This window comes from Paucibacter sp. DJ2R-2 (assembly GCF_025717675.1).
Lineage (GTDB): Bacteria > Pseudomonadota > Gammaproteobacteria > Burkholderiales > Burkholderiaceae_C > Paucibacter_A.
Map to the genome: position 1 here is coordinate 1,084,233 of NZ_JAJIRT010000001.1, position 228,863 is coordinate 1,313,095.

192 protein-coding genes and 2 pseudogenes (2 of these 194 cut by a window edge) are annotated in these 228,863 nt (G+C 66.2%); 94 read left to right on the forward strand and 100 right to left on the reverse strand.

The annotated features are described in order from the left end of the window. The 4 genes from LNV28_RS04695 to gspG form a co-directional block, all read right to left on the reverse strand. Nucleotides 1–681: the 5' end (the start) of an ATP-binding protein gene (locus LNV28_RS04695; RefSeq protein ID WP_263516253.1), read on the reverse strand. 747 nt of this gene lie to the left of the window's left edge; 681 of the gene's 1,428 nt are visible here — the first part of the coding sequence; the start codon lies at nt 679–681; the stop codon falls past the left edge of the window. Continuing rightward, nucleotides 674–2,215, reverse strand: a complete 1,542-nt coding sequence (locus LNV28_RS04700) for a GspE/PulE family protein (protein ID WP_263516252.1) — start codon at nt 2,213–2,215, stop codon at nt 674–676. Before LNV28_RS04700 ends, LNV28_RS04695 begins: the two co-directional genes overlap by 8 nt. Next, nucleotides 2,212–3,411 (reverse strand): type II secretion system F family protein, encoded by a 1,200-nt coding sequence (locus LNV28_RS04705; RefSeq protein WP_263516251.1) that lies wholly within the window; start codon nt 3,409–3,411, stop codon nt 2,212–2,214. Before LNV28_RS04705 ends, LNV28_RS04700 begins: the two co-directional genes overlap by 4 nt. Nucleotides 3,412–3,476: 65 nt before the next feature. After that, nucleotides 3,477–3,914 (reverse strand): type II secretion system major pseudopilin GspG, encoded by a 438-nt coding sequence (gene gspG / locus LNV28_RS04710; protein ID WP_318013825.1) that lies wholly within the window; start codon nt 3,912–3,914, stop codon nt 3,477–3,479. A 414-nt stretch (nt 3,915–4,328) separates the two neighbouring features. On the opposite strand from gspG, the gene LNV28_RS04715 reads away from it, so the two are divergent. Next, nucleotides 4,329–5,600 carry a Glu/Leu/Phe/Val family dehydrogenase gene (locus tag LNV28_RS04715; protein ID WP_263516250.1) on the forward strand — a complete coding sequence of 424 codons (1,272 nt, stop codon included), beginning with the start codon at nt 4,329–4,331 and terminating at the stop codon, nt 5,598–5,600. A 91-nt stretch (nt 5,601–5,691) separates the two neighbouring features. Here the strand turns inward: LNV28_RS04715 and LNV28_RS04720 are convergent, their stop codons facing one another. After that, entirely contained in the window at nt 5,692–6,081 is a 390-nt protein-coding gene (locus tag LNV28_RS04720; RefSeq protein ID WP_263517133.1) for a ribbon-helix-helix domain-containing protein, read from the reverse strand. A 153-nt stretch (nt 6,082–6,234) separates the two neighbouring features. After that, entirely contained in the window at nt 6,235–6,819 is a 585-nt protein-coding gene (locus tag LNV28_RS04725) for a DJ-1/PfpI family protein (RefSeq protein ID WP_263516249.1), read from the reverse strand. 113 nt (nt 6,820–6,932) lie between these two features. Between LNV28_RS04725 and LNV28_RS04730 the strand changes: the two genes are divergently transcribed. The 5 genes from LNV28_RS04730 (at nt 6,933) to LNV28_RS04750 (ending at nt 12,445) form a co-directional block, all read left to right on the forward strand. Further along, nucleotides 6,933–7,922: a KpsF/GutQ family sugar-phosphate isomerase gene (locus LNV28_RS04730; RefSeq protein ID WP_263516248.1), complete on the forward strand. Its 990-nt coding sequence runs from the start codon at nt 6,933–6,935 to the stop codon at nt 7,920–7,922. After that, nucleotides 7,922–8,512, forward strand: a complete 591-nt coding sequence (locus tag LNV28_RS04735) for a KdsC family phosphatase (protein ID WP_263516247.1) — start codon at nt 7,922–7,924, stop codon at nt 8,510–8,512. The genes LNV28_RS04730 and LNV28_RS04735 overlap by 1 nt, the downstream gene beginning before the upstream one ends. Beyond that, nucleotides 8,512–9,192, forward strand: a complete 681-nt coding sequence (lptC, locus tag LNV28_RS04740) for an LPS export ABC transporter periplasmic protein LptC (protein WP_263516246.1) — start codon at nt 8,512–8,514, stop codon at nt 9,190–9,192. The genes LNV28_RS04735 and lptC overlap by 1 nt, the downstream gene beginning before the upstream one ends. Beyond that, on the forward strand, nt 9,189–9,962 hold the full coding sequence (locus LNV28_RS04745) for an SDR family oxidoreductase (RefSeq protein ID WP_263516245.1): 774 nt from the start codon (nt 9,189–9,191) through the stop codon (nt 9,960–9,962). The genes lptC and LNV28_RS04745 overlap by 4 nt, the downstream gene beginning before the upstream one ends. Nucleotides 9,963–10,144: 182 nt before the next feature. Next, entirely contained in the window at nt 10,145–12,445 is a 2,301-nt protein-coding gene (locus LNV28_RS04750) for a carbohydrate binding family 9 domain-containing protein (RefSeq protein WP_263516244.1), read from the forward strand. A gap of 143 nt (nt 12,446–12,588) precedes the next feature. Here LNV28_RS04750 and rbp read toward each other — a convergent pair whose 3' ends face one another. Next, nucleotides 12,589–13,080: an RNA-binding regulator gene (rbp, locus tag LNV28_RS04755; RefSeq protein ID WP_263516243.1), complete on the reverse strand. Its 492-nt coding sequence runs from the start codon at nt 13,078–13,080 to the stop codon at nt 12,589–12,591. Between the two features lie 252 nt (nt 13,081–13,332). Here rbp and LNV28_RS04760 point away from each other — a divergent pair, with 252 nt between their 5' ends. From LNV28_RS04760 to LNV28_RS04775, 4 genes are read left to right on the forward strand one after another with little or no spacing between them, the layout of a single operon-like run. Further along, a complete protein-coding gene (locus LNV28_RS04760) occupies nt 13,333–14,253 on the forward strand; it encodes a hypothetical protein (protein WP_263516242.1) in 921 nt (306 codons plus the stop codon). Next, a complete protein-coding gene (locus LNV28_RS04765; protein ID WP_263516241.1) occupies nt 14,253–15,071 on the forward strand; it encodes a helical backbone metal receptor in 819 nt (272 codons plus the stop codon). Before LNV28_RS04760 ends, LNV28_RS04765 begins: the two co-directional genes overlap by 1 nt. Nucleotides 15,072–15,124: 53 nt before the next feature. Next, on the forward strand, nt 15,125–15,766 hold the full coding sequence (locus LNV28_RS04770; protein WP_263516240.1) for a MarC family protein: 642 nt from the start codon (nt 15,125–15,127) through the stop codon (nt 15,764–15,766). A 19-nt stretch (nt 15,767–15,785) separates the two neighbouring features. Beyond that, nucleotides 15,786–17,432, forward strand: a complete 1,647-nt coding sequence (locus LNV28_RS04775; RefSeq protein WP_263516239.1) for a GMC family oxidoreductase — start codon at nt 15,786–15,788, stop codon at nt 17,430–17,432. Between the two features lie 10 nt (nt 17,433–17,442). Here LNV28_RS04775 and LNV28_RS04780 read toward each other — a convergent pair whose 3' ends face one another. Both LNV28_RS04780 and LNV28_RS04785 read right to left on the reverse strand, forming a co-directional pair. Beyond that, nucleotides 17,443–18,828 carry a leucyl aminopeptidase family protein gene (locus tag LNV28_RS04780; protein WP_263516238.1) on the reverse strand — a complete coding sequence of 462 codons (1,386 nt, stop codon included), beginning with the start codon at nt 18,826–18,828 and terminating at the stop codon, nt 17,443–17,445. A gap of 79 nt (nt 18,829–18,907) precedes the next feature. After that, nucleotides 18,908–19,279 (reverse strand): thioredoxin family protein, encoded by a 372-nt coding sequence (locus LNV28_RS04785; protein WP_263516237.1) that lies wholly within the window; start codon nt 19,277–19,279, stop codon nt 18,908–18,910. Nucleotides 19,280–19,490: 211 nt separating this feature from the next. Here LNV28_RS04785 and LNV28_RS04790 point away from each other — a divergent pair, with 211 nt between their 5' ends. Continuing rightward, the gene (locus tag LNV28_RS04790; protein WP_165794623.1) at nt 19,491–19,655 is read left to right on the forward strand and encodes a hypothetical protein; all 165 of its coding nucleotides are present in this window, start codon (nt 19,491–19,493) and stop codon (nt 19,653–19,655) included. Between the two features lie 53 nt (nt 19,656–19,708). On the opposite strand, the gene LNV28_RS04795 is transcribed toward LNV28_RS04790, so the two are convergent. Continuing rightward, on the reverse strand, nt 19,709–22,561 hold the full coding sequence (locus LNV28_RS04795; protein WP_263516236.1) for a DEAD/DEAH box helicase: 2,853 nt from the start codon (nt 22,559–22,561) through the stop codon (nt 19,709–19,711). A gap of 80 nt (nt 22,562–22,641) precedes the next feature. Between LNV28_RS04795 and LNV28_RS04800 the strand changes: the two genes are divergently transcribed. The 3 genes from LNV28_RS04800 to LNV28_RS04810 all read left to right on the forward strand — a co-directional run bounded on the left by LNV28_RS04800 (nt 22,642) and on the right by LNV28_RS04810 (nt 25,430). Beyond that, nucleotides 22,642–23,952: a hypothetical protein gene (locus LNV28_RS04800; RefSeq protein WP_263516235.1), complete on the forward strand. Its 1,311-nt coding sequence runs from the start codon at nt 22,642–22,644 to the stop codon at nt 23,950–23,952. 172 nt (nt 23,953–24,124) lie between these two features. Next, complete coding sequence (locus LNV28_RS04805) at nt 24,125–24,727, forward strand: hypothetical protein (protein ID WP_263516234.1); 603 nt, start codon at nt 24,125–24,127, stop codon at nt 24,725–24,727. A 55-nt stretch (nt 24,728–24,782) separates the two neighbouring features. After that, nucleotides 24,783–25,430: a tRNA-uridine aminocarboxypropyltransferase gene (locus LNV28_RS04810; protein ID WP_263516233.1), complete on the forward strand. Its 648-nt coding sequence runs from the start codon at nt 24,783–24,785 to the stop codon at nt 25,428–25,430. Here LNV28_RS04810 and LNV28_RS04815 read toward each other — a convergent pair. Further along, nucleotides 25,418–27,349, reverse strand: a complete 1,932-nt coding sequence (locus LNV28_RS04815) for a B12-binding domain-containing radical SAM protein (RefSeq protein ID WP_263516232.1) — start codon at nt 27,347–27,349, stop codon at nt 25,418–25,420. The genes LNV28_RS04810 and LNV28_RS04815 overlap by 13 nt on opposite strands. Nucleotides 27,350–27,421: 72 nt before the next feature. Then, entirely contained in the window at nt 27,422–28,630 is a 1,209-nt protein-coding gene (locus tag LNV28_RS04820; protein WP_263516231.1) for a TIGR03790 family protein, read from the reverse strand. Between the two features lie 754 nt (nt 28,631–29,384). On the opposite strand from LNV28_RS04820, the gene LNV28_RS04825 reads away from it, so the two are divergent. After that, nucleotides 29,385–30,143: a sulfite exporter TauE/SafE family protein gene (locus LNV28_RS04825; RefSeq protein ID WP_263516230.1), complete on the forward strand. Its 759-nt coding sequence runs from the start codon at nt 29,385–29,387 to the stop codon at nt 30,141–30,143. Between the two features lie 68 nt (nt 30,144–30,211). Further along, nucleotides 30,212–31,030: an HDOD domain-containing protein gene (locus LNV28_RS04830; RefSeq protein ID WP_263516229.1), complete on the forward strand. Its 819-nt coding sequence runs from the start codon at nt 30,212–30,214 to the stop codon at nt 31,028–31,030. Nucleotides 31,031–31,045: 15 nt separating this feature from the next. Here the strand turns inward: LNV28_RS04830 and LNV28_RS04835 are convergent, their stop codons facing one another. The 11 genes and pseudogenes from LNV28_RS04835 to recA form a co-directional block, all read right to left on the reverse strand. Beyond that, nucleotides 31,046–32,320, reverse strand: a complete 1,275-nt coding sequence (locus LNV28_RS04835; protein WP_263568740.1) for a GGDEF domain-containing protein — start codon at nt 32,318–32,320, stop codon at nt 31,046–31,048. Between the two features lie 345 nt (nt 32,321–32,665). Continuing rightward, nucleotides 32,666–33,319 carry an FHA domain-containing protein gene (locus LNV28_RS04840; protein WP_263516227.1) on the reverse strand — a complete coding sequence of 218 codons (654 nt, stop codon included), beginning with the start codon at nt 33,317–33,319 and terminating at the stop codon, nt 32,666–32,668. Between the two features lie 136 nt (nt 33,320–33,455). Further along, complete coding sequence (locus tag LNV28_RS04845; protein ID WP_263516226.1) at nt 33,456–34,244, reverse strand: Stp1/IreP family PP2C-type Ser/Thr phosphatase; 789 nt, start codon at nt 34,242–34,244, stop codon at nt 33,456–33,458. Then, nucleotides 34,241–35,326 carry a serine/threonine-protein kinase gene (locus LNV28_RS04850; protein WP_263516225.1) on the reverse strand — a complete coding sequence of 362 codons (1,086 nt, stop codon included), beginning with the start codon at nt 35,324–35,326 and terminating at the stop codon, nt 34,241–34,243. Before LNV28_RS04850 ends, LNV28_RS04845 begins: the two co-directional genes overlap by 4 nt. 45 nt (nt 35,327–35,371) lie before the next feature. Continuing rightward, nucleotides 35,372–36,103, reverse strand: coding sequence for a TerC family protein (locus tag LNV28_RS04855; RefSeq protein ID WP_263516224.1), 732 nt, complete (start codon nt 36,101–36,103; stop codon nt 35,372–35,374). A 226-nt stretch (nt 36,104–36,329) separates the two neighbouring features. Further along, nucleotides 36,330–37,223: a succinate--CoA ligase subunit alpha gene (gene sucD, locus LNV28_RS04860; RefSeq protein ID WP_263516223.1), complete on the reverse strand. Its 894-nt coding sequence runs from the start codon at nt 37,221–37,223 to the stop codon at nt 36,330–36,332. 31 nt (nt 37,224–37,254) lie between these two features. Beyond that, complete coding sequence (gene sucC / locus LNV28_RS04865; protein ID WP_263516222.1) at nt 37,255–38,415, reverse strand: ADP-forming succinate--CoA ligase subunit beta; 1,161 nt, start codon at nt 38,413–38,415, stop codon at nt 37,255–37,257. A gap of 23 nt (nt 38,416–38,438) precedes the next feature. Further along, nucleotides 38,439–39,041, reverse strand: coding sequence for a DUF2889 domain-containing protein (locus tag LNV28_RS04870; protein WP_263516221.1), 603 nt, complete (start codon nt 39,039–39,041; stop codon nt 38,439–38,441). 214 nt (nt 39,042–39,255) lie between these two features. Beyond that, the gene (locus LNV28_RS04875) at nt 39,256–39,696 is read right to left on the reverse strand and encodes a regulatory protein RecX (protein WP_263517132.1); all 441 of its coding nucleotides are present in this window, start codon (nt 39,694–39,696) and stop codon (nt 39,256–39,258) included. 54 nt (nt 39,697–39,750) lie between these two features. After that, a pseudogene (locus tag LNV28_RS25150) lies at nt 39,751–39,876 on the reverse strand (recombination regulator RecX); the annotation flags it as partial. A 116-nt stretch (nt 39,877–39,992) separates the two neighbouring features. Further along, entirely contained in the window at nt 39,993–41,036 is a 1,044-nt protein-coding gene (gene recA / locus LNV28_RS04885; RefSeq protein ID WP_263516220.1) for a recombinase RecA, read from the reverse strand. 155 nt (nt 41,037–41,191) lie between these two features. On the opposite strand from recA, the pseudogene LNV28_RS04890 reads away from it, so the two are divergent. Together LNV28_RS04890 and LNV28_RS04895 are read left to right on the forward strand one after the other, a co-directional pair. Continuing rightward, a pseudogene (locus LNV28_RS04890) lies at nt 41,192–41,868 on the forward strand (response regulator transcription factor). 30 nt (nt 41,869–41,898) lie between these two features. Then, the gene (locus tag LNV28_RS04895) at nt 41,899–43,404 is read left to right on the forward strand and encodes a sensor histidine kinase (protein ID WP_263516218.1); all 1,506 of its coding nucleotides are present in this window, start codon (nt 41,899–41,901) and stop codon (nt 43,402–43,404) included. Here LNV28_RS04895 and rodA read toward each other — a convergent pair. From rodA to LNV28_RS04920, 5 genes are all read right to left on the reverse strand, one after another. Further along, entirely contained in the window at nt 43,395–44,555 is a 1,161-nt protein-coding gene (gene rodA, locus LNV28_RS04900) for a rod shape-determining protein RodA (protein ID WP_263516217.1), read from the reverse strand. The genes LNV28_RS04895 and rodA overlap by 10 nt on opposite strands. After that, entirely contained in the window at nt 44,552–46,651 is a 2,100-nt protein-coding gene (mrdA, locus tag LNV28_RS04905; protein ID WP_263516216.1) for a penicillin-binding protein 2, read from the reverse strand. The genes rodA and mrdA overlap by 4 nt, the downstream gene beginning before the upstream one ends. Before the next feature lie 34 nt (nt 46,652–46,685). Then, complete coding sequence (mreD, locus tag LNV28_RS04910; protein WP_263516215.1) at nt 46,686–47,207, reverse strand: rod shape-determining protein MreD; 522 nt, start codon at nt 47,205–47,207, stop codon at nt 46,686–46,688. Continuing rightward, nucleotides 47,204–48,199 (reverse strand): rod shape-determining protein MreC, encoded by a 996-nt coding sequence (gene mreC, locus LNV28_RS04915; RefSeq protein WP_263516214.1) that lies wholly within the window; start codon nt 48,197–48,199, stop codon nt 47,204–47,206. Before mreC ends, mreD begins: the two co-directional genes overlap by 4 nt. Before the next feature lie 185 nt (nt 48,200–48,384). Then, on the reverse strand, nt 48,385–49,428 hold the full coding sequence (locus tag LNV28_RS04920; protein WP_102768596.1) for a rod shape-determining protein: 1,044 nt from the start codon (nt 49,426–49,428) through the stop codon (nt 48,385–48,387). Between the two features lie 282 nt (nt 49,429–49,710). Between LNV28_RS04920 and gatC the strand changes: the two genes are divergently transcribed. The 3 genes from gatC to gatB are packed head-to-tail and all read left to right on the forward strand — an operon-like array spanning nt 49,711 to nt 52,983. After that, a complete protein-coding gene (gene gatC, locus LNV28_RS04925) occupies nt 49,711–50,010 on the forward strand; it encodes an Asp-tRNA(Asn)/Glu-tRNA(Gln) amidotransferase subunit GatC (RefSeq protein WP_102768597.1) in 300 nt (99 codons plus the stop codon). Further along, nucleotides 50,007–51,524, forward strand: a complete 1,518-nt coding sequence (gene gatA / locus LNV28_RS04930; protein WP_263516213.1) for an Asp-tRNA(Asn)/Glu-tRNA(Gln) amidotransferase subunit GatA — start codon at nt 50,007–50,009, stop codon at nt 51,522–51,524. Before gatC ends, gatA begins: the two co-directional genes overlap by 4 nt. A gap of 4 nt (nt 51,525–51,528) precedes the next feature. Further along, nucleotides 51,529–52,983, forward strand: a complete 1,455-nt coding sequence (gene gatB, locus LNV28_RS04935) for an Asp-tRNA(Asn)/Glu-tRNA(Gln) amidotransferase subunit GatB (RefSeq protein ID WP_263516212.1) — start codon at nt 51,529–51,531, stop codon at nt 52,981–52,983. Nucleotides 52,984–53,091: 108 nt separating this feature from the next. Here the strand turns inward: gatB and LNV28_RS04940 are convergent, their stop codons facing one another. The 3 genes from LNV28_RS04940 to LNV28_RS04950 all read right to left on the reverse strand — a co-directional run bounded on the left by LNV28_RS04940 (nt 53,092) and on the right by LNV28_RS04950 (nt 56,918). Beyond that, the gene (locus LNV28_RS04940) at nt 53,092–53,808 is read right to left on the reverse strand and encodes a hypothetical protein (RefSeq protein WP_263568741.1); all 717 of its coding nucleotides are present in this window, start codon (nt 53,806–53,808) and stop codon (nt 53,092–53,094) included. Nucleotides 53,809–53,831: 23 nt separating this feature from the next. Beyond that, entirely contained in the window at nt 53,832–54,527 is a 696-nt protein-coding gene (gene pyrE, locus LNV28_RS04945) for an orotate phosphoribosyltransferase (protein WP_263516210.1), read from the reverse strand. Between the two features lie 117 nt (nt 54,528–54,644). Further along, the gene (locus LNV28_RS04950) at nt 54,645–56,918 is read right to left on the reverse strand and encodes a TonB-dependent receptor (RefSeq protein ID WP_263516209.1); all 2,274 of its coding nucleotides are present in this window, start codon (nt 56,916–56,918) and stop codon (nt 54,645–54,647) included. 305 nt (nt 56,919–57,223) lie between these two features. On the opposite strand from LNV28_RS04950, the gene LNV28_RS04955 reads away from it, so the two are divergent. The 4 genes from LNV28_RS04955 (at nt 57,224) to LNV28_RS04970 (ending at nt 63,793) form a co-directional block, all read left to right on the forward strand. Beyond that, nucleotides 57,224–58,024, forward strand: coding sequence for an exodeoxyribonuclease III (locus tag LNV28_RS04955; RefSeq protein WP_263516208.1), 801 nt, complete (start codon nt 57,224–57,226; stop codon nt 58,022–58,024). Nucleotides 58,025–58,108: 84 nt separating this feature from the next. Further along, nucleotides 58,109–59,251, forward strand: a complete 1,143-nt coding sequence (gene ampC, locus LNV28_RS04960) for a class C beta-lactamase (RefSeq protein WP_263516207.1) — start codon at nt 58,109–58,111, stop codon at nt 59,249–59,251. 147 nt (nt 59,252–59,398) lie between these two features. Then, on the forward strand, nt 59,399–60,454 hold the full coding sequence (locus LNV28_RS04965; protein ID WP_263516206.1) for a serine hydrolase domain-containing protein: 1,056 nt from the start codon (nt 59,399–59,401) through the stop codon (nt 60,452–60,454). A 204-nt stretch (nt 60,455–60,658) separates the two neighbouring features. Then, nucleotides 60,659–63,793: a ligand-binding sensor domain-containing diguanylate cyclase gene (locus LNV28_RS04970; RefSeq protein WP_263516205.1), complete on the forward strand. Its 3,135-nt coding sequence runs from the start codon at nt 60,659–60,661 to the stop codon at nt 63,791–63,793. A gap of 51 nt (nt 63,794–63,844) precedes the next feature. On the opposite strand, the gene LNV28_RS04975 is transcribed toward LNV28_RS04970, so the two are convergent. The 8 genes from LNV28_RS04975 to LNV28_RS05010 all read right to left on the reverse strand — a co-directional run bounded on the left by LNV28_RS04975 (nt 63,845) and on the right by LNV28_RS05010 (nt 72,206). Next, nucleotides 63,845–64,246, reverse strand: a complete 402-nt coding sequence (locus LNV28_RS04975) for a hypothetical protein (protein ID WP_263516204.1) — start codon at nt 64,244–64,246, stop codon at nt 63,845–63,847. Nucleotides 64,247–64,328: 82 nt separating this feature from the next. Next, on the reverse strand, nt 64,329–65,720 hold the full coding sequence (locus LNV28_RS04980; RefSeq protein WP_263516203.1) for a TolC family protein: 1,392 nt from the start codon (nt 65,718–65,720) through the stop codon (nt 64,329–64,331). A gap of 11 nt (nt 65,721–65,731) precedes the next feature. Beyond that, nucleotides 65,732–67,756 carry an ATP-binding cassette domain-containing protein gene (locus LNV28_RS04985; protein WP_263516202.1) on the reverse strand — a complete coding sequence of 675 codons (2,025 nt, stop codon included), beginning with the start codon at nt 67,754–67,756 and terminating at the stop codon, nt 65,732–65,734. Between the two features lie 12 nt (nt 67,757–67,768). After that, the gene (locus LNV28_RS04990; protein ID WP_263516201.1) at nt 67,769–68,935 is read right to left on the reverse strand and encodes an efflux RND transporter periplasmic adaptor subunit; all 1,167 of its coding nucleotides are present in this window, start codon (nt 68,933–68,935) and stop codon (nt 67,769–67,771) included. 158 nt (nt 68,936–69,093) lie between these two features. Beyond that, on the reverse strand, nt 69,094–69,750 hold the full coding sequence (locus LNV28_RS04995; protein WP_263516200.1) for a hypothetical protein: 657 nt from the start codon (nt 69,748–69,750) through the stop codon (nt 69,094–69,096). A gap of 11 nt (nt 69,751–69,761) precedes the next feature. Further along, on the reverse strand, nt 69,762–70,727 hold the full coding sequence (locus tag LNV28_RS05000) for a 5'/3'-nucleotidase SurE (RefSeq protein ID WP_263516199.1): 966 nt from the start codon (nt 70,725–70,727) through the stop codon (nt 69,762–69,764). Between the two features lie 179 nt (nt 70,728–70,906). Beyond that, a complete protein-coding gene (locus tag LNV28_RS05005; protein ID WP_263516198.1) occupies nt 70,907–71,578 on the reverse strand; it encodes a PEP-CTERM sorting domain-containing protein in 672 nt (223 codons plus the stop codon). A 169-nt stretch (nt 71,579–71,747) separates the two neighbouring features. After that, on the reverse strand, nt 71,748–72,206 hold the full coding sequence (locus tag LNV28_RS05010; protein WP_263516197.1) for an Lrp/AsnC family transcriptional regulator: 459 nt from the start codon (nt 72,204–72,206) through the stop codon (nt 71,748–71,750). A 138-nt stretch (nt 72,207–72,344) separates the two neighbouring features. On the opposite strand from LNV28_RS05010, the gene LNV28_RS05015 reads away from it, so the two are divergent. The 6 genes from LNV28_RS05015 to LNV28_RS05040 all read left to right on the forward strand — a co-directional run bounded on the left by LNV28_RS05015 (nt 72,345) and on the right by LNV28_RS05040 (nt 83,620). Beyond that, nucleotides 72,345–73,298 carry a DMT family transporter gene (locus LNV28_RS05015; protein ID WP_263516196.1) on the forward strand — a complete coding sequence of 318 codons (954 nt, stop codon included), beginning with the start codon at nt 72,345–72,347 and terminating at the stop codon, nt 73,296–73,298. 131 nt (nt 73,299–73,429) lie between these two features. Continuing rightward, nucleotides 73,430–75,580, forward strand: a complete 2,151-nt coding sequence (locus LNV28_RS05020; RefSeq protein WP_263516195.1) for a prolyl oligopeptidase family serine peptidase — start codon at nt 73,430–73,432, stop codon at nt 75,578–75,580. Between the two features lie 48 nt (nt 75,581–75,628). After that, a complete protein-coding gene (locus LNV28_RS05025; RefSeq protein WP_263516194.1) occupies nt 75,629–77,020 on the forward strand; it encodes a M16 family metallopeptidase in 1,392 nt (463 codons plus the stop codon). Between the two features lie 25 nt (nt 77,021–77,045). Further along, nucleotides 77,046–78,464 (forward strand): M16 family metallopeptidase, encoded by a 1,419-nt coding sequence (locus LNV28_RS05030; RefSeq protein ID WP_263516193.1) that lies wholly within the window; start codon nt 77,046–77,048, stop codon nt 78,462–78,464. Nucleotides 78,465–78,659: 195 nt separating this feature from the next. Then, nucleotides 78,660–81,482, forward strand: a complete 2,823-nt coding sequence (locus LNV28_RS05035; protein ID WP_263516192.1) for a TonB-dependent receptor plug domain-containing protein — start codon at nt 78,660–78,662, stop codon at nt 81,480–81,482. Further along, on the forward strand, nt 81,482–83,620 hold the full coding sequence (locus LNV28_RS05040; RefSeq protein ID WP_263516191.1) for a prolyl oligopeptidase family serine peptidase: 2,139 nt from the start codon (nt 81,482–81,484) through the stop codon (nt 83,618–83,620). Before LNV28_RS05035 ends, LNV28_RS05040 begins: the two co-directional genes overlap by 1 nt. 23 nt (nt 83,621–83,643) lie before the next feature. Here the strand turns inward: LNV28_RS05040 and LNV28_RS05045 are convergent, their stop codons facing one another. The 3 genes from LNV28_RS05045 to LNV28_RS05055 all read right to left on the reverse strand — a co-directional run bounded on the left by LNV28_RS05045 (nt 83,644) and on the right by LNV28_RS05055 (nt 85,758). After that, on the reverse strand, nt 83,644–84,423 hold the full coding sequence (locus tag LNV28_RS05045; RefSeq protein ID WP_263516190.1) for an AraC family transcriptional regulator: 780 nt from the start codon (nt 84,421–84,423) through the stop codon (nt 83,644–83,646). Nucleotides 84,424–84,745: 322 nt separating this feature from the next. Further along, entirely contained in the window at nt 84,746–85,303 is a 558-nt protein-coding gene (locus LNV28_RS05050) for a hypothetical protein (protein ID WP_263516189.1), read from the reverse strand. After that, nucleotides 85,300–85,758 (reverse strand): Cd(II)/Pb(II)-responsive transcriptional regulator, encoded by a 459-nt coding sequence (locus LNV28_RS05055; protein WP_263516188.1) that lies wholly within the window; start codon nt 85,756–85,758, stop codon nt 85,300–85,302. Before LNV28_RS05055 ends, LNV28_RS05050 begins: the two co-directional genes overlap by 4 nt. 261 nt (nt 85,759–86,019) lie before the next feature. Here LNV28_RS05055 and LNV28_RS05060 point away from each other — a divergent pair, with 261 nt between their 5' ends. The 3 genes from LNV28_RS05060 (at nt 86,020) to LNV28_RS05070 (ending at nt 89,205) form a co-directional block, all read left to right on the forward strand. Next, nucleotides 86,020–87,555: a peptide MFS transporter gene (locus tag LNV28_RS05060; RefSeq protein WP_263516187.1), complete on the forward strand. Its 1,536-nt coding sequence runs from the start codon at nt 86,020–86,022 to the stop codon at nt 87,553–87,555. 197 nt (nt 87,556–87,752) lie between these two features. After that, nucleotides 87,753–88,436, forward strand: coding sequence for a helix-turn-helix transcriptional regulator (locus LNV28_RS05065; RefSeq protein WP_263516186.1), 684 nt, complete (start codon nt 87,753–87,755; stop codon nt 88,434–88,436). Nucleotides 88,437–88,563: 127 nt separating this feature from the next. After that, a complete protein-coding gene (locus LNV28_RS05070; RefSeq protein WP_263516185.1) occupies nt 88,564–89,205 on the forward strand; it encodes a Crp/Fnr family transcriptional regulator in 642 nt (213 codons plus the stop codon). A 19-nt stretch (nt 89,206–89,224) separates the two neighbouring features. Here LNV28_RS05070 and LNV28_RS05075 read toward each other — a convergent pair whose 3' ends face one another. Continuing rightward, nucleotides 89,225–90,205 carry a M48 family metallopeptidase gene (locus LNV28_RS05075; RefSeq protein ID WP_263516184.1) on the reverse strand — a complete coding sequence of 327 codons (981 nt, stop codon included), beginning with the start codon at nt 90,203–90,205 and terminating at the stop codon, nt 89,225–89,227. A gap of 119 nt (nt 90,206–90,324) precedes the next feature. On the opposite strand from LNV28_RS05075, the gene LNV28_RS05080 reads away from it, so the two are divergent. Beyond that, nucleotides 90,325–90,846, forward strand: coding sequence for a flavin reductase family protein (locus tag LNV28_RS05080; RefSeq protein WP_263516183.1), 522 nt, complete (start codon nt 90,325–90,327; stop codon nt 90,844–90,846). On the opposite strand, the gene LNV28_RS05085 is transcribed toward LNV28_RS05080, so the two are convergent. From LNV28_RS05085 to LNV28_RS05100, 4 genes are all read right to left on the reverse strand, one after another. Then, nucleotides 90,825–92,306, reverse strand: a complete 1,482-nt coding sequence (locus tag LNV28_RS05085; protein WP_263516182.1) for an aminotransferase-like domain-containing protein — start codon at nt 92,304–92,306, stop codon at nt 90,825–90,827. The two genes, LNV28_RS05080 and LNV28_RS05085, sit on opposite strands and share 22 nt — an antisense overlap. Before the next feature lie 9 nt (nt 92,307–92,315). Then, nucleotides 92,316–92,915, reverse strand: coding sequence for a LysE family translocator (locus LNV28_RS05090; RefSeq protein ID WP_263516181.1), 600 nt, complete (start codon nt 92,913–92,915; stop codon nt 92,316–92,318). 165 nt (nt 92,916–93,080) lie between these two features. Next, nucleotides 93,081–93,725: a hypothetical protein gene (locus LNV28_RS05095; RefSeq protein WP_263516180.1), complete on the reverse strand. Its 645-nt coding sequence runs from the start codon at nt 93,723–93,725 to the stop codon at nt 93,081–93,083. Then, the gene (locus LNV28_RS05100; protein ID WP_263516179.1) at nt 93,722–94,303 is read right to left on the reverse strand and encodes an RNA polymerase sigma factor; all 582 of its coding nucleotides are present in this window, start codon (nt 94,301–94,303) and stop codon (nt 93,722–93,724) included. Before LNV28_RS05100 ends, LNV28_RS05095 begins: the two co-directional genes overlap by 4 nt. A 138-nt stretch (nt 94,304–94,441) precedes the next feature. Here LNV28_RS05100 and trxC point away from each other — a divergent pair, with 138 nt between their 5' ends. Beyond that, a complete protein-coding gene (gene trxC / locus LNV28_RS05105; RefSeq protein ID WP_263561631.1) occupies nt 94,442–94,861 on the forward strand; it encodes a thioredoxin TrxC in 420 nt (139 codons plus the stop codon). A gap of 21 nt (nt 94,862–94,882) precedes the next feature. Here trxC and LNV28_RS05110 read toward each other — a convergent pair whose 3' ends face one another. Genes LNV28_RS05110 through LNV28_RS05120 form a run of 3 tightly spaced genes read right to left on the reverse strand, consistent with a single transcriptional unit; the run spans nt 94,883 to nt 97,691 of the window. Further along, a complete protein-coding gene (locus LNV28_RS05110; RefSeq protein WP_263516177.1) occupies nt 94,883–96,355 on the reverse strand; it encodes a hypothetical protein in 1,473 nt (490 codons plus the stop codon). Between the two features lie 2 nt (nt 96,356–96,357). Continuing rightward, entirely contained in the window at nt 96,358–97,281 is a 924-nt protein-coding gene (locus LNV28_RS05115; protein WP_263516176.1) for an ABC transporter ATP-binding protein, read from the reverse strand. Beyond that, nucleotides 97,278–97,691 carry a GntR family transcriptional regulator gene (locus tag LNV28_RS05120; RefSeq protein ID WP_263516175.1) on the reverse strand — a complete coding sequence of 138 codons (414 nt, stop codon included), beginning with the start codon at nt 97,689–97,691 and terminating at the stop codon, nt 97,278–97,280. Before LNV28_RS05120 ends, LNV28_RS05115 begins: the two co-directional genes overlap by 4 nt. Before the next feature lie 288 nt (nt 97,692–97,979). Between LNV28_RS05120 and LNV28_RS05125 the strand changes: the two genes are divergently transcribed. Then, nucleotides 97,980–98,306, forward strand: a complete 327-nt coding sequence (locus LNV28_RS05125) for a helix-turn-helix domain-containing protein (RefSeq protein ID WP_263516174.1) — start codon at nt 97,980–97,982, stop codon at nt 98,304–98,306. After that, entirely contained in the window at nt 98,299–99,540 is a 1,242-nt protein-coding gene (locus LNV28_RS05130; protein WP_263516173.1) for a type II toxin-antitoxin system HipA family toxin, read from the forward strand. The genes LNV28_RS05125 and LNV28_RS05130 overlap by 8 nt, the downstream gene beginning before the upstream one ends. Nucleotides 99,541–99,792: 252 nt before the next feature. Here the strand turns inward: LNV28_RS05130 and LNV28_RS05135 are convergent, their stop codons facing one another. The 3 genes from LNV28_RS05135 to LNV28_RS05145 all read right to left on the reverse strand — a co-directional run bounded on the left by LNV28_RS05135 (nt 99,793) and on the right by LNV28_RS05145 (nt 102,402). Beyond that, complete coding sequence (locus LNV28_RS05135) at nt 99,793–100,317, reverse strand: GNAT family N-acetyltransferase (protein ID WP_263516172.1); 525 nt, start codon at nt 100,315–100,317, stop codon at nt 99,793–99,795. A 124-nt stretch (nt 100,318–100,441) separates the two neighbouring features. After that, a complete protein-coding gene (locus tag LNV28_RS05140; protein WP_411969904.1) occupies nt 100,442–101,284 on the reverse strand; it encodes a DUF817 domain-containing protein in 843 nt (280 codons plus the stop codon). Then, on the reverse strand, nt 101,281–102,402 hold the full coding sequence (locus LNV28_RS05145; RefSeq protein WP_263516171.1) for a threonine aldolase family protein: 1,122 nt from the start codon (nt 102,400–102,402) through the stop codon (nt 101,281–101,283). Before LNV28_RS05145 ends, LNV28_RS05140 begins: the two co-directional genes overlap by 4 nt. A gap of 73 nt (nt 102,403–102,475) precedes the next feature. Here LNV28_RS05145 and LNV28_RS05150 point away from each other — a divergent pair, with 73 nt between their 5' ends. From LNV28_RS05150 to LNV28_RS05165, 4 genes are all read left to right on the forward strand, one after another. Beyond that, the gene (locus LNV28_RS05150; RefSeq protein WP_263516170.1) at nt 102,476–104,467 is read left to right on the forward strand and encodes a peptidase U32 family protein; all 1,992 of its coding nucleotides are present in this window, start codon (nt 102,476–102,478) and stop codon (nt 104,465–104,467) included. Between the two features lie 76 nt (nt 104,468–104,543). Further along, nucleotides 104,544–105,605, forward strand: coding sequence for a hypothetical protein (locus LNV28_RS05155; RefSeq protein ID WP_263516169.1), 1,062 nt, complete (start codon nt 104,544–104,546; stop codon nt 105,603–105,605). A 248-nt stretch (nt 105,606–105,853) separates the two neighbouring features. Then, a complete protein-coding gene (locus LNV28_RS05160; RefSeq protein WP_263516168.1) occupies nt 105,854–106,414 on the forward strand; it encodes a PEP-CTERM sorting domain-containing protein in 561 nt (186 codons plus the stop codon). Nucleotides 106,415–106,616: 202 nt separating this feature from the next. Beyond that, nucleotides 106,617–106,829, forward strand: coding sequence for a hypothetical protein (locus tag LNV28_RS05165; protein WP_263516167.1), 213 nt, complete (start codon nt 106,617–106,619; stop codon nt 106,827–106,829). 38 nt (nt 106,830–106,867) lie between these two features. Here LNV28_RS05165 and LNV28_RS05170 read toward each other — a convergent pair whose 3' ends face one another. From LNV28_RS05170 to LNV28_RS05180, 3 genes are all read right to left on the reverse strand, one after another. Further along, nucleotides 106,868–107,959, reverse strand: coding sequence for a rhodanese-like domain-containing protein (locus tag LNV28_RS05170; protein WP_263516166.1), 1,092 nt, complete (start codon nt 107,957–107,959; stop codon nt 106,868–106,870). Between the two features lie 71 nt (nt 107,960–108,030). Further along, on the reverse strand, nt 108,031–108,468 hold the full coding sequence (locus LNV28_RS05175) for a DUF6691 family protein (RefSeq protein WP_263516165.1): 438 nt from the start codon (nt 108,466–108,468) through the stop codon (nt 108,031–108,033). Between the two features lie 44 nt (nt 108,469–108,512). Further along, nucleotides 108,513–108,971: a YeeE/YedE family protein gene (locus LNV28_RS05180; RefSeq protein WP_263516164.1), complete on the reverse strand. Its 459-nt coding sequence runs from the start codon at nt 108,969–108,971 to the stop codon at nt 108,513–108,515. Between the two features lie 100 nt (nt 108,972–109,071). On the opposite strand from LNV28_RS05180, the gene LNV28_RS05185 reads away from it, so the two are divergent. Further along, complete coding sequence (locus LNV28_RS05185) at nt 109,072–110,850, forward strand: PglL family O-oligosaccharyltransferase (protein WP_263516163.1); 1,779 nt, start codon at nt 109,072–109,074, stop codon at nt 110,848–110,850. Nucleotides 110,851–110,873: 23 nt separating this feature from the next. Here the strand turns inward: LNV28_RS05185 and LNV28_RS05190 are convergent, their stop codons facing one another. Then, nucleotides 110,874–111,263 (reverse strand): hypothetical protein, encoded by a 390-nt coding sequence (locus tag LNV28_RS05190; protein ID WP_263516162.1) that lies wholly within the window; start codon nt 111,261–111,263, stop codon nt 110,874–110,876. A 7-nt stretch (nt 111,264–111,270) separates the two neighbouring features. Next, complete coding sequence (gene moaC / locus LNV28_RS05195; RefSeq protein ID WP_263516161.1) at nt 111,271–111,753, reverse strand: cyclic pyranopterin monophosphate synthase MoaC; 483 nt, start codon at nt 111,751–111,753, stop codon at nt 111,271–111,273. A gap of 148 nt (nt 111,754–111,901) precedes the next feature. Here moaC and LNV28_RS05200 point away from each other — a divergent pair, with 148 nt between their 5' ends. After that, nucleotides 111,902–113,515: a M48 family metalloprotease gene (locus LNV28_RS05200; protein WP_263517130.1), complete on the forward strand. Its 1,614-nt coding sequence runs from the start codon at nt 111,902–111,904 to the stop codon at nt 113,513–113,515. Nucleotides 113,516–113,522: 7 nt separating this feature from the next. Here LNV28_RS05200 and LNV28_RS05205 read toward each other — a convergent pair whose 3' ends face one another. After that, a complete protein-coding gene (locus LNV28_RS05205) occupies nt 113,523–113,882 on the reverse strand; it encodes a phage holin family protein (protein WP_263516160.1) in 360 nt (119 codons plus the stop codon). Nucleotides 113,883–114,272: 390 nt separating this feature from the next. Here LNV28_RS05205 and LNV28_RS05210 point away from each other — a divergent pair, with 390 nt between their 5' ends. From LNV28_RS05210 to LNV28_RS05235, 6 genes are all read left to right on the forward strand, one after another. After that, the gene (locus LNV28_RS05210) at nt 114,273–115,238 is read left to right on the forward strand and encodes a TerC family protein (protein ID WP_263516159.1); all 966 of its coding nucleotides are present in this window, start codon (nt 114,273–114,275) and stop codon (nt 115,236–115,238) included. Nucleotides 115,239–115,570: 332 nt separating this feature from the next. Continuing rightward, the gene (locus LNV28_RS05215; protein ID WP_263568742.1) at nt 115,571–116,263 is read left to right on the forward strand and encodes an energy transducer TonB; all 693 of its coding nucleotides are present in this window, start codon (nt 115,571–115,573) and stop codon (nt 116,261–116,263) included. A 194-nt stretch (nt 116,264–116,457) separates the two neighbouring features. Then, on the forward strand, nt 116,458–118,704 hold the full coding sequence (locus tag LNV28_RS05220; RefSeq protein WP_263516157.1) for a TonB-dependent receptor: 2,247 nt from the start codon (nt 116,458–116,460) through the stop codon (nt 118,702–118,704). Between the two features lie 70 nt (nt 118,705–118,774). Next, the gene (locus LNV28_RS05225) at nt 118,775–119,458 is read left to right on the forward strand and encodes a Fe2+-dependent dioxygenase (RefSeq protein WP_263516156.1); all 684 of its coding nucleotides are present in this window, start codon (nt 118,775–118,777) and stop codon (nt 119,456–119,458) included. After that, nucleotides 119,455–120,615, forward strand: a complete 1,161-nt coding sequence (locus tag LNV28_RS05230) for an alpha-hydroxy acid oxidase (protein ID WP_263516155.1) — start codon at nt 119,455–119,457, stop codon at nt 120,613–120,615. Before LNV28_RS05225 ends, LNV28_RS05230 begins: the two co-directional genes overlap by 4 nt. A 197-nt stretch (nt 120,616–120,812) precedes the next feature. Then, nucleotides 120,813–121,259, forward strand: a complete 447-nt coding sequence (locus LNV28_RS05235; protein WP_263516154.1) for an SWIB/MDM2 domain-containing protein — start codon at nt 120,813–120,815, stop codon at nt 121,257–121,259. A 108-nt stretch (nt 121,260–121,367) separates the two neighbouring features. Here LNV28_RS05235 and LNV28_RS05240 read toward each other — a convergent pair whose 3' ends face one another. After that, nucleotides 121,368–121,772, reverse strand: a complete 405-nt coding sequence (locus LNV28_RS05240; RefSeq protein WP_263516153.1) for a response regulator — start codon at nt 121,770–121,772, stop codon at nt 121,368–121,370. Between the two features lie 306 nt (nt 121,773–122,078). On the opposite strand from LNV28_RS05240, the gene LNV28_RS05245 reads away from it, so the two are divergent. Further along, nucleotides 122,079–122,885 carry an MHFG family PEP-CTERM protein gene (locus LNV28_RS05245; protein ID WP_263516152.1) on the forward strand — a complete coding sequence of 269 codons (807 nt, stop codon included), beginning with the start codon at nt 122,079–122,081 and terminating at the stop codon, nt 122,883–122,885. A 59-nt stretch (nt 122,886–122,944) separates the two neighbouring features. On the opposite strand, the gene uvrA is transcribed toward LNV28_RS05245, so the two are convergent. Beyond that, on the reverse strand, nt 122,945–125,953 hold the full coding sequence (gene uvrA, locus LNV28_RS05250) for an excinuclease ABC subunit UvrA (protein ID WP_505190962.1): 3,009 nt from the start codon (nt 125,951–125,953) through the stop codon (nt 122,945–122,947). A gap of 240 nt (nt 125,954–126,193) precedes the next feature. Here uvrA and LNV28_RS05255 point away from each other — a divergent pair, with 240 nt between their 5' ends. The 3 genes from LNV28_RS05255 to LNV28_RS05265 all read left to right on the forward strand — a co-directional run bounded on the left by LNV28_RS05255 (nt 126,194) and on the right by LNV28_RS05265 (nt 131,018). Further along, complete coding sequence (locus LNV28_RS05255; RefSeq protein WP_263516150.1) at nt 126,194–126,463, forward strand: hypothetical protein; 270 nt, start codon at nt 126,194–126,196, stop codon at nt 126,461–126,463. Between the two features lie 209 nt (nt 126,464–126,672). Then, nucleotides 126,673–127,896 carry a hypothetical protein gene (locus tag LNV28_RS05260; protein ID WP_263516149.1) on the forward strand — a complete coding sequence of 408 codons (1,224 nt, stop codon included), beginning with the start codon at nt 126,673–126,675 and terminating at the stop codon, nt 127,894–127,896. Between the two features lie 62 nt (nt 127,897–127,958). Beyond that, nucleotides 127,959–131,018 (forward strand): ATP-binding protein, encoded by a 3,060-nt coding sequence (locus tag LNV28_RS05265; RefSeq protein ID WP_263516148.1) that lies wholly within the window; start codon nt 127,959–127,961, stop codon nt 131,016–131,018. A gap of 56 nt (nt 131,019–131,074) precedes the next feature. On the opposite strand, the gene LNV28_RS05270 is transcribed toward LNV28_RS05265, so the two are convergent. Then, nucleotides 131,075–134,668 carry a Dyp-type peroxidase gene (locus LNV28_RS05270; protein ID WP_263516147.1) on the reverse strand — a complete coding sequence of 1,198 codons (3,594 nt, stop codon included), beginning with the start codon at nt 134,666–134,668 and terminating at the stop codon, nt 131,075–131,077. A gap of 265 nt (nt 134,669–134,933) precedes the next feature. On the opposite strand from LNV28_RS05270, the gene LNV28_RS05275 reads away from it, so the two are divergent. After that, entirely contained in the window at nt 134,934–135,137 is a 204-nt protein-coding gene (locus tag LNV28_RS05275) for a hypothetical protein (RefSeq protein ID WP_263516146.1), read from the forward strand. A 2-nt stretch (nt 135,138–135,139) separates the two neighbouring features. On the opposite strand, the gene LNV28_RS05280 is transcribed toward LNV28_RS05275, so the two are convergent. Further along, nucleotides 135,140–136,414, reverse strand: coding sequence for an MFS transporter (locus tag LNV28_RS05280; RefSeq protein WP_263516145.1), 1,275 nt, complete (start codon nt 136,412–136,414; stop codon nt 135,140–135,142). Nucleotides 136,415–136,504: 90 nt separating this feature from the next. Between LNV28_RS05280 and LNV28_RS05285 the strand changes: the two genes are divergently transcribed. After that, on the forward strand, nt 136,505–138,502 hold the full coding sequence (locus tag LNV28_RS05285; RefSeq protein ID WP_263516144.1) for a hypothetical protein: 1,998 nt from the start codon (nt 136,505–136,507) through the stop codon (nt 138,500–138,502). Between the two features lie 9 nt (nt 138,503–138,511). On the opposite strand, the gene LNV28_RS05290 is transcribed toward LNV28_RS05285, so the two are convergent. After that, complete coding sequence (locus LNV28_RS05290) at nt 138,512–139,336, reverse strand: MipA/OmpV family protein (protein ID WP_263516143.1); 825 nt, start codon at nt 139,334–139,336, stop codon at nt 138,512–138,514. A gap of 310 nt (nt 139,337–139,646) precedes the next feature. Here LNV28_RS05290 and LNV28_RS05295 point away from each other — a divergent pair, with 310 nt between their 5' ends. The 9 genes from LNV28_RS05295 to LNV28_RS05335 all read left to right on the forward strand — a co-directional run bounded on the left by LNV28_RS05295 (nt 139,647) and on the right by LNV28_RS05335 (nt 146,705). Further along, nucleotides 139,647–140,387 carry a TetR/AcrR family transcriptional regulator gene (locus LNV28_RS05295; RefSeq protein ID WP_263516142.1) on the forward strand — a complete coding sequence of 247 codons (741 nt, stop codon included), beginning with the start codon at nt 139,647–139,649 and terminating at the stop codon, nt 140,385–140,387. Continuing rightward, the gene (locus LNV28_RS05300; protein ID WP_263516141.1) at nt 140,384–140,830 is read left to right on the forward strand and encodes a hypothetical protein; all 447 of its coding nucleotides are present in this window, start codon (nt 140,384–140,386) and stop codon (nt 140,828–140,830) included. Before LNV28_RS05295 ends, LNV28_RS05300 begins: the two co-directional genes overlap by 4 nt. Before the next feature lie 53 nt (nt 140,831–140,883). Next, on the forward strand, nt 140,884–141,336 hold the full coding sequence (locus tag LNV28_RS05305) for a DUF2867 domain-containing protein (RefSeq protein ID WP_263516140.1): 453 nt from the start codon (nt 140,884–140,886) through the stop codon (nt 141,334–141,336). Further along, nucleotides 141,333–142,667, forward strand: a complete 1,335-nt coding sequence (locus tag LNV28_RS05310; protein WP_263516139.1) for an ABC1 kinase family protein — start codon at nt 141,333–141,335, stop codon at nt 142,665–142,667. The genes LNV28_RS05305 and LNV28_RS05310 overlap by 4 nt, the downstream gene beginning before the upstream one ends. 32 nt (nt 142,668–142,699) lie before the next feature. After that, nucleotides 142,700–143,104 (forward strand): DUF6463 family protein, encoded by a 405-nt coding sequence (locus LNV28_RS05315; protein WP_263516138.1) that lies wholly within the window; start codon nt 142,700–142,702, stop codon nt 143,102–143,104. Nucleotide 143,105: 1 nt separating this feature from the next. Beyond that, complete coding sequence (locus LNV28_RS05320; RefSeq protein WP_263516137.1) at nt 143,106–143,546, forward strand: hypothetical protein; 441 nt, start codon at nt 143,106–143,108, stop codon at nt 143,544–143,546. Between the two features lie 107 nt (nt 143,547–143,653). Beyond that, entirely contained in the window at nt 143,654–144,559 is a 906-nt protein-coding gene (locus LNV28_RS05325) for an alpha/beta fold hydrolase (protein WP_263516136.1), read from the forward strand. 99 nt (nt 144,560–144,658) lie between these two features. After that, nucleotides 144,659–145,507: an alpha/beta hydrolase family protein gene (locus tag LNV28_RS05330; RefSeq protein WP_263516135.1), complete on the forward strand. Its 849-nt coding sequence runs from the start codon at nt 144,659–144,661 to the stop codon at nt 145,505–145,507. Between the two features lie 7 nt (nt 145,508–145,514). Beyond that, nucleotides 145,515–146,705, forward strand: a complete 1,191-nt coding sequence (locus tag LNV28_RS05335) for a hypothetical protein (protein WP_263516134.1) — start codon at nt 145,515–145,517, stop codon at nt 146,703–146,705. Between the two features lie 89 nt (nt 146,706–146,794). Here the strand turns inward: LNV28_RS05335 and LNV28_RS05340 are convergent, their stop codons facing one another. The 4 genes from LNV28_RS05340 to LNV28_RS05355 form a co-directional block, all read right to left on the reverse strand. Further along, entirely contained in the window at nt 146,795–147,685 is an 891-nt protein-coding gene (locus LNV28_RS05340; protein WP_263516133.1) for a DUF3667 domain-containing protein, read from the reverse strand. A 76-nt stretch (nt 147,686–147,761) separates the two neighbouring features. Beyond that, nucleotides 147,762–149,480, reverse strand: a complete 1,719-nt coding sequence (locus LNV28_RS05345; protein WP_263516132.1) for an ABC transporter ATP-binding protein — start codon at nt 149,478–149,480, stop codon at nt 147,762–147,764. A 102-nt stretch (nt 149,481–149,582) separates the two neighbouring features. Beyond that, nucleotides 149,583–150,632 carry an ABC transporter permease gene (locus LNV28_RS05350; protein WP_263516131.1) on the reverse strand — a complete coding sequence of 350 codons (1,050 nt, stop codon included), beginning with the start codon at nt 150,630–150,632 and terminating at the stop codon, nt 149,583–149,585. Between the two features lie 55 nt (nt 150,633–150,687). Further along, the gene (locus LNV28_RS05355) at nt 150,688–151,626 is read right to left on the reverse strand and encodes an ABC transporter permease (protein WP_263516130.1); all 939 of its coding nucleotides are present in this window, start codon (nt 151,624–151,626) and stop codon (nt 150,688–150,690) included. A 361-nt stretch (nt 151,627–151,987) separates the two neighbouring features. Between LNV28_RS05355 and LNV28_RS05360 the strand changes: the two genes are divergently transcribed. The 6 genes from LNV28_RS05360 to LNV28_RS05385 all read left to right on the forward strand — a co-directional run bounded on the left by LNV28_RS05360 (nt 151,988) and on the right by LNV28_RS05385 (nt 163,323). Further along, complete coding sequence (locus LNV28_RS05360) at nt 151,988–153,868, forward strand: ABC transporter substrate-binding protein (RefSeq protein WP_263516129.1); 1,881 nt, start codon at nt 151,988–151,990, stop codon at nt 153,866–153,868. Between the two features lie 181 nt (nt 153,869–154,049). After that, entirely contained in the window at nt 154,050–155,897 is a 1,848-nt protein-coding gene (locus tag LNV28_RS05365) for an ABC transporter substrate-binding protein (protein WP_263516128.1), read from the forward strand. A gap of 30 nt (nt 155,898–155,927) precedes the next feature. Then, nucleotides 155,928–157,766 (forward strand): ABC transporter substrate-binding protein, encoded by a 1,839-nt coding sequence (locus LNV28_RS05370; protein WP_263516127.1) that lies wholly within the window; start codon nt 155,928–155,930, stop codon nt 157,764–157,766. Between the two features lie 23 nt (nt 157,767–157,789). Further along, nucleotides 157,790–159,655 (forward strand): ABC transporter substrate-binding protein, encoded by a 1,866-nt coding sequence (locus LNV28_RS05375; RefSeq protein WP_263516126.1) that lies wholly within the window; start codon nt 157,790–157,792, stop codon nt 159,653–159,655. 20 nt (nt 159,656–159,675) lie between these two features. Continuing rightward, on the forward strand, nt 159,676–161,505 hold the full coding sequence (locus LNV28_RS05380) for an ABC transporter substrate-binding protein (protein WP_263516125.1): 1,830 nt from the start codon (nt 159,676–159,678) through the stop codon (nt 161,503–161,505). A 24-nt stretch (nt 161,506–161,529) separates the two neighbouring features. After that, nucleotides 161,530–163,323: an ABC transporter substrate-binding protein gene (locus LNV28_RS05385; RefSeq protein ID WP_263516124.1), complete on the forward strand. Its 1,794-nt coding sequence runs from the start codon at nt 161,530–161,532 to the stop codon at nt 163,321–163,323. Nucleotides 163,324–163,341: 18 nt separating this feature from the next. Here LNV28_RS05385 and LNV28_RS05390 read toward each other — a convergent pair whose 3' ends face one another. The 3 genes from LNV28_RS05390 to LNV28_RS05400 all read right to left on the reverse strand — a co-directional run bounded on the left by LNV28_RS05390 (nt 163,342) and on the right by LNV28_RS05400 (nt 166,649). Beyond that, nucleotides 163,342–165,057: a PglL family O-oligosaccharyltransferase gene (locus LNV28_RS05390; protein ID WP_263516123.1), complete on the reverse strand. Its 1,716-nt coding sequence runs from the start codon at nt 165,055–165,057 to the stop codon at nt 163,342–163,344. Between the two features lie 66 nt (nt 165,058–165,123). Beyond that, a complete protein-coding gene (locus tag LNV28_RS05395) occupies nt 165,124–165,546 on the reverse strand; it encodes a pilin (protein WP_263516122.1) in 423 nt (140 codons plus the stop codon). Between the two features lie 311 nt (nt 165,547–165,857). Further along, nucleotides 165,858–166,649 (reverse strand): MBL fold metallo-hydrolase, encoded by a 792-nt coding sequence (locus LNV28_RS05400; RefSeq protein WP_263516121.1) that lies wholly within the window; start codon nt 166,647–166,649, stop codon nt 165,858–165,860. A gap of 273 nt (nt 166,650–166,922) precedes the next feature. Here LNV28_RS05400 and LNV28_RS05405 point away from each other — a divergent pair, with 273 nt between their 5' ends. Continuing rightward, complete coding sequence (locus tag LNV28_RS05405; protein WP_263516120.1) at nt 166,923–171,218, forward strand: DEAD/DEAH box helicase; 4,296 nt, start codon at nt 166,923–166,925, stop codon at nt 171,216–171,218. 21 nt (nt 171,219–171,239) lie between these two features. Here the strand turns inward: LNV28_RS05405 and LNV28_RS05410 are convergent, their stop codons facing one another. Further along, complete coding sequence (locus tag LNV28_RS05410; protein ID WP_263516119.1) at nt 171,240–173,240, reverse strand: monovalent cation:proton antiporter family protein; 2,001 nt, start codon at nt 173,238–173,240, stop codon at nt 171,240–171,242. A 107-nt stretch (nt 173,241–173,347) separates the two neighbouring features. Here LNV28_RS05410 and LNV28_RS05415 point away from each other — a divergent pair, with 107 nt between their 5' ends. After that, nucleotides 173,348–174,049 (forward strand): hypothetical protein, encoded by a 702-nt coding sequence (locus tag LNV28_RS05415; RefSeq protein WP_263516118.1) that lies wholly within the window; start codon nt 173,348–173,350, stop codon nt 174,047–174,049. A 9-nt stretch (nt 174,050–174,058) separates the two neighbouring features. Here LNV28_RS05415 and LNV28_RS05420 read toward each other — a convergent pair whose 3' ends face one another. The 7 genes from LNV28_RS05420 to LNV28_RS05450 all read right to left on the reverse strand — a co-directional run bounded on the left by LNV28_RS05420 (nt 174,059) and on the right by LNV28_RS05450 (nt 181,350). Continuing rightward, nucleotides 174,059–174,988 carry a pseudouridine synthase gene (locus LNV28_RS05420; RefSeq protein WP_263516117.1) on the reverse strand — a complete coding sequence of 310 codons (930 nt, stop codon included), beginning with the start codon at nt 174,986–174,988 and terminating at the stop codon, nt 174,059–174,061. Nucleotides 174,989–175,012: 24 nt separating this feature from the next. Then, a complete protein-coding gene (locus LNV28_RS05425; protein WP_263568743.1) occupies nt 175,013–175,897 on the reverse strand; it encodes a hypothetical protein in 885 nt (294 codons plus the stop codon). Between the two features lie 77 nt (nt 175,898–175,974). After that, on the reverse strand, nt 175,975–177,276 hold the full coding sequence (locus tag LNV28_RS05430) for a UDP-N-acetylglucosamine 1-carboxyvinyltransferase (protein WP_263516115.1): 1,302 nt from the start codon (nt 177,274–177,276) through the stop codon (nt 175,975–175,977). A 77-nt stretch (nt 177,277–177,353) separates the two neighbouring features. Then, nucleotides 177,354–178,196, reverse strand: a complete 843-nt coding sequence (locus LNV28_RS05435) for an SPFH domain-containing protein (protein WP_263516114.1) — start codon at nt 178,194–178,196, stop codon at nt 177,354–177,356. A 10-nt stretch (nt 178,197–178,206) separates the two neighbouring features. Beyond that, nucleotides 178,207–178,398, reverse strand: coding sequence for a hypothetical protein (locus LNV28_RS05440; protein WP_263516113.1), 192 nt, complete (start codon nt 178,396–178,398; stop codon nt 178,207–178,209). Between the two features lie 18 nt (nt 178,399–178,416). Then, on the reverse strand, nt 178,417–179,259 hold the full coding sequence (gene trhO, locus LNV28_RS05445) for an oxygen-dependent tRNA uridine(34) hydroxylase TrhO (RefSeq protein ID WP_263516112.1): 843 nt from the start codon (nt 179,257–179,259) through the stop codon (nt 178,417–178,419). A gap of 12 nt (nt 179,260–179,271) precedes the next feature. Continuing rightward, nucleotides 179,272–181,350 carry an aminotransferase class V-fold PLP-dependent enzyme gene (locus tag LNV28_RS05450; protein ID WP_263516111.1) on the reverse strand — a complete coding sequence of 693 codons (2,079 nt, stop codon included), beginning with the start codon at nt 181,348–181,350 and terminating at the stop codon, nt 179,272–179,274. Nucleotides 181,351–181,679: 329 nt separating this feature from the next. Here LNV28_RS05450 and LNV28_RS05455 point away from each other — a divergent pair, with 329 nt between their 5' ends. Continuing rightward, nucleotides 181,680–182,327 (forward strand): DUF2087 domain-containing protein, encoded by a 648-nt coding sequence (locus LNV28_RS05455; protein WP_263516110.1) that lies wholly within the window; start codon nt 181,680–181,682, stop codon nt 182,325–182,327. Here the strand turns inward: LNV28_RS05455 and map are convergent. Both map and LNV28_RS05465 read right to left on the reverse strand, forming a co-directional pair. After that, the gene (map, locus tag LNV28_RS05460; protein ID WP_263516109.1) at nt 182,309–183,103 is read right to left on the reverse strand and encodes a type I methionyl aminopeptidase; all 795 of its coding nucleotides are present in this window, start codon (nt 183,101–183,103) and stop codon (nt 182,309–182,311) included. The two genes, LNV28_RS05455 and map, sit on opposite strands and share 19 nt — an antisense overlap. Beyond that, nucleotides 183,100–183,387 (reverse strand): ParD-like family protein, encoded by a 288-nt coding sequence (locus LNV28_RS05465; protein ID WP_263516108.1) that lies wholly within the window; start codon nt 183,385–183,387, stop codon nt 183,100–183,102. The genes map and LNV28_RS05465 overlap by 4 nt, the downstream gene beginning before the upstream one ends. Nucleotides 183,388–183,512: 125 nt before the next feature. Between LNV28_RS05465 and asd the strand changes: the two genes are divergently transcribed. Together asd and LNV28_RS05475 are read left to right on the forward strand one after the other, a co-directional pair. After that, nucleotides 183,513–184,373, forward strand: coding sequence for an archaetidylserine decarboxylase (gene asd / locus LNV28_RS05470; protein ID WP_263517129.1), 861 nt, complete (start codon nt 183,513–183,515; stop codon nt 184,371–184,373). 183 nt (nt 184,374–184,556) lie between these two features. Then, complete coding sequence (locus LNV28_RS05475) at nt 184,557–185,750, forward strand: hypothetical protein (RefSeq protein ID WP_263516107.1); 1,194 nt, start codon at nt 184,557–184,559, stop codon at nt 185,748–185,750. On the opposite strand, the gene LNV28_RS05480 is transcribed toward LNV28_RS05475, so the two are convergent. Further along, the gene (locus LNV28_RS05480; RefSeq protein ID WP_263568744.1) at nt 185,731–186,711 is read right to left on the reverse strand and encodes a LysR family transcriptional regulator; all 981 of its coding nucleotides are present in this window, start codon (nt 186,709–186,711) and stop codon (nt 185,731–185,733) included. The two genes, LNV28_RS05475 and LNV28_RS05480, sit on opposite strands and share 20 nt — an antisense overlap. A gap of 272 nt (nt 186,712–186,983) precedes the next feature. Here LNV28_RS05480 and LNV28_RS05485 point away from each other — a divergent pair, with 272 nt between their 5' ends. Further along, nucleotides 186,984–188,006, forward strand: a complete 1,023-nt coding sequence (locus tag LNV28_RS05485) for an aldo/keto reductase (protein ID WP_263516105.1) — start codon at nt 186,984–186,986, stop codon at nt 188,004–188,006. A gap of 26 nt (nt 188,007–188,032) precedes the next feature. On the opposite strand, the gene LNV28_RS05490 is transcribed toward LNV28_RS05485, so the two are convergent. Beyond that, a complete protein-coding gene (locus LNV28_RS05490; RefSeq protein ID WP_263516104.1) occupies nt 188,033–190,312 on the reverse strand; it encodes a putative bifunctional diguanylate cyclase/phosphodiesterase in 2,280 nt (759 codons plus the stop codon). 159 nt (nt 190,313–190,471) lie between these two features. Between LNV28_RS05490 and trpS the strand changes: the two genes are divergently transcribed. The 6 genes from trpS to LNV28_RS05520 all read left to right on the forward strand — a co-directional run bounded on the left by trpS (nt 190,472) and on the right by LNV28_RS05520 (nt 198,499). Next, nucleotides 190,472–191,866 (forward strand): tryptophan--tRNA ligase, encoded by a 1,395-nt coding sequence (gene trpS, locus LNV28_RS05495; RefSeq protein ID WP_263516103.1) that lies wholly within the window; start codon nt 190,472–190,474, stop codon nt 191,864–191,866. A gap of 160 nt (nt 191,867–192,026) precedes the next feature. After that, nucleotides 192,027–193,727 carry an AMP-binding protein gene (locus LNV28_RS05500; protein WP_263516102.1) on the forward strand — a complete coding sequence of 567 codons (1,701 nt, stop codon included), beginning with the start codon at nt 192,027–192,029 and terminating at the stop codon, nt 193,725–193,727. Nucleotides 193,728–193,874: 147 nt separating this feature from the next. Beyond that, complete coding sequence (locus tag LNV28_RS05505; protein ID WP_263516101.1) at nt 193,875–194,978, forward strand: patatin-like phospholipase family protein; 1,104 nt, start codon at nt 193,875–193,877, stop codon at nt 194,976–194,978. 187 nt (nt 194,979–195,165) lie between these two features. Beyond that, complete coding sequence (locus LNV28_RS05510) at nt 195,166–196,116, forward strand: fatty acid desaturase family protein (RefSeq protein WP_263516100.1); 951 nt, start codon at nt 195,166–195,168, stop codon at nt 196,114–196,116. A 384-nt stretch (nt 196,117–196,500) separates the two neighbouring features. Then, nucleotides 196,501–197,898, forward strand: coding sequence for a bifunctional enoyl-CoA hydratase/phosphate acetyltransferase (locus tag LNV28_RS05515; protein WP_263516099.1), 1,398 nt, complete (start codon nt 196,501–196,503; stop codon nt 197,896–197,898). 157 nt (nt 197,899–198,055) lie between these two features. Continuing rightward, entirely contained in the window at nt 198,056–198,499 is a 444-nt protein-coding gene (locus LNV28_RS05520) for a VOC family protein (RefSeq protein WP_263516098.1), read from the forward strand. Nucleotides 198,500–198,596: 97 nt separating this feature from the next. On the opposite strand, the gene LNV28_RS05525 is transcribed toward LNV28_RS05520, so the two are convergent. The 9 genes from LNV28_RS05525 to LNV28_RS05560 form a co-directional block, all read right to left on the reverse strand. Beyond that, nucleotides 198,597–199,007 carry a hypothetical protein gene (locus LNV28_RS05525; RefSeq protein WP_263516097.1) on the reverse strand — a complete coding sequence of 137 codons (411 nt, stop codon included), beginning with the start codon at nt 199,005–199,007 and terminating at the stop codon, nt 198,597–198,599. 97 nt (nt 199,008–199,104) lie between these two features. Next, the gene (locus tag LNV28_RS05530) at nt 199,105–199,539 is read right to left on the reverse strand and encodes a hypothetical protein (protein WP_263516096.1); all 435 of its coding nucleotides are present in this window, start codon (nt 199,537–199,539) and stop codon (nt 199,105–199,107) included. 741 nt (nt 199,540–200,280) lie between these two features. After that, entirely contained in the window at nt 200,281–200,811 is a 531-nt protein-coding gene (locus LNV28_RS25155; RefSeq protein WP_411969922.1) for a DUF5625 family protein, read from the reverse strand. A 129-nt stretch (nt 200,812–200,940) separates the two neighbouring features. After that, nucleotides 200,941–201,420 (reverse strand): hypothetical protein, encoded by a 480-nt coding sequence (locus tag LNV28_RS05535; RefSeq protein WP_263516095.1) that lies wholly within the window; start codon nt 201,418–201,420, stop codon nt 200,941–200,943. A gap of 215 nt (nt 201,421–201,635) precedes the next feature. After that, entirely contained in the window at nt 201,636–202,394 is a 759-nt protein-coding gene (gene fabI / locus LNV28_RS05540) for an enoyl-ACP reductase FabI (RefSeq protein ID WP_263517128.1), read from the reverse strand. Nucleotides 202,395–202,467: 73 nt separating this feature from the next. Next, the gene (locus LNV28_RS05545) at nt 202,468–204,813 is read right to left on the reverse strand and encodes an alpha/beta fold hydrolase (RefSeq protein WP_263516094.1); all 2,346 of its coding nucleotides are present in this window, start codon (nt 204,811–204,813) and stop codon (nt 202,468–202,470) included. A gap of 36 nt (nt 204,814–204,849) precedes the next feature. Then, a complete protein-coding gene (locus tag LNV28_RS05550; RefSeq protein WP_263516093.1) occupies nt 204,850–206,034 on the reverse strand; it encodes an acetate/propionate family kinase in 1,185 nt (394 codons plus the stop codon). Nucleotides 206,035–206,163: 129 nt separating this feature from the next. After that, entirely contained in the window at nt 206,164–206,484 is a 321-nt protein-coding gene (locus tag LNV28_RS05555; RefSeq protein ID WP_263516092.1) for a 2TM domain-containing protein, read from the reverse strand. A gap of 134 nt (nt 206,485–206,618) precedes the next feature. Beyond that, nucleotides 206,619–207,572: a LysR family transcriptional regulator gene (locus tag LNV28_RS05560; protein ID WP_263516091.1), complete on the reverse strand. Its 954-nt coding sequence runs from the start codon at nt 207,570–207,572 to the stop codon at nt 206,619–206,621. A 99-nt stretch (nt 207,573–207,671) separates the two neighbouring features. On the opposite strand from LNV28_RS05560, the gene LNV28_RS05565 reads away from it, so the two are divergent. From LNV28_RS05565 to LNV28_RS05575, 3 genes are all read left to right on the forward strand, one after another. Continuing rightward, nucleotides 207,672–208,709, forward strand: a complete 1,038-nt coding sequence (locus tag LNV28_RS05565; protein WP_263516090.1) for a zinc-binding alcohol dehydrogenase family protein — start codon at nt 207,672–207,674, stop codon at nt 208,707–208,709. Between the two features lie 77 nt (nt 208,710–208,786). Continuing rightward, complete coding sequence (locus LNV28_RS05570; protein WP_263568745.1) at nt 208,787–209,947, forward strand: helix-turn-helix domain-containing protein; 1,161 nt, start codon at nt 208,787–208,789, stop codon at nt 209,945–209,947. Between the two features lie 95 nt (nt 209,948–210,042). Continuing rightward, nucleotides 210,043–211,134: an alpha/beta hydrolase family protein gene (locus tag LNV28_RS05575; RefSeq protein ID WP_263516088.1), complete on the forward strand. Its 1,092-nt coding sequence runs from the start codon at nt 210,043–210,045 to the stop codon at nt 211,132–211,134. 172 nt (nt 211,135–211,306) lie between these two features. On the opposite strand, the gene LNV28_RS05580 is transcribed toward LNV28_RS05575, so the two are convergent. Together LNV28_RS05580 and LNV28_RS05585 are read right to left on the reverse strand one after the other, a co-directional pair. Next, nucleotides 211,307–211,780, reverse strand: a complete 474-nt coding sequence (locus tag LNV28_RS05580; RefSeq protein WP_263516087.1) for a hypothetical protein — start codon at nt 211,778–211,780, stop codon at nt 211,307–211,309. Nucleotides 211,781–211,977: 197 nt separating this feature from the next. Then, nucleotides 211,978–214,593: a zinc-dependent metalloprotease gene (locus tag LNV28_RS05585; protein ID WP_263516086.1), complete on the reverse strand. Its 2,616-nt coding sequence runs from the start codon at nt 214,591–214,593 to the stop codon at nt 211,978–211,980. 264 nt (nt 214,594–214,857) lie between these two features. Here LNV28_RS05585 and LNV28_RS05590 point away from each other — a divergent pair, with 264 nt between their 5' ends. Genes LNV28_RS05590 through LNV28_RS05600 form a run of 3 tightly spaced genes read left to right on the forward strand, consistent with a single transcriptional unit; the run spans nt 214,858 to nt 218,035 of the window. After that, nucleotides 214,858–216,108 carry an efflux RND transporter periplasmic adaptor subunit gene (locus LNV28_RS05590; protein ID WP_263516085.1) on the forward strand — a complete coding sequence of 417 codons (1,251 nt, stop codon included), beginning with the start codon at nt 214,858–214,860 and terminating at the stop codon, nt 216,106–216,108. Continuing rightward, the gene (locus LNV28_RS05595) at nt 216,105–216,821 is read left to right on the forward strand and encodes an ABC transporter ATP-binding protein (protein ID WP_102768698.1); all 717 of its coding nucleotides are present in this window, start codon (nt 216,105–216,107) and stop codon (nt 216,819–216,821) included. Before LNV28_RS05590 ends, LNV28_RS05595 begins: the two co-directional genes overlap by 4 nt. A gap of 5 nt (nt 216,822–216,826) precedes the next feature. Next, a complete protein-coding gene (locus tag LNV28_RS05600) occupies nt 216,827–218,035 on the forward strand; it encodes an ABC transporter permease (RefSeq protein ID WP_263516084.1) in 1,209 nt (402 codons plus the stop codon). A gap of 19 nt (nt 218,036–218,054) precedes the next feature. Here the strand turns inward: LNV28_RS05600 and LNV28_RS05605 are convergent, their stop codons facing one another. The 4 genes from LNV28_RS05605 to LNV28_RS05620 form a co-directional block, all read right to left on the reverse strand. Beyond that, nucleotides 218,055–218,963, reverse strand: a complete 909-nt coding sequence (locus LNV28_RS05605) for a hypothetical protein (protein ID WP_263516083.1) — start codon at nt 218,961–218,963, stop codon at nt 218,055–218,057. A gap of 54 nt (nt 218,964–219,017) precedes the next feature. Beyond that, on the reverse strand, nt 219,018–222,788 hold the full coding sequence (locus LNV28_RS05610) for a hydantoinase B/oxoprolinase family protein (RefSeq protein WP_263516082.1): 3,771 nt from the start codon (nt 222,786–222,788) through the stop codon (nt 219,018–219,020). Between the two features lie 182 nt (nt 222,789–222,970). Beyond that, nucleotides 222,971–223,684: an autoinducer binding domain-containing protein gene (locus LNV28_RS05615; protein WP_263516081.1), complete on the reverse strand. Its 714-nt coding sequence runs from the start codon at nt 223,682–223,684 to the stop codon at nt 222,971–222,973. 137 nt (nt 223,685–223,821) lie between these two features. Further along, entirely contained in the window at nt 223,822–224,220 is a 399-nt protein-coding gene (locus LNV28_RS05620) for a DUF4902 domain-containing protein (RefSeq protein ID WP_263516080.1), read from the reverse strand. Between the two features lie 287 nt (nt 224,221–224,507). On the opposite strand from LNV28_RS05620, the gene LNV28_RS05625 reads away from it, so the two are divergent. Next, a complete protein-coding gene (locus LNV28_RS05625; protein ID WP_263516079.1) occupies nt 224,508–225,158 on the forward strand; it encodes an acyl-homoserine-lactone synthase in 651 nt (216 codons plus the stop codon). On the opposite strand, the gene LNV28_RS05630 is transcribed toward LNV28_RS05625, so the two are convergent. Further along, entirely contained in the window at nt 225,151–225,474 is a 324-nt protein-coding gene (locus tag LNV28_RS05630) for a hypothetical protein (protein WP_263516078.1), read from the reverse strand. The two genes, LNV28_RS05625 and LNV28_RS05630, sit on opposite strands and share 8 nt — an antisense overlap. 99 nt (nt 225,475–225,573) lie before the next feature. On the opposite strand from LNV28_RS05630, the gene LNV28_RS05635 reads away from it, so the two are divergent. After that, complete coding sequence (locus LNV28_RS05635) at nt 225,574–225,738, forward strand: hypothetical protein (protein ID WP_263516077.1); 165 nt, start codon at nt 225,574–225,576, stop codon at nt 225,736–225,738. A gap of 103 nt (nt 225,739–225,841) precedes the next feature. Continuing rightward, entirely contained in the window at nt 225,842–226,999 is a 1,158-nt protein-coding gene (locus tag LNV28_RS05640; RefSeq protein WP_263516076.1) for a zinc metalloprotease, read from the forward strand. On the opposite strand, the gene LNV28_RS05645 is transcribed toward LNV28_RS05640, so the two are convergent. Beyond that, complete coding sequence (locus LNV28_RS05645) at nt 226,989–227,348, reverse strand: hypothetical protein (RefSeq protein WP_263517177.1); 360 nt, start codon at nt 227,346–227,348, stop codon at nt 226,989–226,991. The two genes, LNV28_RS05640 and LNV28_RS05645, sit on opposite strands and share 11 nt — an antisense overlap. Between LNV28_RS05645 and LNV28_RS05650 the strand changes: the two genes are divergently transcribed. Further along, entirely contained in the window at nt 227,250–228,140 is an 891-nt protein-coding gene (locus LNV28_RS05650; RefSeq protein ID WP_263568762.1) for an LpxL/LpxP family acyltransferase, read from the forward strand. The genes LNV28_RS05645 and LNV28_RS05650 overlap by 99 nt on opposite strands. Before the next feature lie 2 nt (nt 228,141–228,142). Continuing rightward, nucleotides 228,143–228,863 carry the 5' portion of a radical SAM/SPASM domain-containing protein gene (locus tag LNV28_RS05655; RefSeq protein WP_263516075.1) on the forward strand. 665 nt of this gene lie beyond the right edge of the window, so the window shows 721 of its 1,386 coding nt (coding positions 1–721); the start codon lies at nt 228,143–228,145; its stop codon lies off the right edge, out of view.

The window sequence follows — 228,863 nt, forward strand, 5'->3', positions numbered from 1 at the left end:
GGCCACGCGCAACCGTGCCGCGGCCAGACCCGGCTGCAGCGCCAGCTGTTCCTGCAGCAGCTCGGCCAGGGTTTCCACACTGGCCTCCTGCAGGCGCAGCTGACGCAAGCCGCTGAGGCGCCCGGCCGTGAGGCTGAGCCAGGTCACGACCGCGCCCTCCAGCCAGACCAGGGCGGCCTGCTCGGCAGCCGCCCACTCGGGCTCCTCGCCAGCCAGGCGCTGCAGGGCGGCGGCCCAGGCCGGCTGCACCTGCAGCAGGCGCACCTCATGCTCAGCGGCCACTTCGCGCCAGCCTTGGGCGGCCGGGCCATGCAAGGCCAGGGCGCCACATTGCTCGACCCGACCGGGTTCAGCCGCAAGGCGCCAGCCGGCCAGCGACCAGGTTTTGGCCGCGGCCCCGAAGTACTGACCGAACTGCTGGCGCGCGTAGGCCAAGAGCTGGGCCTCGTCGGCCAGAGGCAAGCCCGGCTGGCAGACCAGCTCGTGCAACAAGCGGCTGGACAGCAGCAAGCGCGCGGCGCTGCCGTTCTGCTTGCGACACCAGTCAGCCCAGGCTTCGGGCTTGCCGCCGGGGCGTGCGAGCAAGCCTTCGGGGGCCAGGAACAGGGTCTGGGGTCGCGCCAGGCGGGCGCGCAAACGCCGCCGCATGCGGCTCAGAAAGGGGGGCGGCGCGCTATTCATCCAGGGTCACTCGTTCCAGCTCGTCAAAGGTGGTCTCGCCGCGGCAGACCGCCTGCAGGGCGACGGCCCGAAGCGGCTTCATGCCGCGGGCGCGCGCGGCTTCCTTGATCTGCGACATGGGCGCGCGCGCAGCGATCAGGTCGCGCAGGCTGTCGTCGAGCTTGAGCAGCTCGGCCACGGCACGGCGGCCACGGTAGCCGGTGCCGCGGCAATGGCCACAGCCCTCGCCCTTCATGAAGCTGTGCTCGCCCGCCTGCAGACCATAACGCGCCAGCGTGGCGGCATCGGGCTCGAAGGGGCGCGCGCAATGCTTGCAGGTCAGGCGCACCAGGCGCTGGGCCAGCACGGCGTTCAGGGCCGAGACCACGTTGTAAAGGTCCAGGCCCATGTGCATGAAGCGGCCGATCACGTCAAAAGCGTTGTTGGCATGCACGGTCGAAAACACCAGGTGGCCGGTCAGCGCCGCCTGGACCGCGATCTGCGCGGTTTCGGCGTCACGGATCTCGCCGACCATGACCCGATCCGGGTCGTGGCGCAGGATGGAGCGCAGGCCGCGCGAGAAGGTCAAGCCTTTTTTCTCGTTGACCGGGATCTGCACCACGCCGGGCAGCTGGTACTCGACCGGGTCTTCGATGGTGATGATCTTGTCGTCGCCGGTGTGGATTTCGGCCAGGGTGGCGTAAAGCGTGGTGGTCTTGCCGCTGCCGGTCGGGCCGGTGACCAGCAGCATGCCGTGCGGCTGGCGTGCCTGGTGGCGGATGGCGGCGCGCTCCTCGGCATCGAAGCCGAGCGAATTGAGCGTCAGGTTGCCGCCGGTCTGCTCGATTCGGGCGCGGTCCAGCACGCGCACCACGGCGTCTTCGCCGAACACGCTGGGCATGATGGACAGACGGAAGTCCACCTCCCGGCCCTGCACCTTGAGCTTGAAACGGCCGTCCTGCGGCAGGCGGCGCTCGCCGATGTCCAGCTCGGACATGACCTTGAGACGCGAAACCAGCTGTTCGGCCGTGGCGGCGCCGTCCACCGTGCGCACCATGGACATGACGCCGTCGACACGAAAGCGGATCGCCGCGCCGCGCGCCGTGCATTCGATGTGCACATCGCTGGCACCGTCCTGCAGCGCGTCATACAGCGTGGCGTTGAGCAGGCGCACCACGGGGCTGGCCTGTTCGGACATCAGCAGAGCGCTGAGCTCCTCGGTGCCACCGCCGGCCTCGCCGTCGATGACCGACTCCTCGACATCGCTGAGAGCCCGGAAATCGGCCTCGCCGGCACCCAGCCAATGGCTGATGGCGGCGGGCTCGCATTGCAACCAGCGCACCGGCGCTTGCAAACGCGCCTCGACGCTTTGCAGCAGCAACTCATCAGGCGCGCGCTCGCCCAGCAACATCTTGCGGCCACCGGCGCCCACGGCCAGCACGGCACGCCAGCGCTGCGCCTGGGCTTGCGGCCAATGCTCGAAATCGAGCGCCCAGGGGCCGTGCTCGGCAGGCAATACCGCGGCCAGGGAGAAAGAAGAGGCCTCAACGGTCATTGAACTTGTTCCACCAGTTGGAAGATGGGCATGTACATCAGCACGATGATGCCGCCGATGAGCACACCCATCACCAGCATCAGGGCCGGGTTGATGGCCCGGGTCAGCAGCTCGGTCAGGCGCACGGCTTCCTCGTCATGAAAGGCAGCGGCACGCTCCAGCATGGCGGCGACTTCGCCGCTGCGCTCGCCCACGCGCACCATGCGGCGCGCCACGGGCGTGGCCAGGTCCTGGGATTCCAGCGCTTCCGACAGGCGCTCGCCGCGCTCAATCTGCTCGGCGGCAGCGGCCACGGCGGGCCGCCAGGGCAAGGCCACCACATCCTCGACGATGCGCAAGCTGGCCAACACCGGCACGCCTGAGGCCAGCAGCATAGACAGGCTGCGGTACAGCCGCGCCAGGGCCAGCACGCGCAGGCGTGGGCCCAGGCCCGGCAGGGTCCAGAGCGAGGCCTGCACCCGCTGGCGCAAGCCCGGGTGGCGCCACAGGCTCACCGCGCCCAAAGCCAGCGCGCCGAGACCCCCGAGCACCCACATCGGATGCGCACCGGCGGTCTGGCCGAAACGCATCAGCACCATGGAGGCCCAAGGCAGGTCATTGCCCAGGCCGTCGAGGATGCCGGCAAAGCGCGGCAGCACGAAGAGCAGCAGGAACAAGATCACCGCGCTGCCGACGGCCAGCAGCATGACCGGGTAGACGCAGGCGGCGATCAGGCGCGAGCGCAGGTTGTCGACCCAGGCCAGGTATTTGGCATGCTGGGCCAAGGCGGTGCTGAGCTGACCGGTGCGCTCGTTGGCGGCGACGATGGCGCAGATCAATTCATCAAATGCCTGAGGCTGCTGGCGCAAGGCCACCGACAGCGGCTGCCCCTGCTCGACCTGGCTGACCACGGCATCGAGTGCCTGGCGCACCGAGGCCTGGGCTTCTTTCTCGCGCAAGGTGTTCAGCGCTTCCAGCAGGGCGATGCCGGCATCGAGCAGCACGGCCAGCTCCTGGCTGAACAACTGCAGCGGAAAGGCGCGCGTCGAGCGCCGCCCGGCACGGATGCCGGTGCCGGTTTCGCCCAACTCCTGTACATCCAGCACATGCTGCGGCGCCACGCCCAAGGCGCCGGCCACCGCATGGGCGTCCAGCGCATCGACACGCACCGTCCTCACCCCCTCGGGGTGAAAGACGCGGACCTGGTAGCTGGGCATGGGGAGGAGGAATCAGAGGCTGGCAGTCCAAGGGCGACGGGCACAGGCCACGGCGCCGCTGGGATTCACCAGCTGGTGAGGTCGGCGTCTTCGCCTTCGCCGCCGGGGCGGCCGTCGCGACCGAAGGAAAACAGGTCGTACTCGCCATGCTCACCGGGCGAGCGGTACTGGTAATCGCTGCGCCAGGGGTCCTGGGGCAGGGCCTTGCTCAGATAAGGGCCGGCCCAGCGCGGCTCATCGGCAGGCTTGGTCACCAGCACGGCCAGGCCTTGCTCGGTACTCGGGTAACGGCCGACATCGAGCCGGTATTGATCCAGGGCTTTTTGCAGACCGTCAATCTGGGCACGCGCCGCCTTGACCTCGGATTTGCCGATCTGGCCGAAGAACTTCGGCCCCACATAGCCGGCCAGCAAACCGATGATGACCATCACCACCAGCAGCTCCAGCAAAGTGAAGCCACGTCCGGAACGGCGGGCTTGGCGCTTGGATTGGATGCACAACATCTTGTCAAAAACCCTCAAAAACTTCGACCCAGCGGCCCCGTCCGGCGGACCGGTTGCTACCCGCTCACTCAGCGCACCGCTGCGCTGAGACCTGAACTGTGACAGCCGCGGCCCGACCCAGCCATTGGGACTTGACCGCCCATGCTCCATTGGGGCCAGCCCGGACGCGCAGCATCGCTCCGCACTGTAACGGCTCCTTGTGAAGCTTAAAGGTCGGTCGCGGCGCGGGGCGGGGTCACGGCGCCTCGCCGATTTATCGCGCAAATCACATTAATTTTGGCGAAAACATGCGCACCACCCTGCTTATGCACAAGCCGCATAGTTGCATGTGCACTCGGCTTTGAGACCAGGCCGGCGCCGTACCGACTTCGCGTTACCGTTCGCCCCGTCCAAAAAGTTACGGAGCATTACCGAATGTCCAACCTGTCTTTCGTGGCGCCGACGCGCAACAGCCCCTGGGGCACCTACCTCTCGCAGATCGACGCCGTGGAGCCCTATCTGGGTCATCTGGCCCGCTGGGTGGAGACCCTGCGCCGGCCCAAGCGCGCCTTGATCGTGGACGTGCCGATCGAGCTCGACAACGGCACCATCGCCCACTACGAGGGCTACCGCGTCCAGCACAGCTTGACCCGCGGCCCGGGCAAGGGCGGCGTGCGCTACCACCCCGATGTGACGCTGGAAGAAGTGATGGCCCTGTCGGCCTGGATGACGATCAAGAACGCGGCCGTCAACCTGCCCTACGGCGGCGCCAAGGGCGGCATCCGCCTCGACCCCAAGGTTTTGTCCAAGAAAGAGCTGGAGCGAGTTACGCGCCGTTACACCAGCGAAATCGGCATCATCATCGGCCCGCAGCAGGACATTCCAGCCCCGGACGTGAACACCAACGGCCAGATCATGGCCTGGATGATGGACACCTACTCGATGAATGTCGGCGCCACCGCCACCGGCGTGGTCACCGGCAAGCCCATCGCCCTGGGCGGTTCGCTGGGCCGCGTGCAGGCCACCGGCCGCGGTGTCTTCGTGATCGGCCGTGAAGCCATGCGCCGCCTCAATATCGATATGGAAGGCGCCCGCGTTGCCGTGCAAGGCTTCGGCAATGTCGGCTCCATCGCCGCCAAGCTGTTCGCCGCCAGCGGCGCGCGCATCGTCGCCGTGCAAGACCACACCGGCACCATCCTGAACGAGCGTGGCTTCGACATGCAGAACCTGCTCGACCACGTCGCCCAAACCGGCGGCGTGGCCGGCTTCTCGGGCGGCGACCGCATCGCGAATGAAGACTTCTGGAAGGTCAAGAGCGATGTGCTGATCCCGGCCGCGCTGGAAGGCCAGATCAACAAGGAGCGCGCGGAAGGCCTGCAGACCCGCTTGGTGCTGGAAGGCGCCAACGGCCCGACCACTCCGGACGGCGATGCCGTGCTGGCCGACCGCGGCATCGTCGTGGTGCCGGACGTGATCGCCAACTCGGGCGGCGTGACCGTGTCCTACTTCGAATGGGTGCAGGACTTCTCCAGCTTCTTCTGGACCGAGGATGAGATCAATGTCCGCCTGGACAAGATCATCACCGGCGCCTTCAAGCACATCTGGGATGTCTCCGAGCAGCACCGCGTCTCGCTGCGCACCGCCGCCTTCGTGGTGGCCTGCACGCGAGTTCTGGAAGCTCGCGAAGAGCGCGGCCTGTATCCGTAAAGTCGGGCGAGGGAGGGCCTCTACCGCCCTCCCGGCACTCATGGGAAGCGCTGGCCACAGGCAAAACCAAGGGCTCTCACGAGCCCTTTTTTCATGACCGTGGTGGATCCAGGCTCACGCGCTGCGTCGGCCGCGCCCAGCTGGCCGGCAGGTCGCGCAGCACGGCGCTGGCATCCAACGAGCGGATGGGCACGTTCAGATCCGCCGGGATGCGCTGGCGCGCCTGCAGGGCCAGATAGCGCAGGGCGCTGACCCGCAAGAAGGACGCGAAATTGCCCACCGCGCCGCGGGCCTGGACCAGCTCGTCGTAGAGTTTTTCGATCAGCTGGGTGACGTTCATGCCGTCACGCGCACCGATTTCCTCCAGCACCTCCCAATGCAGGTTTTCCAGCCGGATGCTGGTGACCACGCCATGCAGGCGGACCGAGCGGGTGCGTGACTCATACGACTGCGGATCGGCGCTGATGAAGACCTGGCACATGGTGGCGTCTCCTTTTTGAGCCATGACTCTATCTCGGGCCGAGCGCCGGGCCGCCCCAAGCCGGCCCGCCGTGGCGATGTGCTCGCGGGGACCGCCCCGCGAGCATCGCCGCCCCCTCGGGGGGCCGTCCAAGGTTGACCTTGGACGAGGGGCTCACAGGGTAATGCGTGTGCCCAGCACCACCAGGAACTGCGCAATCCAGGCCGGATGTGCCGGCCAGGCCGGAGCGGTGACCAGCTTGCCGTCGGTGACCGCCTGATCCACGGGGATGTTGGCATAGCTGGCGCCGGCCAATTCGACCTCGGCCGCGCAGGCCGGGTAGGCCGACACCTGCTTGCCCCGAATCACACCGGCCGCGGCCAGCAGCTGGGCGCCGTGGCAGATGGCGGCGATCGGCTTGTCGGCGCGGGCGAAGGCCTGCACCAAGGGCACCACGCCGGCCACGGTGCGCAGGTACTCGGGCGCACGGCCGCCGGGGATGACCAGGCCGTCGTAGTCCTCGGCCCGCGCCTCGGCAAAGCTGGCATTGAGCGTGAAGCGGTGGCCGGGCTTCTCGGAATAGGTCTGTGCGCCCTCGAAATCGTGGATGGCGGTCAGCACGAAATCGCCGGCCTTCTTGCCGGGGCAGACCGCGTCCACCCGGTGGCCCACGGCCTGCAGGGCCTGGAAGGGCACCATGATTTCGTAGTCTTCCACATAGTCACCGGCCAGCAGCAGCAGCTTCTTGGCATTGCTCATGTTTGTCTCCTCGAGTGGGTGTGGCGCTCGCGGCCGCGGCACCTGCTTCATTGTGGAAAGGCGCGACCCCGGGCGGGTAACAGCCGGGTATGACGCCGCTACACTGCCCGGCTATGAGTACAGTCCCGCCCTTTGACCCCGCCCTGGCCCTGCAAAGAGGCCGGCAAGCCCTGCAGATCGAAGCCGCCGGCATCCAGGCCATGGTGCCGCGCCTGGGTGAATCGTTTGTGGGGGCGGTGCAGGTGGTGCTGGCCTGCCGGGGCCGTGTCGCGGTGATGGGCATGGGCAAGAGTGGCCATGTCGGCCGCAAGATTGCCGCCACCCTGGCCTCCACCGGCACGCCGGCCCTGTTCGTGCACCCGGCCGAGGCCAGCCATGGCGACCTCGGCATGGTCACGCCGGCGGACGTGGTGCTGGCCCTGTCCAACTCGGGCGAGAGCGATGAGCTCAATGCCGTGCTGCCCGTGCTCAAGCGCCTGGGCGTCACCATCATCGCCATGACGGGCCGCGCTGAATCCAGCCTGGCCCGCCACGCCACCATCGTGCTCGACAGCTTTGTTGCCGAAGAGGCCTGCCCGCTGAACCTGGCACCTACGGCCAGCACCACGGCCCAAATTGCCCTCGGCGATGCCCTGGCCGTGGCCCTGCTCGATGCGCGCGGTTTCAAGCCGGAAGACTTCGCCCGCTCCCACCCGGGCGGCGCGCTGGGCCGCAAGCTGCTGACCCATGTGCGCGATCTGATGCGCAGCGGCGCGGACCTGCCGCGCGTGGCGCCGGACACCCCCTTCACTGACATGATGCGAGAAATGTCGGCCAAGGCCCTGGGCGTGGCCATCGTCGTCGATGCAGACGACCGGGTGCAAGGCATCTTCACCGACGGCGATCTGCGCCGCCTGGTGGAAAAAGGTCAGGACTTGCGCAGCCTCACGGCCGCGGCCGTCGCCTCCAAGAAACCGCGCACCGTCAGCGCCGAAGCCTTGGCCGTGGACGCGGCCGATTTGATGGAAGAAGCGCGCATCACCGTGGTGCTGGTGGTGGCGGCCGACGGCGGCTTGCTGGGCGCCATCACCATCAACGACCTGATGCGGGCCAAGGTGATCTGATGGGGGAGCTTCTGCAAGCCGCGCTGCGTTTTCCGCCCGAGCTGCTGCTCAAGGCCCAGGGCGGTGCACTCGGGCTCAAGGCCGCCATCTTCGACGTCGACGGCGTGCTGACCGACGGGCGCATCTACATCGGTGAACAAGGCGAGAGCTTCAAGGCCTTCTCCACCCTGGACGGCCATGGCCTCAAGTTGCTCAGCCAGGGCGGCATCACGCCCATCATCATCACAGGGCGCGATTCCCCGGCCGTGCGCCGCCGCGTCGCCGACCTGGGACTTCAGCATGCCGTCTACGGCGCCAAGGACAAGTACGCCGTGGCCCAACCCCTGCTGAACCAACTGGGCCTGCAGTGGAGTGAAGTGGCCGCCATGGGCGACGACTGGCCGGACCTGCCCCTGCTGACCCGCGCCGGCTTTGCCTGTGCCCCGGCGCAAGCGCACGCGGAGGTCAAGGCCGTGGCTCACTACATCACCACGGCCGCTGGCGGCCATGGTGCCGCGCGCGAATGCTGCGACCTGATGCTGCAAGCCAATGGCCGCTACCAGCAACTGCTGAACGGCCACCTCGACACCCTGGACGGGGGCCATCCCTGATGGCCACGCTGGCGCCGGCGCCGACTGGCCGGGCCCGCCCGACACAAAGCTGGCTGTGGCGGCTGCAACAGTTGGTCTCCAACTACCTGCCGCTGCTGCTGATGGCCATGCTGGCCAGCGGCACCTGGTGGCTGGTCAAGCACACGCCCGTGCCCGAGGAGGCCACCCAGGCCCCACCGCCGCGCCACGAGCCCGATTACCAGATGCGCAATTTCGAGCTGCAACGCATGGACGGCGACGGCCGCCTGCGCGCCCGCATCGAGGGCGCGGCGCTGCGCCACTACCCCGACACCGACACCCTGGAGATCGACAACATCCGTCTGCGCAGCTACTCGGCCGATGGCAGCTGGGTGCTGGCCAGTGCGCGCCGCGCCGTGGCCAACGCCGATGCCAGCGAGATCCAGCTCTACGGCGATGTGGAAGTGAAACGTTACGAAGCCCAGCCAGCCGACACGCCGCAAGCGGCGGCCAAACTGGACATCCGCGGCGAGTTTCTACAAGCCTTCGTCAACCGCGAGCAGCTGCGCAGCCACCTGCCGGTGCAGCTGCGCCATGGCGGCACCACGGTGCAGGCCGCGAGCTTCGAATACGACCACCTGAACGGCCGTCTGAGCTTCCAGGGCCGCACCACGGCCAGCCTGGCAGCCAAGGGCGGCAGTCTAGCCAAGGCCAAGCCATGAGCCGTCTCGTCTACATCACCGGCGCCTCCAGCGGCATCGGCCAGGCCCTGGCCCTGCAGTACGCGCGCGCCGGCTGGCGCCTCGCCCTGGTGGCACGCCGCACCACCGAATTGCAGAACTGGGCGCAAGCGCAAGGCCTGAGACCGGAGAACTGCGCCATCTACGGCGCCGATGTCTGTGACATCGAAGCCATCACCGGCGCCGGTCGGGCCTGCATCGCCGCTCAAGGCCTGCCCGATGTGGTGATCGCCAACGCGGGCATCAGCATCGGCATCGACAGCGCCATATACGAGGACCTGGCCGTGATGCAAAGCGTTTACGCCACCAACAACCTCGGCCTGGCGGCGACCTTCCAGCCCTTCATTGAGGCGATGCGCCAGCGCGGCAGCGGTGCGCTGGTGGGCATTGCCAGTGTGGCCGGCATTCGCGGCCTACCCGGCCATGCCGCCTACTGTTCCAGCAAGGCCGCGGTCATCAGCTACTGTGAAAGCCTGCGCGGTGAATGCCGGCCCTTCGGCGTCAAGGTGGTGACCATCGCCCCCGGCTATATCGACACCCCGCTGACGCGTGAGAACCGCTACAGCATGCCTTTTCTGATGCAACCCGAGGCCTTCGCTGCGCGCGCTTTCGCCGCCATCGAGGCCGGCGCGGCCTTCCGCGTCATCCCCTGGCAGATGGGCTGGGTGGCGCGCTTGTTGCGCCTGCTGCCTAACAGCCTGTTCGACCGGCTGTTGGCAGGCCGGCCAAGAAAGCACCGCCAAGGCAGCTGAAAGTCAACTCCCCGCGACGAGGGGGGAGTTGCGCGCCTGGGACAGGGTGGTAGATCTGACAGGTCAGGCGGGCTTGCCAGGCTCATAAACTGCGCCGGGGTCTTGGCGCGCCCCATGCTGGAGCACGGATCGACAGCGATGCGGGCCCACCAAGCCGCTGTGACCTTGAAACCTGGCCACCGATGAGATCATTTTTCCTGAGCCTGGCTTTGTGCGCGGGCTGCTGCTCTGCCTGGGCCGCCAATCCCCAAGCCCTGCGCCTGAGCCACGATGCCGACACCCTGCGTGTCGATGGCAAGCTCGACGAGGCCGCCTGGTTGCGCGCGCCGCTGTTTGACCAGTTTGTCCAGTACCAACCCGAAGACAAGAAACCGGCCGCCTGGCGCACCACGGTGCAAATTCTGGTCACCCACGATGCCCTGATTTTCGGCATCAGGGCCTATGACCCGGCACCCGAGCAGATCCGCGCGCCCTTGAAGCGGCGTGACACGGTCGCCCGGGACCAGGACTTTGTCTCGGTCGTGCTGGACCCCGTTGGCCACCGGCGTTCGGCCCAGTTCGCCCGCGTCAGCGCCGCCGGCGTGGTCGGCGACGGCATGTTCACGGCCGAGAGTGACGGCGAAGACTTCGCGCCCGACTTCGAGGTCGAGGCTGCCGCCCAGCGCTTGAGCGATGGCTACAGCGTCGAACTGCGCTGGCCCCTGGCATCTCTGCGCTACCCCTACAGCGAAGGCCTGCCCTGGCGCTTGATGGTGGCGCGCAACATCCCGCGCCAGGAGGCCAACACCCTCAATGTCAGCGCACCCTTGACCAAGGAAGCGCTGAGCTTCATTGCCGAGTTGCAGCCGATCGAGGGCTTGGGCGATATGGTCGAACAGGTGCGCGAGCGCAGCTTCCTCAGCGTGCGGCCGGAGCTCACGCTGCGCCGGCGTGAAGACTCGGAACCCGGTCATCCGAGCACAAGCAAGCGCGAGTCCAACTTTGGCGCGGAGCTCAAGTGGCGGCCGCGCGCCGACTGGGTGATCGACGCCGTGCTCAACCCGGACTTCTCACAGGTGGAGCTGGACGCGCCGCAACTCTCAGGCAACACCCGATTTGCCTTGAGCCTGCCGGAGAAGCGGCCCTTCTTTCTGGAAAGCACCGACGTCGTGGGCCAGACCAAGGCCGACGATCAAGGGCAGAACCGCAGCCTGGCGGCCTTTTATTCACGCGCCATCACCGACCCGGACTGGGGTGTGCGCAGCACTTGGCGCGGCGCCTCGGCCGATGCCACGGCCCTGAGCCTGCACGACGCCGGAGGGGGTCAGGTCTTGCGCCCCCATGCCTACGGCACCGACAGTTTTGCCCAGCCGCGCGATTCGCAAGCCAGCTTTGCGCGTGGCCGCATGCAGGTGTCCGGCCTCAATCTGGGCCTGCTGGCTTCGGATCGCAACTACGGCCAGGGCCAGTACAACCGCGTCGCCGGTTCCGACTTTTCCTGGTCGGCCAGTGATGTCGATCGGGTGCGCGGCCATCTGCTGCTGTCCAGCACCCGGACCCGCCTGGACCCGGACGCAGCGGGCCTGAGTCCTGAGGCCGAGCAGGGTCACCATCTCTGGCTGGGCTGGCGCCGCCGCACCGAGCAATGGAACACCGAGTTCAATGTGGAAGACGTGGGGCCACGCTTTGCCAACGACAACGGCTTTGTCAGTCAGGCCGGCTACCGGCGTGGCAGCCTGCACCTGATCCGCCGGCTCAGCCAGGACAGCCTGGCCCCGCTCGGTGAATGGTCGCGCTTCCCGACTTATGAGCTGGAACTGGACTTCAAACTGGCGCAAGCCAGCACGGTCAAGGACGAACTCCACGGCGTGCCAGGCGGCGAGCTGATCGAGCGGCGCGTGCAGCCGGGCTTCTGGATCGCCACCGCGCGCAACACCGGCATCTGGGGTCATCTGGGCCTAGACCAGCTGCGCGCCAAGACCGGCGGCCGCCTGCATGAGCCGCGAACCCTGACCCTCGGTTTTGAGTCCAACCCCCACCCCATCCTGGCCTTCGTCAGCGCTGAACTGGAATGGGGTCGTCGCCTCGACGTGGAGGCCGATCGCCTGGGCCGCGGTGCCAACTTCTGGATGCTGGCCAAGCTGCGCGTGCCCATGCCGGCCGGCCTGGGGCTGGAAGTCGAGCAGCAATGGAGCGAGGGATTTGTGAACGGGGCCAACAGGGGCCGCAGCTTCACGGACAAATACCGCCAGACTCTGGCCGTCCTGCACTGGAGCGCACGCGACTCACTGCGCCTGATCGCGCAATCGACGCATTTCCAGCGTCAGGGCGAAGTCGGCCTGGAGGCCAGCGCCTTCAGCGGCCGCCACACCTCGCTGATGTACCAGCATCGGGTCGGCCTGGCGCGTGTCTTCAGCCTCGGCATGACCCGCTTTGACGACAGCCCAGGCCGCAAGCGCAGCACCGAGATCTTCGCCAAGGCTCAGGTGGCCTGGCAGCCCTGACCACGGACCGCGAAGCAGGCGCCCCGCGGCGCTTGCCTCGGGGTCCGAAAGTCTCGCCACACGGAAACAAAAAAAGCAGCCGAAGCTGCTTTTTTTGTTGCATCCAGTTCAGGCCGCTCGCAAGAGCCGCCTGATCAGGGATTTCAGTAACCGCCGGAACGGCCACCGCCGCCGTAGCCGCCGCCACCGCCGCCGGAACGGCCACCGCCGCCGCCGCCGAAGCCGCCGCCACCGGAACGGCCACCGCCGCCGCCACCGTAGCCGCCACCACCGCCGCCGCCGCCGTAACCGCCGCCGCCGCCGAAGCCGCCGCCGCCCGAACGGCCACCGCCGCCGAAGCCGCCGCCACCCGAACGGCCACCGCCGCCGAAGCCGCCCGGACGCTCTTCACGAGGACGAGCCTCGTTCACCACGATGGCGCGGCCATCGAGGTCTTGACCGTTCATGCCGTTGATGGCCGTTTGCGCTTCGGCATCCGAACCCATTTCCACAAAGCCGAAGCCCTTGGAACGACCTGTGTCACGATCCATCATGACCTTTGCGGAGGTCACCGAACCAAATTGCGAGAACGCTTCGTGCAAAGACTCATCACGCACGCTATAGGCAAGATTGCCGACGTAAAGCTTGTTTCCCATGGGGAAGCCCTTTCAATACCAAGAAACCATGTGGACTTTCAACCCATCGTGAACCATTCAAGCGAAGGTGCGGCGTCCATACACAGGTAAACGATTATGGGCGATGGGTCCAGCCGCAAGCACTTGAGCGGGGGGAAGTGTTGTTTTTCGGCCGATAGAAAAAACCCTCGGGTTTTACCGTGCGATTTGCGGATTCCAGCCGCCGAATCAGGCCCTGGGGCAGCGCCGAATGCGCTGGCTATGATGACCGCCATGTCCCAAACACTCTCCTTGCACGCACTCAACCGCGTGCTGGCCAGCATCGACGCGCCGCGCAACGGCCGCGCCCTCTACGCCCTGCTCTCGGCCTTCTGCCTGGCAGGCCTGATGCTGGCCTCGGCCGAGTCGGCACTGGCCAAGGCGAACACGGTGATCGGCGTGATCTGGGCGGTCGGCGGCTTGCTGACTGCCTTCGTCGGCGTCAACACCACAGGCTTGCTGCTCATGGATCAGGCACGCGGCCGCGAAGTGCGCGAGGTGGCCGATGCCTTTCACGACGCCTTGCGCAGCGCGCCTCGGGTGCTGCTGACCCTGTTGCTGGTGCTGAGCACCCTGGGCCTCGCTGCGGCCGCTCTGATTGCCTTGCTCTACAGCGCTCGCTTGCCGGCCGTCGGCCCGGCCTTGTTTGCCCTGCTGGTACCGATCAGCGTGACGGGGCTGGGCGTGATGGCCTTCAGCGGACTGGTCCTGATCGGCCCCTTGACCGGCCCCTCCATCTGGTCCGGCAAGACGTCTCTGCAGACCGCCCGCATGCTGGCCCGCCAGCTGCGCCACGGCCCCTTGGAGGCCGGTGCCTTGATGATGGCCGTGTTCCTGATGACCGCACTGGTCAGCGCGGCGGTCAGCTTCGTGGTGATCAGCGGTGGGCGGGCGTTGGCGGTCCTGATGGTCTGGCTGATCGGCATCGATGTGCCGGCCCAGCAGCTGATTGCCGGTCTGTTCGGCTACGGCCTGCGCTCCCTGGGCGCCAACGGTGCGCCGGTGGCCACCACCCCGCTGGCGATCGCGGCGCAAACCGGCGGCGGCGTGGTCTTCGCGGTCGCCCTGGTACTGCCGACCCTGGTCTACCTGCGCGGCTGCTGCGCCGTCTATCTGGCCCTGCAGGACACGCCCGGCGACGACGCGGCCCTGTGATGCAAAGCGCCGAACCTCGCATTGCCAGCCTGGTCCCCAGCATCACCGAGCTGCTGCTGGCCCTGGGTCTGGGTCCCTGGATGGTGGCGCGTACCGGCTTCTGCATTCATCCCGCAGCGGATGTGGCCGCCATTCCCAAGGTCGGCGGCACCAAGGATGTCAATCTGGACAAACTGCGCCGCTTGGCGCCCAGCCATGTGATCGTCAACCCCGACGAAAACCGTCGCGAAACCGCCGAGGCTCTGAAAGCCTTTGTGCCCGAACTGATCGTGGCCCACCCGCAAGGGCCCGAGGACAACCTGGTTCTGCTGGACCAGATGCTGCAGCACTTCGGTCATCTGCCCGGCGTGCAAGCAAGGGCTGAGCCCCTGCGCAGCGACTTGCAGGCCAGCCTTGAGCGCTGCCGCCAACAAGCCTGGCCCGGCGAACGCGTGCTCTACCTGATCTGGCGCGAACCCTGGATGACGGTGGCGCGCGACACCTACATCGCCCGCATGCTGGCCGAAGTCGGCTGGCAGACCTGGCCCGAGCAACTGGGCGGGGACACCGGCGCCGCCCGCTACCCGCAGCTGCGCGGCGATGAGCCCTGGCTGCAGCAAATCGACCGGGTGCTGCTGAGCTCGGAGCCCTACAGCTTTGACGCCAACCACCTGCCGCTGGCGCAAGCCCTGTGCCCACAAGCGCGGGTACAGCTGGTCGATGGGGAACTGCTGAGCTGGTACGGCCCACGCGCCGGCCAGGGTCTGGACCTGCTGCGCCGCCTGGCCGGTGAGCGCGCGCAGGGTGTCCAGGTGAGCCGGCCTGCAAAGACCGGGTAATTCGGGAGCTCGGCACACCCTGGGCTGGCGTCGGCCGCCCCACAATCGCCGCCATGGACATCTACAAGCCTCTCGTCGCCCTGTTGGCCATCGTCAACCCGATCGGCGTGATCCCCTTCTTCATCCACTTCACCAGTGGCTTCAACCGCGAGCAGCGCCAGCACACCATCCGTGTGAGCAGCTTCAGTGCCTTTTTAGTCATCAGCATCAGCGCGCTGCTCGGTCTCAAGGTGATCGAGTTCTTCGGCATCTCGCTGGCCTCCTTCCAGGTCGGCGGCGGCACCTTGCTGCTGATCAGTTCCCTCCAGATGCTGAACGCCCAGCCCGCCGAGTCGCGCAAGGAAGACCTCAGCGAGGGCTCCAGCAAGCTCAGCGCCGGCGCCAGCATCGCCGTCGTGCCCCTGACCATCCCCCTGCTGACCGGCCCGGCCACCATCTCCACCATGGTGATCTATGCAGAAAAGACCCGCCACTGGTGGGAGCTGGCCGTGCTGGTCGGCTACGGTGTGGTGGTCGGCCTGGTGACCTTTGCCGTGTTCTCCACCGCCGGCCGCATCGCCCGAGTGCTGGGCCAGACCGGCATCAACATCATGACCCGACTCATGGGTCTGATCCTGGCCGCGCTGGCGGTGGAGCTGCTGGCCGACGGCCTGATCAAGCTCTTCCCGGTGCTGGCCTCGCATCTGGCGCGCTGAAGCCTGCAGCGCGCCCACCATGTTCGACTACATCATCATTGGTGCCGGCACGGCCGGCTGCCTGCTGGCCAAGCGGCTCTCGGCCGACCCGAGCAAGCGCGTGCTGCTGCTGGAAGCCGGCGGCAAGGACGACTACCACTGGATCCACATCCCGGTCGGCTATCTGCACTGCATCGGCAACCCGCGCACCGACTGGCTCTACCAAACCGAGGCAGAGGCCGGCCTCAAAGGCCGCGCCCTGCGCTACCCTCGCGGCAAGGTGCTGGGCGGCTGCTCCAGCATCAACGGCATGATCTATATGCGTGGACAGGCGCGCGACTACGAGGCCTGGGCGGCAGCCACCGGCGACCCGGACTGGCGCTGGCAAGCCTGCCTGCCCGATTTCATCAAGCACGAAGACCACTGGCGCTTGGATGGCAAGGCCACCAGCGCCAGCACTGCCTTCAAGGCCGCACACGGTCATGGTGGCGAATGGCGGGTCGAACGCCAGCGCCTGCGCTGGGACATCCTCGATGCCTTTGCGGCGGCCGCTGTACAGACGGGCATCCCGGCCAGCGAAGACTTCAACGCCGGCAGCAATGAAGGCGTCGGCTATTTCGAAGTCAACCAGCGCAGCGGCCTGCGCTGGAACACGGCCAAGGCTTTTTTACGGCCGACCTGCTACGCCAGGCCCAACTTCGAGCTCTGGACCCTGGCCAGTGTGCAGCGCCTGAGCCTGGATCGCGAAGACGGTGCCCTGCGCTGCACCGGCGCCGAAGTGCGCACGCCGCGCGGCCTGGAAGCTGTCACGCTGAACCCCGGCGGCGAGCTGATCCTGGCGGCCGGCGCCATCGGCTCACCCCAGCTGCTGCAGCTCTCAGGCCTGGGGCCGGCAGCCCTGCTGCAAGGCTTTGGCATCGCCGTGCAGCACGACCTCCCGGGGGTCGGCGCCAATCTGCAAGACCATTTGCAGATCCGTAGCATTTACAAGGTCGAGGGCACGCGCACCCTCAACACCTTGACGCAAAGCTGGTGGGGCAAGGCCAAGATCGGCCTGGAATACGCGTTCAAGCGCAGCGGGCCGATGAGCATGGCGCCTTCGCAGCTGGGCGCGTTTGCGCGCAGCGGCCTAGACCCGGACGGGCCGGATCTGGAATACCACGTGCAGCCGCTGTCGCTGGACGCTTTCGGCCAGCCCTTGCACCCCTTCAATGCCTTCACCGCCAGCGTCTGCCAGCTGAGCCCGACAAGCCGCGGCAAGGTGCAGATCCGCTCGCCCGATGCAAGCAAGGCGCCGCGCATCCAGCCCAACTATTTGTCAACCGAGCACGACCGCCAAGTGGCGGCGGCCGCCCTGCGCCTGACGCGCCAGATCGTGGCCCAACCGGCGTTGGCTGGCTATCGGCCCGAGGAAATCAAACCCGGCCCGCAACTGCAGAGCGAGGACGAACTGGCGCGCGCCGCGGGCGAGATCGGCACCACCATCTTCCACCCGGTGGGCACCTGCAAAATGGGCCGCGCCGAGGACCCGCTGGCCGTGGTCGACAGTCATCTGCGCGTGCGCGGCGTGGCCGGCTTGCGTGTGGTCGATGCCAGCGTCATGCCCAGCATCACCCACGGCAACACCGCCTCACCGACGCTGATGCTGGCCGAGAAGGCCGCGGCCTGGATCCTGGCCGGGGCCTGAAGCCGCGACTTCAGCTCTTGGCGCTGAAGCGCTGCTCCAGATAGGCCAGCAAGGTGCGGATGGTCTGCGCCTCGCCGCCGACCGGGCGGCCGGCACGGGCCACATCGTTCCAGGCGAACAGGTCGATGTGCAGCCAGTCCTGGTGCTCGGGCACAAAGTACTCGAGGAAGAGCGCCGCGTTGATGGCGCCGCCCAGGGCATTGCGGCCGGTGTTGACGATGTCGCCGATGCTGCTGGCGATGCCCTCTTTGTAGGGCGCCCACAGCGGCATGTGCCACATCGGGTCTTCCAGCTTCAGGCCCAGGTCGACCAGGTCACGCGCGGTGTCGAAATGCTTGCTGAACAGGGCTGGCAGCTGGGCGCCCAGGGCCACGCGAGCGGCGCCGGTCAGGGTGGCCAGGTCGATGATCAGCTCGGGCTTGTGCTCGGAGGCATAGGCCAGCGCATCGCTGAGCACCACGCGGCCTTCGGCATCGGTGTTGCCGATCTCGATGTGCAGGCCCTGGCGGGTCTTGATCACATCGCCGGGGCGGTAGGCATTGCCCGAGATCGAGTTCTCGACCGCCGGGATCAGCAGCTGCAGGCGCACCGGCAGCTTGAAGGCCATGACGAGAGCGGCCAGGCCCAGGGCATTGGCGGCGCCGCCCATGTCCTTCTTCATCTGGCGCATGCCATCGGCGCCCTTGATGTCCAGGCCGCCTGTGTCGAAGCAGACGCCCTTGCCGACGATGCTCAGCAATGGCGCTTTGGGGTTGCCCCAGTTCAGCTCGATCAGGCGCGGCGCGCGCGTGCTGGCGCGGCCAACGGCATGAATAGCCGGGAAGTTCTGCTTCAGCAGCGCGTCACCGACGATCTGCTTGAACTTGGCGCCGTGCTGCTTGGCGATCAGCTGGGCGGCTTGCGCCAGCTCTTCCGGGCCCATGTGCTCGGCCGGGGTGTTGACCAGATCACGGGTGGCCGCGATGGCGGTGGCCAGGGCAATGCCGCGCTGGGCGCTGGCGTCATTGGCCAGGTAGAGCGCGGCCGGCGCACGACGGCGCGGCTTGTAGAGGTCAAACTGGTACGCTCCCAGCTCCCAGGACAGGGCAGCCTGTTCGGGCAGCAGCTGCAGGCCTTGCTCGGACAGCACATAGTCACCCTCGGGCAGGGCTTGCGGCAGGGCCGACAGCGCAAAGGGATGGGCGGCATGCTCGACGCCTGCGAACACCTGACCCAGCTTGCCATCGGCGCCCGGCACCAGGGCGTAGCTGTCGGCGGCGCCCTTGAAGCCCAGGGTGGCCAGCCAGTGGCGCGTCGGCGCCGGCAACTCGGTCACCAGGGCCTGGAAGGCGGCGCGATCGACCACGGTAATGGCAACGGCGCCGCTGGGCGCCTTGGCTTTCAGGTGAACAGTCATGATGCGAAGTGAGCCTTGTGGGCGGCTGATCAAAAGCGGCGATTGTCCGCTTTTGGCGCAGGCCAGGCTGCCGCAGGCTTCAGCAGCTGCTTTGCAAGCGCATCAGCAAGGCCTGGGCGGCCGGTTGGGCAGCCGGCGTCGGCAACTCGGCGGCAGTGGCGAGCAGGCGTTGAGCCGTGCTGAGATGGGGTGTGACCGGGCCGACAAAGCGCAGCTGTGCGCCCAGGCCGATCAGCAGAGTGGGGAAGGTTTCCACATCCAGGTCACCGACCAGTTCCTCGTCGTCCTCGATGTCCACCCAGATGAAACGGTGCTGCGGAAACTGTTCGCGCAAGCTGGCCACCACCTCGTGATAGCCGTCGCAGGTGCGGCACCAGGCCGCACACAGGCAGGCCACCAGCAAAGACTCAGGCGCTGGAGCAAGGGGCGAAATGGAGGAGGTGGGCGACATGGGATCGAAGCTTAGCGACAAAGCCGCCGCCGCCCTGAAGCCAGGCGCGAGACGTTGCTAACTGGCGACGAGACGCACCGCAAAAATATCTGCCTGCGGCTGTCAACCGAGGGTTTTCCGCCAGCGTTGTGCCTGCAAGCGACAGCCAAGGCAGATCTCCTGCAAGCCGTCGCTACCGTCGTAGCAGCAGCCGCAAGGCCTCTGAATCGCCATGAAAACTCAGCAGCACCCCGAACAACAACCGCGCCGCATGCCCTGCCCCGACTGGGCATCGCTGGACAACAAGGGCCGCAAGCACGAGGCTTTTGAATCCGGCAACTTCGCCTGCGATCGCCGCAGCCTGGCTCGCGCACTCCGTTTTGACCGCAAACGCTGAAGAACTGACGCAGGTTTTGCAAACCCTTGCAAAACCTGCCTTCATCTGTTCAGTCAGCCCAGCGGCGCCAACAAGAGCGCCAAATCCTCGGCGCTGAACTTGGCTGCATCGGCCCCGTCTTCGCCCAGCACGCCCTGCGCCAGGGCCAGTTTTCGGGCCTGCAGCTCCAGCATCCGCTCCTCGATGCTGCCGCCCACCACCAGTTTGTAGACGAACACCGGCTTGTCCTGGCCGATGCGGTGCGCCCGCGCGCTGGCCTGAGCCTCCACCGCCGGGTTCCACCAGGGGTCGACATGGATCACCGTGTCGGCCGCCGTCAGGTTCAAACCCACCCCGCCCGCCTTGAGGCTGACCAGCAGCAGCGGTATTTCCTCGGCCTGGAAGCGCCGCACGATCTCGCCGCGTTGGCCGATGGGCGTGTCGCCGCTGAGCGTCAGGCTGGGCAGCTCCAGCTGCCGTAGCAGTGCTTCGATCAAGCCCAGCATCTCGGTGAACTGGGAGAACACCAGCACCCGCCGCCCCTCGGCCAGCAGCTCGGGCAGCATCTGCTCCAGCAGCTCCAGCTTGGCACGGCCCATGTCCGGCGCCAAATCCACGCCCTTGACCAGGGCCGGGTCGCAGCAGACCTGGCGCAGCTTGAGCAGGGCATCCAGCACTGAAATCTGTGCGCCGGCAAAGCCGCGCCGGGCCAGCACGCGCCGCACCTGGGTGTCGGCCGCCACGCGCACGCTCTCGTAGAGATCACGCTGGGCGCCGTAGAGCTGCACCCGCCGCGTCACCTCGGTCAGGGGCGGCAGCTCGGCCGCCACCTGGTCCTTGCGGCGGCGCAGGATGAAAGGCCGCACGCGTTGGGCCAGCAACTGGGCGCGCAAGGTTTCGCCGTTTTCCTCGATGGGTTTGCGCCACAAGCGGGCGAAGCTCCGTGCATCGCCCAGGAAGCCGGGCATCAGGAAATCGAACTGCGCCCAGAGCTCGCCCAGATGGTTCTCCAGCGGCGTGCCGGTCAAGCAGAGCCGGTGGCGCGCGTTCAGGTGGCGCACCGCTTGCGCCGCTCGGCTGGCCGCGTTCTTGACCGTCTGCGCCTCATCCAGGATCAAGAGATGCCAGGGCTGGGCGGCCAAGGCCGCGATATCGCGCCACAGCAGCGGGTAGGTGGACAGCACCAGATCGAAATCGCCCAGGCGGGCAAAGTCGCGCGCGCGCTCCGGCCCTTGCAGCAGCAGCACGCGCAGGCCCGGCGCCACCCGGCGCGCCTCGGCCAGCCAGTTGAACAACAGGGAGCTGGGCAGCACGGCCAAGGCCGGCCGATCGAGGCGGCCTGCTTCTTTTTCGAGCAGCAGATGGGCCAGCGCCTGGGCGGTCTTGCCCAGGCCCATGTCATCGGCCAGGATGCCGGCCAGACCCTGCTCACGCAGGTACTGCAGCCAGGCCAGGCCACTGCGCTGGTACGGTCGCAGCGTCAGCGCCAGGCCCTGCGGCGGCGCCACCGGCTGGGGGCTGCCGGCCTGCTGCAGGCGCTGGGCCAGGCGGCGCAGATCAGCGTCGCCCTGGAACTGCCAGCCGCTGCGCGTGTCCAGCGCCAGCAGGCGGCCGGCGTCCCAGTCGCTGAGCGGGATCGGCCCTTCGGCCCGCTTGGGGTCGCTGAGCAGGTCCACCATGGCGCCGATGATGGGTTTGAGGATAGAGCCTGGCGCTTCGATACGGCGGCCGCCCGGCGCGTGCAGCAGGATCAAGGCCGCGTCATCGATACAAGCAATGGCCTCGGCATCGAACCAGCGCGCATCGCGGCGCAGCAGGTCGGCAATCATGGGCGCCAGGTCCAGGGTTTCGCCATCCACCTCGACACCGAGGCTGAGCAGCCAGGAGCCCTGGCGGCCCGGCAGGCCCAGCTTCTCGATCTTGAGCTGCCAGGCTTCGGCCGGCGCCGGCCGGTGGGCAAAGCCGGGGCGAACGTCGACCTTCCAGCCCGCGGCCTGGAGCTCCGGCACCCGCTCCAGCCAGAAGGCGGCGAAAAACTCTTCCTGGCTGAGCGTCCACAAAGCCTCGAGGCCCTGCGAGGCGCTGGGGTGGCGCCACTGCAGCTGCTCGGGCGCGAGCGGGATCAGGCCGCAGGCCCAGAGCTGATCGCGCGCCTCGGCCTCACTCAACAGATCGCGAGCCAGGCGGCGCGGGCCGCTGGGGGTGGCCACCAGCTGCTGGGCTGGCGGTCGGCTGTTCAAGAGTGAGCGAGGTGCCTCGGTCTGCCAGCGGCTGCCATCGTCAAAGCGGTAGACCCAGTGCAACTGGGCGACGCTGACATGGTCACCACGCGGCCCGAGCCGGCCGCCGGGAGCCAGGCCCAGCAGGCCATCACCACGGCCCAGAGTCATCAAGCGCAGCTCGGGCTGGAAATGGGCCGCTTCGCTACGCGTGTCCGGTTCGATAGGCGCCGGGGGCGGCTCGGCTAGGGATGCTGGACTCGGTTCCTCCTCACGCAGCAGCAAGTCCATAAGCCGTGCCGCATCGGCCTCGGGCAGCGGCGGCAGGCGCTTGAGCTCATCGCGGCTGGCCTTGCGGCGCAAAGCCTGCACCCATTGCTGCAGCAGCGCTTCGCGCTGGGGCGCGTCGGCCTCGATCTGCAGCTTGAGCAACACGGCAGCGGCGTGCTCGCAAAAGCGCTGCGTGCGACAGCTGCACAGGGCGCTGTAGCGCGGCTGGCCGGACGCGTCGGCCACACCTTGCAGGTCGAGCTCGAAAACCTGCTCGCGCGCGCCCCTCAGCCGTGCGCTCGCGCCCTGCTCATCAGCGCGGAGCTCCAGGATCTGGCCCTGCAGCTGGCGGGCACGCTGGAGACGGCCACGCTCGAACAAACGGGTCAGGGTGTCGGCCGTAGGTGGCCAAATGCGCGTGGCGGAAGTCTCCAACATGGCGCGCATTGTCAGGCTGAGGCGGGGCCAAGCTGCCTGACGAACGTTCAGGCCCCGGCTTTGCTGGCAGACTGCGCGCCATGATGTCTCCGCTCCCTGGCCACCAAGGCAAGCGCCGCCCGCGCCGCCTTTGGCCGCTTCTCCTGCTCAGCCCTGTGCTGCTCTTGCTGATCGCCGCCGCCCTGGCGCTGCAAAGCCAGGCCCTGGTCACACCCGATGGCGGCGGATTGAGCCCCGCGCAGATCCAGAGCACCAAAGACTTTCTGCGCCGCAACGACCCGCGTCGCCAGGAAGCTGGCCCGCAACGCCTGCTGCGCATCGACGAGGGCCAGCTCAATCTGATGCTGATGCAGCTGGCCCAGCGCTACGGCCGAGGCCGCGGTGCGGCACAGATCCAGCTGCAAGCCGGCAGCGCCCGCTTGCAGGCCAGCTTCCCCCTGCCCCTGCTCGGCGCCTGGCTCAATCTCGAAGCCCAGCTGGGCCAGACCGCTGCCCTGCCGCGGGTTGAACGGCTGCGCCTGGGCCATCTGCCTCTGCCGGCATGGCTGGCCAACCCGGCACTGCGTCAGCTGATCACCAAGCTGGCCTTGCCGCCCCAGGCCCAGGTGGCCGGTGAGCTGGTCGAGACCCTGACCTTTCTGCCTCAGGAATTGCAGCTCGGATACCACTGGCAGGCCGACAGCCTGGACCATGTGCTGGGCGCCCTCTGGACACCGGCCGAGCGAGAGCGAGCCCAGGCCTACAGTCGGCGCTTGGCCGAGCTCAGCGCAAGCCTGGCCCCGGGCAGCTCGGTTTCGCTGGCCCTGCTGATGCCACCGATCTTCGAGCTGGTTCGCGCGCGCAGCGAAAGCGCTGAAGCCGACCCGGTGGCCGAGAACCGCAGCGCCTTGCTGACCCTGGCGCTGTTTGCCACCGGCCAGCACTGGAGCAAGCTGCTGCCCAGCGCACGCAGCTGGCCACAGCCACAGCCACGCATGGTCACCTTGGCCGGCCGCGAAGACTTTCCACAGCATTTTTTGGTCTCGGCCGTGCTGGCCCTGGAGGGCAGCGGGCCCTTGGCGGACGCCATCGGCGTGTACAAGGAAGTGGCCGACTCACGGGGCGGCAGCGGCTTCAGCTTCAACGACATCGCAGCCGATCGGGCCGGCACGCGCTTCGGCCTGCTGGCCAAGGACGCGCCACGCAGCCTGCAAACCCTGATCCGCGCCGGCCTTCACGAGCAGGACTTCATGCCCGGCGTGGCCGACCTGCCAGAGTTCCTGAGCGCCGAGGCCTTCCAGCAGCGCTACGGCGGCATCGATGCACCGGCCTACCGCCGCATGATGGCCGAGATCGAGGCTCGCATCGACGCCCTGCCCCTGCTGCAACAGGCGGCCAGTCCCAGGCTGTGAAGGGCATGCCGGCGAGCAGAGCGCCGGCACCAGAAAAGCGTGATGGATTCAACGCTTGCGCCTGCTGCGCAGGCCAAGCTCCCCCGGACTGCGGGTGCGGCGCCCCTGGGCCTGCGAGAGCGGGACGAACAGAATCGTTTCCTCAGCAGCAGTACGGAGTCGATAGATCGCCATGGGCAGCGAAATCAGAACCGCGAGGCGCATCTGGTCCTTTGTGTCCGGCGCCTTGCTCTATCTCAGCGCCCTGGGCCTGGCACACACGGTGGCCAGCCAATTCTGGCCCATGAGCTTGCAAAACCTGCTGGGTGGAAGCGGCAGCTGGACCGCCCAGCTGGGGCAGGCGCTGCTGATCGCCCTGGTTCTCTACGGTTTCGCCTGGGTTTGGGCCTTGTTCACCGTTCGTCCGCAGCGCGGCCACAGCCGGCACCCGACCACGGCCTGGTGCCTGGGCGGCATGGGCCTGGCCTGGCTGTTGGCCTTGCTGGCCGGCGTGCTGGAAGTCAGCGGCGTAGCCGGAGGCTACCAGCCCTCGCTGATCAGCCTGCTGCTCTCGTCCACCGTGCCGCCGCTCTGGGGCTCGCTCAACGGCGTGGCGGTGCTGCTGGCCATCGTCTCGGCCGGACGCTGGTCGGCCCGGCAGCGCCAACAGCGCAAGGCGCGGCAGTCCCAGCTGAACTCGCAACTGAACTCCCAAATGGACTCGGACCTGGAGTCCACTTTGGAATCGCGCTTGGAGCACGGGCTGGCACCGGCACGCCAAGGCCAGGCGGCCTGAAGGCGCTCGGCGCAGAAACCAGCGGGCCCAAGCCTGTGTTCTGATCTCGGCTGACATGCCGACCGAGCCTTCCGATTCATGTGTTTCTTCACCCGCCGAGCGGGTGCTGTGCAGGCGCTGCGAACTGCCGGCCAGCGCCTGCCTGTGCCGCTGGACCCAGGCGATCGACAACCCGGTGGAGATGCTGCTGCTGCAACACCCGCAAGAGCAACATCAATCCAAGGGCTCGGCGCGCCTGCTGCGCCTGAGCCTGGCGCATTGCCGGCTGTGGGTGGGCGAGCAATTCGAGGCGGGCGCTTTGCAAGCCGCGCTCGCGGCAGACGGGCGGCGTACTCTGCTGCTCTACCCGCCGACACCGGGCCAAACCAGCCCGGTGTTTGAGGTCATCGCAGACGATGCCAGGCCGCTGCGCTTGGTCGTGATCGACGCCACCTGGCGCAAAAGCCGCAAGATGCTGCTGCTCAACCCGGCCCTGCAAGCCCTGCCCCGACTGGTCCTGCAACAGCCACCACCCTCGCGCTATGCCGCCCACCGCAAAGCCGAGCGGGCCGAGCAACGCTCGACCCTGGAGGCGGCCGTGCTGGCCTTGCAAAGCCTGGAGGCACAGCCCGAGCGTTACGAGCCTCTGCTGCAGGCCTTCAGCGCCTGGCTGGGTGAGCGGCAGGCACGCGTGCCGACTCGTCCCGACCGTCAATGCGCCTGAGTTAAGGCGCGAGCGATTCGGTGCCGCGCCACCGTGGTCTTAGGCACCTTGATGCTGAACCAGCTGCGCACATCCTGCTCCAGACCGATGCCGTGCATGTAGTTGTAGATGGCTTTCTTGAGCGCCTGACCCAAGACATCGTGGTCCACGCCCGTGGGGTCGACAAAACCGACATCGTTTTTGGCAAAAGGGCTGGGCGGCAAAGGCAGCAGGCTGACGCCGAAGTCTTCGGGCTTCTGGCCCACGGGCGAATGCACGGTGCAGGCAAAGCGGTGGAAAAAACCGCTTTGAATGCAGCCGTTTTCGAACAGCTGGCGCACGTACTCGAGCGCGTCGACCGTGTCCTGCACGGTCTGGGTCGGGAAGCCGTACATCAGGTAGGCATGGACCAGGATGCCGGCGTCGGTGAAGGCCTTGGTCACGCGCGCGACCTGGTCCACCGACACACCCTTCTTCATCAGGTTCAGCAAGCGGTCGGAGGCAACCTCGAGCCCACCCGAGATGGCGATGCAGCCGCTGTCGGCCAGCTGCTGACAGAGCTCGGGGTTGAAGGATTTCTCGAAACGGATATTGCCCCACCAGGAAATGCCCAGTTGGCGCGCCTGCAACTCAGCGGCGAGCGCTTTCAAGGCCTTGGGCGGCGCGGCTTCGTCGACGAAATGGAAGCCCGTCTGGCCGGTCTCGGCGACGATGGCCTCGATGCGGTCCACCAGGGTCGCGGCCGACGCGCCCTCATAGCGCGAGATGTAGTCGAGGCTGACATCGCAGAAGCTGCACTTCTTCCAGTAGCAGCCATGGGCCACGGTCAACTTGTTCCAGCGCCCATCCGACCAGAGCCGGTTCATGGGGTTGAGCATGTCCAGCAGGGACAGGTAGCGATCCAGGGGCAGGCCGTCCCAGGTCGGCGTGCCCACCTCGGCAAACGCGATGTCGGGCTCGACGAAATTGATATAGCGCACCCGATCGTCCTCGCGCACAAAGGTGCGCACCAGGCGCTGACGCGAGCGCTGGCCTTGCAGATGCTCCAGCAGCGCCAGCAAGGGGCGCTCACCGGCGTCCAAGGTCAAGTAGTCGAAGTAGTCGAACACACGCGGCTCGCTGAGCTCGCGCAGCTCGGTGTTGACGAAGCCGCCACCCAAGGCCAGCACCACGCCAGGGTGTTCGGCCTTGATCGCCTGGGCGATGCGGAAGGCCGCGTAGACCGCGCCCGGGAAAGGCACCGAGATCAGCACCAGTTGCGGCTGGTGCTTGGCCACTGAAGCCAGCGCCAATTCGCGCAGGCTCTCGTCGACCAGGTTCAAGGGCGCAGCCAGGGCCTCGGCCAGAGGCTCGAAGGTCGGCTGGCTGGTGGCCAGGGACTCGGCATAGCGGACGAACTCGAAGCGAGGGTCCACAGCATCGCGCAAGACATCGGCCAGGTCGTTCAGATAGAGCGTGGCCAGGTGGCGGGCCCGGTCCTGCAGGCCCAGGGCACCAAAAGCCCAGGCCAGCGGGTCGCCGCCGTCTTCGTCCACATAGGCATCGAGCGAATCGAAACGCGGCCCTTCGGGCAAGAAGGCGCGGCTGTTGATCCGGTGGGCCAGGGTCGGATCGCGCCCTTGCAGAAAGGCGATGGTCGGCGTGATGGTCGAGAGATAACGGTCAAAGTAGACGTCAAAACCCTGAACCATGGGCGTGCGCTGTTCGGGCGCCAGGGCCTGGATGCGTTCGCGCAAGGCCAGCAGGCCTGCGCGCGAGAACAGCTGCAGCATCAGGGCCAGAGCCAAGTCCTCCTGCACCGCATCGATCTGGCGAGAGCGAAGAAAGCCGGTCAGATAGGCCGTGGACGGATACGGCGTGTTCAGCTGGGTCATCGGCGGGATGACCGACAACACGCGAAAAGCGCTGGACAGAGTGGGCGTCGAAGGCGTCAGGGTCATGGGGGCGGGGCCGGCAGGGTGTGCCATTTTGCCAGCCGCCCTCATTTCATGTTCGCGACAAGCCCCAAGCCGTCAGGGGCTGATGGCCAGCGTGCACTGCTGACTGCTTTGCGTCGGGCAAGGGCCGCGCCAACGCAGGGCGGTGGCGGTTGCCGGAGGTAGGGGCGCGCTCAGGTTCTGGATTTCGGCCTTGGTCGGCTTGAAACTGGCCAGGGTGATCCAGTTGCCCGCCGCACCAATTTGGTAGTCGAGGGTGTAGGTCGCTGCAGGACGCAAGGCCCGGCTGCTGATCAGATACTGGCCGCCTTCGAGCTTGAAGCTCGGCAGGTCGGCAAACGGCCGGGCCAGAGGCTCGCCCACAAACAGACCTTGCCCCGGCGACTGCAGCGACTTCCAATAGGCTTCGATCAGGCTCGCGCCTCGGTAGTACTGATCGATCAGCACCGAGGCCTTGGGGAACTTCTGGTTGAAATTGCAGGGCTCTTCAACAGTGCCGTAGCTGCCGGTCAAGCCGGCATCAAGCCAATTGAGCACTGTTGTCTGACCCCGGGCATCGGGCAGCTGGGCCGCATACGAGGTCAGCGAGTCGCCCACCGCTCCCGGCAGGTAGCTGTTACTGGCCAAACCCGGTGTGATCGGTAGCCCGGTGAAATAGAAAAGCAGCCCGGTTTGGTTCTCCACCGTGTCCTTGGATCCGCCGGCTGAGTTGTCCTGGTAGATGAGCTTGAGCCGTCCGGCCCAGGAATCCGGCAGGGCCCGAAAGTCGACCGCGCGGGTGTTGCGGAAGATATCGCTCGTGTTCAACAGATACCCATCACCCTGCGGCTGACTGGCATCGGCCTTGACCCCTCGATCGATCAAGACCTTGGCCGCGTCAAGACTGCGAGCGCCGAGCATCATGGCCGGCCGGATCTGGTGGTCTGTCCAAGGGCGCCGGGACTCAGAGTCGTACAGCGGCGAAGCCTGGGTGTTGACGCAAGCCGCGTTGGGCACGCAGTACTTCGCGTCATAACCAAAAGCCAGGGCGCTGGTGATACCCATGGCACAACTGCCGACCACGCGCGAGGGAGCAGTCCAGGTCAACAACTGAGCCTGGATGCCGGCCGGCAACTTGGCGTCGATCTCAGCTTTTACGGCGGCGAAGTCGGTCGCGGAGATGGCATCGCCCTTGGTCGGCAATTTGACCCGGATCAGGTTTGTCGCCGGCACATTGCGCGCACTCAGGTAATAGGCGGCAATGGCCTCGCCGAGCACATCACCCTCGGCCACAAGAACGGCCAAATCGGCTGCGGCCAAACCAGCGCGAGGCAAGTTCAGCCCGTAAGTGCTGTTGGCATTCGGGACGGGCGTGGGCGGCGGGCTGTCCGTACTGCCGCCCCCGCCTCCGCCACAGCCGGTGAGGCTTAAAGTCAATGACACGACGAAGGCAGCCATCAAGGCCGGGCGGGCTGCAAACAAACCCCATGAACGGCCTGCACAGCTCAAAAGCAAGCGGGGCATCTTCATGACAAACGCAAAAATCTCCATGGCCTGAATGGTTCCACAAGCAGGGCTTGCCAGCGGTCAAGAATTGCAAGTGACTTACCCTGAGCGGCTGTCCAGTCTTCCCCTGCTCCGGCTGTGCATAAATGAGACATATGGTGGTGAGCTGGACCTGTCGGTACCCCCGGTTTGACAAGGGTACAGCCCCAGGTCGGGGCGTCGACTTCTTCTCGATTTGTCAGTTTACTGGGGCGTAACAACAAGTGTGCACACGCCAACTTCCCTAACTTGGTGCGATGCGCCCGTAAAAACCCCAAGTGCGTGCACAGCCCGCACTGCCTACATTTGCCTCACTCGATGCACAAGCTGTGCGAACGGCAGGTGCTAGGCGGGGCTGAGGAGACAAACTCAAGTTGTAGTGCAAGAACGACGCATAAAGTGACACAGTCACAATGGACGGGCACCTGAACTGGCTTCAGGTGCCCGTTTTACTTGCGCATCTGCTTTACTGGCCGCGCCTCCCTCTACCCCACCTGCTCGCTCCGCGCTGCCCATGGATTTGCTGACTGTCGCCCTCGCCTCCCTGCTGGCCGGATTCATCGATGCCGTGGTGGGCGGCGGCGGCTTGGTGCTGGTGCCGGCGCTGTTCAGCGTCTACCCTCAGACGGCGCCCGCAACCTTGTTCGGTACCAACAAGGGAGCCTCGATCTGGGGCACGGCCTGGGCCACATTCCAATACGCCAAGAAGGTGCAGCTGAACTGGAACGCCTTGTTGCCGGCCGCCGGCCTGGCCATGTTGGGTGGCTTCGGCGGCGCCTGGGCCGTCACCCAGGTTGACCCCGGCTTTCTGCGCCGCGCCCTGCCCCTGGTTCTGCTGGCCGTGCTGGCCTACACCTTGATGCGCAAAGACCTGGGCCGCCACCATGCGCCGCGCTACCAGGGCCGGCGCGAAACCCTGGTGGCGGGTTCCATTGCCTTGCTGATCGGCCTGTACGACGGCTTCTTCGGCCCGGGCACAGGCAGCTTCTTCGTCTTCTTGTTCGTGCGCTTGCTGGGCTACGACTTCTTGCACGCCTCGGCCACGGCCAAGCTGATGAACACCGCCACCAATGCCGCGGCCCTGCTCCTGTTCGGCAGCACTGGCCACATCTGGTGGCAGGTCGCCGCGGTGATGGCCGTGGCGAATGTTGTCGGCAGCTTGTTCGGCACCCGCATGGCCCTGGCGCGCGGGGCCGGCTTTGTGCGCAGCATGTTCATCGCCGTGGTCTCAGCGCTGATCCTCAAAACCGCCTGGGACGCCTTCTTCCGCTGAGCTTTTTGTAACCAGGCCCGGCGCCAGTCCCGCTACCATTGCGGCAACCAGGGGAAGGAAAGTACACCATGCCAGTTGATCCAGATTTGCGCACGCTAGACATCGAAATTCCGACCCAGCCCGAGGTGCTGGTCAAACTGTCACTGCTGATGGCGGCCGAAGACATCGACCTGCCGGCCATGTCCGCCCTCATTGAGACCGATATGGCGCTCGCCGCGGCCGTTTTGAAGGCCGTCAATTCATCGCTTTACGGCCTGCGTGGCCGGGTGCAGACGGTGCATCAGGCGCTGACCTATCTGGGCATGCGCGAGGTTTCGGCCATCACCTTTGAAATGGGTCTGCGGGCCGCCTTTCCCCCCGCCGCCGAACTCGAGCCGGTCTGGAAGCGGGCCTCCGAGCGCGGCGTGATGATGGGGCGCATCGGCCAGATGCTGGGCGTGGACCCTTGGGCGGCGCATTCGGCGGGTTTGTTCGAGGAGTGCGGCAAGGCCGTGCTCTACCGGCACGCGTCCGCACACTACCCGGCCATGCTGCGCGCTGCCGGTTCAGACGCCGAATTGGTGCAGCTGGAGCACACGGCATTTGGCGTCAGCCACGACGCACTGGGCGCGGCCTTGTGCGAAAGCTGGGGCCTGGCGCCGGCCGCCGTGGCCAGCGTGCGTCACCATGTGGAAGTGCAGAGCACCTTGAAAATGCCCGAAGCCCTGCAACGCCGGGGCGTCAGCGCCATTTCCACCGTCGCCTCGGTCCTGCTGAGCGAGCCCGAGCGCCTGGAAGAAGTCGCGCACGAGATCGCTCCCCAAGCCTCACTCGACGAAGCCCTGGTGCTGAGGGCCGCCCGTCGGGTGGTCGAACAACTGCAGCAGGCCAGCGAACACGAGCGCTGAGGCGCTTCTTTGCGCTCAGGCGCGCTCGGCCAGACTGCTCGATGAAGCCAAGCTGATACGGTCACGCCCCGCATGCTTGGCGATGTAGAGCGCCTCGTCGGCCGCCTGCATCAAAGACTGCGGGCTCAAATAGGGATGGGCCGGCGAATAGGCTGCAAGGCCAATGCTGACCGTCAGTCCTGGCCCCTCATCTGCGCTACCGCCGTGAGGTAAACGCAAGGCACGCAATTCCTCGCTCAACTGCTCCATCAGCTCCTGGGTGACGTCCAGGCCGAAACCGGGCAGCAAAGCTACAAACTCCTCGCCGCCCAGCCGGGCCACGAAGTCGGTGTCGCGTTTGAATCGCTCGCTGAGCAACTGGGCGAAACGCTGCAGCGCCTGGTCGCCGACTGCGGCGCCATGCAGCTCGTTGTAGCGCTTGAAGTGATCAAGATCGAGTACGGCCAAAGCGAGCTGGCCGCGTTGCCGCTGCGCACGCTTGAACTCACGCCGCAAGGCCTCATCAAATTCTCTGCGATTGGCCAAGCCGGTCAGCGCATCGCTGCGGCTGAGGCTGCCCAGCTCCCGGTTTTTCTGCTCCAGGCTCAGCGCCGCAGCCTGCAACTGCGCGGCCTGGCTCTGCACCTGTTGTTGCAACTGCAGCACCTGCTGCTGTTCATCTTGCCAACGCAGCCACACGCCATGGTGCGCGCGCATCAGAGAGCGGGCGACCCGCGACAGCTCCGAGCTCTGTACGCCCGGCGCGGAGGCCAACAAGTCCAGTGGGCTCTGACTGCTGTCTAACTGATCGGCCCGGTCCGCCAGGCGGCGCAGGGGCCGCAGCATCATGCGGTCCAGCACGACGATCACACTCAGGCTGAGAAGAAGCACCAGAACCAGATCGCGCAGCACGATGGCGGGCCAGGCATCGCGCCAGAATGCGTGTTGCATGGCCTGCTCTTGGGCCAACACTTGAAGTAGGGCGCCGCCCGACGCCGGCGGACCCAGTTCGAAATCGATTTGGCGAACATCGGCCTGCGCGCGCGCGGCCGGGTCGCCACTGGCAAGGGCCACGCCTGATCCGGTCTTCAGCTCGATCGCCAGGATGCCGGGCCGGGACTGCAACTTTTTGAGCAACTGCCGGGTACTGTCGCTGCCCGACGGGTCCACACTGAGGCTGCCGGCCAGCGCCTCGCCATAGGTCTGCGGCAAGGCCTGCAGCTCGGCCTCGAAGGCCTCGCTTCGCAGCTGCGACTGATGCTGCAGAAGGACGGCATCGGTGCCGGCGACCAGCAAGGCGGAGATCAACACGATCATCCACGAGCTACGCTGCCGCAGCGATGAGGTAGGCGGCTCCAGCGAGGGTTCGGCTGCGGAGGGGCTTGAGAAACTCACAGCGGCCTTTCGATGAGAGTTGGACACCAAAGTACGCCTGCGCAACCGCCTGTTCAAAGACCCCCTCGTCTCGCCATCTTTATGCTCAATGGTGCGGCCGGCTGCAGGCAAGGCTCACACAGGCGCGGCCACGCTCGCCCTGCTGCTTGCTGCGGCAATTGTGCCCGGCAGCAAGCAAGCAAGGGCGCCTGCGAGAGCAGGGTAAACCCAGTTCTGGTGTATTCACTGAGGCCGCAAACGCGGCCTGGTTCCGAGCGAAGCTCAGCCCTGCACGAACTGCATCTGCGTGCCGGCCAACTCGATCACATCGCCGCTCTTCAAGGCCACAGATTCGCCGGTCAGAGGCACGCCGTTGACTGTGGGCCGTGCAGCCCCTTCCACATGGGCGAACACATAGCCGCTGGGGCGCTTGGTGATGGAGGCCACCTGCACGCCGGGTTTGCCAACCGTGGTGACGACCTTGGTCAGACTGACTTCCCGCCCTGCAGCAGCGCCAGTCAGAACCCGGATAGTCGCTGGGGCCGCCGCGGCCGCCGAAGGCAAAGAGCCGAAAGAGGAAGGCAGGCCGAAACCGCTGGGGGCACCAGAGCCCGGCTTGAGAATCATGGTCTTCTCGTAGTCGCCGCTGTCCTCCAGCAGGAACTTGATCTTGTACTTGCCGATCTCGACGATGTCGTTATTGGCCAGCAGCTGCTTCTTGATCGCCTTGCCGTTGATATACGTGCCGTTGGTGGAGTTGAGGTCTTCAATGAAGACATCCGCGCCGACCATCTGCAGCACGGCGTGCTCGCCGCTGACCGCCAGATTGTCGATCACGATATCGTTGTAGGGCCGGCGCCCGAGCGTGGTCTTGTCTTTCGTGATCTGCACGTCCTTGATCACCACGCCGTCGAGCGACACCACCAGCTTGCCCATGCTTTGACCTCGATCCTGTTGTCTTATTGCTTGTGTTGGCGGCAACTCTCAGTGCGCCGCAAGAGTTTGGACTGCTCTCAACGATGCCTGAGCCAGCAGCCGGTCACGACAGGCCTCACGGCCGAAAACCAGCCCATCAGCGTTTGCCAAACGGCCACCAGGCCCGACCTTCCGACCGCACACGGCCTTCGGCGCGAACCAGCACCAGCGCGATATTATCCCGGCCGCCCATGTCATTGGCCCCATCTATCAGGGCTTGAGCCGCTTCCGACAGCGAAGGGTGGTTTATCAACAACTGGCGCAAGGCGTCATCGTCCAGCATGTCGGACAGCCCGTCCGAGCAGAACAGGTAGAGATCACCGGGCTGAAGCTCGTGCTGATGCAGCTCCAGCATCACCGCGTCCTCCACGCCAACCGCCCGGGTCACCAGATTCTTGTTGCTGGAGAATACGGCCTCTTCAGGTGTCAGCAAGCCAGCATCCAACTGCTCCTGCAGCAAGGAATGGTCACGACTGATCTGCGTCAGTTGGCCGCCGCGCAGCCGGTAGGCGCGAGAGTCGCCGACATGGCCCAGCAACAAACCCTCGGGCCGGAACACCCCAAGCACCAAGGTCGTGCCCATGCCGGCATAACGCGGGTTGGTATTGGCGGCGTTGAAGATGGCGCGGTTGGCGTTGTCCACGCAGATGTCCATGGCCCGCCGGACGTCGCTGGCGCTGGCGCTGGCGCCGGACTCCTTCAACCAGCGACCCAGTTCGGCGCGAATGAAGCCGGTCAGCATCTGACTCGCCACTTCACCGGCGTTATAGCCGCCCATGCCATCGGCCAGCACGGCCAAGCCCACGGACTCATCCAGTGCGACCGAGTCCTCGTTGTTGTCGCGTGCGCGGCCGACATCGGTGGCGCTGAAGAACTCCAGGGTCATGGCTTTGTGTCTGGTTGCGATGCGGGGGGATTTTGCACTGCTTCCGCCGTATTCAAGCGGACTGTTTGTGCAAAAGGGTCCGCGTGCTCCGGCGGCGCCGCGGGCGCAGGGGCCGGGCTCGTGTCGGCCGGCGCCAGGACAGGGCCACGCGCGGGGCCGGCCGGCCATTGTGCAATCACCGCCTCCAGATCCTGGGCCATCTGCGCGCCGCTGGCGTAGCGCAGCTCGGGCCGCTTCTCGAGCGCCAAAGCCAGCACCAGGGCCAGGGACTCGGGCAGTTCGGGGCGATGGTGCCGCACATCGGCCGGAGGCTCATTGGCAATCTGGTACATCAGTTTGGCCATGGAGTCGGACTGGTGCGGCAGATGGCCGGTCAGCAACTGATAGACCATGGCACCCAGCGAGTAGAGATCGCTGCGACCGTCGACCTTGAGGCCAGCCAATTGTTCGGGCGACATGAAGGACGGCGTACCCAGGACCAGACCGGTCCGGGTGCGGCTGCCATCGGCAATGCGGGCGATGCCGAAATCCATGAGCTTCAGAATTCCGCGTTCCCGATCCAGCATGACATTGGCCGGCTTGATGTCGCGATGGACCACGCCCTGGCCATGGGCATAGTCCAGCGCGCGTGCGAGACGCCGCGCAATCTGCAACACCTCAGGCACCGGCAGAAGCTGAGCCGTCCGGGTGTGATGGCTCAGGTCACGGCCTTGGACGTACTCCATGGCAATCCAAGCGTCGGGGCCGGCCTCGCCAGCATCCAGCACCTGCAGGATGTCGGGGTGCTGCAAGTGGCCTGCCGCACGTGCTTCACGCATGAAGCGCTGCTGCACGTCGACTAGGTCTTCCGCCGCGAACTCACGCTGCAGAGCCAGACGCTTGATGGCAACCATTCGTCCCGTGGCACGCTCGCGCGCCAGATGCACCACCGCCATCGCGCCGCGGCCCAACTCGCCCTGCAACTCATAAGCCTGCAAGCCCGGGCCAGCCGGCATCGAAGACTGATACGCCTCAGGCACGGTCGAGGGCTCCCCCTCCACCGACTCGGGCTTGCCCAGCCATCGCTTCCAGAAACCCGCCATGCCTCGCCCGCCTCTCCAAGAATGCGCCGCAGCGCGCCTAGCCCGTCAGTCGCTGCGGACGCGGCGGCCCGCGATCCACTTGCCGCTCAACAGCACCAACAGAGCACCGGCCACGCCTGCACCGTAATGCAGCGCCGGCAGTACGGCCACACTGCCCGGCTTGCCGCCTTCGACCGTCGGTACCCAGCTGGCCAGGGCCGGGTCACCAACCATCATGGTGCCGGCAATCCAGCCCAGCAGCATGGCGCCCACAGTGATCACCACCGGGAACCGGTCCATCAGCTTGATCACCAGCTGGCTGCCCCAAACGATGATGGGAATCGAGACCAGCAGGCCGAAGATGACCAGCGGCATTTGATGGTCGCCGCCACTGCTCTGGGCCGCGCCAGCGATGGCGATGACATTGTCCAGACTCATCACGAAGTCAGCCACGATCACAGTCTTGACCGCCGCCCACAGCTTGTCGCTTGCCTGAATATTGCCGTGCTCGTCTTCATCTTCGGGCACCAGCAGCTTGATGCCAATCCAGAGCAGCAGAGCCGCGCCGACAATTTTCAGGAAGGGGACCTGCAACAGCGTCAGTGCGAAGAAGATCAACACGACCCGCAGCACGATGGCGCCGGCCGTGCCCCAGATGATGCCCTTGGTGCGCTGAGCGTCCGGCAGCTTGCGGCAAGCCAAGGCGATCACCACCGCGTTATCGCCACCCAGCAGGATGTCGATCATGATGATCTGGCCGACAGCCAACCAAAATTCGGGACTCGTCAAAGTGTCCATTGAGATATCTAAAGTTGCTGCCCGCAGGATGGAAATGCCGGGTCAGGCACTTGCCGCCCCACTATAGCGAAGGCATGGTTCAAAGCATGCACCCATGAAAAAAGGGGCTGATGCCCCTTTTCACATGTCGATGCACGGCGTGCGTGCAGTCTGCCGCCAGCCGATCCGGACTTCGATGCGTGAAATTACGCATTCGCCCAGCGGCCGGCACGGCACTCAGCTCAGATCAGAGCAGGGCCTTCAGCAGCTTGGCCATCTCGGACGGATTGCGCGTGATGGTGAAGCCGCACTCTTCCATGATGGCCAGCTTGGCGTCGGCCGTGTCGGCACCGCCCGCGATCAGTGCACCGGCATGGCCCATGCGCTTGCCCGGAGGGGCGGTCACGCCAGCGATGAAACCAACCACCGGCTTCTTCATGTTCAGCTTGCACCAGCGAGCGGCTTCGGCTTCATCGGGGCCGCCGATCTCGCCGATCATGATCACGGCGTCGGTGTCCGGATCGTCGTTGAAGGCTTGCATCACATCGATGTGCTTCAGACCGTTGATCGGGTCACCACCGATACCGACGGCGCTGGACTGACCCAGGCCGATTTCGGTCAGCTGAGCCACGGCTTCGTACGTCAGCGTGCCCGAGCGCGAGACCACGCCAATGCGACCCTTGCGGTGGATGTGACCGGGCATGATGCCGATCTTGATTTCTTCAGGCGTGATCAGGCCGGGGCAGTTGGGGCCCAGCAGCAAGGTCTTCTTGCCGCCAGCAGCTTCCTTGGCCTTCATCTTGTTGCGGATTTCCAGCATGTCACGGACGGGGATGCCTTCCGTGATGCAGATGGCCAGGTCCAGGTCGGCCTCCACAGCTTCCCAGATGGCGGCCGCAGCACCGGCGGGCGGCACATAGATCACCGACACGGTCGCGCCGGTTTGCGAAGCAGCTTCCTTGACGGTGGCGTAGATTGGGATGTCCGAGAACTTCTCGCCGGCCTTCTTGGGGTTCACGCCCGCCACGAAGGCGTTCTTGCCATTGGCATAGGCTTGGCAGCCCAGGGTGTGGAACTGGCCGGTCTTGCCGGTGATGCCCTGGGTGATGACCTTGGTGTCTTTGTTGATGTAAATCGACATGATTTTTTTCCTTGCGTGGGCTTAGGCAGACTCAGGCAACAGCGGCGACGATCTTGGTCGCGGCTTCGGCCATGGTGTCGGCGGCGATGATGGGCAGGCCGGATTCGGCCAGCATCTTCTTGCCCAGCTCTTCGTTGGTGCCCTTCATGCGCACGACCAAGGGCACGGACAGGTTCACGGCCTTGCAGGCTGTGATCACGCCTTCGGCGATGGTGTCGCACTTCATGATGCCGCCGAAGATGTTGACCAGGATGCCCTTCACTTCAGGGTTCTTCAACATGATCTTGAAGGCTTCGGTGACCTTCTCGGCGGTGGCACCACCGCCCACGTCCAGGAAGTTGGCCGGCTCGCCGCCGAACAGCTTGATGGTGTCCATGGTCGACATGGCCAGACCGGCGCCGTTCACCAGGCAGCCGATATTGCCGTCCAGGCTGATGTAAGCCAGATCGAACTTGGAGGCTTCCACTTCAGCCGGATCTTCTTCGTCCAGATCGCGGTAAGCGACGATTTCCGGGTGACGGAACAGGGCGTTGGAGTCGAAGTTGAACTTGGCGTCCAGGGCGATCAGATTGCCCTTGGAGTCGCAGTTCAGCGGGTTGATTTCCACCAACGACGCGTCGGTGTCCATGTAGCACTTGTAGAGCTTGGCGAAGATGTCGACGGCTTGGTCGACCGACGCTCCGGTGAGACCGATGGCAGCGGCGATCTTCTTGCTTTGCTCGGCGGTCAGGCCCACCAGCGGGTCGATCATCTCGGTGATGATCTTCTCGGGTGTCGAGTGGGCGACCTCTTCGATGTCCATACCGCCTTCGCTGGAGGCGATGAAAGCGACCTTCTGGGTGCCGCGGTCGGTGACCAGGGACACATAGAGTTCGTTCTTGATGTCAGCGCCGTCTTCAATGTAGAGGCGACGAACCTTCTGGCCCACCGGGCCAGTCTGGTGCGTGACCAGCTGCATACCCAGGATCTGCTCGGCGAGTGCCTTCACATCTTCCAGCGAACGGCCGAGCTTGACGCCGCCGCCCTTGCCACGGCCACCGGCGTGGATCTGGGCCTTGACCACCCAAACCGGGCCGCCCAGCTTCTGTGCTGCTTCGACGGCTTCTTGCACCGTGAATGCGGGGATGCCGCGCGGCACCGGCACGCCGAACTGGCGCAGGATTTCCTTGCCCTGGTACTCGTGAATCTTCATAGGGGTCTCGCTTGTGAGGAAAGTCAGGAAGAGGAGGCGGGCATCGCGACGACGGCGGCGGGCCTTGCGGCCGCGTCGGCGCTGCGATACCAGCGAGGGTAATGGTTTCGGACCACATCGCCATCGCGACGCAGCGCATGGCAGCGATCCAGCTGAAACGGAGGTTGACCGTCGGCACTGCCTTCGCGCACGTCGAGAACCAGGCCGGCAAAGGCCTGGATCACGGCCGTGGGGAGAATCTGGCACAGCTCGGTCAGGTGGGTACAGCCCTTGACGCCAGCCAGGCGCTCCTTGACGCCGAGCCGAAAGCCTTTCATCAGATTCAGGCCGACCAGGCGAGCGTAGGCATCACCATGCTGATCACACACACCGGCATAGGGCGACCAGTTGGTGGTCGAACGGGCCGCATGAATTTGCAAGTCGGCATCCACGGTCAAGACTAACTGCATGGCGTGAATCGGATCGCCAGCCAAGCGCAAACCGCTGGCCAAGGGCAGATCGCGCGTCTTGACGTCCGTCAAACCCGCCTCGACCTCATAGAGGCCGTCATCGCGTGCATAGATCTGCACATCGATGGCGCGGCGGTGCAGCAAACGGCGCTCGGAGGTGGGAAATGGGAGGGGCATGGGTGGCAAAACGGCTTCGCAAACCCGCAGCGGACGGCATCAAACCACACCCCGCCGGGCATTTGCGCAGGGCGAGAATGTAGCATGTCGCACTGCACAAAGGCTTTCACGAAGCTGTCGGCGCCACAGCCGGAGGCGTGGCGAAAGGTCAGCAAAGCCCACAAGTTTGAGCTGGGTCAAGAGACTTGGCACCCACCATCTCGATACGAGTGATTCAGTCGTCCGCCTCGACCGGGCCGCGCAAAACACGCCGGACCGACTCGCCGCCAAAGCCGCGGCCGATCAGAAATCGGGCGTGCTTGGCCCGCGTGGCGGCATCCTCGGGCCATTGCCCACCGAACTTGCGCAGCCAGACGGCTCGCGCGCGCTCAATCTCACTGTCCTTGAGCGAGGCCAGCTGGTCGCCGCTGAGCTGCAAACCATGCTGGGCGAGCTCCAGCTTGATGCGTTGGCTGCCGAAACGGGCCGCACGGGCATGAACGCGGGCGTCGACAAAACGCTGTTCGCTCAGATACCCGCGCTCCTGCAGGAACAGCAGCAGGGCATCGACTTCAGCTCCGACGTCGGCTTCGCCGCCATCCTCGTCGATGTCTTCGTCGGGGCTTTCGGCCTGACCCTGCGCATCGACCCCTGTTTCTGAGCAGGGCTCGGGCACGAACCAAGCAGCCAGGCCTGCAGCAGGCTCAGCTGCGGCGGCTGCCTGGCGCTGCTGAACCGCGCGCAACTCGCGCGCAATGCGCAGCAGCTTGCGCCGCAGCTCCGCCCGGCTGTGCTCCCGCTGGGCCAGCAGCGCAATCGCGCGAGCCTTGAGGGAAAGGGGCTTGCCGGCTTTCATGCAAAGGAAGGGAGTGCCGTGAAAGTACAGGCGACCAACAGGGAATGACAGGCGGCATAGAGCCCGTGATGCAAGAGCCCAAGCGGCGCATGGCACCGGGCTCTTGCCGCGCCCTCTTACTCAGCCGCGCCGCCGGCCTTGTTCATCGGCGCGACGCCGAGCGACTCGCGGATGCGGTTCTCGATCTCACGGCTGACATCGGGGTTCTCGCGCAGAAATTCGCGCGCGTTGTCCTTGCCTTGGCCGATCTTTTCGCCCTGGTAGGCATACCAGGAGCCGGACTTCTCGACCACCTTGGCGACCACACCCATATCGATGATCTCGCCCTCGCGGCTGATGCCTTCACCGTAGAGGATGTCGAACTCGGCCGTCTTGAACGGTGGCGAGACCTTGTTCTTGACGACCTTGACCTTGGTTTCGCTGCCGATGACGTCATCGCCCTTCTTGATCGAGCCGATGCGGCGGATGTCCAGGCGCACCGAGGCGTAGAACTTGAGCGCATTGCCGCCGGTCGTGGTTTCGGGGCTGCCGAACATCACGCCGATCTTCATACGGATCTGGTTGATGAAGATGACCATGCAGTTGGTCTTCTTGATGGTGGCGGTCAGCTTGCGCAGGGCCTGGCTCATCAGGCGGGCTTGCAGGCCGGGCAGGGAGTCGCCCATTTCGCCTTCCAGCTCTGCCTTGGGCGTCAACGCGGCAACCGAGTCGATCACGATCAGGTCCACGGAGCCGGAGCGCACCAGGGCATCAACGATCTCTAGGGCCTGCTCACCGGTGTCCGGCTGGCTGATCAGCAGCTCTTGCAAATTGACACCCAGCTTTTGAGCGTACTGGATGTCCAGGGCATGCTCGGCGTCGATGAAGGCGCAGGTGCCGGCCAGCTTTTGCATTTCGGCGATGACCTGCAGGGTCAGCGTGGTCTTGCCCGAAGACTCCGGGCCATAGATCTCGACCACGCGGCCGCGCGGCAGGCCGCCAACGCCCAGAGCGATGTCCAGACCCAGCGAACCGGTGGAAACCACCTGGATGTCCTCGATCACCTCGCCTTCGCCCAGGCGCATGATGGAGCCCTTGCCAAACTGTTTCTCGATCTGGCTGAGAGCGGCTTGCAGAGCCTTGGCTTTTTCGGTGTTGAGCGCTTTGACGGGGGCATCCATGATTTGTTCTCCTGAAAAGGTCTGGGCGGATTATGGCGCAATCTGTATGTTTGTACAGTAGTTTGTCAGACCCCTGCTGACAAGATCGGGAGGGCCGGCGCTGTCCCTAGAATGAATGACCACGGCCCACGACCAAGAGTGACGGAGAGACACGCATGCGCATCCTGATAGCCGAAGATGACCAAGTCCTGGCCGATGCCTTGTTGCGCTCCCTGCGCGCTTCCGGCTATGCGGTGGATCAGGTCGGCAGCGGCACCGAGGCCGATGCGGCCCTTGCTTCGCACGAATTCGACCTGGTGATCCTGGACCTGGGCCTGCCGCGGCTGCATGGCCTGGAGGTCTTGCGCAAGCTGCGCGCACGCGGCTCGTCCATGCCGGTGCTGATTCTGACGGCGGCGGACAGCGTCGAGCAGCGCGTCAAAGGCCTGGACCTGGGCGCCGACGACTACATGGCCAAGCCCTTCTCGCTGCAAGAGCTGGAAGCCCGTGTGCGCGCCTTGACCCGCGCGGCCTGGGCACCGCGTCCAGCGTCATCAAGCATGGGCCTTTGAGCTTCGATGCGACTGGGCGGGTGGCCTATATCAACGAGCAGATGATTGAGCTGTCTGCGCGCGAGTTGAGCTTGCTGGAAGTCCTGCTGCAACGCGCCGGCCGACTCGTCAGCAAGGACCAGCTGGTCGAACGCCTCTGCGAGTGGGGCGAAGAAGTCAGCAACAACGCGATTGAGGTTTACATCCACCGCCTGCGCAAGAAGATCGAGCAAGGCCCAATCCGCATCGCCACGGTGCGCGGCCTGGGCTACTGCCTGGAGAAGATCCAGCCCGGCGCCTGATGCCCCTCGCTCACGACTGGAGCCCCGGCCATGGCGGCTGAAACCGGCCAACGCTCGCTGTTCGGCGAGATCCTGGACTGGATGCTCGCGCCGCTGCTGCTGATCTGGCCGATCAGCGTGGCCCTGACCTGGCTGGTGGCGCAAGGCATTGCCAGCCGCCCTTACGATCGCGAGCTCGGCGAGATGGCCCGCACCCTGGGCCTGCAAGTGGCCTCGGCAGCACCGCTGGCCGAGGGTCGAAGTGCGCGCTCGCGCTATGCCCTGGCGCCCGAAGCGGCCGCCCTGCTGCGCGCCGACGAGACCGACACGGTCTATTACCAGGTGCTGGGCCTGCGCGGAGAATTGCTCAACGGCGACGCCAAGCTGCCCGTGCCGCCCGAGGACGATGTCATCGTGCCCTGGGAGCTGCATTTCCGCGATGAAGACATGGGCAGCGAGCGCGTGCGCGTGGCCTACCTTTGGGTCGCGCCCGAAGGCATGGCCGGGAGCACCCAGACTATGCTGGTGCAGGTGGCCGAAACCCTGGGCAAGCGCTCGCGCCTGACCAACGAAATCATCAAAGGCGTGATCCTGCCGCAGTTCGTGATCCTGCCTCTGGCGGTGCTGCTGGTCTGGCTGGCCTTGGCGCGCGGCATCGCGCCGCTCAACGAGCTGCAGCGGCGCATCCGCTCGCGAGAGAGCTCGGACCTCAGCCCCATCGACGAACGCCGCATCCCGGACGAAGTCGCTCCCCTGGTGCGTGCCATCAATGACTTGCTCGCACGCCTGGACCAGTCCATCAGCAGCCAGAAGCATTTCCTGGCCGACGCTGCCCACCAACTCAAGACTCCACTGGCCGGTCTGCGCACCCAGGCCGAATTCGCCCAGCGCGAGATCGACGAAGGGCGCAGCGAGCCAGCCGAACTCAAACGCTCCTTGCAGCAGATTGCCTTGTCCAGCCAGCGCGCCGCGCACATGGTCAACCAGCTGCTAGCCATGGCCCGCGCCGAGGACCAGGAACATGCGGCGCAGCGCAGCGAAGTCAACCTGGCCGAGTTGGCCACAGAAACCGTGCGCGACTTCGTGCCGCGCGCCTTAGACAAGCGCATCGACCTGGGCTACGAAGGCCCGGAGCCCGATGCATGCAGCCTGAGCCTGCTCGGCCATGGACTGCTGATCCGGGAGCTGATCCGCAACCTGGTCGACAACGCCCTGCTCTACACGCCGCCCGGTGGCACGGTCACCGTGCGCATCGTCGAGGACCCTTTCGGCCAAGTCTGTGTGCTGCAAGTCGAGGACTCAGGACCGGGCATTCCGGAAAGCGAACGGGACAAGGTCTTCCAGCCCTTCTACCGGGCGCTGGGAACCAATGTGGATGGGTCCGGCCTGGGCCTGGCCATCGTGCGCGAGATCGCGCAACAGCATGAGGCGGAACTGACGCTGGACGACACGCGGCCGCGCCGCCCCGGGCAACAGCCCGAGGCCGATGGCCAGGGACCAGGCGCCCGCTTCACGGTGCGCTTCCACTCCCGACCCATGAGCCCAGTTCAGGACTGATTGAAGCGCCGCGATTTCGCAATCGACATCAGCAAGCCAAGGCCGAAGCCCAGGGTCACCATGGCGGTGCCGCCATAGCTGATGAAGGGCAGGGGCACGCCGACCACGGGCAGGATGCCGCTGACCATGCCCATATTGACGAAGACATAGGTGAAGAAGCTCAGCGTGATGGCGCCCGCCATCAAGCGTGAAAACAGGGTGGGCGCGTCCGATGCAATCATCAAGCCGCGCATGATCAGCGCGGTGAAGCCAGCCAGCAAGCCGAGCGCGCCGAACAGACCGAACTCCTCGCCATAGGCGGCAAAGATGAAGTCGGTGGTGCGTTCGGGGATGAACTCCAGATGGGTCTGCGTGCCCTTCATGAAGCCCTTGCCGGTCAGGCCACCGGAGCCGATGGCGATCTCGCCCTGGATGATGTGGAAGCCTTTGCCGAGCGGGTCCTTGGTCGGGTCCAGCAAGGTGCAGACACGGTTCTTTTGATATTCACGCAGCACCGGCCAGGTCACATCGGGCTGGCAGATCGCCTCCTCGCTCATCACCAAGGCGGTGACGGCCGCCCCAGCCAGCACAAAGGCTGGAATGATCAGCCGCCAGGACAGGCCAGCAAAGAAGATCACATACATGCCGGTGCTCAGCACCAGGATGGACGTGCCCAGGTCCGGCTGCTTGGCCACCAGTCCCACCGGGATCGCCAGCAGCACGAAAGCGGCCACAAAGTCCGGCAGGCGCAGCTGCCCCTCACGCTTCTGGAACCACCAGGCCAGCATCAATGGCACGGCAATCTTGAGGATCTCCGAGGGCTGGATCTGAGTCACACCGACGTTGAGCCAGCGTGTCGCCCCTTTTTTGGTGATGCCAAACATGGCCGTAGCCAGCAGCAGCGTCACCCCCACCACATAGAGCGGCATGGCCAAGGCCATCATGCGCTGAGGCGGCACTTGGGCGACCAGGAAAATGATGATGATGGCCAGCAAGGTGTTGCGGCCATGATCGACAAATCGTGTGCCGTGGTCGTAACCGGCCGAATACATGCACACCATGCCCAGACCCATCAGCCAGGCGATGGCCAGCAGAAGAGGCAGGTCGAAGCCGCTGAACCAGGGCCGCAGACGCTGCCACCAGTTCGGGCCATTGAAGGCATTGGCGCTCATGGGCGGGCTCCTGAAGCGGCTGGCTTGGGCGCAGGGGGCTTGGCAGCGCTGGCTGGCAGGGGCGCGGCTGGCGCAGAACTGGCGGCCGAAGCCGGCGAGGCCGCCGGCAGGCTGCCCGAAGCGGCGACTGCCCCCGCCACCGGCGCCTGACCCGGCAAGGGCACCTGCTCGATGCGACGTGGCTGGCCCACGGGCGCGGTGGTCTTGCCCAGCTGGGTCAAGGCGATGTCTTCCTCGCTGGGGTACTGACCCATCAACATGAAATCAAAGACCCGGCGCGCGATCGGCGCGGCCGAAGTGGAGCCAAAACCGGCGTTCTCGACGATCACGGCCAGGGCGATGGTGGGCTCCTCCAGCGGCGCAAAGGCGATGTAGAGCGAATGGTCGCGCTTGCGCTCATCGGCCTTGATGTCCTTGTAACGCTCGCCGGCGCGCAAGCCAATGGCCTGCGCCGTACCGGTCTTGCCGCCACTTCGATAGCCGGCGCCGTTGAAGGCAGCGCGCGAAGTGCCTTCGATGGTCACCCCGTGCATGGCATTGCGGATCACATCGACCTGCTCGGGCTTGAGGGCCAGGGGCGGCAGGGCGTCGCTGGCGATGCGGCGCTGCTCATGGCGCACCACATCTTCGATTTCGCGCACCAGGCGCGGCTTGAAGCGCTGGCCGCCGGTCGACAGGGTGGATACGGCGGTGGCGATCTGCAACATGGTGAAGTTGTTGTAGCCCTGGCCAATGCCCAGCGAGATGGTCTCACCGGCAAACCACTTCTGGTTCGCCGGGTTGCGGGCAAAGTAGCGGCGCTTCCAGGCCTGCGAGGGCAGCACACCCGTGACCTCGCCCTGCACATCGATCTCGGTCTTGCGGCCGAAGCCGAAGGGTTCGAGTTCGTCGTGAATCAAGTCCACGCCCATCTCGTTGGCCAGGCTGTAGAAGTAGACATTGGACGAGCTGACGATGGCCAGGCGCATGTCCTTGGGCCCGGGCCGGTCGGTCTCCGGGCTGCCGAAGGTGCGGCCACCAAAGCTGTAGGTCAGGTTGTCCATGACGATGGTGCCGGGCGCACGTTTGCCGCTGTTGAGCGCGGCCATGGCCATGAAGGGCTTGAAGGTCGAGCCGGGCGGGTAAGTGCCGCGTAGCGCGCGGTTCAGCAGCGGTTTATCCAGGTCTTCGTTGAGATCGCGCCAACTGTCGGCGTCAATGCCATCAACGAAAAGATTGGGGTCAAAGGTGGGCTTGGAGACAAAGGCCAGCACCTCGCCATTGCGCGGGTCGATGGCCACCAGGGCACCGCGCCGGTCCTTGTAGAGCTCTTCCACCAGGGCCTGCAGGCGAATGTCGATGGACAGCATCAGCGTGTTGCCCGGGGTCGGCGGTCGGTGGGCCAGGCGGCGCACAGCGCGGCCGCCGGCGCTGGTCTCCACCTGCTCGAAACCGGTGATGCCATGCAGCTCGCGCTCGTAGCTCTGCTCCAGGCCCAGCTTGCCGATGTACTCGGTGCCACGGTAGTTGGCGATGTCCTCGTCCTCCCAATCGTCCATGGCTTTCTTCTCGGCCTGGTTGATGCGGCCGATATAGCCGATCAAGTGGGCACCGACCTCGCCCAGGGGGTAGCTGCGGAACAGCCGCGCCTTGATCTCGACGCCGGGGAAGCGGAAGCGCTGGGCGGTGAAGCGAGCCACCTCGGCCTCGCTCAGCTTGGTGCGGATCGGCAGGGACTCGAAATTCTTGTTCTCGCTCATCAGCCGCTTGAAGCGGCGGCGATCGCGCGGCTGCACCTCGATCACCTGGGCCAGGGCGTCGATGGTGGTCTCCAGATCGGGCACCTTGGAGGGCGTGATTTCCAAGGTGTAAGCCGAGTAATTGCTGGCCAGGACGATGCCATTGCGGTCCTTGATCAGGCCACGGTTGGGGACGATGGGCACGACCGTGATGCGGTTGGACTCGGCCCGGTCCGACAGGCTTTCATGCTGGATCACCTGCAAAAAGACCAGCCGCGCCAACAGCAGGCCGAAGCAGAACAGCACAAACGCCGCCGCGGCCAGCAAGCGCAGGCGGAAGCGGCCCAGCTCCTGCTTGACGTTCTTGAGCACCGTCATGGCAAGCCCACCCAGTCAGACTGCAGGCCGTGCTTCACAGCGGCCGGTGCGCATCGCGGTCTGGCGCACGGCGCTGCGGCGCCAGCAGCATCACACTGGCCAGCGGCCACAGCAGGGTTTCAAACAGCGGCGCCAGCAAGAGCGTCCATCCCGGCCACATGCCACCGACAGACAGGCGCACCAGCAGAGACACGGCATGGGCGAGCACGAACAAGGGCAGCACCTGCAAGGCCTGAGCGCCAAGGCTGAAGCCGGTCAGACGGCGGTGCAGGGTGATGGCGCCGAAGCTCAGCAGGCTGTAGGCCAGGGCATGCTGGCCCAGCAAGGCCCCGTGGTGAATATCGATCAACAAGCCCAGCACAAAGGCCCAGACCACACCGACCCGGCGCGGTTGGTGCACGCCCCAGAACACCAGCACCACCGACAAGAAGTCGGGCATGGCCGGGAAACGGCCGATCGGCACCATATCGGCCAACAAGGCCAGGAACAGGCTGAGTGCGATGAAGGCCGGATTGACCGGCAGCAGCAGCTGGCCGGCGCCGCGCGGCATGATCATGGTTGGCCTCCGCTGTTCTTGGCGTCTGCCTTGGCCTCGGCCTTGGCTTCCGCCGCCGCGGCCTTGCGCTGGGCCTTGAGGCTGGCGGCCGAAGCGGCCTCTGCGGCCAGCACGGCCGCCGCTTCTGCCTTGGCCTTGGCGTGCTGCTCTTGAGGCTGCAGCACCAGCACATGGCGCACGCTGTCGAGCTGGGCGACCGGCTGCAGGCGCACACTGGCAAAGCTGGTATCGCCGCGACGTTCCACCGACGTCACCTTGGCCACCGGCAGGCCCGAAGGGTAGACCCCGTCCAGGCCCGAGGTGGACATCAAGTCGCCCGGCTTGATGTCGGCATTGGCGGCCAAAAAGCGCAGCTCCATGCCATTGCCATCGCTGCTGCCAAACGCCGCATTGCGCGCCTGCGTGCGGGTGTTGAGCACGGGAATGGCGGCGTCTTTGTCACTCAGCAGGGTGACCTCGGCCGACAAGGTGTAGACCCGGGTCACTTGACCCAACACGCCGGCATCGTTGATGACCGGCGAACCGGCTTGTACGCCGTGGCGGCTGCCGCGGTCGATGACCACGCGGCGCGAATAGGGGTCGGCCGCTTCGTACAGCACCTCGGCCGACAGCGAGGCCACCTCCAATGCCGGGCGCAATTCGAGCAGCGACCGCAGGCGCTGGTTCTCGGCCTGCAACTGGGCCGCGCGGGCCAGACGTTCGGCCTGCTCCACCAATTGCTGACGCGCCAGCGCCTCCGCCGCCATGGCCCGCTCGGTGCCGCGCCGATAGTCGCCGAAGCTCTCCCAGGCATCGACCGGGCTCAGCAGCAGGCGCTGGAAAGGATGCAAGACCAAAGCCAGAGCAGCTCGGGCCGGCTCGACCACATGAAAGCGCGCATCGGCCACCATCAGGAACAACGCCAGCGCCGCGCACAGCACCAGCCGCGCCTGGGCGGACGCGCCCTGGCGAAAGAAAGGTGGCGGGTTGCGATCTGGGGGGCCGAGGGGCATGGCGCTATCGACTCAACTCGCTGTCGTTGCGTGCTATCTGGAAGGAACAAAAACCGCACGTAGGCCGTCGCGAGCGGGTGTCAAGCTAGGCGGCCGGAGCGCAGGAACCGGAACGTACTCCCTGTACGTGAGGATTCCGAGCACCGCCCAACGACGCCTGGCGCCCGCGCAGCAGGCCCCCGCCATCACTCGGAGGTGAAGATGGAGCCGAGGCGCTCCATGCGCTCCAAAGCCATCCCGCAACCCCGCACCACGCAAGTCAGCGGATCCTCGGCCACCAGCACCGGCAACCCAGTTTCCTCGGCCAGCAAACGGTCCAGATCGCGCAGCAGCGCGCCGCCGCCGGTCAGCATCATGCCGCGCTCGGCGATGTCGGCGCCCAGCTCGGGCGGGGTCTGTTCCAGCGCGTTCTTCACGGCGGAGACGATCTGATTCAGCGGGTCCGTCAGGGCTTCCAAGATCTCGTTGGACGAAATCGTGAAGCTGCGCGGCACGCCTTCGGCCAGATTGCGGCCCTTGACTTCCATTTCCTTGACCTCGGAGCCCGGGAAGGCGCTGCCGATGTTCTTCTTGATTGCCTCGGCCGTAGGCTCGCCGATCAACATGCCGTAGTTGCGGCGGATGTAGTTGATGATGGCTTCGTCGAACTTGTCGCCGCCGACGCGCACGCTGCCCTTGTAGACCATGCCGCCCAGGGAGATCACGCCCACTTCGGTGGTGCCGCCGCCGATGTCCACAACCATGGAGCCGGATGCTTCGCTGACCGGCAGGCCGGCGCCGATGGCGGCCGCCATCGGTTCTTCAATCAGGTAGACCTCGGAGGCACCGGCGCCCAGGGCCGATTCACGGATGGCGCGGCGCTCGACCTGGGTAGAACCGCAGGGCACGCAGATGATGATGCGCGGGCTGGGGCGCAGCATCTTGGAGTCGTGCACCATCTTGATGAACTGCTTGAGCATCTGCTCGGTGACGGTGAAGTCGGCGATCACGCCGTCCTTCATCGGGCGGATCGCCTCGATATTGCCCGGCACCTTGCCCAGCATGGCCTTGGCCTCGCGGCCCACGGCCTGGATCGTCTTCTTGCCGTGCGGGCCACCTTCGTGGCGGATCGAAACGACCGAGGGTTCGTCCAAAACAATACCCTTGCCGCGCACATAAATCAGCGTATTGGCGGTGCCCAAGTCGATGGCGAGGTCGGAGGAGAAATAACGGCGCAGGGAAGCGAACATGATGTGTCTGGAGCGCAAACCACCTACATCTGAGCCTATGGGCTGGAGATCGTGGGCAGCTCGCGGGTTGGTCGGGAGGTCTGAATGGGGTCGGGCTGTTCGGTGTTCGCCATATGCAACGAGGCTGCGTGAGCCCTTGCGGCAACGCAGCCCCGTGACATTGGAGATAAGCGGAGATAATACCCGATCACCCCCTAGTTACCGGCTGGGACGGGCCGTTTGTTGCGCTCTTTACAGCTCGCCACGGCCTTTGTTTCCGCCATCTCCGGACCCGGTTTCCCCATGGCCTTGACACCACAAGACGTAAGCCGCATCGCCCATCTGGCGCGCCTGGAGCTGCAGGAGGCCGAAAGCGCCGCCCTGCTGCCCCAGCTGAATGACTTCTTCTCCATCGTCGAGCAGATGAGCGCGGTGGACACCGCCGGCGTCGAGCCGCTGTACACCCCACTGTCCGCCATCCAGGAAGTGCATCTGCGCCTGCGCGAGGACGCCGTCACCGAAAGCAACCAGCGCGAACTCAACCAGCGCAGCGCCCCGGCCGTGGAAGACGGCCTGTTCCTGGTTCCCAAGGTCATCGAATGAGCATCTCGAACAACACCCCCCTGCACGATCTGGGCGTGGCCGAGCTGGGCCAGGGCCTGCGCGACAAGCAGTTCTCCAGCGTCGAGCTGACCCAGCACCTGCTGCAACGCGTCCAGTCCAGCGACAGCCAGCTGGGCGCCTTCCTCCATGTGGACGCCGACCACGCCCAGGCCCGCGCTCGTGCGGCTGACGCCCGCCTGGCCGCTGGCGAAGGCGCTCAAGCTGGCGGCGCCCTGATCGGCGTGCCCCTGGCGCACAAGGACATCTTCGTCACCGCCGACATGCCGACCACGGCCGGCTCCAAGATCCTGGCCGGCTACCGCAGCCCCTTCGACGCCACCGTGGTGGCGCGCCTGAACGCGGCCGGCACGGTTTCGCTGGGCAAGCTCAACTGCGACGAGTTCGCCATGGGCTCGGCCAACGAGAACTCGGCCTACCAGCCGGTGGCCAACCCCTGGGACGCCAGCCGCGTGCCGGGCGGCTCCTCGGGCGGCTCGGCCGCTGCGGTGGCCGCGCGCCTGCTGCCGGCCTCCACCGGCACCGACACCGGCGGCTCGATCCGCCAGCCGGCCAGCTTCACCGGCATCACCGGCATCAAGCCGACCTACGGCATCTGCAGCCGCTACGGCATGATCGCTTTTGCCTCCAGCCTGGACCAGGCCGGCCCCATGGCCCGCTCGGCCGAAGACTGTGCGCTGCTGCTCTCGGCCATGAGTGGCTTTGACGAGCGCGACGCCACCAGCGTGCAGCAAGCCCCGCAAGACTTCCACGCCCAGATGCTGATCGCTCGCGAGGGCGCCACGGCAGCCCAGCCGCTCAAGGGCCTGCGCATCGGTCTGCCGCGCGAGTTCTTCCCGGCCGCCCTGTCGGCGGACGTCAACAGCGCCGTGCGCGCCGGCCTGGCCGAGCTGGAAAAGCTCGGCGCCACTCTGGTGGACGTGAGCCTGCCGCGCACCGAGCTGGCGATTCCGGTGTACTACATCATTGCCCCGGCCGAGGCCAGCTCGAACCTGAGCCGCTTTGACGGCGTCAAGTTCGGCCATCGAGCAGCCAAGTACGACGATCTGCTCGATATGTACAAGAAAACCCGTGCCGAAGGCTTCGGGGCCGAGGTCAAGCGCCGCATCATGATTGGCAGCTACGTGCTGTCTCACGGTTACTACGACGCCTACTACCTGCAGGCACAAAAGCTGCGCCGCATGATTGCCGACGATTTCCAGCAGGCCTTCCAGCTGTGCGACCTGATCGCCGGCCCGGTGGCGCCCACCGTGGCCTGGAAGCATGGCGAGGGCAAGGACGACCCGGTCAAGGCCTATCTGGCCGACATCTTCACCTTGCCCGGCTCCTTGGCCGGCCTGCCCGGCATGAGCGTGCCCGTGGGCCTGGGCGAAGGCGGCATGCCGGTTGGCTTGCAGCTGCTGGGCAACTACTTCAAGGAAGGCCAGCTGCTGCACACCGCACACGCGCTGCAGCAAGCCACCGACTGGCACCGCGCCGCTCCCGCAGGAATCTAAGCACATGGCATCTAGCAGCAAATTGATCCGTGGCTACGAGGTCGTGATCGGCCTGGAAAACCACGTCCAACTGTCCACCGTTTCCAAGATCTTCAGCGGCTCCTCCACCGCCTTCGGCGCCGAGCCCAACACGCAGGCTTCGGCCGTGGACCTGGCCCTGCCGGGCACCCTGCCGGTGCTGAACCGCGGCGCCGTCGAGCGGGCCATCCGCTTCGGCCTGGCCGTGGGTGCCAAGGTGGCGCCGCTGTCCATCTTTGCGCGCAAGAACTACTTCTACCCCGACCTGCCCAAGGGCTACCAGATCAGCCAGTTCGAGATCCCGGTGGTGCAAGGCGGCCGGGTCGAGTTCTTCGTCGGTGACGAGAAAAAGGTCGTCAACCTGACCCGCGCCCACCTCGAGGAAGACGCGGGAAAAAGCCTGCACGAGGACTATCACGGCCAGAGCGGCATCGACCTGAACCGCGCCGGCACGCCGCTGCTGGAGATCGTCTCCGAGCCCGAAATGCGCTCCGGCGCCGAGGCCTGCGAGTACGCCAAGACCCTGCATGCGCTGGTGATGTGGCTGGGCATCTGCGACGGCAATATGCAGGAAGGATCCTTCCGCTGCGACGTCAACGTCTCGGTGCGCAAGCCCGGTGAGCCCTTCGGCACCCGCCGCGAGATCAAGAACCTGAACAGCTTCCGCAATCTGATCCAGGCGGTGGACTACGAGGTCAACTGGCAGATCGACGAGATCGAGGACGGCCGCAAGATCCAACAGGCGACCGTGCTGTTCAACCCGGACACCGGCGAGACGCGCAGCATGCGCAGCAAGGAAGACTCGGCCGACTACCGCTACTTCCCGGACCCCGACCTGCCACCGCTGGTGATCGGCGCCGACTGGATCGAACGCGTCAAGGGCGAGATGCCCGAGCTGCCGCGAGTGATGGCGGCCCGCTTCGAGCAGGCCGATGGTCTGACTGCCTACGACGCCGCCCTCATGACCCAGAGCCTGGCCACGGCACGCTTCTACGAAGCCGCCAAGGCCGTTTGTGGCGCGCCCAAGCTGGTGGCGAACTGGCTGCAAGGCGAAGTCTCACGCCGCCTCAACAGCGAAGAGCGCAGCATCGAAGCCAGCCCGGTCAGCCCCGAGCTGCTGGGCCAGCTGATCCAGCGTATCCAGGACGGGACGATCTCGAACAATGCGGCCAAGCAGGTGTTCGAGGCGCTGTGGTCGGGCGAGGGTTCCGAAGTCGACGCGGTGATCGAAGCCAAGGGCCTGAAGCAGGTCAGCGACACCGGCGCCATCGAAACCATCCTCGACGAGGTGCTGGCGGCCAATCCGAAATCGGTGGAGGAGTTCCGCGCCGGCAAGGACAAGGCCTTCAACGCCCTGGTCGGCCAGGCCATGAAGGCCACCAAGGGCAAGGCCAACCCGGCCCTGGTGAACGAGCTGCTGAAGAAGAAACTGGCCGGCTGAGCGCCTGCGTTCAAGCTCACACACCAGATCAAGCGGCGCCTCAGCGCCGCTTTTTTCTTGGGCTCAACAGTCGCGAGTTTGCCCCGCGCAATGGCAAGACCGCGGCGCTCAGCGTGAGCTGGAAGCTGCCGACTCCGCGCTGCTGCTCATCGCGCCCAGGCTGCCGGGCGCGGAGCCGGTCCAGAGGCGTTTGAGGCGGGCCAGCTCTTCGTCGTAGCGGGCATTGATACGCACCATTTCAGCGCGCGAGTTGCCGATCAACTGCTGCTGGGCCAGGGCCGCCGCGTCATTGCGGTCGAGCTGCTGCTTGAGCTTGGGCGGCAAGGGCTTGCCCTTGTAGAACTCGGTCTCGTCGAGCAGGGGCTTGCGCTCTTCGGCCAGTTCCTTGATGCGGCGCTCCGAGATCTCGATGCCCTTCTTGACGTCGTCCAATGCCAGCGTGCGCGCTTGCTGATGAACCTGGGCGTTCGGGAATCGCAGCATCAGGTTGCGGTCACGACGCACGGCGTCGTTCCGGGCGGCCTGCTCAGCGGCCAAGCGACGCTCCTTGGCTTCCTGCGCGGCACGCTCCTCAGGCGAAAGGTAGGGCGGCAAGACGGCGCGTTGCGAACCGTCGGCATTCAAGATGCGCTGCTCACGCGCGGTGCATTCGGCGATCGGCCGGTCCGAGGTCAGGCGGCGGCCGTCCGGCAAGGCACAGCTGTAGATGCCACTCGTTCCCGTGTTCGGTGCTTGCGCCACGGCCTGTGCCGTGGCGGCGCAAGCCAGCGCCAGCACGGTGGCCGTGCCCACGGTCCAGTTCATGCGAATGAAGCAGCGGGCCATAGCAGAGGCAGGAGCAGCAATCATCAGACTCCGTAACGGTCCCGATAAGCCTGGACAGCGCCGGCGTGGGCCGTGACTTCGCTGTCGCTGGTGGTGCGCAAGTATTCCAGCAAGTCGGCCAGACCGGCAATCGCTATCACCGGCAGTTGCAATTCTTCACTGACGTACTGCACTGCGGACTTGGGACTTTCGACGCCGTTCTCGACCGCCTTCTCCTGGCGGTCCAGGGCGATGGTGACGCCGCAAGGCGTGGCGCCGGCCGCGGCAATCATGGCAATGGACTCGCGCACCGAAGTGCCGGCGGAGATGACATCGTCAATGATCAAGACCCGACCCCGCACCGGCGCGCCGACTAGGCTGCCGCCTTCGCCGTGATCCTTGGCTTCCTTGCGGTTGTAGGCGTAGGGCTTGTTGTGACCCAGACGCGCCAATTCCACCGACAAGGCGGCGGCCAGCGTAATGCCCTTGTAGGCGGGGCCGAAGATCATGTCGAACTGCAGGCCCGAGGCGATCAGACGCTGGGCATAGAACTGCACCAAACGGCCAAGCTTGGCGCCGTCATCGAACAAGCCGGCATTGAAAAAGTAGGGGCTCAGCCGCCCAGCTTTCGTTTTGAACTCCCCGAAACGCAAGACACCGGCCTGCACGGCGAAGGCGACGAATTCCTGGGCAAGCAGGTCGGGAGCAGCGGGCGTGGAAGTCGTGGACGAGGCGTTCATGGCGGGTTCATGCGAGAAGTTGCAACACATTGTAGGGGCGCAAAAAAGCCCGTCCCCCCAAAGAGGGACGGGCTTCAGGCCGTGAGAAATACCGGCTCGGGCCGCCGGAAACAGGGCTTAGAACAGGGCCTTGAACTGCAGACCGTAGGTGCGCGGATCGTTGATGAAACCGGTCAGGTTGTTGAAGGCGATCGCGCCGTTGACCACCACCTTGTTGGTGATGTTGCGGCCAAAACCGGCGACTTCGTACTTGCCGTTGTCCCAGGTGTAACCGACGCGAATGCCGCCTTCCAGCAGCGACTTGCCGGTGAACTCCACCGAGGGCAGCAAGAAGAAGTTGATCTTCGAGCGATAGGCCCAGTCGGTGTAGACAAACACTTCGCTGCCATCAGCCAGCGGGATGCCGTAGCGTGCGGTCACGTTGGCTATCCACTTCGGTGCGTTGGGCAGGGGGTTGTTGTACAGGCTGTAGCGGCCCTGGCCATCGGGGGTGCCGATGGGGATGGCACCGCTGCCGGGGCGCACGTCGAACAGGCTCGAGTCCTTGATCTTGGTGTCGTTGTAGCTGGCACCCAGAGTCAGCATCAGGTTCTCGGTGGGCAGCAGATCCAGGTTGATCTCGAAGCCCTGGCCGGTGGCTTTGCTGGCATTGAGCAAAGTGTTGGTGTTGCTGGTCGAGCCCACGGCGGTCAGCTGCTGGTCCTTGACCTTGTAGGAGAAGACATTGGCCGACAAGCGGGCGCGACGCTCCCAGAAGTCGCTCTTGATGCCCAACTCGTAGGAGGTGACGTTCTCCGGGCGGGCCTTGCTCTGCGCACCGAAACCATCGGCCGGGTAGATCGAGGCGGCACGGAAGCCGGTCGCGACCCGCGCATAGAGGTTGGTCTCGCGGCTCAGGCTGTAGGTGCCGGACAGGTCCCAGTTGACCTTGTTGTTGTCGGTCTCGGCGCTGGTGCCCGCGGTGTCGATGACCTTGCCCGTGGTGGCCAGGGTCTTCTTGTCGTTGGTGTAGCGCAGGCCGGCACGCAACTTCAGCTCGGGCGAGACTTCATAGTTGATCGAACCGAACAGGGCCCAGGCCTTGTTGGTCTGGCGGGTGCTGATCAGCGGCGGCACGGCAGCCGTGTAGTCGTACGACTCCATGGTGTAGCGCTCGTCGAAGAAGTAAGCGCCACCCTGCCAGCGCAGCGGGCCGGCCGCGTTCGACTCCAGGCGCAGTTCCTGGCTCAGCTGGCGGTGGTCACGCAAAGCGTCCGAAGTTTCGACCGGGAAGAACACCTCGCCTTCCTTGTCATAAGGCGGCAGCTTGAAGTTGCTGGGGATGACTCGCAAGATGTAGCCGCCGTCCACGTCGGCGCGGCTGAAGGGCTGCACCGTCTCGATGGCCGTGATCGAGTGCAGGGTCATGCCGTCCAGCGCCCACTTGAGCTTGGCGCTGCCGCCGGTGGCGTGCAGGCGCTGCTCATTCTTGCCGTCGATGTACATCTTGGCCGGGTCGAAGCCCGCCACCAGTTCGTTCGTGCCCGGCTTGATGATGCTGGAGCGGAACATGCGCGGCGAGCCGTCCAGTTCGCGGTTGTGCACATTGAACAGGGCGCTGAAGGCCTTGCTCGGCTCGTAGAGCGCCTGAATGCGCACGGCGCGGTCGTCATAGCCTTCGGTGGCCGGCGTCTGCGCGTTGGGCACCTGGTTCTTGACCCAATCGTCGCGGTGCTGAACCTGAGCCGAGATACGCGCCGCCCATTCGCCGCTCAAGGGCAGATTGAAGGCGCCTTCGAGGTTGCTGGTGCCATACGTGCCGTAGGAGAAGCTGGCATAGCCCTCCTGCTTCTTGCCTGGCTTGACCGAATCGAACTTGACCACGCCGGCCGGCGTGTTGCGGCCGAACAGCGTGCCTTGCGGGCCGGCGATCACTTCCACGTTCTTGACGTCGAAGACCGGGAAGCCCTTGAGGATGGGGTTCTCCTGCACCACGTCGTCATAGATCAGCGAGACGGGTTGCGAGGCATTGAGGCGGAAATCGGTGTTGCCGTAGCCGCGGATGTAAAAGCGCGGGAAGGCGCGGCCGAAGGACGATTCGATGTTCAGGCTGGGCACGCGGCCGGACAGGAAGCGCACGTCCTGGCCGCTGGAGTTCAGCACATCGAGCTTTTCGCCGCTGATGGCGGAGACGGCATTGGGCACGTCCTTGATGTTCTCGGTGCGGCGCTCGGCGGTGATAACCACCGTCTCCAGCTTGCTCTTGTCAGCCTTGGCGGCCGAAGCTTCGTCCGAGGTCTGCGCCAGCGCGGAACTCAGCGGCCAGGCGGCCAGCACCAGGCTGAGCGCCAAGGTCAGGGGGCGGGGCGAAGTCAAGGAGGCGAGGGAATGATCCGGGTACTGCGCTTTCATGCGGGGAACTCCATGGATGAACTGATGAGGGCTGCCAAAGCCTGGAAAGGCCGGGCGGCCCGGGCGGCCGCACCGTTCTGGCGCGGCCATTTCGATAAACGTTGCAATCTAGCAAGCGGCGTGCCCGAAACCGGCCTCAGGCCCCGAAGAAGCGCGATCTGTCGCCAAAATCCAGCAGACCAATCGAGATACCAATTTCTCGCAGCCCGACGGCCTGCTGACAAAAGGCGGGCAGGCCATTTGCGATACTGCCGCGCGCGCCTCCGCGCCATTCCCTCCGCACCCAGCCAGCGAGACTCTGTCCCATGCGTTTCATCACCGCCAATCTGAACGGCATCCGCTCCGCCGCCACCAAAGGCTTCTTCGACTGGCTGCCGGCACAAGGCGCCGATGCCCTGGGAGTGCAGGAGGTGAAGGCCCAGGACGAACATGTGGCCGGCGTGTTCTGCAGCTCGGGCGAACTCCAGGGCCATTTCCACTACGCTGAGAAAAAAGGTTACTCAGGCGTCGGCCTCTACACCCGCGAGGAGCCGAGCGAGGTCTTGATCGGTTTCGGCATTCCGGAGTTCGACGCCGAAGGCCGCTACATCGAAAAGCGTTTCGACAAGCCCGGCCGCAAGCTCAGCCTGATCAGCTGCTACTTCCCCAGCGGCAGCAGCGGCCCCGAGCGGCAAGAAGCCAAGTACCGCTTCCTCGACGCCATGCGCCCCCATCTGGCCGCACTGAAGGCCGAGCGCGAATTCATCTTGGTCGCCGATGTCAACATCGCGCACAAGGAGGCCGACCTGAAAAACTGGAAGGGCAACCTGAAGAATTCCGGCTTCCTGCCCGAGGAACGCGCCTGGCTGGACCAGCTCTTCGGCAGCGGCAAGGGCCAGGGCGGCCTGGTCGACGTCTACCGCCAGCTCCACCCCGACACCACCGACGAGTGCTACACATGGTGGAGCAACCGCGGCCAGGCCTACGCCAAGAACGTGGGCTGGCGCCTGGACTACCACTTCGCGACACCCAAGCTGGCGGCCTTGGCCAAGCGCGCCTCCATCTACAAAGACCAGAAGTTCAGCGACCATGCGCCGCTGACGGTGGATTACGACTTCAGCCTTTGAAGTGCAGCGATTGCCTCGACTCTACAAGCCGCTCCATCACCATCACGCTGAGTGACGCCCTTGCTTTCTCTCTACTCCCGCCGCATGCTGCGACTCTGCAGCGCAGCTCTTGCGGCTCTGCTCCTGCCACGCGCCCATGCTGACGATGCTGCGCGTGTTCGCCCTGCCGTCGAAGCCGCGATTGCCCCACTGATGAGCCAATATGCCGTGCCCGGCATGGCGCTTGGGGTGTCGCTGAACGGCCGTGCATATCTCTTCAATTTCGGAGTGGCCTCCAAAGCGTCGGGCCAGGCCGTGACCGACGCCACCCTGTTCGAAATCGGCTCCATCAGCAAGGTCCTGACTGCGACGCTGGGCGCCTATGCCGAAGCGAGCGGGAAGCTCTCGCTGGCCGATCACCCCGGAAAGTACATTCCAGAGCTGCGCGGCAAGACCATCGACCGAGCGACCCTGCTGCATTTCGGCACCTACACGGCGGGTGGTCTGCCCTTGCAGTTTCCTGAAACAGTTCATGGCCAAAAAGCCATGTTTTCCTACTACGCAGGCTGGAAGCCTGCGGCGCCGCCGGCCAGCATTCGCGAGTACTCCAACCCCAGCCTGGGTCTGTTCGGGCTGGCGGCCAGCAATGCCTTGGGAATGAGCTTTGCCAGCGCGATGGAGACGACGCTGTTCCCGGCATTTGGCATGACGAGCACCTACATCCAGGTGCCTGATCGGGCAGCGCTGAACTACGCCTGGGGATATCGAGGTGAGCAGGCGGTTCGTGTCAATCCAGGCCCCATGGATGAGCAAACCTATGGGGTAAAGACCACGGCCGCAGATTTGCTGCGCTTTGTCCAGGCCAATTTGGACCCTTCCACCCTCAGTGGCCCGATGAAGCGCGCCGTGCTGGCCACCCAGATCGGACGGTTCCGGGCCGGCCCCATGGTGCAAGGCTTGGGCTGGGAGCAATACGGCTATCCCATCAGCCGTGAGTGGCTCTTGGGCGGCAACGCTGAAGAAGTCATCTTCGACCCTCTGCCAGTGCAAAAAGTCTTGGCGGGCCAGGACCCGGGGCCGCGCTTGTTCAACAAGACCGGATCGACCGGGGGTTTTGGCGCCTATGCGCTGTTTGTCCCCAAGGAACAGTTCGGCCTGGTGATCCTGGCGAACAAGAACTATCCGATCCCAGCGCGTGTCCAGGCCGCCTATGCCATCTTGACGGCACTGGTCGGGGATCGTCCCTGATCGAGAGCTTCGCAGACATGGCGAGCGTAGATCGCCAACCGGCCCATCAACACATCACCGCGCCCAAGCTCGTGGCCCCGCCTCGGCAAGCCTGCACGTGGCGAGGTGGGCGGAGTGGCGGAGTGGCCAGGCCCGTATGCTGCCGCCATGAGTCTTGATATCCCACTTCTCCTCGATCGCTTCGACACCGCCATCGCCACACTGCGCGAAACGTACGATCCCTCTGGCCCGGGCTTTTGTATCGGCCTTGCCATCGAAGGCCGGACCGTCCGCACCTCGCATCATGGCTTGGCGCATCTGGAATGGCCGCAGCCGCTCGCGGGTGACACCCGCTTCTACCTCGCATCGGAGTCCAAGTTTTGGGTCGGGGCGCTGGTGATGCAGGCGCTTGCAGCAGGCCGGATCGCACTAGACGCCGATATGCGTGCGCTCTTGCCCGCGCTCGCAAGCTACGAGCATCCTGTGCTCCTGGGCCACTTGCTGCGCCACACCAGCGGTGTCGATGACTATCTGTACCTGTGGCAGATGCAACTCGGGCGAAACGAAAGTGATCTCGTCACTCAGGCGCAAGCGCTGGAGTTGATCCGCAAGACCGAAGACGGAGATTTCGAGCCCGGCAGCCGCTTTGATTACAGCAACAGCAACTACGTGCTCTTGGCCGACTGGTTGGAACGCGATGCCGGCTTGCCGCTGGACGAGATCGCACGGCAGCGCCTCTTTGCGCCTTGGCAACTGCACGACACCGGTTTCGAGAACGACCCGCATCGCGTGTTGCCACGCCGTGCTCGCAGCTACCAAGCCCTTGCGGCCGGTGGCTGGCGCGAATTGCCGGTGAACCTGGGCAGTTGGGGCGATGGCGGCATGTGGTCAACGCTGGACGAGCTGCTGCGCGCCGAAGCCTGTTTGCTGGACGATTGGCGTCGCCAAGGCAGCCATTCGCTGCTCGCTCGGTGCGCCGCTGACGACCCGCGTTTCGCTTCAGCCGGCCAGCCCTATCGCTTCGGCACCGAGATCATGCGCAAAGATCAGCGGCAGATCTTGTTTCACGGCGGCAGCTTCGCCGCCTTCTCTTCGCTGGCGCTGCGTTGCCTCGAAGACGGTTGCGCACTGGTCGTGCTGGCCAATGCCGAGGGATTCGATGCATCCGCCCAAACATGGGCGAACCACCTGTGGCCGGGGGCCGAACTGGATTTGGCACCGTGAGGGATCTTGGGGCGCCGGCAGAGTGCCAGGACTTCTGACGCGCGTGAACGCTTCGGCAGGCCTGCTCCTGCCAGTTGGCGCTGAGCACGGCAGCACGGGCAGTGCTCCAAGTCACGGTGCACCGAGGCAGCGTGCAGAGGCGCCAAGGCGCCTTGCCGTAGACTGGGCCTCAAGATGCCCGCCCACCCTGCATCCCCACGCCTCATGTCGCACGCCTGGCGGGCGGCCGGCCTGTTCTTGCTTTCTTTGGCTGTTCTGCTGCTGCGGCCGAACTGGATTGGCTCCGCACAGGCGGCCGCCCCGCCGGCGCGCTGGGCCGAGCTGGCCGACGCGACCTTTCACAACCGTGCGCAAGACGCCGGCCTGCCCAACTCGCTGACCACGGCCATCGCCGAAGATGGCGACGGCTTTCTATGGGTTGGCACGCAAAGCGGTCTGGCGCGCTGGGACGGCCATCGCTTTCGCCACTACAAGCCGCAGCAAGGCGACCCGCGCAGCCTGCCCGACCACTGGGTCACCCGCCTGCACCGAGACCGCCAAGGGCGACTCTGGATTGGCACCAGCGCCGGTGGACTGGCGCGTTATGAGCGCCAGAGCGACGACTTCAAGCGCTTTGCACCCGGGCCCGGCGGCCTGCGCAGCGCGGCCATCTACGCCCTGGCCGAGGACGGCCGGGGCGGCCTGCTGATCGGCGGCGCGGCCGGACTGGACCGGCTGGATCTGGCGAACGACACCATCCAGGCTCAAGCCGCGGTGTTTGCCCGCCCGGGCGAAAGCCAAGCGCCGGCCGAGCAAATCCAAGCCCTGTTGCTGGACCGCAGCGGCGGCCTGTGGGTCGGCGGCACGCTCGGCCTGCGCCTGCGTCCGGCCGGCGCCACGGCCTTCCAAAGCGTGGACCTGCCGGCCGGCAAGGCACAGGCTGTGCAGGTCTGGAGCTTGTACCAGGACGAGCAAGCTCAGGTCTGGGTGGGCAGTCGCGCCCACGGCGCCTTCCGCGTGCCGGCCAGTGGCCAGGGCGCCGAGCGCATCGGCGGCGAGGCCCAGGGATTCGCAGCGCTGCGGCAAAGCTGGGTCCATGCCATCGGTGGCGGCGCGCCGGGCGAAGTCTGGCTCGGCTGCTACGGCCAGGGCCTGGTGGCCGTGGACAGCACCAGCGGCCGGCTCAGCCGCATCCGCCACGACCCCGGCCTCAGCAACAGCCTGGCCGGCGACATCATCTTCGCCATCTACCGCGACGACCGCGGCAACAGCTGGGTGGGCAGCCAGCGCGGCCTGAGCCGCAGCACGACCCGGCCCGGCGTGCAGACCCTGTTCGGCGGCAGCCACCGCCCGGTCCTGCGCGGCGGCGATGTGTTCGCTCTGCTGGCCACGCGCGACGGCCGCATCTGGCTGGGCCTGCAAGGCGAGGGGGTCGACATCATCGACCCGGCGCATGCCCGAACGCAGGCGCTGCGCGCCGACCCGGACCGGCCCGAGGAGGCCCTGCCCAGCGACCATATCTTCGGCCTGGCGCAGGGCGAGGATGGCAACGTCTACCTGGCCACCGGGCGCGGCCTTTACCAGGCCAGCGAAGACGGCCGCCAGCTGCGCCGCCTGCAGCTGCCCGGCCGCGCACCCAGCCTCAGCAGCTACCGCTTGCTGGCCCAGCCCGGCCGGCTCTGGCTGGGCGGGCGCGATGATGGCCTCTGGCTGCTGCCCCTGCCGGTCAAGCCGGGCCAGGCCGCCGAGCAGATTCCACCGGCGGCGCTGAGCGACGGCCGCATCACCGTGCTGCGCCAGGGCCGCGACGGCGAGGTCTGGGTCGGCACGCGCAATGGGCTCAACCGCATCAGCGCCGACCGCAAGATCACCCGCATCAGCGCCGACCCGGCCGACCCGCAGGCCCTGGGCGCGGGCCTGATCGCCAGCCTGCTGCTGGACCGACAGCAGCGCCTCTGGGTGGCCACCCTGGGCGGCGGTCTGCATCTCTTGACCCATTGGGACGGCGAGCGCCCGCGCTTTCGCCGCCTCGGCACGGCGCAAGGGCTGCCCAGCGCCAACGTCGACGGCTTGCTGGAGGACGCAGGCGGCCAGATCTGGGCCAGCACCGCCGATGGCATCGCCAGGATCGACCCCGAGCGCCTGAGCGTGCAGACCCTGCGCGCAGCCGAGGGCGTGTTCATCCGTGGCTACTGGATCGACGCCGCTGCCGTGGCGGCCGACGGCAGCCTGCTGTTCGGCGGCGAGGGCGGCCTGACCGTGCTGCAGCCCGAGCGCATCCAAAGTTCGGTCAACAAGCAGGAGCTGGTCCTGACCGAGGGCTGGGTCGGCGACCGAGCGGTGCCGCTGGGCCGCTTCAACGGTGCGGCCTCGGCCAGCACCGAGCCCCTGCGCCTGGCGCCCAACACGCGCGGCCTCAGCATCGAGTTCTCGGCCCTGGACTTTGTCGCGCCCGAGCGCCGCCGCTACCGATACCAACTCGACGGCTTTGACAAAGACTGGATCGAGACCGACGCCAGCCGCCGCCTGGCCGCCTACACCCATCTGCCGCCCGGCAGCTACCGCCTGCGCCTGGCCAGCAGCGACGGCCAGGGCGACTGGACCGAAAGCAGCCTGAGCGTGCCGATCGAGATCCAGGCCGCCTGGTACCAGACCCGCGGCTTCCAGCTCCTGCTTGGCCTGCTGCTGCTGGGCGGTGTGCTGGCCCTGGTGCAAATGCGCACGGCCTGGTTGAAGCGGCGCCAGCGCCGGCTGGAGGGCCAGGTGGCCGAGCGCACTGCCCAGCTGGAGCAAAGCACGGAAGAGCTGCGCCTGGCCAATGAGCGCCTGTTCCTGCTCGCCACCAGCGACGCCCTGACCGGCTGCAGCAACCGCCGCTATTTCATGGAGCAAGCCCAACGCCAGCTGGCCGCCGCCCGCCGCAGCGGCCAGGCCCTGTGTCTGCTGATGCTGGACCTCGACCACTTCAAGCGCGTCAACGACCAGCATGGCCACCCGGCCGGCGACGAGGTGCTGCGCCAGACCGCCGAACTGGCCCGTGCCCAGGTGCGCAGCGCCGACCTGCTGGGCCGCCTGGGCGGCGAGGAGTTCGCGCTGCTGCTGCCCGACACCGACCGCGCCGGCGCCCGCCTGCTGGGCGAGCGCCTGTTGCAGGCGATCCGCGAGCGCGAGTTCGCCTACGAACAGCACCGGCTGCATGTCAGCGCCAGCCTCGGCCTGGCCCAGCTGCGGCCGGGCGAGTCCCTGGATTCGCTCTACGCCCGCGCCGACCTGGCGCTCTATGCGGCCAAGGCGGCGGGGCGCGACCGGATCAGCGATGACATGGATGACGTCGAACCTGACGGTCATGCAGAACCTTGAACGCCAGCCCAAAGGCCAGAGTCTGCGTAAGGCCGCAGCGCCGCGTGAGGGCTAGCGCTGAGCGCGGCGCTTCTTCTCGCGCAAAGCAAACCACAAAAAGCCCCAGTTCACCAAGCCGAGAATGAAGGTGATGACCGTGATCATCGTCATCGCCACGCCACCGCCGCTCGCCCCCATGAGACCCGGGATCAAGCCGACAAAGCCCATCAGCAAACTCGGCGCAATCAAGGCCACCACCGCCGCAAACAGCCAGTCCGCCCGGTTCCATTTCCAGAACAGATAGCAGGCATAGAGCATGCCCAGGATGCCCAGGCGCAAGATGCCGCCGGCGCCGACCAGCAGGCCGAACACCGGGGCCATATCGCCATGAATCGAGGCCTGCGCCGAAGCGGGAATTCCTGCGGCCAGCAGGCCTAGAACGCGGATTGAACGGGGCAATGACTGGATCAGCATGGGCAGAAAAGGCGCCAGTTCTGGCGACGGTTTGAAGAAAGAGAGAACGAAAGAGAAACGAGGGCGGGTTTCAGCCCCACCCTCAGGCGCTCGCCAAGGCCTTCTGCAAGGCCGCCTGGTTCAGCCACTGGCGCAGGCGCAGCTGTATGGCCTCCTGCTCCGCGGCCAGGCGGGCATTGCGGGCCTGCAGCCAGTCGGCGCGAGCGATCACGCCGACCTCGTAACGCAGCGCCGCCAGCTTTTCGGTCTGCTGGGCCTCGCCCAAGCGAGCGGCATTGGCCAGGGCCTGCTGGCGCAGCTCGCGGCGCTCGGCCGCCAGTTGCTCCACCTCGACCAGGGCCTTGTGCACCGTGTCGCGCAGGCTCAGGGCCGCGCTTTCCACATCGTTGACCGACTGACCGCGCTGCAGGTCCAGGCGGCGCCAGTCGACCAGGGGCACGATCAGGCTGGAGGACAAAGTGGCCAAGGGCCGCTCCAGCCAGTCGCGCCACTGAGCACCGCCCGTGCCGACACCCAGACTCAGGCTCAGGCTGGGATAACGCGCCGCCTCAGTGGCACGCCACTGCGCCAGAGCGCTGTCCACCTGAGCGCGGTCGCGCTGCACATCGGGCCGGCGCTCCAGGGCCTCGGCCGGCGCTCCCGGTTGCCAGTCACCGGGCTGGCCCTGCGGCAAACTCGGGCTTGCGGGCAAGGCCGGGGCGCTGTCGTCCAAGAGCAAGCCCAGGCTCAGTCCTTGTTGCACGCGCTCGCGCTGCAGCTGAGCCAGACGCGAGCGCAAGCCCTGCAGGCTGCTGGCCGCCTTGTCCACCTCGATGGGCAGCAGCTTGCCTTCGCGCACGCGCAGCCGGGTCAGGGCCAGCACCGCCTCGGCGCCTTGCAGCTGCTCCGCGATCAAGGGCTCTTCCAGCGCCAGCGCGGCCAGGCTCCAATAACTCTCGGCCACACGGCTGCGGATCAGCAGCCGGGCCGCGGCCCAATCGGCGCGCTGGCCGGCGACCTGGGCGGCCTGGGCGGCTTCGCCATGAGCCAGGCGCTGCCAGAGATCGACCTCGTAGCTGACGCTGGCATTGACCGAATAGCTGCGCGACAGCGGCCCCTGCTCCAGCGCGCGGCTGCCGGAAGCGCCGCCGCTCAAGCTGGGCTTGAGGCCACGCTCCAGCTCGCTCTGGCCAAGCTGCAGCTGGGCCCGCTCCCAGCGCTTGAGCGCCAGCGCGATGTCGCGGTTGGCACGCAGCGCCTGCTCTTGCAGGGCAGCCAGCTGGGCATCGGTTTGCATGGCGCCTTCGGCAGACACGGCAACGCTCAGCTGCTGCCACTGTGCCGGCAGACTCGGAGTCACGGCCATATTTGCCGGCACGCCAGCGACCCGGCCACTGGCACATCCGGCCAGCAACAGGCTCAGAGCGGCCGCGGCAGCGGCGAGCGCCGAGACGCCCTGGATGCGCTCATTTTTGGAGTTTGTTTTCTTGTTCATGGCTCTCACCTTCATTCGCGGGCCAGGGCATCGACCGGGCTCAGGGCAGCAGCGCGCCGTGCCGGCAAGGTGCCGAAGACCAGACCGACAAAGCTGGACACAGCAAACGCCACCCCCAGGGCCGCCCAGCTGACCTCGACCTTGAGCGACTGTTGCGCGGCATTGATGCCCTGCGCACCGAGCCAACTCAGGAACACCCCGACCAGGCCGCCCAGGCAGCACAACACCACCGCCTCGACCAAAAACTGCAGGCGCACATCGCCTTGGCGAGCACCGACCGCCATGCGGATGCCGATCTCGCGCGTCCGCTCGCTGACCGAGACCAGCATGATGTTCATGACGCCCACGCCGCCGACCAACAGCGAGATCGCTCCCACGCCGGCGAACAGCAAGGCCATGGCGCCGGTGATCTGCTGGAACTTTCGGAACTCCTCGTCGGCATTCCAGGAGTCGAAGTCCTCAATGCCGTGCAAGGCCTTGAGTCGGTAGGTCAGCTGCTTGCGCACCTCTTCGGGTGGCACCGTGAAATCGAGCAGCACATTGAACTGGTCAGAGTCCGCGCGCACATCGAGCTTGCGCCCGAAGGTGGTGTGCGGCATCAGGACCTGGCCCAGCCAAGACCCAAAGTTGACCGCGCCCCCGGTGTCGGGTGCGACCACGCCAACGATGGTCAAGGGCAGGGCCACGCCGATCGGCACGGCGGCGGCTCCGGCGCCAGCGCCCGCGCCATCGGCCGGCATGCCTTGCGGCGCCACCAGCAGGGTACGACCGAGCGGCGATTCACCCGGCTTGAACAGCGATTTGCGCGCCTTCTCATCGATCACCGCCACCTGCGTAGAACCGGCGTAGTCCATGGCATTGAGGTAGCGGCCCTCGACCAGCTTGAGCTTGCGAGCGGCCAGGGTTTGCTTCTCCGCGCCGAGCACGCTGACCATGGCGTCGCGCGAACCATGGCGCGCAGTCAGCTGAGTCTCGCGGTCCACCGTCACGGCCTTGACGCCGGGCAGGGCACGAATCGCTTCGATCTCGCTGGGCCGGAAGGCCTGGGCGTGCGTGCCGGGCGGCAGATTGGGGTTGCCACGGAACACCGGGATGCGGCCGGACAAGAAGCTGCCCACGTCTTTCTCGATGCTGCCGCGCGCCGCGCTGGTCAGGGCCAGGATGGACACGACCGCGGCAATGCCGATGCTGATGCCCAGCATGGACAGCGCCGTGCGCAGGCGATTGCCTTTGAGCGACTGCACAGCCGACTGCAAGGCCTCACGCCACTGCATCTGCTGCCGGCCCCACCAGCTGCCGCGCGCCAGCGCGGCGGTCTCCCCGGCCAGGGGGCCGGGCAGGCGGTGGTCGGCTGGCGTACCGCTGTCCTTCAGGACCTTGCCGTCTTTGAGCTCGATGATGCGGCGCGCGTGGCCGGCCACATGGGCGTCGTGGGTGACTAGGATGATGGTGTGGCCGCGCTCGTTGAGTTCGCGCAGCAGGGCCAGCATTTCGGTGCCGCTTTGCGAATCGAGCGCCCCGGTCGGCTCGTCGGCCAGGATGATCTGGCCGCCGTTCATCAGCGAGCGAGCGATGGACACACGCTGCTGCTGGCCGCCCGACAACTCATTGGGCTTGTGGTGCATGCGCTCGCCCAGGCCCAGGCGGGTCAGCAAGGCCTCGGCGCGCTCGCGCCGTGCGCTGCCGCTGGCGCCGGCATACACGGCCGGCAGGGCGGCGTTGCCACGCGCGTCCATATGCGGCAACAGGTGGTAGCGCTGAAAGATGAAACCAAAGCGCTCGCGGCGCAGGCCGGCCAGCTCGTCGGGGCCCAGCTGGCTGGCGTCCTGGCCGTCGATCAGGAACTGGCCGACGGTCGGGTTGTCCAGGCAGCCCAGCACATTCATCAGCGTGCTCTTGCCCGAGCCCGACTGGCCGATCACGGCGACAAACTCGCCGGCCTGGATTTTCAGGCTCACATCATCGAGCGCCGGCACATCGATGGCGCCCAGGCGGTAGTGGCGGCCGACGCCGCGCAGTTCGATCAGGGGATGCATGGCGGTGCCGGCTTACTTCGATGCAGCCGACGCAGCCTGCTCGGCCGCCGACGGCGGCGCCAGCAAGACCTTCTCGCCGGCCTTCAGGCCATCGAGCACCTGCACGCGGGCGCCGTCCTGCAAGCCGGTGCGCACCTTGCGCGGGTGCTGCTTGTTCTGGGCGTCCAGCACCTGCACGGCAAAGCGGCCGTCCTCGCCCCGCTCGCCGAGCGCGACCATGGGCAGAGTCAGGGTCTTCTTGGCCGAACCGGTCTCGACATTGACCTGCACCGTCATCTCGGGCAGCAGCTTGCGCGCCTTGTTGTCCACTTCGAACAGCACGTTGTAGAAGACCGCATTGCCGGCCCGCTCGGGCACCGGCTGGATCACTCGGACCTTGCCTTCATAACGCTGAGCCTCGCCGGCCAGGGTCACGAAGCGGGCGTTCTGACCCATCTTGATCTGAGCGATGTCGGCCTCAGGAACCCGGGCACGCACGGTGATCTCGTCGAGATTGGCCAGAGTCACCATGACCGGGGTGATCTGTGCGGCGATCACGGTCTGGCCTTCCTGCACCGGCAGGTTGACCACGGTGCCGTCCATGGGCGCGGTGATCGAGGCATAGCCCAGGGACAGCTTGCGCTTGTCCAGCTCGGCCTGCAGACGTTTCAGATTGGCGCTCTGGCCGCGCAGGTCGGCTTCCAGCTTGGCCAGCTCCGTGTCCGCACGCTCGGCCTCGGTGGCCGCGGTGGCATCGCCGGCGAGCAAACGGCGCTGGCGCTCGACCTCGCGGCGGGCTGTCTTCAGGTCGGCCTGGCGCACTTCGATCAAGGCCACTTGCTGGGCTGCGGCCGCCTCGGCCTGGGCCACTTCGCTGCGTGCCAACTCGGGATCCAGACTGACCAGCAGTTCGCCCTTCTTGACCTGCTGGCCCAGCTGCACATGGAGCTGGCGCACCTGGCCGCTGACCTGGGCACCGACATCGACCTTGAGCCGCGGTTGCAGCACACCCGCTGCCTGTACCGTCTGTGTGATGTCGGCCAGATTCACCTCCCCGGTTGGCGGCGGGGGCGGTGGCGGCGTCGGGCTCAGATAGCGATAGGCGCCATACGCAGCGCCGATCACGAGCAGCACGGCCAGGCGCACGCGCCAGGATTTCAACCAGCGCCCACGGGCACCTTGAGTCTTGTTTTTCTGCACAGCGTCTCCCCGCGTCGGCGTATGTCTTGAGCGGGGGCCAATGTAGCAGCGGCCTCCGGAGAGGCCAGCGGCGCTGCGACAGACTGCCGAAAGGCGCGACTGAGGCGCACCAGGAGAGGACCGGTCCAGCCAGCCAGCCTCAGACCGGCTGGTTCAGCTCATTCGCTGAAGGCGCGCAGGTCCAGCATCGTGCGGCCGTCGTCGGCCAGCAGGCGCATGCGTGCCGGCAGCTCATCGACATCGGCCAGCGCAAAACCACTGCTGGAGGCCGGTACCGCGTTGCCGCAGCCGCTGGCTGTCAGGCTCAGGGCCAGGCCACCGGCACCACCTTGGCTGTCCAGACGCCCGCTGAGCTTGCAGCTGCTGGCCGGGCCGGCGCTGATGCTGCCGTCGGCCGCCACAGTGAACTGCGCCCAGACGCCCGGGCCGAGCTGGGTGACATAGCGACCGACCAGCTGGCCGACCGTCAGCGCGGACGGAGCCGCTTGTTTGTGGCTCGCTTGCAGACTGATGCTGACATCGACTGTGGCGGCGGGCACCGCCACCCACTCAGCACTGCTGGACGCGCGGCGGTAGATGCGCTCGGCTTGCTCGGCCGCATTGTTCAAGACCAGCACGCGGCTGCCGTCGCTGCCGGAAAAATAGCGGCCCGGCACCGGCGCATCGGCCGTGCCCGCGTTGACGACATAGCTGCCCGGCGCCAGATCCGGCACGCTGACGGACGGGCCGGCATCGCCGCCGCCGTTGCAGGCGACCAAGGCCAGCGAGGCCATCAGAGGCAGGAGACGGGCGCGAAACAAAGGAGAGGCTCTCATGGTGACCGCCCTCACTGGCTCAGCAGATCACGCAGGCGCAGGCGCAGCCATTGCTGGCCGGCGCTGCGGTGGTCGTAAGCGACTTGCATGGCCGTGACCGCGATGTCTTTCTTGTAGACGATGGACTCGTCCTCGGCCTGCGCCTCGGTGGCCGGGGCGCTGTTCATCTCCAGCGTGATGCCGGGCAGGTGCACCTGGCCCAGGCCGTAGCCGGCCGCCACCGGATCGGCGCCCAGGTCCTTGACGAACTTGACCTTGTAGGCGTTGTAGCTGCCGATGCGGGCGAACTTCCATTTGGCACCGTCCAGCACCTGCGGGAAGTTGACGTTCAGCGCCAGGCCGGCCGGCAAGAGCGGGCCGGTGCCGGCCTTGGCCTGCAGGGCGGCGATCAGGTCCACGCTGAGCTTGGCAACGGTGGCCGACTTCGGTGCGGCCAGATTGACGTTGTCGGTGGTGTCGGCGTCGGCGCTCAGGGCGATCGAGGGGATGCCGCGCGAGGCCGAGTTCTGGGCATTGCCGATGGTGCCCGAGCTGTTGACGATGTGGCCGACGTTCTGGCCTTCGTTGGGGCCGGAGAGCACCAGATCCGGGGCCTTGCCCCAGCGGGCTTGCGCCTGCACATCGAGGCCGTAGAGCAGGGCCATGATGGGCGTGCCGTTGACGTAGTGGTAGTCCCCGTTGGTAAAGCCGGCCTTGCTCATGGGGCCGGCGCCCGGCGCGCCCACGGCGGCGGCGCCGTTCAGGCAGGCGGCCGTCAGCGGCGTCAGCGGGCTCAGAAACTTGACCGCGCCGCCCATGCCGCTCTGGCCGGTGCAAGGCACCGAGACGATCACATCATGGCCCTTGGCTTTGAGCGCCTCGTACAGCGCTTTGACATTGCTGGTCAGGCCGTCGTCATTGCTCAGGACGATGTTGAGGGCCAGTGCTGGCTGGGCCAAGGCAGCCAGTGCCAGCAGGGGAAGCAGACGTACGCGCATGAATGAAGACTCTCCGAGACCGTTGGGGGCGCAAGCGCACTCGGCCTCTCGGGATGCCTCGAAGGCATCGGCGCAGACCGGGCGGGTGCCAGGGCTGGCCAGTGTCGGCAGTCTTGATGGCAGGGGCATGGCGGCGCTGTGACAGCGCCGTGGCAGGCCCCGCGCGCAACAGCCGCCGCTCAGGCGCGCCGGCGCTGCAGGCCCAGGCCCAGCAGGGCGAGCAGGGCCAGAGCGGCGCTGCCGGGCTCGGGCACGCCTTGCACCGGGCCGCCCGGGCTGCCCTCGAAGACCACCTCGCCGAGCGCCAACCAGCGCTGTTCGGGGCCGTTGTGCAGGCTCAGCTCGACATAGCGGCCGGCCGCCTGACTGCCGTTCAGCAGCTCGAACACACCGTCGCTGTTGTCGGCGCCGGGCAGGCGCTCGGCCGCGCTCAGGGTGCGCAGCTGGCTGCTGCCGAAATGCAGGCCGTCGCTCGAGAAGCGCAGGCTCATGGCGCCGGGCATATAGACGGCCGCCTGGGCGTAGTACTTGAAATAACTGGTGATGCGGCTCAGGCGGTAGCTCTCGCCCAGGTCGAACAGGATCACGGGCGACTGACCGTCCCACATCACATAGGGCGCCCAAGCGCCATAGCCGGCCACCACCGAGGCGCTGGTCACGCCGTCGGTGAGGTCGCCGGTGCCGCCCGACAACCAGCCATCGGGCCCGTGGTTGCCGTTGTAGAGGTTGTCGTAATAGGCCCCATGCAGGGGCGCGCCGTCCATCATGCTGTAAGAGCTGACGACGATGCCGGCCGCAGCCGTCTGGGCCAGGGTGAGGGCACTGAGACCGGTGAACAGGCTGCGCAACATGGGTGAACCTCGGCGTTGACCTTGAATCAAACAAGAAGGCCCCGTGCCTTCCGAAGCCTGGACTGTCGGCCCATGTCGGCCTCCTGTCATCCTCCAGCCCGGGGGAGTGCGGCTGAGCTGTTTCGAGCGCTTTTCCTGCGTCGCGCGGGCGCGCCCGCAAGCCCTCGCTTCAAGCCGATTTCAAGGGCAGCGGCGCGCCGCTCTTGACGCAGCGGATGGCGAAATTGCTGGTGATGTCCTGCACCATGGCCAAGGCCTGCAGGCGCCGCACGATTTGCTCGTAAGCACTCAGCTCGCCGACCACCACCTCGAGCAGGTAGTCATGCGCACCGCTGACCACATGGCAGGCCACCACCTCGGCCATGGCCTCCATGGCGGCCTCGAACTGCTGCACCGCGTCCTCGCGGTGGTGCATCAAGCGCACATTGACGAAGACCGTGGTGGCCAGCTGCACCGCCTTGCGGTCCAGCACCGCGCGGTAGCCCGAGATGAATCCCTCGTCCTCCAAGCGCTTGAGTCGGCGCGCACAGGGGCTGGCCGACAAGGCCACCCGCTCGGCCAGCTCGGCAATGCTGAGGCGGCCGTCGCGCTGCAGCAGCTCGAGCAACTGGAGGTCGATTCTGTCCATGGCTTGTTTCCATCAAAGTTTCAGTGATTATTGGCGAAAGCCCGCTCAAGCAGACCAGTTATCACGCCAGATTGCCGGGTTTCACCCAGGGAAGCGCTTGAAAATTCCTCTCGTTGTAGCCCTTGCCTTGCCTGCCCCATGCACCCCAATTCCCGCCCTTCCCTGGCCGCCGCCGGCCTGCCCTCGCAATCTTTTGGCGGGCGCCGCCCGCAGCAGGCCTGGCAGCAAGGCGAGGCCCTGGGCTGGGCCGCGCTGGCCTTGACCCTGGCGATCTGGGCCGCTTTCTTCATCTCCTTGCGTGCCGGCGCGCGTGTCGCCCTGCCGCCGGTGGAGCTGGCCCTGCTGCGCTTCGGCCCGGCCGGCCTGCTGTTCGCGCCCTTGCTCTGGAAGCGCCGCGCCCGCTTTGCCGCCGTACCGGCGCGCTTGTGGCTGCTGATCGTCGCCGGCGCCGGCCTGCCCTACTTCCTGATCGCAGGCTGGGGCATGCGCCATGCGCCGGTGGCCGACGGCGCCACCCTGATCCCCGGCACCCTGCCCCTGTTCACCGCCTTGCTGGCCGCCGCCCTGCACGGCCGCGCGGCATTGGCGCGCTGGCCGGCCCTGCTGTGCATCGCCAGCGGCGTGGCGACGATGCTGGCGCTCAAGGCCGGCCAGGCCGATCTGGCCCAGGGCTATGCCTTCTTCCTGCTGGGCAGCCTGATGTGGTCGGCCTACACCCTGGCCCTGCGCGAGGCGAAGCTGGCGCCGCTGGAGGCTGCGGCCCTGATCTCCACCGTCTCCCTGGGCCTGCTCCTGCCCCTGCTGGCCTGGCAGGCCGGCACGCAAGGCCTGGCGCTGCCCAGCTTGAGCGGCTCGCAACTCTTGCTGCAACTGGCCATCCAGAGCGTGGGCGTGGGCCTGATTTCGACCCTGAGCTACAGCTATGCCGTCGCCCGCCTGGGCGCGCAGCGCAGCGCCACCGCGGGCGCCCTGACCCCGGTGCTGGCCACGCTGCTGGCCATCCCGCTGTTCGGCGAGCAGCCTGATGGCGCCACCTTGATCGGCATGGGCCTGATCGCCGGCGGCGTGCTCTGGAGCCAGAGGGCCCGCTAAAGCCTCCCCGGGTTTCCCCGCAGGCCAAATCGGGGAATGCCTTTCGTCATGGTTTTGATTCCTTGCCAGAATGCCGCAGCCTCGCGCCGACCGCGCCGAGCCCTGAGTTCTGGAAAGAAACGATGAACGCCATGACGAACAAGATCCGGCCTGCCCACAAGGCTCTGGTGATGGCCTGCCTGGCCCTGCTGAGCAGCGGCGCCAGCTTCGCGCAAACGAGCACACCGAGCTACCCCGCGACCGCCAAGGTCGAGCAGACCGACAACTACCACGGCACGGCCGTGGCCGACCCCTACCGCTGGCTGGAGGACGACAACAGCCCGCAGACCAAGGACTGGGTCAAAGCCCAGAACCAGGTCACCGACGCCTACCTCGCGGCCATGCCGCAGCGCCTGGCGGTGCGCAAGCTCTACACCGAGCTCTACAACTTCGAGAAATTCGGCGTGCCCTTCAAAGAAGGCGGCCGCTACTTCTGGACGCGCAACAACGGCCTGCAACAGCAATCGGTGCTCTATACCGCCAAGTCGCTCAAGGACCAGCCCAGCATCGCCCTGGACCCGAACACCCTGAGCCAGGATGGCACCGTGTCGATCAGCGGTTATGCACCTTCGCCCAATGGCAAGCTGCTGGCCTACGGCAGCTCCAAAGCCGGCTCTGACTGGCAGACCTGGAAGGTGCGTGACCTCAGCACCGGCCGCGACCTGCCCGATGCCATCGAATGGGTGAAGTTCTCCAGCGCCACCTGGACGCCCGACGGCAAGGGCTTCTTCTACTCGCGCTACGACGCACCGGCCGAGGGCGCAGCCCTGACCGGCGCCAACTATTTCCAGAAACACTTCTACCACCGCCTGGGCACGCCGCAGTCGGCCGATGTGCTGGTGGCCGCCAACCCGCAGGAAAAGGAATGGGGCTTCGGCAGCAGCGTCTCCGATGACGGCAAGCTGCTGATCATCAATGTCTGGAAGGGCGGCTCCAAGAACGGCCTGATGGTGCTGCCCTTGGTCAAAGGTGGCTTTGCCGGCGGCGAGCCCAAGGCCATCAGCCTGGCTTTCGATGCGCAATACCAGGCCGTGGGCCTGAACGGCAACAGCCTGATCGTCAAGACCGACAAGGACGCGCCGCGCGGCCGCCTGATCACCGTCGACCTCAAGGCTTCGGGCAAGGAAGCCTGGAAGACCCTGGTGGCCGAGGGCCCCGACGCCATGACCGGCGCCTCCGCCGTGGGCGGCCGCCTGCTGCTGAGCTATCTGCGCGACGCCTCCACCCTGGTGCGCCGCCACGGCCTGGACGGCAAGCTGCAGGGCGAGGTGCAGCTGCCCGGCGTTGGCACTGCCAGCGGCTTCGGCGGCCGCGTGCAGGACCGCGAGACCTTCTTCAGCTACACCAGCCTGACGACGCCCAGCGCCGTCTACCGCTATGACGTGGCTGCCAACAAGGTCAGCCTGTTCAAGCGCCCGCAGACTGCCTTCGATGCCGATCAGTTCGAGACCCACCGCGAATTCGTCACCAGCAAGGACGGCACCCGCTTCCCCATCTTCCTGGCCCACAAAAAGGGCCTGAAGCTGGACGGCACGAACCCGACCCTGCTCTACGGCTACGGCGGCTTCAACGCCTCGATGACGCCCAGCTATGGCATCACCTCGGCGGCCTGGATGAAGATGGGCGGCGTCTATGTGCTGGCCTCGATCCGCGGCGGTGGCGAGTACGGCTCGGCCTGGCACGAAGCCGGCACCAAGCTGAAGAAGCAGAACGTGTTCGACGACTTCATCGCCGCCGGCGAATGGCTGGTGGCGCAGAAGTACACGCAGCCGGCCAAGCTGGCCATCAACGGCGGCTCCAACGGCGGCCTGCTGGTCGGCGCGGTGCTCAACCAGCGGCCCGAGCTGTTCGGCGCGGCCGTGCCCCAGGTCGGCGTGATGGACATGCTGCGCTTCCACAAGTTCACCATCGGCTGGGCCTGGGTGCCGGACTACGGTTCGTCCGAGAACGCCGAGGAGTTCAAGGCCCTGGCCGCCTACTCGCCGCTGCACACCATCAAGTCGGGCGTGAAATACCCGGCCATCATGGTCACCACCGGCGACCACGACGACCGCGTCGTGCCGGCGCACAGCTTCAAGTACACGGCAGCCCTGCAGGCCGCCGACACCGGCCCGGCGCCCAAGCTGATCCGCATCGAGACGCAGGCCGGCCACGGCGCCGGCAAGCCGACCTCCAAGATCATCGAGGAACGTGCCGACATGCTGGCCTTCTTCGCCAACACCTTCCAGATGAGCGCGCCCTGAGCGATCAGTGCGAGCTTTGACCTAACTCCTGATTTCAACGAGGTGCATATGCGCAAGCATTCCCTGATTGCCCTGTTCGCAGGGCTGGCCCTGTCGTTGGCGGCGCAAGCCGCCGACCGCTGGCAGGTGCCCGTCGCCAGCAAGAAGCTGGCCAATGGCCTGACCGTCTTGGTCTCGCCCGACCACAGCTCACCCACGGTCGGCGTCAGCGTCGTCTACCATGTGGGCATGCGGCTGGAGCCCAAGAACCGCACCGGCTTTGCTCACCTGTTCGAGCACCTGATGTTCCAGGGCACGCCGACCGCGCCCAAGGGCGTGTTCGACAAGGTGATCACCGGCGGCGGCGGCAACAACAACGGCTCCACCCGCCCCGACTTCACCAACTACATCGAAACCGCCCCGGTCTCGGCCCTGGAGTCCATCCTCTGGCTGGAAGCCGACCGCATGAAGACCCTGGACTTCAACCCGGCCACGCTGAAGAACCAGCAGGACGTGGTCAAGGAAGAGATCCGCGTCAATGTGCAGAACCAGCCTTACGGCGGTTTCATGTGGATCGACATCGGCGGCCTGGCCTTCCAGAAATGGGAGAACAACCACGACGGCTACGGCAGCTTCAAGGACCTGGAGAACGCCAGCCTCGACGATGTGCGCGCCTTCCACCGCGATTACTACGGCCCCAACAATGCCGTGCTGTCCATCGCCGGCGACATCACGCCGGCCAAGGCCTTCGCTCTGGCAGAAAAGTACTTCGCCGCCATCCCCAAGCGCCCAACGCCCGCGCCCAGTGACTTCAGCGAAGGCCTGAACACCGCCGAGCGCCGCCTGGTGCAGAGCGACAAGCTGGCCCAGGTGCCGGCGATTGCCGCCGCCTGGAAGATGCCCGATCGCGGCAGCAAGGACCAGCCGGCCATGGCCGTGCTGGGCGAGCTGCTGGCGGGCGGCGACGCTTCGCGCTTCTACCAGGGCCTGGTCAAGGGCCGCGAACTGGCGCTCAACCTCGACTCGCTCTACGGCCTGACCAGCATCTGGGAATACGACGGCCCGACCATCTTCACCGTGTTCGCCCTCTACAAGCCGGACAGCAGCGCCGACGCCTTGCTGAGCGCTATGGACGAGGAAATCGCCAAGGTGGTCAAGGACGGTGTCGATGAAGCGACGCTCAAGCGCGTCAAGACGCGCTTGCTGGCCGACTGGTACAACGGCCTGGAGAGCTTCCTCAGCCGCGCCGACACCCTGGCCAAGCTGCAGACCCTGTGGGGCGATGCTCAGGTGGTCAACAAGATCCCGGGCTGGATCGAGGGCGTCAAGTCCGCCGACGTGCAGCGCGCCGCCAAGACCTATCTGACCGTGGCCAACCGCTCGGTCATTGACCGCAAGCCAGCCGCCATGTTGGCCGCCCCGGCCGCCGCCCAAGGCGCTGCCAGCGCCGCCAAGCCCTGAACGCGAGACGGAGCCCTTCATCATCATGAAACAACTCAAGCTCACTCCCCTGATGCTCGCCGCTCTGCTGGCCTTGCCTCTGGCCGCCGGCGCCGCCGAGGCCATCAAGCTGCCGGCCGAACTGCCCAAGTACGGCCAGGACAAGCCCATCCCCGTACCCCAGATCAGCAAGAAGACCCTGGCCAACGGCCTGGAAGTCTGGGTGCTGCCGCGCCAGGGCCTGCCGCGCGTGGACTTCGTGCTGGCCCTGCGCGGCGCCGGCTACGGCGCCGACGCCGCGGCCACGCCGGGCCGCGCCAAACTGCTGGCCGGCCTGCTCAATGAAGGCACGGCCAAGCGCGACTCGCGCGCCATCGCCGAGGCCGCCCAAGGCATGGGCGGCGGCGTCGGCGCCGCCGCCTCCAACGACGGCATCACCCTCAATGCCTATGCCTTGAAATCGCATGCCAGCGAGATGCTGCGCTTGCTGGGTGAGGTGGCCCGCCAGCCCTCCTTCCCCGACGGTGAAGTGGCCCTGGCCAAGGCCAATGCCCTGCAGGCCCTGAAGGTGGCCAGCGCCCAACCCGGCTTCCGCGCCGAGAAGGCGCTGAGCCAGGCCATCTACGGCGATCACCCCTACGGCCGCAGCCAGGAAAGCGCCGAGAGCATCGAATCGACCACAGCCGCGGCCCTGCGTGCCGAGCATGCGCAGCGCTTCCGCCCGGACCGTGCCCTGCTGGTCATCACCGGCCAGATCACGGCGGCCGAGGCGCTGAAGCAGGCGCAGGCGGTGTTCGGCGACTGGCAAGCCCAGGGCCCGGCCCCGCTCGAGATCGCCGCCTCGCCGGTCAGCGCCGCGCCGCAACGCCTGCTGCTGGAGCGCCCGGGCAGCGTGCAGTCGACGCTGCGCCTGGGCCGCCCCGGCATGGCCGCCAGCGGCGCCGAGCAGGTGCCGCTGCGCCTAACCAGCACCATCCTGGGCAGTGGTTTCTCCAGCCGCGTGAACCAGAACCTGCGTGAAGAAAAGGGCTACACCTATGGCGCCAGCGCCGGCGGCCGCTCCTACCGCGTGGGCGGGGCCATCACCGGCGGCGCCGATGTGCGCAACGAGGTGACCGGTGCATCGCTGCAGGAGTTCATCAAGGAGTACCGCCGCATCGGCAGCGAGCTGGTGCCGGCGGACGAGCTGGACATGAGCAAGCGCTATGTGGCCGGCAGCTATCTGCTGACCACACAGCTGCAAGGCGCCGTGGCCCAGACCCTGGCCAACAACTGGCTGGTCGGCCTGCCGGCCGAGTACCTGGGCCAGTATGTGCCGCTGATCCAGAAGGTCACGGCCGAGCAGGTGCGCGAGATCGGCAAGAAGTACTTCTCGCCCGAGACGCAAAGCCTGATCGTGGTCGGCGACCCGAGCGCGGTGACCGAGCAGCTGAAGGAATTCGGCGAGTTCAAAGTGAGCCGCTGATCGCCACGGCAGGTTTTCAAAAATCCATCTCTGGGCAGGGCCGCAAGGCGCCTGCCCATTTTTTTTGTTTCTTCTCCCCCTGGGGCCGGGGCACTTTGTGCCGATTTCGGTCGGCCCGCTGCCGTTTGGCATCAAGACGATGGAGGGCGGTTTTTCTATTCTGAGCGGATCCCCAAAGAGCCCACGAGGAGACGCATGAACACGAAAAAACCCAGCCCCAAGCTCAGCACCATCGCGCTGGCCACGGCAACGGCCTGCATGGCCTTGAGCAGCAGCCCTGCTGTCTACGCCCAAAGCAAGGACCCTGCAAGCGAAACGCAAACCCTGAACCGCGTGACGGTCACCGGGTCCAACATCAAGCGCACGGATCTGGAAACTTCGCAGCCCCTGCTGGTCTTGAACAAGGACGAGATCAAGGCCTCCGGCGCGCTGACGGTGGGCGATGTGCTGGCCAATCTGAGCAGCAACGACCGCAGCGCCATCAGCGACCTGGGCGGCGCCAACTCCTGGGCCAGCGGTGCCTCGGGCGTGTCCTTGCGCAATCTGGGCACTGGCGGCACCTTGACGCTCTTGAACGGACGCCGCTTGTCGAGCTATGGCTTTGCCGATGGCTTGCAGCTGAACTTCACCAATATCGACGCCATTCCCGCCAACATCATCGAACGCGTCGAAGTGCTGAAGGACGGTGCCTCGGCCATCTACGGCTCGGACGCCATCGGTGGCGTCATCAACGTCATCACCGTCAAGGACTTCACTGGCGTCGGTCTGCAGCTGAGCGCGCAGCGCAATTTGAAGAAGAGCTTTCTGGACGCCGACCAGCAAGCCTCGGTCACGGTGGGCCATGGCAATCTGGCGACCGACGGCTTCAATGCCTACGCGCACTTGGAGGTCTACAAGCGCGGCAGCTACAAGGACAGCGCGGTGCGCGACTTGCTGCCCGAGTGGTACTTGGAGCAGAACCCGGCACGTGGTCAGCGTTCGGCCGGCTCCTTCCCCGGAAACTACACCGGCAGCTACCCGGCAGACTACAAAGACCCGGCCCTGGCCGGCACGCGCATCAACACACCGGCCCCAGGCTGCGCGCCCGAGAACCTGATCGGCGGCGTCTGCCAGTACGACTACTGGAAGGACAGCGATGCCCGCCCGGCCACCAAACGGGTGACCTTGCTGGCCGGCGCGCGTTTCACGATCAACAAAGACCTGAGCGCTTTTGCTGAGTTTCAGGGCGCCGACATCCAGGCCGACTACTACACCAACATTCCACGCAGCAACCCCGGCAGCGTCTCGACCTGGTACGACAGCCTGAAGGGCGAACTGCAAAGCTTCACCGACCCTCGGCTGCCGGCCAATCACCCGAACAACCCCTATGGCTTCCCCATCGGTTTGAACTACCGTTTTGTGGACCACCCGGACATGTTCAAAAACATCGGTGCCTCGCGCGACTTCCGCCTGCTGGCCGGTGTTGAGGGCTCGGCCTGGGGCTGGGACTTTGATGGCGCGGTGGGCATGATGCGTTCACACGCGACCCAGCGTCAGCACCTCTACAAAGACCGCTTCGGCTATGAAGAAGCCATCACCAGCGGTGCCTACAAATTCGGCCAGACCAACCCGCGCGAACTGCTGGAAAAGATGTTCCCCGAGATGGGCTCTTCGGGCACCTACACCCAGCAGTTCGCCGATGCCAAGGGCTCGCGCGAGATCGGCCGCCTCATCGGCGGCCCCATCATGCTGGCGCTCGGCGGCGAGCTGCGCCACGAAACCTTCGAGCACCGCAGCATGGACAACATCTTGCAGGCGCGCATCGTCGGCTTCTCCGGCGTGGACATCTCCGGCAAGCGCGATGTGGGTGCGCTGTTTGGCGAAGTGAACCTGCCCTTCACCAAGCAAATCGAAGCCACGCTGGCCCTGCGCGGCGACAAGGTCTTCGATGGCTTCGGCGCGGTCACGCCCAAGATGCAGCTGGCCTGGCGGCCGATGCGCGAGCTGATGCTGCGCGGCACGGTCACCCAGGGCTTCCGCGCCCCCAGCCTGCCGGAGACCGGCAATGGCGGCGCCTCCTGGTTCAACAACGGCTATGTGGACCCGAAGCGCTGCGACACCGCCAAGTCCATGCAGGCCGTGCTCAAGACCGGCAATGCCAGCGACAAGCTAGACGCCACCGAGGTCTACAACTCGGGCTGCTCGGTCAGCTTCCCGTCCGCCATCACGCCGAACTCGAACTTGAAGCCCGAGTCGTCCAACAACTTCTCATTCGGCATCGTGACCCAGCCGATGGACAACGTCAGTTTCACGCTGGACTACTACAGCATCAAGCGCCGCGACGAGATCGGCACGCGTGACGTCAACGAGGTGCTGGCCAATGAAGACGCCAACCCCAGCTTGCTGCCGCGTGATGCCGTCTCGGCACGCGACAAAGACCTGGCCAAGCGGGTCAAGGAGCTGTCGGGCAAGGACATAGCCTTTGCTGTCGGCTCGGTGCGTTCGCTGGGCCTGCAGTACCAGAACATGAACAAAACCAAGGTCTCGGGCCTGGATCTGGACCTGCGCAGCCGCTGGAAGCTGGGCGCTTGGGGCCAGCTGGACGCCGGCATCGAAGCCAACTATCAGATCGAAGCGCGTTACTGGGACACCACCGCGCAGGACTACACCGAGAACCGCGTCGGCTACCGCGGCACGCCGCGCCTGCATGCGATCTACAAGATCAACTGGGGCATGGCCGATTGGAAGCTGGGCGCGCGTCTCAACCAGTACTCCGGCACCCGCTTGAGTGCTGCGGACTGGGACAGCAACAACAGCATCGAAGGCTGCGCCGATCGCGATGTGGCCGAAGCCGACTGCCGCATCAAGCCCTGGCTGAGCACCGATCTGTGGCTGCAGTACAGCGGCTTCAAGAACTTCATCCTGTCTGCCAATCTGCTGAACGCTTTTGACCAAAAGCCTCTGGTGGAGCTGCGCCCGGGCTCCTCGCTGCCGCTGGGCGGCCGGGTCCTGAAGCTGAATCTGGAGGCGCGCTTCTGATGCGCGGCGCCAAGCCAGTGCTGCGCGCGCTTGCCGCGGCCATGTTGCTGCTGCAGTCAGGCCTGGGCTTGGCGCAGCCCAGCGCCGAGGACCCTTACCTTTGGTTGGAAGAGGTGCAGGGCGAGCGCGCGCTGCGCTGGGTGCAGGGCCAGAACGAGGCCAGCCTTGCTGCGCTGCAGAGCGGCCCTCAGTCTGCTGCATGGGTCCAGAGCTTTGCCGAGGTCTTGGCCTCGCCCAAGCGCCTGACCCATGCGCAGCAGATGGGCGGCTATCTCTACAACTTCTGGCGCGATGCGGAGCACCCGCGCGGCCTGTGGCGGCGCACGAGCTTGGCCTCCTACCGCAGCAGCACACCGCACTGGGAGACGGTGCTGGATGTGGACCAGTTGAGTCGGGAGGAGGGTGCACCCTGGGTCTGGGGTGGGGCAACTTGCCTCGTACCCCAGACCCAGCGCTGCTTGCTGACCCTGAGCCGTGGCGGCGGCGACGCCCATGTGCTGCGTGAGTTCGACCTCGGCACGCGCCGCTTTGTGGCGGCGGCGGCGGCGGGCGGCTTCAGCCTGCCCGAGGCCAAGGGCAATGCCGCCTGGGTGGACCGCGACACACTCAGCGTGGCCACCGACTTCGGCCCCGGCAGCATGACGGAGTCGGGCTACCCGCGCCAGGTCAAGCTCTGGAAGCGCGGCCAACCCCTGGCGCAGGCGCGGCTGGTGTTCGAGGCGGTGCCGCAGGACGTCAGCGTTTGGACCTGGGCCGAGCAGATCGGCAAAGAACGGGTGCATGTGATCGAGCGCCGCACCAGCTTCTTTGCCGGCGAGCAGCATGTTCTGCAGAAAGATGGCCGCCTGCTGGCCCTGAGCAAGCCGGCCGATGCCAGCATGAGCCCCTTCGCCGACCAATGGCTGATCGAGTTGCGCTCGGATTGGACGCTAGGCGGCAAGACCCATGCGGCCGGTTCGCTCTTGGCGATCTCGCGCGCCGACTGGGCGGCCGGCAAGCGCCAGTTCCACACCTTGTTCAGCCCCACGCCGCGCAGCTCGCTGCAAAGCCATGTGGCGACGCGCAGCGCGGTGCTGGGCGTGCGCATGGATGAAGCGCGCCAGCAATTGGTGCAGTGGCGCTATCAAAAAGGCCAGTGGCAAGAGACGCTGTTGCCGGCTGGCGACTTGGGCAGCCTGAGCGTCAGCGCCCTGGCCGGCCAGGACTCCGACCATTACCTGCTGACCCGCAGCGACTTCCTGACCCCGGCGCGGCTGGAGCTGGGCGAGGTGGGCCGGGCCGAGCGCCAGCTCTTGCAGGCCATGCCGGAGTTTTTTGATGCCAGCAGGCATGAGGTGCAGCAGCTGCAGGCGCGCTCCAAGGACGGCACGGCCGTGCCTTACTTCATCGTCAAGCCGCGCGGCGACTTGCCAAAAGACGGCGCGCCCACGCTGCTCTACGGTTACGGCGGCTTCGAGATCTCGATGAAGCCCAGCTACAGCGGCATCCTGGGGCGCGGCTGGTTGTCGCAGGGCGGGGTGTATGTGCTGGCCAATCTGCGCGGCGGCGGTGAGTTCGGCCCGCGCTGGCATCAGTCGGCGCAGCGCGAGCATCGCCAGCGCAGCTTTGATGATTTCATCGCAGTGGCCGAAGACCTGATCCAGCGTGGCATCACCCGCCCGGCGCGTCTGGGCATCATGGGTGGCAGCCTGGGCGGCTTGCTGACCTCGGTGGCGATGGTGCAGCGGCCCGAGCTGTTTGGCGCGGTGGTCAGCCAGGTGCCGCTGACCGATATGCGGCGCTATCACCGCATGCTGGCCGGGGCATCTTGGATCGAGGAGTACGGCAACCCCGACATCCCCGAGCAATGGGACTACATCTCGCGCTACTCACCGTACCAGAACGCCCGCGCGGGCCAGCCCTACCCCAAGGTGCTCTACACCAGTTCCACCCTGGACGACCGGGTGCACCCGGGCCACGCCCGCAAGATGGTGGCGCGGCTGCAGGAGCTGGGCCAGCCGGCGCTGTACTGGGAGAACCGCGAAGGCGGCCATGCCGGGGCTTCCACGCCAGCGCAGCAGGCGCAACTCTGGGCGCTCAGCTATGGCTTTTTGCGTGAGCAGTTGATGGGCCCCAAGCCCGCCATGACATCACCGTAAATGCAAGGTGATGGCTTCTGGCATCAGGCCGCGACGCGCCAGGGCTCGCCGCTGGGCTGATGCCCTTGCTGCAGTCGCCGGTATTGCGAGGGCGTCAGGCTGGTGGTGGCCTTGAACTGGCGGGTGAAGGCGCTTTGATCGCTGTAGCCGCATTGCATGGCAATGGCCGCCACGCTCAAGTCGGGTGACTCGACCAAGAGGCGGCGCGCCGCGTCCAGGCGTGCTTGCAGCAGCATCTCGCGTGGGCTGAGGTGGAAGATGCGTTGGAACAGGTGCTCGACCCGGTCCAGCGTCAATCCGACCGCGCGTGCCCAGTCGCCCAGATGCAGGGGCTGGTCGTAGTGGCTGCGAATCTGCTGGGCCAGCTCGGCGATCTGGCCGTAGACCGGGTGGCTCTGGTCGGGCCGACCCAGGTCGCGCGAAATGCCGGCCACGCCGAGCACCGCGCCGGGCCGCTCGCCTTGGGGCTCGTCGCGCAGCGGCAGCTTGTGGGTCAGGCACCAGCCGGCGCCGCCGTCGGCATAGAGGTGCAGTTCCAGATGGCGCTGCATGGCCGCGCCACTGCTGATGACGCTGCGGTCTTGCACCCAGAAGGCCTCGCCCATGGCGCCGGGAAAAATCTCTTTGGAGGTGCGCCCCAGCAAGGCTTGCTTGGAGCGCTGCGCGCTGCGCCGCACCAGGGTCTGATTGACGCGCAAGTAGCGGCCGTCGCGGTCTTTGACGAAGAACACCACGTCGGGCAGCGGGTCGAACAAAGCCTCGACCACGCTCAGCTCGCACAGGCGCAGGGCATCGGTTTGCATGGCGACTTCACCTTTGGGGCTGGGGACAGGACGGCACCTCATCAGCGGCAGTGACTGATGAGCTGGGGTCCGTTGCAGAGGCTGGGGTCGCCGACTCTGCAATTCCGACACGACCTCATGAGGCGGCTCAGACTGGCACCCAAATGAAGTATATGTTTAATATATCAACACAGAATTCGGGTATTCCAGAGTTCTGGGCGGGCTCAGGCCGAGCGGCTGAAAGCGTAGGGCGAGGTCAGCAGCTGCAAAGAAACAGGCAAAGCAGCGATACCGGCATGGCCGCAAGCTCATGCCCTTTGTGTTCGCGGCCTGGCGATGAGGCTCAGCGGCTTGAAACCGCCGGGGATGATGCCCCTGCAGCCAGCGGCTCCGGGCTCGCCTGCGCGGCGCGCGCTGCCGCCGCCTTGTGCATGGCCTCGGCGCGCTGCCGGGCTTCGACCTCGACACCCGGGCGGAACTGATCAGCCTGGGCCTGGCGGCTGAGCGCCCAATCGGACGCCGAGTAGCGGACCCGGCCCTGGCGGCATTGACGGGCGCGGGCGATCTCCCCTTTGAAGAATCGCTGCTCGGCGGGACCCAGGCTGCTGGCTGTGGCCCGGCTTTCCATGGCGGCGATTTCGACCTCCTCCGGGCAGACATTGCCGGCCAAGCGAGTGCCTGGGCTCGCCGCGTCCGCGGCGCTGCGCTCGGCGGCCACCACATTGGGCTGCAGGGCGCGGGCCGGCAAGGTGTCGCCCTGGGCCGGGCAAGGCTGGTCGGAGTAGCGGACCTTGCTGCCCTGCTGGCATTTCCAGATCTCGCCGGCCTGCGCCGCGGTCAGCACCAAACTCAAGCCCAGCCAGACCAGGCGGCGTGGCATCGATCGTGCACGGTGTTTCATGGCTTCAAGGCCTCATGACAGGCGCACGCTTCGCCATGGGCTGCCGCAACCAGCTCCTGCAGCACGCCACAAGCCTGGCTGCCGGCTGTATGCGGATGCAGATGGTGGCGCCCGTCGCAGCGCGCCTTCAGCGCCAGCAGTTGCTGCTCCAGCGCCTGCATGGAAGCCAGGCGGGCGCGCACGCGAGCGAGTTGCGCATCGACCAGATGGTCGACCCGTGCCAGCTGCGCGCCATCCTGGGTGTCCAAGCTGGCCAGCAGCTGAGCCACATCGGCCAGGGACATGTCCAGCGCCCTGCAATGGCGGATAAAGGCCAGGCGCTCCAGATGCGCGTGGGCGTAATCGCGATAGCCGTTGTCGCTGCGCGCCGGGCCGGGCAGCAGGCCGCTTTTCTCGTAGAAGCGGATGGTTTCGATGTCCACGCCGGTGGCTTTGCTGAGTTCGCCGATGCGCATAGGTGCTGAGGGGCCAGGCTGAAAACATCCAGCATAAGGCAAATGTCTGGAGTTACTACAGACAATCCATGCCGAATGGCACCCCCCGGTTCGCCGCCCCCTGGTGGGAACCCGCAGAAAGCGCCAGCGCAGCCGCGGCGACAATACGCGCCGCAGCCGCCGTGAGCACCCTCTCGGCGGCTTGTCCTTTGTAGCGCCGCTCAAGAGGGATCGGGGCCGGCCAAGGATTTCTCATCCATCAGACCAAGAACGGAGAGTCGTTTGAACACAAAAATTCAAACCGCGGGGCCCAACACCATCCTCGGCCACCCCAACAGCCTGTTTGTCTTGTTCTTCACAGAAATGTGGGAACGCTTCTCCTATTACGGCATGCGCGCCCTGCTGGTGCTGTTTCTGATCTCGGAAACCACCAAGGGAGGCTGGGGCTGGAGCCGTGCTGAAGCCACCTCGCTGTATGGCTGGTACACCATGCTGGTGTACTTCACCCCCATCCTGGGCGGCTACCTGGCCGACCGTTACCTGGGCACACGCCGAGCCGTGGTGCTGGGCGGCTTCATCATCGCCGCCGGCCATGTCTCGCTGTTCTTTGAAACCATTCCGTCCTTCTACCTGGGCCTGGGCCTGGTGATTGCGGGCACGGGCCTGTTCAAACCGAACATCTCGGCCATCGTCGGCCAGCTCTACAACAAGGACAACGAAGGCAGCCGTGACGGCGGCTACACCTTGTTCTATATGGGCGTGAACGCCGGTGCCTTCTTCGGCATTTCGCTGTGCGGCTACATCGGTGAGAAGGTGTCCTGGAACCTGGGCTTCGGTCTGGCCGGTGTCTTCATGATCCTGGGCGCCCTGCAGTTCTTCTTCAGCCAGAAGGTGTTCGGCGACATCGGCACCGCGCCGAGCAAGGAAAAGACTGCCGCCGCCCAAGCCGTCGACGACACGCCCGCCCATGTGGTGGCCGATCGCCTGAAGGCTGTCTTTGTGTTCGCCTTCTTCACCATCTTCTTCTGGTTTGCTTTCGAGCAAGCTGGCGGCTCCATGACCATCTTCGCGGCCGACTACACCGACCGCACCCTGGTCGGCACCAGCGGCCTGATCTTCAAGATCGTCAACACGCTGATGACGGTGATCCCGGCGGCCGTCCTGACCTGGCTGTTGTTGCAGTTGCATCTGGCCACCGGCAAGAGCCAATGGTTGGGCAATCTGCTGCTGGTCCTGGCCTTCGCCATGATCTGGGGCTTGGTGATCTGGATGCTGGGCCGCGAGTTCGCCATGGACCAAAGCGAAGTGCCGGCCACCTGGTTCGGCGTGCTGAACTCTTTCTTCATCGTGATCCTGGCACCTGCGTTCTCCAAGCTGTGGGAGAAGCACTGGAACCCGAGCGGCCCGGTCAAGTTCGGCGTCGGCCTGGTGTTGCTGGGCCTGGGCTTTGCCGCTCTGGCCTATGGCGCTTCGGGCATCCCCTCGGGCGCCAAGACCGCGCAGATCAGCATGCTCTTCCTGTGCTTGGCCTATCTGCTGCACACCATGGGTGAGCTGTGCGTGTCGCCGGTGGGCCTGTCCTACATCTCCAAGCTGGCCCCCGCGCGCCTGCTGGGCCTGATGTTCGGCGTCTGGTTCCTGAACTCGGCCATCGCCAACTTCATCGCCGGCAAGACCGGTGCCTACATCGACTACATCTCCTCGACCTACTCGATGTCCACCTTCTTCCTGATCTTCACCGTGATCCCGGCCGCCGCCGGCCTGGTGCTGATGGCGCTGGCGCCCTGGATGAAGAAGAAGATGCACGGCGTGCACTGAGCCCCTGCGGCTGTATTGCCCCCTGCCCAAGGCCCTGCTCTGCAGGGCCTTTTTTCATGGCCCGTGACAGCCGGTCGTGAATCTTTCACAAATGCACCGACCACGATTCACAGCCCGCCCTCCTGCAATCTGCCTACCCTCTGTCCTCAGCGTGTCGGCGCCCCAGCCATGGGCACGCAGCCCACCAGGAGAACGGCATGTGGACCAGCAACACGCCCCCCGCCTTGGCCTCAAACGCGCCGCTCGAAGCCGCGCCGCGCAGCCAAGCCACCGAACGCCGCCAGGCCGAGTCTTTGAGCAGCCATTGGCTGAGCCTCGTACTTGAAGAGCTGGACTACGGTGTGGTGCTGCTGAACGCCGCCGGCCGGGTGCTCCATTGCAACCTCGCCGCCAAGCGCAGCCTGGACGACGCCCACCCCTTGCAGATCTGCGGCAACCAGCTGCGCTGCCGCGAGTTCAAGGACAGCGGCCCGCTCAGCGACGCCCTTGCCGCCGCCGAACAGGAAGGCCGGCGCTGCCTGTTGCGCCTGGGCTCGGAGGAGCAAAGCAGCAATGTCGTGGTGGTGCCGCTGAACCGCAACGTCAGCCAGGCGGCCGTGCTGCTGGTGCTGGAGCGGCGCCAGCTCTGCGGTGAGCTGGCCACCCAGTGGTTCGCCCTGCGCTATGGCCTCACGCCAACCGAGACCGAGGTGCTCAAGGCCCTGAGCGCCGGCGCGCGCCCGGGCTCGGTGGCCGAACAGCAAGGCGTGGCCATCTCGACGGTGCGCACGCAGATCCAGAGCATCCGCGCCAAGTCGGGCGCCGACAGCATCAGCGAACTGCTGCGCCAGCTGGCCGTGCTGCCGCCGCTGATTTCGGCGCTGCGCATGGACATCAATTGAGGGCGTCAGACAGCGCCAGGAAAAATCTCAGTGGCGCAATCCCCTAGCGGGGGGTCATGCGCAAAGGCCAGCGGCTCTCGTAACATCCGGCCCTGCTGGCGGCACCTTTGCCGCTCGACGAGCCCGCATGGACAGCATCGAAGCGCCCACCACCGAATCCTCGACCGCCGACCTTCCCCCGAGCCTGCGCCTCTTGGCCGCACGCGGCACGGCGCGCAGCTACCGGCGCGGCACCGTGCTGATCGAGGAAGGCTCGCAAGGCGACAGCCTCTACCTCATCCTCAGCGGCAGCCTGCGCGCCTATGGTTGCGATGCACGCGGCCGTGAAGTGACCTACGGCGTCTACGGCCCCGGCGAGTATGTCGGCGAGATGAGCCTGGACGGCGGCCAGCGCTCGGCCAGCGTCATCACCGAGCAGGCCTCACGCTGCGTCTTGCTGACCCGCGCCAGCCTGCACGCCCATATTGCCGAGCACCCGGAGTTCGCTTTCGAGCTGCTGACCAAGGTGATTCGTCGCGCCCGCGCGGCCACGCTGTCAACCAAGCAGCTGGCGCTCAACGATGTCTACGGCCGGCTCAAGGCCTTGCTGGAGCAGACCACCGCCAGCTCGGACGAGATCCTGCTGACCCACCAGGCCATGGCGCAGCGCCTGGGCTGCTCGCGCGAGATGGTGTCCAAGCTGGTCAAGGACCTGGAGCTGGGCGGTTATCTCGAGCGCATCGCCAACGGCCGCTACCGACAACTCAAGTCGCTGCCGGCCCGCTGGTAAACCGGACTGCGGCGCCGCTTCAGGACGCCGGACGCGCCTGCAGCGGCGGCGCCACATCGAAGCGCTGCGCAGGTTTGGCGGCCCGGGCGTAGAGGCCATCCACCTTGGGCAGATTGGACTGGATGTCGCGAATGCGTGTAGGCCCGGCCGGGTGGGTGGACAGCCACTGCGGCGGCGCGCCCTTGGACACCTGGCCCATTTTTTCCCACAGGCTGACGCCGGCGCTGGGCTTGTAGCCGGCCCGTGCGGCCAGCTCCATGCCGACCAGATCGGCCTCGCTTTCGTCTTCGCGGCTGAAGGTCAGGGTCAGCAGCTGGCTGCCCATATTGAGCAAGGTGTCACCGACATTGCCCAGGCCCAGCAGGCTGGACAGCACATTGGCGCCCAACCGGGTGGCGGCCGTCTTGGCCATGCGCTCGCGCGCATGCTCACGCAGGGCGTGCGCCACCTCATGGCCCATGATGGAGGCGACCTCGTCATCGTCGAGCTTGAGCTTTTCCAGAATGCCGTAATAGAAGGCGATCTTGCCGCCCGGCATACAGAAGGCATTGAGCTGCGGGCTGACGAGCACATTGACCTCCCAACGCCACTGCTTGGCGCGCGCGTTCCAGGGTTCGGACTGCGGAATGATGCGCTTGGCGATCTCGCGCAGGCGGATCAGCTGAGGGTGGTTGTTGGGCAGCAGGGCGCGCTGGTTGGCGGCCTCGCGCATCATCTGCTGGTATTGCTGGGCGCCGGCCTGTTCAACCTGCTCGGCCGGCACCAGCTTGCTGATCTTGCTCGGGCCGCCGACCTCCACGCCCTCGCGCGCCCAGGCCGGCGTCAGCGCGGGCGACAGCGCCGCCGCACCGAGCAAGCCGGTAAACAAACGGCGCGAACCCTGGCTGGGCCGGCAGCGGCCGGCCGCGCACTCGGGGCACCGGCCGAAACCATAGCGGGGTGCGCTGGGCAGATGGGGGTCAGCGGCGGGGTCGAAACCGGGGTCGTGGGCGTGAGACATGGTGATCAAGTAGGTGCAGCAGTCGGATTTGCAAGCGGCGCAGACGGCTATTCTGAGGCCGGGCGAAGACGAATGACCCCGCAAGCGCTGCCAAGCGGCCGCTTGGCAGACAATGCGCCATGCCCGTGACGCCCATCCCTCCCCAGGCCCCCAGCGGCCCCGGCTTTGACAGCCCGCAGTTCCGCTCCGCCCTGGGCATGTTCGCCACCGGCGTGACCATCGTCACCGCCCGCGCGCCCGACGGCAGCCTGGTCGGCCTGACCGCCAATTCCTTCAATTCCGTCTCGCTCAGCCCGCCCCTGGTGCTATGGAGTCTGGGCCAGAAGGCCGGCTCCATGCCGGTGTTCAGCCGCGGCTCGCACTACGCCATCAACATCCTGGCGGCCGAGCAAAAAGACCTGGCCCAGCGTTTTGCCACCCGAGACATCGACCGTTTCGCCGGCGTGGCCTGGCGCGAAGGTGCCGGTGGCGCGCCGGTGCTGGACGGTGTGGCCGCGGTGTTTGAGTGCGCCAACCGCAGCCAGTACGAGGAAGGTGACCATGTCATCTTCGTCGGCGAGGTGGAAAGCTGCAGCTGGCGCGAAGGCGCCCAGCCCCTGATCTTCCACGGCGGCCGCTACTACACCGAACTGCCGCTCTGAAGCGGCTTTGCTGAGCCGCCTGGCAGGCGCCGCAAGAGCGCGCTGCTGTCGGCCACGGCCTGCAGGCGTTCGCGCAGATAGTCCGCCAACCTCGGCTGCTGGCTGAACACGACATTGAAACGCAAATGACGCGGCGCCTGGCCGGTGCTGGAGAAGGTGGGGCCGCCGACCAGCAGGATCTTGTTGCGGTAGGCGTCCTGCAGCAGCAGGGTCATGTCCACGCCCTCGGGCACCTGGCCCCAAAGAAAGAGGCCACCCTCGCCGGGGTGGTCCATGGCGATGCCGGCCTCGCCAAGCTGGCGCGCGCTCAGCGTGCGGGCCTGGAGCAGGCGGCCCTGCAAACGCTCCAGATGCTTGCGCAGGCGGCCGGCCAGCAGGATCTCCAGCATCACCCATTCATTGAGCGCCGCTCCGGTCAGCACCGCATAGATCTTCTCGCGCAGCAAAGCCTTCAGCAGGACCGGGTCGGCCGCCACATAACCGGTTCGTAGAGCGGGGCTCAGGGCCTTGCAGAAGCTGGAGTAGTAGATGACGCCGTCCAGGCCCGAGAGGGCGGCCAGGCGGGTGGCATGGCCGGGGTGGAAATGGCCTTGCACATCGTCCTCAGCGATCAACACACCATGCTCGCGCGCCAGCACCAGCACCTGGTGCAGATTGGCGGCGCTGCTGCTCCAGCCGGTCGGGTTGTGCAACACCGTCTGGATGAAGAGCAGGCGCGGCCGGTGCAGGCGGCAGGCGGCTTCCAGCTCGACCAGGTCCAGGCCGTCGGGCCGGCGGGCGATGGGCACGACCCGCAAGCCCTCCTGGCGCAGACGCTCGAACATCAGAAAGTAGCCGGGGTCCTCGACCAGCACCGTGTCGCCCGGGCGCAAAAAAGCGCGGCAAATCAGGTCGATGGCGTGGGTGCCGCCGTAGGTGGTGAGGATGCGGCCGGCATCCACAGCCAGGCCCTGGCCGCGCATCAAGAGCGAGATCTGTTCGCGCAGCTCCGGCAGGCCTTGCGGCGGGCAGCGCGAGGCCAGGCCGGCCGTGCTGCGGGCCAAGGCGCGTTGCACCACCGAGGCCGGCATGGCATCGGCCAGCCAGCTCGGCGGCAGGGCGCCGCTGCTGGCCAGCAGCACGCCGCTGCGCTGGTCATTGGCTTGCTGGGCCAGCCAAACGCCTTCCTGCTCATCTCCGGCTTCCAGCGCCGCCGCATCGGGCAGCTGGCTCATGCCGGCGCGCGGCTCGCTGACGTAGTAACCGGACGTACCGCGCGCATCGATCAGGCCCGAGGCCACCAGACGGTCGTAGGCAGCGACCACGGTGTTGGGGCTGACGGCCAGGCTGCTGGCCAGCTGGCGGATCGACAAGAGCCGAGCGCCCGGCGGCAGCTGGCGCGCGGCGATCAACTCGCGCAGGCGCAGCTCGATCTGGTCACCCAGGGCGATGGGGGAGTTCCGATCCAGAGGAATCAACATCACCTGAGCTTAGCGCAGCAGGCTCAAGGCCAGCACGACCAAAGAGCCCGCCATGAAGAGGTTGAACACGCGGCGCTTGACCGGGTCCTGCAAGAGCTGACGGATCGCCAGGCCGAACAAGGCCCACATCGTCGAGCTGGGCAGGCCGACCAGCACGCCCACCACCGCCACCAGGCTGGCGCCGACCCATGTGTCCACGCCGCTGGGCATGAAAACCGTGGCCAGGGTGATGGCCTTGACCCAGCTCTTCGGATTGATGGCCTGGAACAGTGCCGCCTGGGCAAAGCTCAAGGGCCGCGCATCCTGCTGCGCCGCGCCGATGCGCAGGCCGCTGAGCTGCCAGGCCAGATAGACCAGGTAGAGCGTGCCCAGCACGCGCAGCACCTGGTGCAGCACCGGGTAGGCCAGGAAGAGGCTGCCCAGGCCCAGACAGGTCAGCCAGGTCTGCACCCCGACGCCGGCATTGCTGCCCAGCATCTGCGGCAAGGTGCGGCGGTAGCCGGCATTGGCCGCCGCGGTGGCCAGCATCAGATTGTTGGGCCCGGGCGTGCTGGACATGAGGAAGCAGTAGCTGGCCAGGGGCAGCAGCTCGGTGGGGGACAACAGCATGGCGGGGCTTCGCTTTCTTACGTTTCGGGCCAGGCTCAAAGGCCTGGCGCCAGCGTAGGGGGCGAGCCGTGCGCGACCAAGACACAGCTGCGCCCGCCGCGGCATGCTCTGTATCAGTGCTCCGACGGGTACAGGTACTCCTCGGCCTGCCCTGCGTCCCAGCCCTCAGCGAGCTTCCGCAGCGTCCTGTGGGGCTGAGGATCTGGCTGCGAGCTGCTGATCCAGCACGTCGATCTCCCGTTGGTAGCGCCGCGCCGCACGCTGGTTCAACGCCACGATGGCGACGAACAGCAAAAGGGCGGCGGCATGCGTCAGCGTGAACATCGTCTCCATGCCGCGGCCGGCCAGCTCGGTTTCGCGGCCCCAAAGGAACAGCCAGAAGCCGGGCAGCAGCGGGCCGATGTACCAGAGCCAGACCGAGCGCACCGCATCGCGCTGGCGCAGCAGCTCAGCACGGTGAAAGGCGGCCCAGTCCTGGCCCAGGGCCTCGGGCGGCAGCGCGCGGCAGGAGGCGCGGCGCCGCAGCTGCTGCAGCACGACCAGGGTGCCCAGCACCACCAGCAAGGCGCCCAGCTTGGTCAGCCAAAAAGGGAAGAGCCAAATGTAGAAGGCATAGACGGGGATCACGAACAGGCCTCCGGCCAGGTACTCGACACGGTTGCGCCGTGCCACGCGGCTCTGCAAGGCGCTGGAACGGCTTCGCAGCTCATCGGCGCTCAGATCCAGCGGCGACAGCGCCTGGGCGTGCCAGAGCTGCTGCCAGGGCTCGCCCGAGGCGGGCGAGGGGTCAGGGTTGTGGGAATGGTTCATGGAGCAGTCCTCCCGGCCTGGTGCTTGGCGGCAAACAGGGCCTTGATGCGATGGATCTTGGTGGCGACATGGCGGGCGTTGAGGCCGGTGACCTCGCCGATGGCGGCGGCGTCCAGGCCTTCGAGGTAGAGCAGCATCACCTCGCGGTCGGGCATGCGCAGGCGGTGGATCCAGGCCAGGATGCGGTCCAGGTCCAGGCGGCGCTCGGTGCTGTGCACGGCGGCGCCCTGGTCGCTGAGCATCTGGGATTCGGCCTCCTGCAGCTGTTCCAGATCCAGGCACAGGCCCTGGCGCTCGAAGCGACGCAGACTGGCCTGCACATGGCTGGCGCCAACGTTGTGCGCCACGCGGTAGACCCAGGTGCGCAGGCTGCAGCCGCCCTGGAAGGCCGCCAGGCTTTGCCAGAGGGCCAGCTGCAGTTCCTGGTTCAGCTCCTGGCGTTTGGCCTCGTCGCGCTCGTAGCCCACCATGAAGCGGGCCAGTTCGGCGCCGTGCAGGGCCAGGGCCTGGCGGTAGCGCTCGGCCTGCAGCTCGGCGCTGGCGAGTGGCGGCGGAGACTCGGGATTGTTGTTCTTCATGCAAGGGTCCAGGCTCGGGCGTTGAACACGGGGCGCGCAAGCGCCATCGAATCAGGCAGTCCCCAGCCCGCGCGATTTCTTACACCGAGTGGTGCGGGGCTTGAAATGACCCCGCCCAGCCTCACGTCCCTGAGCATCATGCTGATCACCTGCCCCCACTGCCTGAGCAAGAACCGTGTGCCCGACGAGCGCGCGGCCCAAGACCCGGTCTGCGGCCGCTGCGGCCAAGCCCTGCTCAGCGGCGAGGTGCTGGCGCTGACCGAGGCCAACTTCGACCGCGTCGTCAGCGGCAGCGAGCTGCCGGTGCTGGTCGACTTCTGGGCGCCTTGGTGCGGGCCTTGCCGGCAGATGGCGCCGCAGTTCGCCGAAGCAGCCCGCCAGCTCAAAGGCCGCGCCTTGTTTGTGAAAGTCAACAGCGACGAGGCGCCGCAGCTCTCGCAGCGTTACGCGATCCGCAGCATTCCGACCCTGATCCAGCTGCAGGGCGGGCGTGAAGTGCAGCGCATCAGCGGGGCGCTGTCGGCCGCGCAGATCCTGGGCTGGATCCAGCGCGGCTGAAGCGACTGAGGCCTCGCCGCATCAAGCCCAGCGTCCCACCGGCATGGCCGTTGGCGCCTGCAAGACCAGGCGCTGCCAGCGCCAGGCCACCAGGCCGACAAAGAGCAAGGCCATGAGCAGGAACTGAGCCAGGATGGGCAGGCCCAGCCACTGCAGGCCTTGCAAGCTCCCGACCAAGACCAGTGCCAGCAAGAGGGGCAGCAAACTGCCATTGCTATTGGGCATGCTCTGGCGCGACCAGTCGCGCAGCAACACAAAGGCGCCGAGGATCAGATAGGCCAGACACAGGTGCACGCCCAGCCAGTTCAAGGCGCGCGGCCCCGGCAGGAGCTGCAGGCCCAGGCACAGCAGCGTGGCCACACCGACGCCGCAAAGCAGCTGGTTCAGCAGACGCCGACCCAGCAGCTGGTTCAGCTGCCGGCCGCGCGGCGCACCGGGCAGCAGCATCAGCAGTGCCTGCTCACGCCGGCTGCGGTAGAGATTGGCAGGCACCGTCAGCAAAACGCCCAGGCAGATGCTGGCCAGGCCGAAGGACAGGCCCATGGAGCCATGCTTGAGAAATTCCCCCCAGAATTCGCCGCGGTTCCAGCCGAGCGCCAGGAACACCAGAAACAGCAAGGGCAGCACCACCGAGACCGAACTGAGCTGGCAGCTCCAATGCGCCTGGCCCAGAGTCACCAGATCCAGACGGGCCATCACGCTGGCCGGCGTCGGCTGGGCCTGGCGCAGCACATGGCGCATCCAGCGCGGCTGCATCCAGCGGAACAGATGGGCCAGGCGCTCGGCCGGGCCGCTCAGCTCGACGAAGGACGAGTGGCCTTGTGACTGCGCCTCGAACAGGCGGCGCAGCTTTTGGCGCGCCTGGTAGTAGGCCAGGTGCTCACTGCCGCCGGTCTGGATCAAACGCGTCAGCCCCCAGGGCAGCAGCAAGAACAACACCAGGCTCAAGCTCCAGGGCTGGCTGTTCTGCCAGCTGAGCAAGGCACTCCAAACAAACAGCACGGGCATGAACTGGCTCCACCAGGGGATCGAGAAAAGGACCAGGCTGACCACAAACCAAGCGCGGTACCAGCGCGCCAGCAAGGCCATGCCGAAGAGCAGCAGGGCCACGCCATGCAGCCAGGCCAGGCCGCCACCGAACTGGCTCGCCAGCACCGCAGCGGCCAGCACCGTGGTCAGGCCATAACTGAGCAGCGCCACGTGCCGCAAGCGCGCCACATGGCCGGGCACGAGGCGGGCGGCATGGGGATGGTTCTGGGCCAGCAGGCCGGCAAAGCTGGTGATCCAGGGCAACACGAAGGCTGAGGACAGCAAAACGGCGGCCAGCTTGGCGGCGCTGGCCGCATCGGCAAACCAGGCCGTCAGGACCAGGGCGACGCTGTAGCCGAGCAGGCAGAAGCCCCAGCCGAGATAGAAGCCCCAGGGCGAGGCATTGCGCTGCATCTGCCAGGGGGCGGCCAGCAAAGGCCGATAGAGCGACCAGAGCGAGGCCATGATCAGGTCAACTCCACGAACAGGTCTTCGAGATTGAGCTCGGCCACGCTGAGCTCGCCATGGAGCAGCGGCACCTGGCCGGGAGCAAAGCGCAGCACGCAGCGCTCACGCCCGGCGGCCTCGGGCTGGCGGCGCAGCAGCTCGGCGCCGCTACCGGCCAGCAAGGCCTGGATCGCCGCGCTGGGGCCGCTGACCAGGCGCACCTCTTCGATCAAGCTGTCCAGCGGCGCCTGCACGGCGATGCGGCCGTTCTGCAGAAAGGCCAGGTTGAAGGCGACCCGCTCCAGATCGGACAGGATGTGGGTGGAGAACACCACGGTCGTGCCGCGGTCCAGCACCTGGTCCACCAGCTCGCGCAGAAAGTCGCGCCGACCGACCGGGTCGAGGCTGGCGACCGGCTCGTCCAGCACCAGCAGATCGGGTTCATGCGCCAGCGCGCGGATGATGGACAGACGCTGCTGCTGGCCGCCCGAAAGGCGCGAGATCATCTGATCGCGTGGGATGTCCCAGCGTGACAGCAGACCCTCGACCTTGGCCTCGTTCCAGCGCGGGTAGAAACTCTTGAAGTAAGCCAGCAACTGGCGCGCCGTGAAGCCCTCGAACAGATCGCTGTGCTGCGGCACATAGCCGATGCGGGCGCGGGCGGCGTCGTCCAGCGCCGTGGCCGCCTGGCCAAACAGCTGCACCTGGCCGGCCTGTGGCTCGCGCAGGCCCAGCAAGGCTTCCAGCAAGGTGGTTTTGCCCGCGCCGTTGCGGCCCAGCAGACCGACCACCTGGCCCGGCAGCAGCTGCCAGCTCAGCGCTTGCAGCACCGGTTTGCTGCCGTAGCTCAGAGACACAGTGTCGAGTCGGGCCGTGGCGCCGGGCAGGTCTGCGGCCAGGCTGGTGGCGCCGGGCAGGGCCTGGGAAGAAAGGACTGCGCTCATTGGGACTCTCCCTCTTTCAGAATGGTTTCGAACAAATGCAAGGCGGCGCTGGCGGGCAGCTCCAGCTGACGCGCCTGATCGGCCGCCTGGCCCAGCACGGGGCGCAGGAGCTCGATGCGCTCGGCCCGCGGCTGCGCCCGCTGGTGCTGGGCCGCCACCCGCATGGCCAGGCCGCGGCGGCGCTCCAGCAAGCCCTCGGCCTCGAGCAGGCTGTAGGCCTTGGAGACCGTCATCGGATGGACGGCCAGCTGCAAGGCCACCTCGCGCACCGAGGGAATCTCCTGGCCGGCCACGAGCTGCCCGCTGGCCACGCAGCGACGCAGCTGCTCGACCATCTGGCGATAGATGGGCTCGGTCGATCCGGTGTTGATGCGGAACGCGAACGGGCCGTGATTCTGGGACTGCGACAAGTGACCTCCGCTGCTGGTGCTGCTGCTGCAAGCACGCCGGCAGGCCTTGCCTGTCAACGTGTACTAGTATCGTAGTACACATAGACGGAGGGGTGCAAGCGGATTTTTGCGGACGGCACGCGGCCCGGCAGCCCTCTGGCTGTGCATCGAGCTGCTGGGTTGCCGGGCCGTTGAGCCGGTGGCTCGCCATGGAAGTCGGCGACCCGAACCCTTCCGGCCCGGCTGCTTTGACTCGTCGCTTGTGCAATCAAGATTGCACAAAAGTGGCGCTATGTGTAATCTTGCTGAATGCCTAAGGCCGCCAACTCCGTCAATAGCCTGCCCAGCTCGGTCCAAGTTTCCTTGGAAGTGCTGGGCAATCACCTGCGCTTGGGACGCAAACGCCGCAAAGAGTCTCTGCGGTCGTGGGCCTTGCGCATGGACGTGTCGGTGCCGACCTTGTCAGCGATGGAGAAGGGCGACCCTCGCGTCAGCATGGGGGTATACGCCACGGCGCTTTGGCTCATGGGGCGAGATGACGAATTGCGGGAGCTGGCTGCCCCAGAAAACGATGCGCAGGCCTTGGCGCAAGAGATGCTGGTGATTCAGAACGCGGGAAAGCGTCGCCATGGATGAGGTTTACGTACCGCAGGACGCCATGAGCCTTTGGTGGCTGGGTCAGGGGCGCCAGTCTCCACAACTGATTGGCCAGATCTTCCTGGCCGAAGGCAATCGCAAGGTCGGCTTGGAGTATTCGCCGATGTGGCTTCAGCAGGGTTTCGCATTGAGCGAGGACTTGCCCTTGGGCCGCGGGGTCTCCTTGCCCAAGGAACGCGACATGGCGGCCGGGGCGGTCGACGACGCCCGCCCGGACCGCTGGGGCGAGCGTGTGATTCGCAAGCTGTACCGGCCATCAAGGCTGTCGGTGTTGGAGTACCTCTACTTCGCCGGAGACGACCGCTTCGGCGCCTTGGGTGTTTCAAAGGCCGCCGATGCTTACCAACCGAGCGGGGGCGGGGCTATGGCCAAGTTGGCCAACCTTGGCGAGATGGAGCAAGCCATTGCGGCTGTCCTGGCTGATGAAAAGCTCGATGAACGGCTGGTGCGGCTGATCAAGCCAGGCCCATCCTTTGGCGGTGCGCGCCCGAAGTCCTTGATCGAGATGGACGGGTGTCAGTGGGTGGTGAAATTCTCCGAGGGTGAAGACTTCGATACCGAGCTGGTCGAGCACGCCACCATGTGCCTGGCTGCGGAGTGTGGTTTGAATGTGGCTGAAACCCGTGCCTTGCAATTGGCGCGAGGCCATGCTGTCGCCATCAAGCGCTTCGACCGAGAGGGCGAACAACGGTCCCACGTGATTTCTGCGAATTCCGTGCTGCGCGCCAATGGGATGCCCATGGGCTATCCCGAGTTGGCGCAAAGTCTGCGACGGATCGGCCGGCCTCAGGCCATCCGGGGGCAGCAAAAGGAGTTGTTCGAGCGGATGGTGTTCAACATCCTGATGGACAACACGGACGACCATGAGAAGAACCATGCATTCGTTCGCTCAAGCGATGGGTTCTACGACCTGTCCCCCGCCTATGACGTCGTGCCGTCCGTCCAGGGCCTGGGCCAGCAACAGCTCAGGGTGGGCAAGGCCGAGGCCGAGTCTTCGATGGAAAACGCCTTGACGGAGGTTCAGGCTTTTGGATTGAGCAAAGACGCTGCGCTCGCGTCCATCAAGAAGATCGCCGCCGCGGTCGACGGTTGGAAGGCGTTCTTTCAAGCTCTTGGTGTTGCCGACAGGGATCTCCAGCGGCTGGCGCAATACATCGATGGCCCGACGCTGAAGACGCAGCGGAGAGAGTTTCTGAAACGCCCGCAAAGCTAAATTTCGAGGTGATGGCGCCCCGATTCAAAATGACTGGATTTCGACAGTCGCACGGAATTGAGGTCAGCTCAGAAAAGTGGGGTCAGAGTGCATTTTCAATGGCACTCTGACCCCACTTTTCACACAGAAACTGGGGTCAGAGTGCATTTTCAACAGCAGAAAAGTGGGGTCAGAGTGCATTTTCAATGGCACTCTGACCCCACTTTTCAGCCCCACGCAATGTCCCGCACCGACTGGGCTGTGAAACGCCCTTCAGCGCCAATGCTCCAGATACGCCGCTTGCGGCCCATAACTGGCCAGCTTGACGCGCAGCGCCGGGGTCTGCGGCGCAGGCTGAAAGCCCCAGCGGCCCCAGAACTCAGCCGAGTTCTGCACCGCAATCAAGCAGGCCCGGTCCAGGCCGCTGGCAGCCAGCCCATCCAGAAAGCGCTGCACCAGGGCTTGCGCCAGGCCACAGCCGCGCGCCTGCGGGTCGACCGACAGATCATGCAGGTAGAGGCAGTCGGCTTGCACAGGCAGCACGCAATCGGCCGCATCCAAGGCCGGCGGTGACTCGGCGCGCCAAGGCAGGGCGAAGAGGTAGGCGGCGAGCGTGAGGCCGGGCTCAGCCGTGGCTGCCGCCACCCAGCAGTGCGAGGGCGCCGCCTGCAGCTTGGCCGCCAGGGAGGCCTCGGACTCCGGCAGCAGCTCGGTGAAACAGGCTGCCTGGATGCGCAGCACCTCGGGCAAGTCGGCGGGCTGCATGGGGCGGATCAGGTACTTGGGGGAGGACAACATCGAACAGGGCAAGTCATCGAAAGCGCCGCCGAGAATGAGCAGGCGCCGGGCAAGGGCCCGCATTGTCGATGACGGCGAAGACCGCAAAGCTGGCCAGCGGCTGCGCCACCCTCCCCTAGATCAATCAATCCGGCACCTGCACCCGCTCGCGAATGTGCTTGAGCTGCACCACCAGGGTGAAGCTGATCAGCACCAGCAGGCTCCAGGAGCTCCACTTGCTCATGTGCACACGAGCCCAGGCGCCCAGCTGGTGCGGGTAGGACCACAGCCCGAAGAAGGTGCCCAGGTTCTCGGCCAGCCAGATGAAGAAGGCCACCAGCACCAGGCCCAGCCACAGCGGCATGCTCAACTCGCGCTGTTGCGGCCGAAACAGGATCTGGCTGCGGGCATACAGCCCCATGGCGCCCGCGGCCAGGTACCAGCGCACATCGCCCCAGACATGCTGGGTGAAGAAGTTCAGGTAGATCGCCAGGGCCATCAAGCCGGCCATCCAATACGGCGGGTGGTGGATGACACGCAGCTGCAGCAGGCGCCAGGCCTGGATGATGTAGCTGCCCACCGCCGCGTACATGAAGCCGGCGAACAGCGGCACGCCGAACAGCTTGGTGTAGGCGAAGTCGGGGTAGGACCAGGACTGCACCGCGGCCGAAGTCTTGAACACCTCAAGGGCAAAGCCGAGCAGGTGAAACAGGCCGATGGCCTTGAGCTCATCGCGTGACTCGCGCCCGCTGAGCACCATGCCGGCCTGGATCAGCAAGGCAATCAGCAAAAGCAAGTCATAGCGCGGCAGGCCCCACCAGCCGGCGCGCGGCACGCAGAACACCGCCGCGAAAAACAGGCCCGCGAACAGACAGGCCTGCGCCTCCTTGCTGACAAAGCCCCAGAACTCCCAGGCCCACAGGCCCCAGGGTCGGCCTGGCGCCGCACGGGATGAGCCACCCGCCGCCGAGTGAGCCGGGCGATTCAAGGCTGGCGCCCTTGTGCATCTACCAACACCGCCTCGAACCCGGCGCGCACCCGCGCGTTGTCCAAGGCCAGCAGATGCTCGCCCACGGTCAGCTCGGCATAGCTCCAGCCGGGCACCTCGCTGGGCCGGGCGTTGCCGAAGAGCCAAATTCCCTCGGCCTGGGCCAGCGCGTCGCGCGCGTCGTTGATGGCTTCGGCCGGTGCGTCGAAATGGAGGTGCAGCATATTGGTGTGCGGGCGTGCCGGGTTCAGGCGCAGGCCACGGACGCCAGCCAAACCGGCCTGCCCTTCCGCCAACAGCAGGGTGCGCTGATAGCAGGCATCCTGCACGGCCAGGCGCTGCTCAAAGCGCATCCAGGCCGAGGCTGCCGGCGCCGTCTGCTGGACCAGATTGCCGCCCATGCGGCGCAGCCAAAGCCGAGCCTGGGCGATGAAATCGGCATCGCCGGCCAGCATGGCGCCCGACAGCCCGCCAATGTCCTTGTAGAAAGACACGTAAACGGACGTGAAACCGGCCACGATCTCCGCGTAGCTGCGCTGCTCGTAAAAGCTGCGGCATTGCCAGAGCCGGGCACCGTCCAGATGCAAAGGCAGGCCACGCTCGGCCGCCAGGGCCTGCAACTGGGTCAGCTCGTCCCAGCTGGGCAGCTGGCCGCCGATCTCGCGCATGGGCAGCTCAACCAGCAAGCAGGCCAGAGGCTGGGCCACGGCCTGCAAGTCCGCCGCGACGATGGGCCGCAGGCGCGAGCCCACCGGCACACCATGCAGGCCCCAGAGGCTTTCGAAAGCTTGTTCCTCATGCAAGAGCAAGTGCGAGTTGGGCGACAGGCCGAAGCGATTCAGGCGCGCCTCCTCGGTGTGCAAGCGCACGGCGATCAGTTGCGCCATCACGCCGCTGGGCATGAAGCAGGCGGCCGGCTTGCCGAGCAGGGCCGCCACCTCTTGTTCAAACTCGGCCAGCAAGCCGCCCTGGCCATAGCTGTCGCCCTGCACCTCGCGGGCGCGGCACCAGTCGGCCAGGGCGGCAAATTCCTCGGCGGCATTCAGGCTTGGATAGCCCGGCACCACGGTCGTGCAGCGGCGGCGCAGTTCGGCTCTTTGCAAGGCATTCAGGCTCATGGGGGATGCTTCTTTCATGCGGGTTTGAGCCCGCAGCTTAGCCGCCTTGGCGTCTCTAGAATCAGCGCCCATCATGCAATGCCACCCACTCGAACTCCTGGCTCCGGCCCGTGATGCCGACATCGGCATCGAAGCGATCAACCATGGCGCCGACGCCGTCTACATCGGCGGCCCCGGTTTCGGCGCGCGCGACAAGGCACCCAACAGCGTGGCCGACATCGAGCGACTGTGTCGCCATGCCCACCGCTTCGGCGCGCGCATCTTCGTGACCATGAACACCATCCTGCGCGATGACGAGTTGGAGGGCGCGCGCCGCCAGGCCTGGCAGCTGTATGAAGCCGGCGTGGATGCGCTGATCGTGCAAGACATAGGCCTGCTGCAGCTGGACCTGCCGCCGCTGCAGCTGCACGCCAGCACCCAGACCGACATCCGCACGCCCGAGAAGGCTCGCTTTCTGCAAGACGTGGGCTTCTCGCAAATGGTGCTGGCGCGCGAGCTGGACCTGGGCCAGATCCGCGCCATCCGTGCCCAGGTGCAAGAGGCCACGCTGGAGTTCTTCATCCACGGCGCGCTCTGCGTGGCCTACAGCGGCCAATGCTTCATCAGCCATGCCCACAGCGGCCGCAGCGCCAACCGCGGCAATTGCTCGCAAGAATGCCGCCTGCCCTATACCGTGACCGATGCGCAAGGCCGCGTGATCGCGCACGACAAGCATGTGCTCAGCCTCAAGGACAACGACCAGAGCGCCAACTTGGAGCTGCTGGCCGATGCCGGCATCCGCAGCTTCAAGATCGAAGGCCGCTACAAGGACATGGCCACGGTCAAGAACGTCACCGCGCACTACCGCCTGCTGCTGGACGGGCTGATGGAGCGCCGCAGCGACTACCGCCGCAGCAGCAGCGGGCGCTGCCGCTTCACCTTCACGCCGCAGCCCGAGCAGGGCTTCAACCGCGGCGGCACCGATTACTTCGTCAACGGCCGCAAGATTGACATCGGCGCCTTCGACAGCCCCAAACACGCCGGCCTGCCGGTGGGCCATGTGGTCGCCGTGGCCGAGCAGCATTTCGATGTGGATACGGGTGACGCCACCATTGCCCTCAACAACGGCGACGCCCTCACCTGGTGGGACCGCCAGGGCGAACTGCAAGGCGTGCCCATCAACACGGTGGAGCCCCTGGGCGGCACCCGCTGGCGCGTGACGCCCAATCTGCACGGCAATCAGGAAGCCCAAAGCGTGACCGAGCTCAAAGACCTGCGCCGCGATCTGGCCCTGAGCCGCAACCGCGACATGGCCTGGGAGCGCCTGCTCGCCAAACCCTCTGCCGAACGCCGCATCGCCGTGGACCTGAGCCTGGCCCAGACCTGGGTGGACGGCCAGCCCGGCTTCGAGCTCAGCCTCAAAGACGAAGACGGCCACCGCGGCGTGGCCCGCGTCCAGCATGCCCACGAGCCCGCGCGCGATGCCAAGCAGGCCGACGCCACGCTCAAGGATCAGCTGAGCAAGCTGGGCACCACCATCTTCGAAACCCGGCGCGTGCGCCTGGCCTGGCGCGAGAGCTGTTTTCTCCCCGCCTCTTTGGTCAATCAGCTGCGCCGCGAAGCCGTCAGCGCACTCGAAGAAGCCCGCGCCCAGGCCTTCGAGCGCCTGCCCCGCGCCACGCCGGTGGAGCCGCCCGTGCCCTACCCCGAAGACACGCTCAGCTACCTGGCCAATGTCTACAACAGCCAGGCCGCCGCCTTCTACGCCAAGCATGGCGTCAGGCTCGTTGGCGCGGCTTACGAGAGCCACGAGGAGCTGGGCGAAGTCAGCCTCATGATCACCAAGCACTGCGTGCGCTGGAGCCTGAGCCTCTGCCCCAAGCAGGCCAAGGGCGTGACCGGCGTGCAAGGCACGGTGCGCGCCGAGCCCCTGGTGCTGCAGCATGGCGACGACCGCCTGACCCTGCGCTTCGACTGCAAGCCCTGCGAGATGCATGTGGTCGGCGCCATGCGCAAGAACGTGCTCAAGCAGCTGAAGGCCGAGCCGGTGACTTTCTATCGAACGAGGCCAGCGGCGAGGGTGTGAAGAACGAAAGAGCGGCGATGGGCAGGCTCCGAAGCAGGCATGATCCGCGCCCGAGGCAATCAGCGCTTTCGCACCCATGCTCAAACTTCTGAAAACCCTGATCGGCACCACGAAAGACAAAGCTGCAGTGCGAGCTGACTCCGATGCGGAGACAGATGCGCAGGCGCCGCCGCCAGCTGTGATCCACGCACCGGGCGCTGAACCTTTCGATCTGTCGGCAGCGCTGATCGATGCTGGCGGCTTCCCGCTCACGGATTGGGACGCGGTGAATCGCTGGATTGCCAACGTGCCAACCGAGGCCGCCAAGGCGCAGGCCTGGGCCGCTTGCGAACAGGCTTGGCTGCAGCACCTCTGCCGCGCCCTGGGGCCGGCCTACCGCTTGCGATCACAAGGCTCGGCCCTGCTGATCTCCACCCTGCCCGAGCATGTGGCGGCAGCGACGCTGAGCTTCGTGAGCAAGACCGTGCAGCGGATCGTCCATCTGCTGCAGGGGCTGGCTGCAGCGCCAGAGTGGGGTCATGACATCCTGATCGTCTTCGATGATGACGACAGCTACTACCGTTATGTCGCGCACTACTACCCCGAGGCCGGAGAGTTTGCGGCCAGCAGCGGCATGTACATCGACGGAGGCTGCGGCCACTTTGTGACGGTGAAAGCCGACCTTCGCTCGGTGGAGCCGGTCATCGCGCATGAGCTGACCCATGCCTGCCTGAGCCACTTGCCCATCCCTGCGTGGCTGAACGAAGGCCTGGCCGTCAACACGGAACTGCGGCTGTGCCCTCCACCACAAGCCCCAAGCAACCCTTGGGATTTGCACGCCCGTCATCTGAAGTTTTGGGGGGCTGCGGAGATTCAAGAGTTCTGGTCCGGCAAATCCTTTCTCCGGAACGACGATGGGAACGAGCTGTCCTACGACCTGGCCAAAGTGCTGGTGTCTCAGTTCGCCGCCGATTGGCAAACGTTCCGCCAGTTTGCGCTCGCTGCCAACTTAGCGGATGGGGCTGCGGCAGCGGCTCAGCTTCACCTGGGCATCGATTTAGGAGCGGCGGTCTGCGCGATTCTGGAGCGGGAGCCGGACGCATCGTGGGCACCGAGACCGGAGGCATGGGGGGAGGCACCCGAGCGAGGTTCGTTTTGAAGGCCTCGGCAATGGGGAGGACGCTTTGAGGCTAGCGCTGTTCGTTCCCCTGGTGAGCGAAATCTGAGGGTTAGGCCGAAATCCCATGAAGTTGGAGGACTGACCCCGCGGGCACATGAGGCGCCGCCAAGGATTCGAACTCTTCTTGGTGAACCGTCCCTAAGACGGGAAGAATCCCCGAGCTACGGGTACTGCCTGGTGGCAGCATCGACGAGAATTTTCAGTTCAGAACCAAAGGGAGATTAAGAGTGAAGGTCAAGAATCTTATCGTCGCGTCGGTACTTGGAGCGCTCCATAGCGGGTTCGCATCTGCGGGTCCATTGACGGGTGATTTCGTTGACGTTGCTATGCTCAGAACCATCGATACAGGCTACGGGCTCGGTCGCATTACGGGCTACGGCCTTGATTCGCCTTTCCAAGTCGTTGAAGGCGACGCGGACAAGAAGCAATACTCGTCCTCCTTCACCATAGACGTTGACGGCGCTGGCTTCGAGATCTTGTTTATTTCGACTGCAGGCTGGCAAGATGGCATCGTCTTGCGTCTATCTGATCTGGACTTCGCGCCAGGATCTAGCTTCAGTTCGTTCAGCCTTCTCGCAGATTCAAATCTGCTTGGGTATACGCTGTCATTTGGCAAGGACTTTGTCGACATCGGTCTCGGAGGAACTAGCTATGGTCCCTCCACATACTTCCGTGGTACGTTCATCGTCCCGGAACCTTCAACCACCGCAATTCTTGGCATTGCCCTGGCTGCACTAACCTTGACTCGGACGAGGCGCGGATTGGCCACAAAGAGAGCTGAGGCCTAGCCCATCTACGAAGACTATCCATCGTTTCAAGCTCCATGAGCAAGACCTGACCCTTCGGGGTCATTTTTCATTTGTAGAGCTGTGTTCTGAACGACGGCAACGCAAGGAGGACCAGACCGCGCATCATGGGTTCAGGCCTCAAATCCGTAGATAACTCGCTTAGGCTTGGCGATTCGCTCTAAAACGAAAGTTGGCCAAGACCATGCTCCTCAAGCTGATCATGTTGCTTTTCGGCCTGGCTGCCATTGCCTTGGGCGTAAGGAGCATCCTCAAGCAAGAAGCTAAGCTCAGGGGCTCGGAAGACGGGGACGACCATCGCGTCGTTGAAGGACTACCGGCGGTACTTGTTGGCGCGCTAGAGGTCGCCATTGGCATCTACATTGTTGTTTACCAGCGGTACCCATCGCTGTTCTGAGCGCTGGCCAGTTGCCTTCTGCTCTTCCCCACGTTCAATCAATCCACCCCACCCTCCACCGGCAGCCTCTCCGCCCGCCAGCGCAACATCCCCCCCGCCAAATTGGCCACACGCTTGCAGCCCGATTTCTGCAGCAGCACCGTGGCCTGGGCCGAGCGGGTGCCGGAGCGGCAGACGGCGACGACGGGGCGCGTGGGGTCGATTTCGGCTGCCATACGGGCGCTCAATTCGGACAGGGGCAGCAGGCGGGCGCCCGGGATGTGGCCCAGGGCGTCGGTGAACTCGGGGGCTTCGCGCACATCGATCAGCTGCAGTTCGCCACTGCGGGCTTCGGCCAGGCGCTCGGCCAGGCTGGCGGCCTGGATTTCCCAGATGCCGCTGAAACTGAAGGTCAGTGGCGCCCAGCTGCTGTCCTGGCCTTCGGCGCCATGCGCGCCGGGCTGGCCGCAGCACAGATTGGCAGGCACGGCGATGTCCATCTGCTTGGGGTGGGGCAGGCCCAGGTGGTTCATATAGCCGGCGAAATCGCCCTCGTTGGCGTCGCCGCCCAGGCGCGGGTTGTAGCGGAGCTCCTCGGCCACGCTGGTGACCGTGAGGCCGCGGTAGTCATGGCCAGGGTAGAGCAGGCAGGTCTGGGGCAGGCTCAAGATCTGCTCGCGCACCGAGCGGAACAGCTGGCCGGGGCTGCCTTGCTGGAAATCCGTGCGGCCGCAGCCGCGGATCAAAAGGCTGTCGCCGGTGAAGGCCATGCTCAAGTCATCCAGCACATAGCTCAGGCAACCGTTGGTGTGACCGGGCGTGGCGCGGACTTCCAGGTAGCGGCGGCCAAAAGCAACCCGGTCACCATGGCGCAGCGGCCGGTCCACCGGACTGGCGCCGGCATGCTCGGACAACAGGATCTGGCTGCCGCAGCTCTGCTTCATCAACCAGGCGCCGGTGACATGGTCGGCATGGACATGCGTATCCAGCGTGGCCAGCAGGCGCAGGCCCAGCTCGCGCAGCAGGGCGCTGTCGCGGCGGTGGTGCTCGAACACCGGGTCGATCAAGACCGCCTCGCCGGCCTCGGCATCGCCGAGCAGGTAGGTGTAGGTGGACGAGACAGGGTCAAAAAGCTGACGGAAGACAAGCATGGGAACACCCCCGGGTGTGGGTTGGTGGAAAACGCAATTCACAGGAAAACAGCGAGAAATCGGCCGATCGCTCAGACAGCTCTCGCAAGAAAGCGGTCATGAAACCACATGCCGGCAAGCATGGAGGCGACAAAGATCAAGGCGGATTCACTGCCGGCGCTGAGCGCGCCCAGGGCGACTAGGGCCGGCCCCGGGCAAAAGCCCGCGATACCCCAGCCCACGCCGAACAGCAAGCCGCCCAGCAGCAGCCGCCCATCGACATGGCCGGGCGGCGGCAGCTCCATGGCCTCGCCGGTCCAAGCGCGCTCTCGCCGCGCGGCGCGGGCAAAGGCGATCAGGCCCACGGCCACGGCGCCGCCCATGACCAGGGCCAGGCTGGGGTCCCAGGCGCCGAAGAGGTCGAGAAAGCCTTTGACCTTGGCCGGGTCGCTCATGCCGCCGACGATCAGGCCCAGGCCGAAGAGCAAACCGCTGGCCAAAGCCAGGAGGTGGCGAATCAATGCAGACATACGCGTCGCTCCGAGAACAGCCGATCCATCATTCAATCAGTCAATCACGCCAAGCCATGGCGCATCAGCCACACGGTGGCGAAACCCGCGGCCATGAAGACCAGGACATTGGCCAGCGAGCGCAGCGACAGCCGGCTCAGCCCGCAGACTCCATGCCCGCTGGTGCAGCCATTGCCCATGCGCACGCCCACACCCACCAGCAGGCCGGCCAGCACCAGGCCCAGCGGGCCCACATCGACCGTCAGGCCCGGCCAAGGCGCAAACAAGCGCCAGGCCCAGGGCGCCAGCAGCAGGCCGGCCAGAAACATCAGGCGCGAGCGCTCGGCCGCGCCGCTGAAGCCCGCCCAGCCGCGCTGCCGCAGCGCCCGCCAGGGGCTGGCCAGAATGCCGGCAATGCCAGCGATGCGGCCATTGCCCAGCAGGAACAAAGCCGCGGCCAGGCCGATCAGCAGGCCGCCGAGCAAGGCATGTAAAGGAGTGAAGGAGGGCCAGTCGATATGCATGAGTGCTTGCAGTACGAGGAGCAGGCGCCGAAACGAGGCGCCCGCCGAAAGCGCCATCTTAGCCAGGGCACTGCAGCGACTCATGTGATGATTCGGCCCCATGTCGTCCGCCCACTCCACTCCACAAGCCGCCGCGCTGGCGGCGCCAATCGGCCCGCTCTGCGTGATCGCCCTGCTGCTGGCCAACGCTGTGCCGCCCTTGGTCGCCTTCAGCCTGACGCCGTCCGCCACCTTGTTCAACCAGCTGGCCGCACTCGGTGCCTGGGGCCTGGTGTTGCTGGCCCTGCGCAGCGAACTCGGGGCCGGCGCGCTGCAGCGCCAGCATGGGCCGGCTGTCTGGGCCCTGCTGCTGCTGCTGGCGGCGCCCTGGCAGGCTTGGGCCTGGGCCGGCCTGCCGCTGTCCCTGGCCCTTGCGAACAGCGGCATGATCGCCGCGGCCCTGGCCCTGCTCTGGGTCGGCCAGGGCTTGCGGGGGGGCCAGCGCGCGGCCTGGTTCGAGGCCTTGTGCTGGGGCCTGTTGATGGCCGGCCTGCTGAGCCTGCTGGTCAGCGTGGTGCAGGTGTTCGCGCCCAGCCTGGCCGATGGCACGCTGATCGCCCGTTCGGGCGTGCCCGGCCGTGCCGTCGGCAATATGCGCCAGCCCAACCACCTCGCCAGCCTCTTGATGTGGGCCAGCGTGGCGGCCGTGTTCCTCGGCAACCAGCGGCGCTTCGCCTTTGCTGGCGGCCGCCTGGCCTTGCCCCTGCTGCTCTTCGGTTTCGTCTTTGCAGTGGTGCTGACGGCGTCTCGCACCGGCATGATCGGCGTGCTGATCCTGGCGCTCTGGGGCATCCTGGACCGCAAGCTGGAGCGAGATGCCCGCCTCAGCCTGCTGGCCACGCCGCTGATGCTGGTGCTGAGCTGGTGGCTGATGTCGATCTGGGCCAGCCACGGCGCCCATGCCTTCGGCGCCGAGTCTCGCCTCAGCGAGGGCGCGGGCTCGCCCTCGCGCATCGCCATCCTGCTCAACGCCTGGGAGCTGCTCAAGCTCAACCCCTTGAGCGGCGTGGGCTGGGGTGAATTCAACCTGGCCTGGAGCATGAGCGAGTTCCCCAAGCGCCCGGTGGCCTTTTTCGACCACACCCACAACATCGCCATGCAACTGGCCGTCGAGCTGGGCCTGCCGCTGGCCGGCCTGATCCTGGGGCTGCTGGGCTGGTCGCTATGGCAGGCTCTGCGTCTGAGCCGCGCGGCCAGTGGCGAAGACGGCGTGGCGCGCCGCTGCGCCTTCATGCTGGTGCTGATGATCGGCCTGCACAGCCTGCTCGAGTACCCGCTCTGGTACGCCTACTTCCTGCTGCCCACCGCCTTCATGCTCGGACTGGCCCTGGGCCGCGCATCGGCGCAAACAACAACACCAGACGGTGCCGGTCCAGGCAAGTCCCTGCCAGCGGTCGGCTTGGTCGGCGCTTTGCTGCTGGGCGGCAGCCTGCTGGCGGGCTGGGACTATCTGCGTGTGGTTGCCATCTACCTGCCGGGCGCCGATGCGCGGCCGCTGAACACCCGCATCGAAGAGGGCCGGCGCTCGATCTTCTTTGCCACCCAGGCCGACTACGCCGCCGCCACCAGCGGCCCGCCGGGCGCAGCGGCCCTGGCCGCCACGCGCAGCACCGCGCACAACCTGATCGATGTGCGCCTGATGATGGCCTGGGCCAAGTCCCTGCACGCGGTCGGTGACGACGAGCGCGCACGCCATGTGGTGCAGCGCCTGCGCGAGTTCCACTACCCGGTCTCCGAGGAGTGGCTGGCCGAATGCCAGCAGGCCGGGCTCAGCGAAGCCGAACAGCCCTTCCAATGCCAGGCGCCGAGCCGGGTGGTGGATTGGCGGGAGATGCGCTGAGGCGCGCGCGGCCTACCTACAGCTCAGTCAGGGCAGCTGAAGGCCCGGCCGGAACCCCAAGCTTCGGTCTGGCGCGGCGCCTGGTAGGGCACTCGCCACTTGGGATCGGTGTACCAGCTCGGCCAGGCGAAGGGGTTGTACCAGTTGAAGGCCGTGGTGCGGACCAGTGAGGCTGAGGTCTTCGGGCACGCGGCCCGGAAGCGTCGCTCGATGAGCTCGAAGTCGACGCCTTTGTAGAGGATTTCGCTGTCCGCCCATTGGCCAGCACTGCTCTCAAAAGTCACATCCACACGACCCAGCAGCTTGTTGAACAACAAGCCCAGCAGCAGAAGCCCTGCGAGGATCGCCCAATGAGCGGCGGTGATGCGAGGCCTGCGGGCCGGCGTCTGCGATGAAGCCAGTTCCTGCTTCATGCCGGCCTCAAACCGCAGCCACCCAATCCCCACTCTTCCCCCCATGCTTCTCCAGCACCCGGATCTGCCCCATGACCATGCCGCGGTCGGCGGCTTTGCACATGTCGTAGATGGTCAGCAGGCCGATCTGGACGGCGGTCAGGGCCTCCATTTCGACGCCGGTGCGGCCCAGGGTTTCGACCTGGGCGCTGCAGTGCACGGCGTTCTCGGCGGCGTCGATTTCAAACTCGACAGCCACGCGGGTCAGGGGCAGGGGGTGGCACAAGGGGATCAGGTCGGCGGTGCGCTTGGCGGCCTGGATGGCGGCGATGCGGGCAATGCCGAGCACATCACCTTTCTTGGCCGTGCCGCCTGTGATCAGGGCCAGGGTGGCGGCCTGCATGACGATGCGGCCGCTGGCGCGGGCGATACGGTGGGTCACGTCCTTGGCCGCGACATCGACCATATGGGCTTGGCCTTGGGCGTCGAAATGGGTCAGTGGAGAGCTCATGGCAGCGGATTCGGTAGAGGCGAGGGAAAGACCAGATGGGCGCAGGCCGCAGCACCGGCAACAATGCGGCAATGTGGCGCGGCGATAAAGCGGCATCATAGTGAGCCGCTTCCTGTATCGCGGCCCTCGGAGACTTCTGTTGTTGAACATGCGCATCCGCACCGACTCTCGCTCGCCCCGTGGCTCCGGCCTGCGGCGCAGCCTGCTCGCCATCGCCGCCAGCTGCCTGCTGTGCAGCAGCCCTGCCGGCCAGGCCCAGGTGGCGCTGCCTTCGCTGGGCGATTCGGTGTCGCAAGACCTCGATGTCGGCAGCGAGCGCCATCTGGGTGACCAGGTGATGCGGCAGATCCGGCCGGACCCCGATTTCCTCGACGACCCGCTGCTGCAGGAATACCTGCTCGGCATCTGGGACCCCTTGGTCGTCTCGGCCAAGCTGCTCGGCAATATCAGCGACGAGACCATCGACCGTTTCGCCTGGGAAATCTTTCTGGTGCGCGACCGCTCGGTCAATGCTTTCGCCCTGCCCGGCGGCTTTGTCGGCGTGCACCTGGGGCTGATCGCCATGACCAGCTCGCGCGATGAGCTGGCCTCGGTGCTGGCCCATGAGCTCTCGCATGTGACCCAGCGCCACATTGCCCGCCGCATTGCCGGCGACTCGCGCAACAGCATGCTGGCCATGGCGGCCATGCTGGCCGGCCTGATCGCGGCCTCGCGCAGCGGCAGCATCGACGCGGCCAATGCCGCCATCGTCGGCCCGCAGGCCCTGGCCGCTCAGGCCTCGCTCAACTTTTCGCGCGATATGGAACGCGAGGCAGACCGCGTCGGCTTCCAGGTGCTCAGCTCTGCCGGATACACACCCTCGGGCATGTTCAGCATGTTCGAGAAGATGGAGCAGGCCCACCACCTGATGGATTCGGGCAGCTACCCCTATCTGCGCACCCACCCTCTGACCAGCGAACGCATCGGCGATGCGCGCACCCGGCTGGGGGCGGGCGATTTTCAACGCCCGATCAACCTGGCCGAGCATGCGCTGATGGCCGCACGTTCGCGCGTGCTGATGGACCCGCGCGCCGAGGTCTGGGCGCAGCTGCAGAACCTCGACGCCGGTGCGCGCGAGCAGCGCGGCCCGACCGTGGGCCGGGGCTTCGAGCAGCTCAGTGCGCGCTACACCAGCTGCTTGGCCTCGATCAAGATGCGCGATTTCCCGCGCGCCGCGCGCGCCCTGGAGAGCGCCGAACAGCAGTTGCAGCAGCTGGGCAATGACCCGAAAGCGCTGCGCCTGCTGCACTATCTGCGGGCCGAGCTGGCCCAAGCCCAGGCGCGCACTGGCGAAGGCTTCGCGGCGCTGGACAGCCTGCCCCGGGAAAAGAGCCGGCCGCTGCTGATGGAACGCAGCCGCCTGGCCCTGGTGGACCCGCGCGGGCCCGATTCAGCCCGCGAAGTGGCCGATGCGCTGCAAACCTGGGTCAGCCTCAATCCCAAGGATGTGCTGGCCTGGAGCCAGCTGGGCCTCTTGTGGGAAAAGCTGGAGCAGCCCCTGCGCGCCGTGCGCGCTCAGGGCGAAGCACGCTATGCCATGGGCGACCTGGGCGGCGCCATCGACCGCATGCGCTCGGGTTTGCGCCAGTCGCGAGGCCGCGACGCCGACCCGGTGGAGGCCTCCGTCATCGATGCGCGCCTGCGCACCATGTTGTACGAACGGCGGCAGATACTCAGCGATATGTACCCGCGCGGCATTCCGCCCGGCGCCGAGTTGCCCTGAAAGGTTCTTAATCTTGGGGCGGGAAGATGCGCTCCATCAGAACATCAATACCCATGCCGCAAAGGCTGTAGATCAAGGAGCCGACCAGGGCGGCAAAGAAGCTCTCAACCGCCAGCCCTTCCAGCAGATGCGCGGCCGCCCAGAACATCAGGGCATTGATGACGAACAGGAACAGCCCCAGGCTGATCACCGTGACCGGCAAGGTCAGCAGCACCAGAATCGGCCGCAACAAGGTGTTGAGCAAGCCCAACACCAAAGCCGCGATCAGGGCGGAGCTGAAGCTCTTGACCACAACACCTGGGTAGAGATGCGCGACCAGCAAGAGGGCAGCAGCGAGCAGGAGCCAGCGAATCAGGGTTTTGAACATGGTCTGGGTGCGAGGGTGAGGCCGGGGCAGGCAAGCTGCGATGGCCGCGAGATTAAACCCATTGCCACGCAAGAATCATGACTTTGTACAGTCATTGACCACATGACGGGGTCAGACCTTGCCCAACCCTGGCACAATGCCACCATCCGCAAGGGGAGTAGCTACACGGCACCGCGCCGTGGCGACGGTCCGTCAGTACGGTGCTTCTGCCAAGAACACCCGGGCCCCGCAGCTGGAAGGTGAGACCGCCCTGGTCCAACATACACCTCCCGTCCCGCAAGACCTTTCGGTGCAACACGCGCTGTTCCCGCCTTGGTTTGGCTCTATTCTTGGGCCCCACCGAAGCGGTGAGCAGTTGAGTTCAACATTTCTTGCGGGAGTCTCTTCTTCATGAGCACGATTGCGCCCCTGTGGCTATGGTTTTTCTTTGGCGGCTCCGTCCTGGTCGCCCTCTTTGTCGACTTCGTGGTGCTGCGCAAGCAGGGCGCGCATGAGGTGTCGGTCAAGGAGGCCATCAACTGGTCTCTGGTCTGGGTGGCCTTGAGCATGGCCTTCAACGGTCTGTTCTGGTGGGCCGTCAAAGACACCTCCGGTGATGTCGCCCTGGCCAATACCAAGGCGCTGGAGTTCCTGACCGGCTATCTGATCGAGAAGTCGCTGGCGGTGGACAACATCTTTGTCTTCCTGATGATCTTCACCTACTTCTCGGTGCCCCCGGCGTATCAGAAGCGGGTGCTGATGTACGGCATCATCGGCGCCATCGTGCTGCGCACGGTCATGATTCTGGTGGGTGGCTGGCTGATTGCCGAGTTCCACTGGGTGCTCTATCTGTTCGGCGCCTTCTTGCTGATCACCGGCATCAAGATGTGGTGGGCCGCCGGCCAGGAGCCGGATCTGGAAGCCAACCCGGCACTGAAGCTGCTGCGCCGCACCATGCCGGTCAGCGACCGCTTTGACGGCGAGCGCTTCTTCACCGTGCAGAACGGCAAGCGCATGGCCACGCCCCTGCTGCTGGTGATCGCCCTGGTCGGTATGACGGATGTGATCTTCGCGGTCGACTCGATCCCGGCCATCTTCGCCATCACCAACGACCCCTTCATCGTCCTGACCTCCAACATCTTCGCCATCCTGGGCCTGCGCGCCATGTACTTCCTGCTGGCGGCCATGGCCACGAAATTCCACCTGCTGAGCTACGGCCTGGCTGTGGTGCTGGCCTTCATCGGCACCAAGATGATGCTGATCGATGTGATCAAGATCCCGGTGCTGCTGTCGCTCGGCGTGGTGGTGGCCATCCTGGCCGTGACCATGGTCTGGAGCCTGCGCACCGCGCCACGCATCAGCCCCAAGGCCGAGTAATCCCCGGCCCGAGCGCCCGCGCCACCCCTGCGGTGGCCGGCCTCAGAAAAACCCCGGCCGCCGCCCGCGCCCGGGGTTTTTTCATGTCCACCCAATCCATTCAATCAATGAAATCAAATAAGAATTGTTCTCATTAGTGTTAAGATCTTCATCAGTTTGATTGATCTGCCGCAGCCTCGCGCGGCCTCCACCTTGTGACCTCCGCACTCCTCAGCCCCATCTCCCTCGGCGTCCCGGCGTCGGCCGGTCAGGCCGGCTTTGTGGCGAGTCACAAGTCGAGCAACTCAGCCAGCAAGCCCACAAAGCCGGCCGGCCCACCCATGCTGCAGTCCATGGGTTTGCCCGTCGACCCGCAAGCCGCACGCCGCAAGCGTGGCTTTCTGCTGGCGGTGCTGGGCCTGCATCTGCTGTTCGGCGCCGGGCTGATAGTGCGCCGGGTGTTGCCCGCGCCGGAAAAGCCGGCGCCGATTCAGGTCAGCCTGATCGCCACCCCCGCCAAGCCCACGGCCCCGGCACCGCTGCCCACGCCGCCGGCCCCCCATCTGCCCAAGCTGGCGCCCATGCCGGCGCCGGTGATTCCGCCCCTGGTGACGCCGCCCGTCACCGCCCCGGCGCCCATGGCAGCCCAGATCATCAGCAACGAACCGCCGGCCGCCCGCGCCCAGGCGCAAACGGCCGCTGCCGCGCCGAACCCGGCACCGGTGCTGGCTGTGGTCACCCCGCCGGCGCCACCCGCCGTGCACCAGATTCCACCCAACGCCGTGCGCTACCTGGCCGAGCCGCGGCTGAACATGCCCCTGCTGTCGCGCCGCGCGGGTGAGCAAGGCCTGGTGCAGCTGCGCATCCTGGTCGATGCCCAAGGCCGGCTCAAGGACGCCTCCGTCAAAAAGAGTTCCGGCTTCGAGCGCCTGGACAAGGCGGCACTGGAAGACATCAAGAGCGCACGCTTCTCGCCCTATCTGCTGCAAGGCCAGCCCGTCGAGTGGGAAACCATCGCCCAGCTGTCCTACGAGTTGGAGCGTTAGCCCGCAACAGCCCCGCTCGACCAGCCCGCAGCTTGCGGCGCCCCCCCTGTTTTTTTCTGAAGCCAGCCAGCTCGCGCCTGCGAGCCAGCCCGCCACACCTTACGGATTCGCAGCTCGCCCGAAGCCACCAAAGCTCGGGGCTGGGCTGCGCCATGTTCCACATTGATTGATTGAATGATTCAGGAGTACCTCCCATGACCCGCCTCAAGTCCCGTCAAGCGCTGCTGCCCCTGGGTGCCCTGGCCGCCGGTTTCGGCCTGGCCAGCGCCAGCCTGGCCCAGACCGCCACGCCGCCGGCCGAACCGGCCAAGGCCGAGAACGCCCTGCCCATCGTGCGCACCAAGGCCAGCGCCGAACCCACGGGCATGGACGCCTACCAAGCCACCGACAGCCGCATCGGCAAGGGCAAGCAAGAACTGCGCGACATTCCGCAATCGGTCACCGTGGTGACCGAGAAGCTGATGAATGACCGCAATCTGGACAATCTGAAAGACGTGCTCAAGAACACCGCCGGCATCACCTTCATGGCCGCCGAAGGTGGCGAAGAAGACATCCGCCTGCGTGGCTTCTCGCTGCAAGCCACCGGCGATGTCTTCATCGACGGCATGCGCGACCCGGCCTTCTACGAGCGCGACACCTTCTTCCAGGACCGCGTGGAGTTGTTGCGCGGCTCGGCATCGCTGCTGTTCGGCCGCGGTTCGACCGGCGGTGCGGTCAACCAGGTCAGCAAGGAAGCCCGCCTGATCGACGTCAACGAAATCAGCGCCAGCGTCGGCAGCAACAGCCTGGTCCGCACCGTGGGCGATTTCAATGTGCGGCTCGGTGACTCGTCGGCCGCACGTGTCGGCGTGATGTTCAACGCCGCCGAGAACGACGGCGCCGGCGCCAAGATCGACAAGCAAGGCATTGCCGGCAACTACCGCACGGGCATCGGCGAGCGCGACGAGTTCTCCTTCAGCGCCTACTACCTGAACAACGAAAACGGCATGAACTACGGCATGCCCTGGATCCGCCCGACCGCCACCTCGCCGACGGCAGACATCACCTTGCTGCCCATCGACCCCGCCTCCTACTACGGCATGGCCAGCGATGTGAACAAGGGCAGCGCCGGCTGGGCTGTGCTCAAGCACATCCACCGCTTCGACCAGAACACCGAGTTGGTGACCACCGTGCGCAAGGCCGACTACAGCCGCGACCAACGCTCGGGCACCGTGCGCTTCGCCGCCGCCAACCTGCAGCCGGGCGGCAAGCCCGTCACGCTGGAGACCTTCGGCCCGAACACCGTGGTCGGCCGTGGCACCCACCTGAAGACCCAGGACATGCAGACCCTGAGCGTGCAGAGCGATCTGGACGGCAAGTTCAAATGGCTGGGCCTAGAGCACAAGGTGCAAGCGGGTGTGGACGCTTCCGAAGAGAAGAAGCAGGTCTACGCCGCCCGCAGCGCCGCGCAAGGCGGCGTCAACCTGAGCAAGCCCACCACCACCATCGGCCGCCCCAACGACGGCGCCTGGATCGACGAGTCGCAACGCGCGATGCGCAAGGCCAACGAGTACACCTCGCGTGCCTACGGTGTGTACGCCCAGGATCTGCTGGCACTGACCCCGCAATGGAAGCTGCTGGCCGGCCTGCGCTACGACAAGGTGCGCGGCGACTACGACACCTTCAGCATCCCCGGTCAGGCGGCCGGCCCGGAGACCATGGCCAGCTACCGCATGAACATCAGCCAGTGGAGCAAGCGTGCGGCCGTGCTGTTCCAGCCGACCGAGACCATGTCCTTCCACTTCGGCGGTGCCACCTCCTTCAATACCTCGGGTGACACCTATTCGCTGAGCCCGGCGAACGTCAACATCCCGCCCGAGAAGGCCGTCAATATCGAGTTGGGCGCCAAGATCGAAACCAACGAGGGCAAGCTCAGCCATCGCTTCGCCCTGTTCCGGAGCACCAAGACCCATGAGCGCAACACCGACCCGCTGACCGACCTGGTCACGCTCTCGGGCAAGCGCCATGCCTCGGGCTTTGAGTACGACGTGATGGGCCGCATCAACGCCGACTGGGAGATCTTCGCGTCCTACACCTACATCCCGAACGCCAATATCGACGTCGGCGTGGCCGGCTCCGAAGGCCAGGGCACCCGCCCCTCGCTGACGCCGCGCCACTCGGGCACGGTGTTTACGACCTACAAGATCACGCCGCAGATCCGTGTCGGCGGTGGCGTGACGGCGCGCAGCGGCTACCAACCCAACCGCAACCCGGGCTTCTACGTGCCGAAGTTCGCCACGCTGAGCCTGCTGGCCGAGTACGAGTTGCTCAAGGACAAGCTGACGCTGCGCGCCAACCTCAACAATGTCACCGACAAGCTCTACGCCGAAACGGTTTACACCGGACACTATGTGCCGGGCAAGGGCCGCACCTTTGCCTTGACCGGCAGCTACAAGTTCTGACCCATGGTCCGCTTGTGATTTGAGAGGCCCGGGTTCGCTCGGGCTTTTTTTCATCTTTACCCTGATCACCATGCTGTTGAAAATCGCCGAGCTCCTGAGCCCCGCGGACTTGGAGCAAGCCCGCAGTCTCTTGGACCAAGCCGACTGGCAAGACGGCCGCAACACCGCCGGTGCACAAGCCGCGCAGGTCAAGAACAACCAGCAGCTCCTGCTAGGCAGCGAATCGGCGCGCGCGCTGCAGGCCTTGCTGCTGAAAGCGCTGGAGGGCCACGCGACCTTCTTCTCCGCCGCCCTGCCCAAGCGCCTGCTGCCGCCCATGTTCAACCGCTATGCCGGCGAGGCCAACACCTACGGCAATCACATCGACCAGGCGATCCGCTATGTGCCCGGCACGGGCCAGCGGGTGCGCACCGACATCTCCTGCACCGTCTTCCTCAGCGGACCCGAGGAGTACGAGGGCGGCGAGCTGGTGATCGCCGACACCTACGGCGAGCAGCGCGTCAAGCTGGCCGCCGGCGACGCCGTGCTTTACCCCGGCACCAGCGTGCACCGGGTCGAGCCGGTCACGCGCGGCGCGCGCCTGGCCAGCTTCTTCTGGATCGAGAGCATGGTGCGCAGCGACGAACAGCGCCGCCTTTTGTTCGAGATGGACCAGGCCTTGATGCAGCTGCGCAGCGAGCACGGCGATGGTGACGCCGCCGTCCAGCTGACCGGCACGTACCACAACCTCTTGCGCATGTGGGCCGACACATGAGCACCACCCAGCCCGAACTCTCGCCGCTGCAGGACATTCCCGCCGGCATCGCCAACCTCGCAGATTTCGAGGCCCATGGCCAGGCCGCCGTCGCGCCCGAGCACTGGGCTTACCTGAACGGCGGCGCTGGCGACGAAATCACGCTGCGCGGCAACCGCAGCGCCTGGGATGCCATCCAGCTGCAGCCGCGCGTGCTGCGCGATCTGGCCGGTGGCCACACCCGCAGTGAGTTGCTGGGCCGGACCCTGGCCCACCCCATCCTGCTGGCCCCCATCGCCTACCAGCGCCTGGCCCATGCCGATGGCGAGCTGGCCAGCGCCTACGCCGCCGCTGCTCAACAAGCCGGCATGGTGCTGAGCGCGCAGTCCAGCATGCCGATGGAGGCGATTGCCCAGGCCTTTCACGACGAGCCCAGCAGCGGCCCGCTGTGGTTCCAGCTCTACTGGCGCGACGACCGCGACTTCATGTTGCAGCTGCTGCGCCGTGTCGAGGCGGCGGGCTTTCAAGCCTTGGTGCTGACCGTCGATGCGCCCGTGCATGGTGCGCGTGACCGCGAGCGCCGCGCCGGCTTCCAGCTGCCGGCCGAGATCCGAGCGGTCAACCTCGGCGGCATCAAGAAGCCCCTGAACTTGCAGCCGGGCCAGAGCGAGCTGTTCGACGGCCTGATGCCGCGCGCCGCCACCTGGGCCGAGATCGACTGGTTGCGCGCGCACAGCCATCTGCCCCTGCTGCTCAAGGGCGCCAACCACCCCGAAGACGCGCGCGAGGCGGTGGCGCGCGGTGTGGCCGGCCTGATTGTCTCCAACCACGGCGGCCGCACGCTGGACACGCTGCCGCCCACCGCCGCGCTGCTGCCGCGTGTGCGCGCTGCGGTCGGGCCCGAGCTACCCTTGCTGGTCGACGGTGGCATCCGCCGCGGCAGCGATGTGCTGAAAGCCCTGGCCCTGGGGGCGGATGCAGTGCTGCTGGGCCGGCCCTACATCCATGCTCTGGCCACCGCCGGCGCGCTCGGCGTGGCGCGCGCGCTGCGTCTGCTGCGCGACGAATTCGAAATCGCCATGGCCTTGTGCGGCTGCAAGACCCTCGCAGACATCGGCCCTGCGCAGCTCTGGCGCGCCGAGCCCGACGCCGGGTTTACACGCACTGGCGGGCCCTGAATGACGCAAGCCCGCGACACCAAGGGTAAACAAGCGTCATTTCCGCGTGAGATACGAGTGCCAGCCCCTGGCAAAGCCTTCTCAATGCCATAGGTGCGCAGTACCATCATCCCTGCTCGGTGCTAGAGAGAATTGAAGGCTTATGCGGCCTTCACCCGGACCCGGCACATCAACAACTTTTGATGGAGAGAATTGAAATGGCAACTGCGAAGAAGGCCGCACCCGCGAAGAAGGCGGCTCCGGCAACCAAGGCCGCTCCGGCAAAGAAAGTAGCCGCGGCGCCTGCCGCCAAGAAGGCTGCTGCGCCGGCCAAGAAGGCAGCTCCTGCAAAGAAGACTGCACCGGCGGCCAAGAAGGCACCTGCGGCCAAGAAGGCTGCAGCTCCTGCCAAGAAGCGCACGCCCAATGCGGCGTTCATGAAGGCCCTGACCCCCAGCGCCGCTCTGGCCGCCATCGTCGGCGCAGCACCGCTGCCGCGCACCGATGTGACCAAGAAGGTCTGGGAATACATCAAGGCCAACAAGCTGCAGGACGAAGTGCAAAAGCGCATCATCGTTGCCGATGCCAAGCTGAAGGAAATCTTCGGCAAGGCCAAGGCCGATATGTTTGAGATGACCAAGCTGATCAACAGCCACCTGAAGTGATGCGGCTTCGGTGGCGGCCGGCATGCCCGGCCACCGCCGCTGCACTGCAGAAAATGACAAAGCCCGGCATGCCGGGCTTTTTTTCGTCCCTCCGCCGTAGGCCGCGTTTCAGCGCGCCATGCGCGCCGCCGTGGCCTGCAAGGCCTCGCTCAGACGCAGCACATCGATGGGCTTGACCCAGTAATCGCTGAAACCAGCGGCACGCGCGGCCTCGACCTGGCTGGCATGGTCATCGGCCGACAAGGCCACACAGGGCAGGAGCGCCAGGCGCGGGTCGGCGCGCAAGGCCTCGATCAGGCTCAAGCCGCTCATATCGGGCAGGTTCATGTCGATCAACAGCAGGTCGGGCAAGCCGCCCGCGGCCGATTCGGCCAGCAGGGTCAGGGCTTGCTCGCCGTCCTCGGCACAGTGCAGCTGCCAGCCGGGCAGGCGCCGGAACACCTCTTCCATCAAGACGATATTGATGCGGTCGTCTTCGACGTAGAGCACCTGGAGGGCGGGGGCTGGAGACATGGGAAAGGCTGGGATGGCAAGAAACTGCGTTGCTGCCGCGAACGATAGCAGCGAAACCGGCCGCGACCCGCCAGCGCCCTATGGCTGGGTGAAAAAACCGGCGCCACAGCTGCCCTGCGTGGAGCGCACCCCACAAGTTGCGCCTATCCGTGAAATCCGCATCAGCGCGACCCACCAGTCGAGGGGGGCGGCGCCGGTTCGAGCGACCTAGGGTAACTACACTCTTGACAGTGCCACAGGTTTTCAATTCGAGCGGAACTATTTCACGCTTGAAACCCGTCCACCACGCTCCACGGACCATTCCAAATGCCCTTGCTCGCCACGCTCGCTCTCGCTGCATCCGGCGCCACGCTGCCCCACTGTTCGTGGGATCGGCCCGGCGTGAACCCCTTCATGGGCGATGTGGTCGCGGCGGTGGACCGCTACCAAGACATCCCGGCGGCGGTGCGTGCCACGCTCAAGGCGCGCATGCAAAAGCGTGATTACGACGAAATCGTCACCATCCAGCGCGACGAGATCAAGGGCAGCAAGGCCATGTATGGCAGCACGATCAGCGAGATGCATTTCGGCGCCAACAATGTCTGCAAGACGGTCAGCCGCGCCAAATGGACGCAGAAATACGAAGAACGCGGGCTGGTCTATTGCGAAGAAGGCCAGTGCATTCTGGTGCCCACGGTCTGCCGCAACGTCAGCCGCATCCAGCGCCTGACGCCGCGCGCCTCGGCACCGGCAGCGGCGGTCAACGTCGCTTCGGCAGCCCAGGAAATTGACGACCCGCAAAGCCAGCTCGAGATGGACCCGCCTTCGGCCGGTGCGCTCGGCGGCGGTGGGCCCGACAGCGGCCGCAACAGCTTCTCCCAGCTGGCCAGCGGCGCCAACAGCGGCCTCGACGGCGGCAGCGGCGCCACCCCGGGCAGCGTGATGCCGAGCAACCCACCCACCTTCAGCGGCAACAATCCCGGCCCCTCGCCGAGCGGCTTCAGCGTGCCCTCGCTGCCGCCCAGCGTGGTGATCAACAACCCGCCGGCCATTCCCGAGCCCAGCAGCTGGGCCATGTTTGGCGCTGGACTGCTGGCCCTGGTGTTCGTCGCCGCGCGCCGCCGCCGCCACTGATCACCAAGGCCAAAGCCATGAAAGCCGGTCCAGCGATGGACCGGCTTTTTTACTTCGGCTCAGCCGCGCTTGGGCAGCAAGTGCTTCAGATAGCGCCCCGTATGGCTGCCCTCGTGAGCAGCCAGCTCTTCGGGCGTGCCGGCCAGCAGCAGCTGCCCACCGCCTGAGCCGCCCTCGGGGCCCATGTCCACCAACCAGTCGGCCGTCTTGATGACGTCGAGGTTGTGCTCGATGACGACGATGGTGTTGCCCGCGTCGCGCAACTGGTGCAGGACCTTGAGCAAGAGCGCGATGTCGGCAAAGTGCAGGCCGGTGGTCGGCTCGTCGAGGATGTAGAGCGTGCGGCCGGTGTCGCGCTTGGACAGCTCCAGCGCCAGCTTGACCCGCTGCGCTTCGCCGCCCGACAGCGTGGTCGCACTCTGGCCCAGCTTGACATAGCCCAGGCCCACATCGAGCAGGGTCTGCAGCTTGCGCGCCAGCGAAGGCACGGCGCTGAAGAAGGGGTGGGCGTCCTCCACCGTCATGCCCAGCACTTCGGTGATGTTCTTGCCCTTGTAGAGCACATCCAGGGTTTCGCGGTTGTAACGCTTGCCGTGGCAGGTGTCGCAAGGCACGTAAACGTCGGGCAGAAAGTGCATCTCGACCTTGAGCACGCCGTCGCCCTGGCAAGCCTCGCAGCGGCCGCCGGCCACATTGAAGCTGAAGCGGCCCGGGCCGTAACCGCGTTCCTTGGCGGTGTTCATCTCAGCGAAGAGCTCGCGGATGGGCGTGAACAAACCGGTGTAGGTGGCCGGGTTGGAGCGCGGCGTGCGGCCGATCGGGCTCTGGTCGACGTTGATGACCTTGTCGAAAGCATCGAGGCCCTCGATCTCGTCATGCGGCGCCGGGTCGGCATGGCTTTGGTACAGCTTCTTGGCCACGGCCGTATAGAGCGTGTCATTGACCAAGGTGCTCTTGCCCGAGCCGGAGACACCGGTCACGCAGGTCAGCAGTCCGACCGGAATCTCCACCGTCACGCCCTTGAGGTTGTTGCCCCGCGCATTGACGATCTTGAGACTCTTATGAACGGCCGTGGCCGGCACACGGTGGCGCTCGCGCGGCACCTCGATGCAGGCGGCGCCCGAGAGATAGCGCCCGGTCAGCGAGGCCGGGTCGGCCGCCACCTGGTCGGGCGTGCCCTGGGACATGATGCGGCCGCCATGCACGCCGGCGCCGGGGCCCAGGTCCAGCACATAGTCGGCAGCGCGGATGGCGTCTTCGTCATGCTCGACCACGATCACCGTGTTGCCCAGGTCGCGCAGGCGGCGCAGGGTGGCGATCAGGCGGTCGTTGTCGCGCTGGTGCAGGCCGATGCTGGGCTCGTCCAGCACATACATCACGCCGGTCAGGCCGGAACCGATCTGGCTGGCCAGGCGGATGCGCTGGGCCTCGCCGCCCGAAAGCGTGTCGGCGCTGCGGTCCAGGCTCAGGTAATTGAGGCCCACATCGTTGAGGAAGCGCAGGCGCGAGCTGATCTCGCGGATCACCTTGTCGCCGATCTCGGCCTTGGCGCCCTTGAGCTTCAGGCCTTCGAAATAGTCCAGGCAGTCGCGCAGCGTGGAATGCTCCACCTCGTAAATGGGGCGGCCCTTGGCGCCGGGCGCGGCGTCATGCGGCTGCAAGACCACATGGCGCGCCTCACGGCGCAGGCGCGAACCCTCGCAATGCGGGCAGGAGCGCGGCGCCATATAGCGGGCCAGGTCCTCGCGCACCGCGCTGGAATCGGTTTCCTTGAAGCGGCGCTGCAGATTGGGCAGGATGCCTTCGAACGGATGCGAGCGTTTGACCGAGCGCTTCTTGGTGCCGCCGGCCGCCGCGGCGCTTTCCGCCTGGTAGACAAACTGGATCTCGTCCGCGCCCGAGCCATGGAGCAGCACCTGGCGGGCTGTCTCGGGCAGCTCTTCAAAAGGCAGGTCGATGTCGAACTTGTAATGCGCGGCCACCGCCTCCAGCATGGAGAAGGTGTAGGCATTGCGCCGGTCCCAGCCCTTGACGGCGCCGCTGGCCAGGCTCAGCGTCGGGAAGGCGACCACGCGCTCGGGGTCGAACACCGTCATCTGTCCCAGGCCTTCGCAAGACGGGCAGGCACCCACCGGCGAGTTGAAGGAGAACAGGCGCGGCTCCAGCTCGGGCAGCGAGTAGCTGCAGATCGGGCAGGCGAACTTGCTGGAGAAGATCTGCTCAACGCCGCTGTCCATATTGACGACCAGGGCGCGACCCTCGGCCAAGCGCAGGGCCGCCTCGAAGCTCTCGGCCAGGCGCTGGCGCAGCTGGTCGGCGTTGTCGGCGCGGATCTTGATGCGGTCGATGACCACATCGATGTCGTGCTTCTCGGCCTTCTTGAGCGCCGGGAAGTCGGGCGCGTCGATGGTCGCGCCATCGACCCGGAAGCGGATATAGCCCTGGGCCTGCATGGCCTCGAAGAGGTCCAGGAACTCTCCCTTGCGGTCGCGCACCACCGGCGCCAGCAGCATCAGCTTGCTGTCTTCCGGCATGGCCAGCACGGCGTCCACCATCTGGCCGATGCTTTGCGCTTCCAGCGGCAAGTCATGGTCGGGGCAAAACGGCGTGCCGGCACGGGCGTAGAGCAGGCGCAGGTAATCGTGGATCTCGGTCACCGTGCCCACGGTCGAGCGCGGGTTGTGGCTGGTCGCCTTCTGTTCGATGGAAATCGCCGGCGACAGACCTTCGATGACATCGACATCGGGCTTGTCCATCAGCTGCAGGAACTGCCGGGCATAGGCCGACAGGCTTTCCACATAGCGGCGCTGGCCTTCCGCATACAAGGTGTCAAAAGCCAGGCTGGACTTGCCCGAGCCGCTCAAGCCGGTGATGACCACCAGCTTGTTGCGCGGCAGGTCGACATCGATGTTCTTCAGATTGTGGGTGCGGGCGCCGCGCACGCGGATCAGCGGCCCGTCCAGCACGCCGCCGGCCTCGGCCGGGGCTTCGGCAGCCAGGCGTTGCGTCTCGGCGGGGTCGTGTGCGTGGGTCATGGTGGGCGGCAGCTGTACGGGAAAACCCACCATCATAGGTCGGGCGGGTCAAAACAGCCCCTTTGCGCTCTGGGCGGGCGACTCCAGGCCGGAAATAGCCCGATTGCGTTCGTCTTTCACGCCTAGGGTTAACCCCTTGTCGGCGCCGGCGGCGATTCAATCGCTCGCGCCCGCAGTTCGTCGCACTGCCATGGCCGATGGCCCCCGGGTTTTCGATACTGAGTCCAACGAAGCAGCAATGGGCCGCTTCGCAAACCGCAAGGAAGCCACATCATGAAGACCACCACCACCCTGATTCGCATCGCTGGCGCCGCCCTGGCCACCAGCCTGCTGTTCGCCGCCACGGCCGCCTCCGCTGCCGACAGCGCCGTCAAGACCGAACTGCCGCGCGTCGTCGTAACCGGTAAGTCCGCCGGCCCCGCCCCGGTCGTGCAGCAACTGCCGCGCGTCGTCGTCTCGGGTCTGAGCATCAACACCCAGATGCAACAGCTGATGCTGGCCGCCGCCAAGAGCGATGGCAAGGCCGCAGGCCGCAACAGCTGAGACGGTAGCTCGTGATGCAGAAGCGATGCCCCGCCAGAGGCAGCTGCCCCACCGCCCGCTCTGAAACCAGCCGAGCCGAGCCATAGACGCATGGAACGCCGCCGTCCCCCCTGAATGGACGTCCGCGAACCGTGTTTCTCTGCCTCGGCTTGGCGTTTTGCCGAGCCACATCTCCGACAATGCCGCCAACAATCGTTGGAGGTGATGGAGTGAGCGAAGAATCCCGCAAGCGCAGATCATGGCTTGACGGCTTCATGGCCTATGCCCTGCCCACAGGGCTGGCCGAAGCCCAGGTGCGCGACAACATCGTCGTGCTCGACCAGCTGCTCTACGCCCTGTGGAATCTGGGCGAAAACCTGGTGTTCGCCTGGACCCCACAGCCACAAGGCCTGAGCCTGCTGGTCGCACCTCACCCCCTGCTGACCGAATTCACGCAGGCCGCCGGCACGGCCGCCGCCGAGGTGCAGCGCCGGGCCCAGCTGCTGGACGAGTTGCTGGCCCACCAGAACCACCTGAGTGCCGAGCAGTTCGCGCAGACCGCGACCGAGCTGGGCATCACGCCTCAGCACATCAGCCTGCCTTTCGCTCCTGACGCGGGCCTGGGCCTGGATTTGGTGGCGGCCATCATTGCCCGTTACGGCATTCGCCTGGTGGAAGACCGGGCGGTGATCCTGTTCGACGCGGTCGGCTTCTCCCTACTCAGCCCGCTGCAGCAGGTGGTGCAGCTGAACAGTCTGTCCTGCTCGGTCAATGCGGCCTATGCCAAGCTGCTGGACCGCGAGATCAACATCAACTTCGCCCGCACCACCACCGGCGACGGCTTCTACATCTGGAACCGCATGCGCGGCATCGAGGCCAATGTCGAGCTCTACCAGCTGCTGCAGTTCATCCTGGCTGACAACGCCCTGGCCCGCGAGCGCGCCAGCCGACCCGACTCGGTGCCACTGCTGCGCGCAGCCTTCCATGTCGGCTCGCACTATGAGTTCTACCAATCCGAGGGCCTGAACCCGACTTCCTTCAGCTATTTGGTCGGCCAAGTCACGATCGAGCTGGCGCGCATGATCGACCGCGCCCTGCCGGGCCAGATCCTGCTGGGCAAGTTCAACACCTTGATGCGCGACGAGCACAGCGGCGAGGAGCAGCGCATCGCCAGCATCGACTTCGTCGAGCGCACCCGCCGCCCGCTCAAGGCCTTGAATGGCCTGAGCCTGGCCGGCGCCGAGATCGACGAAATCGCCTGCTACCTGACCGGCCGCCGCAACGCCCAGGGCGAGTTCGGCATCAGCGAGTTCGAGATCCTCGACAAGCATGGCCGGGCCCACCGCGTCTACAACGCCAAGATCAACATCCACCGGCGCGCCGGGGAGCCGATTTACCTGGGCCTGCGCGAGGAAGACCTGCCCGCATTCCCTGCACCTGTTACGGTTTGTTAACTACGGATCATCCTCAAGCGGTAGGATGGCCTGAACCCGCGACGTCGAAGAGCGCCCAGGCCATGACCGACACCCTCGATCGCGCGCCCGCGCCACCAGCACTGGGCCTGCGACGCCATCTCACCATCCTGTTTTCGGACCTGTCGGAATCCACCCGGCTGTCCGATGCCATGGAGGCAGAGCATTACGCCGCCATGCTGGCCGAGGTGCGCGGCCTGTACCAGAACCTGATCGCCAAACATGGCGGCACGGTGGTGCGCATCCAGGGTGACGGCGTGCTGGCCATCTTCGGCCACCCGCAAGCGCGCGAAGACGACGGCCGGCGTGCGACCGAGGCTGCCCTGGAACTGCACAAGGCGGTTCGCCTGATGCAACCCCAGTCGGCCGCGGCCGCCTGGCCTGGCGCGCAGGGACTGAGCCTGCACACCGGCATCCACGCCGGCATGGTGCTGATCGAGGAAGGCGACGCCATGCGCGGCCGCTTCGAACTGCTCGGCAACACACCCAATGTCGCCGCTCGACTGGCCGACGAGGCCTGCGCGGACGAGATCCTGGTCAGCGCCGAAACCCTGGGCCCGCTGCGCCCCTTTTTCCAGACCAGCGAGCGCCGCTTGGTGCCGCTCAAAGGCCGCGCCACGCCGCTGGCGGTCTACAGCATCCTGGGCCAGGTCAGCATCGGCCGGCGCTTCGAGGCCAGCAAGCGCCGCGGCCTGGCGCCTTTTGTCGGCCGCGCCACCGAGCTCGCCTTGATGGAGCAGCGCCTCGATCAAGCCTGCGCCGGCCAGCCGCAATGGCTGAGCCTGCGCGCCAGCGCCGGCGTGGGCAAGACCCGGCTGACCGAGGAGTTCCTGCGCCGCGCCGCCGATCGCGACTGCCGCGTGCTGCGCGGTTACTGCGAGAGCTACCTCAGCGCCGAGCCCTTGCAGCCCTATCTGCAAATGCTGCGCACCCTGCAGCGCCAAGGCTCCGCCGAGGCCGACGCTGTGCTGCGAGGCCCGGCCAAAGAACGGCAGGAGGCCGTCCTGCAGCTGCTGCTCCAGCTGGCCAGCCAGGGGCCGCTGCTCTTGCTGATCGACGATCTGCAATGGGCCGATGACGCCAGCCTGGCCCTGCTGCACCGCCTGCGCGCCGAGGCTGAGCGTCGGGCCCTGCCATTGATGCTGCTGAGCGCCACGCGGCCCGCGGCGGTGACGGAAACCCCGGCCCTGCTGCTGCCCATCCACCACGGCCACGAGGCCGCCGAGGCCCTGCACCACCACGAACTGCTGCCGCTCAGCGAGGAGGAAGCAGGTCTGGCCATCGCCCAGCTGCTGCCCGGCACCGACCCCTTCATCAGTGCCGAGGTGCAGCGCCATGCCGGCGGCAACCCTCTGTTCATCGAAGAGCTCTGCCACGCCCTGGCCCACCAGCGCGGCCATGCCGGCCTGCGTGCCGCCGAGGAACAAGCGCCGTCGACCCTGAATCCGGCCAGTGGCGGCCATGCCTGGCTGGCCGCGCTGATCGAATCGCGGGTGGCACGCCTGCCACCGGCCCAGGCCCAGCTGCTGCGTGTGGCGGCGGTGATCGGCTCGGTCATTCCAACCTGGCTGTTCGAGCGCATCAGCGGCTGCTGCGAGAAAGACCCGGTGGTGCTGGAGCTGGCCGAGCTGGACTTCATCTTCCCGGCCGAACAACCAGGCCTGCTGCGCTTCAAGCACGGCATCACCCGCGACGTCATCTACGACAGCACCGGCCTGCACGAGCGCCAGGCTCTGCACCGCCACATCACCGCCGAGCTGCGCGCCCAGCTGGTCCTGGGCGGCCAGGAGCCCGCGCACGAGCTGCTGGCCTACCACGGCGGCGCTGCCGGCCAGTGGCAAGAGGCCGCCCACCATGCCGAGCAAGCGGGCGACCAGGCCCTGGCCAGCTCGGCCCTGGACCGGGCCAAAAAGCAATACCGCGCCGCACTGGCCGCCCTGGAGCACCTGCCACCCAGCGAGGAGGTGCACCAACGCTGGATCGCCATCGCCCAGCGCTTCGGCATGGCCTGCGTGTTCGACGCTTCAAGAGCCGACCTGCGCGTGCTGCAGCACGCCACCGGCCTGGCCGCCCTCAGCGGCGACCCCGCGGCCATGGCGCGCGCCCAGTACTGGCTCGGTTATGTACGCTACGCCCTGGGCGAGGCCCGGGCCGGTCTGCAGCTCTGCATTCGCAGCGTCGATGTGGCGCTGACCGCCCGCGACCAAGGCTTGCTGGCCCAAATGCCCGGCACCTTGGGACAGATCCGCGCCGCCACGGCCGAGTACGGGCCGGCCCTTCAATTGCTCGATCAAGCCATTGCTCAGCTGCGCCCGCGCCCAAACGGCCACGTCTCGCGCCGCCCGCCCATAGGCCTGGCCTACTCCCTGGCCTGCCGCGCCTATGTGCTGGGCGACCAGGGCCATTTCCGCGCCGCCGAAGTGGCCTTCGACGAAGCGCTGAGTCTGATGCAAGGCAGCAACCATGCCGTCGAGGCTTCCATCCAGGGCTGGCGCGCCGCCGTGCTGCTCTGGCAAGGGCGCTGGGCCGAGGCCCAAGTCTGCGCCGCCGAGACCCACCGCATCGGCGCCCAGGTGCGCAGCCTCTTCACCTTTGCCATGGGCCACGCAGCCGGAGCCTACGGCGCCTGGATGGGCGGCGGCTGCCCCCTGGCGCGCCAGGCCCTGGAAGAAGCCGTGGCCTGGCTGACCCCGCGCGGCGGCGGCCTGTTCAGCTCACTCAATCACGGCTGGTTGGCCGAAATTCTGGTGCAGCAAGGCGAGTCGAACCTGGCTCGACAACACATGGCCCTGGCCCTACGCCGTGGCCGGCAAAGCGACTGGATCGGCGTGGCCATGGCCTACCGCGCCGCCGCACGCCTGGCGCAAAGCCAGGGGCAGCCCGAGCGGGTGACGCATTACCTGGCCGCCGCCCAAGCCGTGACGAAACGCCGTGGCTCCATGCACGAACGCGCCGTGACCGAACTCTGCGCCGCCGAGCTGGCCTTGCAGCGCGGGGAATCTGGGCGGGCCCGAGGCCTGCTGGACGAGGCGGAGGCCGCCTTCTTCACCATGGGCATGGATTGGCATTTGGCGAAGGCGCGGGCGTTGCGGCAGCAGCTTTGAAGGGCTGGACGCTGAGGGAGTGAGCTCAGAGTTTGCTGCACCCCATCCGCGCGATCTCACCCCAGCTGCACCGCCAACACCGTCGGCGAAGGCGTCGCCCGCAGCACACCGGCTTCCAGCAGGCCGGCCGAGACGCCCAGCATCACGCCCACGGCCATGGCGTAGCCGGGGCAGGCATGCAGGGGGGCGGGGTCGACGGCGTCATAACGGTCGCCGCCGAACATGATGGTGTGGTCACCGGGGTTCTGGGCCGCGCAAGAGACGATGCCGACGATGATCTTGTCACCCTCTTGCACCTCGACACCGCGCAGACGGTGCGTCACGCGGGCGCGGCGCCAGACGGCGGCGGGTACCGGCTGACGCATCATGGTGGCGAGCAGGGTGGGCCGCAGATGGGCCACGGCACGCGCGTACACCTGATCGGCGGCAGCGAGCGCGCCGCCCAGCCAATCCTGCTGCAGATCCCACAGTTTCTTGGTGACCACCCAGGCGGCAAGGCTGGAGACCTGGTTGCCATGCACGGTGGGCGGGAAGCCGAGCATGATGCCGGCCAGGGTACGCGGGATGATGTCGGGGTCGAGCTTGGCGGCTTCGCTCAGCGAGTCCTTGATGGCCTGGCTGATGGCCGGCAAGGCGGGGTTGGTCTCCAGCCACTCGCGCACGGCGCGCTGCAAGCCCTGGCCCTTGGCGCTGGCCACCTGCTCGACCACAGGGCCGGGTTGCGGGCCGAAGACGTAGCGCGATACGGCGAAGAAGTCGCGCGGGCAGCGCGGCGCACTGTGGGCGGCGCCGGGCACATAGCCGGTGCCCAGCATCTGCTGATCGTTGGGCAGGCCGAACCAGACGGTGCAGAGCTTGTCCAGCACCACTTCGGAAAGCTTCTCAATGTCCAGCAAGGCTTCGCGCTGGCCCAGCTTCTGGTTGCCTTCTTTCAGGGCCGCTAGGTAGGCGCGCGCCACGCGGTAGCTGGCGGCAAAGGCCTCGGGCTCGCTGATGCTTTCGATGGCCGTGTTGATGGCCGGCGCCTGCTCGCGGTGGCCGCTGTCCTCGTCCATGCCGAGGTAGCCCAGACCGATGGAGCGCTGCATGCGCTCGCCGTAGCCGCGCACCGAGTAGCGTTGCTGCGTGTCGCGGAAGACTTCGAGCACGGCCGCGGCCTCCCCGACCAGCACGCCGTAGGCCGTGCGCAGCACGCCACCGGGTTGGGCGCGCACATAGGCCCAGGCAGCATCGCGGCTGCTGGAATCTTCCAACCATTGCTGCCAGGCGGCGGCGTTGTCCAGGGCTGGTGCGCGCTGCGGCGCCAGGCCGGCGGCCGGCAGGGGCTGCTCCACCAGGGCCGGCAGATGACGCAGAGCGGGCAGGGAAGGCACGAAGAAGTAAGCGCCCCATTGCAGCTCGACAAAAGGTTGTTCGCCCAGGTCCAGGTGCACGCTGCGCGGGCCGGCTTCGGTCTGCTCCTCAAAACGGTAGACGCGCGGCTTGCCCTGGGTGGCCACGGCCAGGAAGGGGTCGGCCTGCTCGGCCAGGCCGCCGCTGGCATTGCCACCGGCGATCCAGCGCTGCAGGGTTTCGAACTGCTCGGCCAGATGGGCGTTGTAGGCCATGAAGATCAGGCCGCGGTCCTGGTCTTTCTCATCTGGCTCACTGGCCGGTTGAGCCAGGCTGCCGGTGGTGGCCGGGCCGTAGGACATGCCCCGGCGCAGCACGCGCGGCACCACGCCCTCGCGCGGGTTGACGCGGCGGATGTGCGCGTGGAAGGGGCAGGCGCTGCCCGCTGAATCCTGCTGGTAGGTGAAGGCATTGCTGGGGCCGCTGCCGGGCGCCGCCAGCGGCTCACCATCCAGGCTGCGGCCCATCATCTTGGCCAGCACGCGCTGCGGGTCCAGGCCGTGGATCTGGGCCTGCTCCTGCACGCGACGCTGCAGGCGCCCGACATGCTGGCGCAGCTTGCGCACGACCAGGAAGCTGCCCAGATCAAGCAGGGCATCGGCCTTCTCGGGCACGGCGTGGCGGTCGCGCGAGGTTGGGAAGCCCAACACCACCTCGCCGCGCGGCACCGCGTCCGACCAGGGCTTGCCCGGGGCCGTGGGCGGGTTGGCCAGCGGGCCGCCGGCGCGCTGCGGGTCCACCTGGGGTTGGCTGATGCCGTCGATGAAGCCGAAGTTCTCGCGCGTGGCGCCGCTGATCGGGTCGATATTGCGGCGCATGTCCTGCACGGCCAGCACCTGCAGGCCGCTGTCGCGCTCCAGGCTGGCGATTTCGGCATCCACCGTGGCTGCATCCACACCGGCACCGAAGCGCAGCTGCACCACCAGGTGCACGGCATTGAGGTCCACACGCGCCGCCAGGCTGGCGCACTCGGCCGCGCCGCGCGGCCAGTTGCGCTCGGGCAGCTTCCAGTAACGCGGGTGGTTGTGGCGCAGATCGCCGAGCACGCCGGCGCGCGCCTCCATGCCCTCCTGGAACGCTTGCGGGAAGCGCGCCAGGCGCGAGGCCGGCAGGCCCAGGGCGCGCAGGCCGGCCAGACTCAGGGCGACATTGCGGTAGAAGCCGCCGACCGGGGCTTCACCGAGCAGGGTCTGGGCCTCGCTGCTGGGTTTGAACTGCTGGCTGAGCCAGGCCACCGCCTGGCTGCGATTGGTCACGCGCAGCAGCACCAGGGCGCCACCGACCAGATCGGGGTAGGCGCTGAGCATGCCGCCCTGGATGTCGGCATCACGGTAGGCCAGGGCGCGCGGCTTGACCTCGGGCTGGGGCGGCACGGTCTCGAACCAGGCCAGCATCTTGTAATGCGTGGCGCGCAAGGCATAGCCGGCGGCCAGCAGGGGGTTGGCCTGGGCCTGCTCAGGCGTGGGCGGCAGCAGGGGGAAGCGCTTGAGGGTGTCCAGGCCGCGCAGCTCGAACAGCACATCGCGGCTGGCGCGCAGCAGGCAATACCCATCCGGCGCGCTGGGCAGAAAGTAGCGCTCCAGCGAGTACAGCGCCGCCAGCGCCGGCAGGCCGCGCACCGCCATGTCGAAGGCCGCACGCGGGTCGCTGGGCAGGGGCTTGCTCTCGCCCGGCAGGGGGCGGCGCAGCCGGGTCACAGCCAGATCACCGCCCTCGGGATGCAGGCGGCTTTGGCGCTCCAGCTCGGCCAGGTAGTCGTGGTCGCCGCAGCTGCGGCCCGATTCCAGGTAGAGGAAATCGGCCGAGAACTCGTTGGCGCGCACCCACTCGATATAGCGCTCAAACGAAGTTTCGCGCGAGAGACGGTAGCCCTCGCAGTGGCAGAGCATCAGGTCCAGCATGCTGCCCAGGTCATCCCAGATGACGCGCATATAGGGTTCCCAGCCGCCGTCGAAACAGACATTGAGCAGGAATTTGTGCGGCGTGCCTTCGGCGTCGATGCCCGGGCGCGGCTCGACGATGGCCCAGCGAAAGGAATGGACGATGCGGAAGCGGCTGACCACATCGGTGAACAGCTCGGGCGTCTCGCTCGACTCGCGCGCCGACTGGCGCAGGGCGTTCAGTGTCTTGAGCACGCGGCGCAGGCGCTCGAGGTGGGTGATGGTCTCGAAGGCGTTGACGAAACCGGGCTTGATCGGCGTGAGCAGGCACAGATCGGTGATGCCCTGCAACTGGGTGTCCTGGCGACTGGTTGGCATGCGCACTCCCTGAAAAATCTGCGAGGTTGGTGGCTGCGCACGACAGGCCGATGACAAGCCCCGGGCGCGCCGCAGACCATAGGGTCTGGCCGCGCTTCTGTCCTCGGGATTTCTAAGGAGAGGCGCCTCCTTTCGTCGCAGCGACTGGCGATTCGCGCGCCCAAAGCCGCAGCTCATCGCCTGACGCTGGCGAGCCCGGGCCGCAATGCCGACACTTCAATCATCGAAACAGAGGAGCCCCCTCACACCCAAGGAGTTATGCATCATGGACACCCGCAACACCAGCCTTCTGACCACCTTGTTGACCGCCCTGGGCGCCGTCGCCGCTTCCGCCGTGCTGGCCCTGAGCCAGGCCGAACCGGCCGCGCTGCAGCAGCATCATCAACAACAGGATCAGCAGTCGCTGCGTGTCAGCGACAACAGCAGCAGCGAGCTCATCCTGAGCACACTGCCGGTTTCCAAGAGCTGAACTCAGCGGAAAAGCTGCGGGTGCTGACGCGCGTACCAGCCCTCGGCCTGCTCATGCGGCAGGTTGAGGAAATCGCGGTAGCCCGGCACCCAGCGATAGCCCAGGCCAACCAGAAACAGGCCCAGGCCAAAGACGGCGTAAATCCAGTCGACGCCGATCTGCAGCAGGGCCACGCCGGCAAGACCTGGCCCCAGAACGCCGGAAACCTGCATCACCATCATGTTCACCGCCGTCATGCGTGAGCGGTAGGCCTGCGGGATGGCCAGCATGCGGTGGGTGTGCCCGACCATCTGCACAGTGGCAATGCAGGCGCCGAACACGGCAAAGCCGAACACGATCAGCAGCGGCTGATGGGTCAGGCCGATACCGAGCATGCTGATGCCTTCGATCAAGATGGCCCAGAGGCTGGCATTGAAGCGCCCGATGCGCTGCGCCACCCAGACCGAGCCACCCAACGAGCCCAGCAACATGCCGGCCGACAGCCCCGCTTCACAAGCGCCCAACCAGGCACCGGACAAGCCCAGGGACTGGACTTTCAAAGGCACCAGCATGCCGATGCCCGGGCTGAAGAAAATCATCACCAGGAAAGAGACGAAGGTCCAGCCGCGCTCCAGCGGCATCTTCCATTTAGCCGCCAGGCCGGCACGCAGGTCCTGAAGCCAATGGCGCTCGCTGGCACCTGGCGCAGGCGTGGCTGCCTTGATGCGCAAGGCCAGGGCCGCCGCCAGCGCCAGCAAGACCGCATGCAGCCAGAGCGCCGCTGCCGTGCCGGCCAGAGCCAGCACCGCGCCACCCAGAGCCGGCCCCATCAAGCGGCCGATGGCCTGCGCGCTTTTCTGCAAGCCCAGGCCTTCGGTCAGCTGGCTGGCAGGCAGCAGTTCGGCGACGATGCTGAAGGAGGCCGGCATGATGGCCGCCATGGCCACCACCGCGCACAGCTCCAGCGCCATGATCCAGCCCAGGTGATAGATGCCGGCCTGGGCCAACCCAGCCAGCACCAGGCCTTCGAGCGCCATCAAGGCCAGGCCGCCCGAGATCAGAAGTTTCTTGTCCACCCGGTCGCCCAAGGGCGAGAGCAGGGGCAAGGCAATGAAGGAGGCCCCGGCCATGCTGGCGGCGAAGATGGCCAGATGAGCGGCGCCGCCCTCGCTGGCCACCCACCAGGGCACGGCGACATGGCCGACCATCAGCGACAGCAGCATCAGGGAATCACTGATCAGCAAGAGGCGGAAGGGCCCGCTGAAGGCGCCCAGGCGGCGGGCGGTCGCTTGTAACATCGCGCCAGTTTGACATGGGGGGCCGGCCGCGCGGCGCGAGCAGCGCACGGCCGTGACCCCCCAGCATTTCCAACAGGGAGCCGCCAGGCCATGAACACCTTCAAGATCCGCCGCCGCCTCGTTTGCAGCGCCGTTTGGTCCAGCCTCGCCTTGCTGAGCGCCTGCGGTGGCGGGGGGGGTGGCAGCGACAGCCCGGTGACGCCGCCTCCGCCCGCGGCCGAGGTGCCGGCGCTGAGCAGCCAGTGCCAGAGCAATTCAGTGGCGCGCCTGGTGCAACCGGCCGCGCTGCAGGCGGGCCGCAACCAGGAACTCAGCCTGCTCGCCTGCGCCGGCCACCGCCTGAGCCAGTTGCGCTGGGAACAGAAGGAGGGCACGGCCTTGAACGCCCTGTCGGCGCGCTCCCAGTCCATCACTCTGGAGCCGGCCGCGGCCGGCAGCCATCGCTTCGAGCTCAGCTACCAAGATGAACTGGGCCGCAGCTTCAGCGCCAGCCTGCCGCTGACGGTCGCGGCCGACACCAACCCTGCGGCCCTGCGTGCGGTCCTGCGCGGTGAACCCAGCGTGCATGCGGGCGGCAAGTTCTCGCTGCGCGCCTGGCTGCCGGGCCTGAGCGAGGCGGACCTGACCAAGGCCACATGGCGCTGGGAACAGCTGGAAGGGCCAAGCCTGGATCTGGGCGGCGCCAGCGGTGCTCGCCTGCTGGCCACGGCGCCGGCCAGCAGCAGCGACAGCCTGCTGCGCCTGCGCGCCAGTGCTGACCTTGGCGACGGCCGCAGCGCCAGCGGCGAGTTCAGCCTGCTGGTGCAAGCCCTGCCGCCCCTGCCCGCCAACCCGCTGTTCGCCAGCAACGAGACGCCCAGCCGTGTCTACCCCTACAAGGCCAGCAGCACCCGGACCGCCGCCTTGAGCGAATGCATCTACCACCCTGGCCTGAGCTCCAGCAACCCCAACAACCTCTGCACCCTGGGCAAGCTGCCCTTGCTGGGCAGCGCCAGCAGCAGCAACGGCACGCCGACGGTGGACGAGATCATGGACCGTGTGCTGGTGTCCAACGACTGGATGGGCGCGAACTTCGAGCGCTTTCTGCGCGAACAGGACACGCACGGCGACTTCCGCCGCATGCTGGCCTCGGTCACGGCGGTGGTGATCGGCGGCCGGGTGCGGCCGGCTTTCTACTGGAGCGCCACCGGCGCCATCTACCTGGACGCCGCCAACCTCTGGCTGACGCCCGAGCAGCGCGACACGGTCAGCGAAACCCCAGACCCGCGCAGCGACAACGGCAGCGCACTCAACTACGCCAGCCCTTGGCGTTATGTGAAGGACAACCGCCACGCCATCACCAGCCTGGCCGTGGCCAAGCGCGCCTCGCGCAACCTGGAGGATGTGCAGAACGCGCTGGGCTCCCTGCTGTACCACGAGCTCAGCCACGCGGCCGACTTCCTGCCGCCGCGCGTGCACGCCAGCTTGCTGGGCAGCAGCAGCCGGGTCTATGAGGCCGTGCCGGCCCAGACCGCCTCGGAGCAGCTGAACCAGCGCTACCCCTTCTTCTCGCTGGAGATGCGCGGTCTGGCGCGGGTGCTGTCCTATGGCGACACGCCCACGGCCGCCCAGATCGCCTACCAGCCCGAGGACGTGGTGCGCTTCTTCAGCCAAGACCGCGTCAACGACGACTACAGCTATTCCGTCCCCAGCGGCGCCAACTTCTCGCGCGAGGACACGGCCATGCTGGTCGAGGAGGCCCTGATGCAGCTTCGTCTGGGCGTGTGGCGCGATTACGCCGTCACCAACAAGCTGAGCTCCGGCGGCAACAGCGCCGATCTGCTGGTCAGCTGGGGCCAGCGCGGCCGCATCGGCGAGGCGGCCATCCGACCGCGGCTCGATCTGGTGCTGAAAGAACTCATGCCTTGGCTGCCCGCCAACTTCAGCGCCGGCCTGGCCGCACCGCAGGCGCTGCGCGCTGGCGCCAGCTGGGGTGCCAACCTTGACCAGGCTGCCTTGCAAGCGGGCAAGATCAAGCCGCTGAGCGCGCAGCAGCGCTACAACGAGCAGGAGCAAACCACCCGCGCCCTGCTGCGTGGCAGCCGCTGATCCTCAGGATTAGAAGGTGTAGCCCAGGCCTAGCAGCACGGTGGGCGCGCCCTTGCGCTCAACCAGGGGGCTCTTGGCGGCATCGCCGAGCACGCGGTGGTAGCCGGCATGAGCCATCAGACTCAGGGAATCGCTGAGCTTGTAGCGCCCGGTCAGACCCAGGTCGGCACCGTAGAGGCCGGCCTTGGGATGGAACTCCTTGAAAGAGGTGGCCGCGGCCTGAGCCGCAGTGACGCCGTAGTAAGACTGCAGATAGCGCTTGTCGGCAAAGCCCAGCGAGGCCTCGGCGCCCAGCTCCAGCGGGCCACTGGCCAGCAGAGGCAGGCTGCTGCCGATGCTGGCCAGGGTGCCACCATGGCCCTGCTTGCCCAACGCTGTCTTCAGCTCGAAGTTCAGAGGCAGGCCCAGGCCGCTCCAGCTGCCGGCCACGCCGACTTCGGCGCTGCCCTTGAGCTTGCCCATGCCGCGCAGGCGATCGCTGCCGCTCTGACCCAGAAAGCCCTTGACCTTGTGGTCCTCGCGGCCGGCATCTCCGCTCAGAGTCAGTGCGAATTGAAAGTCTGGCCGCTCGACCGCCCAGTAGCGCAGGCCGCCCATGGTCGAGGCTTCGAAGGCGCCCTTGCGGTAGCGAAGATCGGGCAGCAAGACGGCATGGCTGCGGCTCTCCTTGGCACCGACATAGGTCGGGCTGTAGACGGCGCCGACGCCGATCAAGCCATGCAGGCCCTCGCTGGGTGAGGGCTCCGCGGCCTGAGCGCCGAAGCCGGCTGCGGCCAGCATGGCGAAGACCCAGGCGGCCTTGGCTTGGAGACGGTGGGTGCGTGCAGGATTCATGGCGAGCGGGAGCTTGGGTGAGGTTGAACATGTGCCTGTCGGCCTGGCGGGTTAGGGCGGGCCGTGTGGCTGGCCGCACTGTGCGCATTCGCAGCGAAGGGCGCCAGGGAACTCCGCGAAGCGCCGCCGCACGCACCGCGACGGCGCGGGCTTCAGGCTGGCGCTTCAAAACACCCATGACCAGCGGCACAGGCCTGAGGCAGGCGCCGCAGTGACAAAGTCACCCAAGGTGCCGTTCAGTCGAAATTTGTTGCACTACACAATAAATAGCGATAAATTGCCAACAAACGATAGTTGGTATTCATTAAACATGCGCATCAGCAAAACCCAGCAAGACAAAACCCGGCGCCTGCTCTTGCGCGTGGCCGTGGACCTGATGAGTCGCCAGGGCTTTGAAGGCACGACCATGAAAGAGATCGCCCGGGCCGCTGAGCTCGGCGACGCGACCATCTACAAGTACTTCCCCAGCAAAGAAAAGCTGGTGCTGGCCTATTTCGAGCAGCAGGCGGGCGACGCGATCGCCCTGATGCAGAAGACCCGCGGCCAGCAGGATTTCGGCCTGCAGGAACGCCTGCAGCTGCTGATGGACAGCCTGCTGGAGCTGCTGCTGGCCGACCGCGAGTTCGTGGCCATCGCCCACCGCCTGATCCAAGGCGCACCCATGCTGCTGCTCAGCCAGACCTTGCCGGGCAAGGAGCTGTTGCGCCAGGCTTTCATCGCCATGCTGGAGCAGGCCGAGGCGGCCGGCGAGATCGCGCCCTGTGCCTTCAAACCCAGCCTGGGCGGCCTGCTGGCCGATGCCGTCTACGGCCTCGTGGCCTACTGGCTGCGCGACGATTCAGAAGAGTTCGGCAACACCAGCCAGCTGATCGACCTGAGCCTGGGCGTGCTGGTCCTGGCCCTGCAGAGCGGCGTGATCAACAAGCTGCTCGATCTGGGCGGCTTCATGCTGCGCAGCCAGCTGGCGCGCCTGCTGCAGCCGCAGGGTGGCGGCCTGCTGGAACTGCTGGCCCTGGCCAAACGCGGCCTGAGCGCGGGAACCGGGCGATGAGAAGCATGCTCGGCGATCTCAATGTCTGGCTGCTGCTGGCCGCCAGCCTCAGCGGTGTCGCGGCCCTGCTCCATGTGCTGATCGTGTTCGGCGGCGCGCCCTGGTACCGCTTCTTCGGTGCCGGCGAACACATGGCGCGCCTGAGCGAAGCGGGGCATTGGTGGCCGCCGCTCTTGACCAGCGGCATCGCCATGGTGCTGGGCCTGTGGGCGCTCTACGCGCTCGCGGCCAGTGGCGCGCTGAGCCTGCAGCTGCCCTGGCCCAAGCTGGCACTGTGCCTGATCACGGCCATCTACTGCCTGCGCGGCCTCGCCATCCTTCCTCTGCAGGCCCTCGCGCCGGAGCGCGTGACGCCGTTTCTGCTCTGGAGTTCTGTGGTCTGCCTCGGCTACGGCATCGTCCATCTGATCGGCCTGAAGCAGGTCTGGGAGCAGCTGCGATGAGGCCGCGCGTGCAGGCCACGGCGCTGCCGGCCGCAAGCCGGATCGCCCGCACAATGGCAGGCGCCGACTTTGCCGACAGCTACTGCCTGGCCGACCCCCACCCCGAGCTCAGCGCCATGCAAAGCTACTTGGCCCTGGTGGCGCACACGCCGGGCTGGATGCACGGCTTGATGGCGCTGCGCAACCGCGCGGTCCGCCTGGTGGGCCTGAAGGACCTGGGCAGCCTGAGCCCGCACGAGCCGAGCAAGCCGGCCGAGGCCTACCGGGTGGGCGACCGAGTCGGCATCTTCCGACTGAACGAATTGCACCCCAAGGAGCTGATCCTTGGCGACGACGACCGCCACCTGCGCGTGCAGGTCTCGCTTTACAAAGCCGAGGCCCGGCTCTGGCTCAGCACCGTCGTCCATGAGAAGCAGGCGCTGGGGCGGCTGTACATGAGCGTGGTGGGGCCGGTGCACCGGCTGATCGTGCCGCGCCTGCTGGCTCAGGCGCCGCGCCGCGCATGAACAGCAAAGCACCGCGCACCGGCCGGCTGGCGCGCACGGCGATTGCCGGCACGGCGGTCGCGCGCGCCGGCATGGCGCAGCTGAGCCACCGACTGCAGTCCCGGGGGCAAGACCTGGCCCCCGGCAGTGAATCTGCCCAACTGGCTCAGCACGCACATGAGGCCCAGCTGGGGCGCATCCTGTTCGGCGCCCTGAATCAGCTCAAAGGCACGGCGCTGAAAGCCGCCCAGCTGCTGAGCATGGAGCTGGACCTGCTGCCCGAGGGCTTGCGCCTGGAGCTGGCCAAGGCGCAGTACCAGGTCACGCCATTGAACCGGGCCCTGGTGATCAAGCTCTTGCGCCAGGAGTTCGGCGCCGGGCCCGAGACCTTGTTCGCCAGCTTTGAAACGCAGGCTTTCGCGGCCGCCAGCCTGGGTCAGGTGCATGGGGCGACGCTGGCCGACGGCCGCGAGCTGGCCGTCAAGCTGCAGTACCCGGGCATGGCCGCATCCATCCACAGCGATATGCGGCTCTTGCGCCTGCTGCTGAGCACGCTAGGGCCGAGCCAGGCCTTGCCGCGAGCGGCGGTGCTGGACAGCTTGCTGAACGACATCGAAGCCACGCTCGCCGAGGAGCTGGACTATCTGCACGAGGCTGAGCAGCTGCACTGGTTTGGTGAGCAACTGGCGGCCCAGCCGGCGCTGCGCCTGCCTCAGCCGGTGGCGGCGCTGAGCAGCCGACGCGTGCTGACCATGGAGCGTTTGCCGGGCCTGCATCTGAAGGAGTGGCTGGCCACCGGGCCCAGCCAGGCCGAGCGTGACCGCTACGGGCAGCTGCTGTTCGACCTGTTCCTGCGCAGCGTCTTCGAGCTGCAGCGCCTGCAGGCCGACCCGCATCCCGGCAACAGCCTCTTCATGCCGAACGGGCAGCTGGGCCTGCTGGACTTTGGCTGCACCCGCCGCCTGAGCCCTGCCTTCTGCCAGCACTTGCGTGCGGCCTGGTGCGGCCTGCTGCGCCGGCCCTGCGACACGGCGGCTCTGCATCAGGCCTATTTGGGCCTGGGCCTGCTCCAGCCCGAGCTCAGCCACGCGGCCTTTTGCCAGGAGCTGCTGCCGGCGCTGCAAGGGATTCTCGACTGGCAGCTGCGGCCCTTCACACAAGAGCTGTTCGACTTCGGCCTTCACCCGCCGCCGCCACGAACCAGTGCCGAGTACCAACGCACCGCCGTGGGCCATCTGCACACCATGGCCGCGGAGCTGCCCTATTTCGACCGTGCCTATCTGGGCCTGCTGCAAATGCTGCGCGATCTCGGCGCGCGCGTGCGCACGCAGAACGCCTGGATTCAGGCCTGAGCAGTCCCCCTGCTTCTTGAAAGGAAACCCCCATGAACCCCGCGTCTTCTGCTTCTGCTTCTACTTCTGCACTTACCGCAGCCACCACGCGCGCCTGGGTCGGCCATTGGCTGATGGCCGTGGCCGTGCTGCACACCTTGTTCGCGCTGGTCTTTCTGCACAAGCCACTGCTCGGCATCGTGCAGCGAGGCGTCTTCAACACGGTAGGGCAGGATCCAATGACGGCCGCTGCCGTCTGGTTCCTGCTCTTCGCCGCGCCATTGGCTTTGCAGGCGCTGGCCATCACGTCCTTGGAGCGCAGCGGCCAGAACGCCGCGCTGCGCCAGCAAGCTTGGGGCCTGCTTGCCTTGTGTGCCTTGGGCGTGACGCTGATGCCCGACTCGGGCTTCTGGCTGGCGATTCCGGCCGGCATTGCCTTGCTGCGAAAGGGCCGCTGAGATGCGCAGCTCACTTGTCTTTGTGCATTTGCTGTTTGTTGGCATATGGCTGGGCTGTGTGCTGACCGAAGCACTGTTCGAACGCGCATTGTTGGGCCAGGGGCCGGCGCAGGAATTGCTTCTGGCCGGCCTGCACAAAAAGGTCGACTTGTGGGTGGAGATTCCCGCGTTCACGCTGGTGCTGCTCAGCGGCGCTGCACTCATGGCCTCCGCGTGGGCGCGCGCGCCGGGCTGGGCGCTGGCCATCAAGATCTGCTTGGGCCTACTGGCGATGGGCGCCAACGCCTATTGCGTGCGCTTGGTCTGGCGGCGTGCGGCATATGCGCAGGCCGGGCAATGGGCGGCGTTTCGGGCCATTGACAAGCAACAGCACCGTTGGGGTGCGCTCGTGTTGTTCAGCATGTTGCTCGCCTTGCTGCTGGGCGGCAGCCTGCGCGCCTGAGCTCGGTCGACATCCCCATGACGTCCAAACCAAGATCGTCAATCTTCGCGCGGCTTCGGCTGCAATCCCGCTGGCAGCAACTTCAGGCTGCGCTGTTTGCACAAGCCATGGCCCGTGAGCTCAGGCAAGCCGGCTTGAGCAAGCGAGTGCAAGAACTGCCCTTTGGCCGCATCGTCTATTTGGACAACGGCAAGACCCAGGCTAAAGACACTTTGCTTTTGCTGCACGGCGCCGGAGCGGACAAGAGCAGCTGGCTGCCTTGGGTCAAGGCATTCGGCCATGCCAGGCGTATCTTGGTCGTCGATCTGCCCGGCCATGGCGAAAGCACGCAAGACTTGACCCTTGGCTTCGAGCTGCCAGCCCAAGCGGAGCGCTTGATGCAGTTCATTTCCGCCTTGGGGCTAGGCCGGGTGTGCCTGATCGGCAATTCGATGGGTGCCGCGATTGCGCTGCGCCTGGCGTACTCGCACCCCGAAAGCGTCGCCGCCCTGGTGCTGATCGGCGCGCTCGGAGCGCCGAGTCGGCCGAGCTGGTTGCTGGAGCAAATGGCCAAGGACGGCAGCAATCCGATGTTGGACATCCAGAGCGTGGCCGACTACCGCCGCATGATGGCGGTGGGCATGGTCAAACCCCTCTATATCCCTGGCTTCATGCTGCGCTTGTTGACCGAAGAAAAGATCCGCCGTGCGGCAGTCGACCGCAAGGTCTTGGCCGACATCGAAGTCAGTTTCGATCAGCGCACGCTGCTGGCCCACATCAGCGCCCCGACGCTGATCATTTGGGGCCGCGAGGACCGCGTCGTCCATGTCGACGACGCCGAGCTCTTGCATCGCTCCATCAAAGGCAGCCGCAAAGTCGTGCTCGACGGTGTTGGCCATGTGCCCATGGTCGAGCGTCCCGCCCAAGTCGCCAAGCTTTGCCTTGAATTTCTGCAAGAGAAGATGGCCTTGACGAGGCCGCCGCACAGCAGCTCCGAAACCGTGCCGGAAGTACAAGCAAAGACACGCTGCTAAACACCCAATTGGCGCCCCACGCAATTGGGGTCAGAGTCATTTTCTCAAGGGCTCGCTGGCCCCCCTCCCCATGCTCACTTCAAGCTCCACGCCACCATCATGCTGACTCGTCTGCTCCTGATCCTCGCCGCCTGCATCGTCTTCAGCGGCGCCAGCCGGGCCCAGCCCTTTGACTATGAAGTCAGGCCGGTCCAATACAAAAACCTAGCCGCCCGTCTGTATCTGCCCAAGACCAGCGGCAAGGTGCCCGTGGTGATCGGCTTCGGCGGCTCAGATCCCAGCTGGGGCTTTGCCGATGCCAATGGCGCGATGATGGCCGCGCGCGGCATTGCCGTGATCGGGCTCGTGTATTTCAAAACCGAGCCGGGCTTGCCGCCCAGCCTGGACCAGATTCCCATGGAGTACTTCATCTCGGCGCTGGACTATGCGGAGACCGTGCCCGAGCTCGACGCGCGCCGCATGGGCGTGGTCAGCGGTTCGCGGGGCTCGGAGGCGGGCTTCCTGCTCGCCATCCTGGACGCGCGCATCAAGTCGGTGGCCATCACCACGCCCAGCAAGGTGGCCTGGGCCGGCATGACCTCGCCGCGCTCGGCCTGGACTTACCAAGGCCGGGACATTCCCGCCCTGAACCTGCCCGAAATGCCGGGCAGCACGCAAATTCAGCGCTTTGAAGCCGCCTTGGCGGAGACGGAGAAAGTCAAAGCCGCCACCTTTGCCTTCGAGAAAATCCGCGGGCCGATTCTGCTGATTTCGGCCGAGAACGATCAAATCTGGCCCGGCACGGCCATGAGCCGAGATATTCTTGATTATCTAAAGACCCATGGTTTTGCCTATTCGGCCGTGCACAAATCCTATCCGACTGGACATGCCTTCAGCCAGGCCACGGCACCAGAAATCAAAAACATGATCGTGGAGCATTTTGTGGCGACCTTGAAAAATCAACCTTGAACACACCATGTTGACTCATTGGCGCGCCCATTCCGAGCGAGGATTCCCAAGGTTTCAGGCCTGGATGTTGGCACCGGCTCTCGTGGCCCTGGCCGGCTGCGGCAGCCCAGCCGTCGGTCCCTGCCAATCAGCCCCGGGTATCGAGGCCATCTGCGGTTTCAAAAATCCGGAAGATATGCGGCTGCTGCCCGATTCCAAAACCCTGCTCATCAGCCAGGTCGGCGCCTTGGGCCGCACAAGTTCGGGATCGTTGGTGTTTTTCGACACCCAGTCGCAACAAATCTCCGCGGCTTTTCCTCCTTCCAATCCGCTGGCTGACGCGAATTTCATGAGCGGCTCGCTGCCAAAAGACAGCAGCTGGGGAGCCAGCAACTGCCCCGGCCCGCCAGGCGCCGAGTTTTCGCCGCTGGGCATCTCGATCCAGCAGCGCCGGGACGGGCGTTGGCAGGTCGCGGCCGTCAACCACGGCCTGCGCATGAGTGTCGAAATGTTTGAATGGCTTCAAGTTGGCGCACACTACCGTCTTGAGTGGCGTGGCTGCGTGCCAACTCCGGCCGAAGTCTCCATGAACAGTGTGGCCCTGCTGCGCCATGGCGGCTTTGTGGCCAGCCATATGTTTGATCGGACGGCGCCCAATGTCCTGGGCTTCAGCACCGGGCTGTGGAAATCGCAGCTGGGCTTTGATACCGGCTACGCCTTCGAATGGCAGCCCGGCCAGGACGGTGAATTTCGAGTGCTGAGCGGCAGCCCCGGGCCATTTCTGAACGGCATCGAATTGAGTGCCGATGAACGTGAGGTATTTGTCAGCGTCACCTCTGGAAATCAGATTCGCAAACTCGACCGTGCCAGCGGAAAGCTATTGGCCACGCTGGCCTTGGAGCGACCGGACAATCTGTCCTGGGACGCGCAGGGATATATGCTGGCCGCTTCGCTGACCGGCTCGCGCTTGCAGAATCTCATTTGCATTCAAAATACCGGCGAGAGTTGCGGTCTGGCATTTGAAATTGTGCGCATCGACCCGGCCGATATGAGTTCGGAGTTGGTTTTCAAACATGAAGGCGCTCCGATGGGCGCGGCCACCGTGGCGCAGCAGGTCGGTGATTTTCTGTATCTGGGCTCATTCACCGGGGACCGGATTCTGAAAATCCCTTATGCAAGAAAGAAGAAAACGCAGAGCGCGGATTTGAAACAGCGCTGAGGCAGGATTCCCACATCGGGCCAGACCCAACTCATCGAGTGCATGAGCTTATCTGGCAGCTGGCCGGCGCTGCGGTAAGCACCAGACTCTCAGGCCGCCGCCAATATGGCCCCGTACAGCATCAAAAACACCGCCACGATCAGGCAGGCGCTGTAACTCAGACCCACAAACAGGCTGCGCAGCGTGCGCGAGATCAGCGTGCCGCCATACACCCGGTGCTCGGCGCGGGCGCCCAGCCAGGCCAGGGGCAGCAGCACCAGCAGAGAGCCACCGCCGCTGGGCATCAGCAAGGCCAGGGGCACGAACAGGAAGACGCTGCAGTGCACATGGGTGGCATAGACCAGATGGGCGATATAGCCTTGCGGCCGGCCAGCCATGGGCACGCGGTAGTGGCGATGCGCCAGCTGCAGCAGGCCGGCGTACAGCGGCAGCAGGGCGACCAGGGCGTAGGAGCCATAACGCAACAGGCCATCGCTCAAGATGCGAGCGCGCTGGGCCTGGGGCAAGGCCCGGAAATGCTGCAGGCGTTCGAGCGCCGGGCCGCGGAAGCGGCCATCGAGGCTTTGCTGCAGCCGGGGTTCGACCTGCTCGACCAGGCTCAGCGTCCAGTCCGTTTCAGCGCTCCCTGCGGCCTGAGCCTGCGGTGCTGCCGGAGCCGCCGGCGCGCTGAGGAACAAGGGCTCGGCGCCGAACTTCAGCGCAGCGAACATCAGCACCGACAGCGCGAAGAACAGACGGGCCGGTCGCACATAGTGCTTGCGCCGGCCGTTCAGGTATTCGACCGTCAGCTGGCCCGGACGAAAGACCAGCAGGAACAAGGTGCGCCACAGCCGGCCATCCACGGCCAGCAGCCGGCCGGTGGCCTCGCCGACGACCTCGCGCAGGGTGGGCAGCTCGACCCGCGTTTCCTGGCCGCACTGGGCGCAAAAAAGCCCGCTGACCTCGGCGCCGCAATTGCGGCAATGGGTTAGCGGGCTCATGTCGGCGCTGGAGGCTTCGCGGGAGGCCGCCCCAGTGCCGGTGTCGGCAGATGGGGCGGTACCCGCGTTTTCATCCTCAGGCGGCAGCCACCGTGGCCACAGGCTCGCCCTGGTAGCCGCGCGGCACCGCACCGAGCAGCTTGCGGGTGTATTCCTGCTTGGGGGAGGCCAGCAGCGCCTGCGTCTCGCTCTGCTCGACCACATCGCCGTTCTGCATCACCAGCACCTCGTCGGAGATGAACTTCACCACGGCCAGGTCGTGGCTGATGAAGACATAGCTGAGGCCGAACTCGTCCTGCAGGTCCTTGAGCAGATTGAGCACCTGGGCCTGCACCGACACGTCCAGCGCCGACACGGCTTCGTCCAGCACCAGCACCTCGGGGTTGAGGGTCAGGCAGCGGGCAATGGCGATGCGCTGACGCTGGCCGCCCGAGAACTCGTGCGGGTACTTGTTCAGCACGGTGTCGTCCAGGCCCACCTTCTTGAGCAGGGCGCTGGCGCGGGCCAGGCGGTCCTCATGGTCCTTGCCGATCTTGTGAATCTCCATCGGCTCGACCAAGGTCTGGCCGATGGTGAAGCGCGGGTTCAGTGAGGCATACGGGTTCTGGAACACGACCTGGATGCGACGGCGCATCTTCTGCCAGTCATTGCCACTCATCTTGAGCAGGTCCTTGCCTTCGAACAGCACCTCGCCGCCGCTGGGCTCATGCAGGCGCAGCAGGGTCAGGCCCATGGTGGTCTTGCCCGAACCGGACTCGCCCACCACGCCCAGGGTGTAGCCCTTGCGCAGCTTGAAGCTGACGTTCTTGACCGCCTTGAACTCTTTCTTGCTGAACAGGCCGGCCTTGAAGAAGAAACTCTTCTGCAGGCCGCGCGCTTCCAGGATGACCGGTGCGTTCGGATCCTTGGCCTTGCCAAGGGCTTGCACGCGGGCCTCGCCCTTCTGCGCGGCGATGTGGTCGTCGATGACCATCAGGCGCGCCGGGTTCTCGGTCAAGGACGGGCGGCAAGCCAGCAAGGCCTTGGTGTAGCTGTCCTTGGGGGCGCTGAAGATCTCGGCCACGGGCGCCTTCTCGCGGATCTCGCCATGGCGCATCACCACCACCTGGTCGGAGATCTCACCCACCACGCCCAGATCGTGCGAGATGAACAAGAGGCTCATCTTGTGCGTCTCTTTGAGCTTGGCCATCAGCTCCATGACCTGGCGCTGGATGGTCACATCGAGCGCCGTGGTTGGTTCGTCGGCAATCAGCAGCTTGGGGCTGCAGGCCAGGGCCACGGCGATCATCACGCGCTGCTGTTGGCCACCGGACATCTCGTGCGGGTAGGCCTTGAGCCGGCGCTTGGGCTCGGGGATGCCCACTTCGTTGAGCAGCTCTTCGGCACGCACCAGGGCCTGCTTCTTGCTCATGCCCATGTGCTTGATCAGGGGCTCCATGATCTGGTCGGCCACGGTGAAGACCGGGTTCAGCGAGGTCATGGGGTCCTGGAACACGCAGGCGATATCACGGCCGCGGATGGCTTGTAGCTCGGGCAGCGAAGTCTGCAGCAGGTCACGGCCCTGGAACAGGATCTTGCCCTGGCGCTCGGCATTGCTCGGCAGCAGGTTGAGGATGGACATGGCCGTCACCGACTTGCCCGAGCCCGACTCACCCACCAGGGCGACGGTCGAGTTCTCGGGAATGTCGAAGCTGATGCCCTTGACGGCCAGCGCGCGTTGCATCTGGCCGTTCACCTTGCCCATGCGGAAGGCGACCTTGAGGTCTTGAATGCTCAGCAACATAAATGCTTTCATGGTGGATCGGTGTTCACTTCGTTCACACCGACCGACAAATACCTAACAGCTACAGTCACTTGGGGTCGGAGCTTGCCGAGTACGGCAAGGTCCAACCCACAATTACTCCAGCCCTCGCAATTTCGGATCCAGCGCATCGCGCAAGGCGTCGGTGAACAGCGCAAACGCCGTCACGAACACCGCCATCAAGGCGGTCACGGAAACCAGCTGCCACCAGTAGCCGAGGATCAGCTCGCTCTGCGATTCGCTCAGCATGGTGCCCCAGGAGACCTGGTCCACGCCCACACCCAGGCCCAGATAGGACAGGATGACCTCGCTCTTGATGAAGCTCACCACATGCAGGCTCAGCTGCACCAGGGCCACATGCGAGACATTGGGCAGGATGTGCTTGAACATGCGCGAGTAGCGCGAGGCGCCAATGGCCTCGGCCGAGCGCACATATTCGCGCACCGAGTGCTTCATGAACTCGGCACGGATCAGGCGGTAGATGCCGGGCCAACCGGCCAGACCCAGAATCATCACCACCGAGAGCACGCCCTTGCCGAAGATCACCGCGAAGGCAAAGATCAAGAGGATGCTGGGGATGGCGGTGAAGACGTTGTAGAGCCACTCGAGGAAGTCGCCGATCTTGCCGCCGAAGAAGCCCGAGATCGCGCCCAGCACCGTGCCGATGATGGTGGCCACCACGGCCGCCAGCACGCCCACCAGGATGGACACTTCCGCGCCCTTGATCACTTTGGCCAGCACATCGCGGCCCAGGCGGTCGCCGCCCAGGGGCAGGGTCTCGGCCTTGACCACATCCTCGGTCTTGAACTTGCTGGCGCGCTCTTCCCATTCTTTGTACTTGGGCGCCAGCGGGTCGATGTCGCTGAGGTCGACATTGGGGCCTTTAGGCTGGGCGATCACGCCCGTGGCTTCGGCCGGGGCCGGGCCCATGAAGGTCGGCGGCGCATTGGGCACGCCCACTTCCTTCTGCCAATTCTTGGCCAGCAGACCGCTGGCCGAGGCGATCACCATCAGCAGGAAGAACGCGACGATGGCCATGGACACCATGCCCACCTTGTCGGCCTTCATGCGGCGCCAGGAAGCGGCCCACACGCCTTCAGATTTCTGCGCCTTGGGGTTGCCGGCGGAGGGGGTCGGAGAAGACATGACTGCACTCATTTCGCATCTCCGAAGCGGAATGAAACTGGAGAATTCTTGATTTTCATTTCAGCACCACGCGCGGGTCGACCAGCTTGTAGAGCACGTCGGTGATCAGGTTCACCACCATGGTCAGGAAGGCGATGTAGATGGCGAAAGCCTGGATGACGGGATAGTCGCTGCGGTTCACCGCCAGCAGGATCTCGCGGCCCAGGCCCGGGATGGAGAAGAACACCTCGAGCAGGAAGCTGCCGACGAACACGCCGGGCAAGGCCACCGAGATGTTGGTCATGATGGGGATCATGGCGTTGCGCAGCACATGCTTGAGCAAGATGGTGCGCTCGGTCATGCCCTTGGCGCGCGCGGTGCGCACGTAGTCATGGCCGATCTCGTCGAGGAAGAAGGTGCGGTAGAGGCGCGTGTAGGGCGCAATCGCCACCGCCACGGCCACCATGATGGGCAGGGGCGCGTAGGTGGTGAGGTTGGTCCAGACGCTGTCAGTCCAGCCCTGCACAGGGAACCAGCCCAGGCGGAAGGCGAACACATACTGGCCCACGATCACGTAAACCAGCAGCGAGATCGACACCGCCACCGTGCTCAGGATCATGACCGTGCGGTCGGTCAGGCTGCCGCGCACGGCGGCCACGGCCAGGGCGAAGGGGATCGCCAGCGAGACTTCCAGGATCAGGATGGGCAGCATCACCGTCAGCGTGGCCGGCAGGCGGCTGCTGAAGAGGTTGGCCACCGATTCATTGGTCGCCCAGCTCTTGCCCCAGTCAAAGGTGACGATCTGCTTGATGAAGATCCAGAGTTGCTCCCAGACCGGCTTGTTCAGGCCCAACTGTTCGCGGATCGCATTGATCTGCTCGGGGCTGGCATTGAGGCCGCCCATGATTTCGGCGGGATCGCCACCGAAGTACTTGAAGAGGAAAAACACCAGCAGCACGACGCCGAGCAGAGTCGGAATCATTTGCCACAGGCGTCTGAGCAGGTATGCCGCCATTGCTGTCGGGCTCCAGTTAACGCGTCGTCGGTTCGACAAATAGAAACCCCGGACGCGGGTGGCGGACGGGGTTTGCGGGAAAAGTTGCGCGAGTCTAAGCGAAGCCAGCACGGGTTTTCAGGGCGTTTGCCCTGAGCGCCCCATGGCCAGGGGGCAATACCTGGACAGGCTTGCCTGCACATGATTGAAAATTGCAGGACCTGATGCACGATCTGCATGACCCCAGGCTGCCCCAAGCTAGCGGCCAGGCCCTAGACTGCGCGGTTTTGCGCTCTGGGCTGCCAATCTGGCAAGCGCCAGTGCCAGGCCGCACTCTTGGGCCCTGTGCCCCCGCGAACTTCCTTCTTCACCGAGCATGACCATGAGCAATCCGCAAGGACCGACCCCCACGCACCATGCCCGCAGCGGCGCCGTCCGGCGCGCCCTGGCTTGGCTGACCCTGGCGGCCGCCTGCGCTCCGGCCTGGTCGGCCGGCGACACCAAGGCCACGGCCGAAACCGCCAAGTCCGCGCCCAAGGTTCTTCGCTATGCCTTCCGCGTGGCCGAAACCGGCTTCGACCCAGCGCAGATCTCGGACACCTATTCCAAGACCGTGGCCGCCGGCATCTTCGACGCGCCGCTGAAGTTCGAGTACCTGGCCTCACCGGCCAAGCTGGTGCCCAACACCTTGGTGGCCATGCCCGAGATCGCGGCCGACTTCAAGACTCTGACCTTCGAAGTGAAGCCCGGCATCTACTTCAACGATGACCCGGCCTTCAAGGGGAACAAGCGCGAGCTGACCGCGGCCGACTACATCTATTCCATCAAGCGCCACTACGACCCGCAGTGGAAGAGCCCCAACCTCTACCTGCTCGAGAACGTCAAGATCCTGGGCCTCTCGGAGCTGCGCAAGGAGCTGATGGCGGCCAAGAAGCCATTTGACTATGACCGCCCGGTCGAAGGCCTGCAGCAGCTCAGCCGCTACAAATTCCAGATCAAGCTGGGCGTGAGCGACCCGCGCTTCATCAACCAATTCGCCGATTCCGGCTTCCTGGGCGCCGTGGCGCGCGAGGTGGTCGACGCCTACCACGACAAGATCATGGAACACCCGGTCGGCACCGGCGCATGGCGCCTGGCCGAGTGGCGCCGCAGCTCGCGCATCGTGCTCGAGAAGAACCCGAACTACCGCGAGGAGTTCTACAAAGAGCAGCCCCCGGCCGACAAGCCCGAGCTGGCCGCCCAGGTCAAGGCCTTGCAGGGCCGCCGCTTGCCCATGATCGACCGGGTGGAGATCGCCATCATCGAAGAGACCCAGCCGCGCTGGCTGTCCTTCCTCGGCAACGAGGCCGAAGTCCTGCCCGAGCTGCCCTTTGAGTTTGCCGGCATCGCCATCCCCAACAACAAGCTGGCGCCCAGTCTGGCCAAGAAGGGCGTGCAGATGACGCGCTTCGTCTACCCCGAGATCGCCTTCTCCTACTTCAATATGGAAGACGCGACCGTGGGCGGCTACACGCCGGAGAAGATCGCGCTGCGCCGCGCCATCTCCCTGGCCATGGACGTGAACAAGCAGATCCGCCTGGCCCGCCGCGGCCAGGGCATTCCCGCGCAAGGCCCGTCCATTCCCGGCGTGTTCGGCTATGACCCGAGCTTCAAATCGGAGATGAGCGAATTCAACCTGGCCAAGGCCAAGGGCTTGCTCGACCTGTACGGTTATGTCGACAAGAACGGTGACGGCTGGCGCGACATGCCCGACGGCTCGCCCCTGCGCATCGAGTACGCCACCCAGCCCACCACCGACAGCCGCCAGCTGGTCGAGCTCTGGCACAAGGGCATGGACGCACTGCAGGTCAAGATGGTTTTCAAGACAGCCAAATGGCCCGAGAACCTGAAGTCGGCCAATGCCGGCAAGCTGCAGATGTGGGGCGTCAGCTGGGTCGCCTCGACCCCGGACAACGACACCTTCCTGGCCCTGGGCGATGGCCGTGCCAAGGGCAAGGCCAACAAGGCACGCTTCGACCTGCCGGCCTTCAACGAGCTGTACCAAAAGCAAAAAGCCCTGCCCGACGGCCCCGAGCGCCAGGCCGTGATGCGTGAAGCCCAGCGCCTGATGATTGCCTACATGCCCTACAAGATGGACATCCACCGCATCTTCACCGACCTGGCCCAGCCCTGGGTGATCGGCTACGAGCGCAATGTCTTCGTCCGCACCTTCTGGAACTATGTGGACATCGACCAGGAGCGCTTCCAGCGCGAGTCCAAGTAAAGCCCGCGCAGCAAGGCCGGCTTGGGGTTCGACTGCATGGTCGGGCCCGGACATTCGCACTAGACTCGGGCCCTGTCCTGGACCTGGGCGCCTCAGGGTGCGTCCACCGGTTCCAGCCCCATCGAACGCGCCGCAGCCACAAGCTTGCCGGCGCGTTTGTTTGCCGAGGATGCCTTAGATCGTGCTGCGACATCGGGTGCTCTGTTTCTTGCTAGCCGGGCTGACGGCCGCCCCCTGCCTGGCCCAAGGCGCCGCCACGGAACCGCCGGCCAAGGTGCTGCGCTACGCCTTTCGCGTTGCCGAAACCGGCTTTGATCCGGCTCAGATCTCGGACCTGTACTCTCGCATCATCGCGGCCGGCATCTTTGAAGCGCCGCTGCAGTACGAATACCTGGCAAGGCCGCTGCGCCTGCGCACTGCCACCGCCGCCGAGATGCCCGAGATTTCGGCCGACTTCAAGACCCTGACCTTCCGCCTCCGGCCCGGCACCTACTTCAACGACGACCCGGCTTTCGACGGCCTGAAGCCAGGGGAAAAGCGCGAGCTGACGGCGGCCGATTACATCTATTCCATCAAGCGCCATTTCGACCCGCGCTGGAAAAGCCCCAACCTCTACCTGCTGGAAAACGCCCGCCTGCCCGGCTTGAACGAGCTGCGCCGCGAGGCCTTGGAACAGAGAAAACCCTTCGACTATGAGCGCCCGGTGGCCGGGCTGCGCCAGCTCGACCGCTACACCTTCCAGGTGCGCACCGAGGCGGCCGACCCGCGCTTTGTGCACCAGTTCGCCGACCCCTCGGTGATGGGCGTTGTGGCCCGCGAGGTGGTGGAGCGCTACGGCGACAAGATCATGGAGCACCCGGTGGGCACCGGCGCCTGGGCGCTCACCGAATGGCGGCGCAGCTCCCGCATGGTGCTGGAGAAGAACCCCAATTTCCGCGAGCTGCGCTATGACGAGCAGCCGCCGGCCGACAGCGAGGCACGCCTGAAAGCCCAGGCCGCACGCCTGCAAGGCCGGCGCCTGCCCATGATCGACCGGGTGGAAATCGCCATCATCGAAGAGAACCAGCCACGCTGGCTGTCCTTTCTGCGCGGCGAGTTCGACCTGGTGGACGAGGTGCCGGCCGAGTACGCACCGATCGCCTTCCCCAACAACAAGCTGGCGCCCAATCTGGCCAAGCGAGGCATGCAGATGGTGCGTTACCCGCGCGCCGATGTGGCCATCTCCTACTTCAATATGGAGGACCCGGTGGTGGGCGGCTACACGCCGGACAAGGTCGCCTTGCGCCGTGCGATCTCGCTCGCCATCGACATCGACAAGGAAATTCGCCTGCCCCGGCGCGGCCAAGCCATGGCCGCGCAAGGCCCGATCAGCCCGGGCGTGTTCGGCTACGAGCCGGCGCTCAAGACCACCATGAGCGAGCACGATCTGGCCCGCGCCCGCGCCCTGCTCGACCTGTACGGCTATGTCGACCGCGACGGCGACGGCTGGCGCGATCAAGCGGACGGCAGCGACCTGACGATCGAGTACACCACCGAGCAGGACGGCGAGAAGCGCGCCCTGGCCGAGCTCTGGCAAAAGGCCATGGATGCGATCCAGATCCGCATCAAGTTCCGCATCGCCAAATGGCCCGAGAACCTCAAGGCCTCGACCGCCGGCAAACTGATGATGTGGGGTGTGGGCTGGAGCGCCGCTGCGCCCGACGGCGACACGTTTCTGTCCCTGGGCTACGGGCCCAACAAAAGCCAGTCCAACAAGGCCCGCTTCGACCTGCCGGCCTACAACGCGCTCTACGAGCAGCAAAAGGCCTTGGCCAACGGGCCCGAACGCCTGGCGCTGATGACGGAGGCGCAAAAGCTGATCGTGGCCTATATGCCGATCAAAATGCATGTGCACCGCGTCTACACCGATCTGGCCCAGCCCTGGGTCAGCGGTTACCACCGCAATGTGTTTGTGCGAGATTTCTGGAAGTACATCGACATCGACGCCGAGGCCGCGCAGGCGAGCCCCAAGGCCGATGGAAAAAAATAGTCCGCCCCAGTGGCAGGAGGAGATGAGATCGTGAGGACCCCCTGGAACGCCGGCGCCACGCTGCTGGCCGGCCTGCTCTTGTGTGCCAGCGCCGCTGTCGAAGCCGCAAATGCGGCGCCGGCCGCCGAAGCCAAAGGCCCCGCCCATGTCTTGCGCATGGCCTTCCCCATCGCCGAGACCAGCCTGGACCCGGCGCGCATCAATGACGAGTATTCGATCGAGATCGTCTCCAACATCTTCGAGTCGCCCCTGGCCTATGACTATCTGGCCCGGCCGGTCAAGCTCAAGCCGCTGACGGCCTCGGCCTTGCCGGAGGTGAGCCCCGATTTCAAGCAGTTCACGGTGCGCATCAAGCCGGGCATCTTCTTTGCGGCCGACCCGGCCTTCAAAGGCCTGAAACCGGGAGAAAAGCGCGAATTGGTCGCGGCCGACTATGCCTATGCGCTGAAGCGCCACTTCGACCCGCAGCTGCGCAGCCCCCATTACGCCAATCTGGAGAACGAGAAGATCCTCGGCCTGGAAGCGCTGCGCCAGCGCGGCCTCAAGAACGGCAAACCTTTCGACTACGACGCTCCGGTCGAGGGCCTGCAGACACCCGACCGCTACACCCTGGTCATCAAGCTGGGCCGTGCCAGCCCGCGCTTCGCCCACCAGCTGACGCAACCGCTGGCCCTGGCGGTGGCACGCGAGGTGGTCGAAGCTTATGGCGACGCGGTCAGCGAACACCCGGTCGGCACCGGACCTTTTGTGCTCAAGGACTGGCGCCGGGCCTCGCGCCTGGTGCTGGAGCGCAACCCGAGCTTCCGCGAGACCTATTTCGACGAGGAGGCGGCGGCCGACGATGCGGCAGCGCAGGCGGTAGCACGGCAGCTCAAGGGCCGACGCCTGCCCCTGGTAGACCGCGTGGAGGTGTCCATCGTCACCGAGAACCAGCCGCGCTGGCTGGCCTTCCTTGGCAATGAGTTCGATTTCGTCATCGTGCCCAATGAATACGCCAATATCGCCGCGCCGCGGGGGCAGCTGGCGCCCAATCTGGCCAAGCGCGGCATGGCCTTGCACCGCAATCTGCTGTCCGATGTGATCTTCAGTTATTTCAATATGGAAGATCCGGTGGTGGGTGGCTACACACCGGACAAAGTGGCCCTGCGCCGCGCCATCGGCCTGGCCTATGACAACGCCGAGGAAGCACGCCAACTGCGCCGGCGCCTGGCGGTTCCGGCCCAAGGCATCGTCACGCCCAACACCTTCGGCTACCAAGCGGATTTCAAGACCGAGATGAGCGAATACAGCCCGGCCAAGGCGCGCGCCCTGCTGGACATGTATGGCTATGTGGACCGCGACGGCGATGGCTGGCGCGACCTTCCCGATGGCAGCCCGCTGCGTCTGCAGTACCACACGCAACCGGACAGCAACTCGCGCGCCTTCAACGAACTCTGGCGCAAGCACATGGCCGCGCTGCAAGTGCGCATCGAATTCAAGTCCGCCAACTGGCCGGACAATATGAAGGCGGCCCGCGCTGGCCGGCTGATGATGTGGATGCTGAGTTGGACCTCCGGCATTCCGGATGCGGATTCCATGTTGAGCACCGGCTTCAGCACGGCCAAGGGTGAAGACAATCTGAGCCGCTTTTCCTTGCCCGAGTATGACCGCTTGGTTCAGCGCATTCAGATGCTGGCCGATGGCCCCGAACGCCTGGCCCTGATCCAGGAAGCCGAGCGCCTGCTGACCGCTTACATGCCCATGAAAGCCCATGTGCACCGCATTCGCCTGCGCGTGGCGCAACCCTGGCTGCAGGGCTATCTGCCCCACCCCTTCATGACCGGCTACTGGCGATTCGTCGACAGCCAGCCGCCCGAGCGCAAGCCTTGAGAGGGGCGCGCCACATGCGGGCCATGGCTCCACTCTTCAGCGCAGCGCGCATGCGCCGGCACGGCCTGAGTGCATGCCTGAGCTCAGGCCTGAGCGCCGCCCTGCTGCTCCTGGCCGGGTTCGGCGTCGGCTCCGCAGCCCAGGCCGCGGACAAGGCACTGCCCGCGCCCAAGGTCTTGCGCTACGCCTTTCGCATCGCCGAGACCGGCTTCGACCCGGCCAAGGTGCAGGACATCTATTCACGCACCATCACCCCGCACATCTTCGAGTCCCTGCTGACCTACGACTATCTGGCGCGGCCGGCCCGGATCAAGCCTTTGACCGCGGTGGCCCTGCCCGAGGTCAGCGCTGATTTCAAGACCTGGACCCTGCGCATCCAACCGGGCATCTATTTTGCCGACGACCCGGCCTTCAAGGGCCAAAGGCGCGAGCTGACCGCGGCCGACTATGTCTACAGCTTCAAGCGCTTCGCCGACCCCGCCACCAACAGCCCGGCCTGGGACTCGCTGGAAGAGAACCACCTGCTCGGGCTCAACGAATACCGCGCCGAGCTGGCCCGCAGCAAGCAGGCCTTTGACTACGAACGCCGGATCGAAGGCCTGCAGGCCCTGGACCGCTACACCTTGCAGATCAAGCTGGGCCGGAGCCGTCCGCGCTTCGACCAGCTGCTGGCCGACGCCAGCCTGTTCGGCGCCGTGGCGCGCGAGGTGGTCGAGGCCTACCCGCAACGTTCCATGGAGCACCCGGTGGGCACGGGGCCCTTCCGCCTGGCCAGCTGGCGGCGCAGTTCCCTGATCGTGCTGGAACGCAACCCCGACTACCGAGAACGCTTCTACGACGCCCAACCGCGCGTCGATGACGCCGAGGGTCAGGCCTTGCTGACCCGGTTCAAGGGTCGCCGGATTCCCATGCTGGACCGGGTGGAGATCTCCATCATCGAAGAGAACCAGCCGCGTTGGCTGTCCTTCCTGAACGGCCAGTTCGACCTGATCGACCGGGTGCCGGAAGACTTCATCAACCAGGCCATGCCCGGCGGCCGGCTGGCACCGGGCTTGGCCAAGCGCGGCATCCAGGGCTACCGCGTGCTGACCTCGGACGTGTTGTTCACCGTCTTCAACACCGAGGACCCGGTGATCGGCGGCAACCAGCCCGAACGCGTGGCCCTGCGCCGCGCCATGGCCTTGGGCACGGACAGCGAACGCGAGATCCGCATCGTGCGGCGCGGCCAGGCCATCGTCGCGCAGTCCATCCTGATGCCGCACACCACCGGCTATGACCCGCAGTTCAAGAGCGAGGGCGGCGACTATGACCCGGCGCGCGCCCGTGCGCTGCTGGACCTCTATGGCTACATCGACCGCGACGGCGACGGTTTCCGCGAGCAGCCCGATGGCAGCCCCCTGCGCCTGGAGAGCCTGAGCACGCCGGAGAGCTTCCAGCGCCAGATCGACCAGATCTGGCAGAAGGCCATGGCCCAGATCGGCCTGCGCATCGAATTCAAGACCGCCAAGTGGCCGGAGAACCTCAAGGCCATGCGGGCCGGCAAGTTCCAGATCTGGTCCTTGGCCAGCTCGGCCGCTGCGCCCGATGGGCAGGACGCCCTGGGCCTGTTCTACAGCCCACGTATCGGCGGCAGCAATTACGCACGTTTCAAGCTGCCGCTGATGGACCAGCTGTATGAGCAGGCCAATGGCTTGCCCGATGGCCCCGAGCGGGCGGCCGTGTTTGCCGAGGCCAAGCGCGTGGCTGCGGCGTACGCACCCTACCGCGCGCGCGGCCACCGCTTGCTGACCGACCTGGCCCAGCCCTGGCTGATCGGCTACCGCCGCCCACCCTTCTGGCTGAACTGGTGGGAGTATGTGGACATTGACACCGAGAAAGCACCGCACTGATGAGGCTGAACACCCTTGCCATGAGATGGGCCCTGAAGCGGGTCGGCGCCGGCGCCTGCCTGGCCTTGAGCCTCGCAGCAGTCGCGAACCCTGTACCGCAAGCGACTCCAGCGGCCCACCCCGCCAAGGTCTTGCGTTACGCCTTCCTGGTGGCCGAGACCGGCTTTGACCCGGCTCAGATCAGCGACACCTACTCGCTGACAGTGACGCCCCATATCTTTGAGGCGCTCTACACCTACGACTTTCTGGCCCGCCCGGTCAAGGTCAAGCCCCTGACCGCGGCCGCCATGCCCGAGGTTTCGGCCGATTTCCGCACCTGGACGATCAAGATCCAGCCCGGCATCTATTTCACCGATCACCCTGCCTTCAAAGGCCAGAAGCGCGAGTTGGTGGCCGCCGATTACGTCTACAGCTTCAAGCGCTTCGCTGACCCGGCGCTGAAGAGCCCCATGTGGAACACGGTGGATGAATGGGGCGTCAGCGGCCTGGCCGCCTTGCGCCAGAGGGCGCTGAGCAGCAAGCAGCCCTTTGAAAGCAAAAAGCCCATCGAAGGCCTGCAGGCGCTCGACCGCTACACCTTGCAGATCAAGCTAGACCAGGCACGCCCGCGCCTGCTCGAGCAATTGGCGCGCAGCGACTTGTTTGGCGCGGTCGCCTGGGAAGTGGCCGAGCAGTACGGCCGCGACACCATGGAGCACCCCATCGGCACAGGCCCCTATCTGCTCAAGGAATGGCGGCGCAGCTCGCGCATGGTGCTGGAGAAGAACCCCGGCTACCGCGAACGTTTCTACGATGCCGAACCCAATGCCGACGATGCCGAGGGCCAGGCCTTGGCTGCCCGCTTCAAGGGCCGGCGCATCCCCATGATCGACCGGGTGGAGATTGCCATCATCGAGGAGAGCCAGCCGCGTTGGCTCTCCTTCCTGAACCGCGAGCATGATTTTCTTGAGCGCCTGCCTGCGGACTTTGTGAACGTCGCCATTCCCCATGGCAAGCTTGCCCCGAACCTGGCCAAGCAAGGCATGAAGCTGAGCCGGGTGCTGGCGGCGGACAGCGCCTTCACCTTCTTTAATATGGAAGACCCCACGGTGGGTGGCTACAGCGCCGAGAAGGTGGCACTGCGGCGTGCTATTTCCCTGTCCATCGATGTCGAAGGCGAGATTCGGCGCGTACGACGCGGCCAAGCCATCGTGGCCCAGTCCATGGTGCTGCCCCACACCAGCGGCTACTCCGAGACTTTCAAGAGCAGCAACGGCGACTACAGCACCGCGCACGCCAATGCCCTGCTGGATCTGTATGGCTATGTCGACCGCGACGGCGATGGTTGGCGCGACATGCCGGACGGCAGCCCGCTGGAGATTGAGGTGGCCAACCAGCCCGACGCCCTCTCGCGCCAGTACGACGAGCTGTGGCAACGCAACCTCAAGGCCGTTCACATCAAGGTGCGCTTCATGCACGGCAAATGGCCAGAACAGCTGAAGATGGCCCGGGCGGGCAAGCTCATGCTCTGGTACCTGGGCACGGTGGCCGCCGCGCCCGACGGCCTGCCGGCGCTGCAGCGCCTGTATGGGCCGCAGACGGGCAACCAGAATCTGGCGCGCTTCAAGAACAGCGAGTTCGACGCCCTCTATGACCGCCTGCAGCTGATGCCTGATGGCCCCGAGCGCGATGCCCTGTTCCTGCAGGCCAAGCGCATTCAGGCGGCCTATATGCCCATGAAGACCCATGTCCATCGCCTGGTCTCCGACATCTCCCAGCCCTGGTTGATCGGCTACCGCCGGCCCCTGTTCCGCTACGACTTTTGGCAGTACCTGGACATCGACACCGCGCTCCTACCCACGAAGCGCTGAGCCCTCAGAAAAGACAGAACGACGATGCAAAGACGTGAGCTGATGGCCGCCGCCGGCCTGCTGGTGGCCAGCCCCTGGTCCCAGGCCCTGCCCGAACGTGCTGCCTCGGTAAAGCGCAAGGTGCTGCGCACCGCCTTCAATTCCGCCGAAGTCGGCTTCGACCCGGCCCAGGTGTCCGACCGCACCTCGGTGGCGGTCAACGCCCATATCTTTGAATCCCCACTGACCTACGACCTGCTGGCGAGGCCGGTGCAGCTGCGGGCGCAGACCGCCGCCAGCCTCCCTGAGGTGTCCGCTGATTTCAAGCGTTTTGTCTTCACCATCCAGCCCGGCATCTTTTTTGCCGATGACCCCGTCTTCAAGGGCCGGCCGCGCGAGCTGGTGGCACAGGACTACGTCTACACGGTCAAACGCTTCTACGACCCGCTGCTCAAGACCGAGCATCTCTACCAGTTCGAGAACGCCAAGATCCTGGGCCTGAGCGAGCTGCGCGAACAGGCCATCCAGCGCAAAACGCCCTTCGACTACGACCGCGAGGTGCCGGGCTTGCGGGCGCTGGACCGCTACCGCTTCGAGGTGCGCCTGGCCGAGCCCGACCCGCGCTTCGTCCACCTGTTCGCCAATGCCGGCTACACCGGCGCCATGGCGCGCGAGGTGGTGGAGGCCTATGCGGCCGATCTGCTGGCCCACCCGGTCGGCACCGGGCCCTTCCGGCTGAAGAGTTGGCGGCGCAGCTCGCAGATCGTGCTGGAGCGCAACCCGGGCTTTCGCGAGCAGGTCTACGAGCCCGGCGAGGTGCCGCCCGATGCCCAGAGCCAGGCCATTGCCCGGCTGCTGAAAGGGCGGCGCCTGCCCATGCTGGACGAGATACAGATCAGCATCATCGTCGAGACGCAACCGCGCTGGCTGGCCTTCAATGGCGGCGAGCTCGACCTGCTGGAGATGCCCACCGAGGTGGCTCCGCTGGCCCTGCCGGGCGGACAGCTGGCACCGAATCTGCGCAAGCGTGGCGTGCAGGTTTTCCGGAGCTATGGTGCCGACATCGGTTTCAGCTTTTTCAATATGGAGGACCCGGTGGTCGGCGGCCTGTCTGCCGAGCGCGTGGCTCTGCGCCGCGCCATCACGCTGGGCTATGACAACGAAGCGGAGATCCGCATCGTCTACAAAGGCCAGGCGGTGCCGGCCCAGTCCATGCTGCCGCCCCTGGTCTACGGCCACGACCCGGCCTTGCTCAGCGAAGTGGGCCGCCACGACATGGCGCGCGCCCGCGCCTTGCTCGACCTCTACGGCTACGACAAGCGCGATGCCGAGGGCTACCGCCTGCAACCCGACGGCAGCCGCTTGACCCTGCGTCGCGCCGGCACGGCCGGCAGCTCACGCCAACGCCTGATCGACGAGCTCTGGAAAAAGCAGATGGACGCGCTGGGCCTGCGCATCGAGTTCGAGTCGGCCACCTTTGGCGAACTGATCAAGAAAGCCCTGGCCAGCCAGCTGATGATTTGGGGCTATGTCTGGGACCTCGGCGCGCCCGATGCAGACTTCCTGCTGGGCATGGGCTACGGCCCCAACGCCGGCCAGAGCAATGACGCCCGCTTCCAGCTACCCGCCTATGACAAGCTCTATGCCCAGCAGCGCCTGCTGGCCGATGGGCCCGAACGCTACGCCATGATGCAGCAGCTGAACCGCCTGCTGCTGAGCTATATGCCTTACCAGCCGCACCTCCACCTGATGCGGGTCGACTTGTGCCAGGCCGGGGTCAAGGGCTTCATCCGTCAGCCGTTCACGAGGGATGCGTGGCGGTTCATGGACATCGCCTGAGTCGTACTCAAGGGAAGCTCACCGGAAGTCGCGGAAGCTCAGTGGCACCGCAGGGGCTTGGCAGCGAAAGCGCTGATCTTCACTTTGCTCTGCGCTCAGGGCTCCCGTTTCTCTGCACACAGCAAGAAAACGTTCGCTTTCAGGCTTGGCAAACTCCGCAATGCGCGCGGCGATGAATCGGGCGCGATCCAAGTCACCCGCGGCGCGAAGCGCATCAGCCCAAGCGACCAAAAGTGCAACATCAATCGCACCATGCGCCGCATACTCGGCAACCCGCACACCCATTGAATCATTCTTCATGTCAAGCGCAGTTGCACGATACCCGACCCAGGAGAATAGCAAGGAGTTGCGCGCGGACTTCAACTGCTCCAGCCATTCCGGAGATCCTCTGTTTTTAGCAAGGGTTTGCAAATCCGCAGTGACTTTGTATTGCAGAGCACCGAATAGTGCTGCGACCACCAAAATACAGCCAGCAAGATAATTCAGAGAACGTACCGGTTGTACTGTGGTTTCTTGCGAGCCAGGTGATTTCAAAACCATGGCAGCCAGAATCGCAACCGGCATTAGAAAATACATTCTCCACAAAGGGTATTCAAAAAGGCTGTGCCAGCCGATCACCAAGAGCATCAGAAACGCTGCCTGCTTGCTGATCGCGGCGGCACCGTGCGATGCCCTGATATTCAGCCGTGCTTTCCAGAGAATTGCACCAAACCCGGCAGTAAAAAATAGGGCAAATGGCACTCCCATTTCCAGCGCCAAATGCAAAATCAGATTGTGGGCATTGTCAAAGTAGTGACTTTGGAGCCCAGTTTTCGGAGTTAGGGTCCACACGAAATTAAATTCGCCCCAACCTACGCCCCACAACCAGTTTTCTTTCACGAGCAAGAGAACATCTCGCCAAAGCTGTGTACGCCCACTGCTAGACCCTAACAATACCTTTTGGGTCAACAGCAATTCTTCTGCCTTGAGATGCGTCCAGATCGAGAATGCAGCCCAAACGGCCAGCAACAGCAGCGAGCTGATCCACAAGCACTTCCGCACGCCGATGTGCAAACTGCGATCCAAGATCGCCCAAACGCCCAGAACCAAACAGGCAAGCAACCCCATTCGTGAGGCGGTCAGAACCAGGGCCGTCAGCAGAACAAGGAGTGCGGGTAACACCAGGCGCAGACTGAGTCTGCCTTTCGCGTGAAGTGCGCTCAGCGAGACCGCCGCCCACAGTTCAAGCAGAGCGGACAGGTTGGGTTGCCTCAGGTTTCCGCTTCCGTATCCGATCTGAAAGCCCTGTGCCACCCACATGTCATCGGCCAACTCTGGCGCGAATACCTGGATCAGAATCACCAAGGCGTTGATCAGACCCGCGCACACAAAAGCCCCAAAAAAGGCATCGGCCCACGCATCCAATGTCTCTGCACGGGCAGCGGCCCGCCAATGCACCAGCGCGAAGCCGAGAATTGCGAACCCGCCAAGCAAACCTTGATCCAAACTCCCGCTCAGCCGATTGGACTGAACAAATGCGAAGCTCCCCAGCAAAACAGCACCGCCCACAAGGCACTGGCTTGCAGTCGCCAATTTCCCTTGCTTGACTGATTCTTTTTCAAGAGCAAGAAAAACAAAGCCCCAAGCCAGAACTACCATCAGCTGCTGAGCAACGCCAATCAGTGGCAGGACTTCCAGGGCGAGAATGACTGGAAAGCAGACAGCGAAAAACAGAGCAATTGGTAACGCTGACATACAGTTTCCTTAACGCCCAAGAAAAAAGGGTCGCAAAAGCGACCCTTTCAACCATCGATTCTTTTTTTACTTCACATAACCGGCGGTCGCGCATGGGCCAGAGTAGGCCCACACAACACCATTGCCGCTCACGCTCGGTGTCAAGGTACATGTTTCCGTGGTCAGAACGCCCTTGTATGCATTCGGAGTTGCCACGATAGCTGCTGTAGTTCCCGTGACAGCAACTTCCTTCAGAGCACCGCTAGTCATACCGCTCGCGAGAGAGATACCCAGTTTGGTCGCAGTGTCACAATCAGCCAAACTCGACGTCGTGTTGTAGCAAATGCCGATTGCCGTTTTTGCAGGTGCCATGCCGGCGATGACTTCGGAGTATGCCGCTTTCTTGATATAGCTCTGATAGGCCGGAATGGCCACAGCCGCCAAGATACCAATGATCGCCACAACGATCATCAGTTCGATCAAAGTGAAACCTTGTTGAACGCGCTTCATGGTGAGTACTCCTGCAAAAAAGTGAACGGGGGGAGGGACACACCCCCTGAATGCAGGGGTCGTGCCAGGGCTGGCCGAGCCTTATCGCGTGAGAAAGCGCACGAATGGCGGCGCCCGTCGGGCTTCGCATGACAATTTTTGTCAGCCACGCCCTCGAACCTGCCGACATAAAGCGCCATGTGACAAATTTTGTCAGCACATCCCATGGTCGCCCCAGGCCAAGGCCCGAAATGCAAAACGGCAGCCAGGGCGGCTGCCGTCGGTCCATCCGGGGCTGGCAGCCTTGAAGCTACCTTTCCCATGCTCTGAATTCAAGCCGGTGATGCGGCACCCAGCTCCATCACCATGCCGGCGGCCAAGGCGCTGATCCGGTGGCTGCTGGCCAGGGCGGCGACCTCGGCCATCACGGCCTGACCCTCGCCTGGCTTGATATGGGTGATCTGCACCTGCACCGAGCCACTCAGCTGAGCCAGTTCGGCCCCCAGGCGGGCGGGGCTCAGATGCCGGCTCAGGTCGGCCAGCTCCTGTTCCTCGTTGCTGAAGGCGGTTTCGATCACCAAGTGGCTGACCTGCAGCTGAGCCAACCGGGCCCAGAGCGCCGGGTTGGGGCCGGTGTCTCCGGTGAAGACCCAATGGCCCTCGGCGCCGGCCACGGCGAAGCCGCAGGCCGGCACGGTGTGGGCGGCGCTGAGCACCTCGATGCGCCGACCGCCCAGGTCCAGCACCTCACCCACCTCGAAGGCGTGCAAGGCCAGCACCGGCTGGGCCGCGCTGGGCAGGCGGGTGAAATCAGGCCAGATCACTCCGTTGAAGATGTGCCGGCGCAGCGCCTCCAGGGTGGCTGGCAAGCCATGGACCTGAATCGGCGGCCGGCCCGCCTCGGCGCGCATGCGCAGCACCGAATCGGCCAACAGCGGGATCGACAGCACATGATCAAGATGGGAATGACTGACCAGGATGTGGTCGATGCGCGCCAAGTCCTCCAGCGGCAGATCGGCCACGCCCGTGCCGGCGTCGATCAGCACATCGTCGTCGAGCAGGAAGGCGGTGGTCTTGTAGCCGGCCGCAATGGCGCCGGAACAGCCGAGGACGCGAATTTTCATGAGAGGCATCAGATGGAGCGGTATGGCTGTCGCGGCGCCGCTCTGAACCGGGCCGTGTGACAAGGCCCTCCAATGTACTGAGCCCCAGCGCCGAAACAAGGGAGCATTACCGGCTTTGTCGGCACAAAGGCGCAGACAGGGGCTGCGAATCAGACCGGCGTGATTTGCAGCACATCGGCCTCGCCGCCAGCGCGCTTGGCATACTCCCGCCTCCAAGAGAGAGAAAAAGAAAAGTGTGCGCCCATGGCCAAGAAACCCGCTCCACCCACCCCGATGCAATTCACCACCCTGTCGGGCAAGACGGGGCTCAGCCGTGAACAGCTGCTGGAGCTCGTGGCGCAGGCCAAGACGAAGCAAGCCCTTGCGCCGGAGGACGGTGGGCCCGGTGCGAAGGCCGCGGGCGGCGAGCCGAACATCAGCCGGGCCGACGAGCAGACCGTGCTGGACGCCCTGCTGCTGAGCGGCGGCGGGCGCGGCGCGGCCGGCTTGCTGCAATGGCTGCAGGCGGTAGACGCCAGCCGCCAACCTTCCGGCCGGCCCTTCGGTGCCAGCCACGTCAACGAGGCTCTTCAGTCGCTGCGCCGCCAAGGCCTGGTGGAGCTGGTGCCCGGCCTGGGCCATGCCGCCGACCTGAACACCCACCGGGAACGCCTGGAAACCCTGCTGCTGGATAAGGACGCACGCAAGAGCTACTGGAAGCGCCTGGCCTGGGTCTACGGCGGTGGCTATGGCGAGGTGACGCGCAAGATCAACTGGATCAGCTTTCGCAACGAGGCCGAGAAGCTGCAGATGCTGCGCCTTTTCATCCATTCAGGCCTCACCCAGTCCGATTTCCACACCCATATGGACGCGGAACTGGCCGAGCTGCGCGACCCCGTGCTTTTGCTCAGCGCCATCACCGAGCCCTGGTCGCCCGCCTTGCTGGAGGCCATGGCCCCCGACCTGCGCAGCGAGCTGCTGAGCTTGTGCATCGACCTGCTTCATGTCGGCGACAGCCGGGCCCAGCGCATCAAGCAATGGTTGCAGCAAGGCTTCGCGACAGCGCCGGCGCAAATCACCCCGGCCTTGCGCGCGCGCCTGGCCGAAGCGCGCCTGCTGGCGCTTGATTTCAGCGGCATGCGCCAGCTGCTGAGCGGCCTCGCCGGCCCCAGCCTGCCGCAGTACGAGGCGGCGGCGCTGGCCGCGCAAGGCCAGTGGCAGGCCGCCATCGCCCAGTTCGACACGGCCATCAAGGACATCCGCAAAATCTCCGGCGCGCGCCGTGCGCCGCTGAGCACGGACCTGACCCGCATCTATGTGCTTTGCCACCTGGCTCAGGACGATGCGCTGGCCTGGGCCGCCGCGCGCAAGTTCTGCATCGGCGAGTCGGGCTCCCGCAAGCCCTCGCCGCAAGAGCTCTGGGGCCGCTGGGCCCATGTCATCGGCAGCCGCCTAGGCGAAGACAGCCTGGACCCCGAAGCCCTGGCCCATCTGCCCGGCCTGGAGTCGCGCGAGCACAGCCTGGGCCATGCGGCCGACCGCCTGCTGCTGGCCGCCTGGCTGAACAAGCCCGCGCCGGGCTGGAACGGCTCGGCCGTGCAAGGCCTGCTGGAGCGCCTGCAGGCCAGCGGCCAGACCTGGCTGGCCGCCGCCGTGGCCCAGTCCGCCGAGCGTCTGGAGCTGGGCGCGTTCAAGGTCGATCTGGGCGGCATGAGCGCGCCGGCCAGTTTCTTGAGCGCACCGCGCGAGCCCTGGCGCGATGCCCTGGCCGCCATCGCCACCTTGGGCGATGAGAAGAAGAGCAGTGCCAGCAGTGAGGGGCCCGAGCTGGCCTGGGCCCTGAGCCTGGACAAGGAAGGCCGGGTGCAGGATGTCGAGCCCTTCGAGCGCAGCCTCAGCGCGCGGGGCGTGCTCAAGCTGAAAGAGGTCAGCCTGGGCAAGCTGAAGAAGAACGGCGCCGCCCATGCGCGCGACAACGCCGTGCTGCGCCATATCGAGCGCAGCCTTTACGGCGGGGCCAACAGCTGGCAGCTCGATGTCGCGCAAGCCGCCATCGCCCTGATCGGCCACCCGGCCCTGATGTTCGCCGACGCACCGGGCCAGTGGGTCGAGCTGGTCGAGGCCCAGCCCGAGCTGGAAGTGCGCCGGCGGCCGAGCGCGGACGGCGGCGGCGAGCAGTTCGAGTTCCACATCCACCCGCCCCTGATCGCCAGCGAGCCGCCACGCCTGTTTGGCTGGCTGGGCAACAGCCACGACACCGAGAGCGCCAAGCGCGACGCCTTGCGCGTGCTGCGCGACGGCCCTCAGAACGCCCGCCTGATCCGCATCAGCAATGCCCAGCGCCGCGTTGCCGAGCTGGTGTCCCAGGGTTGGTCGGTGCCGGTCACGGCGAATGCCGAGTTAGGCGCCGCACTGCAGGTGCTGAGCGCCCATTTCCAGCTGCACAGCGATGCCGCCGCCGGCCAGCTGGTGGCCGGCGACAGCCGCCTGCACGCCCGCCTGCTGCCCTTGGGCGAGGGCCTGCAACTGCAGCTCGTGGCCCAGCCTTTTGGTAACTTCGGGCCGGCCGTCACGCCGGGCCAGGGCCGGGCGCGTTTGATGTGCATGCATGAAGGCGTGAGCCTGGCCACGGAGCGCGATCTGCTGGCCGAGCGCACGGCCCGGGCCGCCGTGCTTGAGGCCCTGCCTTTCCTGGACCCCGAACTGGCGCCTGAGTCACCCTGGCAGCTGATCGACGCCGAGGAGGCGCTGCGCGCGGTCGAGGTGCTGCCGGGTCTGCCCGGCATCGCCGCACTCGACTGGCCCAAGGGCAAGCCGCTGCGCGTGACTCCGCTGGCCAGCACGTCCATGACGGTGGGAGTCAGCAGCGGTCGCGACTGGCTGGGCCTGAGCGGCGAGGCGCAGCTGGATGAATCACGTGTACTCGGCCTGCAGGAGCTGATGAAGCTGGCGCGCGAGTCGCGCAGCCGCTTTGTGCGCCTGGGCGAGGGCGAGTACCTGGCCCTGAGCGAACAGCTGCGCCAGCAGCTGCGCGACCTCGATGCCCTGGCCCAGGCCAAGAAAGACCAGCTGCAGCTGCCGCAGGCGGCTGCCTCCTGGCTGGAAGAAACGCTCGATGGCATGAGCGTCGCCGGCGATTCACCCTGGCAGGCACGCATGGACGCCCTCGGCCACGCCGCACGCAGCGAACCGGCCCTGCCCAAGGGCTTGCGCGCCGAGCTGCGCGGCTACCAGCTGCAGGGCTTCCAGTGGATGAGCCGCCTGGCCGCGGCCGGCCTGGGCGCCTGCCTGGCCGATGACATGGGCCTGGGCAAGACGGTGCAGACCCTGGCCCTGCTGCTGCAGCGCGCCGAGCTGGGCCCGGCCCTGGTGCTGGCGCCGACTTCCGTCTGCGGCAACTGGCTGGCCGAGACGGCGCAGTTCGCGCCGGGGCTGCGCTGCAGCATCTACGGTGAAGACGCCGACCGCGCCGGCCTGATCGCCGCCGCCGGCCCCGGTGACGTGGTGGTGATCAGTTATGCCCTGGCCCAGATCGACGCCGAAAGCCTGGCCGAGAAAGCCTGGGCCACCCTGGTGATGGACGAGGCGCAGGCGCTCAAGAACGCGGCCACCAAGCGGGCGAAATCGGTGGCCGAGTTCCAGGCCGGCTTCCGCCTGGCGCTTTCGGGCACACCGGTGGAGAACCGCCTGGCCGACCTCTGGTCCATCATGAACCTGATCAACCCCGGCTTGCTGGGCAGCGCCAGCCAGTTCAACGAGCGCTTTGCCGGGCCGATCGAGAAGCAGCAGGACAACGCCGCCCGCCAGCGCCTGCGCCGCCTGGTCTCGCCCTTCCTCTTGCGGCGGACCAAGCAGCAGGTCTTGCAAGACCTGCCGCCGCGCACCGAGATCGTCCATCTGGTGCAGCCCAGCAGCGAGGAGAAAGCATTCCTGGAGGCGCTGCGCCGCAATGCCCAGGACGCCGTGTCCAGCGCCGCCAAGGCCGGCCAGCCGGCACCGATGCAGGTGCTGGCCGAGCTGATGCGCTTGCGCCGCGCCGCCTGCGACCCGCGCCTGGTTGCGCCTGAGCTGGGTCTGGTGGGCGCCAAGTTGGGCGAGTTCGAACGCATCGTGCGCGAGCTGGTCGAGGGCTCGCACAAAGCTCTGGTGTTCAGCCAGTTCACCGACTACCTTGCCCTGCTGGCCGAGCGTCTGCAGGCCATGGGCGTGCCCTTCCAGTACTTGGACGGCAGCACGCCGGCGGCCGAGCGGACCAAGCGCGTGGCCGCCTTCCAGCGCGGTGAGGGCGAGGTCTTCCTGATCAGCCTCAAGGCCGGCGGCTTCGGCCTCAACCTGACCATGGCCGACTATGTGCTGATCGTCGACCCCTGGTGGAACCCGGCCGCCGAGGACCAGGCCACCGGCCGCGCCCACCGCATGGGCCAGCAGCGCCCGGTGACCGTCTACCGCCTGGTGACCGCTGGCTCGGTCGAGGAGCGCATCATCGACCTGCACCGCGACAAGCGCGGCCTGGCCGATGGGATTCTGGAAGGGCAAGAAGAGGCGACGGTGCTCGACGCGCAGGCGCTGGCGGCGCTGCTGCGCGGCTGAACGAGGCCTCGCCGGCCCGCTTCAATCGCTGCGCAGCAGCTTTTCCTCGGCCAGGGCCAGGGCCTCGGGCACGCCCGAGAGCACCAGGGTGTCGCCGCCCTCCAGCAGCATCTGCTCATCGGCCGCCACCACGGCGCCGTTGGCGCGCCGCACCGAAACCACCGACACGCCGGTGGCATGCAGGGCGAGCAAGCCCAGGGCGGTGTGCATGTAAGGGCTGGCCACGGGCAGGGTGACAGAGCGCAGGCGCGCATGCTGGCGCTCCTCGCCGGTGTCATCGTCGGCGCCGTGGAAGTAGCCGCGCAACAAGCCATAACGCGCATCGCGCGCGTCACGGGTCAGGCGGATCACGCGGCGCATGGGCACGCCGACCAGGGCCAGGGCATGGCTGGCCAGCATCAGCGAGCCTTCGATGGCCTCGGGCACCACCTCGGTGGCGCCGGCGGCGCGCAAGCGCTCCAGGTCGCTGTCGTCGATGGTGCGCACCACCACCGGAACCTGCGGCGCGTGGGAGTGCACCAGATGCAGAATCTTGAGCGCCGAGGCCGTGTCCGGGTAACTGACCACCACGGCGCTGGCGCGCGCCAGGCCGGCCGCCATCAGGCTTTGCAGGCGGGCGGCGTCACCGAAGACCACACTCTGGCCGGCCGCGGCCGCCTGGCGCACGCGGTCGGGGTCCAGATCCAGGGCCATATAGGGGATGTTCTCGCCGTCCAGCAGGCGGGCCAGGTTCTGGCCGCTGCGGCCGTAGCCGCAGATGATCACATGGGCTTGCGCCTTGATCGACTTCTTGGCGATGGTGGTCAGCTGCAGGGACTGCATCATCCAGTCGCTGCTGGACAGCTTCATGACGATGCGGTTGCTGTACATGATCAAGAAGGGCGTGGCCAGCATCGACAGCACCATGCTGGCCAGCACCGCGCTGACCCATTGCGGCGCAATCAGCTGATGCTGGGCGCCGAGGGTCAGCAGCACAAAGCCGAACTCGCCGGCCTGCGCCAGGTAGAGGCCGGTGCGCAAGGCCACGCCGGCCGGCGCCTGGAACAGGCGCGCCAAGCCGGCGATCAGCACGAATTTGGCCAGCACCGGCAAGACGCTCAGCGCAATCACCAGCGGCCATTGCTGGGCCAGGGTGCTCCAGTCCAGCTTCATGCCAATGGTGATGAAGAACAGGCCCAGCAGCACATCATGGAAGGGCCGGATATCGGTCTCCACCTGGTGCTTGTATTCGGTCTCGGCGATCAACATGCCGGCAACAAATGCACCCAGGGCCAGGGACAGGCCGGCATGCTCGGTCAACCAGGCCAGGCCCAGGGTCACCAGCAGCAGATTGAGCATGAAGAGCTCGTCGCTCTTTCGCCGTGCCACCAGGGTCAGCCACCAACGCATCACCTTCTGGCCGCCGACCAGCAGAATGGTCAGCAAGACGCCGGCCTTGAGCGTGGCCCAGGCCAAGGATTGGGCCATGGCCGGGCCGTCGCTGTTCAGGGCCGGAATCAGCACCAGAAGGGGCACCACAGCCAGATCCTGGAACAGCAACACGCCCACAACGCGGCGGCCATGCTCGCTTTCCAGCTCCAAGCGCTCGCTCATCATCTTGACGACGATGGCGGTGCTGCTCATGGCCATGGCCGCACCGAGCACCAGGGAGCCTTGCCAGTTCAGATCCCAGGGCAGGCCCAGCATCTCCAGCCCGGACTTGATCAGGAAATGCCCGGCGATGGTCGAAACGATGGTGATCAGCACCTGCAGCAGGCCCAGGCCAAAGACCAGATTGCGCATGCTGCGCAGCTTGGGCAGGTTGAACTCCAGGCCGATCACGAACATCAAAAAGACCACGCCGAACTCGGCCAGGTAGCGAATGCCCCCCGTGTCGCCGGCCAGCGCCAGCGCATTGGGGCCGATCAGCACACCCACGGCCAGATAGCCCAGCATGGGCGGCAAGCGCAGGAAGCGGCAGGCCACCACCCCGGCCACCGCGGCAAACAGGTAAATCAGGGCCAAGTCGAGCGAGGTGATCATGGGCCGATGTTAGCGGGCGTGGGCCGCCGCCGATCTGTGGAAACAAGCAGCTATGCTCGTCGCTCACCATGGCAACCGCAGCACGACTCCGCTTCGCGTCCCTGAGCTTGCCCCTGCTCGTTGGGCTGAGCCTGTGCGCGCCGGCCCAGGCCGACCCGGGCTATTACCTGGTGCGCCCCTACGCTGCGGCCGGCAAGACCTCGCTGGACCTGCGCTACTGGACCGTGCAGGCACCCGGTGAGCCAGCCGTGCTCTGGCCCGAGCTGGGCCTGCGCCACGGTTTCAACGAACGCTGGACCAGCGAACTCCTGCTCAGCTGGATCGGCCCGAGCTGGCAGGCACAGAAGCTCAGCTCGCTCAACTGGATGAATCAGTGGCTGCTCACCGGGGCCGACAGCAACTTCGACCTGGCCCTGCACAGCCAGCTGATCCACAACCGCGGTCGTCACAGCGGCACGGCGCTGGAGATCGGCCCGAGCTGGCAAGGCGACTGGGGCTTGCACCGGCTCAACTTCAATCTGCTGCTCGAGCACGACTGGACACGCCGTGACGGCAGCCAGCTCAAGCTGCAATGGCAATGGTCCCGTCCCGTGCAACCGGGCCTGCGCCTGGGCCTGCAAGGCTTTGGCGAACTGGGGCGCTGGAACCATTGGCTGCCCGCCGACCAGCAATCGCACCGCGCCGGGCCGGTGCTGCACTGGGTGCCCGAGGGACAGCGCAGCCTGAGCCTCAACCTCGCCTACCTTTGGGGCCGCACCTACGGCCAACGCGGCGATATGTTCAGCGCCCAGCTGCTGCTGGATTTCTAAAGCCCCGGCTCAAAAAGCCATCAGGCGCAGCGCGCTCTCGAAGCGGCGCTGCTGGCCGCTGATGGGGTCCTGAAAGCTCAGGCTCTGCGCCAGCAGCTGCAAGGGCTGCCGGTAGTCGGGCGCATCGGCCGGCTCGGGCGGCAGCAGCTGCGGGTAGATGCGGTCGCCCAGCAAGGGCAGGCCGAGCGCGTTCATGTGTGCCCGCAGCTGGTGTTTCTGGCCGGTGCTCGGGCTCAAGCGATAGCGCGCCAAGGGCAGGCTCGGGTGGCGCTGCAACAGCTCGATCTGGGTCTCGGCATTGGGCTCGCCCGGCACTTCTTGCATCTGCATGAAGGCCTCGCTGCGCTCCATCAAGCGGCTGCGCCGGGTCAGCGGCAGGCTCAGGCCCAGGGGCTCCGGCAAGCCGGCCACGGCCTCGTAGACCTTGGCCACGGCGCGCTCGCGAAACAAGGCCTGGTAAGCACCGCGCGTGGCCGGCTGCAGGTTGAAGACGACCAGACCAGCGGTTTCGCGGTCGATGCGGTGGATGGGGCTCAGCTCTGCCAGGCCGGTGGCCAGGCGCAGACGGGTCAGCAGGGTCTCGCGGACATAGCGGCCGCTGGGCAGCACAGGCAGGAAATGCGGCTTGTCGGCCACCAGCAGCAGCTCGTCCTGAAACAAGATGCGGGCCTCGAAAGGCACACGCGGCTCCTGCGCCAGACTGCGCCAGTAATAGACCCGGCTGCCGGCGCGGTAAGGCGCATGCAGGGGCAAGACCTGACCCCGCTCATCGAGCACCTCGCCCTGCTGCAAGCGCTGCTGCCAGACCTCGGGCGCCACGCCGGGCATGCGCTCGACCAGGTAGTCGAGCAGGCCGGGCCAGTCTCCCGGCGGGCAGGCCAGCACGCTGGCGGCCACGCCATCGCGCAAAGGCAGAGCGAGTTTGGGCGGCCGACTCATGGTGCCAGGCGTGCGGCGGCAGGCTCAGTCGATCTGCGGGCCGCCGCGCGCGCGCTCGTCCAGATAGCGCTTGAGGCGCTGTCGCTCCGAGTCATCCTGCGAGGCGCCGCGCCAGGCCTGGATCCAGGCCTCGCGCTGTGGGTCGGCCGCCAGCTTGCGCGCGGCCTGGTCGATGGCCTCGATCTGCTTGCGCCCTTCCGGCGTGCGGCTGCAGGCATAGGTGGCCAGGGGGGTGCTGACGCCTTCCAGCAAGGGCAGCTTGAGCAGCTCGCCCGGCGCCACGGCAACGCTCTTCAGGTACTCGTCCACGGCACTGGCGTAATCCAGGGTGTAGTCCATGCGCTGAGCCAACAGCATGGCCAGCAGATGGGACTGACGGCCGGTCACCACCGTCTTGGGCGCCCGCGGCCCGGCGCCCTGCAAGGCGGCATCGGCCTTGGGGCCATATGAGCGGTCACGTGGCAGCAGGCCGACCAGCTCGCTCTGCAGCAGCTCTCCCAGCGCCACCTGGCGGCCGAACTTCTCGAAGCGCGGGGCCAGCTCGCGCCGCGTCACCACGACCAGCTGGCGCGAGATCAGGGGCGGATGCACATGGGTGAAGTAGAGCCAGCTCTGCCGCTCCGGCGTGTTGACATGCAAGGGCGAGCACAGGGTTTGGCCCTGGCGCACCAGGGCCTCGAAACGCGGAAAGCCGGCATCGAGAAACTCATGGCGGTATTGGGGCAAATGCTGGATCAGCAAGCGCAGATAGCCATCGATCTCGCCATTGCCCAGATCGGAGGCGCGTTGGGGCGGCCGGCCGGCCGGATAGGTGAGGTGGGGCGGCACATCGCGCACCATCCAGCGGATCACGCCAGGCTCGGGGCCCTGGTCGGCCGCGGGCGAGGAGGCCTGGGCGAGCACGGCCATGGGCAGCAGGCCCAACAGCGCCACCCCACTCAACCATCCCCAAGCACGCCAGCCGGCCCTGAGCCGCACGCCTGGCCTCACTCGCTATCGACCCACTCAATGCGAGCGCCCAGGGTGCAGATGTTCTCGACGAACTGCGGGTGGGCACGGCGGATTGGTGTGGCGTTGCGGATCACCGACTTGCCCGGGATGCTGGCCGCCACCATCAGCAGGGCGATGGCCACACGAATGATGTAAGGGCTCTCGACTTCGGCCGCGTGCAAGGGCTTGCCGCCGAAGGTGACCATGCGGTGCGGGTCGGACAGGAAGGCGTGGGCGCCGAACTTGCTCAGCTCCGAAGTCCAGCCCATGGCGCCGTCGTAGATCTTGTTCCAGAACATCACGCTGCCCTCGGCCTTGACGCCCAGGGCCACGAAGATGGGCAGCAGGTCGACCGGCAGGTAGGGCCAGGGCGCCGCCTCGACCTTCTGCAGGATGTTGCGGGTGAACGGTTCCTTGACCTTGAGCGGCCCATTCGTGACCGAACGCGACCAGCCGTTCTCATGAATGATCTGCACGCCGAACTTGGCAAAGGTACGGTCGATCAGCGGGAACTGCTCGGGCGTGGAGTTCTTCACCTCGACCCGGCCGCCGGTGATGGCGCCCAGGGCCAGGAAGGTGACGATCTCGTGGAAGTCTTCGGCGAAGGTGAATTCACCGCCGCCTAAGCGCTCGACGCCGTGGATGGTCAGGCGCGAGGTGCCCAGGCCTTCGATCTGCGCGCCCAAAAGCTTCAGAAAGGCGCAGAACTCCTGCACATGGGGCTCGGAGGCGGCGTTCATCAGCGTCGAACGGCCGCTGGCCAGGGCGGCGCAGAGCACGAAGTTCTCGGTCGTGGTGACCGAGGCGTAGTCGGTCCAGTGGTCATTGGCCTGCAGGCGCGCGGGCACGGCCAGCACCAGGCCGTCGGGCTGGCGCTCGACGCTGGCGCCGAAGCGTTGGAAGACCTCGACATGGGGGTCGATCTCGCGCACGCCCAGGGTGCAGCCGGTCACATCGTCCTCGATGCGGGCCGAGCAGAAGCGCGCCAGCAGGCCGGGCACCAGCATGATGGAGCTGCGCATCTCTTCGGGCAGGCGGTCGCGGGCGGCGTCGAAGTGGGTGTCGCGGTGGTGCAGGTTCAGCACCCGGCTCTTGGCATCCATCTCGACCGAGCTGCCCAGGCTGCGGAAGACATCGAGGATCTTCTTCACATCCGTGATGTCGGGCACCCCGTGCAGGCGCACCGGCTCGCGCGTCAGCAGGGTCGCGCAGAGGATGGGCAGGACGGCATTCTTGTTGGCCGAGGGGACGATGCGGCCGGCAAGAGGCGTGCCGCCGTGGACGATGAGATTGGACATGGACGAAGAAAGGATCGCAGGGGCACCGAAGCGGCGTGCCCGATTATCGTTGGCCTTGCAAAAGACCCCGGTCGGGCTCAGCGCACCGGGATCAAGGGCTGGGCGCCCGGGCTCATCAACACGGTGTTGCCGGCCTTGCCGGCGATGGCAATCGCGGTGTCGCGGTGGATCTCGGCCAGCTTGATCTCTTTCAGGGCCGGAGTCAGCGATTCGCTGACGATGCGGTTGGCGCGCGCCTCGCCCTCGGCCTGCACGATCAGGCGTTCGGCTTCGGCCTTGGCCAGCTCGATCTCCTTGCGCTTCTTCTCGATCGCCTGGTCGGTTTCGGCGCGCTGGCGGATCGCCGACTCGATGGCCGGGTCGGTCAGCAGATTGCGCACATTGACGGCGGTGACGACAAAGGCGCCCTTGTCATTGGCGTCCAGCTCCTGCTGCAGGCCGGCCCGCACTAGCTCGGCCAGCTCAGTGCGCTTGGTGTGCATGGTGGTGGCGTCCAACTGGGCGATCGCCTTGTAGACCGCCTCGCGGGCCTCGCGCGAGACCCGGCTGAAGGCAATCACCAGGTCCTTGGTGCCGCCCTTGACGATGTCGCCATGCTGGACCACATCGCCCTGGTACTTCACATACAGGCCCGGCACGGCGCCGGGCGTGGTCTTGAAGTAGATGTCCAGGTCCACGTCCTTCATGGTCAGGTTGTCGCGGCTCTTGGGCGTCATGTCATTGAGCGAGAAGCTGACTTCCTTGGTCGTGAACTCGTCCACCGACTTGAACAGCGTGAAGTAGACGCCGGGCGGCAGTGACTCGGCACCGACCTTGCCTAGGGTGCGCTCGACGCCGACATTGCCGGTATCGATCTGGCTGCAGGCGCTCAGCAGGGCGCACAGGCCCAGCAGGGCCAGGGTGGCGGGGCTTCGTTTCATATCGGGGCCTTCAGAGCAGGTGGATGGGCGGGAAGAAATAGGCCAGCAGCAAGAGCCCCAGCAAGAGCGCAAGCAGCAAGGCCAGGCGCCAGGCATGGCGCCCCAGCAGGCGGCCCAGCTCGGCGCGGCGCCGCTCGCCCAGCAGCTGCCAGGCCAGGTAGAGCAGCAGACTCAGCAGCAGGACGGCAAGAAACTGGCGCATGGCAGTAAGGGCTCCGCTTCAGCTGCTGGGATCAAGGCGACGGGCCCGCGCCAAGCGCCAAGCTTCCTTGGGGTCGTCGCCATAGACCTGCTCGGCCGTGGTGGCGGTTTCCTGCAGCCGGGTGTCCAGGGCCATGCGTTTATCGAAGACAAAGCACTCGCCCTGCCAGTCGGCCGCCGCATCGGGCATCTGCTCGAAATAGCTGACGATGCCGCCGTCGAGCTGGTAGACATCGAGGCCCTGGCTCTGCATCCAGGCACTGGTCTTCTCGCAGCGGATGCCGCCGGTGCAATACATGGCGATGCGCTTGCCCTCGGCCTTCCAGGCCTCGGCATGGGCGGCCACATAGGCCGGGAAATCGCGGAAATGCGCGACCTCGGGATCGACCGCATTCTTGAAACGGCCCAGCCGGTATTCAAAGCTGTTGCGGTTGTCCAGCACCAGCACATCGGGCTCGCTGATCAGCTCACGCCAGCGCTGCGGCGAGACATGGGTGTCGGGCAGATCGGGGGCCGGCAGGCCGCTGACACCGGGCACGCCGAAGGCGACGATCTCCGGCTTGCAATGGACCTTGATCAGGGTGAAGGGCCGGGTCGCGCAAGCGCTGTGCTTGAACACCAGGCCTTGGAAGGCGCCGCCAAAGGCGGGGTCTTCGTGCAGCGCACGCTCGAAGGCGGCCAGCGCCGTGGCCGGCGCGGCGATGGCGCCGCTGATGCCTTCGCCGGCCACCAGGATGTTGCCGCCGATGCCGGTCTCAGGTGTGCTCAGCTCGCGCAGCCGGGCTGCCACCGCCTCGGGTTCGGCCAGGGCGACGAAACGGTAGAAGGAGGAATGGACATGGGGCTCGCTCATCACGCTCATGAACGCTCGCCCTCAGACCAGCAAGGCCGGGTCGGCCGCAGGCGCCACGATGGGCGCATCGGGCAGCAGGGCCAGGCCACCGGCCAGGGTCCAGGCCTGGCCATGGCCCAGGCGGGCCAGGGCTTGCGCGGCCTGGCGGCTGCGGTTGCCGCTGCGGCAGAAGAACAGCAGCGGCTGTTGCTCGGCCAGCCAGCCCGGAATGGCATTGAGAAAGCGCGACAGCGGCATGGCTTGCAAGGCCACGCCGGCCAGCTCGGGCGTCTGGCTCAGGAACTGCTCATAGGGCTCGCGCACATCGATCAGCAAGGCGTCGGGGTGGGCGTCGACAAAGCGCTGCAGCTGCTCACCCGAAAGCTGCAAAAGGGGCGCGGCCACGGCCTCGCCACGCTCCAGCGCCACGGTGCTGGCCAGCAGCTGGGCCAGGTCGTTCGGCGGTGCGATCAAGGCCTGCGGACCGATCTGCTCGGCCAGCGCCAGCGCCTGCTGCGGGTCGACGAAAGCCAGGCAGCAGGCTTGCGCCGGCCCGCCTTCGCTGAGCAGCAAGGCCTGGCCGCCACCGTCCAAAAGCACGCGGCGCAAACGCCTGGCGCCCAGGTCCAATTCGGTCTGCGTCAGCGGCCAGCCGAGCGCATCGATCTCGGCCGCGGCGTCGAGCAGGTCGGGCAGCTCGGCCGCCAGCAAGGCGCGTGCCTCGCCATGGGCGGCCGCGCCGCTGCTGCTGAGCACGGCGGCAATGGGATAGTTTTGACAGCGCAAGACCTGGGCTAGGCGGCTGAGTTGCTCGGGCAGGGGGTCGATCAGCACACAGCGCTGCGCGGCCGCATCGGCCAGCACATAGCAGCAGGCGCCTTCCAGCATGAAGCGGCTCAAGCCCTCGCCGACGGTGGGCAGGTTGTCAGTCGGGCTCATGCAATTGCGGCGCAGCGATTCACCGCAGGCCTGGATGCGGGCACAGGCTTCGGCGATGAAAGCCTCGTCCACGGCCGGGCCGATGGACAGGCGCACGGCGCCGGCTGCTTGCCAGTCGGGCAAGCCCATGGCCTGCAGCACAAAGCTCGGTGCGGCCTTGGCCGCGCTGCAGGCCGAGCCGCCGCTGACGCGCACATCGGCGGCGTCGAACAGGTCCTGCAGCAGGCGCGAGCTCAGACCCGGCACCGAGAAATTGAGGGTGGTGGGCAGGCTCTGTGCCAGCGGCGCGTTGTAGACCAGGCCTGGGAAGGCCTGCTCGAGCGCGGCGGCCAAGCGGGCGCGGAAGCCGCTCATCTCGGCATGGCTGCGGAAGGTCTTGCCCTCCGGGTCTTCCAGCGCCTCCAGCACCGCGCCCAGGGCGGCGATGCCGGACATGTTCTCGGTGCCCGAACGCAGCGCCCCTTCCTGGCCGCCGCCAGCCATCAGCGGGGTGAAGGGCGCACCATTGCGCACATAGAGCAGGCCGATGCCCTTGGGCGCGTAGAGCTTGTGGCCGGAGAAGGGCGCGTAATCGATGCGGCTCTGGCTCAGGCGCAGCGGGATCTTGCCCAGGGCCTGCACGCCGTCCACCATCCAGAAGGCGGCACTGCCGCTGGCCTCGAGCGCCGCCTCGATGCCGGCCAGGTCGCTGACCACGCCGGTCTCGTTGTTGGCGGCCATGGTGCAGACCAGGCCGGCCTGGGGCGCTTCACGGCGCAGGAAATCCAGGTCGTGCTGGCCCTGGAGATTGACCGGGATCGCCCGGATCGCCAGGTTCAGGCCCAGCACCGCATTCCAATGCTTGAGCGCCTCGGGCACGGCCTTGTGCTCGGTGGCGCCGTAGAGCAGCTGGCTGCCGATGGCCTCGCCGGCCTCACGGCGCTCGCGCAGCGCATGCAGGGCCGAGAGCACGGCCGTCTGTATGCCTTCGGTGGCGCCGCTGACGAAGAGCAGCTGGCCGCGGCCCGTGTCCAGCAGGCGCTGGGCGCGGGCGCGCACGCCGTCGATCAAGGCGCGCGCCTTGAGACCGGTGCTGTGCACGCTGCTGGGGTTGCCGTAGTCCTCCACCATGGCCTGGATGGCCGCCGCCTTGGCCTGCGGCAGCACGGGCGTGGTGGCATTGGCGTCGAGATAGATTTCCATGGCGATCAGTGGGTATGGGAGACAAAGCAGCCCAGGCAGACCTGCATGAGCAGGCACAAATCAGGGCAAGGTGGGGAAAAAAGGCAGAGCCGCCATGGTACCCGGCCGCCCGCGCCGCACCTATACTGCGGCCCCGGGTCGGCAGCACACCCAGGCCTTGCCGCGCGGCGCTGCCGCGAGCTAAACCTGCCATTGGCACCAGAAGTACAGACCCAGGTCCGTGATCATCCTCACCCCTGCGTGCGCTCGTCTGGAGGTCGGCAAGCACCAGCACTGTTCAGCTTGGAGCCGAACAGACCATGCGCGCGCGCTGTGGAGACTTTCACGCCATGACCCGTCTTGCCATTCCTTTCCATGCCGAGGACCTCTCGGCCCTGGCCAAATCCCTGCGCCAACAGCTGGACAGCCATCTGGCCAGCACAGCACAGGCGCCCTCGCACCTGAGCCTGCTCAATATGCTGGCGCGCGCCGCCGGCCATCGCAATTTGCAGGCCTTGCGTGCGCAGGCCAGCTTGAAGCCGGCAGCCAGCTCGGTGCAGCCCATGCCATCGGCGCCGATCGCACCGGCACGCGGCCCACGCCATCCGGGCCTGAGCGAGTTGGCCGACCGTGCCCTGCGCCAGTTTGACGAGCAAGGGCGCCTGGCCCGCTGGCCCAGCCGGCACCAAGTCCAGCGCCTGGCCATCTGGGGTTTGTGGCTGCATTTCGACAGCCGCCGCATCTACACCGAGGGCGAGGTCAACGCCTTGCTCCAGGCCCAGCACTGCTTCGGTGACCACTGCACCCTGCGCCGCGAACTGGTGGAGATGAAGCTGCTGAGCCGCGAAGACGGCGGGCGCCGCTACCAGCGCCAGAACCCGCAGCCCAGCGAAGAGCTGCTGCCCTTGCTGCAGGAACTGCGCCGCCGCCACCGGCTCCATGCGGGCCGGCGCAGCCCGCCCGCAGAGGCGGCGGACGCTCAGGCAATCGCCGGGTAGTCGCCCGTGCCCTCGGGCCAGGCGGTCAGCAGATCGAAGCCGCTGTCGGTGACCAGCACCATATGCTCCCACTGCGCCGACAGCGAGCGGTCTTGCGTGACCACGGTCCAGCCGTCCGAGAGCTCTTTCACGCCGCGCTTGCCGGCGTTGATCATGGGCTCGATGGTGAAGATCATGCCGGCCTGCAGCGTCAAGCCCTCGCCGGGCTTGCCGAAGTGGTTGACGTGAGGCTGGTCGTGATAGATGTCGCCGATGCCATGGCCGCCGTATTCGCGCACCACGCTGTAGCCGGCCTGGTGGGCCACGCTCTGGATGGCGTGGCCGACATCGCCCAGGGTGGCACCGGGCCGCACCTTGCGGATGCCGGCACGCAAGGCTTCATAGGTCACCTGCACCAGGCGGCGTGCGGCCGGCTTGGGGTGGCCGACAAAGTACATGCGGCTGGTGTCACCGAACCAGCCGTCCTTGATCAGGGCCACGTCGAGATTGACGATGTCGCCCTCTTTGAGGATCTTGGTCGGCGAAGGGATGCCGTGGCAGACCACCTCGTTGACCGAGCTGCACAGGGTCTTGGGGTAGCCGTGATAGCCGATATTGGCCGGGGTGACGCGCAACTCATCGACGATGTACTCGCGGCAGATGCGGTCCAGTTCGTCGGTGCTGACGCCGGGCTGCACATGGGGCGTGATCATCTGCAGCACCTGGGCGGCCAGGCGGCCCGACTCGCGCGCCTTGGCAATCTCTTCCGCCGTGCGGATCTTGACGCGGCCGTTCATTGCATGCCCTTGCTGTGATGGCCGGTCGCTCGTGCCGGGCGGGGCGCGGCCGCCGGTGCGGCCTCCAACTGGCCGGCGGCGGCGCTGGCCAGGTCCAGGCCACCGGCCTGCTCGGCGCGGATCAGCAGGCGGCAGATCTCGCGGTGGTCGAGGTCCGGGTAGAGCTCGGACAGCAGGCCGATGCGCATCCAATGCTCGGCCTGGGCGTTGATGGAGCGCGACAAGGCCTGGCTGGCAATGCGCAGGCTCTCATGCATCGGATCTGAAATTTTGACGATTCCCATGTCGGCAGTTTATGCGAAACGTATACGTTTTGTATAGACAGGCACACCCAGCTCCCGCCCGCTTCGCAGCAGACCTGCTCGCTACAATCGGCCGCCTTTCTTTCTCACCGGAATCCTTGATGGCCCTGTCCGAACGCCACGCCGTGCTGCTGCAACACCTGCTGCCCAAGCAGGCACTGACACGCTTTGCCGGCTGGGTCGCTGGCGCACGCATGGGCGGGCTTACCACGGCCATCATCCGGCGCTTCGTGGCCCGCTACCACGTCAATATGGCCGAGGCAGCCAACCCCGACATCGCCGCCTACCCGAGCTTCAACGAGTTCTTCACCCGAGCGCTCAAGCCCGGCGCCCGCCCCCTGGCCGACGCCCCCCTGATCTGCCCGGTGGACGGCGCGATCAGCCAGTTCGGCCGTATCCAGGGCGAGCAGATCTTCCAGGCCAAGGGCCACGACTTCAGCTGCACCGCCCTGGTCGGCGGCGACGCCAGCCTGGCTGCGCAGTTCCGTGACGGCCACTTCGCCAACATCTACCTCAGCCCCAAGGACTACCACCGCATCCACATGCCCTGCGATGGCCGCCTGACGCGCATGATCCATGTGCCCGGCGATCTGTTCTCGGTCAACCCGGTCACAGCCCGCGGCGTGCCGGGCCTGTTCGCCCGCAACGAGCGCGTGGTCTGCGTCTTCGAGAGCGAACAAGGTCCGTGGGTGATGGTGCTGGTTGGCGCCACCATCGTCGGCAGCATGGCCACCATCTGGCACGGCGTGGTCAACCCGCCGCGCCCGGGCTCCGTGCGCGAATGGAGTTACGCACCCGGCCAGGTCAGCCTCAAGAAGGGCGATGAACTGGGTCGCTTCCTGCTCGGCTCCACCGTGGTGATGCTCTTCCCCGCCAGCCAGGGCCTGCAGTTCAACCCGGCCTGGCAGGGCGAGAGCCTGGAGCAGCGTGGCAGCGCGGTGCGCCTGGGTGAGGTGATGGCGCACTGATCAGCTCCAGGCCCCCTCATATCGGGGGGAGTTGGCGCGCAACAGGCAGGGATAGCCCGTAGCGACGCCGCGCTAGGCGCTGCTGAGAATCCTGCCCATCGCCAATTCACCCCTGGCGCGGGCAGCGCCCAAGTCCACCAGCAGCAGTCCGCCGGTCCGGTCGCTGGTCTGCGCCTGCCGACCATGAACACACTGCCTTTGCTTCGCTCCTCCGGAGCCCTGACGCGCCTGCGTCGCGCTCTGCCCCTGATCACCTTGCTGGCCCTCGGTGCCGGCCTGCTCTGCAGCGGCCAGGCTCAGGCGCAGAGCTATCAAGTTCAGTCCCTCAGCCAGAACGGCGCCTTCACTTACGCGCTGAACGCACGTGGCCAGGTCAGCGGCAGCCTGTTGGACAACAACGGCACTTACCAGGCCTTCCTCAGCGGCCCCGATGGCCAAAGCCTGGTGGCCATGACCCAACTGCCCGGTGACGCCACCGGCAACGCGATCAACTTCTCAGGCCAAATCGCCGGGGAAGTGATCACCGCCAGCAATCCGACCCGGGTTGAAGCCTTCGTCACCGGCGCCCAGGGTCAGAACGCCATCCTGCTCGGCGGCATCGGCGGCAATGTGACGACGGCCCGCGGCATCAATGACAGCGGCACCGTGATCGGCATGGGCCGCGACGGCAGCGGCAGCACCAAATTCCATGCCTTGCGCTGGCAAGCCAACAGCACCGAAGCAGAGCGCCTACTCACCCTGGGCGGCAACACCAGCAGTGCCCAAGCCATCAACGGCAGCGGACTGATCGTCGGCAACTCGGGCCTCAGCGATGGCAGCCTCCATGCCGTGATCTGGGGCCTGAACGGCGCCGCCATCACCGATCTGGGCACCTTGGGTGGCTTGAACAGCTCGGCCCTGGCCATCAATCAGAGCGCCCAGGTGGCGGGCACATCGCGCGTGGCGGATGGCAGCCTGCATGCCTTCATCACCGGTGCTGGCGCCCAGAGCATGAGCGACCTCGGCACCCTGGGCTGGGTGCACAGCCAGGCCGGCTTCATCAACAACGCCGGTGTCGTGGCCGGCACTCTGCTCAACGGCACCGACGGCGATTCCTACTTCGAGGGCCACGCCTTCATCACCGGTGCCAACGGCCAGGGCATGGTGGATCTGAACAGCTTGGTCAACGTGGGCGAAGGCCTGTACCTGAACGATGTCTGGGGCTTGAACGACGCCGGCCAACTCTTGGTCAGCGACCAGAACGGCTTGGCCTACCTGCTCACTCCCGTGCCCGAAGCCACGACATCGGCCATGCTGCTGGCGGGTCTGCTGGTGCTGGCCCTGCTGGCGCGTCAGCGTCGCCGCTCAGCGGCATCGCTCAAACCGGCCTTGGATTGAGCGACGAGGGCAAGGAGAGCGGCGGCGCCTGGATCAGTTCGATCAAGGCCCGCAGAGCTGGGCTGGTCTGGCGCCGGCCCGGGTAGTAGAGCGCGAAGCCGGTGCCTGGCGGGCACCAATCGGCCAGCAGCTCGACGAGCTGGCCGCTCTGCAGCAAGGGCGCGGCCGCCAGCTGGTAAACGTAGGCCACACCCGCGCCGTCCAATGCGGCTTGCAGGGCCACCGCCTGGTCATCCACCGTCAAAGGACCCGGCACGTCGAGATAGGTCGTCAGGCCCGCTCGCGCGCACGCTAGGCCTGCGCAGCGACAGCCGACCGCGTGTTCAAGAAAGCTCCAGCGGAACAAGCCGCCACTGGCGAAGCGCTGGCGCACGCAGGGCAGGGCCAGCAAGTCCTGCGGCTGCTGCGGCGCCGGGTGGCGCTGCAGGAACTCAGGTGACGCCACCGCGACAAAACGCTGCGCGCCACCGAGCGGCACGGCCACCATATCGGCCGGCAGGCGTTCGGCGAAGCGCACGCCGGCATCGAAGCCCTGCTCGACGATGTCGACCAGGCCGTCCTGCGTGCACAGCTCCACCTGCACCTGGGGGTGAGCGGCGACATAACGCGCCAACAAGGGGGTCATCAAGAGTCGAGCCGCACTGCGCGGCACACTCAGGCGCAGGCTGCCCGAGACCCGCCCGCCCAGCTCGACCACGCCGGCCAAAGCCCGCTCCAGACTTAGCATGGCTGGCACGGCCCCGGCCAGGAGTCGCTCACCCGCGGCTGTCAGCGCCACGCTGCGAGTGCTGCGGTTCAACAAGGCCACGCCCAGCTGCGCCTCCAGCCGGCGCATGGCCTGGCTGACGGCCGAGGGCGAGAGGCCCAGCTGCTGGGCCGCGCGGCGGTAGCTGCGCGCTTCGGCCACGGCGGCAAAGACACGCAGGGTTTGGAGTTCGGTTTCGCGAGGGAAGCTCTTCATCAATCGGGGCGAGGCCATGTGGTGCGGATCGGGATGGGCTGCAAGGCGCAGTTTGAAGCCAATAGCCCTAGCTATTGGCGAGAAGTGCAACACCGCAGGCCGCCCGAGACCGCGCTCTCAGGGGCCGGGCCGATGGATGAAGAGCTTCCCCAAACACCCGCCGATTGTGAAGCAGGGCTGCACAGCCCGTGCGGCCGGCGGCGGCTTGTGAAGGCCAGGGCCGGCCGTCACCATGCAGACCTCGATCCACCGCCCACTGTGAGCACCACCGCATGAACAAGCCTTCCACACCTCCCCTGCACCGCCGCCTGGCCGGCCGCGACATTCCCGCCATCGGCCTCGGCCTGATGGGCATGAGCGAGTTCTACGGCGCCGTCGATGACGCCGAGTCGCTGGCCACCTTGCATGCCGCCCGCGAGCTCGGCGTACGCCATCTCGACACCGCCGACACCTACGGTTCCGGCCACAACGAGCGCCTGCTCGGCCGCTTCCTGGCCGAGCTGAGCCCGGCGCAGCGGGCAGACATGCTGGTGGCCAGCAAGTTCGGCATCAAGCGCCCGCCGGGCACCTACGAGCGCCACATCGACAACTCATCTGCCTATGCCCGCGCCGCTTGCGAAGCCTCGCTTCAGCGCCTGGGTCTGGAGCGCATCGAGCTGTTCTATGTGCACCGCCGCGACCCGGCCGTGCCGATCGAGGAGTTGATGCTGACCCTGGCCGACCTGAAGGCCGAGGGCAAGATCGGCGCCGTGGGTCTGTCCGAAGTCAGCGAAGACACGCTGCGCCGCGCTCATGCGGTGCTGCCGGTGGCGGCACTGCAGAACGAATACTCGCTCTGGGAGCGCAGCGCCGAGCAGGCCATGCTGGCCGTCACCGCCGAGCTGGGCGTGGCCTTTGTCGCCTACAGCCCGCTGGGCCGTGCCTTGCTCAGCGCCCAGCTGCCGGCCACACAAGACCTGGCCCCCGATGATTTCCGCCGCGCCCTCCCGCGTTTCAACGGCGAGGCCGGGGAGCACAACCGCCAGCTGGCCGAAGGCCTGGCCGGTCTGGCGGCAGACTGGGGCCACAGCGCCGCCCAGCTGGCCTTGGCCTGGGTGCTGCACCAGCAGCCGCACACCCTGGTCATCCCGGGCACGCGGCGCCAGACGCATCTGCGCAGCAACTGGACGGCCGGGCAGATCCGCCTCGACGCCGCCCAGCTGGACAGCCTCAACCGCGTGTTCGCACCGGGCAGCGTGGCCGGCGAGCGCTACACCGAGAAGGGCTGGGTCGGCATCGAGTCGGCGCGCGGCTGACCGGCGCGCCTTCCTTCTTCTTTCTTTCAAGCCAGGCTGCGCCCCAACAGCTCGCCGGCCGCCGCCGCGGCCAGCGGCCGGCTCAGGTGATAACCCTGCAACTGCGTGCACCCAAGATCGCGTGCCGCCAGGGCCTGGGCCTCGTTCTCGACCCCTTCGGCCACCACCTCCAGGCTCAGGGAGCGCCCCAGCGCGCAGGTGGCCTTGACGATGGCGCTGGCCTGGGGCTCGGGCAGCGGCTCGATCATGCTGCGGTCCAGCTTCATGCAGCTGATGGGCAGCTGGCGCAACATGGTGAGCGAACTCTGGCCGGTGCCGAAGTCGTCCATGCTGCAGAGCACGCCGGCCTGGCGCAGCTGCTGCAACTGAGGCAAGACCCGGCCCAGGTGGCCGATGGCAGCGGACTCGGTGATTTCGATCTCCAGACTCTGGTGCGGCAGCTGCAACGCATCGAGCCGGTCCAGCAGGCGTTGGGCAAAGCTCGCGTCGTCGAACTGCAGCGGCGAGACATTGACGGCCACCGGGACCAGCAAGCCCCAGCGATCCAGCCAGTCGCGCAGCTGCTGGCTGGCAATCTCGACGATCAGCTGGCCGAGCGCGCTGATCTGGCCGGTGCGCTCGGCCGCCGGCACGAAATCGGCCGGGCTGACCCGGCCCAGACCCGGTCGCTCCCAGCGCACCAAGGCCTCGAAGCCGCAGAGCTTGCGGCTGTCGGCACGGAACTTGGGTTGGTATTCGAGGATGAACTCGCGCTCGACGATGGCCCGGCCCAGGGACTGCTCGGCTTCCAGGCGGGCGCGCGAGCGCACATTCATGCGCGGCTCGAAGTACTCGCAGGCACTGCCGGCGCGCTGCTTGGCCCGGTGCATGGCCGAGTCGGCCGCACGCAAGAGGCTGTCGACGTCCGCGCCATCCTGGGGGAAGCGAGCGACCCCCAGGGACAGATGGACGAACAAGGCTTCGCCATCGACCTCAAAAGGCTGCTCCAGCAGCTGCAGGATCTGCGCCACCACCGGCTCCACCTCGCTGCGCTCGGCCATGCCCTCCAGCAGCACCAGAAACTGGTCTTCGCCCAAACGCGTCAGCATGGCTTGCACCGGCAGGTGGCGGCACAAGCGGCGCGCCACGGCGTGCAGCAAGGCGTCACCGACGGCATGGCCCAGGCTTTCATTGACCAGCTGGAAGCGGTCGACATCGGCCGAGATCAGCGCAAAGGGCGCGCCGCCGGTGAGGGTCAGCTCGCGCAGGCGGGCGACCGCGAAGTTGCGGTTGGGCAGATCGGTCAACTCGTCGTGCAAAGCCTGGCGGCGCAGCGCGTCGACGGCCCGCTGGCGCGAGCTGTCATCGATCATCACCAGCAGCTCGGCCGGCGCGCCGTCCCATTCCAGATGGCTGGACAGGCCGCGTACATAGAGGGCACGGCCTTCGCGCGTCAGCCGTGTGGCCTCCCATTCGATGCGCGCATCAGGGTCGGCCAGCACCAGGGCATGGCGCTCGCTCGCCGAGCGCTGCTGGTCCATGGGCACCAGGGTCGAGAGCAGATCAAACGATTGATCCTGGGACACGGTCTGGTCGCCGGGCGGGAAGCCGAACATCTCGCGCGCCGCCGGGTTGGCATAAGCGGCACGGTGCTGCTGCAGCACCACCAGGCCTTGCAGGGAATGCTGGGTCAGCTGTTCAAAGCGGTTGCTCTGGCGCCGGGTGTCGGCATGGGCGCGCGCCACCGACAGCAGGATCAAGCCCAGGGACAAGGTCGTCTGCACGAACAGGCCCAGGGTGTGGGTGATGGGCGAACGGCCCAAGGGGTCGAGCAAGGGGCTGCTGGCATGGACCAGGCCAACGGCCACGAAGCAGGCCGCCACAAAGCGTTCGCCGGCATGGCCGCCTCGCCCCATCCACCAGGCGCAAGCCCAGGAGCCGGCCACAAGATAGACCGTGGCCGCGATCACGGCCAGGCTGTGGTCCAGGCGAGCGAGCACGACGATGCTGGCCATCATCAGCAAGAAGGCCGGCAACCACAGGGCTTGGCGAAAGGGCAGCTGGCGGTAGCTGCGCGCGCCGGCGATCAAGAGCATCAGCGAGCCCATCAGGCTGGCCGAGGCCGCCAGGGCCTGCAAGTCGTGCTGCCAGCTGGGCTCCTGTTCGGGCGCCAGCGCAATGCCCAGGGTCAGGCCCAGGGACAGCAGAATCCAGCTGTAGCCCCATTGCCGAACCTGGGGGAAGCGCGGGTCCTGGCGCCAGAGCAGCAGCAGGGCGATGCCCAGCATCGCGTTCAACCCGGCACCCATCAACATCAGCGCAGTCATGGCAGGCAGACATGGCCTCTGGACCCGGCAGAGGCAGCGGTGGCGACACGAACCCCCATGCTAGCGGCTGCGGCGCCGCTTGCAGTGACAATAAGCGCTCACAAAGAATGGCGCGAAGCCCTTTTTCTTCCTTCGCTCACCGATATTCCCGCACACACCATGAACCAGCGCGTCCTGACCGGCATCACCACCACCGGCACCCTGCACCTCGGCAACTATGTCGGCGCCATCCGCCCGGCCATCGCCGCCAGCCGCGAGGCGGGCGTGGAGAGCTTCTTCTTCATGGCGGACTATCACGCCCTGATCAAGTGCGACGAGCCCGAGCGCATCAACCGCTCGCGCCTGGAGATTGCCGCCGTCTGGCTGGCCGCCGGCCTGGACACCTCACGCGTGACCTTCTACCGCCAGAGCGACATCCCCGAGATCCCCGAGCTGACCTGGCTGCTGACCTGCATCACCTCCAAGGGTCAGATGAACCGCGCCCATGCCTACAAGGGCGCGGTGGACGCCAACTTGGCCGCCGGCGAAGACCCGGACGCCGGCATCACCATGGGCCTCTACAGCTACCCCATCCTGATGGCGGCCGACATCCTGATCTTCAACGCCCACCGCGTGCCGGTCGGCAAGGACCAGGTGCAGCACATCGAGATGGCGCGCGATGTGGCGCAGCGCTTCAACCACCAGTTTGCGAAACGGCGCCCCCACGCCGACGCGCAGCGCCGGCTGCCCCCCGAGGGGGCGGCTGATCAGGCTTGGGGCGGCCCGGCGCCTGATCAGGACGAGGAATTCTTCGTCCTGCCCGAGGCCAATGTCGAGGAAGACGTGGCCCTCTTGCCCGGCCTGGACGGCCGCAAGATGAGCAAGAGCTATGACAACAGCATCCCGCTGTTCGAAGGCGGCAGCAAAGGCCTGAAGGAGGCGATCGCCCGCATCGTCACCGACAGCCGCCTGCCCGGCGAGGCCAAGGAACCCGAGGGTCAGGCCCTGGTGACGATTTACGACGCCTTCGCCACGCCGCAGCAGCGCGCCGATTTCCGGGCCGCCCTGCGCGCTGGCCTGGCCTGGGGCGAAGCCAAGCAGCAGCTGTTCGAGCTGATCGAGGCCGAGATCGCACCCATGCGCGCGCGCTACGACGCCCTGATGGCCCACCCCGAGCGCATCGAAGAGATCCTGCAACAAGGTGCCGAAAAGGCCCGCGCCATCGCCGGCCCGCTGCTGGCCCGGGCCCGCGAGGCCGTGGGCCTGCGCCGCTTCACCGCCGTGGCTGCACCTGCGGTCGACACCGCCAAGGCCACCAAGGCCGCCCTGCCAGTGTTCAAGCAATACCGCGAGGCCGATGGCCAGTTCTACTTCAAGCTGGTCAGCGCCGAGGGTCAAGTCTTGCTGCAAAGCGCCGCCTTCGCCGGCGGCCGCGACGCCGGCCAGTGGGTGAGCCGCCTCAAGCGCGAAGGCGCGGCCGCGCTGGCAGAGGCGCCGGTGCAGCGGGGCGAGGGGGTCGATGAGGCCAGCCTCGCTGCCGCGCTGCAGGCCCTGGCGGAAGCCGAGGCCGGCTAAGTGCAGCTGAGGGCGGGCGCTTTTTCGCGCTGCGGGTCTAGAGAGCTGCCCCTGATCAGCACAAGGCCAGCAAAAACCCGCTAGGCTGCTCCTGACGCCATGGTTAGCCTAGGCGTACAAACGCGCCTGCTTTCATGCAGTCCACACAAGGAGACAGCCCATGCCCGCAATCCCGACCGACAACCTGGCCCTGCAACGCTTCTACCTGCTGGAACGCACCCAGGCCGAGCGCATCTCCCTGACCCAGCCCATGGGCCAGGGTCAAACCCAGGAATTCACCTGGACCCAGGTCGGCGACCAGGTGCGGCGCATGGCCGCACACCTTCAGGCCATGGGTCAGCAACAGGGCTGGGAGCCGGGCGCCAAGGTCGCCATCCTGTCCAAGAACTGCGCCTGGTGGCTGTTCAGCGACCTGGCCATCTGGATGGCGGGTTACGTTTCGGTGCCGCTCTACCCGACCCTGGCCTCGGAAACCATCCGCCAGATCCTTGAGCACAGCGAGGCACGCGCCTGCTTCATCGGCAAGCTCGACGGCTGGGAAGGCATGAAGCCCGGCGTACCCGCCGGCCTGCCCTGCATCAGCTACCCGCTCTCGCCCGACGACGCCAAAAAATCCTACGAGGGCTGGGACGTCATCTGCGCCCGCACCGCACCGCTGCAAGGCGAACCGGTGCGCGCGGCCGAAGACCTGGCCACCCTGATCTACACCTCGGGCACAACCGGCGCGCCCAAGGGCGTGATGCACAGCTTCGGCAACTTCGCCTGGGCTTTGAGCGCTGCGCTCAAGCGCATCCCCATGGGCGCCGATGACCGCCTGCTGTCCTACCTGCCTCTGGCCCATGTGGTCGAGCGCGTGCTGATCGAGCATGGCTGGCTGCGTACCGGCTTCCAGGTCTACTTCGCCGAGAGCCTGGACACCTTCACGCTCGACCTGCAGCGCGCCCGGCCCACCATCTTCTTCTCGGTACCGCGCCTGTGGGTGAAGTTCCAGCAAGGCATCCAGTCCAAGATGCCGCAGAAGAAGCTCAATCTGCTGCTCAGCCTGCCCCTGATCGGCGGCTTGGTGCGGCGCAAGATCCTCAAGGCTCTGGGCCTGGACCAGGCGCGTGTCTGCGCCGGCGGTGCCGCGCCCATGCCCGTGCCCCTGCTCGAGTGGTACCGCAAGCTCGGCCTGCACATCAATGAGGGCTACGGCATGACCGAGAACCTGGCCATCTCGCACATCACCGTGCCGGGCGAGAACCAGATCGGCACCGTGGGCCCGGCCTACGAGGGCGTGGAAGCGCGCCTGGACCCGCAGACGAGCGAACTGCTGGTGCGCACCCCCGCCACCATGAGCGGCTACTACAAAGAGCCCGAGATGAGCCGCGCGGCCTTCACCGAAGACGGCTGGCTGCGCACCGGCGACAAGGGCCAGTTCGACAGCCGCAACTGCCTGCGCATCACCGGTCGCGTCAAGGACCTGTTCAAGACCAGCAAGGGCAAGTACGTGGCCCCGGCGCCCATCGAAGACCGCCTGGGCGACCACCCGGCCGTGGAAGCCTGCGTGGTGACCGGCGCCAATATGGGCCAGCCGGTCGGCGTGGTGATGCTGTCGCAGAACGCCATTGAGCACAGCAGCAACGAAACCGACCGCGCCGCCCTGGTGCAGACCTTGACCGCCCACCTGGCCGAGGTCAACAGCCGCCTCGACCCGCATGAGCAGCTCGACTGCCTGGTGGCCGTCAAGACGCCCTGGACGGTGGACAACGGCTTCATCACCCCAACCTTCAAGGTCAAACGCAACCGCGTGGACGAGGTTTATGGCCCGCAGCTGGAGACCTGGGTCGGTAAGAAGAAGAAGGTCGTGTTTGGCGATTGAAGGCATGTGGATTTCTTACTGCGCGACTGCCATGCGTCGTTGGTCCGGTGCTCGGAATCCTCACGTACAGAACGTACGCTCCGGTTCCTGCGCTCCGTCCGCCTAGCCTGGCAGCCGCTCGCTACAGAAATCTTAGAACTCTGAACCATGAGCCGCGCCGCCAGCACGCCCCTGCCGCCGCCCATCAACCTGGCCCTGCAGGGCGGCGGCTCACATGGCGCCTTCACCTGGGGCGTGCTGGACGCGCTGCTGGAAGACGGCCGACTGAACTTCGAAGGCATCAGTGGCACCAGCGCCGGTGCCATGAATGCCGTCGCCCTGGCCCATGGCCTTGCTCAGGCCCTGGAGAAGGCACGACCTGACCCCCGGGAAGCGGCGCGCGAATCGCTGGCTGCGTTTTGGAATGGCGTGATTGCCATGGGCGCGCTGGGCGAGGCACAGCGCGCACCCTTTGGCTTTCTGTTCGGCCACGCGGCCGACGAGAACTCGGCCGCCGCGCCCTGGCTCAGCGCCATGAGCGCGCTCTGGACCAGCACGGTCTCGCCCTACCAGTCCAACCCCTTCGACATCAATCCCCTGCGCAGCTTTGTCGCCGGCCAGATCGACTTCGAGGCCGTGGCCCGCCAGGCCGGCAAGATCCCCAAAGTCTTCGTGGTCGCCACCCGGGTCAGCACCGGCAAGGCCGAGATCTTTTCGGGTGAGCGCCTCAGCGTCGATGCCGTCATGGCCTCGGCCTGCCTGCCGACCCTGTTCAAAGCCGTGGAAATTGACGGTCAGCACTACTGGGACGGCGGCTACTCCGGCAACCCCGCCATCCATCCGCTGATCTACCAATGCACGGGCCGCGACATCGTGCTGGTGCAGATCAACCCGATCGAACGCGAGGCCCTGCCCACCAGCAGCGCGCAGATCCTGGACCGCCTCAACGAGATCAGCTTCAACGCCGCCCTGATCGCCGAGATGCGCGCCATCGACTTCGTCAAGCGCCTGCTGGCCGAAGGCAAGCTGGACCCGGCGCATTACAAAGATGTGCTGATGCACCGCATCGACGGCGGCGAAGCGCTGGAGGCCTTCAGCGCCGCCAGCAAGAGCTCCACCAGTGCCGCGCTGATTCACCAGCTGCGTGACCTGGGCCGCAACCATGCCCAGAACTGGCTGCAACACCACTTCAAAGACCTGGGCCAGCGCAGCAGCGTCAACATCAAAAGCGACTATCTGGACGATTTGCGCCTGCCGGTGCGAGGCGCTTGAATTCACTCCTGGGGCCCGGCGCTAGCAAGGCAGAGGCCCGCCTGCGGGCCCAGCACCGTGCGCGGCTGGCGGCCTCTCACGCCCTGCCAGCCGGAGCGGCCAGTGATGCCCTTACACTGCCCGCCGCCACTTGGTTTCATGAACAGGGCCACCTCGTCGTCGGTCCTCAGCAAGGATCTTCGCCGCCATGCCCAACGACCTGCCCGTCGCCATCCTGGGAGACAAGAACTCCTTGAGTCCGAACGCACGCGAGGCGATTCAGAAACTCAATGGTGCCGCGCCTTGGGCCTTCACCCTGGAGCTCATCTGGGCATGGGCGGTGGTGATCGGGTTCATTACCCTGGCGCTTCATCTCAACACCTGGTGGATGTCGCTGCTGACCGTTCTGGTGGTGGCCACTAGGCAGAACGTGCTGGGCCTGCTGGTCCATGATCAGGCCCATCTGCTCGGCTACCGCGGTCGTTTCGGCGACCTGGGGGTCAATCTCTTGGCCGCCTACCCATTGCTGGTTTTGACGGTGGAGGGCTATGCCCAGGTGCACCTGGCCCACCACCGCGACTACTTCGGTCCCAGCGATCCGGACTTCAAACGCAAGAGTGGGCCGGACTGGACATTCCCCATGCCTCCCGGCCGCTTGGCCCGTTTATTCCTGAGAGATCTGCTGGGCATCAACACCATCGCCCTGATGCGGGGCAAGAAGCCGGCCGAAGCGAACCCCGTGTTCGCACGCCGGAACGCCGTGCCCAAGTGGCTGAGGCCGCTCTTTTTCTTGGTCTTGATCGGCCTGTTGAGCTGGGCCGGTCTGTGGACGGCCTTCCTGCTGTACTGGCTGCTGCCCTTGCTGACGGTGACCCAGGTCATCATTCGCTGGGGCGCCATTTGCGAGCATGAGTACGGCGCGCCCAAGGCCACAGTGGCCGAATCCACACCCTTGATCGTGCTGAGTTGGTGGGAGCGCCTGTTGCTGCCCAACCTCAACTTCGCCATGCACCCTTATCACCACTATTTCCCTGGTGTGCCCTTCTCGCGCCTGCCCGCTTTGCACCGCATTTACGAGCACGACGGGCTGATCGAAGAGAAGCACGTGTTCCGCGGCTACGGATCCTACTTGCGCTTCATCACCCGCAAGCCGGCCTGAATTCGTCCGACGCTCCTCCGCAGCGCCGCCCTGATCCACCAACTGCGCGCCCTTGGCCAACGCAGCAGCGTGAACATCAAGCGCGACTATCTGGACGATTTGCGCATGCCGATCCGCTGCGGCTGAGGGGCAGGTTCCGGCACAGAACCGTCGTTCGCTGAGATTTGAATACGAACGCAGAGTGCGCGGAGGTTCGCAGAGATCGCAGAGAGAGAGAAGAAGAGCGAGGATTGTGTTCTCAGCGTCCTCTGCGGTCCTCTGCGAACTCTGCGTGCTGAAACTTCTCCGCAAACGACGGCTCAGTGCCGACTGCCGCCCCTGTCATGGCCCTGCCATCCGCATCGCAGACCATGGGCGCTTCCTTTCTAGCTGCCCGGGCCCGCCATGAACAACGTCGCTTCCGACCTGGTCGAAAACCTGACCTTTGACGAACTGCAGATCGGCCAGGGCGCCCGCCTGGTGCGCACCCTGAGCGCCCAGGACATCGCCGCCTTTGCCGCTGTCTCCGGCGACAGCAACCCCGCCCACCTGGACAGCGGCGACGGCACGGCGCCGCTGATGCACGAGGTGGTCGGCCACGGCATGTGGAGCGGCGCCCTGGTCTCGGCCTTGCTGGGCACCCAGTTCCCCGGCGCCGGCACCCGCTATCTGGACCAGAGCCTGCATTTCATCGCCCCAGTGCGCGTCGGCGATACGCTGACCGTCAGCGTCACGGTCACGGCCAAAGACGCCGCGCGCGGCGCCGTCGAGCTGGCCTGCGAGCTGATCAACCAGAAGGGCGAGCGCGTCGCCAGCGGCATCGCCCGCGTGCTGGCGCCGACGCAAAAGGTCCGCCTGCCGCGAAGCAGCCGGCCCGAGATCCACCTCTTCGACCCGCAAGCGCGTTTCAATGCCTTGCTGGCCCTGGGCCGAGCGCTGCCGGCCGTGCGCTGCGCCGTGGTCCACCCCTGCGACGAAGCCTCGCTGACTGGCGCCGTCGATGCTGCGCGTTTGGGTCTGCTGGACCCGGTCTTGATCGGCCCGGAGGCTCGCCTGCGCGCGGTCGCGGAGGCCTGCGGCCTGGATCTGGGCGGCCTGGACATCATCGCCATGCCGCACAGCCACGCGGCGGCCGAACATGCGGCCGAGCTGGCCGCCAGCGGCGCCGTGGCCAGCCTGATGAAAGGCAGCCTGCACACCGACGAGCTGGTCCGCGCCGTGCTGGCGCGCAAGGAGCTTCGCACCGGCCGGCGCATGTCCCATGTGTTCCGCTTCGATGTGCCGCTCTACAGCAAGCCTTTGCTGATCACCGACGCCGCGCTCAACATCCGGCCGACCCTGGACGAGAAGCGCGACATCGTGCAGAACGCCATCGACTTCGCACGCGTGCTCGGCGTCGATCGGCCCCATGTGGCCCTGCTGTCGGCGGTCGAGACCGTCAACGCCAACATCCCCTCCACCCTGGACGCGGCCGCGCTGTGCAAGATGGCCGACCGCGGCCAGATCAGCGGCGGCGTGCTCGACGGCCCGCTGGCCTTTGACAACGCCATCTCGGCGGAAGCGGCTCGCATCAAGGGCATTGCCTCGCCGGTGGCCGGCCAGGCCGATATCTTGGCCGTGCCCGATCTGGAAAGCGGCAATATGCTGGCCAAGCAGCTCGAATACCTGGCCGGCGCCACCGGGGCCGGCATCGTGCTCGGCGCCCGAGTGCCCATCGCCCTGACCAGCCGGGCAGACGGGCCCATGGCGCGGGCGTCCTCGGCGCTGCTGGTACAGCTGGTGGCGCAGGCAGCAGCCCGCTGAAGAGCCGCTCTTGTGGGGTTTGAATTACGAGCCCTCGCGGTGCTTGTCGATTCCGCCCATGCTGGAACGTCGTAGGGCTGATGAGCGCCGTATCGTTCATTCAAGCATTCATACATTCAGCAAGCCCACCGACCTCACTCACAGGAGCGCCCCATCCATGGCCACCACCCAGAAGATGATCTTCATCAGCCTGCCCGTGCAGGACCTCCCGGCTTCGACCGCCTTCTACCAAGCCCTGGGCTTTGAGCCCAACCCGCAGTTTAGCGACGAGGCCGGCACGGCCATGGTCTGGAGCGAGGCCATCCATGTGATGCTGCTCACGCACGCCAAATGGCGCAGCTTCACCGACCGCCCCTTCCCGGCCGCCGGCACAGCCGGGTCGATGCTGAACCTGTCACTGGACAGCCGAGAAGCCGTCGACGCCATGAACACCTCCGCCGCCGCCCACGGCGGCAAGGCCGATGTGAACCCGGTGCAGGACTTGGGTTTCATGTACGCCCGTGATCTGTCCGACCCGGACGGGCATTTGTGGGGCGCGTTCTGGATGGACCCGGCGGCGATTCCAGGTGCGGGGGCGGGGGCGGGGCAGCACGGCGAGTGAGGGGGTTAGGTCCCGCCTGGTTCAGACCCAGTGGCGGGTGCGAGCCCGGGGCCAGTCGAGCTGCCCACGCCCCCTGCCTATACGGTGCGTGGCTTTGCTAGAAGAACAAGCTGCGCAGGAACTCCGCCGTTTCCGGGGACAGCCCCACGATCTTGTTGGTGGCCTGCCGGTAGAGCTTGAAGTTCAACTCGGTCTCAGGGCGGCCGGCATCCCAGTCGGAGAAAGGCTTCAACTCGGTCCTGCCGAGACTGCGCTTGGCCTGAGCCATCCGACGGACGGTGATGTTGACCCTTGGCGTCTGGCGCTCGATGTCAGCTCTTCTCGGAGTGGGCTCGGCTGCCACGACCGTTCCCAAGGCGATCAGGCCAGCACCGCCTTCGTTCTCGCTGGCGAAGACGAAGACCTCATCGCCTGCTTCAATGTGCTTGCCGCCATACATCGTCTTCTGAGCCTCAAAGATCCAGGACGCTGCGCGTGCATCGGTGACTTCGGTCTTGATGGCGTACATGGACTGAATGGCGGGCTGGGCTGCTGCAGAAGTTACTGCACCCTGCTAAAGGTTCAGCATGGACCGTTGGTTCTCCGACTGAACGAGTGGCTCAGTCTCACTGAGCTTTGATGCGCCCAGCGACGACGAGCGCGGCGGCGATAGCGCAGATGGCGGCCTGAACGTGCAAGGCATTCCTGAGCTCTACCCAACAGGCTGTGCCGCCGCCGACGCACTGATAGGAATCGACTGGACCGGAAAAGCTGCCATCCAATCCAAAGACGGGAGCAAGGATCAGGAGGCAGCAAGCCACAAGGCCAAACCCCAGTGTCTTCACAGCCAAAGTTTGGCCTCGAAACATCGAACGCAGCAGCACCGAGGCGAATGCACCAGCCATTGCAAGGCAGATCATCAAAGACGCCGTACTGCTGGCTAGTTTTGTGACCGAGCCGTAGGCAAGGAGCAGCCACACCACCGCCGACAAAGCGGGCAACAACTGCCCAAGCTCGATGTGTGGGTCGATGGTCTTGCTAGGTGGGTTCGGGTCCGACATGTGTCACCTGGGTCGCGGGAGAGTGAAGGCCAACGAGGCTGACGAACAAGCCGAGATACACGCCACCCACGCCGCCTGGTGCGTGTGAATGTCTGCGAGGGCGAGTCGTTGAGCTCATCGTTGAGATGGAATCGGTAGGCTCCGTTTTCGGGGTCTGCGCCGGATTGTGCCGCCTGCCAGCCGCGTTATGGAACCCCGGTTTGCCCGAAGCTCGCTCACGCGGCCTTCTCAATGCCATGCACGATGCAAGACACAGGACTCAGCGTCTGACCTTGGCGTGGCCTCGGTAGTTCAAGAGGTTCAGCTGCTTGTTGTGGCAGATGTCCAGCAACAACCATAGGCGCCAAGGCAAGGATGTGCGGGCAGCTACGTCGCGGCAATGGTGCAAAGGGGTCAGGCCTTGCCCTGAAACATAAGGCGTGACCGCGCCACCTGGACCCCGCCGCTCTGCAAGGTGCGATGACGGCTCAGACCGCCGGCGGAAAAGAATGACCACCCCGTTGTGGCGCGCAGCGCCAGCACCTCCGACCCCGTGATGCAGATGGAGGCCAGCTAACCCGCATTCGGGTCCGGAGCACCGACCTGTTGACTGCTACAAGGCAGTCTAAGAGTGGGCGTAGTTTCTCTGTGTACCCCTTCGTCCCTCGATGTACGAGATGGCAATAAGCTAGGGTCAGGTCTCGATGAGAAATCAGAACGACGGAGTTGAAGAGAAGGAAAGCCCCTGTAAGGCATCAGGCTTCACTTGCGACCACCAGGAACCAAAGAGAAGGACGTCCTCGTGTGGGTGAGACCGTCCTGGGCAGCGAGATTTGTCAATTCCGCGGTGTATTCGCCGCGGGCAAGTGTGACCCAACCAATGCTCCGCGACTTTCGGTTGTTGGAGTGGCTCTGAAGGCACAACGTTACAAACTTCGAATCGACAACGACAGAACTATCGTTTGCCCTGCGAATGACCACTCTGATTGGTATGGGGCGACCGTACTCTGCTTGTCCTGCCAGCGACATTGGGTTGCTCTGGCAGCCTGCAGCGTAGTTGTTGCCAACAATCTTGTCTTGAAGACGGGCCTCAGTTGAAGCGAACTCGAATTCCAGAAGGAACTGGTAGCTCTTGTCAACTGGGACAGTGAATGAACTGGAGGTCGCGATGCCTGCAGTTTGAAGCGGTAGTGCTGTACTGCCAATAAGGGGCGGAAACACGCACAGCCCAACGATCCACATTGCCGGGCCGATGATGCCGTTCTGACAGAGAGCGTATGCAGTTGGTCCCATATACAGCCGAACGTTTGCGCTGAGTTTCGAGCAGCTGATGGGCACGGAAGGTCCAGAACGAAACAGAGGCCTGGAGTGGCCAGTCGTCGCGAGTCAGCTTAAACGACCGGTTGGAAACTTCCACCTGACTCATGCGATTGGTTTATAGCCCTTGTCGGATATTTCAAGATGCAGCGCTACTCGCGCGCAAAGCATCTCAGCAAACGGTATCCCTTGATTCTTGTCGCTTACGACACGAACCAATTCCTTGGTGGAATAGCCGACAGTACCGACTTCCACCACCAGCTGTGTCTTGTAACCGATTGGTCGAGCCCTGACCCACGCTGCGTCGGATACGTCAACCTCCTTCGTGGCCAGTTGGCGACCAAACAAAATCGTTGTCTTTCGCACTTTCTTGGCTCCGGGATCAAGTTCGGACTTGCGCCTCAAACCACGTGCCGCGATCAAACAGAAAATGACGAGCAACGTGCTCGCGAAAGCCAATTTTGGGCTCAGACCCAATCTGGTCGAGTCCCAAATCTTAACCACGGCTGTAGCAGACCCAATAGCCGACAAGCGCCATGTGGTTGGATCGGTGACAAGGTATTCGTCGAGATCGACCAGTGGCATGGAACTTCTAAATTGGCTGTCCAAAAACTCAAAAGCTGCAGCAGCTCGCATCCCTCTGTACGCACGCGAGCGAGAGTACGTGATCGCAATTCGTGAGTTTTGGATTCATGGATGAACTAGGAACCGTAGGCCGACACTTTCGACGGCTAAGCCGGATTGTGCCGCGTACGCGTTCCGTTATCGAATCCTAGTTTCCCCGATGCCGGTGCAGCATCTCACGCCATATGGTGCAGCCCCCCATCCACATACAGCGTGTCCCCCGTCATCCCCGACGCCCCGCCGCCGACCAAAAATGCGACCAGGCGGCCGACTTCGGCGATGTCGATCAGGCGGTGGGCGGGCGCGCGGCTGACGGCCATGTCGATCAGCTCGTCGAAGTGGTCAATGCCGGAGGCCGCGCGGGTGCGCAGCGGGCCGGGCGAGACAGCGAAGACGCGAACCTGGCGTTCGGCCAGCTCGCTGGCCAGGTAGCGCACGCTGGACTGCAGCGCGGCCTTGACCGGGCCCATCAGGTTGTAGTGATCCACGACCTTGTCGGCGCCGTGATAGCTCATGGTGATCAGCGCGCCGCCGGGGTTCATGAGCGGCTCGGCATAACGCGCCATTTCGATGAAGGAATGGCAGGACACCTGCATGGCTTGCAGAAAGCCGGCCTGCGAGCAGTCGATCACTCGGCCGTGCAGGTCATCGCGCGGCGCAAAGGCGATTGAGTGGATGACGAAGTCCAGCGTTCCCCAGGTCTCGCGCAGCTGTTCGAACACGGCTTGCATCTGGCCGGGCTGGCTGACGTCCAGCGGCATCAGCAGGCGCGCATCGAGCGCCTCGGCCAGCGGCGCGACATGGGGGCGAGCCTTGTCGTTGAGGTAGGTGAGTGCAATCTCGGCGCCGAAGGCGCGCAGCTTGGCGGCGCAGCCGAAAGCGATGCTGTCGCCATTGGCCACGCCGACCACCAGGCCGCGCTTGCCTTTGAGCATGTCGCCGATGCGGGTGTCCTCGTCCCAGATCTTGGGCAGGGGGTCGCGAGAAGTGTTGTCGTGGTTCATGGCTTCAGGCCTCCTCTAGGCTGGTGAGCGCCTCGGGCGCGGGAGTAATTGGTGTGGCGAGCTCAAACAGCTCGCGCATGCGCTGCAGCAGAGCGGCGGTGCGAGGCTCCATCTCACGGACATCGCCGAGGATGTACTCAACCACTTGCAGGGCCGCCACGCGCTCCTCGCGTTGCGGCAGCAGGCGCGGCAGAGCGGCCAGCGCGGCCTCGGGCTCGAACTCGATGATGACCGACTGCTCGCGGATCATGGCCGCGCGTCGCTCGGGCGTTAGCGAGGCAAAGGGCTCGCGCTGGGTCAGCACCTCGGCGGAGCGCTCCAGGCGGTCGCGCCGCACCGAGCCGCGCGACTCGGCCAGCAGAATCAGCATGCGGATCACTGTGCTGCGGTAGCCGCCGTTGTCCAAGCCCAGCAGCATGGCTTGCACCTCGGGCAGGTAGCGCAACTCGGCCGGGTCTTTGTGGATGCGCTCGCGCGCGAAGGGCTTTCCCAACCACTGCATGAAGGGCGTGCCGTAGAGCGCCAAGAAGCTGCTTTCATAGGCTGCATCGCGCAGGTCGCGCATCAGGTCCATGCCTTGCATCAGGCCCTGGGCCGAGAGCTGCTCCAGCGCCAGCCAGGGGTTGTCCGGCGCGGCCGGCTGACGCTGGGCCTGCAGCTGCGGAACCAGGCCGCCCAGCCACTTCATCGCAGGGTTGTGGTCATCGGCAAAGGCGCGCCGGCTGGTGCGTGCAGGATGGGCGTCACGGATCAACTGCGCCAGCTGCGGCGTGACCAGGGCTTGCACCATGGGGCGCAGGGCCAGCTCGTAGGCATCGGTACCCAAAGCGGACAAACGGGCCACGGCGGCGAAGTCATGCTCCTGCTCCCGGTCTTGAAACTCCGCGCCGCTGATGTCGCTGAGCTTGCGCTCGTGGAAGCTGACGACGAAATGCTCGGCATGGCCTTCGCCATGGACCGCGTCGATGGTCATCTCGTACAGGCCCGGCGGCAAGGTCTCGATGGTCTTCAGCGTCGAGGCCATCTCGGCATGCTCTTTGTTTGCGATCGAGGAGGAGACAAAGATGCCCAGATGCCCGACCTTGTCGTGGACCATATAGAGGATGCGCTGGCCGCGGATGCGGATCTCATGCTCATCGGCATAGGTGTCAACGATCCAGTTCAGCGCCTGCTGCGGCGGCGTGATGTTGTCGCCGCGGCTGGCGAACACGATGATGGGCGAACGAATCGCCTTCAGGTCCAGGTGGCGGCCCGGTTCCAGCTGGGCCTCGCCGCGCGACAGGCGGTTGCCGACGAAGAGTTGCTCGACGATCCAGCGGATCTCGGCCTCGTTGGAGAAGTGAAAGCCTCCCCACCAACGCTCGAAATCAAGAAAGCTCTGGCGCCGCGTGTCGACCTCGCGGTAGAGATCGAAATACTTGCCGAAGAAATTGCGGCTGGGGTTGAGCTGCTCGAAGTTGGAGACCAGGTGGGCACCGTCGAATTCGCCATGGCCCAGGTCCGACATCAGCAGCGCCGGCAGCGCGCCGCCGAGCAGGCCACCGTTGTAGCGCATGGGGTTCTCGCCGAGCTTGCCCGACCAGGTGGCCACCGGCGCGCCATTGATGACCAGGGGGCCCGAGATCTCGGGGTTGGCCGCCGCCAGCACCAGGGTGGCCCAGCCGCCCTGGCAGTTGCCCACCACCACGGGCTTGGGCGCCTCCGGGTGTAGGCGGCGGATCTCCTGGATGAAGCCGGCCTCGGCGCGCATCACATCGGCCAGGGTCTGGCCCGGCTCGGGGTGCTGGCGGAAGACGACGAAGTAAACCGGGTGACCGGCGCGCAGGGCGACCCCCACCTGGCTGTCATGCTTGAAGCCTCCGATGCCGGCGCCGTGGCCGGCGCGCGGGTCGATGATCATGTAGGGCCGCTTCCAGTCCATCACCTCGACGCCGGCCGGCGGCGTGATGCGCAAGAGACGGTAGTTCACCGGGCGCGGCAGCTGGCGGCCATCGACGACTTCCTCGTAGGCGTAGTCCAGCACCGGTGGCGTGCCGGCGGCCTCGTGGTCCAGGTCCTGCTGGCCGCGTTCGCGCAAGGTGTCCAGGGTCAGCAGCAGGCGCTGGGCCGCGTCGACCCCATAGGCCGCCGCGTCACGCGCCCCATGGCCGCGCCAGGCCGCGAGGGCCAGGTCTTGCCCGAGGCGCAGCCAATCGGCCCAGAGCTGCTGGCCACGTTCGCCGTGGCTGTGCTGGATGCGCTCGGCATGCTGCCGTTGGGCGGTGTTCAGGCGCTCGGCCTGGCGCGACCAGATGTCGGCATCCTCGCGCTGGCGTTGGCCCAGATTGTTGACGCTGAAATTGGGAGTCATGGGGTTTCGCCTTGAAGTGATTTGGGTACTGCGAGTTCAGGCCCACAGCAGCTCGGCCGCATGCTCGGCCAGCATGCGTTCCTCGTCGGTCTTGATGACGCGGATGTGGACCTTGGAGTCGGGGTGGCTGATCAGGGCCTGGCCGCGCTGGTTGGCCTCGGGGTCCAGGCGCAGGCCCATCCACTCCATGTCGGCGAGCAGATCGGCGCGCAGTTCGGCGGCGTTCTCGCCGATGCCGCCGGTCAGCACCAAGGCGTCCAGCCCGCCCAGGCAGGCGGCCAGGCCGGCCAGCTCGCGCCGGCCACGGTCAACGAAGTAGGCCAGCGCCTCGCGCGCCGCAGGGCTGCCGGAGGCCTGCAGCACGCGCACATCGTGCGACTCACCGGACAAGCCCTTCAGGCCCGCGTTCTTGTAGAGCAAGTCGCTGAGGGCGGCCGGGTCCATGCGGTGTTCGCTCATCAGGTAGAGCAGAACGCCGGGGTCGAGCTGGCCGCAGCGGGTTCCCATGGGCAGGCCGTCGAGCGCCGTGAAACCCATGGTGGACGCGACCGAGCGCCCTCCGCGCAGGGCGCACATGGAAGCGCCATTGCCCAGATGCGCGATCACCACGCGGCCGAGTGCACGCTCGGGCTCGAGCTCGCGCAGGCGGCGAGCGATGAACTCGTAAGACAGGCCGTGGAAGCCATAACGCCGTATGCCTTGTTCGTAATAGCGGCGCGGCAGGGCAAAGGTGTCGGCGACGAAGGGGTGGCTGCGGTGGAAGGCGGTGTCGAAGCAGGCGACCTGGTGGGCCTCGGGGAAGGCGGCGCGTGCGGCGCGGATGCCGGCCAGGTTGTGCGGCTGGTGCAGCGGCGCCAGCGGGCAGAAGCGCTCGAGCTGGGCCAGCAGGGCGGCGTCGATCAACTGCGGCGCAGCGAACTCCGGGCCGCCATGCACAACCCGGTGGCTGACGGCGCTGAGCACCTCACCGTGGAAATGGTGGGTCAGCACGTCGAGGATGGCTTGCAAAGCCAGCTCATGGTCGCCCACGGCGGCGTCATGGCGCAGGGACTGCTGCAGGCGGGTGCCCGCCCCGAGCTCGGCCTGCAGGCGCGGGCTGTCCCCCAGGCCCTCGACCTGGCCGTGGGCCAGCATGCTCAGTTCGGGCTGGGCTTTGTAAAGCGAAAACTTCAGCGAAGAAGAGCCGGCGTTCAGGGTCAGAAGCAGGTCATTGGCAGCCATGGTCGGGCATCCTGGGCGGCCCGGGGGCCGCTTCCGTTCGGAGAGATACCCTGAAGCTAACGAGCGCTGATGACCCACCCGTGACGCGCAGGCCTCGCTTTCATGACAGGCCCGAGTCGCGTGGCCGCTTCAGCGAGCGGCGGCGTCGCGCAGACGCGCCAGCTCGCGCGCCATCAGATGCTGGCGCAGGCGCGGGCCGCGCAGCTTGGCCAGGGTGGCCAGGCCGTGGATGGCCAGGCCCAGACCCCAGCCCCAGAGCGGGAAGGCCGTCCAGTAGCTCTGGTGCAGCCCGCTGAGCAGGTAGAGGCCCAGGTTGACAGCCACAAACACCGTCAGGTGGCCGAGAAAACCCATCAGGGCGTCGACGCGTTGCTGGGCTTCTTGCAGCAAGGCGGCTTCGGGGTCTGTGCCCTTGAAGGCGGGGTCGCTGGGGTGCAGGCAGTGGCTCATGCTTCGGTGCTCCTGGGCTGTGTGATGGCTGCATCTTGGCGGCGCAGCGCAGCGCAAGCCAAGGCCATGCGACGGCTTGTCAGCGGCGGGCGCGAATCGACGGCCCGAGCGATGAAGCGAGCGGCTGCCGCAGCTCAAGCACCGGACAAGCCCTGCGCCAGATGGTCCACCAGCGCCCGCACCCGCTGCGGCAGAAAGCGCTGGCTGGGCATGAGGGCGTGCAGGGGCAAGTCATCGCCCTGCCAGTCGGGGAAGAGGTCAACCAGGGCGCCGCTGCCCAGGCTCAGGCGCACATCGAGCGCGCTCTTGTAGATCACGCCGAAACCTTGCAGGGCCCATTGGTGGGCGATGGCAGCGTCGTCACAGCTGCGCGGGCCATGAACCGCCACCACCAGGGGCGCGGCCGCCTCTTGGCCGCGCGGGCGAAAGCGCCAGCTGCGCTCGTGCCGGTTGCGGATCTTGAAGGTCAGGCAGGCGTGCTGGCTGAGCTCGCTGGGGTGGCCGGGCCGGCCATGGCGCTCGAGATAGGCCGGGCTGGCCACGGCCATGCGTCGCACCAAGGCCAAGCGGCGCGCCACCAGGCCCGAGTCGGGCAGCTGGCCGTAGCGCAGGGCCAGGTCCACCTCGTCCTTGACCAGGTCCAGCAGGGAATCGCTGACGCTGAGCTGCAGCTCCACGGCCGGGTGGCGCTCCAGAAACTCGTCGAACAGCGGCAGCAGCAGCTGGCGGGTCAGATCGCTGGGCGCCGAAACCCGGATGCGGCCGCGCAAGGAAGGCGCCGCCGCACCGGCCGCGCGGCTGCCGGCCGCGCAGGCCACCGGGTCGGCCTCCAGCGCCAGCGCCAGGCCTTCGTCCAGCAATTCCAGCGCACGCTGGCCATGCTCGCGCAGCTGCTCGCCGGCCTGGGTCAGGCGCAGGGCCCGCGTGCTGCGCTCCACCAGGCGCAGACCCAGACGCGCTTCCAGCTTCTTGAGCATGGCGCTGGCCGCCGCCGGCGTGATGTCCATGACCTTGGATGCGGCCGTCAGGCTGCCGCCCCGGGCGCACTCCAGCAGCAGGCGCAGCTCGTCGGTATTTTCAATTTTCATTTGAAACAGTCGCTTCGAACCATGGCTTTTTCCGAAAGCCAAACAGACCGAGGATAGCGTCCAACGCCGGGATCGTCCCGGCCTCACCGGAGTCTTCCCATGAAAGCTGTTGGCTATTTCCAGAACCTGCCCCTCACAGCCCCCGAGTCCTTGCTCGACCTGGAGCTGCCCCGCCCCACCCCCGGCCCGCGCGACCTGCTGGTCGAGGTGCGCGCCATTGCCGTCAACCCGGTTGATGTGAAGGTGCGCATGAGCCGGCCCGCGGCCGATGCGCAGACCCCGGTCGTGCTGGGCTGGGATGCCGTGGGCATCGTCCGCGAAGTCGGGCCCGAGGTGCGCGGCTTCCAGCCGGGCGACCGGGTCTGGTACGCCGGCGAGATCAACCGCCCGGGCAGCTATGCCCAGTTCCAGGCCGTGGACCACCGCCTGGCCGCGCTGGCCCCGGCCTCGCTCAGCGACGCCGAGGCGGCCGCCCTGCCGCTGACCGCCATCACCGCCTGGGAGCTGCTGTTCGACCGCCTGCAGGTGCAACACCAGCCCGAGCGCCCGGTCAGCCTGCTGGTCACGGCGGCCAATGGCGGGGTCGGCTCCATCCTTTTGCAACTGGCACGCCAGCTGCCCCATCTGACCTTGATCGCCAGCACCAGCCGGCCCGAAACCGCCGCCCGCCTGCAAGCCTTGGGCGCCCATCACGTGGTGGATCACCGCCAGCCCCTGGCGCCACAGCTGAAGCAACTGGTGAGCCAGCACCAACTTCCGCCGATCCGCTATGCCGCCAGCCTCAGCCACACCAGCGAACATTTCGGCGAACTGGTCGAGGCGCTGGAGGTGCAAGGCCGGCTGGGCCTGATCGACGATTTCCCGCCCGAGGCCGTCAATGTGATGGCGCTCAAGGGCAAGGCCCTGTCCCTGCACTGGGAGATGATGTTCGCCCGCGCCCTGCACGCCAGCCACGATGTGGCAGAAGTCGGCGCCCTGCTGGCCGAAGTGGCGCGGCGGGTGGACGCCGGCGCGCTGCGCAGCACCTTGGCGGAGGTGCTCGGGCCGATCTCGGCCGCCACGCTCAAGCAGGCACATCAGCGCCTGGAAGGCCAGCACACCGAGGGCAAGCTGGTGCTCGAGGGCTGGCCAGGCTGAGTCGCCGGCAAGGCGGGAAGCAGGAGGGGCGCGGCTGCTATGGTCGCGCCTGCGTGTTTTTTCCTTCCGCTTGATTGATGCCCGACTTGCTTTCCGTCCTGCCGCTGCTGGACGCCGCCTTGCGCGGCGCCCTGCTGGCCATGCTCCTGCTGCTGGGCTGGGCCTTGTGGCGCGACGGCTCGGCGCGGCCGCGCCCGGCCGGGGCGCAGCTGGGCATGATGCTGGCGGCCGGCTTGATGGTGCAGGTGATCAGCTCCATGCCCGCCTTCGAGGCCGGCCTGCCCCTGGCCTGGCAGGCGCCGGCCATCGCCATCTCGGTGGCCAATGCGCCGCTGTTCGCCCTGTTTGCCCGAGCCTTGTTCGTGGACGAGTTCCAGCTGCGGCCGCGTCACGCCCTGATTTGGCTGGCGGCCGCCGGCCTGAGTCTGCTCAACTGCATCTGGCTGCAGCCTTTGTCGCAAGGGCCGCAGCCCTGGTGGCCGGCCCAGGCCGCGGTCGGCTTGCAGCGCAGCCTGCCCTTGCTCTGCGGCTTGGTCGTGGCTGGCGCCGCCCTGCAGCACTGGCGGGTGGACCTGGTCGAGCGCCGACGGCGCCTGCGCCTGTTTGTGGTGCTGGGTGGCACGGCATACATGTGCGCCATGGTTTGGGCGCGGGCACGCAGCCCGCAGGGCGCACTGAGCCCCGGTCTGGCCTTGGCCGATATGAGTGGCCTGCTGCTGATCCTGACCGTGCTCGCGCTGGGCTTGCTGCGCCTGCCGGCCCAAGGCCTGTTTGGAGGCCTGACGGTGGCCAGCTGCTCACAGCCGCTGGCGCCTGCCCCTCCACCAGACCCGGCCCCTGATGCCGACACGACCGACCCGGCCGAGCTGCAGCGCCTGCTGCAGTTGGTGCATCAGCATGCCTTCCACCGCAGTGAGGAACCCAGCCTGGGAGCCCTGGCCGCGCTCGCTGATCTGCCCGAGTACCGCCTGCGCCGCCTGATCCATCAAGGCCTGGGCCATCGCAACTTCAACGCCTTCATCAACAGCTTCCGCCTGGCCGAGGCCCGGGCGGCTCTGGCCGACCCAGCCCGGCGCGGCGTGCCCATCCTGAGCCTGGCGCTGGAGGCGGGCTTTCAATCCATCGGCCCCTTCAACCGGGCTTTCAAGACCGAGACGGGCCTGACGCCAAGCGAGTACCGCCAACAAAGCCTGGACACAAGCAGCACGGGCAACGCTATTTCTCTGGCCGAAAACTGAAATCACCGTTTTCGGCAAGACCGGCCGGCTTGCGAGCGGCAAGGTATGGGCTTCTCTTCTGTCACCCATACCTTCACCGGATCGGAGCCATCACCGTGCCTCATCGAATCTCCCCGCGCAGCCCGCTGCACACAAGTCTTCTGAATCTGGCCGCACTGCTGCTGAGCGCGCTGCTGGCCAGCACTGCCCAAGCCAACGTCGCCTGGCGCGAGCTGCCGGCGCGGGGCGAAGACGGCCCGGTCACGGTCTTCTACCCCAGCGAGACGGCCGAGCAGGCGCAGCGTTTCGGCCCCTTTGGCGAACTGAGACTGGCGGCTGAGGGCGAGCCGGCGCCGGCCCGTGGCAACGGCCGCCTGGTGCTGATCTCGCACGGCTCGGGCGGCGGGCCCTGGGGCCATGCCCAACTGGCCCAGGCCCTGGTGCGCGCCGGCTTTGTGGTCGCCGTGCCCTGGCACCGGGCCGACAACTTTCGCGACCCCAGCCGCCCCGGCCCCGACAGCTGGAAGCTGCGCCCGGCCGAGATGTCGCGCGCCATCGACGCGGTGGCCGCGGATGCCGGCATGGCCCACTTCGCCTTGGACCTGGAGCGCGTCGGCGCCTACGGCATGTCGGCCGGCGGCCACACCGTGCTCAGCCTGGCGGGCGGCCGCTGGTCAGCGGGCGGTTTCAAGCGACATTGCGACACGCACCTGGCCGAAGACTTCCAGTTCTGCGTCGGCCTGATCACGCGTCTGAACGGCGGCGGGCTCGATGGGCTCAAGCAATGGGCGGCCCGGCGCGTGCTCGCCTGGCGCTTCGCCGACGACACGCCACAAACGCATGAGGACCCGCGCATCCGCGCCGTGGTGGCGGCGGTGCCGGCCGCGGCCGATTTCGAGCTCGACTCGCTGGTGCAGCCACGCATACCCCTGGCCCTGCTGACAGCGAGGCAAGACGCCTGGCTGCACCCGCAATGGCACAGCGACGCCGTGCTGCAGCGTTGCCGCCAGGCCCCACGCCAGCCCTGCGAGCAGTTGGCCGATCTGCCCCAAGGCGGCCATGGCGCCTACCTCGCGCCCCTGCCGGCCGGTCTGGACGGGCTGCTGGGGGACTTGCTCAACGATCCGCCGGGCTTCGACCGAAACCAATTGGCCGAGATCGATGCGCGCGTGGTGGGGTTTTTCCAGAAGCATCTGCTGCAGCCCTGAACCCGGTGAGGGCGGCCACGTCCAAAGAAAAAAGGCGAGCCTCGCGGCCCGCCTCTTTCATTGAACGAAATAGGGTCAGAGTCAATTTTTGCAGGCAAGTCATGGTCAGCTTTAAATAACTCTGACCCCATTTGAATGTGTCGCCATGGGTTGGCGAACTGGCGCTCTTCCCTCACGGACCTCCCACATTGATGTAGACGACGGCGAAGCCGTCATGGACCCCTGTTGTCACCGTGGCACGCAGGATTCGACCATGGGACTCCTCAGGCCGCACTGCAAAGTGCACGCGACTGGCTTCACCGGTGAAGCTGGCCGAGGCCGTACCGTCGGCATTGGTTTGCACACTGAAGTCGACCTGAGACGGATCACTCAGGGGCCTCCAGGCCAGAAAAGTCAAGGCACGGGGCGGGTGGGCCTGAATCAGATAGTGGATACCCCCAGGCGGAGCCTGGAACGAAAGCTCAAAGCAATTGGCCGCCTCAGGCCTCGCCTCGATGCTCACATCTTGAATGACGTCTTTATTGATGGTGACGCAGCCTGTCGCTGTTGCTGACCAGGCCGGGCATGAAACAGCGAGTGAAGCAGCAAGCCATGCGGCGGTGAATGGACTGCGGCTGATCGTTGGGTTTCGAAGATTCCAGCGCATCTTGCTGCTTGTTTCGAGTGAGAGAGCTGCAGTCTAGCTTGCGTGGATTCATGAAGTTACTTTCCCAAACAAGGACGTGCGCATGCTGGAACGCCCCCATACAGGCAGGGAGCACCGACCAGAAAAAAGGCGAGCCTCACGGCCCGCCCTTTTTCAATGGCCACCCGCCGGGAGGCGGGCGGCTCAAGCCCGATCGCTCAGGGCGCCAGCTGCGGCCAGCAGGCCTCGCTGTGCTGGTGGCCAAGACGGCCTTCTTCGTCGATACCAGGGCGCGCCGCGGGCACCGCAACCGCGCTGGCCGTGGCGGCGGCGCGCGGGTCCAGGGCCTTGCCGGCCAGATCGGCCAGCTCGTCCAGATGGGCCTTGAGCACTCGGTCGCCGGCGGAGGCGGCCTTGGCGCTGAACAGGGACTTCAGACCCTTGAGCTCGGCACGCACGGCCGGGCGGCCTTCTTCCGCACCCGAAGCACCGGGCACCGCCAGGCGCTCGGCCAGCAGCTCCACATAGGCGCGCTGCAGATTGCGACGCGGCACGCTGACCTTGGCGGCGCCGGTGTTCAGCTCGCTGAACACACCGCCGCGCAGATCGGCCAGCAGCTCGTCCAGGCGGTAGGCCTTGCCCTCAGCCGCCGCGGCTTCTTGGGCCAGCAGACGGGCGCTGCGGCTGCGGTCCAGCAAGGCACGCAGGACATTGCGCTGGGAGGTCAGCAGCATGGCGCCCGGCTCGGCCGGCTTGACCCGCTCCAGGATGGCGGGTTCAAACAACCAGCTCGGGGTCTTGAACAGCTGCTCGTTCAGGAAGGCCACGGCCTGGGCCTGCTTGGCCTTGGTGGCCGGGGTGTGCACGGCACCGGCCTGGCCGCCATGCTTGTTGTGGAAGTTGTAGCCGCCGACGATGGCGGTCACATGACCCAGCTCACGGCCCCACTGGCCCCAGGTGGCGCGGTAGAGGTCTTCCAGCGGCTTGTCGCTCTCGCCGTCCTTCAAAGCCATCTTGGGCAGCTGCTTGACGATGCGCTGCAGGTTCTTGATGCCCAGGCCGGTGGAATACACGGCATCGGCGTCGCCCACGGCTTCGGTGGTGTCGCCGTACTCGCCCTCACCCTTGGGCGAAGTGAAGCGCAGCCAGGGCTTGCTGTCCTGCTCGCGGATCCAGCGGTCCAGCACCGGCTTCTCGGCCGCCGCGGTCTTGGCCTCGGGGATGGGCGTGTAGCCCCATTGGGTGGCAAAGATGTCGTAGGGGCCGATCTTGGGGATCAGCAGAGCCGGGTCGATCTTGTCCTCGGGCTGCACCACGTAGTTGATGCGGCTGTAGTCCATCAAGGTGGGCACATGGCCCATTTCCTTGAGCCATTTGGCATCGCGCAGCTTGTCGACCGGGTAGGTCGAGCTGGCCTTCATATTGTGCGGAAAGCCCAAGGAGTGGCCGACCTCATGGGTCACCACATAGCCGACCAGATCGCCCATCAAATCGTCCGGCAGCGGCAGTTGCTGGGCGCGCGGATCGACAGCACCGGCTTGCGTGACGTACCAGTCGCGCTGCAGCTGCATGATGTTGTGATACATCACGATGTTGGCGTTCAGGATCTCGCCGCTGCGCGGGTCGCTGAGGTGGGGGCCGTAGGCATTGGCGATCGGGCTCGGCACCCAGCGGATGATGCTGTAGCGCACATCGGCGGGGTCGAACTCGGGGTCTTCTTCCTTCGTCGGGAAGGTCCGCGCCTGCACCGCGTTCTTGAAGCCGGCGGCCTCAAACGCCACATTCCAGGCCTCGATGCCCTTCTTCACATAGGGCACCAGATTGCTGGGCGTGGAGCTGTCGATGTACCAGACGATGGGCTTGACCGGCTCGCTCAGCGCGGCGCTCGGGTCCTTCTTTTCGAGGCGCCAGCGGGTGATCAGGCGCTCACGCTTGCTCTCCTGGGCATCGCTGCCGAAGTCGACGCGGGCGATGCTGAAAAAGCCGACGCGGTCGTCCATGATGCGCGGCTGCATCGGCACTTCGGGCAGCTGCACCAGGTTGTAGGCGACATTGACGCTGGCGAACTTGGGCGGCTGCGGCGGCAGCTGGAAGCCCGGCGGCAGGCCCGGCGGCAAGATGATGGGCGTGGGCGTGACGCCGTAGGTGTGGACCGCGTCGATGCGCAGGCTGCCGGCAAAAGCCTTGGTGGTGTCAACATAGCTGCGGCTCGGGTCCACCGAATTGCCGCGCAGAATGCCACGGGCCGAGAAGTCACCGACCTCGCTGTTGAACAGGCGGGTCACCTCGATCACCGGCGCGCCGCTCTTGGCAAAGGCCTCGACCGGGAAACTCAGCACGATGGTGTCGCGCTGCGAGGCCTCGACCGAGGGGGCAATCGGCCGGCTCGGGTCGGCCACGAAATCATGCGAGACCACCTGCAAATAGACCCGGTTTCCTTGCAGGCTGAAGCGCACCACCTCGGTGTTCAGCTCCTTGCCGACATGGTCGACATTGGCGGGCACGGCGGTGGCCGTGGCCACCATCAGCAGGGGTTTGGAGAGCAGATCCTTGGGGATTTCGAAGTAAGTCTTGCCCTTGAGGCTGTGGATGTTGAACAGGCCGGTCTGGGTCTTGGCCTCGGCGGTGATGATCTTGTCGAAGGGCTTGGGCTCGCTGGCATCGGGTGCGGCCGGCGGCGTGGCCGGCTTGGCTGCTGCGGCAGCTGCGGAGGCAGCACCGGCCGGCGCCTCAGGCGCCTGCTTGGGGTCGGCGGCATGCGCGGACAGGGCAGCCAGGCTGGAGATGGCTAAGGCCATGGCGGTGGCCACGGGGCCGGTGAGTTTCAAGGACATGGGTGGTTTTCCTTTGCGGGGGCGGTGGCCCCGGGTCTGCTCAGGGCCCCGAGCACCGGCAGCGGCTGTCGAGCGGCTCGGTCTGGGGTGATTCCTGATTTCGGAATTGTGTCGTGCGAGCGCGCGCGCGCCGAAAGTCAGCCCCCCGGGGAAACCCTGGAGGCTGTGCGCTCCCACCGCAATTCAGACATCGCCAACGTCGATTGGTCGCAAATTCCGGGCCCATCGCTTCTCCACCACGCAATTCGCGGTTAGAAAGCCGCCATGGCACTTTCCACCTCGCTCAAAAAACTCTTCGCCCGGCGCAGCGTCGTCGCCCTCGTGGTCCTCGGTCTGGCCGGCGCCGGCTGGGTGGCCTTCAACCGCGGAGAGCACAAGCCACCGCCGGAGCGCTTTCGCAGCACCGCCATCGACGAGGGCGCCATCACCCAGGTGGTGATGGCCAATGGCAATCTACAGCCGGTGACCACCGTGGTGGTCGGCGCGGCGGTCAGCGGCACGGTGGCCGAGCGCCTGGTCGACTTCAATGACGCGGTCAAAAAGGGTCAGGTCTTGCTGCGCATCGACCCGGCGAATTTCCAGGCCCGGGTGCGCCAGGCCAAGGCCCAGCTGGCCTCGGCCGAAGCGCAGGTGGCGTTTGCCCGCGGCAATCTGGAGCGCAACGAAGCGCTCAAGGCCCAGGGCTATATCGCCGCGCCGCAGCGCGACCAGAGCCTGCGAGAGCTGGAGGTGGCCCGCGGCAACCTGGGCATCGCCCGCGCCCAGCTTGATGCGGCCGAGACCGACCTCGGCAACACCGTGATCCGTGCCCCGGTGGACGGGGTGGTGATCAAGCGCAGCGTCGATGTCGGCCAGACCGTGGCCGCCAGCTTCCAGACGCCCGAGCTCTTCCTGATCGCCAAGGACTTGCGCGAGATGGTCATCCAGACCAATGTCAGCGAGGCCGATGCCGGCCTGATCCAGAACGGCCAGGTGGTGCGCTTCGTGGTCGATGCGCACCCCAACCGCGAGTTCGAGGGCAAGGTCGAGCAGTTCCGCCTGAACGCCACCAACACCCAGGGCGTGGTCACCTACACCGTGATCGTCAACGTGCCCAACCCCGACGGCATCCTCAAGCCCGGCATGACGGCGCAGACCCGCATCGTCGTTGCCAGCAAGAGCAAGACCCTGCGCCTGCCCACCGCTGCCCTGCGCTTCAAGCCCGATGAAGACGAGCTCAAGCCGCAGGGCAAGGCCGCTAAAGCTGCAGCCTCGGCCTCATCCGCTGCTTCCGCCGCCTCGGCCCCCAAGACTGAAGTCGCCCGCCCTGACGACGACGGCGTGCTCAGCAATCTGCGCGGCAACGCCCGTGTCTACAAGGTCTACACCGTGGACGCCGAGCAAAACCTCAAGGCGCACGAGATCACGGTCGGCATCTCCAACACCCGCTTCACCGAGCTGCTCAGCGGCGACCTGAAGCGCGGCGATGCCGTGGTGACCCGGCGCGCATCCAAGGACAAGAAGGAGGAGCTGTGAGCCTCGGCGCCGCCCCGGTGCTGGAGCTGCGCGGCATCACCAAGAGCTACCTCAGCGGCGATGTGCGAACGCCGGTCTTGCACGGCATCGACCTGACCGTGCAGCGCGGTGACTACCTGGCCTTGATGGGCTCCAGCGGCTCGGGCAAGAGCACGCTGATGAACCTGATGGGCCTGCTCGACCGCTGCGACAGCGGCCAGCTGCTGCTGCAGGGCCGCGACGTCAGCCAGCTGAGCGCCACCGAGCACGCCACCCTGCGCAACCGCGAGATCGGCTTTGTGTTCCAGAGCTTCAACCTGCTCAAGCGCATGAGCGTGCTCGAAAACGTGGCCCTGCCCCTGATTTACGGCGGGCGCAGCCGCAGCGAGGCCAAGGCGCGGGCGCAGACCTTGCTGGAAGCCGTGGGCCTGGGCGCCCTGGCCAAGCGCATGCCCAACCAGCTCAGCGGCGGCCAGCAGCAGCGAGTGGCCATCGCCCGCAGCCTGGCCAATGAAGCGCCCCTGCTGCTGGCCGACGAGCCCACCGGCAACCTCGACACCCAGACCACGGTGGAAGTGCTGGCCGTGCTGGAAAAACTCAACCGTGAACAAGGCCTGACCATCGTGCTGGTGACCCATGAACCCGATGTGGCCCTGCATGCCAAGCGCCTGGTGCGTCTGAAAGACGGCCGCGTCGCCTTCGATGGCCTGCCTTCCGAACAGGCGCACGCATGAACCCGATGCAGATTTTTCTCGAGGCCCTGCGTTCCCTGAACGCCAACCGCCTGCGCAGCGCCCTGACCATGCTGGGCGTGGTGATCGGCATTGCCTCGGTGCTGCTGATGCTCAGCGTCGGCGATGCCGTGCGCGCCTTCATCGACAAGGAGCTGGCCGTGCTGGGCAGCAACCAGCTGATCGTGCAGAACGGCACGCCGGTGGACGGCGGCGGCGTCAAGCGCCGCACCGGCGAGGTGCCGGCCCTGACCGTGGCCGATGCCCGAGCCCTGGCCGAGCTGCCCAGCCTCAAGGGCGCGGCGCCGGCGCTGCAGGGCTTTTTCCAGGTGCAGTATGGCGAGAGCAACAGCAACCAGACGGTGCTGGGCACCACGCCGGCCATGCTGGCCCTGCGCAGCTGGCAGGTGGAGCAGGGCGTGCCCCTGGACGAGCGCGATGTGCAGGCCGCCGCCCGGGTGGCGGTGATCGGCTCCAAGCTGGCGGCCGACCATTTCAGCAACCGCAACCCGCTGGGCCAAACCGTGCGCCTGGACGGACAGCCCTTCACCGTCATCGGCGTGCTGGGCGGCAGCGGCCGCACCCTGGACGGCACCGAACTGGGCGAGCTGATCCTGGTGCCCATCAGCGCCATGCCCATGCGCTTGCAGCGCCCTGGAAGCGTGCACTACATCAGCGTGCAGTCCCACAGCGCCGCCGGCCTGGCCGAGGCTCAGCTCGATGTGGAAGAACTGCTGCGCGACCGCCACCGCATCACCGGCGACAAGCTCGATGATTTCGTCGTCACCAACCTGGCCAGCATCGCCAAATCGGGCGCGGCCATCGCCGGCGGCCTGTCCATCGGCCTGGGCCTGATCGGCGCGGTCTCGCTGCTGGTGGGCGGCATCGGCATCATGAACATCATGCTGGTCAGCGTGTCCGAGCGGGTGCGAGAGATCGGCATCCGCATGGCCATCGGCGCCAAGCCGCGCGATGTGCTCTGGCAGTTCCTCGGCGAAGCGGTGGTGCTGTGCCTCCTGGGCGGCCTGATCGGCCTGAGCATCGCCGCCCTGGGCGCTTGGGGTGTCAATGCCAACACCTCGTTCGCCATGAGCCTGGCGCCCAAGCACATCATGGTGGCCATCGGCTTTGCCAGCGGCGTGGGCCTGTTCTTTGGCTATTACCCGGCGCGGCGCGCTTCACGCCTGCTGCCGATTGAGTGCTTGCGGCAGGATTGAAGCGTTCGGGACCTGCGGGTCAAAGCTGGGAAGCGCTGCGGCGGTCAGCCGGCCGGGCGCTGCTCTTGCTGCGACGCTGCACCTGCTTTTGCATGCGCCAGTAGCCCCAGGCACCGCGGCCCAATGCCAAGGTCAAGACCAGGCCGATGACCCAAGGCGTGAGCTCGTCGACGAGCTGCTTCAGCATCACCGAGACCAGAATCGAATCACGCCGAATCTCGGCATCACTGCGTGGGCGGGCGCCCGGGTCGGCACCGCCACCACCCTGGCCGAAGCCCCCGGAGCTTGACAGCTCGGAGCGCTGCCGGCTGCTGCGACGCCGCTCCATTTCCTCTTCGCTGGGCTCTTCAAACAGCAGACCGCCACGGAACTGGCTCAACTCGGCCCGGGCGTCACGCCAGAAGTCCTTGAAGTCGCGCAGCTCGCTGCTGTCGCGCAGTTCGCGCAAGGCGTCGTTGATCAGTAGCTGATCACCGGCATGCATGGCATCGCGTGTCGGCTGCCCCGCCGCCGAAGCGTCAGGGCGAGTGCGCGCGGCACCGGGGCCGCTGCTGCCAGGCTCGGTCTGGGGCCGCGCCGGCTTGCCATCGGCAGACGGAGCGGCCAGGACCTGGGCTGCCGCCGCCTGCCAGTCGGCCTCACCCGGCGCCGCCTGACCCACACCGAAATTGGACTTGAACGGCAGCGACAGCTCGAGACGCCGGCCAAAGCCTTGGCTTTCCACCGGGGCCGAGGCTGCATAGGGGTTCTGCAAAAGCTTGCTGATATCCACCGGCGCCATGGCCGGCTGGATGACCGGCTCAGCGCCAACCGAGGCCGCGCCGCAGAGCAGCAAGGCGCAAGCAGCGGGCCGCACCAGGGCCGCAGCCCATGCGGCGGCGCAAGCGGTGACCCGCTTGTTTGCGCCTGCTTGCTGAACCGATTTCATGCCCGACACTCGTTTTCTCTTCCGCACCCGCGCCCAATGCGGGCGCGGTCTTATTTACATTTTGCCCGGCTCGCGAGGCATTTCTGCCGTGCTGGCGCTCGGTTCGGTGTCCTTTTCACCATCTGCGGCGCCAAACCCCCCGGCTCCGGGGGTGCGAATCACAAACACATCGCCGGCCTGCATCTCGGCCTGGCCGATGTGGGGCAGGTCCTCGCGGCGGCCATCGGCGCGCTCCACCCAGTTGGCCCCCGGCGCCCCGGCGCCGCCACCGGCCAGGCCAAAGGCGCCGCGCAGCCGGCCATTGCTCAGAATGCCCGCCGTCATGGGCTCCAGGAAGCGGATCCGGCGCTCGCCGCCATTACCGCCACGCCACCGCCCGGCGCCGCCACTGCCGGGCACGATCTCGTAGCCGTCCAGGCGCACCGGGAAACGGAATTCCAGCACCTCGGGGTCGGTCAGGCGCGAGTTGGTCATATGGGTCTGCACCACGCTGGTCCCGTCAAAGCCCGGGCCGGCACCCGAGCCGCCGGAAATCGTCTCGTAGTACTGGTGGCGCGCGTTGCCGAAGGTGAAGTTGTTCATGGTGCACTGGCTGGCCGCCAGCACGCCAAGGGCGCCGTAGAGCGCGTTGGTGACACAGCTGGAGGTTTCGACATTGCCGGCCACCACGGCCGCCGGCGCGCGCGGGTTGAGCATGCAGCCCTCGGGCACGATCACCTGCAGCGGCTTCAGGCAGCCCGCATTGAGCGGGATCTGGTCGTCCACCAGGGTTCGGAACACATAGAGCACCGCCGCCATGGTGATGGCCTTGGGTGCGTTGAAATTGTTCGTCAGCTGCTGAGCGCTGCTGCCGCTGAAATCGATGCAGGCGCTGCGCTCGGCGCTGTTGACGCGCACCGCCACCTGGATCTGCGCGCCGTTGTCCAGGCTCAGCGTGAACTGGCCGTCACGCAAAGCGGTGATGACGCGGCGCACCGATTCCTCGGCGTTGTCCTGCACATGCTGCATATAGGCCGCCACGGTGGCGCGGCCGTACTGGGCCACCATGGCCTGCAGCTCCTGCACGCCCTTCTCGTTGGCAGCAATCTGGGCGCGCAAGTCCGCCAGGTTTTGCTGCGGGTTGCGCGAAGGGTGAGGCCCGCTGCCCAGCAGCGCCAGCAGCTCGGCCTCACGCAAGCGGCCCGCCTCCACCAGCTTGAAGTTGTCGACCAACACGCCTTCCTGGTCGATGGCGGTGGAGAACGGCGGCATGGAACCGGGGCTGATGCCGCCGATGTCGGCATGGTGGCCGCGCGAGGCGACGTAGAAGTCGGGTCTGGCATTTGAAGCAGCACTATCGAGATAGACAGGCGTCACCACGGTGATGTCCGGCAGGTGGGTGCCGCCGTGATACGGGTCGTTGAGCACGTAGACATCACCGGGCTTCATGTCCGGGTTGCGCTCGATCACGGTCTTGATCGATTCGCTCATCGAGCCCAGATGCACGGGCATGTGGGGCGCGTTGGCGATCAGCTCGCCAGCGGCGCTGAACAGCGCGCAGGAGAAATCGAGCCGCTCCTTGATGTTCACCGAGTAGGCGGTGTTCTGCAGGCGCAACCCCATCTGCTCGGCGATGTTCATGAACAGGTTGTTGAAGACCTCCAGCATCACCGGGTCGGCCTCGGTGCCGATGGCATGGGCGCTCACGCGCGGCCGCACACGGCGCAGCACGAGCAAGCCGTCGGCCTGCAGATCGGCCTGCCAGCCGGGGTCGACCACGGTGGTGGCATTGCGTTCGGCCAGGATGGCCGGGCCGGCGACGCGGGCGCCGGGCTGCAGCTGCTCGCGTTGGTACAGCTGCGCCGGGCGCCAGCCGGCCGGCTGCTCATCGGCCGGGCAGTACATGGCCAGCTCGGCGGTCGCCCGTGGCTCATGTGGGGCCAGGTCTTGCGCCGCTGCCGCAGCGGGCAAGGCAGCGCCGGGTGCATTGCACTCCACCGCCACGGCCTCGATCACCAGGGCCCGGCCCGGCATCAGGAAGGCAAAGCGCTGACGATAGGCGGCCTCGAATGCCGCTTGCAAGCTGGCTAGCGTGGCGTCGTCACTCAGCACGCAGCTGAGCGCCGTGTCCGTGCCCTGGTAACGCAGCTGCAGCTTGGTTTGCTGCAGCAGCTGATCACCGGCCAGGCCCTGGGCCAGCAGTTCGGCGCGGGCCGCCTCGTGCAAGCGCTCGGCCATGGCGCGCGCGGCGGCCAGACCGGCCGGGTCCAGCGGCAGCTCCAGCGAGGCCTCGCGCAGGGCGATCTGGTCGGCCAGGCCCATGCCGTAGGCACTCAGCACGCCGGCCAGCGGGTGGGCCAGCACCACGCTCATGCCCAGGGCATCGGCCACGCGGCAGGCGGCCTGGCCGCCGGCACCGCCAAAGCATTGCAGGCTGTAGTCGCTGACGTCGTAACCGCGCGCCACCGAGATCTTCTTGACCGCATTGGCCATGGCGCCGACGGCAATCTCCAGCGCCCCACTGGCCACCTCTTCGGCGCTGAGGCTGCGGCCACTGGCTGCGCTCATCTGCGCCGCCAGGGCCTCAAATCCCGCACGAGACGCGGCCAGATCCAGCGCCTGGTCCGCCTGCGGTCCGAACAAGCGCGGGAAGTACTCGGGCTGGATGCGGCCCAGCAGCAGCTGCGCGTCGGTGGTGCTCAAGGGGCCGCCGCGACGGTAACAGGCCGGGCCAGGGTTCGCGCCGGCTGACTCGGGCCCGACGCGCAGGCGTGCGCCATCGAAGCGCACGATGCTGCCGCCGCCGGCCGCCACCGTGTGGATGCTCATCATCGGCGCGCGCATGCGCACGCCGGCCACCTCGGTGTCAAAGGCGCGCTCGTAGGCCGGCGCGGCATCCTGCGCGGCGCTGGCGGCGTAATGGCTGACATCGGTGGAAGTGCCGCCCATGTCGAAACCGATCAGCTGGCGATGGCCTGCGGCCAAGGCCGTGCGCACCATGCCGACGATGCCGCCTGCAGGGCCAGACAAGATCGCGTCCTTGCCCTGGAAGCGCCGCGCCTCGGTCAGGCCGCCCGAGCTCTGCATGAAGAACAGAGGGACACCCGGCATCTGTGAAGCCACCTGCTCGACATAACGCTTCAAAATGGGTGACAGGTAGGCATCGACCACGGTGGTGTCGCCGCGCGGCACCAGCTTCATCAGCGGGCTGACCTCGTGCGAGACCGAGACCTGGCTGAAGCCGATCTCGCGCGCCAGTGCTGCGGCGCGCTGCTCGTGCGCCGGGTAGCGGTAGCTGTGCAGGAAGACGATGGCACAAGCGCGCAGGCCGGCATCGAATGCTGCTTGCAACTGCGCGCGCAGATCGGCTTCGTCGAGAGCCTGCACCGTCTGCCCATCGGCTGCCATGCGCTCCTGCGCCTCGACCACGCGGCTGTAGAGCAGCTCGGGCAGCACGATTTGGCGCGCGAACAGCTGCGGCCGCGCCTGGGTGGCGATGCGCAACGCATCGCGAAAACCACGCGTGGTCACCAGCAGCGTCGGGTCGCCCTTGCGCTCCAGCAAGGCATTGGTGGCCACCGTCGTGCCCATCTTCACGCACTCGAGCTGCGCCGGCGTGATCGCCTCACCGGGCTGCAGGCCCAGCAGGCGGCGTATGCCTTCGACCGCCGCATCACCGTACTGCTCGGGGTTCTCGGACAGCAGCTTGAGCGTGTGCAGCTGGCCATCGGGCGCTCGGCCGACCAGATCGGTGAAGGTGCCACCGCGGTCAATCCAGACTTGCCACAGCGCCGGAGCGCGGGCGGAGGTACCGTCGGGTGCGGGAAGGCGTTCAGCAGCGGACATGGAGCAAGATGAGCGAGCGCAAAAGCGCGATTGGAACAGAGTGCACGCGGATGCAGCCTTGCTGGACGGCGAGGGCCAGCGTTCGGCTTCCATGACGGAGGCCAAGCCAGCGAACGATCTTGGCTGGCGTCGAGGTCGTGATCAAGCGCCGACCGGCGCGCGTCTTGTGCCGCGTTCCTCAGTCACCACAGCAAACCCAGCAAGGCGGCCCGCACGGCCGCGGCGGTGCGGTTGCTGGTGCCCAGCTTGGCGCAGGCATTGCGGGTGTGGAAGTTCACCGTCGCCTCCGAGATGATCATGATCTGCGCGATGTCGGTGGAGGTCTTGCCCTCGCAGGCCCAGCGCAACACATCAAGCTCGCGGCTGGACAGCGTGGCCTCGGCATCGTCCCGCAACAAATCGCCCCAGACCTTGAGCATGCCGTCATGGCACATCACGGACAGCCAGTACAGACGCTCACGCTTGGCGGCCAACTCCTCGGCACCGATGTCGCCCTCCGGCCGGACAAAACTCAGCAGGCTGTTCATGCCGCGCGCATCACGCCGCGGCACGCCCACCCCATAACGAAGACCATGGGCGGCGGCATCGGCCATGAACTCGGGTGCCTTGGCACGGTTTGACTCGTCCCAGACAAACATCTCGTCCGAGGTGATGGCCTGTTGAACCGAAGGGTCAATTCGAATGTAGTCCCGCTCGCTGTAGCGCCGTTGCCACTCGATCGGGTAGTTGCTGCACCAGACCACCCGCGGTGCCGCCAGCGGCACGGGCCCCTTCATCCCGAAAGAGCAATATTCGAAGCCCAGGCGCTGCCCTTCGGCCCGAATCAGATCAAAGGCTTCCTGCGACGACGAGGCGCTTCCAACCAGACGAAGCTGATCGCTCTGCCAGCATTTCATGGGCTTGCCGCACCACGGCGGCGCTGAGGGAATAAGGCCGGGAAATTTACATTGGCCGGCGACGCTCACTCGCTAGGGCAAGTACCTACAGCCGCCGGGCCTTTCAAGCCTTGCTTCCCGCAAGGGTCAGCGCTTCCCTATCGGATCTCGCAGCCTTCTGACTTCAGTGCATCCAGAACCTGGATGGCCCAATTCCAGCAGCTGAGCCAATCCTGCAAGCCCTGTTCCGTCTGGGCGCGGCCCAAGTCCGCACCCTCGGGCGTGATCAGCATGATGTTGGTGCGTATCGAATGAGGCCGAACGTCCATGGCACCTGACGGCACATGAACGTACCAATCCCAACCCAGGGAATAGCCCTGGTCAGCCGTGTCCGCCCATTCCGTGTAACCGCCGATTTCCGTGGATAGCCAGGCCCCCTCTTGATCTGCGCGGCCGGCCGCCCTTGACGCCTCAAGATCGACATGGGATTCCAGGTGCCGAAAGCTCAGCTGCTTCAGCTGTTCACGGCTCAGCCGCAGGTAGTAATCGATAGTCATGGGAACAGCCATTGGCACATGTCCGGTCACGCCGCGCCCTCAGGCGCGCGGCTCACAGCACTTGGGGGTTTCGGCCAAGAGCCAGCAGGGGCAGCAGGGTCAGCAAGCACTGGCTGACGGCCCGCGCCCGTCCCAGCAGGACAAAGCCAAGCAGCGCGAAGTGAATATACCGAACCTACTCCGCAGGGTGGCCTCACAAATCTGTCAGTTGTCGACTAACCGCCCGTGAACTGAAATCCGGGCCGCAACAACGACAGTACCGATGCCCCCCCTAAAGGAGTGCCTGCATGCACATCGAATGCCACGCCGACACGGCCCTGAGCGAACGAGCCCGTTTCGAACTTGCCAGCTACCGCCATGAGGTGTTCGTCGAACGGCTCGGCTGGGACCTACCCTGCCAGCCGGGACTGGATCAGGACCAGTTTGACCTGCCACAGGCTGTGCACTTGGCCGCCCGCGCCGATGACGGCCACCTCATCGGCTATGCGCGCCTGCTGCCCACCACCGGGCGCTACTTGCTGGCCGAGCTGTTTCCCGACTTGCTCGGCCAGCAGGCAGCACCGCAAGATGCCGCCGTCTGGGAACTGTCCCGCTATGCCGCGATGGACACCCACGGTTCAGGCAACGCCAGCGACGAACTGTTCGTTGGCAAGCAGGTGCTGCTGCGCGCCATCTTGACTGCGGCAGGCAGCGGCGCGGAGCGCCTGGTGTTCTGCACCTCCGTCGCCATCGAACGGCTCGCCATGCGCTGGGGTGTGGACATCCATCGCATGGCCCCGCCCGTACGCCATGGCAGGCAATTGCTGGTGGCGGCCGTGATCGAGTTCAGCGAGCAGACCTTGCGCGCCCTGAGCAACAGAGACAGCCTGGCACTCAGCGCAGCCGCCGTGGCCATCCCAAGGGCAGCCTCCGCACCAGCGGTGATCCGCCTCACCTGATCCGCACCACCCTCCCCTCGGACCACCGTCCTGCACCGGCCGCCTTGCACAAGGCGGCCTTTTTTTTCGCGACATACCGCAGCCAAATTAGGCCTTGGACCAGCGCACATATTTTCGTCCGATCTCTGTGATCGGCATTTTTGGTAATCCGCTTGGCCAGTATCTGCAGCAATTGAAAGCCTGCCAATCTTGGTTTCAAAGCGCCGACCAGGTCTATATCTAACATTTCTGCTAGTAGCGCCAGCGAAACGACCGCCATAAAGTTCAACTCATGCGCTAACGAATCACCGGACACCACCGGAACGCTGCAGAACAAGGTGGTATCGATTCAAAAGCCATGGCTCCTGGAGTGATCCGGAAGTCGAATCTACCGAACGACCATCACGGTCATTTTTAACTTCAATTAGGAAACATCATGCAACACACCAATCTGGAAAACCTGAAGGACGAGCTGGCTACTGTCGAACTGGACCAGCGTTTTGAAATGGTCAACGCTGGCGTCATGGACGGAATCATTGATATCGAAAACTTCATCTGCAAGCCGAACCCCCAGCAGCCGACGCCTGAAGCACCCAACTGATTTGGGCCCAAGTCGGAGACGGGCTTGCCTGTCTCTGATCCAGAGGCACCCTGAAACGGTTGGGTTTCAGGGTGCCATCCGTAGTCGGAAAACCAGTCCTACCATGAGCAAGCCAGATATCCATAGCCTGCTTGAACAGGTGCAGATTCAGGTGGTTGACGGCAGCCATCAGGCCACCTTGAATGGCCGGCATTTCAAGATCAAACCTCAGTTGTACGAGGCCTTGACCGTGATGAAGGCCGAAGGCGTCGAGATCGGCATCGAGCAACTCAGGGTTCGCTGGGCTATTTCCGCCGATGCCCGTGAGGTATTTCGTACCCAGCTCCTGGACAGTATCGAAAGCCTGGTCTCCAAGCCCGCCAAGTCGTCCTACATCCATAGCTCGGTGACCGTCCTGTCAGCACCGCTGGTGCAAGGCGTGTCGGCTTGCCTGACCGGCTTGTTTGACCGCCGCGTGGCCTGGGTCGCAGGCCTTTTGTGCCTGCTGGTGTTTGGCGATTTGCTCTTCTTCCACCAAGTGGGCGGCACACAGTTGCGCAGCATTGACCTGAGTGCGCTCGATTGGCTGCTGTCGTATGCCTGCATTTTCGCCATTCTTCTGTTTCATGAATTGGGCCATGCCACGGGTATGCGCCGGGCCGGCCAGTTGCCTGCAGAGATCGGCTTTGGTTTCTATCTGATCTTTCCCGTGTTTTTCGCCAATGTCAGCAATGCTTGGCTGGTTGACCGGCGGTCGCGCTTCATGGTCAGCCTGGGCGGTATTTACTTTCAAATGCTGGCCGCCGTGCTGCTTTATGCCGGCATTGCCTTGACCGACGGGCGTCCGCAAGTTTGGTTATCGCTGGCATTCAAGGTGAACATAGCCACCGCCTTGTTTGTTCTGATTCCCTTTATTCGCAATGACGGTTACTGGCTATTGGCCGATTTTTTAGGCCTGCACGATCTATATCAACGCGCCGGCGGCATGTGCTGGATTATTTTCCAAAATTTACGCCACGGCCGACCTGTCAGTCGCATCGAATGGTTTATTGCCTGCTACGCAATTTGCAATTATTCATTCCTGAGTTTTTGCATATGGAGTTTGGCAAAGTCCACGCATTTTCATTTTTCACGGTGCGTCGAAGTACTGTCTGACGCCGGTTGGAAATCCCTTTTTCTCAGCCACCCCCAAACCCTGGTGTCCAGCGTGCTGAGCGTGATTGTTCTGCACTTCTTCATCTACCCCTTGCTGAAAAGAGCGTACCAACATGTCAGCAAATGAAGGGCTCTACCAAGAACTCAGGCACGCGCATCAGTCCGCTTTGTGCAATGCGCGTCTTCGCGCTGCCGAACTCAATTTCGACGCGCCCGATGCACCATGTCTGGATTGGTTCCGATTTCGCGTCGCCACTGGCCATTTTTTCCCCGAATTGATGCCAGGTGAAAATCGGGAGCTCTATCTCGAAAACCTCGCCTGGCGGGATTTGAAGAAATTCGAGTTCAGCCGGACCGATGATTTGGAAGCGGCGGGCTTGCTGACCCTGCAAAGCGGCCAAACGCACCCTGGACCGGCCATCTACTGCACCTTTCATATGGGCGGCTGGGCCGTTCAACCGGTTCTTTTGCTGCACCGGAACATCCCGCTGACCATCGTTGCAGGGCCTCATGTCAGCGAGGGGCAAGGCACGCAATGGGTGCAAATGAACAGCGTCTGCCTGGCACAAGAACGCTGGCAGGCGGATCTGGCGGTGATCAACACGGACGGCCAAAGCGCCCTGATTCAGATGATGCGTCAGCTGCGGCAGGGACGCAGCCTCTACATCTGCCTGGATGGCCACCGCAGCGTCCGGGGCGAAAGCGCGCATCTTGCCCATGACCGCCATGGCCTGACCGTTCGGTTGAACGGTCGAGATTTGCGTGTCCGCCCAGGAGCCGCGTATCTGGCCCACCAGCTGGGCGTGCCCCTGGTGCCCATGATGTCCTGGCGCGACACCGACGGACGTGCCAATGTGGAGATCGGTGAAGCGATCCACCCCGAGGGCGACCGCGAGGCCTTTGCCCAGCAGGCCCTGCAGCAGCTCTGGAGCAGATTCGAGTCGCTGGCTCGGGTACACGGTGCGCAATGGGAGATGGGCTGGCACAGCTACCGCAGCCGCCCCGTCGCACAGCCAGCAGGCGACTTCGAGCTTCAGCGTCACTACCGTTTCAACGCCGAGCGCTACCACCTGTACCAGCCGGCCCAAGGTTTGCTTCTGGACGCCAAGACCGATGAGCTCAAACGCGTGCCTGCGTCCTATGCCACCTGGCTGGGCCAATTGCGCCAGCGCACCGCCGCCATCCCCGGGCAGTGGCTGGCTGAGCAGATCAAGGATGCCCACTCCCTGCAACAGATTGTCGCCAGCGAGCTGCTGGTGGCCCAATGACCATGTCCACACAAACACCCAGCCTCAAGATCAGCCGGTACCTGGCCGTCAGTCCCGCCGTGGGTCGGCGTGCCTTCCGCATGGTGTATTCCACCCGCAGCGCCCGCGCCCTGTTGGTGAGCGACGCGGACTGGTCGGATGTGCAGCAAGGTCATCTGTCGCAGTTGCCGGCCGCCCTGCGGCAGGCGATGACGGAGCACAAGATCCTGGTCCCGGCCGAGGAGGACGAGCGCAGCCAGGTGATCGCCTACAACAAGGCCGCCATTGCGGCGGACGACTTGCTCTATCTGGCCATCGCCCCCTCGGCGAACTGCCAGTTGGGCTGTGACTACTGCGGCCAGCAACACGAAAACCGCCGCATGGACGACAGCATCATGCGCGGTGTACTCCAACGCGCGCAGGAGAAACTGAAGCGCCGCGCCTGCACCCGGCATTTTCAGATCGGCTGGTTCGGTGGCGAGCCGCTGCTGGGCATGGCGAACATCCGCATCATGACGCCGCAGCTGCAAGAGCTCGCGCGCCAGCACCAGCTCAGCTACAGCGCCCAGATGGCCACCAACGGCGTGGCCCTGACACCGAGGCTCTTCTTCGAACTGGTGCAGCAACACCAGGTGATGGCTTTTGACATCACCCTGGACGGTGCGCAGGCCGACCACGACCGGCGCCGCGTCACCAAGGATGGCCGCCCTTCGTTCAAGCGCATCCTGAACAACCTCAAAGGCA

Excerpts from the sequence above, each read along its gene's own strand:
- LNV28_RS04700 (WP_263516252.1), bottom strand. The coding sequence starts at position 2,215 with ATGACCGTTGAGGCCTCTTCTTTCTCCCTGGCCGCGGTATTGCCTGCC.
- LNV28_RS04705 (WP_263516251.1), bottom strand. The coding sequence starts at position 3,411 with ATGCCCAGCTACCAGGTCCGCGTCTTTCACCCCGAGGGGGTGAGGACG.
- gspG (WP_318013825.1), bottom strand. The coding sequence starts at position 3,914 with ATGTTGTGCATCCAATCCAAGCGCCAAGCCCGCCGTTCCGGACGTGGC.
- LNV28_RS04715 (WP_263516250.1), top strand. The coding sequence starts at position 4,329 with ATGTCCAACCTGTCTTTCGTGGCGCCGACGCGCAACAGCCCCTGGGGC.
- LNV28_RS04720 (WP_263517133.1), bottom strand. The coding sequence starts at position 6,081 with ATGTGCCAGGTCTTCATCAGCGCCGATCCGCAGTCGTATGAGTCACGC.
- LNV28_RS04725 (WP_263516249.1), bottom strand. The coding sequence starts at position 6,819 with ATGAGCAATGCCAAGAAGCTGCTGCTGCTGGCCGGTGACTATGTGGAA.
- LNV28_RS04730 (WP_263516248.1), top strand. The coding sequence starts at position 6,933 with ATGAGTACAGTCCCGCCCTTTGACCCCGCCCTGGCCCTGCAAAGAGGC.
- LNV28_RS04735 (WP_263516247.1), top strand. The coding sequence starts at position 7,922 with ATGGGGGAGCTTCTGCAAGCCGCGCTGCGTTTTCCGCCCGAGCTGCTG.
- lptC (WP_263516246.1), top strand. The coding sequence starts at position 8,512 with ATGGCCACGCTGGCGCCGGCGCCGACTGGCCGGGCCCGCCCGACACAA.
- LNV28_RS04745 (WP_263516245.1), top strand. The coding sequence starts at position 9,189 with ATGAGCCGTCTCGTCTACATCACCGGCGCCTCCAGCGGCATCGGCCAG.
- LNV28_RS04750 (WP_263516244.1), top strand. The coding sequence starts at position 10,145 with ATGAGATCATTTTTCCTGAGCCTGGCTTTGTGCGCGGGCTGCTGCTCT.
- rbp (WP_263516243.1), bottom strand. The coding sequence starts at position 13,080 with ATGGGAAACAAGCTTTACGTCGGCAATCTTGCCTATAGCGTGCGTGAT.
- LNV28_RS04760 (WP_263516242.1), top strand. The coding sequence starts at position 13,333 with ATGTCCCAAACACTCTCCTTGCACGCACTCAACCGCGTGCTGGCCAGC.
- LNV28_RS04765 (WP_263516241.1), top strand. The coding sequence starts at position 14,253 with ATGCAAAGCGCCGAACCTCGCATTGCCAGCCTGGTCCCCAGCATCACC.
- LNV28_RS04770 (WP_263516240.1), top strand. The coding sequence starts at position 15,125 with ATGGACATCTACAAGCCTCTCGTCGCCCTGTTGGCCATCGTCAACCCG.
- LNV28_RS04775 (WP_263516239.1), top strand. The coding sequence starts at position 15,786 with ATGTTCGACTACATCATCATTGGTGCCGGCACGGCCGGCTGCCTGCTG.
- LNV28_RS04780 (WP_263516238.1), bottom strand. The coding sequence starts at position 18,828 with ATGACTGTTCACCTGAAAGCCAAGGCGCCCAGCGGCGCCGTTGCCATT.
- LNV28_RS04785 (WP_263516237.1), bottom strand. The coding sequence starts at position 19,279 with ATGTCGCCCACCTCCTCCATTTCGCCCCTTGCTCCAGCGCCTGAGTCT.
- LNV28_RS04790 (WP_165794623.1), top strand. The coding sequence starts at position 19,491 with ATGAAAACTCAGCAGCACCCCGAACAACAACCGCGCCGCATGCCCTGC.
- LNV28_RS04795 (WP_263516236.1), bottom strand. The coding sequence starts at position 22,561 with ATGTTGGAGACTTCCGCCACGCGCATTTGGCCACCTACGGCCGACACC.
- LNV28_RS04800 (WP_263516235.1), top strand. The coding sequence starts at position 22,642 with ATGATGTCTCCGCTCCCTGGCCACCAAGGCAAGCGCCGCCCGCGCCGC.
- LNV28_RS04805 (WP_263516234.1), top strand. The coding sequence starts at position 24,125 with ATGGGCAGCGAAATCAGAACCGCGAGGCGCATCTGGTCCTTTGTGTCC.
- LNV28_RS04810 (WP_263516233.1), top strand. The coding sequence starts at position 24,783 with ATGCCGACCGAGCCTTCCGATTCATGTGTTTCTTCACCCGCCGAGCGG.
- LNV28_RS04815 (WP_263516232.1), bottom strand. The coding sequence starts at position 27,349 with ATGACCCTGACGCCTTCGACGCCCACTCTGTCCAGCGCTTTTCGCGTG.
- LNV28_RS04825 (WP_263516230.1), top strand. The coding sequence starts at position 29,385 with ATGGATTTGCTGACTGTCGCCCTCGCCTCCCTGCTGGCCGGATTCATC.
- LNV28_RS04830 (WP_263516229.1), top strand. The coding sequence starts at position 30,212 with ATGCCAGTTGATCCAGATTTGCGCACGCTAGACATCGAAATTCCGACC.
- LNV28_RS04840 (WP_263516227.1), bottom strand. The coding sequence starts at position 33,319 with ATGGGCAAGCTGGTGGTGTCGCTCGACGGCGTGGTGATCAAGGACGTG.
- LNV28_RS04845 (WP_263516226.1), bottom strand. The coding sequence starts at position 34,244 with ATGACCCTGGAGTTCTTCAGCGCCACCGATGTCGGCCGCGCACGCGAC.
- LNV28_RS04850 (WP_263516225.1), bottom strand. The coding sequence starts at position 35,326 with ATGGCGGGTTTCTGGAAGCGATGGCTGGGCAAGCCCGAGTCGGTGGAG.
- LNV28_RS04855 (WP_263516224.1), bottom strand. The coding sequence starts at position 36,103 with ATGGACACTTTGACGAGTCCCGAATTTTGGTTGGCTGTCGGCCAGATC.
- sucD (WP_263516223.1), bottom strand. The coding sequence starts at position 37,223 with ATGTCGATTTACATCAACAAAGACACCAAGGTCATCACCCAGGGCATC.
- sucC (WP_263516222.1), bottom strand. The coding sequence starts at position 38,415 with ATGAAGATTCACGAGTACCAGGGCAAGGAAATCCTGCGCCAGTTCGGC.
- LNV28_RS04870 (WP_263516221.1), bottom strand. The coding sequence starts at position 39,041 with ATGCCCCTCCCATTTCCCACCTCCGAGCGCCGTTTGCTGCACCGCCGC.
- recA (WP_263516220.1), bottom strand. The coding sequence starts at position 41,036 with ATGGATGCCCCCGTCAAAGCGCTCAACACCGAAAAAGCCAAGGCTCTG.
- LNV28_RS04895 (WP_263516218.1), top strand. The coding sequence starts at position 41,899 with ATGGCGGCTGAAACCGGCCAACGCTCGCTGTTCGGCGAGATCCTGGAC.
- rodA (WP_263516217.1), bottom strand. The coding sequence starts at position 44,555 with ATGAGCGCCAATGCCTTCAATGGCCCGAACTGGTGGCAGCGTCTGCGG.
- mrdA (WP_263516216.1), bottom strand. The coding sequence starts at position 46,651 with ATGACGGTGCTCAAGAACGTCAAGCAGGAGCTGGGCCGCTTCCGCCTG.
- mreD (WP_263516215.1), bottom strand. The coding sequence starts at position 47,207 with ATGATCATGCCGCGCGGCGCCGGCCAGCTGCTGCTGCCGGTCAATCCG.
- mreC (WP_263516214.1), bottom strand. The coding sequence starts at position 48,199 with ATGCCCCTCGGCCCCCCAGATCGCAACCCGCCACCTTTCTTTCGCCAG.
- LNV28_RS04920 (WP_102768596.1), bottom strand. The coding sequence starts at position 49,428 with ATGTTCGCTTCCCTGCGCCGTTATTTCTCCTCCGACCTCGCCATCGAC.
- gatC (WP_102768597.1), top strand. The coding sequence starts at position 49,711 with ATGGCCTTGACACCACAAGACGTAAGCCGCATCGCCCATCTGGCGCGC.
- gatA (WP_263516213.1), top strand. The coding sequence starts at position 50,007 with ATGAGCATCTCGAACAACACCCCCCTGCACGATCTGGGCGTGGCCGAG.
- gatB (WP_263516212.1), top strand. The coding sequence starts at position 51,529 with ATGGCATCTAGCAGCAAATTGATCCGTGGCTACGAGGTCGTGATCGGC.
- LNV28_RS04940 (WP_263568741.1), bottom strand. The coding sequence starts at position 53,808 with ATGGCCCGCTGCTTCATTCGCATGAACTGGACCGTGGGCACGGCCACC.
- pyrE (WP_263516210.1), bottom strand. The coding sequence starts at position 54,527 with ATGAACGCCTCGTCCACGACTTCCACGCCCGCTGCTCCCGACCTGCTT.
- LNV28_RS04950 (WP_263516209.1), bottom strand. The coding sequence starts at position 56,918 with ATGAAAGCGCAGTACCCGGATCATTCCCTCGCCTCCTTGACTTCGCCC.
- LNV28_RS04955 (WP_263516208.1), top strand. The coding sequence starts at position 57,224 with ATGCGTTTCATCACCGCCAATCTGAACGGCATCCGCTCCGCCGCCACC.
- ampC (WP_263516207.1), top strand. The coding sequence starts at position 58,109 with ATGCTGCGACTCTGCAGCGCAGCTCTTGCGGCTCTGCTCCTGCCACGC.
- LNV28_RS04965 (WP_263516206.1), top strand. The coding sequence starts at position 59,399 with ATGAGTCTTGATATCCCACTTCTCCTCGATCGCTTCGACACCGCCATC.
- LNV28_RS04970 (WP_263516205.1), top strand. The coding sequence starts at position 60,659 with ATGTCGCACGCCTGGCGGGCGGCCGGCCTGTTCTTGCTTTCTTTGGCT.
- LNV28_RS04975 (WP_263516204.1), bottom strand. The coding sequence starts at position 64,246 with ATGCTGATCCAGTCATTGCCCCGTTCAATCCGCGTTCTAGGCCTGCTG.
- LNV28_RS04980 (WP_263516203.1), bottom strand. The coding sequence starts at position 65,720 with ATGAACAAGAAAACAAACTCCAAAAATGAGCGCATCCAGGGCGTCTCG.
- LNV28_RS04985 (WP_263516202.1), bottom strand. The coding sequence starts at position 67,756 with ATGCATCCCCTGATCGAACTGCGCGGCGTCGGCCGCCACTACCGCCTG.
- LNV28_RS04995 (WP_263516200.1), bottom strand. The coding sequence starts at position 69,750 with ATGAGAGCCTCTCCTTTGTTTCGCGCCCGTCTCCTGCCTCTGATGGCC.
- LNV28_RS05000 (WP_263516199.1), bottom strand. The coding sequence starts at position 70,727 with ATGCGCGTACGTCTGCTTCCCCTGCTGGCACTGGCTGCCTTGGCCCAG.
- LNV28_RS05005 (WP_263516198.1), bottom strand. The coding sequence starts at position 71,578 with ATGTTGCGCAGCCTGTTCACCGGTCTCAGTGCCCTCACCCTGGCCCAG.
- LNV28_RS05010 (WP_263516197.1), bottom strand. The coding sequence starts at position 72,206 with ATGGACAGAATCGACCTCCAGTTGCTCGAGCTGCTGCAGCGCGACGGC.
- LNV28_RS05015 (WP_263516196.1), top strand. The coding sequence starts at position 72,345 with ATGCACCCCAATTCCCGCCCTTCCCTGGCCGCCGCCGGCCTGCCCTCG.
- LNV28_RS05020 (WP_263516195.1), top strand. The coding sequence starts at position 73,430 with ATGACGAACAAGATCCGGCCTGCCCACAAGGCTCTGGTGATGGCCTGC.
- LNV28_RS05025 (WP_263516194.1), top strand. The coding sequence starts at position 75,629 with ATGCGCAAGCATTCCCTGATTGCCCTGTTCGCAGGGCTGGCCCTGTCG.
- LNV28_RS05030 (WP_263516193.1), top strand. The coding sequence starts at position 77,046 with ATGAAACAACTCAAGCTCACTCCCCTGATGCTCGCCGCTCTGCTGGCC.
- LNV28_RS05035 (WP_263516192.1), top strand. The coding sequence starts at position 78,660 with ATGAACACGAAAAAACCCAGCCCCAAGCTCAGCACCATCGCGCTGGCC.
- LNV28_RS05040 (WP_263516191.1), top strand. The coding sequence starts at position 81,482 with ATGCGCGGCGCCAAGCCAGTGCTGCGCGCGCTTGCCGCGGCCATGTTG.
- LNV28_RS05045 (WP_263516190.1), bottom strand. The coding sequence starts at position 84,423 with ATGCAAACCGATGCCCTGCGCCTGTGCGAGCTGAGCGTGGTCGAGGCT.
- LNV28_RS05050 (WP_263516189.1), bottom strand. The coding sequence starts at position 85,303 with ATGAAACACCGTGCACGATCGATGCCACGCCGCCTGGTCTGGCTGGGC.
- LNV28_RS05055 (WP_263516188.1), bottom strand. The coding sequence starts at position 85,758 with ATGCGCATCGGCGAACTCAGCAAAGCCACCGGCGTGGACATCGAAACC.
- LNV28_RS05065 (WP_263516186.1), top strand. The coding sequence starts at position 87,753 with ATGTGGACCAGCAACACGCCCCCCGCCTTGGCCTCAAACGCGCCGCTC.
- LNV28_RS05070 (WP_263516185.1), top strand. The coding sequence starts at position 88,564 with ATGGACAGCATCGAAGCGCCCACCACCGAATCCTCGACCGCCGACCTT.
- LNV28_RS05075 (WP_263516184.1), bottom strand. The coding sequence starts at position 90,205 with ATGTCTCACGCCCACGACCCCGGTTTCGACCCCGCCGCTGACCCCCAT.
- LNV28_RS05080 (WP_263516183.1), top strand. The coding sequence starts at position 90,325 with ATGCCCGTGACGCCCATCCCTCCCCAGGCCCCCAGCGGCCCCGGCTTT.
- LNV28_RS05085 (WP_263516182.1), bottom strand. The coding sequence starts at position 92,306 with ATGTTGATTCCTCTGGATCGGAACTCCCCCATCGCCCTGGGTGACCAG.
- LNV28_RS05090 (WP_263516181.1), bottom strand. The coding sequence starts at position 92,915 with ATGCTGTTGTCCCCCACCGAGCTGCTGCCCCTGGCCAGCTACTGCTTC.
- LNV28_RS05095 (WP_263516180.1), bottom strand. The coding sequence starts at position 93,725 with ATGAACCATTCCCACAACCCTGACCCCTCGCCCGCCTCGGGCGAGCCC.
- LNV28_RS05100 (WP_263516179.1), bottom strand. The coding sequence starts at position 94,303 with ATGAAGAACAACAATCCCGAGTCTCCGCCGCCACTCGCCAGCGCCGAG.
- trxC (WP_263561631.1), top strand. The coding sequence starts at position 94,442 with ATGCTGATCACCTGCCCCCACTGCCTGAGCAAGAACCGTGTGCCCGAC.
- LNV28_RS05110 (WP_263516177.1), bottom strand. The coding sequence starts at position 96,355 with ATGGCCTCGCTCTGGTCGCTCTATCGGCCTTTGCTGGCCGCCCCCTGG.
- LNV28_RS05115 (WP_263516176.1), bottom strand. The coding sequence starts at position 97,281 with ATGAGCGCAGTCCTTTCTTCCCAGGCCCTGCCCGGCGCCACCAGCCTG.
- LNV28_RS05125 (WP_263516174.1), top strand. The coding sequence starts at position 97,980 with ATGCCTAAGGCCGCCAACTCCGTCAATAGCCTGCCCAGCTCGGTCCAA.
- LNV28_RS05130 (WP_263516173.1), top strand. The coding sequence starts at position 98,299 with ATGGATGAGGTTTACGTACCGCAGGACGCCATGAGCCTTTGGTGGCTG.
- LNV28_RS05135 (WP_263516172.1), bottom strand. The coding sequence starts at position 100,317 with ATGTTGTCCTCCCCCAAGTACCTGATCCGCCCCATGCAGCCCGCCGAC.
- LNV28_RS05145 (WP_263516171.1), bottom strand. The coding sequence starts at position 102,402 with ATGAGCCTGAATGCCTTGCAAAGAGCCGAACTGCGCCGCCGCTGCACG.
- LNV28_RS05150 (WP_263516170.1), top strand. The coding sequence starts at position 102,476 with ATGCAATGCCACCCACTCGAACTCCTGGCTCCGGCCCGTGATGCCGAC.
- LNV28_RS05155 (WP_263516169.1), top strand. The coding sequence starts at position 104,544 with ATGCTCAAACTTCTGAAAACCCTGATCGGCACCACGAAAGACAAAGCT.
- LNV28_RS05165 (WP_263516167.1), top strand. The coding sequence starts at position 106,617 with ATGCTCCTCAAGCTGATCATGTTGCTTTTCGGCCTGGCTGCCATTGCC.
- LNV28_RS05170 (WP_263516166.1), bottom strand. The coding sequence starts at position 107,959 with ATGCTTGTCTTCCGTCAGCTTTTTGACCCTGTCTCGTCCACCTACACC.
- LNV28_RS05175 (WP_263516165.1), bottom strand. The coding sequence starts at position 108,468 with ATGTCTGCATTGATTCGCCACCTCCTGGCTTTGGCCAGCGGTTTGCTC.
- LNV28_RS05180 (WP_263516164.1), bottom strand. The coding sequence starts at position 108,971 with ATGCATATCGACTGGCCCTCCTTCACTCCTTTACATGCCTTGCTCGGC.
- LNV28_RS05185 (WP_263516163.1), top strand. The coding sequence starts at position 109,072 with ATGTCGTCCGCCCACTCCACTCCACAAGCCGCCGCGCTGGCGGCGCCA.
- LNV28_RS05190 (WP_263516162.1), bottom strand. The coding sequence starts at position 111,263 with ATGAAGCAGGAACTGGCTTCATCGCAGACGCCGGCCCGCAGGCCTCGC.
- moaC (WP_263516161.1), bottom strand. The coding sequence starts at position 111,753 with ATGAGCTCTCCACTGACCCATTTCGACGCCCAAGGCCAAGCCCATATG.
- LNV28_RS05200 (WP_263517130.1), top strand. The coding sequence starts at position 111,902 with ATGCGCATCCGCACCGACTCTCGCTCGCCCCGTGGCTCCGGCCTGCGG.
- LNV28_RS05205 (WP_263516160.1), bottom strand. The coding sequence starts at position 113,882 with ATGTTCAAAACCCTGATTCGCTGGCTCCTGCTCGCTGCTGCCCTCTTG.
- LNV28_RS05210 (WP_263516159.1), top strand. The coding sequence starts at position 114,273 with ATGAGCACGATTGCGCCCCTGTGGCTATGGTTTTTCTTTGGCGGCTCC.
- LNV28_RS05215 (WP_263568742.1), top strand. The coding sequence starts at position 115,571 with ATGGGTTTGCCCGTCGACCCGCAAGCCGCACGCCGCAAGCGTGGCTTT.
- LNV28_RS05220 (WP_263516157.1), top strand. The coding sequence starts at position 116,458 with ATGACCCGCCTCAAGTCCCGTCAAGCGCTGCTGCCCCTGGGTGCCCTG.
- LNV28_RS05225 (WP_263516156.1), top strand. The coding sequence starts at position 118,775 with ATGCTGTTGAAAATCGCCGAGCTCCTGAGCCCCGCGGACTTGGAGCAA.
- LNV28_RS05230 (WP_263516155.1), top strand. The coding sequence starts at position 119,455 with ATGAGCACCACCCAGCCCGAACTCTCGCCGCTGCAGGACATTCCCGCC.
- LNV28_RS05235 (WP_263516154.1), top strand. The coding sequence starts at position 120,813 with ATGGCAACTGCGAAGAAGGCCGCACCCGCGAAGAAGGCGGCTCCGGCA.
- LNV28_RS05240 (WP_263516153.1), bottom strand. The coding sequence starts at position 121,772 with ATGTCTCCAGCCCCCGCCCTCCAGGTGCTCTACGTCGAAGACGACCGC.
- LNV28_RS05245 (WP_263516152.1), top strand. The coding sequence starts at position 122,079 with ATGCCCTTGCTCGCCACGCTCGCTCTCGCTGCATCCGGCGCCACGCTG.
- uvrA (WP_505190962.1), bottom strand. The coding sequence starts at position 125,953 with ATGGTGGGTTTTCCCGTACAGCTGCCGCCCACCATGACCCACGCACAC.
- LNV28_RS05255 (WP_263516150.1), top strand. The coding sequence starts at position 126,194 with ATGAAGACCACCACCACCCTGATTCGCATCGCTGGCGCCGCCCTGGCC.
- LNV28_RS05265 (WP_263516148.1), top strand. The coding sequence starts at position 127,959 with ATGACCGACACCCTCGATCGCGCGCCCGCGCCACCAGCACTGGGCCTG.
- LNV28_RS05270 (WP_263516147.1), bottom strand. The coding sequence starts at position 134,668 with ATGCCAACCAGTCGCCAGGACACCCAGTTGCAGGGCATCACCGATCTG.
- LNV28_RS05275 (WP_263516146.1), top strand. The coding sequence starts at position 134,934 with ATGGACACCCGCAACACCAGCCTTCTGACCACCTTGTTGACCGCCCTG.
- LNV28_RS05280 (WP_263516145.1), bottom strand. The coding sequence starts at position 136,414 with ATGTTACAAGCGACCGCCCGCCGCCTGGGCGCCTTCAGCGGGCCCTTC.
- LNV28_RS05285 (WP_263516144.1), top strand. The coding sequence starts at position 136,505 with ATGAACACCTTCAAGATCCGCCGCCGCCTCGTTTGCAGCGCCGTTTGG.
- LNV28_RS05290 (WP_263516143.1), bottom strand. The coding sequence starts at position 139,336 with ATGAATCCTGCACGCACCCACCGTCTCCAAGCCAAGGCCGCCTGGGTC.
- LNV28_RS05295 (WP_263516142.1), top strand. The coding sequence starts at position 139,647 with ATGCGCATCAGCAAAACCCAGCAAGACAAAACCCGGCGCCTGCTCTTG.
- LNV28_RS05300 (WP_263516141.1), top strand. The coding sequence starts at position 140,384 with ATGAGAAGCATGCTCGGCGATCTCAATGTCTGGCTGCTGCTGGCCGCC.
- LNV28_RS05305 (WP_263516140.1), top strand. The coding sequence starts at position 140,884 with ATGGCAGGCGCCGACTTTGCCGACAGCTACTGCCTGGCCGACCCCCAC.
- LNV28_RS05310 (WP_263516139.1), top strand. The coding sequence starts at position 141,333 with ATGAACAGCAAAGCACCGCGCACCGGCCGGCTGGCGCGCACGGCGATT.
- LNV28_RS05315 (WP_263516138.1), top strand. The coding sequence starts at position 142,700 with ATGAACCCCGCGTCTTCTGCTTCTGCTTCTACTTCTGCACTTACCGCA.
- LNV28_RS05320 (WP_263516137.1), top strand. The coding sequence starts at position 143,106 with ATGCGCAGCTCACTTGTCTTTGTGCATTTGCTGTTTGTTGGCATATGG.
- LNV28_RS05325 (WP_263516136.1), top strand. The coding sequence starts at position 143,654 with ATGGCCCGTGAGCTCAGGCAAGCCGGCTTGAGCAAGCGAGTGCAAGAA.
- LNV28_RS05330 (WP_263516135.1), top strand. The coding sequence starts at position 144,659 with ATGCTGACTCGTCTGCTCCTGATCCTCGCCGCCTGCATCGTCTTCAGC.
- LNV28_RS05335 (WP_263516134.1), top strand. The coding sequence starts at position 145,515 with ATGTTGACTCATTGGCGCGCCCATTCCGAGCGAGGATTCCCAAGGTTT.
- LNV28_RS05340 (WP_263516133.1), bottom strand. The coding sequence starts at position 147,685 with ATGAGCCCGCTAACCCATTGCCGCAATTGCGGCGCCGAGGTCAGCGGG.
- LNV28_RS05345 (WP_263516132.1), bottom strand. The coding sequence starts at position 149,480 with ATGAAAGCATTTATGTTGCTGAGCATTCAAGACCTCAAGGTCGCCTTC.
- LNV28_RS05350 (WP_263516131.1), bottom strand. The coding sequence starts at position 150,632 with ATGTCTTCTCCGACCCCCTCCGCCGGCAACCCCAAGGCGCAGAAATCT.
- LNV28_RS05355 (WP_263516130.1), bottom strand. The coding sequence starts at position 151,626 with ATGGCGGCATACCTGCTCAGACGCCTGTGGCAAATGATTCCGACTCTG.
- LNV28_RS05360 (WP_263516129.1), top strand. The coding sequence starts at position 151,988 with ATGAGCAATCCGCAAGGACCGACCCCCACGCACCATGCCCGCAGCGGC.
- LNV28_RS05375 (WP_263516126.1), top strand. The coding sequence starts at position 157,790 with ATGGCTCCACTCTTCAGCGCAGCGCGCATGCGCCGGCACGGCCTGAGT.
- LNV28_RS05380 (WP_263516125.1), top strand. The coding sequence starts at position 159,676 with ATGAGATGGGCCCTGAAGCGGGTCGGCGCCGGCGCCTGCCTGGCCTTG.
- LNV28_RS05385 (WP_263516124.1), top strand. The coding sequence starts at position 161,530 with ATGCAAAGACGTGAGCTGATGGCCGCCGCCGGCCTGCTGGTGGCCAGC.
- LNV28_RS05390 (WP_263516123.1), bottom strand. The coding sequence starts at position 165,057 with ATGTCAGCGTTACCAATTGCTCTGTTTTTCGCTGTCTGCTTTCCAGTC.
- LNV28_RS05395 (WP_263516122.1), bottom strand. The coding sequence starts at position 165,546 with ATGAAGCGCGTTCAACAAGGTTTCACTTTGATCGAACTGATGATCGTT.
- LNV28_RS05400 (WP_263516121.1), bottom strand. The coding sequence starts at position 166,649 with ATGAAAATTCGCGTCCTCGGCTGTTCCGGCGCCATTGCGGCCGGCTAC.
- LNV28_RS05405 (WP_263516120.1), top strand. The coding sequence starts at position 166,923 with ATGCAATTCACCACCCTGTCGGGCAAGACGGGGCTCAGCCGTGAACAG.
- LNV28_RS05410 (WP_263516119.1), bottom strand. The coding sequence starts at position 173,240 with ATGATCACCTCGCTCGACTTGGCCCTGATTTACCTGTTTGCCGCGGTG.
- LNV28_RS05420 (WP_263516117.1), bottom strand. The coding sequence starts at position 174,988 with ATGAGTCGGCCGCCCAAACTCGCTCTGCCTTTGCGCGATGGCGTGGCC.
- LNV28_RS05425 (WP_263568743.1), bottom strand. The coding sequence starts at position 175,897 with ATGGCCGTGCTCGCCCAGGCCTCCTCGCCCGCGGCCGACCAGGGCCCC.
- LNV28_RS05430 (WP_263516115.1), bottom strand. The coding sequence starts at position 177,276 with ATGTCCAATCTCATCGTCCACGGCGGCACGCCTCTTGCCGGCCGCATC.
- LNV28_RS05435 (WP_263516114.1), bottom strand. The coding sequence starts at position 178,196 with ATGAAACGAAGCCCCGCCACCCTGGCCCTGCTGGGCCTGTGCGCCCTG.
- LNV28_RS05440 (WP_263516113.1), bottom strand. The coding sequence starts at position 178,398 with ATGCGCCAGTTTCTTGCCGTCCTGCTGCTGAGTCTGCTGCTCTACCTG.
- trhO (WP_263516112.1), bottom strand. The coding sequence starts at position 179,259 with ATGAGCGTGATGAGCGAGCCCCATGTCCATTCCTCCTTCTACCGTTTC.
- LNV28_RS05450 (WP_263516111.1), bottom strand. The coding sequence starts at position 181,350 with ATGGAAATCTATCTCGACGCCAATGCCACCACGCCCGTGCTGCCGCAG.
- LNV28_RS05455 (WP_263516110.1), top strand. The coding sequence starts at position 181,680 with ATGACCCGTCTTGCCATTCCTTTCCATGCCGAGGACCTCTCGGCCCTG.
- map (WP_263516109.1), bottom strand. The coding sequence starts at position 183,103 with ATGAACGGCCGCGTCAAGATCCGCACGGCGGAAGAGATTGCCAAGGCG.
- LNV28_RS05465 (WP_263516108.1), bottom strand. The coding sequence starts at position 183,387 with ATGGGAATCGTCAAAATTTCAGATCCGATGCATGAGAGCCTGCGCATT.
- LNV28_RS05475 (WP_263516107.1), top strand. The coding sequence starts at position 184,557 with ATGAACACACTGCCTTTGCTTCGCTCCTCCGGAGCCCTGACGCGCCTG.
- LNV28_RS05480 (WP_263568744.1), bottom strand. The coding sequence starts at position 186,711 with ATGAAGAGCTTCCCTCGCGAAACCGAACTCCAAACCCTGCGTGTCTTT.
- LNV28_RS05485 (WP_263516105.1), top strand. The coding sequence starts at position 186,984 with ATGAACAAGCCTTCCACACCTCCCCTGCACCGCCGCCTGGCCGGCCGC.
- LNV28_RS05490 (WP_263516104.1), bottom strand. The coding sequence starts at position 190,312 with ATGACTGCGCTGATGTTGATGGGTGCCGGGTTGAACGCGATGCTGGGC.
- trpS (WP_263516103.1), top strand. The coding sequence starts at position 190,472 with ATGAACCAGCGCGTCCTGACCGGCATCACCACCACCGGCACCCTGCAC.
- LNV28_RS05500 (WP_263516102.1), top strand. The coding sequence starts at position 192,027 with ATGCCCGCAATCCCGACCGACAACCTGGCCCTGCAACGCTTCTACCTG.
- LNV28_RS05505 (WP_263516101.1), top strand. The coding sequence starts at position 193,875 with ATGAGCCGCGCCGCCAGCACGCCCCTGCCGCCGCCCATCAACCTGGCC.
- LNV28_RS05510 (WP_263516100.1), top strand. The coding sequence starts at position 195,166 with ATGCCCAACGACCTGCCCGTCGCCATCCTGGGAGACAAGAACTCCTTG.
- LNV28_RS05515 (WP_263516099.1), top strand. The coding sequence starts at position 196,501 with ATGAACAACGTCGCTTCCGACCTGGTCGAAAACCTGACCTTTGACGAA.
- LNV28_RS05520 (WP_263516098.1), top strand. The coding sequence starts at position 198,056 with ATGGCCACCACCCAGAAGATGATCTTCATCAGCCTGCCCGTGCAGGAC.
- LNV28_RS05525 (WP_263516097.1), bottom strand. The coding sequence starts at position 199,007 with ATGTACGCCATCAAGACCGAAGTCACCGATGCACGCGCAGCGTCCTGG.
- LNV28_RS05530 (WP_263516096.1), bottom strand. The coding sequence starts at position 199,539 with ATGTCGGACCCGAACCCACCTAGCAAGACCATCGACCCACACATCGAG.
- LNV28_RS25155 (WP_411969922.1), bottom strand. The coding sequence starts at position 200,811 with ATGGGACCAACTGCATACGCTCTCTGTCAGAACGGCATCATCGGCCCG.
- LNV28_RS05535 (WP_263516095.1), bottom strand. The coding sequence starts at position 201,420 with ATGCCACTGGTCGATCTCGACGAATACCTTGTCACCGATCCAACCACA.
- fabI (WP_263517128.1), bottom strand. The coding sequence starts at position 202,394 with ATGCTCAAAGGCAAGCGCGGCCTGGTGGTCGGCGTGGCCAATGGCGAC.
- LNV28_RS05545 (WP_263516094.1), bottom strand. The coding sequence starts at position 204,813 with ATGACTCCCAATTTCAGCGTCAACAATCTGGGCCAACGCCAGCGCGAG.
- LNV28_RS05550 (WP_263516093.1), bottom strand. The coding sequence starts at position 206,034 with ATGGCTGCCAATGACCTGCTTCTGACCCTGAACGCCGGCTCTTCTTCG.
- LNV28_RS05555 (WP_263516092.1), bottom strand. The coding sequence starts at position 206,484 with ATGAGCCACTGCCTGCACCCCAGCGACCCCGCCTTCAAGGGCACAGAC.
- LNV28_RS05560 (WP_263516091.1), bottom strand. The coding sequence starts at position 207,572 with ATGAAAATTGAAAATACCGACGAGCTGCGCCTGCTGCTGGAGTGCGCC.
- LNV28_RS05565 (WP_263516090.1), top strand. The coding sequence starts at position 207,672 with ATGAAAGCTGTTGGCTATTTCCAGAACCTGCCCCTCACAGCCCCCGAG.
- LNV28_RS05570 (WP_263568745.1), top strand. The coding sequence starts at position 208,787 with ATGCCCGACTTGCTTTCCGTCCTGCCGCTGCTGGACGCCGCCTTGCGC.
- LNV28_RS05580 (WP_263516087.1), bottom strand. The coding sequence starts at position 211,780 with ATGCGCTGGAATCTTCGAAACCCAACGATCAGCCGCAGTCCATTCACC.
- LNV28_RS05585 (WP_263516086.1), bottom strand. The coding sequence starts at position 214,593 with ATGTCCTTGAAACTCACCGGCCCCGTGGCCACCGCCATGGCCTTAGCC.
- LNV28_RS05590 (WP_263516085.1), top strand. The coding sequence starts at position 214,858 with ATGGCACTTTCCACCTCGCTCAAAAAACTCTTCGCCCGGCGCAGCGTC.
- LNV28_RS05600 (WP_263516084.1), top strand. The coding sequence starts at position 216,827 with ATGCAGATTTTTCTCGAGGCCCTGCGTTCCCTGAACGCCAACCGCCTG.
- LNV28_RS05605 (WP_263516083.1), bottom strand. The coding sequence starts at position 218,963 with ATGAAATCGGTTCAGCAAGCAGGCGCAAACAAGCGGGTCACCGCTTGC.
- LNV28_RS05610 (WP_263516082.1), bottom strand. The coding sequence starts at position 222,788 with ATGTCCGCTGCTGAACGCCTTCCCGCACCCGACGGTACCTCCGCCCGC.
- LNV28_RS05615 (WP_263516081.1), bottom strand. The coding sequence starts at position 223,684 with ATGAAATGCTGGCAGAGCGATCAGCTTCGTCTGGTTGGAAGCGCCTCG.
- LNV28_RS05620 (WP_263516080.1), bottom strand. The coding sequence starts at position 224,220 with ATGACTATCGATTACTACCTGCGGCTGAGCCGTGAACAGCTGAAGCAG.
- LNV28_RS05625 (WP_263516079.1), top strand. The coding sequence starts at position 224,508 with ATGCACATCGAATGCCACGCCGACACGGCCCTGAGCGAACGAGCCCGT.
- LNV28_RS05635 (WP_263516077.1), top strand. The coding sequence starts at position 225,574 with ATGCAACACACCAATCTGGAAAACCTGAAGGACGAGCTGGCTACTGTC.
- LNV28_RS05640 (WP_263516076.1), top strand. The coding sequence starts at position 225,842 with ATGAGCAAGCCAGATATCCATAGCCTGCTTGAACAGGTGCAGATTCAG.